The sequence below is a fragment of the Saccharolobus shibatae B12 genome (assembly GCF_019175345.1).
In the GTDB taxonomy this organism is placed as follows: Archaea; Thermoproteota; Thermoprotei_A; order Sulfolobales; family Sulfolobaceae; genus Saccharolobus; species Saccharolobus shibatae.
This window is the reverse complement of the sequence record NZ_CP077717.1, coordinates 1230254-1460939: the sequence shown is the minus strand read 5'-3', so window position 1 is coordinate 1460939 and position 230686 is coordinate 1230254. Positions and strand designations below refer to the sequence as shown.

Sequence of the window (230686 nt, the reverse complement as noted above, 5' to 3'; positions counted from 1 at the left end):
ATTCACTTTGTCTGATAGCTGCATGTATACTCCAACAACTCCAATTATTGCAGTCACGAACCACGCTATTTGAACCAAATCGCCTATTACAGAACTTTTGATGGCCAAATCTTCTATAAGGAAAGGTAAGAAGAATCCAAAGGTTCCAGCTGGTACGCCCCAGAAAATATAGATTGGGATCATGAAGGCTAATCCTTTCCAATATTTGAACATATCACTCCACTTAGCTTTCGTCTCAGTCTTAGGTATTGCACTTACACTTTGTCCTAGTTGCTCTAATGCTTGTTTAACCACTTCTTCTTTTCCTTTTGCTAATCCCCATCTAGCGGATTCAGCAATTCCTCTTCTTAGGACCCATGTTACTATTGCAACTATTGTCAAAAACCCGAATAGGACTCTAAAGGAGTTAACACCCAACGGAACCGTGCCTATGCCTAGGAGCAATATTATTATGGGTCCAATATACCAGAATAAATTAGTGAATGACATTAACCTTCCGCGATTCCTCTTAGGAGCTAGCTCGGCTATTAGTGACCAACTTGTTGGTACGTCAACTCCCACTGCCAACCCTACTATAGTATACCCTATAATAACCATATAGTAATTTATTGCCGATAATATTATAATTGCACCTATTGCATATACGATTAGATCGTATGTATATATAGCCTTTCTTCCATATCTGTCACCGAGTGGTCCAGCTATCCAAGCTCCTATACCAGCGGCAAAGGCATTTGGACTTAACGCAGCTATTATACCTAAGAGAAGGGAATTAAGATGGAAGAGGGAAATCCATATACTTACTGAAGCTCCACCTGCAACTATGGCTCCTGCGTCGAGGAAGTCCGCTAAAGCAGATAAGACTGTCCATCTATAATGCGTGGATGTTAATTTAGCCTCATCAAGTGCTTTTAGAGGATCTGAAGGTTCACTCATTATTGGTATTTATGTTATATATAGTTTATAAGTAAGGATCCATACTTATATGGAGATATGCATTTTGTCCGGTAAATTTTTAAACATAATATGGTTAGAGCTTAATAATCTGGAGAGTGAAAGAGTAGATCTTGTTGGTAAAACTCCCTAAATATTTTAGACATAACCTTCTTCTCGGCTTTCCTTAAATATTCTTCCAATGTGGGTTTTGATATTCCCATAATCTTTCCTAATTCCTCTAGGTTTATTTTTCTAGGATATTCATAATACCCTAATCTTATGGCTTGAAGTACGGCATTCCTTTCTTGCTCAGAAAGATCAAAAAAGGTTGGTATAAAGTCGTTGAAGTCTACACGTTTAGCATTGAAGTAATGGATCTCCCCTAATGTTTCCAAATCCCTCTTAAGCGCTACAACTTCATCTGAAGGCATGATTAATAACAATCTTTCATTACCGTCTTTTATTAGATCTTTCATATATAGCGTCATATAATTTTCTATAATTCCCATTATCATGTTCTCATATCTTTCTTTAAATAATATCCTATAAATCCCCCTCCTGCTATCCAACTCTATGATTTGTACAATCTCGTAAATGCTCTTATCCCTTCTGAACGACTTTAAAAATCCCTTAAAAGCCCTTCTGTTATGCGTTTTAACTTCATCCATTCCTAAAATGTAGTCTTTTCCCTTACTCGGCTTTGCAAAAATGGTCTTTATTAGTACAGGGTAATCTGACGTAAGCTTACTCCAACAATCCTCATGATCTATTTCAAAAGTTACGAGTGATAAGTTAAATAATGACACGAGTAAAATATATTTTTAAAAATATATAATGCTTTAGGGTGGTGATTACGTTAAGTTTTAGTACAATTTTTCGCAATTTACCATAAAAGACCAAACAATTATCATTTAAATCCCGTTTATAGTTCCCTATATTTTTATCCTATACAATGAGTACCATAAAATATTTATATGTATAGAAGAAGTGATTTCCTTTATCCTTTGACGTAATGAAAATTCTATTGAACGATAATTACTGATATAATCTACCGCTTAATATTCACCATTTATAGGGATAAATCGGAATTAAGCTTTAAATGAGATTTTAAAGTGTTTTACTATTGACGTTGTTATTTCTAATATTTTTCTTCTCAAAATTACTGGACTAATGGTATTTTTATGGCTTACCAATTTCTACTATCATCTCAAGGTGAAGATTAACAGAGGAGTAATCTCCCCTTACTTTTCTACCTATCTTATTGAATTGAGCAAATATTCAGCACCTTTCATCCTTGCGGGAGTGATAAAAATTGTATACGATTTACTGATTTATGTGAATTTTAGGGGTATAAAGCCACCAGAAGAAATAAAGTGAATAATTAGAGCGTATAGGAAGTTCCAGCTAGTATCTTGATGAAATTTAACCTAGAAAGAAAAATAGCTTTATAATTATAAACTTTTGATTGAATAAATGTTCTTATAATTTTATATTCGATGTAGCTAGGTAGGACATGAATTAGGCTAAACAGTTATAGTATAAAACTTTACCATTAAAAGCCTTGTTGTGATATAAAACGCTACTGAACATGTTTTGAGACCCCATTTCAGAGACATACATATTGTTGGACTTTCACTTCTTAACGTTATACTCCTCAAATCTATCCCTCATCAACGATACTAATCTGAAAACTAAGTGTACGAACTTACTATATGGTGCCATTATAAATAGTGAAGCTATTATGGAAGCTCTTAGAAGGAAGAACACAGCGTATAATGGTTGATGATAAAGGGAAAGTACTATAGCTATTATACCAGATATGCTCGCTATGCTTAACATTAGCGTAAAGGCTAAACCCCCATCCTCATGTACTAATCTATCATATTTCCTTTTATAAAGAAGTGATAGGGCTCCCACAGCGATCATAATAGATCCTATAAGGAAAATCGCAGGAGTAACTGTTCCTTTAAATGGGTAAAACAGGATGGAAATCAGATCTATGATGAACCCAATTACAACAGTGGCATGAGCGTGGAGTCTAAATCTACTAGGTTTAGGGTTCTTCCCTTGATCTGGAAAATACTCTAAGGGATAGCTACATCCTGCACCTCCTCCAGTAAAGTCTTTATGGATTAACGCATCCTTAACTCCTTTCAGAACCTCCCCTAGACTGAACCTTATCCCATTACTTATAGACTTCCAATAGCTCCTAGCCTCCATGTACCACATAAACACTACGTAAATATATAACAAATACTCAACGGCTAAGAATATGTAAGGAGGAAGAAGAGATTGATAGGGAATGTAGGTTCTGAAAAGGGAGAACCCATGTAGAAAAAGCGTGAGGGATATTGATATGGCAAATATTATGATAGTGAGAATAACGTAAATGTAATTAATGAATCTATAAATGCTAGAAACATACCTCTGCATGAACTTGGGATAGACAAATCTCCGATAACTCAATTCCCTAACTTTGCTTAGAATTCCCGGTATATCAATGCTAAATGGATGGGGAGGAGTGTATTGACAAGCGTAATAGCAGTCTCTACAATCATGGCAAAGATTAGAAAGATGGAAAACGTCGTTAGGGGGAAAGCTCCTCTTCCTCTCAATAGCATCCCAGAGATCGCAATATCCCTCACAGTAACGGCAAGCATTACATATCATTAACTGTCTCTCGGCCTCTTTTAAAATATCGTCAATGTTTACCGCTTGCATACTCCCCAGCCCTCCATCCAAATACTGTACCTATTGTTAATCCGAATCCACCTAAATAACCTCTCGTCAAGACGTTTCCAGACATGATTTCCCCAGTAGCAAATATGTTCTCGAACTCACCATCACTTGTTAATACCCTTGCCTCCTTATTAACTTTCAATCCCATATAGGTGAATGTGAGACCAGGCTTTAGTGGATATGCGTAAAATGGGGGTGTATCTATTTTTCTAGCCCAATGCGATTTTGGCGGTTGAATTCCAACCGTGTGGCATTCGTCAAGAATTGAAAGGTTGCAATTACCTTTTTCAACTACAGCCTGATTGTAACTATTTATTGTACTAACCGCCTTTTCCTTGTCGATTTCGAGTTGAGACAGTAGAGGGTCCAAACTCATTGCTGTGATAGGGGGATACGCTGTGGGCATGAAGTCGTTCACCATTTTTGAGTCTATTATGGCATAGGCTATCTGATCTGGCTGCTCTGCAATCAATTGTCCCCAGATTGCATATCTCTTAGGCCACATATCCTCTCCCTCATCGTAAAATCTCTCTCCTCTCTTATTGAGAACTATACCTACTGGAATAGCGTCTATTCTAGTGACTATTCCACCATCGAATTTTGGTGCTCTGGCGTCAACAGCTACCATGTGGCCACCCTTCTTTGGACCCACAGTCTCCGCACCGTATTTAATCAGCTGAAATAAGGGAATTCCCCTATTGTGCTTAGTTCCTCTTACTATGAAGTTGTTTGCTCTTTCTCCCCATACCTCCTTGAGCTTATCCACATTAGCCTCAAATCCTCCAGATGCAAGTATTAGGCTTTTAACTGGAATTTCCCTTTCACCTTCTTTAGAGTACACTACAATGGACTCGCATCGATTATCCTTTATATTAAAGTCAACTAGCGTTGAACTGTAGAGGACTTTCACGCCCAATTTTTCAGCCACTCTATAATAAGTGTTAACTAGTGCCTTACCTCCTCCCAAGAAGAACGCGTTAGTTCTAGAGAGACCTAGAGTTCCTCTAATACTCCCCTTAAAAATTATACCGTGTTTTAACATCCAATCTGGTATACTTTCCGATTCGTCAATTACCATATTAACCAATTGCTGATTAAATCCATCTCCTGAAACGCCCTTCAAGTCATTAAAGAGTTCAATTTTGGTGTATTCCCCGGATGTGAATTTATCCTCTGAAGAGTGAGCATACCTTATATCTCTAGTATATTTAGTATTCCCACCTCTCTCGTTAGGTGGAGCTGCCTCAATAAGTAGAACTTTTTTACCTAACTCTGCTGCAGTAATCGATGCCACAAGCCCAGCATTTCCTCCCCCAACAACTATGACGTCATAAGTTTCCATTACCGAACACAGAATTTTAGTCTATTTTAAAATTACCTTTAGTAGTTTATTGTAGAAAGGTTTTTAACTCTTAATTTAGAGAAGAGATTGATGGTATGTGCCTTCCTCTAATTCAAGTCTAGGTTTTATTACGCTAGGCGTATTAATAGGAAGTATAATAGAGCAATACGATTTCCTTGTGACGGGTACTGTTGCTTCACTGATATGGCCACATATTTTCTTTGGTCCAGGAACCACATTAGCTGCTGCAATATTTACCTCGGTATCAATATACGGACTGGGTCTAATTATAAGACCCATTGGTGCGTATATATGGGGACACGTAGGTGATAGAATAGGTCGTAGGGATGCCATGGTATGGGCTATTGTACTTATGGGTTTGGCCATGCTTGGAATTGGTGTCACCCCGGGTTATAGTGTCATAGGTGGTCTAGGACTTATTTTAATTACAATTTTCAGAATAATGCAAGGGATTTCGTTTGGAGGTGAGTTTGGAAGTGCATCAACGTGGATCGTGGAAGCTGCAGCCAATACTAAAAGAAGGGCTTTTTGGGGGAGCTGGGTTGGACAGACTTTACCAATAGGGATAATACTGGGATCTGGAAGTGTAACGTTAATAACGTTCACCATGCCGTTAAATGCGGTCTACAGCTACGGTTGGAGAATATTATTTATAATAGGATTCATTGCGGCAATGTTAGGTTTGGTCATAAGATTGAGATTAGAAGATAGCCCGTTATTTAGGGAAATTCGAGAAAAGAGACAAATAGTTGAATATCCAGCCTCTAAAGTATTAAAGGAAAAAGGAACACTGGTATTACATCTTTCCATGATAAATGCTGGAGTAGGGGCTGCCTTTTGGTTGAGCCAAGTGTTCGGGATATCATATATGACACTTAACGGAATACCCTCTAGACTAGCATCTCTGTCCAATGTCTTTGCTGCATTAGTAGCAATAATATTTATGTTCCTTTCTGGGGCATTAGCGGATAGAATTGGAAGGAAGTGGACTATATTAACGGGCATGCTTTTAATGGTAGTATTGGCCTATCCCTATGTGATCGCAATAGGGACTGGAAATTACGGAACAGCTCTAACTGCACAAATACTCTTCTTCTCACTTACTGTGGGCATAGCCTACGCTGCTCAGCCCGCGTTTTACACTGAGCACTTTCCAACTAAGTATAGGGCTTCTGGGACTAATCTTGCATATCAAATATCTCAAGTCTATGGAGGAGGTTTAGCACCAATATTGGCTACATATATCGTGAGTGCGCTTCATGGAGCAAAATTCGCTTGGCCATACCTAGTTGTGTTGATAATAACTTACGGGATTATAGCAATTGTTGGAGTTTTAACATTAAAGGAAACTAAAGATGTAGACCTTAGAGGAGAACAAGCTAAAGCATGAATTCTTTTTTAATAATATATTATAAGTAAATTATTAGAGTTATACACTCATTAAGGTGATTCTGCTAATCTTACTTTTTTAAATAGGAGATGAGCGAAAGTTGAGTAATTTATAACGAAGCGAAATGGATTAATCTTAGTTCCACTTAAACGATTCCTAATTAAGTTATACAAAAACACCATAAAAAGACCTAATAGTATATAATTTTTGTATAAATATTTTAAAAAGAGCAGTATACTTTTGCCCTATACTAAAGACTCGTCTTTCTGAGATTTAGCTAGATCTTTGGTTGCTATTAAATGATGTTGAATCAAACTTTAAACTTTATATTACTAGAGGGATTATAAGAAAACATGAGAATATCTGTTAACGATCTATACAATCTCGCAATAGGGAGTTCAATATTAGGTTCTGGTGGTGGTGGAAATCCGTTTTTAGGATACAAAATTGTTAAAGCAAAAATGCTTCAGATGAATGTAGATTACGTTGAATATACTGACGAGATTGATGAAGATAGAGATTTCATAATAGGAGTAGGCGGTATGGGGTCACCATTGATAGGTATAGAGAAGATCCCCGCGGGTTATGAGTATTATAGATCACTCATGACCCTAACTAAGTTTTTGAGAAAAGAACCTACTAAAATAACTTCCATTGAAATAGGTGGTATAAACTCAGTCGTCCCATTTATGGCATCGTTAATGAGTAAGAAACCATTAGTAGATGGAGATTATGAGGGTAGAGCCTTTCCAGAATTATATATGACCACTATGCATTTCGCGGGATATAAGGCAACACCTTTGAGTATTTGTGATGAGCGTGAAAATTGCGTTATTATAGACGCTGTTGATAACTTCAAGGCAGAGAGCATTGCAAGGAGTATAACTGTGGGATTCGGTGGAAGGGGTTACATCTCGCTTTACCCTGCATCTGGTAGGGATTACATTAAGGGAGCTATCTTGGGTACAGTAAGCCTAGCTTTCGAATTAGGTAAAACGTTAACAGAACAAGGATTAGATGAAATGATTAGCTTAGCGAGAGGTAAGATAATTTTCGAAGGTAAAATAGTTGATGTAAAGAGATTTAACTTAGGAGGATTTGCAATTGGTATAGCTAAAATTAACGGTCTCGAAGAGTATAGGGGTGAAAATGCCGAAGTAGTATTTAAAAATGAGTATTTGAGCTTCCTTAAAGAAGAGAAGATTCTCTCAATATCACCTGAAATTATCAATTTAATCGATTATAATAATAACGTAGTGACTTCTGACTCCCTCAAGTATGGAGTAAAAGTGAGAATAGTAGAAATTCCCGTAAGTAATAAGTGGAAAGAGGTTGGAGGGTATGACAAGATTAAGGAAATGGTAGTTAAAGAAATTAAGAAAATTCACCAACTACCTTAACTTTAACTTTCACCGAATTTCCGGGTAGATAAGGAATTTGCATTTCTTCTATTTCTCTAACTTCTATTGTTGTGTGTAAGGCTCCAGCTTTTATGGCTAGACTTTTAGCCTCATCAATTAAACTCTTTATAGCATTTTCCCTAGTTATTTGATCATAAGAGAACGTCCTTTCCATTGTAGCGCCAACTTTGGTTAATGTTGCACCTATCGCATTGGCGTATTGTGCATTTTGTGGTCTTATAACTTCCATTGCCCCTTTTAATTTCTCTGGAACCATTATACTTCCACCACCCACAACAATTACCGTTACATCGTCCTTTGAAGTTTTCATTAAGTCTATAGCGTCTTCCCACATTCCTACCATATTAGTGTATATACTAAGCAAGTACTCCGGAGGGAATTTGTTAATTATTAACTGCGGATTTGTACCATCTATTGTTATTCCTTTTACTATCATAGCTACATCTGTTGCAGTTAAAGTATCGCCTCCCCATGCTATTCCCTTATTTATTAACGCATAGCCCACGCTCTCTGGTCCTATTTTCTCTTTATTAACTATCGTACCTCCTCCCAATGCCATCGTGTATATGTCAGGCATTCTGAAATTAGTCCTTATTTTAGCTATCTCTACAACAGATGAGGATTCTCTGGGATATCCCTCATGGAGAACACCCACATTTGTCGTAGTCCCTCCTACGTCCATCACTATGGCATCTTTTATTCCAGTCAGTAAGTGAGCTCCTCTAATACTATTTGAAACTGGCCCTGCTACAGTGAATATTGGATAGTTCTTGATAAAATCTTCAGAAGCTACAGTTCCATCATTCTGTGCAAAGAATAGTTTCACGTTTTCTATGCCCAAAGAAGATAGTAACTGTTTGATTTTATTTATTAAGTTCTCAAAGATTTTAAGTATTAACGCATTTAAGATTGCTGAATTCTCCCTCTCTAACAGTCCTATTCCACCGATTTCATGAGAAAGAACTATGGGGACATTAATTCCTTTCTCTCTTAAAATTTCCTTTGCTCTAATCTCATGTGATGAATTTACCACTGAAAATATTGAACTAATGGCTATGGCATCGACTTTACCGCCTATATCCTCAGCGATCTTCCTTATTTTGTCCTCATCCATCTCTACTATTTCTTCCCCAGTATATTCATGCCCTCCTCTTACCATATATTTATAGGTAACAAAGCTTGCCAGTTGCTCGGGCCAGTCAAATACTGGAGGAACTCCTTCCCCAGCCGGTAAGCCAATTCTAATGATTGCTACTCTATTTAAGCCTTTACCTTGATGTAAAGCGTTTAGACCATGAGTAGTTCCTATCATCAGTGTATCTACTTCGTTTTTTCTTTCTCCAAGTTTTTCCATTACTTTACTTATGGCATTTAAAAGTCCAGTGGTTAAGTCTGGCGTAGTCATTACTTTATCCGCTACTATCAGTTCTTTACCTTCTAATGCTACTGCATCCGTATGAGTACTACCAATATCAATACCTATTCTAATTCTCAACCTTCTTCCACCTTTCTTCGAGTGGTATGAAATCCACATCATATCCAAAGGCTCTGGGTCCTATATATCTTAACGCTTCCTTACTCCTCAGTCTAACACTTGAAGGTATACCGATAACCATGACTTTTTGACCATATTTTATTCTGTCTGTCGTAATGGGTTTTAACGTGAATAAATCTAAAACTGTTATGAGATCTGGTACAGTAGTTACTATGTTATTATTAATCCTAGCTACTAAGAATTCATTTTGAAAATCAATCTTCATAGTTTGTTTACTGATGTTTTCTATGCCATCTATAATTACATTGCCTTTAGAGAATCCCTTCTCTACTCTTCTTTGCACGTCTACTACCTTACCTTTAAACATTATCATTGCCTTTAAAAGGTCTAAGACATCATCAAGACGCATTTGATTTAATAGTTCACCTATTTCTAAGGCTAAACTCAGTGTGCCTAGTACAGCAGTATTTAAGTAAGTTGATAATGACGTACCATATAGGGCGATGTATGCACTTCCTCCGTATCTTACAGTAATAACTCTTGCTATTTTCTCAGACCAATAGCCATCTATACCTTGTACTATACTTACATTGCCTCTTTCATCGAATATTACGATCGGAGAAGGTTGAACGCCATAAAAGTAAAAGGTAGTCATTTGTAATTCTGGAAATGCCCTTCCCATACCATCTCCATCAATTACTGGGATACCAGTCTTAGCTGATGTTATTAATGGGATCGTTGAATTAACTCCACCCATTTCCAATGGTGTGATGTATTCAACCTCATTACCGGTAAATTTGGAATAAACTTCAAGAGCCTTTTTAGCTTCAGAGCTATTGGGTATTTTTTCTATCATCACTATAGGAGCTCCCATCATTGCGCTACCTAAAACGAAGGATTTGCTATTTGAGTACTTCGTTCCAGTTATGACTTCTATCTTTTTTACAAGCTCTAATTCCCTTTTTAACATAAGTCCCCCTATGTAGGGATCCCCTCCACCTCCAGTACCTAAAAAAGACGCTCCAGTAACTAAGTTTTGTAAATCTCTCTCTTCAATGAAATACGTTTCCATTTAGTTACACCTTTATGACAGAGTATCCTTTCCTATATGAAATTGCCAATAATACTGAACCCCACAAAATTTGTATTATTGATAGAATGGACTCAATTACTATTATTTCTAACTTCGTGAATAGAACAGGGGCATAAATTATAGATATGTAACCTAAAGCAAAGGACACTATTAGCCAAGCTGTCTGAACTCCTACTCTTATTTTATCGTCTTCTACATTTTTCAGATAATATCTTCCAATTCCCCATATGGCTATTGCTAATGTAAGAATGCCGTAAACTAAGTTGTAGTATTGTATAAACCCGCTCGTTATGAAATACAGTGCACTAAACACTAATCCCATTATAACGTTGGATATAGTAAATATTTTGTAGTTGTCAAATAAGTTCATCTTAATATCCCTCCTTCGTAATTGAACGGCAGTATTTCCGGACTCTTACCTAAAGCTTTGATAATGTAATATATTATAATGTAGGATAAGAAGCCGGTAACTAAGGAATTTATTGCTGGTATACCGGCATTTACGAAGTAACCTACTATTGAACCTAATGCTAAGGCTAATATTCCTGCAATATTTATATTGTAATAATTATTATTTGGTACGAATTGATATCGTTTATGAGGATCTTGGATCTTATTAATGTATTTCTTGACAATGTAAAAGTCAGCTAGTACAATTCCTCCCATTGCAGGTAAGAAGTCTCCTAATAAAGAGATAAAGTTCTCAAAGGGAGTTATCGACGAACCTGCAGAGAATCCAACATATGCTGCAATTGCAGTACCTATGACACCGTTAATTATGGAGGCGATTTCACGTCTCATTGGAATTAGGTTAACTAATGATAAGGAACCACTATATAGATTGTCAGTATTTATTATGAATTGACCGAAAACTATAATTAATAAAACACCAACTCCCATACCTAACTCTAGCATCGCGTTAGTTATTAAATAGGAACCAGTTGCTAACACTATTGCTACTCCTCCCAATATTAAGAATGGATATAAGAAAATTATGTGAGCGAACCACGCGTAGCCAGCATCTTTCGCTGATTTGGCAAATCTGGAGATATCGGGAGAAATTATAGTCCCAGCGCTATATAATCCAATGGTAGCGGATATACCATCAAGCAAGCTCATATGACTTGTTGGAACTGCTGCCATAACTGTGTGAAATCCACCTTTAAGTGCTAATACTATTGCAATTCCTATTGCTATCAGCCATACGTGGAATGGAATTGTAAAGTAACTTAGGAAAGACAGCATCCTATAACCTACATATGTCATTATTGTCATCAGAATCCCTCCCCAAATCGCAGCTACTCCAACAGAAAAGAATGGATTATTTGGGAATATCTCACTCATTACTATACCAAATAGCCACGTTTCTACTGCATACCACCCTATTCCCGTAGTTATGGTTATCAGCAATAGTCCAGCAATCTTACCTCCCCATCTTCCTAAAGGATGTCTCCACATAACATAAGTGGAAAGACCACTATAAGCTCCAACAGCCGCAGTTAATGAACCTAAAATACCCAACACTACTGTCCCTGACAACACTGCTGCTATAGCTTGAGAAAATGTGAGACCGTAACCTAGTGCTCCTCCGGCCCATATTACAGCTATTGCACCATAAACAGACGAAAATACTAGAAAAACGTTAAAGAAGCCGTATCTGGAATCCTTTGGCACTTCCTTTAGTGAATAATCATCGTATTTTGAGCTAATTTCTTCCTTTCTTGTCATAATTTCTAGTGTTTAAAAATGGAATAAAAGTATTATTATAGTTTAGAAGAAAATGTTTTCACCAAAATTAACTATCCTTAACGCTATAGTTTAGTCGCATGTCCCTCTATGTATATTTCGAAAAACTAATATGTTGTAGTCCAATAGTCTATGAATTTTCGAGTAAGGTTTATATACTTGAAAGAATTGATTTTCCCCATGCCTTATAAGTTTTTACTACATAACTAATTCTGTAATCTTGAACAGCTTTATCACTAATTATTTTTAATGATTCGTCCTTCAATTTAGTGATATTGTTATGAAATAACCTAATAAGAAGATCCCAATCTCCCATATATTCTGTTACTTCATATACTAGATCATCAGCAATGAGTTTGTTTATAAATTGCTCTCTTAGTACTATATCATTCTTTAATTTTACTAAAAGATCTGCATACGGAACACCTAAGTTTTGTAAAACCACTACACCAACTATTTTTAAGATCCCTGAATTTTGTAACTTTACTCTTCTTAATCTTACGGCGGTCTTTGATAGTCCGACTAATTTTCCAAGCCTAGCATCAGAGATATTTGCGTCTTGATTTAAAAGTTTCAAAATCTTTATATCTTTATCATCAAGATAATTTCGAAATACTTCTTCCCAAGACATTTCCTAACTTAATAAACTTATAAAAATAACTCTTATTTATAATTTTCTTTCGACTGATCTATCATTGTCTAATGATAAATATATATGGTAATTTAAGAAGATGTTATTATGTGTTGTTTAGTCTTTTTAAAATATTCAGTTGACACAGAGGATTATTAGACTGCTTAATATCTTCAAAATAATACAACTTAATCAATGATAAGAGTGGGCATAGATATAGGAGGTGCTTTTACTGACGTAGTGGTCTACAATGAAGAAAATGGAGAAATAGGCTGGGTAAAGGTAGAGACTACGCCAGATGATCCATCAAATGGCGTACTTGAGGCGATAGATCAATCTAAAATAAATTTAGGCTATGTAAATACTATAATTCATGGTCAGACACTAGCCATTAATACAATAGTAGAAAGGAAAGGAGCAAAAGTAGGTCTGATCACAACTAAGGGCTTTAGAGATATCCTAGAGATCCAAAGGGCTAATAGAAGGGATATGTACAATTTCAGATATAAGAAACCTACTCCCTTTGTTCCAAGATATTTAAGACTAGAGGTTACTGAAAGGATAAAGAGTGATGGCGATATCTTACTGTCTATAAACGAAAATGAGGTTGTCGAGGCAATTAAAAAATTAAAAGAGGAAAACGTAGAAGCTATTGCTGTAGGTTTTATTAATTCTTACGTTAATCCTATACATGAACTTAAGGCAGGAGAGATTATTAAGAGAATTGATTCTAGTATTATGGTAACGTTATCTCATGAGGTCACTAGAGAGTGGAGAGAATACGAGAGAACTAGTACCGCTGTACTTAACGCATACGTTATGCCAAAAATGAATAGATACTTGAGCAAGTTGGAAAGCGAATTTAAAAGGAGAGGTTTTAAAGGAAATTATTTTGCTATGCTTTCCAATGGAGGTATGGCCACATTTGATTACGCTAAAAGATTTCCAATATTTACTTTAGAATCTGGTCCAGTTGCAGGTGTTATAGGAGCTATTAAGATAAGTGACGCATTAGGAGAGAAAGATATTATAGCAATGGATGGTGGAAGCACTACAACCAAAGCAAGTTTAGTGAGAAACCTAGAACCTAATATAAACACTGATTACTATATTGGAAGAGATAAGTACAACCCAGGATATCCAGTAAAAGTTCCAACATTGGATATAGTTGAAATAGGTAATGGTGGAACAAGCATTGCTTGGATTGATGAAGCAAACAATTTAAAAGTAGGACCTAGAGCCGCTGGTGCTTATCCGGGACCAGTGGCTTATGGAAAAGGAGGTAAAGATGTTACCGTGACTGATGCTTACATAGTCTGCGGATTTCTAAATCAAGAGGAACTACTTGGTGGGAAAATAAAGGTTAATAAAAGACTTGCCGAGGAAGCTATTTCAAATATTGCGAAATATTACAACATGTCTATCGAAGAAGTTTCCTACGGTATAGTTAAAATTGCTAATGATAATGCAGTAAATGCAGTGAGATTAATATCTGTTCAAAGAGGATACGATCCAAGGGAATTTACGTTAGTAGCATACGGTGGCTCTGGTCCAATGTTCGCTCCATTTGTTGCAGAAGAATTAGATATAAAGAAGATAGTAGTGCCATTTCTCCCTGCAGGAGTGTTCTCTGCATGGGGTATGCTTGTTTCAGATATCAGACACGATCTTGTCTTGTCTTATCCTTTGAGGATTGACAAGGAGAATAGTATAGATCTGATAAATGAAAAATTTAATGAATTAGAAAGCAAAATAAGATCTATATTAATATCGGAAGGATTCGAAGAGGAGGATATCGTAATGCTAAGATACGCCGAAATGAGATATTACGGTCAAGAACACACTGTAAAAGTGAATATAATGCCGGGAAAGATTGGAACTGGCGAAATTGAGGAGATAAAAAGAAGGTTTCATGAGGCTCATGAAATCGCTTACGCATTTACTTTAGATAGTCCAATTGAAATAGTAAACTTCCACGTGAGTGGTGTAGTTAAGGCTGAGACTATTCCATTAATGAAGATAGAAAGGAATAATTCAGATGTTAGCAAAGCATTAGTCGGAAAAAGAAAGGTATTCTATGAAGGGAAATACGAGGAGTGGAACGTGTATAATAAAGAATTTTTGCCCACTAATTATCAAATAGATGGTCCAGCAATCATAGAAGATCCAACTTCTACATCGTTAATACTAGAGGGACAAATGGGAATGCTAGATAGTTATGGAAATCTGATTATTGAGAGGGATTGACCATGGTAGATCCATTTACATTAGAAATTATAAAAAATGGTCTTGTAGTGGCGTCTGAGGAGATGTTCTACGCCTTCGGAAGAACTGCTAAAAGTCCAGTTATATATGAGGTGCTAGATTACGCTGTTGGAATAACTGATGCTAAGGGGAGAGGCCTGGTAGCACAAGCTCCAGGAGTTCCGGGGTTTTCCGGGGTTTTAGACTTTACGATAAGAGAGGTGCTAGAAAAATGGAAAAGCGATATAAATCCAGGGGATGTAATAGCTACTAATATTCCATATTCAGGCGGTACGCATCTCAATGATGTTGCATTAATTATGCCTATGTTTGCGAAGGATACGTTAGTCGGATTCATAGTAAATAAAGGACATTGGAGTGAAATTGGGGGAATGCATTTTGGCAGTTGGAGTTCAGATGCCACGGAGATATTCCAAGAGGGACTTCAACTACCAAACATTAAATTATACATTGGAGGAAAACCCAATAGAGATGTAGTTGATATAATATCTGCCAATTCTAGAATGCCTAATGCTACATTAGGGGACATGGAAGCTCAGATTGCTTCCATGAAGATTGCAGCAAGAAGAATAAATACGCTTATTGAAAAATATGGTTTAGATAACGTACTTGAGGCTATGGATAAGCTTATAGAAGATGGGGTTAAATTAAGCAAGTTAAAACTAGCCAAATTACCTAAAGGTAAATTTGAAGCGGAAGATTACATTGATGATGATGGAATTTCGGACAACCCTGTTTATGTCAAGGTAAAGGTGACCATAACTGATGATGAATTCATTGTTGACTTCACTGGAAGTTCTAATCAAGTTAATGGGCCTATAAATTCACCTTTACCAGCGACTGTTTCTGCAGTCAGAGAGACATACATGGCTATAACGGATCCCCGTGCTTTGCCTAATGCAGGATTTTTCTCACCTCTAAAAGTGATAGCACCTGAGGGAAGCATATTCAATCCCAGAAAACCAGCTCCAACGTCAACATACTGGGAGTCGATGTCATACGCAACAGATTTAGTATGGAAAGCATTAGCTCCCTACGTACCGGATAAATTATCCGCTGGACACTTTTTATCAATATTAGCTACAATATTAGGAGGATACGATGAAAAAACTGGTGAACCCTTTGCAATCGTGGAACCTCAACCAGGTGGTTGGGGAGGATGTAATGATCAAGATGGGGAAAGCGCACTAGTAGCTAGCGGTGATGGAGAAACATATATAGCCTCTGCAGAAGTTTATGAAAGAAAAATGCCCATTTTAGTTGAAAGAGAAAGTCTAAATACAGAAGACGGTCCGGGTCACGGAAAATACAGAGGAGGCTTGGGAATTATTAAGGATTATGTAGTGTTGTCTAAAGAAGCATACTTTACAGTCTCAATAGGAAGATCTAAATTTCCACCTTGGGGAATTAATGGAGGATTTAATGGTCCTCCAAACTATGCAATAATTTATAAGAAAGGAGAAAAACCCAGAGTTATCAGAAAGGTAGCAGCGATAAAATTAGAGTATGGAGATAAGGTAAGTCTACGTAGTGCTGGAGGAGGAGGTTGGGGAGATCCTTTAGATAGAGACCCAGAACTAGTTCTACAAGACGTAAGAAATGAATATATTACATCTGAGATAGCACAAAAAGTTTATGGTGTAGTAATTGAAAACAACAAAGTTAACTACGAGAAAACATCTAACTTGAGAAATATTATGCGAAAGTCCAAGAATAAGATCTAAACTATCTTCTTTTTCCCTACTGCCCCTTATTCCGGTTGATTTTCTTGTTGTGCTCTTATCCTCATCTCACTCCTAACTTCCACGAAGAACTTCTCAAGACTACTTCCAACACTATATACGCCATTAAGTAATTGCGTAAAGTAACTTTGCAAGTCAGACCTATTAGAGTCTATTAGGAACTCAAGACTATTCACTTGAACAATAACTTTCTCATCTGCGAAACTCCTAACATCTTCCCTAAAATACTGAAATGATGTCTTAATGTAGTTAATCAATTCACTCTCATTATTTAACCCAAGCTCCTTGGCTATAGTGTTTATGCTTAACCCATTGTTTATTGCTAGCAAGGACATTCTACATACGCTTTCTATCCTCTCCAAATACCTTCCAGCCCAGTAAATCTTATACGCGATACTTTTAGGAAGCATTTCCCTCCACCCTTATCCTTACTTCCTTAAGCCAACCCCTCCCAGAACTGACGAAAAACCCTATCACTGGACTGACGTCATTGAAGTCCCTGCCAACTGCGAACTTTATGTAACCCAGATTGTAGAATCTACCTCTTGTTGGATCAACGTCTAGGTAAGTGCCATCTGGGGTTAGTACTTCAACCCATGCGTGAGTAGCCCTAGGGTTATCGTTAACTACCCCCATGACATATCTGGCTGGAATACTTAATGCTCTGAGTAATCCCAAAGTAACGTGGGTGTAATCTTGACAAACTCCATAACCTAAACTAAACGCCTCATATGCTGTGGTGTTAATGTTAGTAACTCTGGGTTTATACGCTATTTTCTTTCTCACGAAATTAACTACAGCCTCAATGACTTCTCCAAGTGTCCTTAAACCCTTCGTCAACTCCTTAGCTACTTTTTGGAACGGTTCTGGGTCTATTAACCTAGTTGGTAGGAGAAACTCGTTGAAGCCGTAATCATATGGGAACTCGTAGTCGGTCTTTATCACTCTTTTATCAACTCTTACCAAACTTTTGGAGTATATTTCCAATCTCTTATGTACCTCTTGAACCTTTACCTTATACACCATGTTTCCGAAGATGTCCACATAGGAGGTTTTGTAACCATTAGGTATAGTTCCAACCTCATGTGATAATAGCAATTGGTTATCTCCATTATACGGGACAATCTTAAGCGTATTTTCGTTTGATATGACATCTGCCTCGTATTCGTAAATACTTGAGTATTCTACTCTATAATCCATAGAGGCTTCACCATTCCTCCAGAGGAGTTATTGGTTACCCTACTTCCTACTATTCCGACCCTACTTAAAACTGCACTGGCTACCTTATCATAATACGTGAATATTCTCATGTCAGCGTAAGTCTCGTAAAGTGAATCGTTAACTACTGAGACAACAGTATCGAAGTCGAGAACTTCTTGCGCTATAAAGTTTTCATACTCCTTATAAATTTCTTTCAAAACATTTACGTTATCATCCTTAACTATTGCCAAGCCAATACCACCATACCCTTCTCTCTTCTTTATAACATATTTTGTAGGCTGGGTAATAACTTTCTCTAGATTTTCCTTTTCGTATAGGCAAATCGTCAATGGTTGTTTAACGTAATCCAATCTAATACCATATCTCTCAGCCAAATAAGGTACCCAAACAAACGTTGCCTTATCGTCAGCTATCCCAGTTCCCGGGGAATTTGCCAATGTTACCCAACCCCTTAAATAGGCCTTTATCAAACCTGGAGTTAAGTAATCCATGTCCTCAATCCTCCTGTAAATTACATCCACGTGGACTTCCCCCTCATCTACTGTCTTCACTACTACTTCCTTATCCTTAATGTGAATATCGCTAGGTTCAGCTAATATTATTCCTAGCTTATCGGAAATGAACTTGTGTTCGAAATAGGCTGAATTGTAGTTACCGTCAGTTAAGATGACAATGACGGGATCCTTGTTACCGCTCACGTAACGCAAAATGTCGTATAAGTAGTTTAACCCGTTTATTTGAACTATTCTGTTATCATAACCTTCTTTTAACTCTGGTATAAACCTATCAACGTATTCAAATGCCTTATATGAGTAAGATATTCCAGAAGGAATTCTTAGGTTGTCCTCTAAAATAAACGGTACGCCATTAACCCTAACTATGTCTGCACCGTAGACGTGAATGTATATGTCCTTTGGTGGCGAGAATCCGATCATTTCTGGCCTAAAGTATGGAGTTGTTTTCACTATCCAGTCGGGAATTGGATTTGAACCCTCTTGGTATATTTCCCTTATGAACTTGTTAAGAACGTAGCTTCTGGCTATTAGATAATTAGAAATTTTGAAGAAGAGTTCAGAAGTAATTACTCTGGGTATAACGTCAATAGGCGTACTTCTGTAATGCGAAGAAGTGTAGAAAGTGAAACCCTCCATATAGGCTTGTAAGTTAACAATCTTGCTCAAGTGAAATATCCTATCCTTGAGTTTTTCCGCGTTTTCTATGAGCCTTGAATAGATGGGGTCCATTAGGAATTCGTTGTAATTGTTGTCCTTGTTGAGCTTTCTTATTTTCACATTTATAGATATGTAATACAAACATTTTAAGCTTTTAAAAGGGTATTTGCATAGACACTTTTCCTCTTAATTAATATCTTTTTGTGATAGTTTTTAAGTTAAAAGTGGACATTTTAACCATAGTTTGCAAACTTTCTCGAGTTAACACTGAGGTGCTGACTAAGTTTTTATTTAAAGAGGATTGCCAATGAGGCTAGGTTTAAGCTCTTGAAGGGTAATGTAGTAGAACTCTACGTCGTCTTTAAGAAGGATGAGCCTAAACCATACACTCCACAAGGTTTTATTCCAGTGGACTTAAACGAGGACTCAGTGTCAACGCTGGTTCATGGTAAGCCAGTTTTGTTGGAGACTGGGACAAAGAAGACTACCTTGGGCTATGAGTACAAGAGGAGGAAAATTACTACTGGGAGGTCTACTAAGGATAGGGAGACGAGGAGGAAGTTGGCTAAGCTAGTCGTTACTGAGGCGTTTGAGAGTAGGAGTGCCATAGTTTTGGAGGACTTGCCCAGAAATACCCCAGAGCACATGGTCAAGGGTATTAAGGATTCCCAACTTAGGTTGAGGATTTATCGTTCAGCGTTTTCTTCTATGAAGAATGCCGTTATGGAGAAGGTTGGGGAGTTTGGTGTCCCAGTAATTTTGGTCAACCCTTCTTATACTTCTTCAACTTGCCCAGTCCACGGGTCAAGGATTGTTTACCAACCCGATGGGGGCACTGCCCCAAGGGTTGGTGTTTGTGAGGTGGGCAAAGAGAAGTGGCATAGGGACATTGTTGCACTGTATAATCTACTGAAGAAGGCTGGAGATGTGAGCCCCGTGCCGTTGGGCTCTAAGGAGTCCCATGACCCACCTACCGTGAAGCTGGGTAGGTGGTTGAGGGCTAAGTCCCTACACTCAATCATGATTGAAGATAAAATGATTGAAATGAAAGTGTAGGGACAAACGGAATTAAGGCTATACCATTATGGAAGTGGCTGTTATCAACATAGACCTTTAGAAATTTTCACAACCATTTTATCCTCCTCAAATAAATTACCAGAAGAACTGTTAATATTAAAACGGGAGATAAAAAGATCAAGCTCTGCCAGTTTATGAGTGTATTATAAACGTTTGTGAAGTCAACTGCGTAAATGCTTGCAACTGCAGTTATGGGCATAAATATAAAGGATATCGATGTAAGCTTCTTGATTATCTCATTTAAATCGTTTTGGACTTCCGTGAGATAGATGTTGTATAGATCACCAGATCTAGTGACTAGCAATTCAGCCCTTTCGTAATTGAACTTAACGTCCTCCACGGTCTCACTTGTGAGGAATTTGCTTAACCTTCTACTAACGTAGTATATTACCGTTGAATCGGAATAATTCGTTAATATCCTCCTCCTTAACAGTATTATACGTTTTGAGTCCTTCAACTTCCCAGACGTTATGAGATCGAAAAGGTTATCGAATTCTAAGAAGAGTTGAGTTCTCTTAGTACCCAATTGGTATAACATAATATAGAAGATTTCGTCTAAAATTCCCAACGGGGAACAATCATCAATCTCCTCCCTTGAGACCATTTCGTATAATTCCTTGGAGTGCAAAACTATTTCATTGGCACTGAAGGTAAAATAAATTGGTTTACCATCAAGCTCAAGTCTAATATAATATTTACCATCTTCTTCCAACACCCTATAAACATCCACATCAGATTTGGGGAAATTATTAGGTAACTCAATGTAAGGTATTTGGCACTTCATATTTTAATCCTCCATATATACCTATAAATTTAAGTTAATAGGAACTTCCAAAGTGGTATAAAATCTATATCGTTGGATTTTGCCAAGAAAGATGAGAAATGGGTAGTTGATATAGCTACGTACTCAAGTGCAAACATTACTAAACGTAAGAATCTCAAGAACATGGTTGACAATATGGGAAAAATACCTCACTAACTTACCTTCTTCGGTATATCTCTACCTAGGAAGTTTATTATAGATAAAACCAAGGGAACAATTGAGTACACAGCAATTGAAACAATTGCTAACCCCACGTTATTGCTTATGGAAGGTAAAATGTTCAATCCCCTAGCTATTGTCGAGAACGGAGAGTTTTGAAGGAGCATAAACGGTAATTCAGTTGAACCCCAGGTTGGTAAGTACTCAGAAATTCTCTCATAGCTAGTATTTTGCGTTAATACGGACACGAAGACAAGTACGTCAGAGACTATTATTGATGCTATTAATACGAATCCACTAATTGTAAAGGATAAATTGCTCCTCCTCAGTATCTCACCTATTGCGAAGGCAATGTTTAGGAAAACCAGTGTTGAAAACATAACTGAGAAGAAGAGCTCTGGTAACATTGTTAGCTCACTTTGCACTCCAAAGAGAAGAGATGAAAGGATTAAGGCAAGCACTACCATGAAGAGGTAAATAATTAAAAGTAAGGAGAATGAACCAAGCCACTTTTCCATAACGAACCTCAACCTCGTTATTGGTTTTGATATGAAATAATCTACAGTCCCTTGTTCGTATTCCTCCGCCATGGACCCAGAAGCTATTGATATAGCCAAGAAGTGTATTAGAAGCACTTGTGGTAATAGCACTCCAAGAGCCCATAAATAGGGTGAGAGGGGAATTATTAAGGTCTTCAATGACTGTGAAGGCGCTAAGTATATTGCTAAATAAATACCGAGCTCAAATACGAACGTTATTATGGATAGTACTATAACCTTCTTCCTAGCTATTGCCCTCCTCCATTCGTAAAGCATTATCTCAAACATTCCCTAACGCCCTCATGTAAGCCTCTTCCAGGTTTAGGTCAATATAGAAACCCTTTACCTTAACGCCATTAGTAATCAAATCCCTTAACAGTTCCTCCCTTCTATCCTCGTCAAGTTTAACTATTAACCTATTCCCCTCATCGAATACCCCTTTAACGTACTCTATCCCCTTTAGTACTCCCTCAGTTTTTTCTATTTCATCCGTCTCAATTATTACTTGTATACCTAAAAACTTCTTAACCATGTCCTCAACAGTACCGGTAAAAACTATTTTCCCCTTATATATCATGAATATTCTATCAGATAACTTCTTTACATCCTCTAATTCGTGGGATGTCATCAAAATCGATACGTTATCTTTTCTCTTCAACTTATTTAATAGCTCTCTTGTCTTCAAAGAAAAAATAGGGTCGATTCCCATGTTCGGCTCATCCATTATTAGAATAGATGGATTCCCAAGTAAGGATTCGGCTATTGCTATTCTCTGAACCATTCCCTTACTGTATTTAATTATGGGATTGTTAGAGTAGTTCTCCATTTCAACAAATTCTAAAACTCTCTTCACCTCACTTTTATCTACTCCTCTTATCTTAGCTGAAAGTTCTAACACTTGCCTTCCAGTAAGAAATGGTGGATAGTTGGGAATTTCTTGAACGTAACCAATCTCCTTAAAGATTCTCTTGTTTCTAAAGGGATTTTCTCCTAATATTTGCACTTCCCCCTTATCTGGCTTCATCAGAGTTAGTAGGATTCGGATAAGTGTAGTTTTCCCCGCACCGTTAGGGCCTATAAGTGAGACGAATTCCCCTTTCTTAACCTCTAAGGAGGCGTTATCCAATGCTATTTTATTGCCGTATTTCTTAACGATATTGCTTACAATGATCATTTTACTGTATAATAATTTATATCCTTGTTTAAAAGCGTGTATAATAGCGGGTTTGCAAAAAGTTTATTTGTTAACCAAAAGATTATAGTGTATGAATGCAAAAATACCCATTATTTTAACAATTATTGTTGTGATCTCTACGTTTATCATCGTCTTCGCCAGCACGAATTCAACTACTCAAGAGAGTGCTTCTACAACCGATACATTCCACTATACCACATTAGGTCAAATTCATATGTATAATATTTCACCCATAACTAATTTCATCTCATATTATGTTAATAATACTAATGCAACACTGGCGTTATCACTAGCATCTCAAATAATTGGTAATGGTACAATGAATTTCATATCGTTCAATAAAACCTTGGCAACAATAGGCTATTTTAAGGCTTCTAGTCCCTTGTCATCATTTGCCTTCACAATAATAAACAAAACGTTAGTGAAATATGGCTTCGTATACGGTCAATACAACACCTTACTTTACGATTATAAAAACACTAGTGCTTTTGGATTTGATGGGCATTACTTTTATATTGTCAAGGATAACGCAAGTGTTAACGCTACCCTCTTTCTCCTAAAGTACCTTTACACCTCACAGAAAGTCTTTGCACCTCAACCATCTATTAACGTAATAGCCTATGGCAATACATCTTATGGTAGTTTTCAATTACTCTCGTCAAATAGCCAACTAATATTGAAGGGTAATGGTAACTTTAGCAATGTGGCCAAACTTTTGAAGTACTTTAATATAACCATAGGTAACTTTACTGTAGCTGGGAAAGTTGTTTTTAAGAATGCTACTGTTTTAGTCTATTCAATAAATGCAACTTATAACAATAGGAGTCTATTCGTAATGATGGGGATAAATGAACAAGAAAATTATAGTATTGTAATAACGTCTCATCAAGAAATAAGCCTGGCCGAAGTATTTAAAGAATTATAATCTTTTTTACTAAAAACTTTTATAATGATACTTTATAAGTATTTTATGAGATCAATTTTTAATCGAAATTCAATAAGATATTTATAGGCTCTATTTCATGCTTAGTATTAGTTACTGTACCAAAACTATCTCTTTAGCATCCAATCTTCTTCTGTTTAAAAGAGATAAAACGATCCATTGTGTTTAGAGAAATCTTAGTGTTTTTATGAACTGAATATAACATTGTATCGAAATATTATTCCATCAATATCAATTTATTCCAAAGATTTAAAACTGGGGCGTTACTACTAAGAATAATGTTTTAATTATATTTATAAGCATCTGTGGAGTAAGAGTAAACAAAGTTTATAAATACTTGTGGAGTTTCATTACACATGATTGAGGAACAAAATCCTTGGTGGATTTCACCAGAATTAATTAGAGAGAATGAGTACTATAGAAAGTATCAAGAGTCAAAAGTAAAGTGGGATGTTACACTTCCGGTGTCCCTTGAACCTTACTCCTTAAATTTCTTATTTGGACCTAGACAAGTTGGAAAAACAACTGGATTAATTCTATTGATAAAAAGGCTACTAGATAAGGGTTACAACCCTAAATCCATCTTTTATTTCGCATGTGATAAGTTAGCCGATTATAAAGAACTCGATGAAGTTCTAGAGGAGTACGATAAGATTAGGAAAAAAGAGGGAATAAAAAGTTCCGTAATTATACTTGATGAGATAACATTTCCTAAGGAGTGGTTCAGGTCCATAAAGTATAGGATTGATGTGGGTAAATTCAGTAATGACGTTTTAATTTTATCTGGTTCTCTTTCGATGAAAGCGAAAGGTGAAATAGAGACATTCCCAGGGAGAAGGGGAAAAGGAGAAGTTTTAGTTATGTTTCCTTTACCGTTCTCAGAATACGTTAAACTCTTCGGGATTAATTTACCTACTGGGGACTTAAAATTCATCCTTGAGAACTATACAAAATACATTGGCTATCTTCCTAAATTGAAGGAGATTTTAGAATACTACTTAGTTACTGGAGGTTTCCCTAATGCGGTAAAGGATTTCTTAATTAAAGGAAAAGTAAGCCAATCTACAGAATACGATTTTATTTCGGGTATTATAAGCGATATTAACAAGTTAAGGAGAAGCGAGAGATTTTTCAAACTTACTGCCAGAGCAATTATCGAGAGGACGTCATCTGAATACAGTTTCCATACCATTTCAAAAGATTATGGAGTGGGAACTGTGAAGACCGCAATAAGCTATGTCAACTTAATGGAAAAGTTATACTTTATGAAAGTGATTGAAACAATGGATGCAAATACAGGATTGCCTATACCTAGGAAGCAGAAAAAGTTCTACTTTATTGATCCGTTCATTTACCATGCCTTCTCGAACTGGACGATGACTAAACCGCCCGACGAGTCAAAGTTAATTGAGGCTGTAATAGTATCTCATCTATCGAGGTTTTATGATATAAATTACGTTAAAAGTAATGAAGAAGTAGATGTAATTGTAAAGGTTAACGGGGAATATTGGGGAGTTGAAATAAAATATGGAAGGGTAAGGGAAAGAAGGAAGGTTTTAGGAAAGGTTAAGAAATTTATATATATAAGTAAGGAAGAGTTAGGAGATGACGTTATACCAGCCCCGCTTTTTTTAGCTATGCTCAAAATTCCAATAGTGGTTAAGAATAGTTGAAAATACATCAAATCTCCGACAGTGTTTAGGTAAATCACTAAGGTCTGTTAAAGACGTGATGTACACTCCATAAAAGCGTGTTATTTGCTGTCTCCAACAGTTTTTGATAAACAGTGTATATATACCAAGAATATCTTATTACTATGAATTAAAGCTAGAGAGCTAATAAAAGATGTTTATTTTGTGTTAATTATTATGATCGTTCAAGATAAGGTATAATCTTCAGTTAGCTATATGAAATTCCTACTACATTCTAACAATTATAGCTTTATACAAACATCTGTAAACTATTTTGTTAATTTATATAAATCTTTTAGTTAGCTATTGGCCTAAGCAAACTCATGCTAGCTACACTAATTATTGACGCAATAACTAATACAATCCCCAAAGAGACCTTTAATGGAAACGGTAATAAGGCTACAATGAGAGTACCAAATCCTCCACCTATTATCCTACCTATCAGTAAAGCGAAATTACTCCCAGTACCTCTGACTTGTACTGGATATAACTCACTTAACCAAACTCCGAAGAATGCGAAAAACGCTGAGGAGAAGTATATCATCAATGCTAAAATGTTGGAAAGCAAGAAAAGAGCTGAAGAAACTAGAGCTAAAATACCGAAGATCAAGGCAGAGAACCTCCTTCCTCTTATATCCGAAACATAACCGGAAAGGGAGAAGGATAAGGTAGCGATTATATCACCAATGGCTACTATTTCGTTGTTCTGAAGTATCGTAGGAAGTAGTTCGAAAGCTGAGATAATAAATAGAAAAGAGGCCAATGAAGCTACAGAACTTATAATTGTTAATCCTACCATTTTTTGAGAGAATATATCTATTAGCTTGCTCTTATTCTCATATTTCATCTTTTCTTCTGGAATAAAGGGATAAAATATGAATGACAAGAGAGAAATTATCCCTGCTACTAAGAATATCAACATAAATTTACTACCTATCAGGGTTGCAGTTATGGCCCCTAATAAAGCCCCTAAAGCATAAAAACCTTGCATCATTCCACCTAAAAAGCCCCTTAAATTAGTTAATCTTAGCTCAGCCACTATAACGTAACTAACTCCGTTCTCACCGTTTACGCCAAAACCTATTATGAACCATAATATGTAAAGTTCTAATAGGTTATTAACAAAATATAGCAATATGGCGGGAATGGAAAAAAGAAAGAATGAAATTAATAAGGCTTTTTTCCTTCCAATTAAATCAGAGAGTCTACCGAAAACTAACCCTCCTATCCCTCCACCAATCCACGATAATGTTATTGCGAGAACTACATTCGGAACACTTGTGGACAGATGATGAGCTAATGGTATTATTACAAAAGATATGGTATACATGACGTAAGCCGACAACAAGAACGGGATAAGGACTGAAACAGATGAAAGAAGCTTAGACATAATATAAGATTATCATTATTGATAAAAAGTTTGCTCCCTAATTGTTAAAAAAAGTAAAAATCGGTTAGAATTTCTTGCAAAAAAACTGATATAGTGCAGTAAATAAGGCTCTATATACTCATCTCTAGATATGAAGACTTGTTACCGTAAGAGATGTGAGCTACTCTCTCCTGAAGGAGGAAGCTTCCTACTTCATAGCTCCACCTTGCCAGTACGAGAGTACTGGTAGAGGGTGAAGCTCCACAGGCACTAAGGGCGTTCAGTAATAAATCTTTCGGTCAAATTCCAAGCATAGTGTTAACTAAGGTTGCCACGTGAGTCCTTTCAACTCACGTGGCGTTTAGGGGAGGGTCACTTAGGCTCATAAGGCTTATTATTATACTAAACGCTCCACACTACCTTAGCAAGCTTTCTCGCCAAAGCAGTGTACAATTTCTTACCGTGAAGTTTGTCCTTGTGGGACTCGTAAAACTTCAACAATGTCGGGTTCTTTGAATACTTCATCTGTGCCAGGAAGTAGAATAAGCTGTGCAAGTACTTGTTACCCCTCTTAGAAATCCCCTTACTTATAACAGCCTTCCCGCTCCTCTCTACCACAGGGTCTAGGCCACAGTAAACGAAGGACTCAGGCTCTGGGAAGCGTTTAATATCCCCAACAACGCCAATGATTATCCCTGCTAGTTTTCCTATCCCGGGTATTGTAAGTAGTACGTGGTCTTCGGGTACCTGCTCCTCTATCATTTTCTTGACTTCTTTCAACTTTTCTTGAGTCTCTAGGAGTGCATTTGCAAGGACTTTCACTTCTTCTAGCACTATGGGCGTGTATTCGAGTTGGTAGAGTTTTTCCTGTTTGAAGTCTCCTTTTGCTAGCCTTTCTAGCCTCTCCTTGTTTACCTTGTCGTCGTCGCTTATTAGAAATAGTGCCCTCTTTAGCCTGTTCTCGTATTTTACTTCCATGTCCTTGAAGAATAAGTAGAGTGTCACTATTTCCCTCAATGGGTTATAATCGTACTCCTTAGCCTTGTCTACCATGTTTTCTAATTTTTCGTCATAAAAATCTGTTTTCTTTCCCCTAAACTCCTTTTCTCTCGATAACACGTTTGGGCTTACTTGTAGTACTCTTATTCCTCTCTCCTTGAACGGTAGACCCAAAATCACCTCCTTAAAAATAAATCTATAGTATTAATAAGTGTTTTTAACAAATTAACTAGAGAATTTTCCAAATTTAGTAAATCTTCAGGGAACAAGAGGACAAGTAGTGATCTGAACTCTTCCCTTCCCACCACACTCTTAAATACGGTGTACAAGGAGTAAAAACCATGGCCAATACGAAGATCAACATGCGGAAGACGAACTTAGTGGAACTGGTGAAGGGAAGGAAAGCCTTGATGTTCCTGTAAGAGGTCTCTATGGGACTCCTTACCTTATTATACAACTTCAACACCTTAGGTAGGTTAAGATTAGTCGCCCTAGCGAAGTAAACAACCTTCTCCTTTTTCCTCTTGATTTTCTCCCTACTATAGACCAGAAGCCTGAACTTAACCTGCTCGTCCTTCTTATGCCTCTTACTATTTGTCATGTACTCCCCATCAAACTCCTCATAGACCTTCACGTCCCCAACGGGGACACCAATTATATAATTGAACTGCGAAATGAAGTTGAGCACATCAACTGTGTAGAAACCCGCATCAAGAACTATTAACCTTATCTTGAATCCCATTGCAACAACTTGCTCCACGAGGACCTTCACGATATCATCCTTAGTCATCCCGTTCACATGTGTGACGAAAGCCAGTAGGAGTACTTTCCCATCATGTTTAGTCGTTGCTGTTGCGTAGTTCCATGAGTTTCCCTTTTCCGAGCTTCCGAGTCCTTCCACCGGTTTCCCATACCAGGTTTTGGTGGTCCAGTCTATTGAAATGTCTATTTCCTTTTCTCCCTTCAGCGTATCCAAGGATATTTTCCTCACTTGTTCCAAGAGTTTCTCAACTACTTCTACACCTTGCTCCTCCGCGTAGTTCCTCACGGTTTGTGGTGATACGTTGTATGCGCTTGACTTGTTTTCTATGGAGTCGTTCCATAAACACGCGGAGACTAGCGTTTTTTCTACGTTCTCTGCCTTTTTCCCTTGGAAGTCTAACATGGAAAGTAATTTATATCCTATTTGTTGAATGTTATTTTGGTGGGGAAGACAAGGTGTTATCACCTTGGTTCACCTCGTGATAATACCGTCTTCCTCACCTTAAGCTTTTCTTCAATTTGTTGAACTCCTAATATAGTTATAAATTCCATTTATTTTCTATAAAATTAATAGTACCTTACCGGAATTATTTTTGTAAAATGATTTTGGGTCTACCGTTTACGGGGATAAGGGAAGGGTAAAGACCAAGGTTGAAGAGACCTTGCTTAAGGAGGAGAGAAAGGTCTTCGCGGCTCTGATGTTAGTCTATTCGGTTAAGGGAGGTAAGTTGAACGCCAAGCTCTGGATGCCTCAGATCGAAGCGAGCGGTGAGTTCAAGTATATAATAGTGGACGGGAAGTACGTGAAGCTCAAAGGGGGAAGGGGAGTCCTTCTCTCGGCGATTGGCGTGACAGAGGAAGGCAAGAGGGCCGTTCTGGACATAATCTTAAGCGTAGAGGAGGACGCCATGGCTTATTGGAGGCTCTTGGTTGAGGTCTGGAAGAAGCATAGCTTCATTCTTATAGTAGCTGATGGAACTAAGGCCTTAGACAAGGTGATTTCCCTCGCCGAACTTCATGTGGCGAGGCAGGGCTGTCTGGTTCACCTCAAACGACGCAAGACCAAGGAAGAAAGGGAGGCCCTAGACGCGATCATCTCCTCAGCTGAAAATGGAGAGATCAAACCCGAGTCATGCCCGACCCTCCTGAGCTACCTCAAAGCCAGCAAGAAGCTCTGGAAGTGGCTCAAATCCAACAACTTGATCAAGTCCTTCAACTCCCTCTTGGAGGGGAGGAGATTCGGTGCATTTCACTCTCCCTGGAGGATACTACAAATCGCCCGAGCCATAGCGATCTACTACAACCTATTGGCTTGTTTTCTCATAATTATAATATTACAGTGTACCTTATTTTTCTCATTTTATTAGAAATTTATACAATAATTTCTCCATAGAATTATCCTAATTCATACCAGGATATTTCAATTCTCAATGGAAACCTGAATCGCCCTTAGCTAAAGAAGCTTTGATAGTTCGTTAAAGAAATATTGAAGTTAAATATTACTCAATATGCATTGAATTATATGAATAGAAGAGATAGAGCGCTACTAAAAAAGATTGGTAAATATTATTTGCAATATAAAGGGATACTAGATATCGAGAAATTACTTCTAACGTTCGAAGGAACTAAAGAAATATCCATAGACGATTATACGCTAGCATATATTTACTATTATATAATGTATATTATAACTAGAAGCGTTGTTAAGGCTGCAGAAAGGGCAAAGGAGAGTAGACTAACATATAAGGAATTTGTGATAGACTACTCTGAAGAACTCTACGGCACACTAAATGTTGATACTACTATCCCGGTATATCACATGGGTTTGGTATCATTTCACACTTTTAAAGAAGGTCTTAATGCTCCAGAATACGCAATATTAGGTTATCTATTAAGGAAGATCTACTTAATAATTAGAGAAAAAAGAGATAAAATTCCAATTAGTTCTCCTCAACTTGCCTTCTTTGATTTCTTAAAGAATTTCGAAAAGGTCTTCTTAAGACTAGAAAAACTCAAAGAAGAATTTCCTAATGGCTTTTACAGAGATCCAACTTATACTGATCCAGATTGGCTATTGAGAACTTATAAGGCCTATTTTCTCGCAAGAAGATTAGAAGAGATTAGAGTAGGAACTAAATCCCCTGAGAAGAAAGTGAATGAAAAAGAATTGATAAAATTCGTCATGTGGAAGCTATACGAGTTGTATACATTCTATCTCGTCGCTAAATATTTAGAGTCAAAAGGTTATAGGATAGAGAAAAAAGGTGACGAATATATTGCAGTAAGAGGTGAAAAGAGGTTAAGACTAATATTTAATGCTCCTCTTCAACAATCTTCCCTTAAAAGAGTTGACGAAGAGAACGATATAGAGAGGTACAAGGGAAGGCCAGACATCTCAATTCTTCAGAATAGGCCGATAATCTTCGAATGCAAATATTCATCAAGGATAAGTTATATTACAACAGGTAGATTTAAGATTATGGCATACACTTACGAGTACGACCCATTAGTATCAGTATTGGTTTACCCAGGGTTGGAGGATCAGGGAATTAATTTTGATAGTGAGGATAGTGCAACAAGAAAATTAGACGAAACCGTTAAAAAGAGACATGGTATACTGGACTTCTGGTATAATAATCATCTCTTATATATGGCAATTATAGACCCGTTAGACGATGATAGTTTATCAGAAAACGGCAATTTATCCAAGATTGATAAGTTGCTAAGAGATTATGTATAATTTAATCTTCTATCCTTATCAGAAATGTAAGTTTCTGTTGTAAATTTATAATTAGGTTATGTTTAGTCTTTTTTATGTATGGAGATTGGCTAGTGGCCAGAGACAAATTTAAAGATTTATTAGACTTCTCAGATACTGCAGTAAAAACTTTCCTTAATTACGTTGAAAACGGGAAATTTGTTCCCTGCACATTTATAGGTCCCAAAGATCATTGGATAGAGTCTATAAAATATTCTTTTCAAGGAGAAATAGGATATACAATATGGGGTACTGCTGAAAAGACTTCAATTTCTGGTATTTTAAGTAGGTATCAAACGGTTTATTTTAAGAATACTGAAACGGGATATAGTCCCAATAGTGATAAAATATTGGTATCAATTCTAAGGATGATAGACTCTGGCGTAATTGGATTCGGAGTTGTGACTGACGTTAACGTTGACGCGTTGAGGAACTTTAAAGGATGGAGAGAGATTAATAGACTTTGGTTGCTAAGGTTCAGAATAAAAATATTCTGGGTTCATAAAAGTATAAGAGAAGGTTCTGATACTAGTAAATGGGTAGGAGAAGAATATGAGCTAAAGGGATTTCAACAAGGTAACATTTGTTATAAGGAAAGAGAAGATCCCAAGTATGACGAACTAGCTAATAATCTCAAAGATTTCATATTGTCAAAGAAAGATGAGATAAAACCTACGTTGGATTTCTACCTTAACCTATTTAAAGACAAACAGTTACCTTTTTCCCCACAGGGAATAGTCTGCAACAAAAATTCTCCAATAGCTGTAGACGACTTATATATTCCTCAAAACTCGTTAGATGTAATATTAAAAGCATTAAGTAAGACTAACGTACTTCTTGTGGGCCCACCTGGTACTGGAAAAACAGCTTTGGCTTTGAGAGTAGTTAGATCTCTAGCTGGAAGTAGTGATTGTTATGAAATTACAACGGCTAACTCGTTATGGTTTAGGAGAAATTTAATAGGCGGTGAAAGTATAAAGGAAGGCTCTGTAATATGGAAGAGTGGTCTTTTTATTCACGCTTATGTAAACGCTGCAAGGGTAAAAGAGGGTAATTACTATGTTATAATTGACGAGATAAATAGAGCGGATATTGACAAGGCGTTTGGAGAGTTGATAACAATATTTTCCAGCTCATCCCCCGAAGAATGGTCTATTCCCAATGCGCTGATAGAAGAGATCAAGAGCTATAAGAATAATATAGATGAGACTGCTAGGGAATTTATAGAAATTTACGAGAATTTAAGAAAACAAGGCAAAGAAAACGAACCCTTAAAGAAGATCAGAGTCATTGGGACAATGAATCTAGTAGATGCTAGAAATCTGTTTTACGTCGGTGACGCGTTAGCAAGAAGGTTTGTAGCAATCTATTTTGACTATCCGGAAAATACCGAAGATTTGGACAAATTCCTTTCCAGATACTCTCTTAGTGAAGTAGAAAAAGCTAAAGTTAGGGATCTTGTGAAATACCTTAGGGAGAAGTTCAATAGTGTAGAAAAAGATAGGCTGATAAAATTCAACATATCTCCAGCTAGTTTAAAGACGGCTTTAGATATTTACTCTTCCCTTAATAATAGAAGGATAGAGGATTTTATAGAAATCTTAAAATCTACCTTAGGAACGCTAAACCAAGATAATTTAAATAATTTTAATAAATTAATAAAAGAATGGAAAGAAAAAGATGCAACAGGTGAACCAGTATAATATCAATAAGAGATTTAGAAAAAATACGAATAGATAAAGACCTTTTACTTTATCTCCTGCCCTTCTTTCTTATTTTCTTCTTCTATATTCAGCTCATCTAGTATCTCTTTCATTATCTTCTCTGAAGGGAAAGAGACAACAACGCCCTTTATCTTTTTTACTATCATGATTTATATATAAAATAAAAACCTATGGAGGGATAAGTGAAAATATTGATGAACAATGAGTTGACGTATATCTTTCACGAGACTTGAGAAGAAATAATTTAATAAGGTTTTGGAATGTTTGCTATTATACCTACCCCTTAGTTTATCCTCAGTTCCCTTAGGATTACAATCAGCTAGAAGATTTTCCATATCTAGATTCTGCTTATATATTTCCTTAAAGAAAATTATAGAATGATGGGCTAGTATCAGCAAAATCACCATGTGAGCTACTCCCTCCTGAAGGAGGAAGCTTCCTGCTTCACAACTCCACCTTGCCAGTACATCAGTACTGGTAGAGGGTGAAGCTCCACAGGCACTAAGGGTGGCTCCCACCCCGACCTACGTAAGATATTTAGAGAAGCATTATAGTCACGGTCAGCTATCCAACCGCACTTAGGACAAGTAAAGACACGGTCAGCTAAAGTCAGATCTTCCTTCACATATCCGCACTTAGCACACGTCCTTGACGTGTTTGACGGATTAACTAACAAAAATTTCTTTCCATACTTCCCTATCTGATATTTGATTATATCCCTCAGCTCACCAAACGATACGTCATGTAACCTCATCCTAAGCTTTCTGAGAGACTTACCAACCAGTTGTTTAACATTAATATCCTCCATTACCACAACATCGTAATTCATCGATAGGTACTTCCCTATCTTCATGTACATATCCTTCCTCAAATTAGCAAGATGTTCATATGCCTTAGCTAACTTAACCTTGGCTTTAAACCAATTCTTGGAAAGGAACTTCTTCCTAGACAATTCCTTGTGCAAATGCTTAATCTTACGGAGTGCCTTCTCGTAAAACTTGAAGTTGGGTAAATACTCACCATCTGAAGTTGTTAGGAGCTTCTCTACACCAACATCTATTGCCACTACCTTGCTTGTTTCCGGGACTTGCTGGAACACATAGTCTTCTACTACAAATGATATGTATACTCTTTCAGACTTCGTTAGCTTAACTACAACCCTCTTCACCTTGTCCAAGGGAAAGTCCCTGTGAATAATGACCTTGAAGATGCCTAAGTGGGACAAACTTAGCACAAGCAGTTTCTTTTTATTCTTTCTACTTCCAGTCCTTATTTCTCTTGCGGAGAGTATTTTCCAACCACTTTGAGGATAGACAAGAGAATACCACTTGTGGATTTTCTTTTCCTTAGGAAAACGTGCTAATTCTTGGAAGAACCTCTGTCTTGCTTCATAAAAGCGGTCGGCTATTTGTTGTACCACTTGTGAATATAGTTGTTTGTACTCCTTGTCTTGCTTTCTCAAGTCCAGGGCTAATTGTCTTAACTCTGTTTGTGTTAGACCTTTTCCATCTCTTTGGTAGAAGTAGATGTCTGCCCATCGTAACGTGTTGTATATCTCACATGCTAACTTCAACCGGGCTTTTAACGCCCTCAAGGTTTGCTCGTCTGTTAAGGCACGAAAACGAAACGTTACGATGGACATTGAAAAAAGTTAACATTTCGCGTTAAAAAACTTAACTACAAAGGGGACTATCCATCTCCACCTCAAAAGGTGAGGTTTTCCGTCCCCTTTGAACCCCTTATTTTTATAAGTGTGATTCACTGGAGAAGGTAAAGGAATCTGAAATATCAGATGTTTGAATGCTACTATTTCTCCTCCAGAAATAGAATGAAATATCGGAAAAATTTTGCCTCCATAGGTAATCCGCAAGGGATTAAATAGAGAGCATAGCGTTGTTTTTATAGAAGGATACATATTTTACATCTTTATGCCACCTTAAAACCTTTGCCGTAATTTGAGGTAATATCGATAACGAAAGCTAACTTACAACACTGCTTTAAACTTGATTTAATTTCTTTCTAAGCCTAAAATTAAGTTTAAGAAACTAGTAAAATCGTATCCTTTTAGCTTATGGAAACTTAGTTTTTCTTAAACCGCCATGTATCTGCTAAACAATTTTATTAGTACTTTTGAGAGGAATCATTTCACACTCGAAGTCTGACCTACTAATAAGTAAAGCCTTTATACTTGCAAAGAGAAGGAAGTAACGATAAAACGTGAAATATATAATAGCTATCTTCAAGACAAGTATAAAACTATTTTTAAAAGGAAGTCAGATTAATGAAATAATTTTAGAGACTAAGCAAGAAATGAAACAACGAAGAGGTAAACATCAATGCCACTGCCCGTAATACTACAAGAAATCACTCAAAAGTCTTTTGACGACTTAGTTGGTTCATATAAAGAAACGTTTAAGGAAGATCCTTCAATTGAACAGAAAAACGCATGGAAAAAGCTCCTAGAGATTTTCAAGACTCTTAATACTCCTCATCCCATTATTATGGAATATCCGATATTTGCAGAAAGAGTTGATGCTATATTTGTAGATAAGAATAGAGCTTTAGTAATTGAGGCTAAGGGGTGGAAGCAAGTAAGACGTAAAGATGACCTCACTGTAGAGTCCGATGGGGAGCTTCGGTTGGATCCATGCTATCAATTGAATAACTACGTAACTAAGTTGAACACTTTCCACTCCTCTGGAATAAGATTTGAGGGGGCTCTCTTCCTTTATAATACTAAAGATTATTCCTCCTCAGAATGTGAAGTATTAAGAAACTCCAATGATTTGAAGGTTAAACTAAAAAACTACACACCAGGAAATAGACAAGATGTTGATAAAATAGTAAATGGAAAATTTGTATTAACGACAGATTTCGTTAAGTTTATTGCTCAAACTAAGAACTTTTTACAACAGAACGTAGCTAAGGCAATTCTACCTTATGGTTACGGCCTAACAGAGGAACAAGGGTTAATCTTAAGTAAAGTTTTGAATGTCCTTGAAGATAGAGCACCTAGTAAGAACTTCCTTGTGAGAGGTGGTAGTGGTTCAGGGAAAAGCCTATTGGCAATTACTCTCTTCCTTGAAGCCTTAAGTAGGGGCTATTTTGCAATTTTGTCGTACAAGAATCAAAGATTATTAAATTCTATAAAATTATCCTTAAGTGGGCTTTCATTAAATAGAACAAATGATAGATATAAAGCGCAAGCCTTATCCCAGTTTATTATGTTTTACTCAACGGGATATGGCTTTGGAGTAGGAGAAAGTGGGTTCTCAGACTGGTTCAAGAAAAAATTCGGAGATACGAAAATAGACTTAGTCATTTATGATGAGGCTCAGAGGATGACTAGTAATGTAATAAAAAATTCCCCTAGAGGAAGAATTAACGTATATTTCTACGATGACTTTCAGACGTTAATAGGGAATGAAGAAGGAACTGAGGAGAACTTCAAGAGATACTTAACCAATGTGGAGGAATATCAGTTGTCCTCGTCTATAAGAGTACCAAATGATTACCTAAATGCGGTAAAAAGTATACTTGACTGTAAGAAAGTTAAGATAAAGGATTATGATTTTAGGATATTTGATGATCTTATCTCTATGCTGAACGAATTGAGAAAGAGGAGAGAAGAGGGTAGGAAGATTGCGTTGATTTGTAGTTTTACAGAGTCTGAGGGAGACACTAATAATAAAACCGAATGGAACCTAAAAAACATAAGGATAGGTTACCCATTACAATCTGGATTTGACCTTTATAAGAACGTTAGTGTAAGGATTAAGTGGCTTATGGACGAGAAAGTCGAATATCCTAAGTACTGGAGAGGGGAATTAGATCCTCTAAGTTACTGTGCCTCAGTATATGGTGCACAAGGTTTTGAGGCAGATTACGTTGGAGTTGTATGGGGAAGGGATATGATTTGGAGGGATTCTTGGACTGTCAATCCAGATCCGATTACAGATTACGTAGGTGGAACAAATTCCTTAAGTAAAATAGCGAAAAGAGATAAAGATAGGGCATTAAAACTACTGAAGAACAGATATTACGTTATGTTAACTAGAGGTATAAGAGGAGTCTATATCTTCTTTGAGGATTACCAGACTGGTGAAAAAATAAAGGAATTGATTAACGTTTAGTTTCAGTTACATGAGTCCTTTTCAGAACGTTTTCTATGACTATGATAATACTGGAATATAAAGGTCTTAAAATATATCTTAAAGACGAAGAAAGCCTCAATACTTTCTTAATAAAATATGGTATTGGTAGAGATGAAGTAAAGATTGTTTATGACTAGAATATCAGAACAATGTAGAGCAAATAAGAAATCTTCTGCAGAGCTTTTACGTAAGATTTTAAACTTTAGTTCAAAAAATCTTTATTTGCGATTACTTAATTAACTTATTGTCGATAGTTTCTGATTACTTTCATCTAATGCAATCCTTTTTTAAGCCATATCTTCTTGAAATTTATGCTTGTATTAATGATCTTAGCATATCCGTACCGCAATTAGAATCCTACAATAAACCATTTTTAACGTTACTAATATTGTAATAGACTATCCTAACGTTTTAATAAGGCAAGTGAGATAAACCTTAAATTACTATTTAAGTCACTAAATAACTTGGAGAAGGGAAGCACAAGAGTTTATAAATTCATATTAATAACTAAGCAAATCTAATATATGATACTATAGATAGGAAAAGTTTTTAGTTATAAGATCATCAAATTAACTAGATGCTTGCGATAATATACTCTTGTATAGGTCCTCTCTATATTAAAATCGCCGAGGAGAAGTGTGAGGATATGGATGAAGTAAGGTCTAAATGGAAATATGCGTGTCTTATAGAATTTTTCGATGATAATAAAGAAAATTTGCTGGACTCAATAGATCCTAGATCATAGGCTAAGTTCCCAAGAAGGGGGATAGGCTTTACGACTACGTCCTTCTTTTCGTTAACATGATTAGGGAGCTTTTGAGTTCTCTAAACCTCAGTACAGAGGGGATTACTGAAGTTCGTTGGAGGGCGCTTAGATGGAGTAAAGAGATGAATGAAAACTTTTGAGTTACGTCAAAATTGCATAACTGCTGATGGTAGTTGATTGCACATTTGCTAGTATTGGACGAGTAGGAGGAGGTAGATCATTCAAGTTTACATTGTAAATTCGTTATATTTTAAAAACTATGATGAATTCAATTGAGTGAAGACGGTTTATAAGGAGAATAAATGCTTACCTGTGCTAACTCTTATATTTATACTGTCCATAAATTACAACCCCCAATGGATAACTGAATTGCCTTGTATAAATTAATTTTCCTTATAGAATAGCATTATAAAATAAATTTACACATATCTTAAAAACAAAGAGCAAACTTATAACTCAATAACCGCACTTTGATTCTAATTAAGATTGAAACAATCCACAAAACAGATACAGTAGAAAACAGTATATTGCCTTTAGTGAAGAAAATATGGGGTAGTAAGTGGTGTGGGGACTGAACTATATCAAATACCTTTGAAAGCAATTGGAAAAGAATTGCGGAGAAAGTGAAATTGACTGCTGAGAAGTTTGGAAAGGTAGTTAAAGTAATAGTATTCGGCTCTATAGTTAAGGGCAAGGTTACTGGAAGTAGCGACTTAGACGTAGCAATATTTTACAGTGAGGAGTTAACGGATAAGGAGAAAATAAGAAGGGTTCTGGAAATACTTAATGAGGTAGGTGAAGAAATAGCTGTAATAGATATTCAAGTGTTCATGAAAAGAGAAGATTTCTTCTTAAAGTTTATTGGAGAATACGTTGAAATATAATATAGATACTCCTACAGAGTCAGCTTCCATCGTAACTAGTAATCATTTTTAATCGCTACTAGTTGCTCAGCCTTATCACTCCCTTCTCCCTCTCAGTGCCTAGGTTAGGGAGCCTATCTCCCAGCCACGACACTGAGAACTTCATCGAGTACACTCCTCCTCGCAACTGCTCATCGAGTAGCATTTTGCGTAAAATTCTAGGGTTAAATAGTTTTTAAGGAAATTATGTTTAAGATCATAATATTTTTATATTAGAACTGTTAATCCATATTATTCATTTTAAAAATAAGAGCAAATATTAAGGTAAATGTTCATAGGAATTATAGAACTCAACGATTTTCCAAAAAATGCTATATGGAAATTTACGAAGACCATCCCAAATAGGATCTGATGCTTTATTTGGAGAAGTCCTCTATTTATAGTCGATTGTCGACATAATGTTCGTACTGATATCTTTTATACAAAACATTTAATAGTGTTAATAACTAGTTAAAACATGTTATGTATAAAAAAAGAAGTAGTATCGAAGTAATAGCTAGTATATTAGAAGCATGTAAGAAGGGTGACATTAAGAAGACAAGAATAATGTTTATTACGAATTTAAATCCTAGATCTTTCTATAGATATATAGAAATTCTAAAGAGTAAAGGATTTATATCTCTTAATACTGATAACAAATACGAGTTAACTCCAAAAGGATATGATTATTTAAATAGAGCTAATGAGTATCTAGAAATTAAACGTAAATTACAGATCCTAAAGAGAGAATTAGATTTCAATGGTCAAAATTAAGATATAGTAAGATTAACTGTATTTATAAGATTTAAATTGCATATAGTCTTTATTTTAAGCCTTCTTTTCGACAACATTTATAGTGTTTTTATTAAGGGGTACTAAGCGATAATGCTTTCAAGTGCTATGTACTCTAATTGAATCAAAAATACAAAGGGACTATCCATCTTAAAAGGTGAATTTTACACTCCTTTTGAACCATCTTTATAATTGTTTTATTTATACAGCTTTCCATGGTTCATCTTCTCTAAAGAATTTGTTGCTAATCAACGACTCCCACCACCATCTATTATTGACATACCATTCATACACTTTTCTGAGCCCATCTGCTAAAGTAGTGCTAGTATATCTAAGTTTAGTATTTATCATGCAATATCTTTTATCATGGCCAGGTCTATCGGAAACAAATCTAACTTCAATTTTCCTATTCACTATCTCTTCCAATAGTTTAATAACCTCTATATTGGTTACCCTTTGCCCTCCGGGTAAATTATAAACATCGCCTTTCCATTCAGCCTTAGATAGCATGTCTGCAATAATTTTTGCAGTGTCCTCAACGTAAATCCAATCTCTTTCTTGTTTTCCATCGCCATAGATTGGCACGTGAAGACCTAATAGGGTACGAATTATTGTCTTCGGGATAAATTTCTCTGGAAATTGTCTTGGACCGTAATTATTTGATGGCCTAACTATGATAGCTTCTACATCATAAGTTCTAACGTAAGATCTGACAAGAAGGTCTGCCGATGCCTTAGAAGCACTATAAGGCGAGGAAGGATTTAGAGGAGAATTCTCATCAGCACATTCTTCACCATAAACTTCATCCGTTGAAATGTGGACATATTTAAAATTATATAATCTCAATGCTTCAAGAATATTAATTGTACCTAAAATATTGGTTGTAACGAAATCTTGAGGTTTATAAATTGAGCGATCAACATGAGTCTCAGCTGCAAAATTCACTACAATTTCTGGTCTAAAACTCGCTATAACATCATGGAGTTTACTATCTCTGATATCTCCCTTAACGAAATCGTAGTCTGTACCACTTAAATTTTCTAATCGACCAGCATAGGTTAAGAGATCAAAGACTAATGGCTTAATTTTCCTTAAATTTAATTCTCTAACAAAGGCAGAGCCTATGAAACCAGCTCCTCCTAAGACCATTATTTTCATTATAACCCACTTCTAAAAGCTCTAAATCATAACTGAAGAATTCTCACCTATTATTAGTTTCTGCCATTTTCCTCCTTTCTCTACTGTCGAATTATTACCTATTAATGAATCCATTAAAGAAACGCCTCTCAATTTGACATTATCTAAAATTACACTATATTCTATCTCACTATTATCTATTGTACACTCGTTACCTATAGAGGTAAAAGGACCAATATAGGAATTTTTAATCTTACTACTACTTCCAATATATGCAGGACCTCTAATAGTTGAGTTTTCTATGACTGCACCTCTCTCTACTATTACTCTGCCATCAACTGCAGAATCCTTAATTTCACCTTCTATTTTTCTGATTGCATATCTGTCTAAAAGGAATGAGTTAGCTTCTAAAATATCCTTAGGAGTACCAGTATCCTTCCACCAGCCATCCACTATTTCATATTTAACCTCCTTACCTTTATCTATGAGAGATTGTATTGCATCTGTTATTTCTAATTCACCCCTCCAACTCGGTTTCAAATTTTCAATAACATCAAAAATATCTCTAGTGAAGGCATAAACACCAACTAAGGCTAAATCAGAGATGGGTTCTTTAGGCTTTTCAACTAATTTAATAACCTTACCATCTTTTATAACTGCAACTCCAAAACGATTAGGATTATTAACCTTAGCTAATAGGATTGAGGCTGAACCATCAAGTGTTGAAAATTTGGCTAAATTATAAGGCACTATATTGTCCCCTAGATAGACTATAAACTTATCAGAAACCATATCTTTAACGTGATATACGGCATCTGCTAACCCCCTAGCCTTACCTTGGTAAACATAATGTATATTGACATCTAAATGAGTACCATCTCCATAGTATTCTATAACTCTCATCGGATTATTGTCTCCTAATATAATTATTATATCTTTGATTCCAGCCTCTCTTATTTGCTCTAGAACCCATTGGGATACTGGCCTACCTGCAACTTTTATCAATTGTTTAGGCCCAGTATGTGTTAAAGGCCTAAGTCTTGTTCCTTGCCCTCCATGAAGAATTACGGCTTCCATTTAAATCACTACATGCTTTAAATTTTCATCAATAGAGTAAAAATCTATCGAAACAAGTTTTTTAGCCTTTGAAATATCTAAAGATGAATCAAAGGGTCTTTTAGCAATCCATCCCTCTACACTATCTACCTCAATTACCTTACCAGATAAATTATAGAGCTCCTTTATCTTTTGAGCTAAATCATAACGAGAAATCCTCTCTCCAGCAATATTTATAACGCCAGTTTTCTTATATATTATTAGTTCATTGATAACTTCTGCAAGCTTTTTAGCTGAAATAGGAGAGTAGAACCCCTTAAATGCTAAAACTTCCTTTCCCTCTTTTAAACTCTTATAAACGTAAACCGGAAAGCCCTTATTCCTAAAAATTCCAGAAGTTCTAACAATAACAGTATCATCATAAGATAATGCATATTTTTCTCCTAGAAGCTTAGTTAAACCATAGTAATTTATGGGATTTGGGAGATCATCTTCTTTATAAAGACCTTTATTTCCATCAAAGACATAATCAGTACTTATTTGAATTAGATAAGCCTCTACTACTCTAGAAGCTCTAACTATATGTCTCACTGCTTCAGCATTTATTTTAAATGCTTTTTCTCTTTCTACCTCACATCTGTCTACATCTGTAAATGCTGCAGTATTTATTATAACTTCCGGTTTTTTCTTAGTAATAAAGTCTTCTAAAGATAAATAATCCATTAGATTCAATCTTAAACCTTCCGATAATTCATGTAAAGTATACGTTTTAATTAAGTCATAATTTGAAAGCGTTCGAGATAATTCAAGCCCTAATTGCCCCGACGCTCCTATTATCATTATTCGCATTAGTAAAAAATAATACAGAACATATATAAAAGCATTTTCCTAATTAGTAAAGTATCAGTTAAATTAAGAATTTTTAGAGTTCTAATTACAAAATAACATTTATCATTTATTAAATATATTTAAATCAAGATTATATCTAATTCCTTTTCTCATATAACGTATAAATTGTATAATCGTTTGTGTTTGTTCTTCTTCTCATTACAAAACCCTTATCTCTTAAGATTCTATCGATTTCTTTAAAATTTATATCTTTAGTTTCAGCCAAAATGCTTCTGGTGTTATTAAGAGTTTTTAATCCTCCATTAATAACATTAAGTTCTGAACCTTCGACATCAATTTTAATCATATCAACAGTACTAACGTTTAAGCTGTCTAGTGTAATACTTTTTACCGTTAAAGAGTTTTTACACTCATTAAAAACTAAAGAGGAACCTACGTTGCCGATACATAATTTTACCTCTCCATTTTTATCAGATAAAGCTCCATTATATAATATAACCTTATCTTCTAAATTATTGGCTTTAATATTATTTTTTAGAATTTCGAAACTATATGGATTGGGTTCAAAGGCATAAACTTTGCCGTTTAGAGCAGCTCTAAGAGTATATGTACCTATATAAGCCCCAGCGTCTATGAAAGTTTCTATTTCATTGAAATTAACCCATTTAAGCACTTCCTTCTCATGGCTTCCAACGACTATACCTAAATCAAAATCAAACATAGAGTATCTCAAATTCCATACTAATCCATTATATTTAACTTTTATAAAATTTTTATCATCTTCTTTAATCTCTTTTTTATTTTTTATAAAAAATTTTAGAATTTTGTAGGTGTCACTAAATGATAAAGGTCTTACTTTTAAATATTCCTTAAGGTACATTTTATGACTACTTTAGAAGCTATCTTATTTAAGCTTTGTCATAATATAACTAAAGTATTTAACACTTCTTAAGCAATAAAGATTCTTAAATACCAGTTTTATAGAATATCTACTGTTTTTTAGTTAACATGTGTATTATCTAAAGAGTTAATGTTATCCTTGTCAAAAAAGTAATTGATATTATTACGTTTTTTAATGTCAACTAGAATAATACACATTTTTTAGTCAAATATCACCTTATCAAGAATGAATCAGTTAGAATATTTAGAAGACGGAGAGAAAGAGCTAAGTAGAAGTTAAAAGTGTACTCATTAAGCTACAAGTATCGTTTTTTCCAAGTTTAGACTCATGTCAAGTTTTTCCTTATAATTTAATAGGATATTATTGTTTGGTAAAAATTCTAGCAAAAACATATATTAAGTGGTTAAGAATTATACCTAAATATGAGGAAGAGTAGAGAAGTTATTAGAATACTATTATCAGTTTTTGCGGTTACTTTCATTATCCTGCAAATGATTGCCTCTTTACACTCTATCTCAATTGAGTCAGCAACTGCTACGCCTATAAAACACGTTGTAATTATTATCCTTGAGAATCATTCATTTGATAATCTTTTTGGGACTTATCCTTTCGGAAATCCTCCCATATATAATAATATAACAAGTTCACTGATGAGGCCAGTAGGGCTTAATCTTAGTGTTAAAATTCCCCTTAGTGATGGTAAATATATAGGCCCATATTACGTTGACTCAGTGATCTTATCGGATCCTACTGAAGGATTTACTGCGTATCATAAGGACTGGAATTTCGGTGCAATGAATGGTTTTGCTGAGGGATCTGGTACTCAATCTTTGGCTTATGTATCGTATAAGCAAGTTCCTCTCCTTTGGGATTACGCAGAAGAATATGTTCTAGCAGATGACTATTTCTCACCTTCTTTAGAGTCAACACAGCCTAACAGAGTAAATTATTTAACGGGATTTCCTACTAATATTACAAGTGATAGTTTTATTACTAATGCTATACCATTTAGTTATACAATTATGTATCAGTTGTCTCAGTATAATATTTCTTGGGCTTATTTTGATTATGGATATCAGCAAGGCCAAAAATTACCGCCGTTTCCATTAGAAGTATTTAGCGAAGCCAGCGAGTATAGCGATCATTTCTTTAATACTAGCGTTTTCCTTCAAGATCTTAATCAAGGTACCTTACCTTCTATTTCTTGGCTTATGTTTACTGGGGGTGGTGGAAGCGATTATCACTATGTGTATGACATGCATCCATCATTTAACCTTACTATAGGCCAAATTAATTTAACTTACTTTATTAATGCTATAATGGAAAGTAAGTATTGGAATTCTACTGTAATTTTCATAACTTTTGATGAAGGAGGAGGATTTTATGATCAGGTTCCTCCTCCAATAATTTCCACATATGGAATAGGATATGACAAATTTCTAAATAATTTAGGGATCTATAATTATACTATATTAGGGCAGAGGATTCCACTGCTTATAATTTCTCCCTATGCTAAAGAAGGCTGGATTGACAACTATACTATGTCCGGATATACTTTGTTAGCGTTTTTAGATTATAATTGGCATATACCATTTCTTAATAAAATAGTTGCAAATAGTGATGTTAGAGGTTTACTTCAAGCCTTCAATTTTTCTCAAATTCCTAGAAAACCTATAATTTTAACTCCTAACAACTGGACTTATCCTATACCTTTGCAATACCCAGTACATTACGGATACGTAGCTAATGTTCATAATAATTATACTGGTTACCTATTATTGTATAATAAAGGATTAATAAATAGCACAATTTTAAGCTATATAATGCAATTTTCTGAAAATAGTTCGTTTGAATACAGTACAGCTACATATAATTACACTCAAACAACTACTTATAATACCACACAATATTCGTCACGACCTTTATCCTCAACCAACTTAAGTTCAAACGAACTTATAGATATTTTCTTAGTTTTGCTCATAGCGATAATAGTAATAATAATTTATTATACTATTTCTAGGAAAAAGTTATAGATATTTTCGTTACTAATAAAAAATATTTAAATTTATTTCCATTTATCTAGTAATTTTCTATTTAAATATTTTCTAAATTCAATACTATCTTCTCCATACTTAACTAAATAATTAAAACATGACGAACAGACAGTTTTACCAGCATATTGATTTGTAGCAATTTCGCCACAATATATACAAGTCTGTACTTGTGGCTGCAATTGAGTTATTCTGGCTCTAGCTATTAAGTCATCTGCTATATTTTTATAACCGACTATTTTAGATGTTTTAGATTTTACCTCTTCTTCTATTTTAGGAGGTGTAACTGTAGGTTTTTCATTTGTTAATAAATAAACATGGAAAATGATTATTTTATCGTCTTCCATCTTTGTATATTTATAATGTGCATAGTTTTTGTTATCATTACTACTTGTAACTTCTACTTTTTTAGGTTCAATGTCTTCTTCCTTTCCATTATCATAAATTATTTTAACTTTCATCTATTATCACACTTTATCGTTATTAACTAATCCCTATATTAAATTGCGCAGTATAAGTCTGTGAAGACGGTATATACATTGGATTATTTTCATTCACGTTAAAATAGAAGAATAAATTCTGCACTGTTTTAACATTGGTAGTTAATTGCTGTAAACTGAAGAAGCCTATTGGTTTACCAGTACTATTATTATACAACCCATAGTTTTGCTGGAAATAGTTAAAGGCTATGTAGGCATAAACTATGCTTATTGCAACGTTAATGTATGCGAAGGCATGAATTCTATAATTATTTGCTAACTCATAACCATAAGCTGCGCCAGAAGTATGTGAGGAATTAATGAAAGTATTAAAAGCAGCGTAAAGCATTTTTACAGTGCCACTTAATTGCAATGTTTGACCTGGTGAAGGTGAGCCAGAAATGAATATAAAGGAATTATGTGTTGGAATTGAAGAGAACAGATTTCCTAATATAATTATGGAATCCACTACATAATTATCCCTTATTAGGATTACTAAATTCGACCCGTCATCAAAATTATTAAAGGCTACAAATACAGTATGACCCCTATATAAATCAGATATAACAACATTATAGTTAACAAATGAACATCCCACTATCCCGTAATTTATACCTTGTGTTAACTGTACACTGCCACCATTAAATGTAACATTTTGAAATTGTGTGGCAACTAATTTTAGATTATCTGCACCTTGGGTAACTATAGTTGCTCCATCAAATACACAGCCAACAACAGAACCATTATTGCCATCAGTTCCAGGATTTAAATAGGTTACATTAGTGCCTACAAATACACAGCCAACAATAGTCCAACCTCTGGGTGAGATTGCTAAATTACTGCCGTTTTCAAATCTACAGCCTATTGCCATTAATTCCCTTGATTGTGTATCAAATAATAATTCTGCATTATTAGCATAACAATTATGTAGTAACACAGTACCTGTTTGGTTTAACCATATATTAGCAAAGAACTGTACAGTATCGAAGTAAAACATAATTGAGTGCATATGATACGGCATTCCTGTAATAATAAGCCATCTCTGCGGAGTTAAATTAACTAGTCTCATGTTCTTAAATGCAATAATCCAGCCCCATGTAGAATAGCCAGCTTCTTGCTTATTTACTACTGCATTGTTGTTAGTTATATACTGCATTTCAACCGTACTTATTGTGCCTATTGCAACTAAAGGAGGAACGTTAGATAAGTTATTAGGATTCACATATATAATTTCTCCTAGTCCATCACCTTCAAATATATAATGAAGAGATTGATCTAGTGATAAAGTTACTTGAGATGAAGCATAAACATAAAGTCGTCCTCTAATTATAATATGAGCGACTCCATAAACTAAGGACAGTTGTAAAGCTTCTTGCAAAGCTTGTGTCGCATCACTACCTGGAGGAACGTAAAAGTCGACATCAGCATCCATATGATCTGAAATTATTATAGGCATTTTTAAGCCACCCCACCATAAAATAAAGCTCCCATTCTTTGGAAACCTATTCCAGTAATCAAATCGCCTAAATACATTAAATATCTATATAGGCTCCAGAAAGTCGGTGTAGTTACGGGATCTTGTGCTACGGACGAGGAAAGGGTCAAAATCTGAGATGATGATAGAACAATACTATAGAACTGTATATTCTCTATTATAGAATACCAGGATCCTACATTAAGTCCGCCTTGCTGACTACGAATAGGGAAATTATTTATCCATAAATATGCATGGTTAGGATAACTTACACTTATCGACCCAGATGCTACTTGATTGCCGTTAATATAAATTGATGCTTGGCCATTATTATATGTTATCACTAAATGAAAGGTAACATTCGATGGAAAAGGCGCAGCTATCGAACCGGTAGTACCTTCGAATATTATATCATTACTACTTGCTCTTATACCCCAAGCTTCTCCATCTTCTAGTGAACCATAAGACAATATATACCCAGTATATCCACTAGGTTTACCAAAAATCCATGCTGAAATAGTGAATTGTGAAGAATTACCTAAAGCTTGATTACCATTAGCAAATAGAAGCGACTGTGTTGTTCCAGTAAATAATACATAAGGTAGTAAAGAAAATGATCTTCTTTTGGATAAAATTTTATTGATAATACCAGTATTGGTATACCAAAATATTTTAATTTTATTGTCAATTACTGGTAAAAGAGAAATAAACATAGGAGCGCTTCCAGGATTTATATAAACCATTCCACTTCCAGTAATTTCTATGTTATTTGGTTGAGAAGTTATAGGTGATTTTATTGGATAAAATTTTCCAAGCAGAACTACTTCTCCTTGGCCATAATTATTTTGCAGATATTGAATAGCCTCATATATTCCGCATGTACCAGAACCGTCTGCACAGCTTCCGTTAAAGATTACACCAGAATCGGTTATAACATTATATCCATTACTAGGATCACCTTCTACGATTGCAATATAAGGATAGGTAGGAGACAATGAAGTTTGAGCTTTAGCGATTTCTTTCTTATCTTTAGCTGTAATTAATAAAACGGCAGGAGTGCTGAATAGAACTACTGAGGATGTTAGAGAAAGAAATTTCCTTCGGCCTAAATTAACTGATCTATTTTCTTTACTCACAGGAATCATTCGATAATATATACTTATAAATTTTTCTGTATATACTTTTATCGTGATGATAACTAGAAATTTTACCTTTATCTCTACTTAAAATATTATTGAGTATCGTAGAGTAAATGAATCTCGATTATATAAATCTATTCCATAGCACAGAAAATGTATCGTTAATAATTAGATCTAAATATTATTAATGTCATTACTGAGATTTTTCATGTCTCTAACTAATAATATAGATAAATTTAAATATTATATAAGATAATAGATAGACATAGTTGTAATCATGAATCATTTAATTGTTAATGTACTTATTAAAACTCTTATAAACTTTCTTTTTTCTATCATGAATATTTTGATACTTTATACAAAGTTGTTCTATATAATTTAATGTTAAATCAAGAGAGATACTTTCCGTAACCTTTTCTCAGCTAACTCTACACTATTTTTCTTCAATGATAACTTTATTATAGAAGGAATTGTAGTTTTAAAAATTATATGATCTTTTTTATAATATATTATTCTAAGATGCCAATCTCTATATTTAATATTCTTAATAATCTATTTTCCGATTTCACATAAGTTATTTTTGATGCTTTTTCAGCTATTATGGAAGCTACTATCAATGTTTGTATATATCCTATAATGGTATAAGCCTTATTAGGATCTGGATTACGAATCTTTACATTTACTGATTTCTGATCAGTAAAATTTACCTCTACACTGTCTCCAAAATTATACAATTCAACCAAAGCCTTCTTTAAAAGGAACTCCAAATCTTCAGAGAAATTGATTCCTTTCTTTCTTAGTTCTTTAACTATTATACTCCCTGGGGTTTCTAAAAAAATGCCTATACCATCATTAAATTTATTTACTAGCTCTTCTTTAATATTTTCTATTTGTACTGGAAATTTATCAAGTAACAACATTCCGTTGGAACCAATAGATGATGGAATAAATATTCTATAATAACTATCTCTGTTGTAATATCTAAAAATCAATTCGAGATTTCTATATAGACTATCCATTAATAATTCTACTTTGTCATTCTTTTTATGTCCTATATTCACACCATAAGCTGCAATACCAGTTGAAATTAAACCCAATGAAAAGATTGTAAATGGGGGATAAGAAATAACGAAGAGGTTAATTACCAATAAGCCTAGACCTAAAACTATTATATAAAACCATAGATAGTTCATCGTAATTACCCCCAATAAACCTTATCTAACAATCTAACTACATCATCCCAACTTACTACTTCTTTTCTTCCTTCTTTACCCATTTTTTCTGCTAACTTTTTATCATCAAGTAATTTATTAACCTCATTAGCTAATCTTATATGATCACCAGGAGGTACTAATACCCCATTTACTCCATTTGTTACTCTAAACTTTAAACTTCCTACGTTACTTCCCACTACGGCTTTTTCTCTACTCCAAGCTTCACTTAGCGTGATTGAAAATGCTTCAACGTAATCTGAGAGACTAGGAATTACTACTAATGATGAGGAATCTATGGCTTGTATTTTTGTTAGATCATTCACATAACCTAAAAATATACATTTTTTATCTACGCCTAGTTTTTGGGCCATTTTTCTATAAAAGCTAATGTCACCAGGTCCTATAAAAACTATTCTTGAATTTATTAGCTTTGAAGCTTTTATCAACACATCTACTCCTTTTAACTTGTGTAATCTTCCAATATACACTATATACTCATCACCTATTTTTTCGATAAATGTATTGGATCTTGGTACAGAGAAGAAAATTTCATTTACGCCCTCTGGTACTAGATATGCATCTCTCTTATATTTTTCTCGTAATATTTTTAAATCGCCAAAATTTTTCACTATTAATTTTTTTGAGTAATATAAAACTTTATTCATAGCAATAGTTAAATATAGAGGTGATAATAATTTTATTATTTTATTTGGATGATTATGTAATCCGTTTATAGCCATTAAAGTAAAAACGTTATTGCCGTTCTTATTAAGTAACATAACAGAAAATAAGGAATTCTGAGAGTGATAATGTACTATATCAGCATCGCTTAATATTTTACTACGCTGTATTGGAAATGTTAAATCTGGCATATTGAAAAATCTTATACTTTTTAATCTTTCAACTTTAAGTCCTAGCTCAGCTTTTGGAACTTTAGAAGACGTTATAATTGTAATATCGTATTTCTCTTTTTGCCTTAGAGCTATCTCATATATTGATTTTTCTATACCTCCAATTATTGGATAAAATGAGTGTATTACATGAACTATTTTTTCTCTTTTCTCCAAGCTAAAACTTCACCTCTTAGAGCAAAGAATTGTGAGAAAATTAGAAATACTTGATTAGGTATCCACGCCTTTAAAGCCTCTCTGAACTTCTTATTTAATAAACTTAATATAACGGAAACACTTATTAAACCAATAAATAAGTAGATATTAGAAATTGCTATAACTACTGATCCAATAAATAAAAACCATGGATTTAGCAAATGCAAGTAAAATTCTTGTAAAAATATCTTCCTAAACTTTTTATTATTGGATTTAACTACTTTAGGTAAAAATCTGATAAAATGTCTGACTAAATGAGACCCTCTTCTAGTTTTCCATGTAATGTAATCTACCCCTTTAGGCGCTATTTCAATAGCTCTCATTTTGTCAACACAAATAGCCCTATATCCCTTTAAACTAATTAGCGTGGCAATAGTACTATCATCCGCTCCCACATTAGGTAACTCATCTGGTGATAAAATATCTTTTCTAAATGCGGTTAATTCTCCGTGAAATATCGGTGTAGAAAAAATTGCAGATTCTCCTATTCGTATTGTATTGTAAAAATTTCTATATGAATTTTCAATACTAGTATTAGCGTATTTTATACAGCTTACTGCACCTATATTATCTTTCAAATAAGCTATTGCATTTATTAAAGGATCTTTCCATGTAGCATCAGCATCAGTAATAACTACAAGATTATTAGTAGCACTTTTTATGCCATCTTTTATAGCGAAAATCTTTCCTCTTCTTTGGCTCTCTTTTATTATTTTTAACTTAGGAATTTGCATTGACTTTATTATCTCTATTGTATTATCATTACTGGCATCTACTATTATTATTTCCATGTAATCTAAGGGGTAACTCCGAATTACATTAATTAATTTATCTCTAATTCTTTCCCCTTCATTATATGTAGGGATAATTATACTCAAGTTATAGAATTTACTATTAGGATGTTGTATTTCTAATTGTTTATTTCTTAATGGTAAGTAGTATATAATAGGTTCCACAAAATGAATTATGACTAACAGTACTCCTAACTCGAGTAATATAAGCATTTATATAGTATCTATCATGTTCGAATAAAAGTCTTTATGAGATAAACGGTTATAAGTGAGCTACTCCCTCCTGAAGGAGGAAGCTTCCTGCTTCATAACTCCACCTTGCCAGTACTGAAGTACTGGTAGAGGGTGAAGCTCCACAGGCACTAAGGGTGGCTCCCACCCCGACCTACGCAAGATATTTAGAGAAGCATTATAGTCACGGTCAGCTATCCAACCGCACTTAGGACAAGTAAAGATACGGTCAGCTAAAGTTAGATCTTCCCTCACATATCCGCATTTAGCACATGTCTTCGACGTGTTTGACGGATTAACTAACACAAATTTCTTTCCATACTTCCCTATCTGATATTTGATTATATCCCTTAGCTCACCAAACGATACGTCATGTAACCTCATCCTAAGCTTTCTGAGAGACTTACCAACCAGTTGTTTAACATTAATATCCTCCATTACCACAACATCGTAATTCATCGATAGGTACTTCCCTATCTTCATGTACATATCCCTCTTCAAATTAGCAAGATGTTCATATGCCTTAGCTAACTTAACCTTGGCTTTAAACCAATTCTTGGAAAGGAACTCCTTCCTACACAATTCCTTGTGCAAATGCTTAATCTTACGGAGTGCCTTCTCGTAGAACTTGAAGTTGGGTAAATACTCACCATCTGAAGTTGTTAGAAGCTTCTCTACACCAACATCTATTGCCACTACCTTGCTTGTTTCCGGGGCTTGCCGGAACACATAGTCTTCCACTACAAATGATATGTATACTCTTTCAGACTTCGTTAGCTTAACTACCACCCTCTTTACCTTGTCCAAGGGAAAGTCTCTATGGACAATGACCTTGAAGATGCCTAAGTGAGACAAACTTAGCACAAGCAGTTTCTTTTTATTCTTTCTACTTCCAGTCCTTATTTCTCTGACGGATAGTATTTTCCAACCACTTTGAGGATAGACAAGAGAATACCACTTGTGAACTTTCTTTTCCTTAGGAAAACGTGCTAATTCTTGGAAGAACCTCTGTCTTGCTTCATAAAAGCGGTCGGCTATTTGTTGTACCACTTGTGAATGGAGTTGTTTGTACTCCTTGTCTTGTTTTCTCAAGTCTAGGGCTAATTGTCTTAACTCTGTTTGTGTTAGACCCTTCCCATCTCTTTGGTAGAAATAGATGTCTGCCCATCGTAACGTGTTGTATATCTCACATGCTAACTTCAACTGGGTTTTTAACGCCCTCAAGGTTTGCTCGTCTGTAAAGGCACGAAAACGAAACGTTACGATGGGCATTGAAAAAAGTTAACATTTCGCGTTAAAAAACTTAACTACAAAGGGGACTATCCATCTCCACCTTAAACGGTAGACCCAAAATCACCTCCCTAAAAATAAATCTATTACATTAATAAGCATATTTATTAGTTTAAATAGAAAATTTTCCAGATTGAATAAATCACCAGGAAACAAAAGGATAAGCAATAATCTGAACTCTTCCCTCCTCACCACACCCTTAAATATGGTGTACAAGGAGTAGAAAACCATGGCCAGCACGAAGATCAACGTGCGGAAGACGAACTTAGTGGAACTGGTGAAGGGAAGGAAAGCCTTGATGTTCCTGTAAGAGGTCTCTATGGGACTCCTTACCTTATTGTACAACCTCAACACCTCCTTCTTCGGTAGGTCAAGATTAGTCGCCCTAGCGAAGTAAACAACCTTCTTCTTCCTCTTGATTTTCTCCCTGCGATACACGATCAGCCTAAACTTAACCTGTTCATCCCTCCTATGCCTCTTACTATTTGTCATATACTCCCCATCAAACTCCTCATAGACCTTCACGTCCCCAACGGGGACACCAATTATATAATTGAACTGCGAAATGAAGTTGAGCACATCAACTGTGTAGAAACCCGCATCAAGAACTATTAACCTTATCTTGAATCCCATTGCAACAACTTGCTCCACGAGGACCTTCACGATATCATCCTTAGTCATCCCGTTCACATGTGTGACGAAAGCCAGTAGGAGTACTTTCCCATCATGTTTAGTCGTCACAGTGTAGTTCCATGAGTTTCCCTTTTCCGAGTCCTTCCACCGGTTTCCCATACCAGGTTTTGGTGGTCCAGTCTATTGAAATGTCTATTTCCTTTTCTCCCTTCAGCGTATCCAAGGATATTTTCCTCACTTGTTCCAAGAGTTTCTCAACTACTTCTACACCTTGCTCCTCCGCGTAGTTCCTCACGGTTTGTGGTGATACGTTGTATGCGCTTGACTTGTTTTCTATGGAGTCGTTCCATAAACACGCGGAGACTAGCGTTTTTTCTACGTTCTCTGCCTTTTTCCCTTGGAAGTCTAACATGGAAAGTAATTTATATCCTATTTGTTGAATGTTATTTTAGTGGGGAAGACAAGGTGTTATCACCTTGGTTCACCTCGTGATAATACCGTCTTCCTCACCTTAAGCTTTTCTTCAATTTGTTGAACTCCTAATATAGTTATAAATTCCATTTATTTTCTATAAAATTAATAGTACCTTACCGGAATTATTTTTGTAAAATGATTTTGGGTCTATCGTAAAAGGTGAGGTTTTCCGTCCCCTTTGAACCCCTTATTTTTATAAATTTACGAGGGGCAATTCAGATCTCCTTTGCGAATTCATTTTACCTCTATAAAATGAGATTATGACAATTGATTATACATTTGGTAAAATGGGATGAGCAGTAGGTTATGCTATCAAGAGAATACAACTATTTCTTCATAGGATTATGTTGATTCAGAGAGAATATTACAGTTACCAGTGGATTCTTGAATCGCCCTTTACGAGATTATTGGCTATCTAATTTTAGTCATCAAATTATATTTAATAAATTAAAATCATATCCCATACTCTTAACATACAAATTTATTATATCGATATGTTAAATTATAATTGTGGAAGATTTAAGTGCATTGGTAATCATGCCTCCAATCTCGTTTAGCAGTGAGGCTAAAACTGCAATAGCGTTCTCTAATGTACTTAGCGAATATGGATTCGTAAATCAATATGGAATTTTTTTTGAGAAAGATAGTATTTCCAATATAATTAGATTAGCACCAGAGCTTTCTAACTCATTCAATATTGTAGATTCAAAATTAAACATGATAAAAGGCCCTATATTCTCTGGAATCATTGATTATATTATAGCAAATTTAGCTAAACTAATTAAGAAGGTTGATATAAGTGTTAACCTATATTATACTGAAATACCGTTAGGTCTTGATATTGCATATGTAATTTATCCACCATCTGTAATGTACTATAAAGGTCTCTTATATACAAAATATGGCAAATTAAGAAGAATTTATCTAGATACTAACATTTATTTTCTAAAAAAAGTAGCCAATTCAGAAAAACTGGTTTGTAGTTCCTATTATATACAATCAATAATGAAAGAAAATTTTGGATATAATTGTTCTGTTATCTACCCACCTATAATAAGTTACAAGAGATTTCCTGATTTAGAAAAGGAGAATTTAGTCATAGGAATTGGAAAATACGTTGAACCCAAACATTGGGATGAGTTTATTCAGATAGCTAAGAAGGTTAGAAGAGTTAACAATAAAATCAAATTTAAAATAATAGGTGGTCTAAATTATGTTAGATCTTCTATGAAGTATTTTGAATATCTAAAATCTATTGCAGGTGATGATGTTGAATTATTAACTGATATTACAGAAGAAGAAAAGTGGAAATTAATAAATAAGGCAAAGATAATACTGCATTGTATGAGAAACGATAACATAAGTTTAGGAGTTGAAGAAGCTATGGCAGCGGGAGTTGTTCCAGTGGTATTTAGAGCTACTGGATCTTGGACTGATATAACGAAAGAGGGAAAATATGGTTTTTCATATACGAGCATAGATGAAGCTGCCAATATAATTTTAGATTTATTTAATGATGAAAATCTATTTAATAAGATGAGTAAACTATCTATCGAAAGAGCTGAAGAGTTTTCTTATGATACTTTTAAATCTAGATTATTCGATATACTTAAAAGTATTACATAATTACTGTAAAATCTAACTTTTATTAGAAGATGCTTTAAGGTTTTCGAAAGCTAAGAATTATAACTTTTTAAATATTTTATCAGTAAAAAAGAACCTTTCTTCTAGCTGGAAATATATAAGAGAAATCCTTGTCTAATTTAGTTAAGAGAAATTATTAATTATGATTAATAAGAGGATCAGTATAAGGTGATCTAGATACCTTATATCTCGGTTATAATCACAGCTTATAATAGGAAACAGTTCTTATTAGATGCGATTAAATCGGTGCTTAATCAATCATTAAATAGGAATGAATATGAAATTCTCGTTGCTAAAAATTTTAAAGATGATAATATTGATAATTATTTATATAACAATAAAATAAAAATATTTCAATCTTTAGATCCGTTAATAATAGTTATATCGCTGAAGCGGTTAAGCTGTCATCAGGTGAAATAATCTCATTTTTAGATGATGACTTATTTTTACCTACTAAGCTAGAAAACGTGTAAAGAATATTCAGCAAATACGAAAATTTAGGCTATCTCAAAAACGCTACATATGGTTTCTTAAACGATAAGCTCCCTACTAAAATTCCAGAGAAAAAAGGTTATCAAGATATTTACATAAGACATGTAGAAAAGAAAAGGTTTTTAATAACATAATGAAACTTCAACTTGATGGAAACTCAAGCTCAATCAATATAAGAAAAGAAATTTTAACTAATAATAATATAGATTTCTTCTATAAGATTGATACGGCTCTCGATAGTCTCTATTTCTATCTTGCACTTATAAGTAAATTTGATATGTATATTTTATCTAAGATCTTAACACTTAGAAGACATCATCAATATAATCTTTCAGCAATTCAAGGTCGATCAATAGACGCTTGGATATCACGCAGAATTAAATTCTTAAATAACTATATAAATTCCTTATTAACAATAAGGAACAAGATAGCCTATGAACAGCCTTATTTAGAATATCTCGATCAGCTAATATCACTTAATCGTATATATTTAGCCATCTTGCCTAATTCTAACGTAAAGCCTAAAATAAGGGACTATTTATATTGGTATAAGGTATATAGAAGAAATCCTAAGGGTATACTATCGTCGCTTCTTACTTTAGCTCCGAATTTTTTAAAAATATTATATATTAAAAGAAATTACAGAAAAATAATTAATTTAAATAAAAATTCTATATAGTTTTAAATAAAATTATAAGAGATATTATAAATAAATTCGCCATAAATATCTTAATATACAATATAAGTGAATATTAACACGAATATATTAAATTATATAAGAGTGTAATGTATATAATATGCGAAAAGGTAGCATTGTCATCCTTATAGATTATTATGAACTTTTCAGCATTATGAGGAATACATTTCAATAGCAATATTTGTAGAAGTATATGTTTAATATTAAGTTTTACAAAATGATTATGTCAACTATTGAAGAAGTCCTTAAAGCAAAATTACATTATGGTTATCATGGAAAATTCCTAACATTAGTCAGAGTAGAGACTTTCTTAATTAAATCTTTATGCTTTATTATAAGGCCCTTTTTCATTAAATAATTTTCATTAAGTATAAAATTTCTTCTATTATTTATTCTAAAAATAATTATTTTATTGATTCTGGAGATAAACCAAATTAACGCCCTTATTCTAGCTAACGCCATGTGGCTTTTCTTTCTATATATAATGTCCATAAGTATACTTCCTAAAAAATAAAAAAATATTTTATGGATTCTAGGAATAAGAAAACTAGAATCAAAATTTTTAAAGATAAAATATAATCTTCTACTTTCTAGATAATATACAAGTCTTTTTTCCCTTTCTTTTGTGTATTTCGAGAAGGATCCATGCTCATGATGAAGTACTGTTGCAGAAGAAAGATACACTATACGTTTACCCCTCTTTATTGCTCTATAACATATATCTGTTTCATCATAACCATAAAAATACTCGTTATCAAAACCATTTAGCTCACTAAAGATTTCTCTACTCATTCCAATTGCAGCACCTTTAGCATAAAGTATATTATAATCTGTTTCGTCTACTTCCTTCACATCTTGACCTTTAAATAACTCAAATGGATATCCTAATTCATCTATTACGCCACCTGCAGCATCAATTCTTCCGTCGTCTCTTATCAGTTTTAATTGAACTATAGAATCAGGATTTTTTTCAATAAAACTAATAAATTTCTCTAATGCATCTTCAGTTAGCTCTGTATCATTATCTAAAAATAATAAAAACTTACCACTTGAAGCCTCTACGCCCTTATTTCTGCAATATGCTAAACCAAGATCTTTTGTAATCTTAATCAATTTTAAATTTCCAGATATTGAATTGCTATCATCTACTACTATAAGTTCAAAATCTTTATATGTAGATCTATTTAGAGAAGATATTAATCTAGGTAGATTTTCTTTTCCTTTAACATTTACAACTATAATGCTAAGCTTAACCATATACAGATTTACCTTCGTTATTCTTTAAAATATATTAGTTTTTAAATATCTTTTTATGATAGCTCGCCTTATTGAGGTAAATTCTTCATATCCAAATACTTGATCTCCTAACATTTGTAAAAATACGTTACCTTGTTTACTTATCTCCTTTACATATCTTCTCTTCGTAGCAACATATTTCACTTCTTTAAAAAGTGATAAAAGCGCTTTTATTTGCGCTAACCTATTAGGGCCTTTGAAAGATTGAACAAATCTAATAATATATAGAATTGGGAACATAGTTAATAACTGTGATAAATGATAGTATGTAAGTAAAAGTAACATTTGATTTCTTAATGTTAAATAAGACGTAAAAGGAGACGGCAATTTCTTAAAAGTACCGTGAGCCTCATGATATACCTTAGATTTAGGAACCATTAATATTTTATAACCTGCTCTGTATAATCTCCATGATAATTCTGCATCTTCCCAATAAAAGAAATAATGTTCATCAAACCCCCCTATTTTTAATATTTCTTCCCTTCTCACTAAAGCTGAAGCTGTAGAGAACCAAGGAATTAACCTAGGCTGTTCGCCATAAGGCCAATCTGTATATAAGCTTTGTACAGCTGCTATTTTATCGTCTAATATAATAGTTTCAACTAATGGATCTAACCAATCAGGCGGAGTCCTCACATCATTATCTAGAAACGCTATAAATTTACTTTTAAAAGTTTTTAACGCAATATTTCTTGCATAAGCAGGACCATAATTTTTATCCAAGGAAATTAGCCTTACACCTAAAGATTTTACATACTCCTTACTGCCATCATTTGATCCATTATCTACTATCACTACTTCTTTGTAAGGGTATCTAGTTTCCAAAATAGATGGTAAATATTTCTTTAACAGCTCAAGTCCATTATAGTTTAAAACAACTATAGGTATTTCTTCCATCATAATTATTACTATACAAAGACTTATAAACTAAAATAGTTAGTGATAAATCATATTGAGAATAGTACAAGTAGCGCCATTCTATCATCCAATAGTAGGTGGAGTCGAAAAGACTGTTAAAAAGATTTCTGAATTTTTAGTAAAAAAAGGTAACGAAGTTATAGTTGTAACATATAATAGAGATAGAAAACATAAAGCTAATTTTGCAGCTATTGAAGAGATAAATGGAGTAAAAGTAATCAGAGTTAAACCCTTAATAATATGGTCTCACGGTAGCTACTCTCCATCTATCTCAACAATTGTAAAATCATTAAACCCAGATATACTTCATGTTCACGTGTGGAGACATCCTCATATCTTTCAATTAAGAAATATTGATAGTATAAGGATTTTGCAGCCACATTCACCATTTTATATGAGAGAACAAGTAGGATATATTACTTTTATCTATTATAAATTAATAGATAAAATAGGGAAAAACGCTATTAAAAAATATAATATTATAAGCATGACTCCATTAGAACAAGAAATATTACATAGAAAATTTAGTATCAATTCAGAACTTATTCCTAATGGTGTAGATGATGAATTGTTTTCTGTAAATTCTAAAGGAGATAACTACTATCTCTATATAGGAAGAATAGGTAAAGAAAAAAATATTTTAACTATGCTTAGAGCATATAAACTTTCTAGAATTGCTCGACCATTAATTATTGCAGGGCCAGATAATGGATTTGTGAAGGAAATTATCAAATATAGTGAGACTAATAATATACATGCTAAATATTTAGGAGAGGTATCAGATAAAGATAAAATAGATTTGCTATCAAAATGCAGGGCTTTAATTAATCCTAGCCCATATGAAGGATTTGGTTTAACATTGTTAGAAGCTCAAGCAATGGGTAAACCGGTAATAATTGTAGGTCATGGAGGTCAAGAATTTGCAGCTCCACCTGGTAAATCAAGTATAAGAGCTGAAAACGATGTCGAGAGTTTAGCTAAAGCTTTTATACAAATGGAAGATGAAGTTTTGTATAAGAAATTGTCTGAAGGAGCTACAACCTGGGCTAAAAATTTTAGATATAGTATGATTCTTGATAAATATTTGAGATTTTACAAAATTTTATTAAATAAATACTATTCTTAAGAATATTGTTTGTATTCAAATTTTAAGTCATGATCTGACTTACAATTAAACAATAAAGCTTTTTAGATACTCTTCTAAAATATGTTGCAAATGTATAAATTGCTTTATATTAATGTGGGAAATCCTGCTGTTTCTGGAGCAACAACGATTGTAACGGAATTATTATCACGACTACCCATGAAAGGAGTTAAAGTTGATTTAATAGAGTTACTCTTTAAAGAAGACGAGGGCTTATTAGGAAGATATCCAGAGCTTAATGAAAAAGTAAATGTCATAGATATTATTAGGATTCCCTATTCTGGTAATTTGGCTGGTAGATTTATTAGATATATATACAAAAATATTATATTAAAGCGAAAAATTGGGAACTTAATAGATAATTATGATTTTATCATAGGAATAAACACGGCTAAGAGTATAAGGATGCTTTATTTAGAACCTTTTATTACATTTCCATTATATAAACATTATCTCAATTTAATACGAATTACAAATATAATAGATGGAACTGCTTGGTTCATAGATTCAGTTAAGGGACTCAGAGAATCAAAGAGAAACAAATTAAATATATGTTTAGGTAGTGTACTAAGTAAAATGGTTAAGACTAAATACGGAATAGAATGTGAAGCCTTAGATCCACCTGGTGGTGTAGATCCGAATTTAGTTAAAGATGTAACTCCTTTCCCAGAAAATTTTGATGCTATACATCTAGCTAGACAAGGTTTTATGAAAGGGACACCAGAGGTAATACAGATTATGAAAAATCTAAAAAAATATGGTTATAAAAAATTTGCAATTATAGGAGGCCAAGATTATGGATTTGATATTAACAAATACTTAGATGATAAAGATATAGTCTATTTTGGTGAAATATTAGATAAAAAACGAATTTATTCCATTTTAAAGTCATCTAAAATCTTTATTTATCCTACTCATGTAGACTCATTCGGAATAGTTATTGCAGAAGCATTAGCTTGTGGCGTTCCGGTAATAGCATACGACTTACCAGCGATCAGATATTACTATGGAGATTGTGAAGCTGTAAAACTAGTGAAAGAAGGTGATGTAGAAGGAATGATGTCGGAAGCATTGAAAATTATTAACAATAATGAATATTATAAATCATTAGCCTTTAAATGCATATCTAAGTATACATGGGATAAGGTAGCTGAATCGTTTGTTCAGATCTTGCACAAATTTAAGAAAGAATTTTCTTTAGAATACCAGCTATAGAATTGAGAGATGAATTTTGAACTACAGATAAAATTATATTTATTTCTTGCTGATTTATTACTTTGATTTTTACGTATATTTTATATGATATAACAACCAAAAATATATCGAGAACTATACTAAATATATTATTTACAAAAAGAACAGGAAGCAAAAATATACTTGTAACCAAATAAATCTTCATTACATCCTTTATCGGCAATTTGTAGTTATAATTCTTCTTAACAAATGAGAGAGATATTATATATCCTGGAATCCATCCCAGCCAATTGCTAATGAAGTATCCGATGTAACTAAAGTTGGGAAGCAAAAAGAAAAGCAGAAGAACATAAAATATTATGTTTATCAAATTTGTCCTAGCTACTAATTTGGAATAACCTTGAAATAAAAGTAAGGAGTTTATAATTGAAGCTCCAGCAGCAGTGGTAATTAAAGGATTTATTAATGATAACCTTAAAAACAACGGAGCTAAAGTATATTGAGTACCTGCAAGAATATAAATTATTTGATAAGCTAGATATTCAACTGATATAAGTATAGGCAATTGTAAAATAATATTTAATTTATATAATTCATTAGTTACTTTAGTTATATCATGTTTATTTTTATCTAATTTAGACAACGTAGGCTGTAATGCGTAAGATAATGGGTTAAGAATCGTATCAAACAATGTGCCTAACTTAGATGATGCTGTAAGATTGGAAATCTCGAAAATCGAAAGGAATCTATTTACTAGAGAAGTTGTGTATATTCCAGAAACTGAGCTTCCTAAAGAAGGCAAAACTAAGGGAAATCCGAAAACTACTAGTTCTTTTATGGTATTAATAGATGGTTTACCTAAAAGTGATTTTCTCTTGAGTATTACGATGCCATAAATAACTATTGCAGTATACCCTATTATATAACTTATAATAACCCCATAAACTCTTAAAAAGCTTAATGCTAAACCTACACTTAAAATCGTTTGGACAGAATAATGTATTATCCACATTTCACTATTATGCTTAGTAAGCTCTAATCCCAAAATTCCTGAAAATATAGAGCTTGAGGCCCAATAAGGAATTGTAAAAAAGCTAGCAAATTCGCTATAAGGAATTATCTCTGGTTTATTATAAATATATGTGACTATATATGGTGTCAGTAAATAACCTATAACTGATAATAAAAGACCATAGATTACGTCGAAAATTATTCCAGAAGCTATCATACTATAAGCTTTTTTCAAATCAATTTCTTTGTATTTGGCGACAAATCGAGTAACTGCTGTGTTAACTCCAAGATTACCAAATATACTCACGGTATATGGTAAAGACATAGCTATACTTAATATACCGTAGTCAGTTGGTTCAAGGATTCTAATTACTAAGATTGAGCCTATAAATCCAATAATGTGAGAAATAAATCTTCCTTGCAACAAATTAACATAATTTAATGTTAGATTTTTTCCAAGTTTTTCTAGGTCAGACACTTTTATGCCTCCTCGTATACTTTAAGTAGAGACTTAGCAATATTTATATAATTAAATTGAGATGCCTTATTTAGTCCTTTTCTTATCATATCTGCCTTTAAATTAGGATCCGAAAGCACTTTACATACTTTTTCTGCTATATCCTCTGGATCTTCTGGATCAGCTAAAAGTCCAATTCCTTCCGCTATTTCTTTCATTGCCCATCTATTTGAAGTTACTACCGGAGTGCCACATGCCATCGCTTCTACTATAGGCATTCCAAAACCTTCATAAATAGAAGGAAATAAAAAAACCTCACTTGCATTATAATATTTCACTAACTCGATATCAGGTAGGTGAGTATATGTAATAACATCATTAGTATTTCCTAGTTCAGACTTGATCATATTTATTCCGTAATTCCAATATTCTCCGATTATAACTAGCTTGATATCAAAACAGTTACGAATAATTTTAAATGACTTTATTAGCTTTAATGGATTTTTTAGCTTGTCATATCTAGATACATTAAGGATAAATCTTCCAATCTTCTGTCTTATTGGAGAAATTTCATGATCACTTAATTTCTTGAATACTGGATCAACTGGATTGTATACAACTGAAATCTTATCTTCATCTATGTCGAGATATTCCATTAATTGGATCTTAGTACTCTCAGAAATGGCAATCACTTTATTAGTACTTTTTATAACTGATTTGAGAATTAATATATTAATTTTTTCCTTTCTATTCATAAATTCTGGCAAGGCTAATGGTTTCAGATCGTGTATTGTTAGTAACTTTTTATATTTTGCTGGAAAATAAAGCATTACAGTAGCACTAACATAAGGATAGATAAAATGATATATATCAGGATTTAATTTTCTAACCGAAAAATAGTGTGAAAATATATCAGTTAATATGTCTTTCCCAAGTATTTTCGGAAAATTTTTTATTTTCACAGATCTAAATTCTCCGCTCAATGGATATTTTGATACTAAATACACATCTTCGCCTAATTCTTTTAGACCTTTATAAAAAAGAAATGTTAACCTACCTAAGCTCCATTCTCTGTTAGTGCCAGCAAATCCCATAAGAGCAATCTTCATTATAGGATCACTGATTAATTACTAGCTTATAAATTAAGTAGTAGCATTTTAGCTTATAGCTATAAGATCCTGTTTTCAGAGATAAAATTTCCTAATTAATTAAATCTGAATTCCTTTTTAATACCTAGCTTCAGATATTTTAGGGAGTTCAATTATCAGATTTTATAACGAGAATTTAGCATATAGAGTCTGAAGAGCTAGCGTTAAAAAGGCTCTTATTAGACCTTCTCTATTATCCTAAATTACAAATTCGATAAGAATTACTATAAATTTTAATACTCTTTTTGTTTTTGTCTAATATATTTTATGGAGAAGTTTAGTAAATTTAGTTAAACACCTTGCCTTACTAATCCCCAACATCCCCATTAACAATTTTCACTTAAACTAAAAGCCCATTTTTGACTTGGTTGAAACTATTATGGAAAAAGACTATAGATCCCCTTACGGAAAGGAGGATATCATTAAATAGCCAAATACAGGGAGTGTTCTCAAACAGTCATCTTATTCGATAATGAATAGTAAAATTATATTTGGTTAGAAGTTTTCTCAAACAATTATCTCGATCTAGGGATAATGGAATTAGAACGCACAATACGTTTCTTGAGAAAATTTATGTGCAAGGGTTACGAGATTTACGTGAGGGTTAGCGAGATGGATCTCGTAACCCTTGCACAATTAATACTTCTGATTCTAAGAAATTTAAACTTTAAGCCGAGAAAGCACAATCTAGAGGACCTTGCACTTGCAATATCAGCATACTTACTGGGAGTACAAATTACAAAACTCGGGATACCAGCATCAACACTCTACTACTACACCAAAAAATTGGGGGTAAAGAGAAGAAAAGAAGAAAGACCCACATGCCCATCATGTAACTCAAACAAGGTAATAAAGAACGGATCGTCCAGAGGAAAAACAAAATACAGGTGCAAAACGTGTAAAAGAACGTTTTACCAAACACCTAATCACAAGTTGGGAAGAGACCAAAAGGAGAGGATCTTGAAGGAGTATTTGAATAGGATGAGCATGAGGGGAATAGCTAAGGTTGAAGGAAAACCGTTAACCACAGTTTACAGTCTAATAAAGAGAAAAGGAGTAGAGGCATACGTTAATCTATTAGTATTACAAGAACAACTAAAGGGCTTTACTGCAAAGGTCACGATACTTGACGAGAGTTGGACTTACCTTAGGGTTAGGCACGGTCCCAAGAGGGAGGATATTTGGATTTGGAGTGCACTAGCTGATGGTACGCCCTTCTTCACTACCGGTGATAGGGATTACGGGAGTTTTCGTTTTCTCTTGAATTCTCTCCCTAAGAGTGAGGTTATTTACACGGATAATTACTCTGTTTATCAAGTCCTTGATAATCATATTGCGAGCAAGAAGTACACTTACACCGTGGAGAGTTATAACTCTTACTGTAGGGCCCATCTTGCTAGGTTAGCTAGGGATACTAGGGGTGGTAATAGGAGTAAGAGGATGGTTGATTATAGTCTTGCCTTGTTGAACGTCATGTACCCTGTAATATATTCAAGGGAGATTACTCCCTTGAATGAGGCTTACCGGAAGGGAGTAGAGAATATTAGAGAGAATCTGATATAATTTTACTAGTAGATATCGAATAAGATGACTGCATGAGAACACTCCCCAAATACAATATACACTAATATGGGAATCTAGTTTTTGTATTAATAACTTTGGTTAATATTAACCTAAAGGTTCCTAAAAAATGTATATTATATCTAGAACCTAACTCTTTATAAACTAGTATAGCTAATAAATAGTGTGGATGAACCATTAGTAAGTATAGTAATACCAACTTTAAACTCTGAGAAAACCGTTAAAGGTACTTTAGAATCGTTACAAATACTTGACTACAAGAACTTTGAGATAGTAGTAGTAGATGGATATTCAACTGATAGTACGTTAAATATAGTGAAACAGTTTGTAGAGAAATACGGAATAAGAATAGTATTAGAGGAAAGGAAAGGTAGAGGTGTAGCTTATAACAGAGGAGTTTTAGAAAGTAGGGGTAAATATGTAGCATTTTTGGATAGTGATGCAAGAATAGCTACTTCAACATGGATAAAAAATGCAGTTAGATTAATGGAAAATGATGATAGAATAGGAGTTGTTTTCACTAAAGTTTTTTCTCCTCCGGATTCTAAATTTTTGCAAAAATCCATAGACACATACCTTTGTAAAGGGTTTACAACTGCAAATGGAGCAATCTATAGAAAAGATGCAGTATTAAAAGTAGGGGGATTTAACGAAGAAATGAATTATATGCAAGAAGATGAATTACTTTATAAATTAACTAAGGCCGAATACAAATACGAAGTTAACTTTAATGACAAAATATACCATTATCACAGAGACTCAATAAGATCTTACATAAAGCAAAATATGGAGGCTGCATATGGTGCTAAAATTTTCCATAAATTAACCAAAGAGAAATGGGTTATTAGAGATGCATTAGCTAGACTAACAATATTTTTTGCATCAATTATTTTTGGGTTATCGTTGATTCTACTGAATATTAAGATATTTTTAATATTATCATTGCTAACATATATTATTTTATTGCTTAAAGTAAATTTCGAAACTTGTAAAAAGTATAGATGGTCAAAATATGTATATTTATCCCCTATTCTTATATATATCTCAATCATAGGTTATTCAATAGGTTTTTTAACCCAAAGAGATAAAAAGAGATAATGGTTGAGGTTTCGCAGTTAGTAACTCAGTACAAAATGACATACTCACACTATCTTTTAAGCTTGGAATTATATAGAATAGAAACTTATTTGTTATTAATTCTACCATTAATAATTTTTACTATTTATTATTTTTTTGCGGAAGAACTAAAACATTATTATTATCTAATATGGTATAGATTTAATAGAAAGAAAAAAATTGTATCATTAAAAAGTGGGAAAGATCCTATAAGTAATGGGATATTAGCTGGAACTATTATAATTTTACTAATATTTGCATTCGGAATGTATATACTAAATACTCAGTCTAAGGAAAACTTCTCAGAAATGGCTATCTTAAATTCTAATGGGATTATTGGAAATTATCCATCACATCTAGCCCCTGGAGAAAATGCACTAGTTTACGCTTTAGTCCAAAATCATGAAGGTATGCCAATGCTTTATCAAATTAAAGTGATTTTAGAAGATAACAATACCAATATAACACTATATACATCCTATAATATAGTTAATAATAATGGCGAATGGAAATTACCTATAGCTTTTGCGATAAATTCTACTGGAACTTTTAAATTGGAAGTAATGTTATATTACTATAACTTAACTTTACAGAGATTCGTATATGCGAATATTTTTGACCAGTTAGTAGTTAGTGTAAGTTAGGATGATGGTTATGCAACGAAGGGAAGTAGAAACGAGTAGAACCGTTGAGCAAATGGTAAATGAACTTATAAATAAAGGATATACTGAAATTGAAGCAATTAAGATAATACATGATAAATATGAGATAGATAATAAATTAGACTTCACTAGCATAATTATTCATATATCATCATTGATCTTGATACTATCTCTATTCAACTCTTCAATTTTCGTCATCTCATTAAAAATAATTTTAGGTATATTTTACTCAACATTTTTTATAGGATACACTGCATTGCGAATGTTTTACCCAAAAGAGTTAAAACAGCTATCTAGTTTACATACTTTAGGTATTTCACTAGGGACAAGTTTTGCTATAATAGCTATGATAGGATTGTTATTAAACTTTACTATAGGTATAACTTCATATACGGGAATATTAGGTATAGTAATCTTAACCGAAATATTTAATACAATATATAATTTAAGGGGATATAAATGAATTATAAGACATTTCCTATTATTTTAGGATTAGAATACACGATAATCTCAACAATATTATCTGCACTTAATTTAACCGATATTAAAGCATATATTATATTATTTACTATAGCCTCTGTAGTGGCAGAAATTATATATTATCCTTTACCTAAAAGAACAAATTATACTGCTTCTGCTATCACCGCATTCTGGATTATATTGACCATTTACTTTATTTTACAAATATTTGGTGTAATATAAGGTGGAACAGAATGAAAATGGAAAAAGTACAAATAATATTACTTTTAATTTCTATAGAATTAACTCTAGTAGATATAGTTAATATATCTATATCTAACTATAACTTGTCCAAATATCCTTTCGGGCTAACCCAAGAACTACCGCCTATATATTGGATAACAGAATTTATTACAGCAGTTGCTTTCATAATACCCTTAATTAGATTTAAAGATTTTGATAGGAATTTATATAATTATACTATGCCTATAATTTACCTGCTACTTCTGTTTGATACATTTTTTATATTTTATTTCATAAATCCTTTTTTTATATTATCGAGAGATGAGTTAGGTCATTCAGCAGAAGTGTTAGGGTTACTCTTTAAACATACCACCATGGACAATCCTGATACTTATCAAGCATATTATCCTTTAGGATTTATTTATGGAGGAATATCATTTCTAATTTCAGGGTTTACTCCTACGTCATATTTTATATTCTTCGGACCTATGTTCTTTACTATATTTCAGAATTTGGTAGTATATGCGTTACTTAGACTGTTTTTTGAGTCTCCTAAATCTGAGTTAGGAATACTAATTTATATGCTATCGTCAATGCCTTTTTATGTAGCTGAATGGTCACCTCAGTTAATGTCATATAATCTATTATTCCCAGTATTTCTGATACTGGGATTAGTGATAAAAAGAGGAGGAATAAGATTCGCACCACTACTAATTCTTTTGTCAGAATTAACTGGCTTAACCGACATAGGAACATTTGGGAGTGCTATTACAATAATTATCTCTGTTTTAGTATTTTCAAGGAAAATAGGTAAGCTAAATTTAAAGTTCATTGCTTATACAGCTGTATTAACAGCGTCAGTTTACATTTATTGGGTTTACTTTAACCCTTTGGCACAAGGAGCGCTAGGTGGTGTTCACGTACTTATAAACGATTTAGTTGAAGTTATAGAATCAATATTTGTTCCTCAAGCAACAAAAAATCTTGTACTTCCTACTAGTACACTAATATATACATTTATACCTTCTTCGCCATATCATCTTTATTCAGTCATAAGCAAATTATTGGATGGTGGTATATTTCTTTTAACCTCTATAATATCTTTCATTTACCTAGTTGTTTCGAAAAAAACAAATAACTACATTTGGCTAGCCTTTTCTTTAGGTAGTGGACTATTATTAATGCAATCTGCTATAGGATTAGCAGATAATATAAGTAATGTATTAACGAGAATGATTCCTCAAGCAATGACATTTTATACCATTATTATAATATATTTTCTATATAATAGAAAAATTTTAAAGACGACATTTACTATATTCCTAGTTGCACTAATTCCTATTTCAGTATTGGGATATTCAATGATAGCTACTTCAGAACATTCACCTGAAGCAGCGTTTTTAGGTGGAAAATTATTAGGTGAATATGGAATTATTACACCTTCGACTTACGGATTTTATGTAGCAGAATATTCATATGAAGGTAAAATTATGCAAAGCTATGGAACTAATTTACAAGGAATTAAATTTGCAGGACCATATATAGAAACATTAGAGCTATATTTTGGTGGTCCAACTGAGGTAAATGACTATCAAAACTATTATAATGGAATTGTACAAAACTATACAATATTCTTTAATTCAGGTGACTTAATTGCTGGAGTAAATTGTTTTGTATAATTCTATGATTTTATTTGACACTACATCCCACTCAAAATTTTTTGCAATGTATAATGAGTTTTTACCGAGTTCGCTTCCGTTTACTATAGACTTTAATATGGCATTTGCTACTTCATTATAGTCTGCTGGATTGACGGTATATCCGTTAAAATTATCTTTAACTACTAAATAGTTAGGACTATTCCTTGATACTACTATTGGTAATCCAGAACCCAACGCGTCAAGTACTGCAGAGCTTATTCCCCCATCGCCAAATGAATCACCTAACATTACAAAAACATCTGAAACACTATAAATATACTTTCTCTGATTGTATGGTAAAGGATTTATAAAAAATACCTTATCATCTAATCTAAGTTCGTTTACTAATGATTTCAAATAATCCTTAAGGTATCCCCAGGCCACTAATACTAACTTGGAATTGGGTATTTTATTTGATACAATTTGGAAAGCTCTAATTAATTCTGGTAATCTTTTTCCTTTAACTAGTTGCCCTAGATATAATACTATTATATCATCATCATTGAATCCAAATTTAGCTTTTATCTCAGTTTTCGATTCATTTATTTTTAATCCCTCAATATCTATGCCTAACGGAATAAGTACAGGGTTAATTTTTATGTATTTTTTTATTTCATTCATTATTATTTCATTTGGCACAATATATGCTGAAGCCATTTTATAAATGAAATACATATATAACCTTCTAAAATCTTGCTTAATTTTAGAAGTTTCTCTTAAACTACTTGCGCCTATGATAGTTACTACTTTTTTCTCTACTGGAAATAATTCTATACCAGCATAATATCCGCCTATTCCATGTATTATATCTGCATTTTTCATTATTTTCAATGTTTTTAATGACGAAATTAAAATCCTTAAAGCATATAATTTTCCTTGGAAATTAGGCGTTTTAATATCAATTAAGGTAAAGTTATTATTGATAGCTTTTACGTTATTTTTTATGCCAATTCTTATACCCACAACTTCTATCCCTTTTTTACTTAATCTTTTAGCTAATTCAAAGGAATATGCTTCTATTCCATCCCAAGGCTTATCAGTAGATGGGAAAAGTACTACTTTCATCATCTACTATCTTTAAACTAAATATTTAAAGATTAGCAGAAACTAACTTGAATATAATGTTAGTTTCGATAATCATTCCTACATCTAATGGCGAAAAAACATTACCGGAAGTTTTAAATAGTGTGTTGATGCAAGACTATAAAAATTTCGAAGTAATAATAATAGATAATGGTTCTAAAGATAATACTGAGAGAATAGTAGAAAAATTTTTAATAGAAAATGATTTGAGTTTAAAATATTTCAGATATGAAAATAAATTAGGTCATGCAGGAGCTATTAATGAAGGAATAAAGAAAGCTTCTGGAGATTTCATATTAATATTGCACGACGATATGAAATTGGGAGAGAAAAATTGGATATCGAGTATGTTAAAAGTCTTCGAGAAAAAAGAGGTAGGAGTTTCCTCTTCTCTTCTAATTACATCTCCTTTTAAGTTAAATGGCATAAATAAAGCATTTAGCTATATTTATATTTTAGGGTGGCATAAAATTGTTAATACTCCTGAACAAGAAGTGCTATTTACGGGTTTAAATAATGATATGATAAGAAGAGAAGTGATAGAAAAAATAGGAATGTTTGACAATACCTATCCTTACAGTATGCATGATATAGATTTTTCTGAAAAAGTTAGAAGATTAGGATATAAAATAGTTCTTAATCCTAAAGTTCACGTTGAACATTTATTATCTTCTTATCAAAGGTCTCTTAAATCACATCTTATTAAGGCTTGGCAATACGGCTTCCCCTCTACTCTAATTCTAAGGAGATATAAGTATTTACCTAATTTAGATAATTTTCTATTCTTTATCTTCATGATATTCTTTTTTATGTCTTTCTTTGTTAATATGCTGAACATGTTGCTATATATATCAATTGCTATTACACTTTTAACTTTACCCCTAGAGCAGCCTAATTTTTACGGCAAGAATAAGCTAAAAAGTAGAGGAAAAAAGCTAATTATTAGTTACATTTTATCTATTTTATTTTATCTATTAAATAGAAATATCTTCTTCTTATTTTTAGGAGGAAGCGTAGTCTTTTATAGAACACTTAAAAGCTCTATAGAATCCTTTAAGGAGCTAAAGGATATAAAGACTTCTCTTCAAATAATAATGTTCTATCCTATTTGGAGTTTTATAAATGGATTAGCGGTCTTCGCTGGAATATTCAAGTTTCTAATAGTTCATGATAAAGCGAAATTATTTGTTCAATAATTTTTTTATTATCATATTTTTTGATAATATTCTCTCTAGCTGTTTTTCCCATTTCCTCTATTTTACTTCTAGGAAGCTGAGAAATATTATACAAGGATAATGCAAAATCATTTAATTCATAAACATTAACATGAAAACCGTCTACACCATCAGTTACTTGTTCTACTAGGCCACCATTACCCTTAGTAACAATTACAGGCCTTCCAGCTAACATTGACTCAGTCACAACTCTAGCCCACGTATCGGGGACTAAAGTAGGCACTACTACAACATCTACATCTATGAGCATATCTCTTATTTTACTAACATATTCCGAGTAAGGAAATCTTCTAGTCATTATTACTTTGTCCTCTATTCTAAACAATTTTACCATCTCTATCACCCTAGGTTCTTCTAGTCCTCCTAGTATTTTCAATTTCATATTTTTATTATGTTTCAAAGCAATTGAAAATGCTTCAAGCAATTGAAAAATACCTTTCCCCTCGTCTGGATAACTAAGATATCCAAATGTAAAATTATCAGAAGGATGGTACTCCACATAATCAATTGGTGGAGTTATAGCATTTACATTTATAACTCGAATTTTATCTTCTGGAAATCCTCTAGATATAAGAATATCTCTCACAATATTACTTACTGCTAAAATTATTGAGGCTTTGGATATATACTCTTTTATTTTATTTAGCTTATTTATTGCGTAAATCGCTTCTATAGGTGATAATAATTTATTGAAATAATTATCTCTCTTATTATATATACACTGAGCTATCTTCGTAAAACTCTTGCAATCACAATACTGATTTTCCATAGAGTTAAAATAGCATGTGGGCCACCAATACTGAATATTTATTATACTTTTAGCATTATTTTTTTCAGCTATTGGTAACATTCCATACATGGCGTTGGCGATATGTATTATAGTGTCCTTAGATTCATAAACAGTCCTAAATACTTTTTCAGCATATTTTTCACTATTCACCATTTTCTCGTAACCAAAAATTCTACTCTTACTAGGAGACGGCAAAACATTATATTCTGAATTAAACGTGGTATATATTTTCGCATCTATCCCGATTTCAAGTAATTTTTTATATAATAGTAACATTGTTGCAAATGTTCCTCGTTGTTGCGTTTCAGTCAAAATTCTTACTTTCATTAGTTACGTATAACTAATTTAAGAGTTAAAAACTTTATAGAAGCCCACACACCAAACTAGCTATCTATATATGGTCTTTTTCCTCCCATAGTTGCAAACGTAGATGTGTTAGATACGAGCATATAGAGCCTAGTAAGTCCAACTTTACCGTTTAATTCAACTGATAATTAGACTCTTAACAAGCCTTATCTGATCTAATAGTATACGTTGCAATTATCATGAAAAAGGCTATATATCAAAATGATGGGATCATCGCCCCTCAAATAGATATTAAATCCTTTATACTATATTTAAAATAATTCTTTAGCATATATAAGATACGCTGAAAAATATATCATAATAACAGTTTTATCCCTAGCTTTAGCAAAAACAATTATATATAATATTATTAATGGAATAGATCTATGATGAAGGTAATAGTAATATATTAAATTGAGAATTATTAGCATAGACCGTGGAGCTTCAGGTATAAAACCTTTCCATAGAAAATTGGGCATAGTTTACACTACTTACGCAGGTAATGTCACGTTGCTATCTCGTCACTCGTTAGCGTTAAAGGGCTTATTACAATACAGCACAGCTCAAGTAATAAAAGCCTAGCACAATCAACATCTTAGCCTTCAACTTGCCCTTATGTTCCTCATAAAAACGCTTAATAACAAGATTAACCTTGATAGCCAAAGCTGCAAGATAGAATTCCTCAAAGCGGTACCTCTTGAAAATTCCCCTTAATATAATAATATGGTCTTTTTCTTCCAACAGTTGCAAACTTAGATTTGTTAGATACGACCATATAGAGCCTAGTAAGTGTGAAGAGAATATATCTTTCGCCGGTACAAAATATAGAAGAATATTTGAAGAAGTTTAAATAATCAATGAATTAAACTTGATAGAACTTAATAACAAATAATAAAAGAGAATTGATAAAAACGCTTCTATAACTTCCCATTCCTTAAGAGCAACAAATATGTCATGAAACTTATTAACCCAACACCTAATATAATCGTGCCTGAAAACTAAATCATAAAACTCTCCTTAATAGATTCAAGAGAGTATTCGAGGTTATAATAAGTGTTAATCCAACATTTTAATTCATTCAAACTCAATTGGGTTCAGGTCCAGAGAATAGGGAGGCAAGAATACCAGGGTAATGCCTAACAGAGAGGAAAGAGATGAAACGTTAACAGTCTTGTAATACAACGAATATTATGATAATTTAAGACAAGGAAAAATACCTTAAAAAATAGTACTTGGGAATCAATTGGGGCTACGAGTTTTGCAGGCCAGGTAGTTGAGGCTAAGCTTTAGGCTTGTGCGTGAATAGTTCACTTAGCGGATTCTGTAGTTGGTAGGTCCTCATGTATTAATATGTAAGCTTGAGAAATGTTGAAATAAACACTCTTTATGATTTATCATTCTTATCAAATAAGTCGAACGAAACAACAAAGCAAAAAAGGAATAAAAATTTTAATACAGCTAGATGAATAGATAAGCCGTGAATAGTGTAATAATATATCTAGGGATGATAGTCGCGGGCTCCTTAGTGGGCATGTTATCTAATATTATATTAAAAAGACATTCACTATTAAAATTATTTTATATAATATCTGTGGCAGTTATTAACTTGATTATATTATCACTAATTTTACTTACGTCATTATTCATGAAAGCCAATTTAAGTGATGCAATTATATTTCTATCACTCTTATTTCTCTCAATATTCTTTTCATTTTATTTATATAATTATAAAAATATATTACTTGATGTAAATGTTTCTATATCTGGATTAACTATAATAATCATTTTATTATTGGCTATATCTCCCTCTTATGTTTCTACGGAGAGGGATACATCATACTTACCATATTACATAGTTAATCCAAAAATCTCTACATCTCCTTTATTCCAGGATTATATTAAAATCTTAGCTAATCCTTGTTACTATAATGTAGCTCATCCAAATCCCATTTTACCGAAAAATTTAGAAATATATTCGAATATAGTATATAATTTATTAGGCAACTTTATTAATCAATCGCTAAGTATTAGCAATTTATCTAATCACATATACGTAGCATTACATTCCGGAAATGCTAGTGAAGCTATGCAATATTATTCCGAATTATTAGAGACGTTTGATAATCTTACAATTATAAAAAATAATATCACGTATTACGCAGGTATTTTAGGTAAGTACTCAGATAGTTCAACTTTTGGACAATTTTTACATATATTAAATAAAAACTACACAACGATTAAAAACACAATCAGTAATTATTATATGATAATGAGTTTTATTTATAAACTACCCAAAACCTCTCACGTTCCAGTAGAAATAAAGATTACCAAATTAATTATTCCATTTAATAAGACGATAAATATAACTGGATTTCTCGTCTCACGTTCTAACTATTCGATAAATGGTAGTTTATTTGTAGCATTTCTTAACACCCATAGGGTAGTTAATTTAACTAATAATAGATTCTCCTTCCCAATTCACTTAACTAATTACACTAATCCTGTTTATATAACTATGTTATTTACGGGAAACAATATTTTCTTACCAAATATAACAACATACATAGTATATACCAATGTGACGTTTACTAAGCTATTTGTTAGGGCAGTACCATACAATCCATATGTAGGAGGTGATGTGAATATAATAGGATATGTTTCTGGATATAATAGAACACTTATAATTTCTTTACTAAACTATACTAAAACGTACATAGTTGGTGGTAACTTTAGTATTAAGTTCCCTATACCTTATAATCTAACTAATACCACATATCTCTTAAATTTTACCGTCTTACCTAAGGGTTATTTATCTCCAACTGTTAAATATATAGTTATTACTCCTAAATTATATCATGAAAATCTTAGTGCTAATGTTACAAGTAAATGGATAATCCCTTTTCCATTAGAAATAACCGGAAAAATATACTATAATAATACACCTCTAAACAATGTGAAAATTTTCATTTTTATTGGAAACTCCAGATATGAAACTATTTCGCATAATGGATATTTTTCTATTGAGGCAAAGCCTAAGCTTAGCATCATATACGGAAATCAAGTAATATATGTGGAATCTGACCCTCAGTATACTTATTATAGAGAAATAGTTGAAGTTCATACTATTGTATATAATTTTATGATGTTGATTATATTGCCTTTAATTTTATTATTCATAATCATACTGCTTAGAAAAAGATCTAAAGCAAATAAGCTTAAACACTTCAAATTGAAGGAGATCCCAATACAAGGTGTAAAAAATGAAAAATAAGGCTTTAATAGTTTTGCCAATATTTATATTACTTTTACTTCCAGTATTTTTCCCAGATACTTATCCTTTCTCCCCTTTTAATACGGGGAGTCAGGGTACATCTTACTTTTATAATAGTTTTGAGAATATTACTTCATCTAACGTTACTATCTTAATATTAATGGAGAATATCAATAACATTACCCCTTATTTAATCTATCTACTTAAAGGAAACACAATTATTATAACTGGAAATTATAGTAGTGTAAATGACTTTCTGCATAAGTTAAATGCAAGTGTGATTATAGCCCCAGTAGTTTTGACTAGTAATCTGTATTATTATATGAATAATGAAATAATAATAGTAAATGAAAGCAGTTATACATTAATATTTCCTTACGCACATCCGATTATCGGAGGAATACCCTTAGTGAAAGTAGATAATAATAGTATAATAACTTATTATCAGTACGGATCGGGAAAAATTATAATTATATCTACTCCATATTTCTTCTTAAATAAATATTATAAATTGTTTAATAATTCTGAATATCTACATGAAATAACTGGCACAAATAAGATAAGGATCATCATATATGCTCAGGACTCTCGATTATCGGAATTTAAGGAATTTTTACTATCTTTTAAATCCTTACATTTATAAACGAAATTCTGAACTAAATTTTTAATAGGTTACTAAATGAAACAAAATATATCCTCCTTATGCAATTATGTAATTTACCTAATATAATAGCAGTTACGGAATTTTTCGTTGAGCATTGCCTTAAAATTAAGGCTAAATCTCTTATTGTTGTATATAATTTAGACATATAGAATTTTCTTGCTAATTATAATGAAGAAATTTCACAAAATGTATAAGAGATACTTTGTTAAATGCTTCACTTTCCTTAGATGTTAAGCTCATTAATTTCTCTTAAATTCTAAATCTAACGTTGAATTTAAAAGTGAGTTTAATGTTAAATTTAATAAAAGTTGAAGTAAGCTACAAGACATGGAAGAAAAATAATCTTTAAATATGCGAATGTAACTAAATCCATCTATGAAATTAATATTACTGAGTATATTGCTTGGATTAATTATACCGCTGTTTGTTCCAGTTTTTAACGGAGGCAGTCAATTTTATGTACTTGAAGTGTCGAGTACGTTCCCATTTGAGATAAATGGTATATCTTACTCTCCCGGTAGTTACTATCTAACTTATAGAGGAATAGTAAATATAACCTTCTTCAATTTATATTATCAATCAAATACATCAAGATTACATCTTATAGGAATAAACTTTAATGGTACCTTCCTCAATTCGTCATCAGAAATTCTAGGTATATTAAAAATTTATAGTAAATCTAATTTTACATCTGTAATAGTTAACACTAGTGAGATATTTTATACGCGTATTTCTTCTCTTTACGATAGAGAATTTTACGTTACAGTTAATGCTAAACATGGCTCTCCAATAAGCAGTGGTTGGTATGCTTCTGGAGAGTTACTTACAATATCTTTAGGTGATACTTATCAAAATGGTTCAATAAGGTACGTAATATCTCATGTATTCGTTAACGGTACGCAGAAAACCTCATTTAGTGTTAATTCGCCTTTGGTAGTCAATGTGACATATCTTGTACAATATTTGGTTAACTTTTCTAAACCTACTTATGCATATATAAATGACAGTTTAGAAATAATGAGCTCCCAATGGCTATCTAACAATACTCAACTAGCTATTCCGAAATATATTAATCTAACTAGAGATACTAGAATATTTACTACTGGAAATTTTACCGGAGTAGTATATATTAGTAAACCGATAATTATAAATGATACTCAAATTTTCCAATATTATGTTAACGTTAAGGAGCCAATAATAGCTAAAATTAATGGAAATTATACTAATCTTACTTCAAATTGGTATAACGCGGGGACGCAAATATATATCCCCCAATATTTTCCCTTAATTAATGATTATAGAATAACCATATATGGAAATCTTACTGGAATGTTTACTGTAGAGTCTCCACTTATAATAAATGATAGAGAGAACGTTCAATACTATTTACAATTTCCATTTCCTTTGCAAATAAGTCTATCTAATGGTACATCATACTATGGAACAAATATATGGATTAATAATGGTACTTATGCGGTAATATATTCTCAAATACGTTATATAAATAATGTAACTAGAGCAGTGGTAATACAACAAGTCTTTAATTCTCCAAACTTTGGGAAATTAAATTATATATTACAATATTTTGTTACTTCAAATTTACCATTACCCGTTTCCATAAATGGAACTAACACTACATTAACTAATGGCTGGTTTAATCGAAGTACAGTATTTTACGTCTACCCTGTGTATTATGTGAATTCTACTGAAAGAATAGTGATCTTATATATTAATTATAGAAATGTTACTTTACTCTCACCATTATCTTTTAATGTATATTATATTAGAGAATATCTAGTTAATATAGAGGGATATTACTCACATTCAGCTATATTAGACGAGAAATTCTGGGAACCTTATGGTTCTATTGTGCAAGTACCATTGCAATATAAATATGAAGGCATTTATTTTGAATCCAATTCAACTACTAATCAATATTATATATTTGCTCCTATAAACATTACGATTTATTATGAACCAATAGATATTACAACTTCAGTCTATGCTCCAGTGCTTGCAGGATTACCTATAGAAGCGTTCGTAATAACTGTGGTTATAATAATCATCTTAACGTTAGTTTTACTTGCATTTAACAGAAGTAAGGTTAATAAATAAATGATTTTATCAAAGAGTGTGCCTCATAATTAATGAATAAAATATTAATAATGTTATTCAAAGAGTTTTGAATCAGCTAATCATTTACTTTTAGTATAGTCTTTTCATAGTAGCAGCAAAGAGGGTTGCAAAAAGTTTTTTAATAAGGCCAATAAGAAAAGAACTCCCCACATACACTTATATAGTATGATAATAATTTTATACTGTGGTACTTTTAAGTATTACAATAACAGCTAAAAATGAAGCTCCAGTAATAGATAAGGTATTAAATAACTTGGTTGAACAGCTAAATGATCTAAATTATGAAATGATTTTAATAGATAATTGGAGTACTGATAATACTTTTCAGCTATTAAAGAAATATGAAAATGAATACATTAAAGTTTTTAGATACAAAGGGAGTAAAGGCTCTGCAAGAAATTTTGCTCTTAAAAATGCAGATGGAAAATATGTAATGGCATTAGATGCTGATCAGATTTATCTTAATTTGGATAAATTTCTTAAAGATTACTTTTCAACATATTCTTCATATGCGGTAAAAATTGGGAGAAGCTCATTTCCGATAATATCTCCCAAGGAATTATTAATGAATGTAGGAGGATGGAGAGATCTGCAGTTTGGAGAAGATTGGGATTTATGGTTTAGATTGGCGGAGGCATGTAAATACGTTTATCTTGCAGATTATGACTGGGTATTTGGAGAACATATTAGAGATCATAAAAATAATTATAGTTCAATAATATCAAGAATACGAAAATATATGATAAAATATAGAGATTTATATATAGTTGGATTACCAGTTTACTCACAAAATATTTATGATAAGTTTTTTTATCGGCTAGGAAGGGTGTTATCATTTTTCAATAGCGAAAAGAAAATAGTATATAATTGCACTAAATACTTAGAAATGCCTATTGATAAAATGGGAAGCGAAATTGATTGGGATTTGCAGTTTCATTATAATTTAATTAAATATCAACTTTTAACGTGCAAAAATAAGACTATATTTTTAGAAATATTATCTAAAATAGATAATTATTTGAAAAGAAATTACGGTATAATGTAACATATAAACCACATCATTTATTCTAATCTCCCTTTTTTTAGAATGCTAAATGTTTACTTTTGTATTTATAGAATCTAAAAGATCAACGAGAACTTGACGTATCGATATGTAAGATTCCATTATCTTCTCCAACAAAAAAGTATATTATAGAATGCTATTATGCACTTTTTCCCTGCTTAATCCTAACTAAAAAGGTATATTTTTCATCAATATTTTCAATTATTCAGAAATTTTTATTATATCTAAAGAATTCAAAGCAAAGTTTATCTTATACTTAACACATATATAATTAATGAAGTTTCTTATAAGCGGTGGTGCTGGGTTTCTAGGCTCACATCTAATAGAAAACTTGGCTAATGATCATGAAATAACAATAGTAGACGATTTATCAACTACAAAATATATACAACTACCAAAAAATGTGAAATTGATAGAAGAGAAAATAGAGAATTTTAAAACAGATGAAAAGTTTGACTACATACTACATTTAGCTGCAAGACCATCACCAGAAGATTATATGAATCATCCAATAGAAACATTGTTATCAAACTCTCTAGGAACATGGAATGCATTGGAAATAGCCAGAAAGAGCGACGCAATATTTATGTATACTTCTTCCTCAGAAGTTTACGGCAATGCAGAAATATTACCCATACCAGAAGAATATTGGGGAAAAGTAAATCCTATTGGAGTTAGAAGTTGTTACGATGAAGGAAAAAGGTTCTCAGAGGCATTAACAATGGCATATTATAGGGAATATGGATTAGACGTTAGAATACAAAGACCATTTAACGTTTATGGGCCTAGATTAAGAGAAGATGGAAGCTATGGAAGAGTAATATCACGTTTTATATATCAAGCCTTAAGAGGAGAAGACATTACAGTGTTTGGAGATGGGAAACAAACTAGGGCGTTCTTATACGTTACAGATTGGGTTGAAGCTACGAAAAAACTTTTATTTAACAAGGGATTAAAGGGTACGGTATTAAATATTGGCTCAGATAAAGAGGTTAAGATAATAGAATTAGCTAATATGATAATAAACTTAACTAATAGTAAATCTAATATAAAATTCCTTCCACCAAGACCGGATGATCCTCCAAGAAGGGCTGCAGATATAATAAAAGCTAAAAAGTTGCTAAACTGGGAGCCTAAGGTATCCTTAGAAGAAGGTTTAAGGAAAACAATAGATTGGTTTAGGGGTGTAGTTAAATGAAAATAGGCATAGTAGGGTTAGGCTATGTAGGATTAGTAACTGGTGCAGTTTTAGCTGATCAAGGACATTATATAATAGGTGTTGACATAGACGAGAATAAGGTAAATGGATTAAATTGTAATAAAATACCAATTTACGAACCTGGTTTAGACGAACTAATTATGAAAAATAGAGAAAAAATACAATTTACTACAAACTATTCTGCTCTATCTGATGCTAATGTAGTTTTTATAGCAGTTTCTACGCCGACAATAAATGGAAAAATTTTCCTAGATTACATTTACTCAGCAGCTAAAAATTTACAGAAAATCTTAAATAATGAATCAATAGTGGTAACAAAGAGTACAGTGATCCCAGGGACTTCAAGAAAAGTTAAGGAAATAACTAAGAGAGAAGTGATAGTAAATCCAGAATTTTTAAGGGAAGGAAGCGCTATTATTGATACTAAACACCCTGACAGGATAGTTATAGGTGGTGATGATGAAAATGCTATCGGCTTAGTTGAAGATTTGTGGTCATTTACTAATTCGCCGATAATAAAAACTTCAATGGAAGAGGCTGAGTTAATAAAATATGCTGCAAATTCTTTTCTTGCAATAAAGATTTCATTTATAAATGAAATCGCTAATTTATGTGAAAAAATCCCAAATTGTAATGTAGATAATATAGCAAAAGCAATCGGCATGGATAAGCGTATATCACCATATTTTTTAAACGCAGGACTAGGTTTTGGCGGATCATGTTTCCCCAAGGATACGTTAGCTATTACCTCTTTTGCTAAAGATTTAGGAGAGAAGTTACGTATCGTAGAGGCTGCAATTGAGGTCAATAATGAAAGACCTTTTAGAGCAGTCAAGATGATGGAAGATTTAATTGGAAAATTGGAGAACAAGACTATCTGCGTATTAGGAATAGCATTTAAGCCAAATACTGATGATACCAGAGAAAGTGTAGGTTTAAAAATAGCTAAACTGATTAGAGAAAAAGGTGGTAAAGTTATAGTATACGATCCAAAGGCTAAAGCTGATTTAGAGATGGTCTCACTTGAAGAGTGCATAAACAAAGCTGACGGAATAATAATTTCTACTGAATGGGATGAATTCAGAGGATTAGAGGATAGACTAAAGGGAAAATATGTAGTAGATGGAAGGAGAATCCTAAACTATAAAAATTTTGAGAAAGGTAAATTTAAAGCGATAGGTGTTAGTTAATGCATGCAGTAATAACTGCAGCTGGATTAGGCACTCGAATGTTGCCAGCTTCTAAAGAAATTCCTAAGGAGATGTTTCCAATTCCCTTTAATAACGGATTTAAGCCAGTTATACAAATAATCTTTGAGCAACTTTATGATAAGGGTATAAGGGATTTCGTTATAGTCGTTGGTAGGAGTAAGAGGGTAATTGAAGATCATTTTACACCAGATTATGATTTCATCTCATACCTTGAAAAAGTAGGTAAAGAAAAGCAGGCAAGGGAATTATTAACGTTTTACTCTAAAATAGAGAAAAGTAACATAGCATTTGTAAATCAGCCTGAGCCAAAAGGATTTGGAGATGCTGTACTTAGAGCAGAACCTTTTATTTATGATAAATTCATTGTAGTAGCAGCAGATACTCTATTGAGAGAGATTCCAGATTTAGTACCTAACTCTTTTCTAGTTACTGAAGTAGAAGATCCTAGATCGTATGGTGTAGTAGTATTAGAGGGGGATAGGGTTATAGATGTTGAGGAAAAACCTAAGAATCCAAAGTCCCATTTTATAATAGTTCCTTACTATATGTTTACATACGATATATTTCACGCCTTAAGAGAGATTAAGTGTAACGGAGAATTACAACTTACTGATGGGATAAAAGTATTGCTGAAAAAAGGTGTGGAATTTGTTGCAAAAAGAGTATATGATGCTTATGATCTGGGTAGTATAGAGAATTATATTGCGTCTATAAAGAAAATTATTGGAGAACATGCGGTTTAGATTATATTATCCTAAATTATAATAAAAATATTTGTATTACATTAAATTCAATTTTTATTTAATAATCTAAAATAATATTTTAAGATCAAGGCTGCATTAGCTCTTCTAATTTCTGTTTAACTTCGTTAAACCTACTATATATCTCCATATATTTATCTAACAATTCTAGTACTCGTTTTCCCTTATCTGTCAGAACACATTTTCCATCATTAAATTCTATTAAATTCATTTTTTCCATATCATAAATATATTTCATGAAAACTGAATAGTTCAACTTAGCAAGGTACATCAATCTAGTTTTCTTACTTCCTTCACTACAACCTCTTAAAATACTATAAATTATTTCAGTCTTAGTCCTTCTTCTATGATCAATCATAATCTATAATATTGATATTATTGTTAAAAAGTTTTCTCGAAATTTACGAGATTATCTTTAAATTTTTGAATCATTGAATTTTTTATTTATCTAATAAACTCTATAAAGATTTGATAGAAGGAGATCTAAATACTACATCTATTATGCTTTATTGTTATTTAAATTTTCCTATTTTATATGTAATTTTGAAAAACTGATTTTGAATTTTATTAATAATAGTAAAATCTAGTCTTTGAGTACAGCGTCTCTCTAACAGAAATCTCTTTCAACAGCTATAAAGGTTTAAGGTAAAGCCTAAAATTAGAATTGAAAAGCATAATATAGAAAGAATGAAAACGTTACATCATTAGATAATACGCACACTAGACTAGTCTGAGAGTGTTGTCATTATGTTATAAAGTATTGCACTGATGAATTTCCCCCTTACAGATTATAAATGTTAATTGAAGTAATGAATCTAATTTGCCAAAGCAGAATTTGTAACCTATTGACGACATTGTCATCTAGTGTCATGGTGTCACCATTAAGCTATAAATTCTCTTCCTAATATTTCAAACGTATATTAAGTATATCAGTTTAATGTCTTCTCTACATGAAGATTAGTTAACTTAATTAATTTGTAGCTCAGTGAGGGCACTATTTCTAGTCTTAACAAGATTGAAGGTCTTAAAGATACTACTAGGAATAAATATAAACTTTAAGAAGTATCATAGAAAAAATCTAGGTAATTACTTCATGTCTTTCCCCTTTTGCGTAAAGTTTAAAAAACCTACATTAATAAATTTTATATACCTTTAATTATTTTCTCAAGAATATCTCCAGCGACAGACGGAGTATGATTTTTCAATATTATATCTTTATTTTCAGCAAAGTTTAAGTCTATTTTACCGCTCAAGATTTCTAATATCCTATTAATAAATTCATCTTCTGTCTCAGCGTTAATATATTTTATATTATCTATACCCTCTACAGCTTTTTTTGTGGCTATTATTGGCTTTCCTGCTGCCATATATTCCAAAACTTTAAGCTTTACACCTCCACCTCGTTTTAGAGGGGCTATACAAATATCAGCTGATAATATAAATGGAATAGTGGACTCTACGTACCCTGTAGCGTAAACTGGTGGGCTAACTTTAGGTGGTGATGGCCCAACTAAGTAAAAATTTACATGTTTACCCATGTTCTTCAGCTTTTCAGAAATCCTTACTATAAACTCGGCTGCCTCTCTGTTAGGAGGATATCCCATACCTCCTACGAATACCACTGCAGGTCTTTTCAATTCTGTGGGTTTATGTAAATTAAATGCTTCCATATCAATAATGTTCGGCAATATTTTCACTTTACTACTTTTTAATACTCTCTCTTCAGTCTTTGAAGGGACCAATATAATATCACAGAAAATTGATAACCTTTCAAAGAAAGTTATTATGCCTTTTCCTAGTAAACTTAAACCGACGTCCTGCTTAGATTCAACAGAATGTAAATGTAAAATACATTTTTTATGAAAGATTTTACTAGACATTAGGGATGGTATAATAGGCCAAGCAGTCTCAGAAATAACTATATCATATTTAGATATTTTGGAAATAAAAGCAGGAGAGCTTTGTCTTAACCATAGAAGCCTTTTTCCTTTTTGATCTACATTTCTTTTCGAATATGCTACTATTTCTGCATCATAGCCACGTCTATGCAATTCTCCTAACAATAAATATACTTGTTCATGAATACCGCCTCTTTGAGGATAAATGCTCTCCATCATTACAAAGCCGATTTTCATCTGTATGAGTTATATAAAACTAAGGTATAAATGATTTATGTTTTATCGGAATAGAAATGTATATTAAATTAATTAAATATAGTAATTTTGTTCATAATATGACGTATAACTAGACTTATATTGAGAAGAAGTTCCACGTGGAATTAAGCTACGTAACAGCTTGGAGAATGTGAGGAAGAGATTGAGAATTCCCTACGTAAAGCCTTATAAGTTTAACAAGAAGAGACCTTTAGTGCTGATGATATTTTGAGAAATGGACTAAAGAATGTTATCAAGAACGGCTGTTTTCATGAATGAGTCCGATATTCATCACGACCCTTCTAAGGTTAGGAGAAGTTGAAGCGTTGGGTTAATACTTATTATAACGTTGAGTACGCTCTTGATTCAATGGAGGAGGAATTTTGTCATATAATTTTAACGCATTATTATTCTAGGTATTGGGTTAATAAGTTTTATGACGTGCTCAGGGACCTGGAGTAAGAAGTTAGTATGAAAAATTTATCAACACCACTTTATTATTTATTCTCAAGTGTTATCAAGCTTAATTCATTAATTATTCATACTTCTTCAATGTTATTCCATTTTTTGTATTGATAAAAGTTATTTTTTTCTCACTTCCTAAGAAAAAGACTATATAATTTATAAGGACTAATGGTCATCATAAAGGACATTTTAGTTTAACCTCTAATATAAACCACAATATATGTAAGAACTTGTATATTGATTCACGATAGCTGTATTTAATGTTAAGGTACAAACATATTTATTAGAGCTTTTCGAAAACTTATAACACTTCTATCAATTAGATATATATTACCGCAATTAAGCATATATTATTAAGATTGAATATGATATATGAATTCTCATTACAGACTATAATAATCGATTTTAATATAAGTTTTTACGTAGCATTATTAGTTTCTTAGTAACCGCGAGCCAAAGAATTATATAATTAGGCCAAACGCTAAGTACTAGTAGTATTTTAACGATAGTTAATAATTTCTACCTTCCATATGGTCTTACCTTTTTCTTATTGTACTACAAACATTTCTCTCCCTTCACCTCGAACTCAGTAATCTATCCATAAACCGTGCTTAAATACACTTGTAGTATTCTAGCTATTTCCCTAGCTTTTATCTCCTCTGAATAATATTCCCTTTGCCTCGTTCAACTCCTTATTCTTCTTTATCAGCTTCCCTTAACTTAAGAATATGATGGATTAATTTTACTTAACATTTCTCTTTATAAAAGTAATAAAGTAAATACTAAAGCGCTGCTGAAGTCTATATAAGCTTTATGTAGCTTTTAAAGAATTTCACTATATGATTCGGTGTTTTGATACATAAAATCTACTTATTTTTAAGCAAAATGCTTAAATGTAAAGGCTTATATTTATATCTGATGTCAAAAAAAGGAGCTAGTGACGAGAATGTAGATTTAGGTATATCTAAAGACTTAGTCACTGTTGTTTTATGTACTTTAAACGAAGAGGAAGGAATAGAGAAAGTTTTAGACGAACTTAACGCTAATGGATATAAAAATATTCTAGTAATAGACGGATATTCAACTGATGCTACTGTAAAAATAGCTAGAGAAAAAGGAGCCAGAGTAATTTATCAACATTGGTCTGGAAAAGCAGGTGCAGTAAAAACGGCTCTTGATTATGTCGATACCCCATATGTAGCATTCTTAGATGCAGATGCAACTTATCCTCCTAAAGAGTTAGATAAGCTGATTCTACACGTTCCAAAATACGTTGAAGTGATAGGTAGGAGATCTAAAGAAAATATTCCATTATTACATAGATTCGGAAACGCGTTAATTAATAAGTTATTCGTCTTGATATTTTCAGTTGATGTAGGAGATATTCTTTCTGGTATGTATGTTCTTCACACTAATCTAGCTAGAACACTTAATCTAAATTCTAAAGGATTCGAAATAGAACTCGAAATAGTATCTCAGATGATACAGAGAGGAAAAGTAACATATGTAGATATAAAATATGAGAAGAGAAGAGGAAAAGCAAAACTATCTAGTTTTAAAGACGGCATGAAGATAATATCTTATCTTATAAAGATGGCAAAAGATTATAACCCAATCTTATTCTTTTCTATAATTGCAAGTATATTCTTATTTCCAGGATTAATAGCTTTAGGATACACGTTCATAGGCTATTTACTCTATGGCATCTTTCATAGTGGGTATGCCCTTATAGGAACAGCACTAACATTAGTTGGAGTTCAAGGATTTTTAACTGCAGGAATAGCAACTGTATTAAAGCGAATAGAATATCATATTTTGCATAACAATAGTAGGGTACAATAATAAGATAACTCTGCTATTGAGTTAGAGCGTAAATATTATCTCATCTGTATTTTCATAAACTCTAAATCAACGAAAATCTATTTTAATTTAGAGGTGATAAATAATAATGCCTCTTGGTGTTATTATTCATGAAGTTAATTAGCATTACCTTTTTAACCCTTTAGATACTATGCAAGTTGATTAAGTGGATTTTGTATCATTATTATATAATAGTCTATTATAATGTTTGTATGCAAAATACATATAATTAGCGAAATTTCTAAAATTTCTAGATATTCCTCTATTATTTATACCCACTCCAAGACTTCTACCCTTATAAGAGCCTTTTCTATATCTTATTATTTTTACCGGCACTTTTTCTATCATAAGTTTAAAAGATAGATCATAATTTTCAACCCCATTTATAAAAGTTTCATCAAAATTTACGCCATTATTCCTGTTTAGAAAAGCTCTGCTAAATCCCCCAAAATCACCAAATTTTTTAATAGTAAATGAATTTATATACTCATTGAGCAATTTCTCAATTATGTCTCTTATTTTATATGTTAATGTCTTATCAACTACTCTTAAATCTACGTAAGGCAAGTTAAATCTCCTTAGCAATTTAGTATAGTAAATTTGAGCCCTAGCTAAAAGTAATATTAAAGACATATTATTACCCTTAACTGACTTCCTAAGTATCTCGTCATATATTAATGATAAAGAACCAAGTAAAAAACTCCTATAACCTTTTATAAATGTTGGTTTCAAAATTCTAAGTTCGCTGTAATGAAACTGATAATTTCTATCAGAAGGAAGAATTGCGGAAACGTCATTATAATCTAATTTTTTTAGTTGATTTCGTAAAATATAAGGTTCATCAATCTTGTATATATCATCATTTGAAAATATAACCCATTCTGGATTATATTTCATTGCTTCCTTAACACATATATTTACGCTATGAGCATAATTAAAATACCTTCCAGAGCTCTCACAGAAAATTACATGAAATCCTTTATATACGTCCAAATCAATTTTAACATAATCACTACTAACATTTGCGGTAGGAATTACAATTACTATATCAGTATCACCTTCCACTTCATGAATACTAACGTTTGCCTTAGGTCTTGCTCTCATCCAGTTTATTAGCTCTTCTGCTGAATCAAACGTTTCGTAAAAACGTAACACATTTCTAGGATCATTTGAGTAATATAACTCATCAGCTTCTAAATGAGTAGTACACATTTGCAATTAAATATCTTATAACAAGATAATAAGTATTATCCTAGATTTCGCTTTATAGGCTATTTTCCAACATCTTTTGAAAATCGTTAGTTTTTAAATAGTGCAGCTAATAGATTTTGGCTAAGGTGATAATTGACGAAAAATTCCGTGATTGCTATTCTAATATAATAAATTAATTATTGTATATCTAAGGCTAAAATTAACTATTCTATTAATATGAAATTATTCTAATTAAGACTAAAATAATAGATATGTTTTTAAGCTTGATTCAAAAGGAATAAATAATGGTAAAGCTTAAAAGAAGGGATTTTATAGGACTAGCCATAGCAGGAAGTACAATTGCCGGATTAGCAATCTTCTTAGGAAACAAGCCTAAAAGTAGTCTACTTCAAGTAACTAAAAACAGAACTTTATATGAATATTTTGCTATAGTCTATGGCAATCCCGAGATAGGTTACAAAGCCATTGATAATGATGGACAAATATTATTTGATGGGAAATGTAGTGACGGATCTGGAACTTGTGGCATATACGAAGCATTAGAGTACGTGGAATCAAAGTATGGATATGGAAAAATAGATATTTTTGGTAATTTCTATCCAGTTAATTCGCCTTCTATTTCGAGTAATGTAGAAATTGAAGGAAACGCAACTATTTACGTTAATTCCAATAGTCTCCCATTTATCTTATCCTTGCAACTACGAAATATAAGAGTACTATGGTATAAAACTATAGGTATAATAAACAATTTGTTAACTAAAAGAAATATATTTTCCTTGAATCCCTATGTACTCTTTACCAATACGTATGAAAGTCTCCTATTATGTAATGGAAAACAAACTATTGGTGAGCCTAGTTCATTTACTATTTCTGCATGGGTAAATGGAATGCAAAACCCTTATGGAGGATATATCTTATCGTATGGTTCTCTTGAGAGAGGAATAGTATGGACTCTGCAAAACACTCAAAACTCTATAATTTTTAGCGGAAGTTCAGGGAAAGTTTCCAGTATTGCTCCTCAATCTACGCCTTTTCATATAGGTATAACATGGAATAACGGATATACACAGTTATATATTAATGGAAAAATGGTTAGCTCAGCTGAAATCCAAATAGAATATAAAAGTCCTGCTTACATATGGATCAATAATTTTCCGATTCAGTCACAACAAGGTGGACTTAATCTATCTTCTTGGTTTTCGTATATAGAGAATATACAATTATATAATTCAGTATTATCAGAATCACAAATCTCACAATTAGCTTCATCACCACTCCAAGATCCAGTAGACCAATCAATTATTTTATGGGCCCTTTATAGATATATAATGTATTTAGGTGATCTTATAACCGGTAAAGGTTTTCAGAGAATAGGTAGTCTATTTTATAATGGTCCTATCTAGTAAAGAGCTAATGTCGTCCTTCATTATCAGCTTAGTATTATATACTTTTTAACGCTAGTTGTAAGATATTACATAAACTAATATGCTATATTAAAAGTGATTACATATAAATATCTATAAATTGCTTGATATCATGATATTTCTTATAACGGCATTTACTAAAGTTAGATCAGTTTTCTGTTTAATTTAAAGAGAATCAATATGCTAAAATTCCCAAATGCACACTAGGTTTAAAAATATTGGAAACACACATAAAATTAGTGAGAACGTGAATACAAAACTCATAGCTGCAATCTCTATGGCTGTAGCACTAGCGACTCTACTAGTCTATCAAGCATTTGTAGTAGGTTTCGTGGTAAGCAATCAAACTAGTGGATCAGTAGTTCAAATAGACAGTCAAAATGCTTTACTACAGATAGATCCAATAGAATTTTCTGCGGTTTCTGGCAATGGAGGCCTTAGTATAACATTACCGCCTATAGCACCAGGTACTGCAGACTATGCAGCAGAAATAGATCCACCGTCAGGTTCCCCTGTAAGCAATCCTACACCAATAATGTATTCTGCAGCCTACTTATTTGCAATAGCTGAAGTAGAATTTAACTACCCAGGTAATAGCAATGCGCAAGCACAACTGTTTGCAAGTTTAGAGAACGTCCAGACAAACAATTTACCAATAACAATTCTAGTATTAGCAACTCCAGGTACTACTCTAGTGCAAAAATTAACAAGCTTCCCTAATAATGAGATTCAAATTCAAGCAGGTAGTACTCCTGGCATGGTTACTATTAACGGCCAGTCATTTTGGGTATTAGCAACTTATGGTTTGCCAAGCAATATTGCAAGCCAGATAGGAACTACATCAGTTACTATTGGATCTGGAGGTAGTGCGGGTGCTAACATTTACTTCTTAGTATTGCTAGGAAGTACCGGTACACTAGGAAATAGCGGTGCAACATTTACTGCAGCTCTGAACTTATATGGCTATCAAAGCTAAATAAAAGGTTAAAGGTAGTTAAGAAAATAAGGTATGGTGTTTTTTTAATGTCATATTTTTTATATTACGCTTTAGCTAAGTCTTTTAAAATATTGATAAATATATTATTGATATTATTAGTTGTTTTCTCTATAATAATAACTTCCTCAAATTTGTTTGGAAGGCCTACTTTCCTAGCAATCACCTACGGATATAGCATGTTCCCTGTTCTTAAACCTGGAGATGTAGTATTAACTATTCCCGAACCCTTAGCTGGGCCTATAACTAACGGAAGCATTATCGTATTTAAAGATCCAGATTACGGCAAAATACCGGGATATCCTCCTTATATCATCCATCAAGTTATCAGTAGATTACCTAATGATACGTTTATTACAAAAGGCGTAAACAATAATTTTATTGATCAGATATACATGCCCCCTATAACGCCTTCTGAAGTATATGGGAAGGCAATTCTAATAAATGGAAGACCCCTTATATTTCCTTATTTAGGCCAAATTATCGTCTTTCTACGGTCTAATATCATTTTTACTATAGTATTATTTTCTATCTTGATCTTTTTGAATACTGGTATCTCGAAAAAGGGAAAGGACATTAAGTTCTCGAAAGTTGCCTTTACAATCAGTTTGGGAATAATCATTTTCTCCTTTTTGTTAATCCTTTCTACAATTTTTACTACTTATAATACAATAGTTTATTCAGTATCAAATCAACAAGGAATTTTGGCAGGAGGGGTTAATCAACCATCAGCAGTAAATTTAGGTGTAATTTTATATAACCAATCTAAACAATATTCCTATTCAATTTCAGACAAGCTTTTATTTCCAGTAGTGGTTACAATAAATGTATTAGGCAAAGGAAATTACAGTATAACTGATAACTATTTTATACTTTACCCTAAGCAATCACGTAATGTCACAATTACAATATTAGGAAGTGGCTACAGGGGTTTGCATCAATTAATCGTCAAGACTTATGTAATAGTAACTCTACTTCCTTTTTCTATAAATATGAATGCTCCTCTATTATCGTTACTATTATATACTTCTATCAATACATTAGCTTTATTATCTTTTATTATTATAGTAATTGTGGCTGGTAATAAGGTATGAGACTCTTTCTATTATATATTTCTATTATAGCATTTCTTATATCTATTATATCTCTTGCAATGTTTACTCCAGCCTTCGATCTTTCATTATATACTTCCAATATATACATAACTAATAATATTATAAATATTCAGGAGCAATATATTAATAATATATCTCTTATAAAAATAAATATTCAATCTAGTTATCTTAATACATATGTTAAATGTGTCTATATAATTGCGTATGGAAGTAGCAATTACTATAATTTGTCTGGAAATTATATAACAGCAACGAATGAACTTATAGAAGAAGGGAATCAACCTTTTTTCCAATTTGGAGTAAATAATTTAAATAATTTGAAATTACTGATAATCATTCTCTATTATGGAGGGGGTGAGGGAATATTAAGCTATTATATATGAAAATTATTATAGCTATAGTATTGATAAGCTCAGCAATATTTCTGATATACTCAGGGATAAAGTCTAATCATGAAATTACTATATCCAAGTCTATTCCTATTTCCTCATATTATACTAATATTTACTATATTACAGTATTTAATATAAATAAAACGATACTATTTAATAATCGAACCACAGTAAATACTAATTCAATGTTTTATATTTTAACTAAAAATTTCACAGTAAATGCTATAGTAAATACTACTGCAAATTCTATTAATGGAACTTACACTATTAACGAGAGTATCAAAACTGATTATTGGTCAAAAAGCTTAGGAAGTACAAGAGGAGTATTAAATAAAGAAATGACTATATTTATACCCAATTTTAGCTATTATGAAAATCTAATGAATATTATTGATAAACAATTACAAATTCAAACGGGAGGTTATACTATAATATTAAATATCAGTTTTAATGGTGTCATGAATTATCCTTATGGAAATATACCTTTTAATAATACAAATTCAATTCTAATATATATAGGATATCCCAATGTGACCGTTAACGTAGTTAATGATCCTGCGATATCGGGTAATTTCTATAAACAAGTATATGTTAATCTGGAAAGTGGATATAATTACGCTTATTTCTATTTTGGTGGATTTCTTTTACTTCTAAGTATTGCTATAATTTTTATTAGATTACCCAGTATTTACGATGTTATAAGGAGACAATCAGTAAGAGGACCTTCACCACCACCTACAAACATGTTAATAGAGATAAGCAATTTGGAAGATTTTCTCAGAGTGGTTAAGCAATATGGCAAGGTTCCAATAGCGTTTGATAACGGATTTTATATAATCGATAATGACGTTATTTATGTGTATTATAATAATAGAAAATCTAGTTAATATTAAAAAATAGTTTATTTACAAATAAGGATACTGTATCTTATTAATTTATCTTATAAACTGTTATAGGAAAGTTTGCTGCATGTTTTGCTCAGAATTTATATATATTGAATTATTAAGAAACTATTTATATTTAAATCCATATAGATCTAATAAGTGTTATACTCTAAAAAGGAATTCATGAATAAGAACGCTTATACCAATTTGTTAGTGGCAATAAGTAGTAACGCCTAATCTAAAGATTGGCGTTACCTTCAATAAATAGTTTAGCATTTTTAACGTTAAGATAGTTAACTTACCAATTAGTGGATATAGCGTCTCTTAGAATTGGTGTTAAAAGACTCTATATTAATCACTTTTTGAGAAGAAATACAAATTACAATTATACATTAATATATTATTGAAGTGAAAATAAATGTATAGTAGGCCTTATGTAAAGGGAATTTTTGCTCTTTATGTTATATAAATTCAATCAATATAAACTTTACTCTCCTCAGATATTTTTATATCATCTTAATTATTAGCTGGTCTAACCTGCTATATAATGGTAATATAGGAGCAGAAATCTATTTATGAAAATAAAGCGTTTTATAACATATGAGTAGAAAGAGAAACAGGATGGAGATAATAGCCAGTATTTTAGAAGAATGTAAAGGAGGAATTAAGAAAACTAGACTAATGTATAAAACTAACTTAAGCTATAGATTATTCTGCAAATATACGGGATTGCTAGAAAAAAAGGGTTTAATAACTTTTGTTAACAATGAATATAAACTAACCGCTAAGGGATATGAGCAGTTAAATAGAGTCATGGAATATATTAATCTCTTAAAAAAGCTTAAGGAAATAAGGGAATCTTTAGAAGACTTAAAGGATGAAAGGCAATTAATTAAAAGATGATATAGAGGAAAGAGGAAGAAAGTTTTGTTAAACATATTGTCTTTAAGTACTTTTTTGATTGCAATTATTTTTGGAATATCAGCAGAGGTAGCTATGAGAAAATATATAAGACAAATAGATAGGAAGCAAAAGGAAATCAGTATGAAAAAGACTTTAGATTTTCTCATTTTCTTAACAGAGTTAGTAAGTGATAGCAATGTTACTGATCTGCTCCAAGAAATAATGATATATATTACTAGTATGAAGGGAAAAGATTGGGATCAAATATACAATGCCACAATGAAAAAAATAAAACCAATTCAAGATCAACTAAACGTGGTTTTAAATAAAATTGAAGAACTAATGCGTATACAAAGAATAGCAAAAAACATAAAGCTTTATAGCAAATTATTTACGGAATTACTTATCTTATTAATATCAACTATGGCTATTTTAATACCCTTATCAATGATCACTAGTTTATTAAACTTTTATTTCTATGCAGTATTGTTAGCTATCGGTGAATTCGCAATTGTATTAATTATACTTATACTATTAATAATTAATTATAATAAATTAAATATAAATATAATTAAGGAAAATTCCAAGAAAAACACTACAATGATATATAGAAATAATGTTAGCCTTATCTATTATTAATCGAAGGACTTGTATGTTTTTCATAATAATTTCAATATATTGAAATTTTCATTTATATAAAAAAGCATTTGTTTTGTTTAGTCTTTTTCCTTAACTAATTTTTAGTCTTGTCCCTTGTCCTAAACTCGTTTATATTAACAACTTTACTGTTCGGACTATATTGTGAAAAACACTATATGTGAAGGGCTTAATTAAGTCTAATAACTTTACTGAAATGTTAGTGCTATAAAGTCTTAAAATGGAAGGTAGCTTTTATGCTCGGGAAAACAAAGTCAAAGGAATCGTAGTTCCGATATCCAAACATTTAATAGCTTTTTATCTGAATAGTTGCATGAATAATGAAAGCGTAAAAAATGTTAAAGGAGCGTATTCATTTTCCCATTTAATGGGCCAGTGTTAGTTCTAAATATGAAAAATTGAACTAATCCATAAAGTTAGACTTTTTACTAAGAAATTGTCGGTAATACTAACGTAAACTATCTTAACGGCAAGCCGCTTACGAAAAGCAACGTTGACTATTCAGCAATGAAATACGCATTAAAAATCTAATAAAACATGAACACAGAATCAATTATTTCCATCTAACAGAGTAATGTCCAGTATTAAAGGGAAAGACTAGACTTAACTTAACTGTATTGTTACTATTAAATGGACATTTTATTCTCATATCTTCCAAATTTGTTGAATAAAATATTCCATAGTCTTTGGGATTAAAATGAAATTTAACATTAAGATTGAAATTAAAAATATTTAGAAATAAATTATATTTTATAAATTTCCAATTATTATCTGATTCAATTAAATGAAAATATTTACTTTTAACCGATATTATATTCCACGACGGTAGATCATAATCAAGGTTAAAATTTTTACTATAATTAGAATAGCTTATAATAGATTCCTTGATTCTTATTTTCTCATAACCTATTACTCTTCCTAAGATCTCCTTCACTTCTACTAGATATAATTTACTTGTGGGTATTATATTTATTGTAATTTCAGATTCAGCCTCTTTATGATCGTTATTAATATTGGTTAATATTGAAATGTTATATATAAAGTACTTAGGAAAGTCACCTAGAAGTAATAAACGATTTCTTGTTCTTTTAACTATCTCATTCCTCGTCAAGAATTGGATAAATTTATGCACATTCTTATAATTTTTTTCTTTAAATTCAGAAATATCTAAATAGCCTTTCATCTTTAGTTCCTCAATCGTCAATGCGCAATCATAGAGATTTACCATAATTATATTTACCCCCGAAATATTTTAAGTAATATGGTAAAATTGTCCAAAAATGGTCGATACCAACTCTCAAAATCGTATATACAATCTATCATTATGTAATATATGATCTTTATTTATAATATATTCTTTTTTCCGGGTCTGTTCTCATGCAGTCATCTTATTCTAGAGCATGTAGTAAAATTATATCAGATCCTCCCTAATATTCTTGACTTCCTTCAAGTAGGCCTCATTCAAGGGAGCCATCTCTCTTGAATAGATTATAGTCTTTTTCATAAATAGGCTCTATACGCTCCGCCTCTTATATAAAACATATTATAGTCTTTTTCTTAATAGACGCGAAGGAGAAAATAATATTTCCCAATACAAAATATAGAAAAACATTCAAAGAAGTTTGAATAGTTGATGAATTAAACTTGATAGAACTTGAGAACAAATAATAAAGGAGAATTGATAAAAACCTTTTCATACTAGCTTCTTCCTTCAGTTTCTCGAGCACGTCGTGAAACCTATTAACCCAATAACTTGTGTAATCATGGGTCAAAAATAAATAATAGAACTCCTCCTCCATTGAATCAAGAGCGTATTCAAGATTATAATAAGTATTAACCCAACGCTTCAAGTCCTTCCAGACCAACTCAATCGGATTCAAATCCGGAGAATACGTAGGCAAGAAAAGCAAGATAATACCAAGCTGAGAAACGTAAAAAACGTAAGCATTCTCGTGAAACTTGGCATTATCAAGTATCAACACGATAGGACCGGAATTCCTAACCCTAAGCAAATGAAGAAACTCCACAAATACCCTAGAATTAACATTGGAATTAGTGGACATGAAAAAGGAACACCGTCAAACAAGGGAATAGAAGCGAGAACATTAAGCTTCTTACCGGGATAATCAACGCGAACATTATACACTCCCAACCTTAGAAGGGTCGTGATGAATATCGGACTCATTCATGAAAACCGCCGTTCTTGATAACATTCTTTAGTCCATTTCTCAAAATATCATCAGCATTAAATGCCTCTTCTTGTTAAACTTATAAGGCTTTACGTAGGAAATTCTCAATCTCTTCCTCACATTCCCCAAACTGTTACGTAGCTTGATTTAACGTGAAATTTCTCCTCTATGTAGGCTTTTGCTTCCCATATGGTTTTGCCTTGGAGTTCTTCTGCACTTATTTCCTTTTCGTCAACCTTCTTTTTCCTCCCCTTTCTCTCCTTGTAGAATAGGCATTTTTCTCCTTCTTTGTGGAATTGGTTGATCCATCTATAGACTGTGCTCAAGTGCACTTGTAGTATTTTGGCTATTTTTCTAGTTTTCATTCCTTCCAAGTATAGTAGTATTCCTCTTGCTTTGGTTTCGTTTAGGTTCTTGGGCTTCTTTTTGAGGAGTTTTCTGATCCTGCTTTTTAATCTTCTTGGCTAGTCCATTTCCTGGCATCTCTCCGCTAAATTTGATAATCCCTTCTAGTCCCCCCTTCGCAACTATTATGAAAAAGACTATGGGTTAGCTACATTTGTCACCGTAGGGGTAAGTCTAAACTTTGCTACATATTCTCGTCAACAATTCATCTAAATTGAGAGGAGGTACTTTATTCTAATAGTTAACGAAATTGTGTCTACACTCGTAACTAATAAAGTACAAATAATTAACTAAATCTATACCCTTAATTATGCTAAATTATATATGCTTAAGGGATTCTTTGAAATATATATTATAGGAGGAAATATGTAGACAATTGGTGGTTGAAATCTCTATTAATCAAACTACTGATTGCTGCTATTAGTCTAATAATCGAATCATAATAATGGTTATACCTAATTACTTTCAAATAAATTTTTAGGGTATGGTACCAGAATAGTACTCAGCAATTAATATTCAATCTAAAAAATTTCAACAATAAGACTAGTTGACTTAATGTATACTTTTATTTGAATACTTTTATCTTAGACATTTGTTAGTAATATATTCGAACCTCTATGTTTGAAATATATATTATTATAAATTGGGGTGTCCTCATGTAATCATCTTATTCGATATCTATTAGTAAAAAATATAACAGGTTAGGAGTTCTGACATTAAGAGAGACTAGAGATGTAGACATCGGGGAAAAGAAACTAAAGTCTAAATTCAATTTTATTTTTTAAAAAATTACATCAACAAATTACCAAATTATAGATCTGTTATATCTAAATATCATTTCCTAACCTTAATATCTATTAAGGATAAAGGATTGAATGTGATTTCATGAAAAGATGAAACCCAAATCCCTATTATATACCTTATAACATAGCCCATTATGTAACTGTGTTTGAATTTTTAGATGCTTTGTTGAATCCGTCAATTTTCTTAGGTGTTAAGTTCATCATTTTTTTAAATTAAAAATCAAGTGCTGATTTAAAGGTAAGTTTCGCGTTAGCCCTGATAAAACCGAAGCAATTCACAAGGAGTTTTCAGAATATTAAAAAAAAGAAACGAATACATGCATGTAACTAAAAATGATTCTTTTTTAATGAAGAGATTAACCAAGTACTATATGCGGAAGATCTGTTATCTTACCTTTTATTTCAATACTTTCTGTTTTGTCTCTACAAACTGTTCAGCTTCAGTGGAACCTTCCATCGCAGTAGTGGACGCTTCTCCCCCAGACGCTATTGTTAACACTAGGTCGAAGTAATCTGTTCCAACCTCTCTCTGATGACTTACAGCCGTATACCCTTCTGTTTGCGCTTGGAACTCTAACTCCTGTAGTCTTACATATGCTGGCATTCCTTCGTTTCTATACGCTCTCGCCAATTTGAATGTATGGTAGTTAATTAAGTGCCAACCTGCAAGGGTTATGAATTGGAATTTATAGCCCATTTCTCCTAATTCGTTCATGAACTTGCTAATTTTGGAATCATCCATAAATTTCTTCCAGTTAAATGAGGGGGATAGGTTATATGCTAACAACTTACCTGGGTAATGAGTGTGAATAGCCTCTGCAAATTGCCTAGCCTCTTCCAAATCTGGCTTAGAAGTCTCAAACCATAATAGATCCGCATAGGGTGCATAAGCTAATCCTCTGGCGATAGCGTATTCAATACCTCCCCTAATCTCATAATATCCCTCTGGTGTTCTTTTTCCAGTTAAGAATTGATTATCAGTCTCATCTACATCATTAGATAAGTATTTAGCATTCAGTGCATCTGTCCTTGCTATTAGTATTGTGGGTACTCCTAATACGTCAGATGCTAGTCTTGCAGCGTTTAGTACTCTTATAAATGCACTTATTGGAATTAGAACTTTTCCTCCCAAATGTCCACACTTTTTCTCCGCTGCCAATTGATCTTCAAAATGTACGCCCGCAGCCCCTGCCTCTATTAGGGCTTTCGTTAATTCGAAAACGTGAATTGGACCACCAAAACCAGCTTCAGCATCTGCAACAATAGGCAGTAAGTAATCAATATCCCGTTTACCCTCACTCCAGGATATTTGGTCAGCCCTTAAAAGAGCGTTGTTTAACCTCTTTACTAAGTTTGGAACACTGTTAGATGGGTATAAGCTCAAGTCTGGATAAGTTTGATTTGATAAATTGTTATCCGCAGCTACTTGCCATCCGCTTACGTAAATTGCCTTAAGGCCCGCTTTTGCCATTTCTACTGCCTGGGAACCCGTTAGTGCCCCAAATGTTGCCACATAGGGCTCAGTATTTAGCAAGTTCCAAAGTTTATGAGAGGCTAACTTAGCTATACTATACTCAATTCTGATAGATCCTCTTAGTTTTACCACATCCAAGGGCTTATAATTTCTCTTTATTCCTTTCCACCTTGGATCTTCGGACCACTCGTATTCAAGTCTTTTTTCCTCTTCACCCCATTTATCTCGGATGTTCATTTTTATATCCTAATCTATATACACACATTTTAATATATAAACTTTAACGTTAAAAGTATATATTCCCCGTGTTTTATTTAAATATATTTTATTAATTTCCTGGTATAAATTAAAAAGTTTCTATATTAAAAGGGATTCATAGTTGATGTTTCAATGTAATATTGTCAAAAAAGAGATGTTTTAGCACGTCTTAAAAACTGAAACTAACATGAGGTCTTTTGCGTGATTATTAGAATTTTCTTTATCTCTAAATGTTAAAATTAAACAGTTTTTAACTTACTTAAAGTCACGACGTATGTCAGCCTTAACTTATGAATTTACTTAACATAAAATTAGGGAAAATAAAAAGTATTCAAACAAGAAGTAATACATTAAGGTAGCCCTATTTAAATTTAAACTTTATTAAAAATTATATTTACTTTAAAAAGAAAGGGAAGAAAGAAAAGATAAACTGCTTACCAGTAATTGTCGTAAACGTAGTCATACAACTCCAATACCCACTTATCTAGTTCTCCTCTTCTTACCTTATCTTCAACCATTTTTCTAAACGAGAATATGCTATCCATGACCTTTGACCTCCTATCCGGATCTAACGGAGATAGTATAAAGAGAATCTTCCCACTATTCATAATGTACTTGGGATATAACAACTGTTTCATTAAAATTTCCATTATTACTGGAGCCATAGCTCTGTCAAACCTTGGGGCTAAATTAATAAGCTCTTCCTCGATCTCAGAGGCGTCAGCGTTAAGAATTTTTGCCAACTTCTGAGCAGCTTCTTTAGCTGACATTTCTCTAAACGGACCCGAACTATAAGCCTTAGAAATTATCTTATATACCTCTTCCACTGTGGTAGTATTATTTGTCTTTCCAAAGGTTTCCGCTATTTTCCTAGCTGCCCTCATATCTTGTTCTTTGTAAAACTCATATGTCCAATCTAAGTGTAACTCCCATAACTTCTCAAATATGTCCTTTATCTTAGTCCCCTTTGTAACCTTTAGAACATCTTCAGCTGGAATCACACCGTCCTTAGTTAGCTTTGGTCCCTTAATGTATCCATCCTTTGTGAAGCTAGCATCCCTATTTATCACACTCCATAGCCAAGAAGTAAATATTCTATAGGTAGCTAGATCATTCATGAATCTTTGCTTTAATTCATAATCATCTATTGCTGCAGCTAAGTTACCATTAAGCAATTGGAAACCATAATTTGCTGCCATATAGAATGCGTGTTGAACGTGCTCCGGTGTAATGTCTCCCTCCGGGATGTCATATAACGAATGCCATAGATCCTTTCCACCCCATAATTCCTTATTAAATAGTAACTTTTCGGGAGTGTTAATCATTTCCTTAGTTATAACCCAAGGTGTTATTTTTCCTCTTTCATCAATTAGGCCAAGTTTTTGGAATAATGCTCTTTCCTCTGGTGTTAATCCACTATCCACAGTAGGTAATTTGGTTCCCTCTACTTCAATATAGTTAACTGGTGCATCAATTATTTTCTGCAATTCCTCTAGGCTTGCCCTTAAGGGTTTACTTCCCGCCTCTACGTAAGCCTCTTCCTTGGTTGCAACCCAACTCTGTCTAAACATATCATAAAGTTTACCCTTTACTTTTCCGTTAATTACCTCCTCTAAAGTAACTTTACCTTCAACTTTATCCTCTGCTACAAATATAAGCCCTATTAGCCTCTCTCTTAACTTATCTAACTTTATTCCCCTTAATGCCTTTAAGTTGTATCTATTTCTCCCGAACGGATCAGTTTGAGGATAAAGCATTACTGCAGCCATACCGCCTACTGGAGCTGAATCGGCTTCACCATTCTTTGCCCCAGCTAATAGCATCATGAGTGCGTTGTATTTTTGATAAGCCATCATGTTTGGTGAGGTCATGGTAATGTTTTGGGGATCGGGAAGTACTTTCTCTTGTAACCACATCTCAATTAAACTTCCCAAGTAGTCCCATCTACCGTTATTTGATTTAATGAGCCTCTCACGAAATATCCACAGTATTATAGGGAAAAATCTTCCCGCATTAACCTCCTCGTAAAGGAGGGCAATCTTAAGCGTACCTATCTTAAGCCCTAGTTTAGACTCAATTCTTCTCAAGATCTTTTCTATTACCAATGCCTCATCTGGTGTCTGTGTTTTAGGCAGATAGAAATATACCCCAGAGCCTACGCTCTTTAGGCTATTGTAATTATTTAGGATATATATGACGGCAGAAACAATTATAGCCGGTACTGGTTTACCATTTAGCGTTATGTCAAAATCCAAGAGGTGCAATCCAGGAAGTCTGTGAAAAATCACGGGCCACTTATCTCTAGGTTTATTTAAGCTATACGTTTTCCCCTTCTCGTAGTAAGGATTTGGAGCCTTACCGGAGAGAAAGAGTTTTACGTTCTTTCTTCCCTCCCATACGTCAGCTGTTGTTTTACCAGAACCAAAGGGGACGTACCACGCAGGTGATGCATCTTCCTCATCTTCCATAACACATGCCACGTCTGAATTTATTTGATTATATGCCCTACTCAGAGGATACCAGGGTCCAGTGATTTCCAATCCTGGGTTATTAAGGGGATGTGCGTCTTTTGGTATCGGTACATTTTCATTTAACCTCCACCTCAGCTTAGACTGTACTCCTAGGAAATTGTCTATCATCCCTTGAATGATTTCCCTAAAGGTTCTCTTATTTCCATCAGCGTCTACAAAGACTTCGTCAAAGGATGGGAAAGCACCCTTAGAGGTCACGGGATCTTTTGATTCTAACCATTGTCTCCTTTTATTAATAACCCTCCTTATCTCATCCGAGAACTCAATTGCGAGCTCCTCAATGAGTTTTTCGACACTTACAATCCTATCGTTTATGGTCTTTTCTCCGAAGAGGTCACTATACTTTTGATATATCTCTCCAGGGATTTTTAAGCTAAAAGACATTTGATCCCCCAATTTTCAAAAGTTAGAGTATACTATTAAATTTTTCTAAAAAATTTTCAATTAGATATACGCAGTACTTTACGAAAGGATTTATCTCTTTTTTGAATACACTTTTTAAGTTTTCAAGGTCTCCTCAAACTGCAAGGATTTTCCTATAAATGTCACATTTTGATTATAAACCATGCAAATAATTTTATAACGTCTATATAATAATTTGTCTCTCCCAGTATCGACCATTAAGTAGTTGTACCATTTTATCGAAAAACGATAACAGTAAGAGATAACAGTAAGATAAGAGCTTATACTTTGCTATAGAGATAACGTTTTAGAGATAAGTTTAGCCCAAGTATTAAGGGAATTATAATTTTATTCTAAAAATTTAAACTTTTTAAAGATAATAAAGGATAAACCACTATGTAGTATAGTTTATATAGTAATAGTAATATGGTAAATGGTAAGTACTACTACCAATGGTGAAACTGTTATTGGAAAATGCCATGTAGATATAATAAGCATTATTAGAAGATGAGACAAGGGTGATTTCTGTAAATTCGACGGAGTCATAATTAGTGAATTGCACAATACTAACACTAGGAGATATTACAAGCGTTACCCACAATGGTATAAATATACCTAGTCTTGAAGCGAGTTTCGTAATTATTAATCCTGCAGGTATGGAACCACTAACGTATCCATATGAAGTTGTTGAAGTAGTGGAGAAGTTAAAGTACGTTCCTACTTGATGTGGCTCAATTACATATACTTTAGTTAGATTGTTAGTAAAACTGAAAAAGTCCGTTGGTGGGATTAATGGAGTATTAGTATCGTAAATTGCTGGTGAATAATTGTTGGTAGTACCGTTTACCTCTAAGCCAGTAACTAGAACTTCAATACAATATCCATTTGGAGGGAATATACCAACGCCAGCACCGGGGGGACAACCATAACCTATCCAATATGAGTAATTTGCAACAGCAATTTGTCCATAAGTATATATCTCAGCAAATTGAGAGTTCACACCATAATCACTACCTAAGTATACTTCCTTCTTTACAGAGAAGGAATTAGCGTTAGCAGTTATTGAAATACCTGCAACTTGCATGTTTATAAAACTCAGATATGTTATTCCAAATGAAATCTTGTAACCACTTTGAGTTGATGAACCAATACCTAGACCGAGATCTCCTGAATAATCGTTTGTGTTTGGATCTGTAACATAAGCTATAGATAATGGTACTGGCCCAAGACTGTTATTAGATGGGTAATACCATACTGAGTTCAAAACATAAACTATTTCACACGCAGTGCCAGCTGATGTAGATGTCGTAGGTACGGAAGTAGTTGTAGTGGTTATTGTATTAGCCTTTACCGAATTCCCATTCCTCCTCTTCACTATATGCTCTACTGGATTTATAAATTCCTTTACAACAGTCTTTCCAATTCCGTGAGTAACGTTATAAGGTGAAACGCTTATAGAAAATGGTTGCGAGTAAATTGTAATAGTACCGTTTGGGTTATTTATGTAGTAAGATGCGAAGCCAACTAACGATGGTGTTATATTATATCCATAATGTTTTATCCAGTGCCCAACATAGTCAGTTAAATTCGATAAAGGTATTGAAAAGTACTTAAGATTAAACCCTTGATAGATCTTCTTAAATACAGTACCATTTTTCGTGGGATAAAATGCAAATAGTGAGACAGAAACGTTAGTGAGCATTTTACTCCCCTTGAAGAAGAATACGTCAATTGAATGGGGGTCAAAGTACTTAGTGTACAAGAAGATTACAGTATTGAAGTTAAGCAATGCTAATAGGACAATCGTTACTGATATTACGGATGCTATAACGATATAGTACTTTTTATTCACTTTTCACTCATCCTTCATTATAACATTGTAAAAGTTATTTATAAAACATATTCCTTAAACCTCTTCATGTTTTCTGGATCATAAGCTGGAATAACAACATCGCATTCTCTCCTCATGTAATCATAGGCGCTTAAACATTCGTAAATGTCCTCAGCAATGCCAATTGGAATATTTTGCTCAAAATTAGCCATTATGAAGGCTGAATCGCTTATACACCACTTTCTCTTATCGTATTCAAACTTAACTAACATGGAACTCCTATGATGACAACCAGTCCACCTTACCTCCACGCCTTTAACGACTTCTTGATTCTCAACTAAGACAATCCTATTCCACGCCTCTTCAAACAGGTACTCCCGTATAAACCTAGGCAAGTAAATGTCTCTATTTAAAAAAGGTGAGGTGGAAGGCGTAACAACGTCCTCATACCATCCTCTTCTAGAAAAGTAGAACTTTGCCTTCTTAAATAAGTGAATCCTCCCAATACTGTAATCTTGAACTGGCGTAATAATGACGTGGGAAATTTCGTCAGTTTTCAAGTTTAATCTCGCAAGGGCATTCTCAATTTTCTCCACGTGTTGAAACTTGCATCTATCGCTTTTAGCCCAATCCCTTAAGAACTTATTCCTTAAGGCTAGATCATCTGGTAATCCAGTATTGACTAAAACGTACTCGTTATCCTCGGTTCTTAAAAGAAAAGAGTAGAATGATAATCTATACCACTTATCGAAATCCCTCATCCAAAAGGCTTCTGCTCCCGGTACTTCACCATGATCTCCGACCTGAATTATTTTAAATAGAGAAACCATGCTTTATCTATCTACTCTGGGAATATTAACTCAAAACCCAAACTAGTGTGGATTATAAGTGTTATTCACATGATGAATGGGTTCCCCTTAGGTGTGTATTAATGATTCTTACAACAAGGTTTGTAGTTGCTGAAAATAATGGTGCAACTGCGCCATACTTATATAATATTACTTATTTGTACCCAGGTGCTTCACCAAGTGCATTCTTCCCATCCAACAATCTTAAACTCGTAGCTGAAACTGTTAAAGGTGAAGCTCAATACAATCCAATTTCAATATGGAGATACATCTTATGGTAGGCTGAGCTTTCCAATACCATTAAGTCCCTTAGCCTACATGCTAGGAGCGTAAATAATAGCATAACTTATAATACCTTAACCTGCTCTAAGTATTGCAGTGTTTATCAGAAATAATGAAGTTTCTGATGCAGTTGCTAACTGTTTTCGATAAGGCGTAAAGTTTATATTATTTAACATCACTTATCATCCCTAGCCTTTTTAACGCTATTAAATAGGCTTATGCCATATGTCTATCCAAAATTTATAAACTTTAATGCTAACATTAGAACAGAGAGTACCACAATGAGCTCTATGAGCAATGTGAGGGGGGAGCAAGGTACTCCATGAAACTCCCCATGTCCTCGAAGGGAGTTAGTCCCGTACACGGCACGGGGAGAGCAATAAGGGGTATGAGGACTAGGGTTAATATCAAATATCATGAAACCTTATGAAAGTCCGACCCCCTATGTAACTATTGGTACTTATCCTTATCCCTTTTCATACACCTATTACATTTACATGATGGAGTCTAACATCACGTATAATATTGGAGGTTCCCATAAACATTTACCATACTACTACTTCTACATAAACTATACTACATAGTTGTTTGTCTTTTAAAGTCATTTTCCAAAAATTTTAAATTTTTAGTATGAGTAACTAACTATTAGTCTAGCCTTACAATGATCAGTAAATTTGATTAATACGGTGCCGTAATTTATATGGTTCCGTATAATTGCTATTTAACACGAGACCCAAGGAAGATGGGAAAGACCTATAGGATACGGTACTCCCAAAATCATTTAATTAAATATAATAATGAAAGATTAATAAATGCCCATTATCTTATATATGATAAAATGTATCAAAAGAGAATGATTCTATCTGAATTTCCATGAAATTAGAGTATTTCTTTCTCATTTTTCTAACATATATGAGAAAATGTGAGAAGAATAACATGAATTATAGTACTACTTCTTAAGTAATACATAAATATTGGAGCATTTTTGAGATTTTTACTTTAAATTTTAGTTAGTTGTCAGATAATTATAAACTTTAGTCACTTAATTTTTATGATATTTCGAAGTGGATTATTTCTGAAAATAGGTTTTGGGTCTACCGGATAGGGAGAAGGAAATTGAGATGATTAAGGAGAGCATTGCAAGAGGTGAGTGAATTGCCGTATTGGACATGAGAAGGATAGAAAAGACAAGCGTTGTTAACGTTGCAGTAAAGGAAAGTGAGGCAATAAAAGTCTCTATTAATCTTATGAGAATACATGATTCAAGAAAGAAGCATTACCCAAAAGACGTTTTAATAAGTTTACTAATTGAGGAGATAAATGAGGCTATAAAGAACTACACAATTTTAGGCAAGGTTGCAAAATTACTTTCAAATATTTTAGGCGTTGAGGAAATACAAGCTAATAAAGTTAGGGCTAAGTTAAAGAAGATTAGGGGTACAGACGTAACTTACGTTATAAGAGAAATGGACTCAATTGCTAGGGATAATAAGAAACAGCTTGCGATAATTTTAGATGAAGCTCAAGAGTTGGCATCTTATAGTATATAATAATCTTTATAACTTAGTTATATGAATATTTCTTATGGGTATTATAGATGAGGCGAAAAGGGGCCAAATAACAGATGAGATGAGGGCAATAAGTAAGCTAGAAGGTATACCAGTAGAGAAGGTCAAAAATAGGATAAGTGAGGGTAAAATAATTTTGATAAGAAATGCGAAGTACCCTAGTAGAAAACTTGTCCCAATAGGTAAGGGACTAAGTACTAAAGTTAACGTAAACATAGGCACTTCAAGTGAGGTTGTAGACTTAGACATGGAATTACAGAAGGTAAAGGTTGCAAACAAGTGGGGAGATACTTTAATGGATTTATCAACGGGAGGAGATTTAGATGCCATAAGGAGGGAGATAATAAAGGCATCAGATCTACCAGTTGGTACAGTCCCAGTTTACCAGGTTTTCATAGAGTCCTTTAAGAAGAAGTCTGGAGGAGCGTATTTTACTGAAGATGAATTACTAAACACAGTGGAAAAGCACTTAAAGGATGGGGTTGCCTTCATGACAATTCACGCTGGAATAACTAAGGATTTAGCTATTAGGGCGTTAAAGAGCGATAGGATTATTCCAATAGTCTCAAGGGGAGGGGACATGATAGCTGGTTGGATGATACACAATAACTCGGAGAACCCCTATAGAAAGAACTGGGATTACGTGTTAGAAATGTTTAAGGAATATGATGCTATAATCTCTTTGGGAGATGCCTTAAGACCTGGAGCTACTGGAGATGCTCATGACGAGTTCCAAATTGGAGAACTATTGGAAACCGCTAGGCTAGTTAAATGTGCGTTGCAAAAGGGTGTGCAAGTTATGGTTGAGGGACCGGGACACGTACCACTGAACGAAATAGCTTGGGACGTTAAGCTAATGAAGAAGTTAACTGGTGGTGTGCCATATTACGTTTTGGGTCCCTTGACTATCGACGTAGGTGCGCCCTATGATCACATAGCCTCTGCCATAGGTGCTGCAATATCATCAGCTGCTGGTGCGGATTTATTATGTTATCTAACCCCAGCTGAGCACTTAGGGTTACCAACTGTTAAGCAAGTTGAGGAGGGAGCTATTGCTTATAGGGTTGCAGCCCATGCTGGTGATGTGGTTAAGTTAGGGAAAAGGGCTAGTAAGTGGGATGACGAGGTTAGTTATTATAGGGGAAAACTGGATTGGGAGAACATGATTTCTAAGCTAATAGATCCTCAAAGAGCTTATCAAGTTTACACTCAGTTCGGTACTCCTAAAGTGAAAGCTTGTACCATGTGTGGTGGATATTGTCCAATGATGTGGGCTATGGATCAAGTTAGGAAGATAGGTTCTTCATCATCCCTATAAGTACGGATTCATATTTTTATTTTCAAACGGCAACACTTTTTTATGGATAAAACAGTTTTAGATGCGAGTTTAGAACCTTTAAAGGGAAAGACAATAGCTGTAATTGGTTACGGTAACCAAGGGAGAGTTCAAGCTAATATTATGAGGGAAAATGGTCTGAACGTTATTATAGGAAACGTTAAGGATAGATATTACGACTTGGCTATAAAGGAAGGGTTTGAAGTTTACGATATAGGTGAAGCTGTGAAGAGAGCTGATATTGCCTTTCTCCTAATTCCAGATGAAATAATGAAGGAAGTTTATGAAAAGAATATTGCCCCAATTTTAGAAGGCAAGAAAGAGTTCGTATTGGACTTCGCCAGTGGATACAACGTGGCCTTTGGACTTATCAGACCACCTAAAAACGTTGACACTGTAATGGTTGCTCCCAGAATGGTTGGGGAAGGGATTATGGATTTGCATAAGCAAGGGAAAGGTTATCCCGTATTATTGGGAGTTAAACAAGACGCATCTGGAAAGGCATGGGATTACGCTAAGGCAATAGCCAAAGGTATAGGTGCGATTCCAGGTGGGATTGCAGTTATTTCATCATTTGAGGAGGAAGCGTTATTGGACTTAATGAGTGAACACACCTGGGTGCCAATATTGTTTGGAGCAATAAAGGCTTGTTTTGACGTTGCTGTAAAGGAATATGGGATATCTCCAGAGGCAGCATTGTTGGAATTTTACGCATCTGGGGAATTGGCTGAGATTGCTAGACTTATTGCTGAAGAGGGTATATTCAATCAAATGGTTCACCATAGCACTACTAGCCAATACGGTACTTTAACCAGAATGTTCAAGTATTATGACTTGGTTAGGAAAATTGTTGAGGATGAGGCAAAGTATATATGGGATGGGAGTTTCGCTAAGGAGTGGACGTTAGAGCAACAGGCTGGATACCCTGTATTTTATAGATTGTGGGAGTTAGCTGTACAGAGCGAAATGGCTAAAGCTGAGAACGAGTTGTATAAGGTTCTGGGAAGAAAAACAAAGTAATTAAATTAACTTTTCTCTTTTTCAAAAATCTTAACTGCGGAGTAAAGCGTTAGGAGTTTAGCCTTGTTACGCTTTAGTATACTGGAGTAATCCTTATTTACATATAAGTCCTTGACTTGTGAACCTCTTAAGGGAATTTTAGGTACCTTTTGCCCGCTCATTCTTAAAATTTGACTAAATCTCTCCCAGCTCATACCCTTAAATTTCATCTTATTGTAAGGTAGCATTGCTTGAAGGTAATCTATTACAGCTAGACTACTCCATAGGGAGTTCAAATCGGAAACAGTACCAATTGAGTACTCAACTCCCTTCTGTGTTAAAATTGGTATATCAAAGCGTAATATGTTAAACCCAACCACGAATAGCCTTTCAAGAACTTTGCTCTTCCCACTGAAGAAGTTCAGGTTGTTTAACCCGACTTCACCAATTTTCCCCTTAATGTATTCATAAAATTTATTTATCACCTCTTTTTCGTTACCTAGATCCCACTCCGTGAAGAAGTGAAAGTACTTTTTCTTATTAGTCTGGTTAATTTCCATAACTCCTATTATTATTACTTTTTCGTTTTGGAAGGGTAAAGTTTGGCGAAATGTGTCAATAGTTAATAATAGCCTCATTTAATATGTTGTTTGAAGAGAGAGTATAAAAGTATAGCTAACCGTGCATAGGAAGATTACGGTATTGACGTTTAACAACGCCGAAACTAAAATTGTTGCTAATACTACAGATGCTATAGCAATATAATATCTTTATATTCACTTTTACTCATTACTGAATATAACATTGTTAAGATGGTTTAAAAAATTTCGTGTTCTTAACTCAATTATATAACTTTACAAAGCAGTAGTACATGCTTTAACATTCAACCATAAGATAATTGTTTAAATATGTATAAGTTAAGTATACAGTATGACCTTCTCAATAGTCATTTACGACCCAGAGGAAAAGGCTTGGGGAGTGGGAGTGGCAAGTAAATTCTTAGCCGTAGGAGCTTTCGTACCTTGGTTGAGACCGAATGTGGGTGCAATAGCTACTCAAGCCCTAGCCAATTTAACTTATGGTGTAAACGGCTTGTCATTACTAGAAAAGGGTTACAGTGCATCAGATACCATAAGAATTTTAACTGACTCAGATCCTTTAAGGGAAAAGAGGCAAATCGGTGTAGTTGACTCTAAGGGTAACGCTTCTGCCTTCACTGGAAAAGAGTGTTATTCATACGCTGGGCATATTATTGGAGATCACTTCAGTGTACAAGGCAACATACTAGCAGGAGAGGAAGTTCTAGAGGCAATGGCTAAGGAAGCGGAGGGTAGGGGTAGAATTTATGAGAAAATTCTCAGATCATTGAAAGCTGGGGAAAGTAAGGGTGGGGATAGGAGGGGAAAGCAGAGTGCTTCAATCATTGTCGTTAAAGCTGTTGATAAAAGTGAGAGGGAAATTGATCCCCTGACTGTAGGGAAATATGTTGATTTGAGAGTTGATGATAGTCAAGATCCCCTAAAGGATTTGGAAAGGCTTTTGGACCTATGGGTAGCGACGTTTATGGAAGAGGAGATGGTTAACGTTAAGGATTACGAGGACAAAATAAGAGATGCGTTAAGGAAATGGGGATATAACGATTTGAGAACTTGGGTTGAGATGAATAACTTCGAGGGGAAGTACACTGGGGACAGGATTGGCAAAAGCGTTTTGAAGATCTTGTTATCAAAAGAGTAGACAACTTATACTGCTTTAATATTTAAAAATATCGTCATTATTTTCTATCAAATCACTATCATATAATCTACTACGTAATGCGAGATTATCAACATCTTATTTTTACTTAAATCTAATATAACTCTTCTACTATCATATTTCATTCGTGAAAGGTTAGGGGTTTAAAAATAAATCTCTTATAAAATGGGGAGTAAAAAATTAAATAGTTAAACATTCATCTTTTAATTATGCAGTACAAATGGATTGCCTTAAGCAATACGACAATTGGAGTATTAATGGCTTCAATAAATGGTACAATAACGCTAATCTCGCTACCTGCAATATTTAGGGGTATTAACATTAACCCCTTCACCTCATTTCAATACCTATTATGGATATTAATGGGATATAATGTCGTCACTGCATCCTTCCTAGTATCATTTGGTAGATTATCCGATATATTCGGTAGGGTTAGATTGTACAATTTAGGTTTTCTGGTTTTCACAATTGGTTCAATTCTTCTCTTCCTAACTCCAAATACTGGTAGTCTAGGTGCATTAGAGTTAATAGTGTTTAGAATTGTACAAGGAATAGGTGGAGCCTTTCTCTTCGCAAACAGTGCTGCAATAATCACAGATGCATTTCCATACAACGAGAGAGGTAAGGCTTTAGGAATAAACCAGATTGCCGCTTTAGCTGGATCCCTTGTTGGGTTAATATTAGGTGGAATATTATCCATAATAAATTGGAGATACGTATTCTTGGTTAGCGTCCCAGTAGGTATACTAGGTACAATATGGAGTTACACTAAACTGAAGGAAATCTCAGCGCCAAGTAGGAGTGAAGGTATAGATTGGGCTGGTAACTTGACCTTTGGTTTAGGATTAATTTTGATCCTAATCGCAATAACTTATGGATTACTACCTTATGGTAACTCCCAGCTAGGCTGGGGAAACCCATTCGTAATCGCATCAATGATAGCTGGTTTAGGATTAATGGGGGCTTTCATCTATGTGGAGACTAAGGTAAAGTATCCCATGTTCAGATTGGAGTTGTTTAGGATTAGAATGTTTGCAGCTGGTAATTTAGCTAGTTTTCTAAGGTCAATAGCTTATGGTGGGCTAATGATAATGCTAATAATATTCTTACAAGGGATATGGCTTCCATTACACGGCTACAGTTATGAGGAAACTCCGTTCTGGGCGGGCATATATACTATACCGCTAATGATAGGATTTGTCACTATGGGGCCAATTAGTGGTTGGCTTTCAGATCGGTATGGGGCTAGACTTTTGGCAACGTTAGGCATGGTGATAGTGGGTATAGGATTTCTTCTCTTAACCTTATTACCTTATAATTTCAACTACGTGGAGTTCGCTGTTATAATATTCCTAATGGGGTTGGGAAATGGGATGTTCGCCTCTCCTAACACTGCCTCAATAATGAATTCTGTACCACCTAAATATAGGGGAGTTGCATCAGGAATGAGAGCTACAATACAAAATACCGGTCAAACGTTAAGCATGGCGTTATTCTTTACCATAGTCATTATCTCATTAGCCTCAACGTTACCTAGTGCGTTAGCTAATGCTGTCACTCAAGCCGGAGCTCCTCAGTTAGCGCCGTTAATGCAAAAGATACCGGTAACTGGTGCTTTATTTGCTGCATTTTTAGGATATGATCCAGTTAAGACAATTATCTCGTCACTACCTCCAGGGATTAGTGTACCAGCCCAAGCAGTTGCAGTAATGGAGCAACATGACTGGTTCCCAACGGCAATTGCACCATCCTTTATGATAGCCTTGAGAGACACTTTCTACATTAGTGCAGTCTTGACGTTTATTGCGGCTATTGCCTCAGCCCTAAGAGGTAGAAGAGTCATTGCAGAACAACAAGATGGAGGTGTGACAGATGCAAAAAGTAGATGAAAGGCTACAACTAGTTAGCACTATAGCCAAGATTTATAGAGGATTAATAAGGGAGTTCAACAATAGGTTAGGTAAGGTAATGGATTTATCCTATCTGGACTTCTCAATACTTAAGGCAACATCTGAGGAACCTAGATCCATGGTTTACTTAGCAAATAGGTATTTTGTGACGCAATCAGCAATAACTGCGGCAACTGATAAACTTGAGGCAAAAGGTTTGGTAAGAAGGGTAAGGGATAATAGGGATAGAAGAGTTGTGTTGGTTGAAATTACTCCTAAAGGTATGGAAGTGTTAGAGAATGCTAATGAGCTGCTTAGGAATTTGGTTAACGAAGTTTTAAGTGATGTGAATAATGTTTCAGAACTCTTGGAAGGGTTAAATAAAATACTTATTAAAGTGGAAAGGTCAAATGGGTAATATCATTCTCATAAGAGAAATCTACCTTTATCTAACTTGATTCTCTTTTTATACCATTTAAGACTAAAATATTTAAACCACTTTATACAACGTTATATTTAACAATGAGTAAAAGTGAATAAAAACTCTATATTGTCATTGTATCTGCAGTATTGGTAACGATTGTAGTTTTGGAGTTGTTGAACTTTAGTACTGTAATCTTCTTGTACGCTAAGTACTTTGACCCCCACTCCATTAACGTATTCTTCAAGGGAAAGCTTTTTCAAAAAACAAATAATAGATAAAACCGCATTTGACGTTATTCATTGGAAAAACGTATATCTTAGGGATTTAACTGGGAAAAGTGACCTTGCGAAAGGTAATAACTCAAAATATGAACTAAAAGAGTAAAAAAGTAATTTACCTTTTATATTTTGATCTTGTAAGATTTAATTACACCCTTAAGCGTGTAAATTATAATTACGGCAGCAGCGAAACCCGCAACTACATCGCCAATCATTCTAAGCCATACTATTAAATCTGGAATAGATAGCAGATAGAATAGTGTACCTTTTGCCGCCCAATAACCTACCCTTAAAACTGTAGCCAGTTGAACAGCCCCTAATGCCCATAAGTCTATTCCTTGCAGTATGAAACCAATGGCGTAAATCAGTATCATAATTCTCAACGTCTTTAGCTCGTTTTCTTTAATCCCATTTGATAAATACAATGCGGCAATCCACATTAAAATGGCAGTTAAACCCCACACTAATGGGAACGCTAAATGGGCATGAGCCATGGTAAATTGTAGTCCATGGACGTAATAGTTTATCATTGGAGCGTTCAATATTGAAGCCCCACCAATAATCCCACCTACAAATCCCCCTCCAATAGCTGAGATTAAGGTGGTAGTTACTAACGTCTTTTGAAATTCGGTCTTAGCTTCACCTCTTCTCCACAGCAAAATTGCGTAATAAGTTAAGAAGAGAATAGGGATAACCTCTAATATAGCTGCTGATGCTCCCAAGTACATCCAGAATAACGGTTCACCTCCAAAATAATAATGATGTGCAGTACCTATCATCCCAGAGAGTATTTCGCTAACGGAATCTATACTCGCTGCCATCGTAGCTAGGCTTGGCGGTACTAAATTGTTGACAACTAAAAGTATTAATACTACTGGTATTACTATAGAGGGCCAGAACCCCTCAACGAACGAGTGTATCATAATCCATAAGAAGAACTGGTCTTCGGTGAAGTTAGGCCATGGAGCAATTATTGGTAATGATCCGAAGATTGCACCTATTCCAGATCCCAAGAGACCTATTGCAGTAATCCTCGTTAGTGGTCTTAAAGGTTCCGCGGTTGACTTTGAAGCTTTGAAGAATAATGAGGAAGCTAAGAAGAATATTAGAGCAACTAGGAGCAACCAGAAGGTACCTTGATCAACGTCATTTGGCTTTCCTTGAGCACCGAAAATAAACCAATAGGGTGATGGGATTAATTGATTATAGGAGAACAATATTCCTAGAAGCAGACCCACTCCGGCAAATAACGTTAAGCCTAAGATTGCAAAGGAGAGCTTTCTGGATAAGGGAACACCCAGATATGGTAACGCAAAGATTGAAAAGGTAATCCATGTAAGTGCTATCCACACCACTGCCATGTTTAAGTGCAAGGCCCTAGTAACGTTAAAAGGTAGGAAGTTTATTAAACCTAATATTCCCTCTGGATCTACGTAATAATGCATGGCCAAATATCCTAACAAACCTTGTATACCCGCGAGGACTGAGGCGAAGAATACTCCTATCAAGCCTATCCTTTGTGATGCAGATGGTGGAGGAAGGGGGACAGATATTCTTGGATCTCTCCAATGGTCAAGTATTTTTAGACTAACGTAGCTCACCATTGAAACTAAGACTGCTAAAAGGACGATTACCATTATCCACGTTGATAGGCTAACGTTTACGGATGGTTGAGTTTGTTGAGGCATGTAAGGAAAACCGTTAGTATATCCTAGGAGAGAAACCATCGCACCCCATAAAATAAATGCCGTTATATTTCTCAAATCGTTGGGATTCACCAAGTTAGGCTTAAGTCCATAGTTGGAGGAATTGTTGTACAAGATATTGTAAAGCTCATTGTAAAGGGTGTTGTAAGCTTTTACGTAATCGTTGGACACTACCCATTTACTTGTCTCTGAATCAGTTATGGAGGAGTAAGCTTGACCATCTACCTTTATCGTAGGTGGATCTGCAGTTTGATTTATAACTTTTAAGGCTAGAGCAGTAAAATCAGTTCCGTAATAACCTCCGAAGCCCCAAAAGCTACCGTAATCGAATAATCCATATTTCTGCATTAGTACCTTTCCGCTTATAACTTCACCTCCCGTAAATAATACAGTACCGTTTTCGGTTTCAACTACTGATGGAATTGGAGGCAAATGCGTTAACGTATAACCAGCTAACGCAATGTAAACTACGTATACAAGGACTGTCGCTACTAACACTAAGTTTGACCAAACGTCACCCCTAATTCTTTTGGCCATATTTTACTCCTCAAAGATAATAAAAGGAAATTTATTGATATATCCTAAACCCCTAATAACTAAGGTGTACTAAGAAATAAAGTGCAACATAGTTTAAATAGGATCTTTTAAATCTTGTAAAAAGGTAAATAATCAAAGGTAAAAATTTATTATACATTTAAAAGAAAATAGAACTATCTATTGACTACAAAGATAGTTTGTATTGTGTAATCTAAGAATTGCTTAAGCGCTATGCCTAACAGTTTTGTATACTCCCCTTTACTGTTTGCTAGAATATCCTCAATTAATTTAGGAACCCAGCTTACTATGTGCTCTTTTATAAACTTTCTAGCTTCGTCTTCTTGTTCTACGAACAAGAGGAATGATACGAATTCCAACTCCGTAGATATATGATCAGCTAGTTGTTTCTTTGGATAAATACCATATTTGATGTACTCTTCTAATACTCTTTGTGCTGAAATGCCATACACAGTTCTCTCCCTATACCACGATTCGTAAGGTGGACATTTAACGTGTTTGTAATCATTTATAAAACATGAAGTGAATTCTGTAGCTACCTTATCATAGTTACTTTCTGCCAATTGAATTATTTGTTTTAATGTATTGTAATATGGCTTGTCCGTTATCTCCTCCACAAGCCCTTTAACTTCTTTAATATATCTAGGGCTTAAAAATAAAAAGGAAAAGATCTTGAAATCCGTAGACAGAGACTTCATCTTAGATCACCTCTAGGTTTAAATCTTGCATTAAATGAAAATTGTTTATGAAACGCGTACTCTGCCCTATGCTTTGGGCATCTCTCCAACCACTCATCTTCACAGGAAGCCCCCTTTTCAATCATTATTTTCTTAACGTGATTGAGACTTTTCCTCGAACCTATTGGTGCTCCACAAACTCTACATCTAACTAACTCATCGCCCACTAATTTCCTTACCTCTTTGTTAACGCTTTTACTCTTTTCCACCTTAATAACCTTAGTAAGAGCTGCTATATTTGGAGGAATCTCACTTGTTTTACCTTCTTCTAATTTGCACGATTCTGGGCAAACATTGACGCATACATTACAGCCTATGCATTTCATGGGATCAAAGTCTATTTCTTCCACTCCACTATCCCTTCTGAGCTTTAGTGCTGATGTGGGGCACCAATTAACGCAGCTTTCACATAAAGTACATCTGTTATTATCAATACTCACATCAAATAGTATGTATGGCAGTTCATCACTTATGTTTCTTCTAGCCTCAGCCCTATTGAAAAATGATTGTGGAGTAGTATTTAGTTCCTTTGTCTCTTTTGCCTCAATTTTTTTAGATGGGGAATAAAAGCTGATTCCTCCTATTCTCTCATTATATTCCTTGATCACTTCAATGAAATGCTTTAGATTATCTTGTAATTCACATCCTGGGCATTCAAAGGTTAAATTCCCACTGCTTCTCAATAATACTATATCTACCTCTGATAGCATTGCTAAGCAAGGTATCTTGACTCCTCTATTTTTAGTATTTTTATAGCATGTAATCCTCTTTTCCCCTTTTACCTTTGCCAATTCAAAAATCGAATTTTGGGAAAGTGATGGAAATTGTATGGCACTAACTGGGCATGAAGCTGAGCATAAACCACAAGATGTACATTTTGTGTAATCAATATTTACTCCAGTTTTCTTATCAACTTTAATAGCATTGTAAGGACATGAAAACTCACATACATTACATGCCTTATATAAGCCATTACAATATTCGCTAAGGTAAATTGGCTTATCAACCTTTTTAACCTTTTTTACTTCTCCACGTAAAAGACTTCGTCTATCAATGGATTTTATCTCTTCAACTGGAGCCAAATCTGCTAGCCAAGCGTTTTCTAGAACTACTTTGTTGTACTCTACCTCTTCCTTACTACTATCCTTGTCAACTATCCTTACCAGCAAGGGGTTTAGCCCTAGATCTTCTGAAATTTTTTCCCTATCAATTCCATCTCCTATAACGACTAAGGCCTTGACATTAACGTTTTCCTTTTTCAACTCAGATGAGGGCAAAACATCTACTCGGTATTTAATAAGGGGTGAATAAAAAAGGGATGTCATATGACTTCACTTGAATATAAGGTGTCTTGCCTTTTCATCTTCTTCTAACGGTAATAATATTACGCCCAATGTGTAAATCCCAAGTAATAGTAGTACTGAGCCAATGAAGAATACTATATCGTAGAACGATATATTGAATGGTAGGAATGTCCACGATGGACCGTTATTGAAAACACTGCGCAATTCGTAAACCCAGTTGGAATTTGATGGAGATATTGGTGAGACTGAATAATACCACGTTATTGATTGAGGTATAATATCAGCAATCGTAATTATCGAGAACATTCCAAGCAATGTGAATATCGAAGATGTTACTAACATATGGCCACTTCCCTTCTTATATGCAACCCCGTAAAGGATTATTGGAATTATCACACCAACTAGTACTCCACCTATTAGAAAGACTACACTATATGGCCCAGAAATCATAAGCTCTGCCCAAGGTGAAGTTTGCTGATTCGTTGCTGTTAACCATAACCACCACAGTAGTGAGAAACCTACTGCTATCGTAGCTAATACACCGTCTCTTCCTAGTATTTTATACACGTCATGTATACTCAAACCATTTGGATCTTCTTTAACTTTTCTAAATCTACTATATAATGGAGTCATAAATGATAGCATCGCAATACCTGAATAGAATGATAATATGACGAATAGCATCGACATGAATGGACCGAATTCGTAGACCCATGTTGATAAGTAACCGAACACTGAGCCTAAGTTCGCATCCAATATTAACTCCATTAGTATTGCATAACCAACTATTAATATCAATACTGATTTAGATGATAGCCAAGCCAAGAGTCTGCTAATAGGGTCCTTATATTCCCTTCTCTTCTCCCCTATTAGGGCTAGTATTTCTAGAATTATACCAATACCCACAAGTGCGTACAGTACACCGTTCCAAGCTATTCTTGAGGTATCTCTAAAGCTCGTGTAAATATAGATAGCTTCTCCAGGCTTATAAGTTGATGCAAAGACCATAATCCAACCCGGTATTAGTACAGCTAGTGCTATCCACTCATTTCTTAATGAGATATTCTTAAACGGATTCTTTTCTGGATGATTCTTATTAAATAGTTCATATAGCGAATTGTAAGTGCTAACGCCAGTACCTATAACTCCGAAAAACATATAGCCAATTACTAAAAGTCCCCAAGGTATTGGCTCGCCATTAGGCTCAGTAAATGTCACTAGGCCATTAGCCCATGACATGGGATTAAAGCTCATACCATAAAGTAATATCCCTCCTCCAATTATTATGAATATTATAGTCCAAGCTAATAGGAATTTATTCATGAGTTACCACCTCCTCCCCTACCTAACTGCCTATTAAATACGTAAAAAACTTTAGGTTGAACGTTTAATTCCGGATTCAATACTACTGCTTGCCCAGTATTAACTAATATACTAACCTCACTATTAGGATCATCAAGACATCCAAATACTCTGGCATGACCCGGACAAGTTCTTACACATGCAGGAGTATAAGTGCCTTCTGGTGCTGTACCGTAGCAGAAAGTACATTTATCTACGTGAGGAACCACGTGTATTGAATTCAATCCAAAATACTCCTTGGACTTCTCAATATCCTCGTAAGTGTAGAAGTATCTAGCACCGTATGGACATGCCTCAACACAGTAAAGACATCCCATACATTTATATTCGTCAACCACTACAATACCTCCAGGGACAATTTGGGTAGCGCCAGTTGGACATACATAATAACATGGCGGGTTTTCACATTGCATACACAATCTAGGTACGAAGACCCTCTGAGTGTTGGGATATTCTCCTAATTCTAGATCTTCAACATGAGTTCTAAATAGACCTTGCCAAAATGGCGTTTGATTCTCTATTGTACACGCAGCCACACAAGCATCACAGCCTAGACATTGATCTACCTTAACCACGAATCCCCAGTGTTTACAAGGTTGAGTATTCCCAAATTGCATATATGGGTTTGAAACTTGTGTGGACATAAGGGATCACCCTAATGTGGAAACATTACCGTATGAGACGTATTGTTGCCAATCACTTTGAGAAGCGGAATTGTTAGGAGTGGTAACTTTAGCTTGTTGTGAAGGTAATGTGTCTGGAGTTCGCACACTTGCCAATTGTGTTGCAGCTTGAATCTCATCAGGCGTCGCTTTCCTAACCCTAACAGTGAATTGCTCATTCATGTGATAACCACCTAAAGGATTTCTACCTGGTGTCCACATTACTGATACTGGCTGATTGCCAAACTCGTTTACAGCTTTGGTTGCAGTAGTTAATGCTGGGTTCCTCTGACCAAAAGGCTCTGGTACTCCTATTGTATCTGGTCTTATCCACTGAGTCAAATGGGCTCTAACAATTAGTTTAGGTATACTACCATCTGGGTTTGGTAATTTCCATCTTTCGATAGCGATCCAATCTCCTTCGTTAATTCCTAATTGTGATGCAGTAGTTGGATTTATCCAAGCCCTCATTAAGATATCCTTATGGTAACTGTCAGAAGCAATAGCCATTAGTAATGGATTGTCAGTGCTAGATGTGTAAGCGAATTGTGGGATCTTATACTCTATGAAGAATAGTTCTGGTGGTGCTGGTTTAAACGTTGGATTGTTATATGGTGTTGGTGGTGAGTGATAAACACCATCTTCAACTGCATAACCTCCATTCCAATTTGGTGGTATTTCAGCTATTATTGGATCCCATACTGGGTCATACCCATAATTCTGTATAACGTAATAGTATAATATAGTTGAATATATCTCAATTCTACCAGTTGGAGTGGCAGCTGGTAAGTCCCATGGTATTCTTTCATGGTTTGCAAAATAATCATCAACAGTCTTAATTACAATCACACCGTTATTTCTTAAGGTTTGTAATATTTGCTCTTTAGGCATGTTTACTTCCTCTGACAATGCGTTAAGTTGAGCCTCTCTCCACGCTTTTGCTGTAAAACTTCCCCATGGTGGATAACCGTTATTCTTCATTAAATATTGTTGATAATTGGGCATCTCTTGTTGTATAACTGATTTTAATGTATCTAAAGGTACCCCAGCGAACCTAGCCATCCATTGTATATAAGCGTCTCCAGCTTGGGGATTTAACATGTACGCAAACATTATGAATAAATCCAAACCGTTTGCGGTATTAGGCCATAACACTGGTATCGCTTGCCATCTGCCCCTAATTGCCCTATCCATGGCTGGGCCATCATCCCAGAAGAATTCATCTCTTTCTAGATAAGTTACATCCGGTAAAATCACATCTGCGTATAAACTAGCCTCTGTCGGTAGTATATCTATCATAATGTAGAATGTGTTCTCCAACACTTGTTTATACTCATCCCATTTGAAGTTAAATGGTGAACCTCCATAAGACATTGCAACTTTAGGTTTATAGGGTTGGCCATTCCAAGTAACTTGCCCCTTAATCGCGGCATATGATCCCGATTCTTCAAATAGTGTATAAGCTCCAGCTGGTTTCTTCCCTTGTTGCTTTAGAACTTGATTATAGGCATAGCTAAGTGCTGGAACACCAGTCATCCAGAATGAAGGGTTGTTATAAACGTATATGATAGGAAACATAGCGAAGAAAGCTCCTGGCAATTCATTGACTGGTAGTTGTTCCAATACCTCAGGCCTTTGTAATAATATACCAGGCTTCGTCTTCCCATTACTGACCATGCTATTATAAGCATTTACGACTTTCTCAATACCTTCTCTATATACTGCAGAGTACACCCAACCTCCTCTAATGTCTATGTTACCAGTTAACGCCATTATAATGGCGTAAGCTTTTCTAAATTGTACCGCTTGATCGTTGAAGAAACCTTTTAACCCGGTAATTATCGTCACTGGTTTCATTGTTGCGATTCTAAATGCTAACTCTTGAAGTTGTGATAGGGGAACGTCAGCAACTTGAGCCGCGTATTCAAGCGTGTAATTACTAACTTTTTGTGCAAGGAATTGGAATACTGTTTGTACTTGTTTACCATTATAAGTTAAACCTTGAGGGGTGTTCAATGCTGGCTTGATAAAATTACCATTAACGTCGTATTTATTGGTATTTGTAAACGGTGGTACCTTTACAATTTGCCCGCTTATCTCATCGTAAACGTAATATGCCTTTACAGTATCATCATCATAATCCTCCTCCAATAATTTCACAACTCCGTTCTCCTCATAGGCTAAGAAGGGAGCATTAGTGTAATATCTTACGAACTCGTCATCATAATAGTTGTTTTGGATTAAGTAGTTGATAATAGCCATAGCAATATACAGATCTGAACCAGGTTTTGCTGGAATCCATAGATTAGCCTTAGATGCTGCCTCACTCATCCTGGGATCGATTGCTATAACATACGCGCCGTTTTCTATGCCTTTTGCATACCTTATAGCCCTATTTACAAATATTCCTGCAGGAATTCCACTGGTACCCCATGCAACTATTAAAGAAGAATAGGCCATGTCATCCATCATATCAGTCGCGTGTAAATCGAATCCCCCTATTACGAATCCTATAGGCACTTGATCACTAAATAGACAAGTTTGCATTGGAGTGCCATTTATATTAGGTATTTGTGTACCTAGTGTGAACGGAATGAAATAGGGCTTGTAATTTGCGCATGGTATTCCACCTCCAATTAAAAGGAATTCGTATGGTTGTGGATTCAATTGTTTTATGCTCTGCATTATGTAATTAATTGCCTCCTCCCAGGTAGCCTCTCTAAAACTCCAAGTACCTTTTGGACCAGTTCTAATTAGTGGTGTCTTAAGCCTATCTATATTGTAAGTTCTGAAAATACCAGCTCTTCCTCTAGGGCAAACTTTACCCTCATTTAGAGGTGAGAGGGGATTACCATCAATTTCGAGAGCCCTCATATAACCATTTTTATATTCAGTTTCCACTAAAATATCACAAGTTGACGAACAAAACGCGCATATACTAGGTGCATAAGAATATTGCCAACCCGGTTGTAATTCTTCATTATCCACGGTATCCCGTGTGACGAATATGTTGAAATTGTATTTTGATGCGAAATAAGCAAGTCCCGCAACAACGCCAGCAGCGGCAGAAGCTTTCAAGAAGTCCCTTCTACTCAATCTAAAGCCTTTATTTTCTGCCATCATGTTATTACTCCATTTTCATACTTAAAAATTTTTGCAAAAAATGAGAAAAATGATAATTACAATAATTAAATAAGACCGTTAGATCGAAAATTCTTAAAAAATTGAATTATCCATATAAATTAAATTTCATATAAAAGATTAAAATTGATTCGACGTCATTAATGCAGGAAATTTGATTTATACATTAGATTTATTCAGTTGTAAAATTGCTTTAAGTTGGAAAATAGTCTACAATATTATTTTTCTAATGCTATTTCAAGTAAAATTTAAATTTTTGAAACTAGAATGGATCGTATGGAATATGAGACTATACTCAAGTTGTTCTCTCTTGTTTACATTATTATAATGATGGCACTTGATTTTTGGATATTTGATTTAATTTTAAGAAGGGAATACGTAAGGGTTAAGGGTTTGCTAATTCTTCTTTCGATAGTATTGATAATGGGGTTTGAGAGTTTGGCATTGGCTCAGCTTAATGTATTGCTTTTCATACTTGGATTACTTCTAGTGTTGATAACCTTATTCTCATCTTTTATAATAAAGGATTACACTATTAATGTTACTAGAAATTGGAAATATGGGTTATTATTATCGTTGGTCATAGTTTTCGATGAGTTAGCAATGGGTTATCTTTATGGTAGTTACTTCAATCCTTTACCTAATCCTTTACTTACCGCAGTTAACAATCCTGCCTATGGCGCAATGATGTTAGGTGATGCGATTTTCTTCCTCTATATATTGAGGAGAAGAAGCATTATGGAGTTCGCCATAACCACATTTGCAATATCCATGGCCTTCATGCCCTCTCTTTATTTAATGGACAGAATGCTTGAGTTCACAATGTCGCTTTTGACTTCATTTTTCATGATAGTAAACATAGTGTTATTGTATTTAACAGAGATGAAAATGTTGACATTTCAAGGACAATTGGTTGCAATCTCCCTATCCTTGTTCAACCTCCTAATGATGCTTGGTTTAACCTTTTTTGCTTCATTTAACGACTTACATTTCCTTACCCTATCTATGATTGCGTCAATGGTTTGGTATTTCTTTTTGATATTTTACAATGTTCCTGCTAAGAAAATCTCACCTAAACCTTTCCTCTTCCTCGTATTAGTAAACTTAACGGAATTGGTAATGGGTTTTGGAGAGAGTGTATTAGGGTTCAATCTGACTAACTCACTCTTCGTTAGTACGATGAACGGCGAGATGATGATGAGTTCACATATGATGAGATCGCCTTTCAGTAATCCGTTTTGGTGGCTATTCCCAATTAACCCTTTAACAATGATTATTATGACAACAATGAAGTACAATTTACTTGGTAAACTAGTAATGGTACCATTCATGACTGTAATGACAACTACCATGGCCCCATTTTACGTAATAATGATGGGCGCTGAGATGAGCTATTTAGTTTATGAGAGGTTCAAGAAGGTTAAGACAAGATATTTAAAAGCGTGGACTTTAGGTATTCTAACCGGGATACCAATATTCGTAGTTTTGATCCCTTACTATACAAACTATTACATTTTCGGAATGAGTGGTATGATATTTCCCGTGACTTTAACACCTTTCATTATTTCCTTGATCGTAATTGCATTATTTTCAACGCTATTTGGTAGGGGTGTTTATTGTAACATTGTTTGCATGTCAGCTCACATGTGGTCTAATGTGTTCTATGAGCAATTCTCAGCTAAGAAGAGCAGTAAGGTTTGGGATTACTTGAGGTGGATCTTTCTCGTGCCAATGATTGTTGCATTTTACCTTTACGTTATAAACCAACTAGGGAAGATTAATCTTTCTATTGATCCCTTGAACTTTTACGGCATGTTCACACTTAACTATATATGGTGGTTCTTCTACTTCTTGACACCAGTTTTTGGAATATATTCATGTGCTAGGCAAGGCTGGTGTGGTTTTGGTACACTTACTGGGATATTTAATAAGGTGTTGTTTAAGATAAGGGCGAAGGACGTTAATGCATGTAAGGGGTGTGTTAGCAAGGCGTGTGATGCTTCTTGCCCAGTCAAAATCCCTATAAGTAGTGATATCTCAGCAAAGGGTTATTCGAATAGGATAAGTTGTATTGGTTGTGCTAGATGTGTTGATGCTTGTGATAACCTAGAAATTGTTAATGTTCTAACTATTCTGAAAAATAGGGAAAGTAAAAGTTTTTAAATTAGTAATTAGAATATTTAATATGTCACAACAGAATACAGAATTGGAAGGAATCGGAAAATTAAGGGGTGGTTCTCTATTTATGATACTTTCTGTATTACTTGCGGCAATAGGAATTTTAGTAATTATATCCGCTGGCGTGTTAGGTGGAATGTTTTCAGTTGCGAGCGGAAACGTTGGTGGGGCAATTGCGGCTGGTATTGGCCTTTTGGCAGGGATTGCTATAGTAATACTAATTGGTGCTATCATAGGGCTAGTTGGCATATTGAGAATAAGGAGTGGTTTCAGTATTTTGAAGAGCTTAGGTAGGGATGTTGGTATAGGGGAAACTGGGACCACCCTCTATCTAGTAGGATTAATTATTATCATTATTGGAGCATTGCTTACATTTGTATTGATAGGAGTCCCAATATTGATTTTAGGTGAAATAATAGCACTGATTGGTGGGATACTAATTGGTATAGGGTTTTACAGGGTTGGTGAGCTATACAATGAGGGATTGGTCAAGATAGGTGGGATACTAATAATAATACCAATAGATATTCTTAATTTCGTAGGCTTTATTTTGGCATATGTAGGTCTAGGTAGAGTGAGACCATTGCCAACTCCTACACAACAGCCTTCAGTTCCCCAAGTCTATCAAGTTGGTCAAGGAACTATAAGGAATGATGGTTACGCTTATGTTACACTATACTCGTCAACCCCAGCTAACATTATCTCAGCGAAAATTGAGGGTGCGAACATTATGTCAAGTGCTATAAATCCTACTGTATTACAAATAGGTAATAACGAGGTAGCAATATTCTTTGGGAATATACAATCATTAGCTCCAAATACCACCTACATTATAACGTTAACCATAAACATTGGAGGAAATATAATTAACATATCTACAGCTGCAGTTTATCAACCATAATTTAGTAAATAATTATTTTTTAATCTTTATGTAATGGCTTTCCAATATAAATCTCTTCAAACAACTTTTTCAATACCATATTTGGATAAAACTTTTAAAATCGTACATGAAATTGATATGGCCATGAGACCTAAAATCTTACTCCTAATTACTATTCTCCTTTCCTTACCAACACTTGCTCTTGTTGCTAACGCATCTTCGCCCTCACTGTACGTAATGTATCAACAATATTCTTCAACACTCCAAATTACCCCATCTCATATAACTTACAAATACTCATCGAGTGCGTATAACACTACAATGTCCTCAACCAATAACGAGAGGACAATAATGTACAATAGTTACTCCTTCAATGTAAATGAAGGACCCTTAACCAATTATACTGGTCAAGTAAGCGTAAATGTGAACCCATTTGGTATAAGCGTTACGTCACAAATACCGCAATTAGCCAGGGTATTACTAGTTGAGCCCGGATTGATAGACGAGGTAGTATGGGCTGGTTTCACAAACAGCACGACTACGGTAAAAGGATTAGCCTATTTTAACAATACTGCAACGCTAGTATTGCAGTTCCTAAACGGTAGTAGTTTCGCCAATGTGACTTTTGCAATATCACATTCTCAAATAACGTATCAAAAGACGTTAACATTACTACTACATAAGGTTAACTTGACAATGACTGGTGAACTCCAACTTAGTGTGACCGTTCAAGGCACATATCCGCAAAGATATAGTAAGATGGAGTTCAATTATGAGGGGATAAGCGCTGAAGCACCTTATAACACGTCCATAGCCTATTACAATGGGACTTACGTTCCTGCAATGATATGGAGTAGTGAGGCCGGTGGTCTTCTATCCACTGAGGTTACGAACTTGCAAGGTAATGTGGACTTCACTGACATCGAATTCTTTGGAGTAAATGGTACTTTTGTGGGCTCTCTAGATAATACTTTCTCCTCAATCTACTTCAGTCATCAAGGTTTAATAATAAATCTGACGTACAATAGTGTGGATTCTAGGATTAGGATTGTAATTAATCCAACTGCAGAATACGCTAAACCATCAGTGTCCACAACAGTTTCCGTAAATGGAAGTCCCGCAGTAGTAGTTATTACTAATCAAGGCGTAGAGAGTACGGCAAATGTCAATTTGTATCACAAGGTTGAAGTATCTGGTCCGGCGACTTTAGTTTACGTTAATACTACAACCAATGGTGGATATGTTACCATATTTCCCAATGGATCTTATGAGTATGTTAGCCAAGTAGAGCCAAGTGTTACAGTATCAAATATATCCATGGGTGGAAAGACTTATACTGCACAGATTGTTAACGTTAGCAGCAGTTCAAAATACGTGATCTTTAACGTTAGTATGGCGAAGAATGAGACGTTTGCCGTTTTCAAAGAAAGTAGTAATGGAATGGTTGAATTGAACTCAAATAATTACTTTATCTATAACGGAAAAATTGTGGTATTTGATGATCCTTCAATGACTTACTACGTCGTATATGGATATCAACCATCATCACAATCATCTGTGTCTAGTAATTTACTTCCCATCATTATAGGGATAATAGTAGTAGCTATTATTGCAGTGATATTAGCTTTAAGGAGAAGAAGGTAAAGCATTTATTTTTGCTTTTATTATAATTACATGTTTGGAACATTACAAATCAAAACACTTTTCAAGTTCCGTTCAAAGCATGTGTTTTTCATTAGATTGCTACAAACTGAATAAATCTCTAAAGAAAAGAGGAAAGCTGGTCTGAAACTTAACTCCAAGGAAGTTACACGAATAATTCGTAAGTTTTGCACATTTCCAAATCTTTAAATACTTTAATTATATCAATAAAAAACATGGAACAAGAAAGAAAGCTTGGGATTGTTGTCCAATCTGGTGCAGCAAATAGGATATGCTGTGTCGTAGTTTACTCAGCCTCTGCATTAGCCTCTGGTTGGAAGGTTGCTTTACATTTGGTAAACGAGGGCTTAATTGCTTTTAGAAAAGATACAGCCAAGAAGGTCTGGGCTAGTTTAAACCCTAAGGACTTTAGTATCTATCCATCGTACTACGCACCGAATGTGGAAGTGTTTTTAAAGAACCTACAAGAGTTCATAAAGTCTGCTGACTTCCTCACCGCCCTAAAGGGCGATGGTTCCCCTCATCGGTTCGGGACTACATCCCTCATTTGAGGGGCAGTCGAGAGGGTCAGAGACCCCCTCCCATTGAGATTCACGATTGCAATGACGTCACGGTCGTTTTCATAACCACAAGACGGACAGCTGAAATACCTATATCCAACTTCTTTCATCTTCTGCCCACACCTAGGACACATGGTAGACGAATAACGAGGATTAACATACTCAACTAATAAGCCGTGCTTCTTAGCCTGCCACTCAATCCAGTACTGTACACGACGGTACTGCATCAAATACAGTTTGTCCCTAAACTCAAGTGGTAGTTTATTAACACGTTTAATCATGTCCTTAAGGTTCTCTAGCTTAACGACATTTACACCAAAATCCTTAGCTATATCAACAACCCATTCCCCAACCTTTCTGGCGAAGTCCTCCATAATCCTCTTAGCCTTCTGATGAAAAGAATGAATTCTATGAACAATCCTCCTATTCTCCCTCCATCTCTTAGAGTACTTCCTCTGCAGAGCTTCAGCCAAAGACTTGAAATGATGAGCCTCATGAAGACGAGTAGGTATCCTAACGTAATTAGAACCATCCTTACCCACTACAATCTCACTCATGTTTACATCAACAGCCACACTACCTTTAGGTTCCACTTTAACTTGCTCCTTCTCGAAAGTCACTTTGAGGAACGCTTTATCCTCCCTAATCACAAGCCTAGCTTCCCTCAACTCCCAATCCTTATAGAAGGAGAAGTTCCTAGGATAGCCTAGAATAGGTAACTCACCTACACTCCCTATCCTCACCATCATTTTCTCGAAGTCTATTGAATAACTTAGTTTTGGCGTTAACCACACTGTAGGTTTGTACACTCTCGGAAAACGTCCCTTCTTCGGATTGTTAAACCAACCCTTGTATACTGAGAGTGCGTCCCTATAACAGTCCTCAGCAACCTTAGACGGTAGAGAGAATTCTTCCCTTAACTTTTCATAAAGTTCTTGGTGGACTAACTGTAATACTCCATTCTCATTTGGGTTTACCTTATTTTCTTTTAACCAGAACAGGACGTACCTTAATGCTTTTACATAATGATTTGAGAAGGCTAGGAGGGAGTCTGATGAACCAATCTTCATTGAAACTGTAGCTCTGATTGGGTTCTTTTTCTTCCTCCTAGCCATCAATGACATTTTAGAAAAAGAAGTATTTAAATTGCCATCCCCGCCTTAAAAAGGCGAGGCTTTCAAACCTTTTGTAAGGAATTGAAAGGGTTGTATTACGTGAAAACGGTTCGCTAATTTTGGCAATTGCCAGCTTCATTATTAGCGTTGATATTTTACTTCTTCTGGCGTCAAGTGACCCTATTGCCGTTATTTCAGTTATGAAGAGGTTGAGACAAAGTGACAATACTTGATAAGTTATTAGAAATGATTATACCGTTAAGCTTGACGAGATCAAGAATATAAACGGCTGATAATCTATTACGCTACGTTGCATTTATTACAATTACAGTCTCAAGCATTCATTGATCTAACGAGAAGACTTCTCACTAACTTGGGTATAAGTGTTGAGGTGTATAAGGAGAGCTTAAGAAAGATTTCTGAGTTAAACTTGTTAAGAGTTCTTTCTTGAATAATATGATATCGTTTAGGAATATATTAGTACACGGATACGTTGCAATCAAGGCAGAAGTTGTGGAGAAGATAATTAGTGAGAGGAGTTACAGTAAAGTATTAGAGATAGCTTTGGAACTGAAAAGAAGGGCTAAGGATTATTGGGATCCTTGATATATCGCGTTCACATTTATTGGTATACTATTCCCTCCAACGTCCACAATCAACGTTATGATGCATGTTGAATTCTCCACAAGAGATGATATGTCGTCAAACTGAATCGTTATCTCATTATTACCGTGTTGCAAATTGACTGGATTCACCTTAAAGGTGAATAATTTGGTTCCCTCAATTTTGGCTGAAAATATTGTCGCTGTTGTAGATGAATATATAACTATTTTTGCACTTCCATCTCGCCTAATAACTCCTTGTCCTACTGGATATATCTGTACGTTTTGCCTTTCTGAGATTGGTTTCACTTGCCCTAGCCCTATGTAAGATAAAATGGCACCTATGAAGGCGAGAATTATTATCGCTATTAATATTCCGCCCACCTTTACGAGAGTATTATTATACTCCCTTCCCACCCTGTAGACTCCAATTCCTAAAAGTATTGAACCTATTAAGAGTAAGATGAGTTCAAGGAATGAAAACGGTAAACCAATGAAGATTGTGGAGAAGTTCAAGGACAGAAAGGAATAAAAAAGAATTACCTCACCTATGATACCTAAGGGAAAACTAATGATGTATAGTATACTTCCAGTACTCCCAATTCCAATATTGTCCGATACGACTTTGCTTAAAACGTTAAAACCACCTCTCAAAACGATCATCCCTATTATATTTACCACTCCTATAATTGAGGTTAAAATCAGTGCTTCTTCAATTTGCACAATTTCCCTTGAGGCTATTTGACTAAGCAATTGTTGTGGGTTGGTGTTATTTAAGGCTGTGACATTCGGGGAAACTGAGGGACTGGGCGTTACAAGTCCTCTAAATAAGCTCACGAGAGATAAAAGTGAGACTATTATTAAAACTAGGAAGCCTAATCTTAACCTCCTAATTCCCTCTTTTTCACTCTGGTTTGACATGTATTATATTTTGATCGTTAGATTATAAAATTTTTGTCTAAAATTAAGGCTAGAATTAAATAAAAGTGTCGATTTTTAAAAGCCTCTTTATTTAGAAGTTGGTTTTGCATTTTATATGGTAAAATAAAAATACTAAGTGAGATCGTATTGCTTACAATTATCGCCTTTAGCTTAAAAGGGCGCTCCTATTTTAGTATTACCTTGACGAACTCCACACTAACTGATTCGTCTTTAGTTTTTCATTCGATCACGGGTTTAACATACAATGCAACAATAATTTTCAGTATCTTCTCGTTACTCGATAGATCTTATGTTAAATACGACTTCCCACCTTGAGAAATGACGACAGACCCAATTATTTCAATTACTACCTAAGAGGAAACTATTACTTACTCTGAATAATATGCCATACGTATATGAGGAAATATTATCCCATTGAAGATAAAAATTATTAAGCTAACGCATATAAGGTCTCCATAAGATCCTCAATCTTAACCGAATATACTTCTATCTTACCTTGTCCTTTCGCGGAAATTATCATCGACAGTGCTTCAAACCCAGTCTTTACATTACTATCAGATCTGCAAATTGCCCTCTTCATCTCCGTATTTTGAACCACTATATTACAGCTTAACTTGTCAAAGTTCACTTTAATAAGACCTAAGTCTAGTTGAGAAATCATCTCGTTAATCTTACTCAATATACTTCCAGCATCTCCAGTGAACTCTAAGGATGGTGCTACAGATAAACCTTGTGTTGGCTTCCCTTTAGTATTGAAAATCTTGATAATGTCCCCATATAATGATGGGAAATATACTCTTGCATAAGTCACGAAATGGTCTTCTACTATATGTTTTGCGAAATCAACGGCGGACTTTCCTAACATTTTATCTAATAGCGAATCGTTGTACTTCACATTCGTCGCGACATATAGCCTTGTCTGAGTATCTCCTAAACTTTTCGGCATAAATTCTATTGTAAACTCCAATTTTCCATCATCAGACATACCAGAATATTTGATGCTTTGCATTTTAACTTCTGGCCCCTTGAAAATCCCCTCTGTGTATTTGAAGTCCTTGCTAGTTCTTAATAATATGTACAGAGCTATGAATTCGTCTGTGGGTGTTGATAATTCCCTAATTCTATCTCCCATGAGGTACTCGTTATTTTGTTTATCCTTAAATTTTAAAATGGAAATATGTCCACTAACTCCACTAATAAATAGAGGATCCATAAGGAATTTCCTCACAATCCAAATAGGGGAATTTAATGTCAATTCTGTGCTATACATTCATAGTCATCACACCTTCTTATTATGTCTATTTAAATCTTTTCCAGTCTAGTTTCGACTCATTTTTAATTTTTATAGAAAGTTTAGTTATGAGCTATAGAGTCTTTTTTGATAAATTGATATATATTGTTAGGTATTTATACACCTCTACCGATCTCAAATACTAAGATTTTTAAATTAATATAATATAAGAAATAATATAGCAATTATTGTGCTAATGGGTGTTAATATTAAGGTGGATTTCACTATGATTTCTGTACCAAAACCATAAACTCTAGCCCAAACCACGTTTGTTATTGCTGGAGCCATAATCGCTGTTACCATAACTTGCTCGATAACCATCTTGGAAGTCATACCTAGAGAAATTAAGATGAGAAATATTAGAATTGGGCTAATAAGAATTCTTGATATATAAATTATCATGTAAGGCTTTGACGTAACATCTTTAATCCTCATTTCACCAATTACTCTTCTTATTTGATAACCGAACTCATAAAGGACTATTAAGATGAGAATCAAATTTATTACATTAACGACGTCACCGTTTATAACTGAGCCTAAAACATAATGTAAACTACCACCTATTAGAAAAGTTATTACGGGAAGATATCTTGAAAGATTTGTTCTTATTATTGAATTATTTGTAGTATTCTGTACCACGCTTATACCCTTGTTCAAATAGGTAAAAATTATCATAGCTATCGGTAGCCTTAATGTAGCCATTGCCACTGCAACAGTTGCAGAGATTTCATAATTCCCCCTAAACGCTAGGAGTATTGAGAAAGGTAAATTAATTGTATTCATGAAAATTGAGTTTATTAAAACAGCCCCTCTAATGAGAGGTTCAATTTTTCTTGTCAAATATAATACTATTGCAAGCATTAGGAAGTTATAGAACACAGAGGTTAGGAAAATCTTAGCATCACTTATCTCGAAACCCCTCCGAAGGTATGTGACGAGAAATATTAAAGGTAAGTTTATCCAGGTGTTCACAAAGCTTACTATTTTCACTGATAACCTATTGTGAAGGAAATATCCTAAAATTGCTGATAGCACAAGGAAAAGACCTTGAAGCTGAAATATATCCACTTTATAGGTAGAACTGCATCAACTTTTATTTTTATCTTAAATATGTGTTCTTACGCAATAAGAATGCGGAACAACGTGAAAAAGAAAAGATGAATTTTTGGTATAACGTTAAACCGTTTGTGGTTCACCAATGGGAAGTTAAATAAGAGTGATCATAATGTACTACTATTAAACCATCCACGACTTTACTTATAATGAATCGAAAGTGTACATGAAAGGAAGAGTTAACGAAAAATAATTTTTAGTTAACTTTTAAACATCTCTGATATAGTTGTTATATGACAAATATAACAATTCGGATAGACCTCAACTCCAAAAAGCAGATTTACGAACAGATTGCTGATCAGATAATTGAGCTAATAGCTAAGGGGGTACTGAATCCTGGAGATCCTTTACCTTCAGTTAGGGAAATGGCTGCAATGTTAGATGTGAATATGTTAACCGTTGAGAAAGCGTATAAGTATCTTGAAGGTGAAGGATTTGTAACCGTTTATAAGAAGAGGTTTGTGGTCAAGACTGATATAAGAGACGAAAAGTGGAAGGATATGATGAAAGAAGCTGTTTATAGGGCTTTGGCTGGTGGTGCTAAAAGGGATGAGATTCTCCTCTTTATATCAAGTTTATTGGGGTAAAAGAGCATGACACTCCTAGATATAATCATTTACGTGGAGTTCACATTCATCTTCATCAATTTCTTATTACTACCAAACTTACAATCTCCTGATATCCTCCTTGGAGCTAGGGTAACTACTGAGTTTAAAAAAGGTAAGGGCAAAAACATAGTTAACAAGTATAGGTTATCCCTAATTGGTTTAACGTTGCTATCCCTTTCGCTTTACTATTTTGTAAGCTTTATTTCAGTTTTCATTTACGTTATCGCCCTCTTGTTTAACGTTGTTTATTGGAGAAGAGTTGTGATAAGAAATAGGGGAAGTCTACCGTTAGCTTCTTCCAGATATGCAGTAATTGACATTAATAAGGAGGAAAGTAGAAAGTGGGTAATTCCCTTCGTAGTGGCGTGGGGAATCTTGGTACTTACCTTGGTTTTCGGATCATTAATGTATTCCTCAGTACCGCAATTACTTCCAACTCACGTTGGTCCTAGTGGTACGACTTTTCTCGTTAAGACGCCTTTAAACTTTTACAAGGTAGATATACTCAACGCTGTCGTTTTAGGGTTATTAACAGTACTAGGAGTCTTCATTACAAGGACAACTAACCTGATTAATCCAGCATATCCAGAGAGAAGTTATTACGCATTTCTCAAGTTTAAGGAGGGAGTAGCAATCATTGCGGGGATTGTTGGGGTCTTTATAAGTTCGTTATACACTACAATCTCTCTCTTCATATGGACAATAATAGACTTAAGCGAACTTGAAGTTTTGATAACCCTTCTCATATCTATACTCTTAACAACCATAATAGTTTACGTGCTAAGAATAGGTATTGAAGGAGCTGGATATCTAAGGGATATAGTGGCTAACGATAACTTACTTAATGACGATAAATATTGGAAAGGAGGAATTATATACGTCAACCCTAAAGACCCTAGAATATGGGTTCCAAGGAGAAATGGTTTGGGTTACACATTAAATTTCGGTCATGGAGTTTCAATTTTGATTATCCTAGCTATAGTTTTTGGTGTAGTAACTACAATAATCCTTGTTAGGTGATGGATGTGGGCTTTGATCCAATATATTTCTTGTTTCCCATAATAGTAATGGTGTTATCTTTCGGAATCGTATATAAGTTAGTTAAGTCTGTCAAAGTATTGATGTTTTCCGCATTAGCCTATTACATAGCTATATTGTTGAAGGTTTTAGTACAACTTTTCACCTTAAATTATATAGAATCACTCAATAATTTACCAATTTTAGGCCTATATTATGGACTGCAAACTTCCATGTTTGAAGTAGGGTTAGCTTACGCTTTTGCCCTATTGGGAAAGATTAAGGATGGTTGGGGCTATGGAGTTTCTCTAGCAATGTGGGAAAATGGAGTATTAGTATCAATACCCACGCTTTTTACGTACATGGCCTATTATTTCTTTCCGTCAATACTATCTATTCCACCACAACTGGAATATCCAGTTATTCAAGCACTACCACTCATTGGACTTAGCACACTTGAGAGGGTTTCGTCACTTTTAGTACATTCATCATGGGGATATCTCTCAGTATTAAGTGTTATTACGGGAAGAAAAAGACTATTCCTAGTGGCTTTTCCAATGGGTCTTGTGGACTTTCTGGTACCTTTTGAGAAGCATCTAGGAATATTGACATTCGAATTTATTTTATTCAGTATCGGACTAATCTGCTTAGCCATAGCCTGGTCTTTGGGACAATATTATCGTTCAACCTCCTCTAAGGGGACGTAATTTATATCTATACCTTTAAAGTACCATACTATTGTTGCAATACCTCCAATTGACCATAAAATGGTGTTATACAGTATGGAGTCAGTTAAATTAAAGGATTGAGTAAAGTAAACTGATAACGCATATGCGGTAATTGGGACAAGCCTAATTAGGCCTATCATAAATGCCCTCAAATTCTTTGGCATTAACACCGGTTCGTATATCGTCCTAATTGCCCAACCAAATTCACTAAACATCATATTGACAATTAGTAATGAGTAAAACATTGCGAAGTTGAAGTTCATAGTTAAGTATAGAATTGGAATCATACTAAGAGTACCTCCCACATATGATATTAACGCGAAGATTCTAGTCCTCATCTTGTTTGCAATATATGCCGCTATAAAACCAGAAATTGAAGCCCCTAAGTTCGCTATGAAGATAATAAAGGGAGTTTGTGACGAGGAGAAGTAATAGTCAGCAACCACAAATGCCATTAAACCATATGTCAAATATTGAGAAAGTCCTATTATAGCTAGAAATGCGTATCTAGAGCCTAAACTTAGCTTTTTGTTCACATTAACTTCTTTTACTTCTGCTGTACCTTCTTTTGTAACCTTGCTCGCCTCAACCTTTGCCTTATTTATATCCCCTTTAGTTGCCAACCATCTTACAGATTCCGGTAATAACAGCCTTATTATCACTGCCGTAACAATGCCCAATATTGCGACAATGGAGAGAGCTAAAAGTTCTATAATGAAAGAGTTTGAAAGGCTATACGTTAAATACCCAACTAGAGCAGCTACCATTGCGCCAATATTGTCGAAATTTGGAGCCAACACTAACATCGTATCTCTGTATTTGAGAGGCATCATCTCTGCAGTGTAGGATAGCATTACTGGAACTTCTCCCTCAACGCCAAATACTCCTAAAACTATTCCTAAGATTATTAAAGCTAATGACGGGAATTTGGCTAGGTTATCAGTGCTGAAGCCAGCTAGGACTGCAGCTAAAACTAGCAATATGGTTCCAACAGAGTATAGTGTCATTGTAATGAAGAAAGTTGTCTTTCTACCTAATTTCTTATCTGAAAATAGTGAGAGTATTAAATCACCAGCCAATGTTGCGAATGTTGGGGTTAATAGGAATAATACGCTATTTATATTAGGGTAAATTAAGGGAGCAATAGAAGCGATTACTCCCCACATGAAGTAGCCTATTGCAAGTGAGGCAAACATTAGTGAATGTATTGAAGTCCACTTTGCTGTATCGATTAATTTCTCAATACTCTTCTCCATATGTAAAAATGATAATTAGCGACTTATAAAGTCACTTATTTTGAATTTTTAATAAACCATCACAGGTCAGCCCTAGGACCACTCTTCACCTCTCAAGTCCTGCCCACCATTCCTCCTCATAAAAATATAAAAACCTAATCATCCCCTTTGGATAACAATTCCACAATAGTGTTTCTAATATCATAGGCTATCTTTTTACCTAGTTCAGTACCCGGACCTATGAAATACTCGTTTCCAGGTAAAGAGCCAACTGCAATGGCATCACTCACAGTTCCCGTAAACTTATATCCCAAATCCCTTAAAGCTCCAGCCTTGGCCTCAGTAACTGTCCTTATTAAGTCAACTAGCCCATTAATGTTTAACCCTTTATCAACGAACACCCCAATATTGATAGTACAACCCGCATCCTCACCGCTTCTCCCAATTCCAGCACTAACGAAAAATTTACCCCAATCAGTTTCTTTAAAAGTGTAATTCTTTGCAGCAGTCATGAACATTATGGCAGATTTAGAGGGACACCAGTTAGTCACGTCCCCCCAAGGATCTCCACTACAATAACTTTTATCAACGAAAATACTACAAATTTCATTAACTCTAGCTATTCCTTCTGGATATAACGCGGAGGTTAAAATTATGTAGTCCTTTCCAAGGCTAAACCTAACAATTTTTGGCTCCATTGATCAAAAGGTTTATTACTTGTTCTTAAATTATTAAGTTAAAACAACTATAGCTGAAGTCTCAACTGTTTTTGATAAAATTAGAAATCGAATACACAAATATGATAGTTCGAAGTGAAGTTTTCTTGAAAACGAATTTATAATTTTTTAAACTCTTTAAACATTAGAATATTGATGTCTGCAGTTAAAAACGAATACGACGCAATTCATAGGGAATTGAGAGAACAAGGTTTTATTAGAACTGATTATCCACCAAATTCCTCTGAGACGTTGTGGAATAGGAAGATAATGGCAATGAAAAGAGAGGAGATCGATAAGTTAAAGACTTATAGGTTAAAGAGAATCGTAAAGTGGGCTTGGGAGAACATTGAGTTCTATAGAAGGTTTTGGAAGTCTAAAAACTTCGAACCAGACATGATAAAGGATTGGAGAGATATTACTAAAGTTCCTATTTTAAGAAAAGATGAAATTAGGAAAGACCTACAGCAAAATCCTCCATTTGGTACAATTTTCCATCCCGAATTGGCTAAGCATATAAGGTTTGTCGGAGCTACTTCTGGGTCAACTGGTTTACCAACTTTCCAAGGATGGGGGGCTTTGGAAATGGACTATTTCCAGGAAGGGCAAGCTAGATATTTGTGGACTTTTGCAGAGGTTAAACCAACTAAAGTTTACGCGAACTATTTAAACATGAGCGGATTTTACAGCTGGGGTCCTCCAGTTGTTGAGACTGCCATGTGGAGATGTGGGGCTACTGCAATAGCTGGAGGTGGTGAGACTTACTTCTCATGGAAGAATAGACATAACTTAATCTTCAAACTATGGAAAGTTGACGTATTCGCCACAACTCCTTGGTTACATAGATTAGTAGGAGAGGAAGCTAAAATTGAGGGCTGGGAAACTCCCTTCAAGGTTTTGCTACTTCATGGTGGTGCCGCTGCTGAAAACACTAAAAAGAAATTATTCAAGGTTCATCCAAATGCTGAATTGGCCATAAGTGTTTGGGGAACAACTGATGGGCACATGGCTATTGAAGTTCCAAGCTTAGAAGGACAATTAGTAGTGTGGGAGGACATGGAGATATTTGATATTGTCGACCCTAAGACTGATGAACCTGTATCTGAGGGAGAAAGAGGTGAACTGATAGCGACCTTGTTGAGTCACTATACCATGCCTTTAATACGCTATAGTTTAGGAGATTACGTTAAAAATGACTTCTTGACTGACCCAGATCCTAAGTATGGTATAACCCACATGAGATTTGCTGAGCCAATACCGGGTAGGGTTGAGTGGATGTTCTTCGTTAAAGGGAAATTATTATTGCCAATTTACGTTGAGGACGCCGTGAACGAAATTCCAGACACTACTGGAATGTTCAATATTTTCATTTACGATAATAGTATGGATAAATTGAAGATTAGAATAGAGACAAGGAGGGAACAGGCTGATTATAATTACGATAAGCAAGCCAGAGAGATATTAGCGAACAGGATTGGGATTCACCCAGATGATGTTGAGATAGAGTGGGTAAAGCCTGGAAATACAATATGGACAGGCTATAAGTTGCAAGTGTTTGTTGACCAGAGGAAGAAGAAATAATTTTTCTTTGTTATTTATTAATTTATTATATACTAAAATTCGAAAATAATAACAGAAAAGTTCTTATGCAAGATTTTTCAATTGAATGATTTAGGTGGGATAACTGATTATTAGCAGTTGTTCTACTTTAACGTAACTTAAAAGTTTTCATTAAACCTAGTGCATTTCCTAAACGTATTTCAACGAACCGGAAAAACTCCTCCACCTTTCTGCTCAATCCCTTCATCTCCAGTATTCTAACCAGGTAATTGAAGGATTTAATGAAATCACTCTAGCAATGTCCAGCTTCTTCTCGGACTTCACACTTTTCAATCAACCAGATACAGAATTAAAAAACTTCATCGCTAGTGCTGAAAATCCTGTATAACCGAGGGAAATTAGAATAACTGCTATTAAGGAAACTAATCAAATCCCTATATTAAGTTGGCTAGGTGGTTAGGGCTAAGTCCCTACACTTGATCATGATTAAAGATAAAATGAGTCAAATGGAAGTGTAGGGATAAACGGCCTCTTGAGAAAAGTTTCTCAGAAGAGGAAAAGCTTAACTACTTGATTACGTGAGAAGCTATAATTTCTACCCCTTCCTCCTCAAGTTTCTTCTTCACCTTCTCATCCACAAAGTTCGCCACAACAAATACCTTTATCTTCTTATCCTTATACCTTGCAGAGAACAACTTTTTCCTAACAATAACTTGATCATAAGTCCCCTTATCCGCAAAATTCTTTATCTCAAACACATAAACATACTCATTAGTCTCATAAAAGTCCACCTCAAACACCTTACCCTTCTCTATTACCCCCTCATCATCAACCATCTTCCCATGAACAACCCTCTTAGGATCAACACCATGAAGCTCCAAAGCCTTCCTATAAAGCTTCAACATCACCCTCTCCAAACCCCTCCCAGCCCTATTAGTAAAACCACCCACCTCTATCGAAAGCTTCTTAACCTCCCTACCCAACCTAAGCACAGCCCTCTGCAACGCCTCAATAGCCTCAGTATGCTTATTCACAGTCTCTTGAAGTGCTTGAATAGCCTCACCTTGCTTCTTAACTTCCTCTTGAAGTGCTTGAATAGCCTCAGTATGCTTATTCACAGTCTCTTGAAGTGACACTATAGCTTGAGTGTGTCTATTCACAGTCTCTTGTAAGGATTGAGTAGTTTGTTGAAGTGCTTGAATAGCCTCACCTTGCTTCTTAACTTCCTCTTGAAGTTCTTTAATTGCCTCAGTATGCTTATCTACAGTCTCTTGTAAGGATTGAGTAGTTTGTTGGAGCGCTTGAATTGCCTCAGTATGTTTTTTAATCTCCTCTTGTAGAGCCTTTATGCTCTCGCTGTTTTCTTCTAATTTCTTTATCACAATTTCGTCCTTAAGCTTGCCGTAAATTTTCTCAGCCAATACTGAAAGTAGCTGAGGATTATTAAGTATCTCATCAACAATTTTTTCACTCATATTTGATTACTTTAAAATTTGAGGATTATAAACCATTCGGAGCAATCTGAAAATTCTCTGCCAGACTTTAGAGGACAAGATACTCTCTTAAAGAGGCATTGGGGAGCTCGGGCGATTCATGTTTCTATTGCGAATTGTAATTTATGAACAATATAAATATAAAAGTGTTAACACGATTCTTAGTGTCGTCATTGAGCTATTTAATATGTCTATATCACAATAAGGCACGCAAAACGTTATTTTGCATTTACTATTTGTAGAGATTCCCTTGTTTAATAAATTATATACTAATGACGACACTATGACACGATTGAGCATGAATTCCCTTTATAAACCGTTTTTACTCAGTTAAATTCGTCATAGTTTTTGAAATATAGTGAATTTGCAATGAAAACCTGAATGGCCTGGGTGGGGAAGAAGTCAGCATATCTATATAAGCTCTGAGATGACGTACTTTTTCGCTATCTCGTGTTGCTTCCTATCCCCAGTTACTAATTTACTTCCTTTACGTTCAGCCAATGCGATATAAAGCGAATCATATATCGGGATTTTCTCTTTTATGGAAATCTCAATAGCTCTTTCAATTACGTCAATACTTTTATTCAATATCAGCAATTGTGGTAAATAGTATCTGATTATAGTAACTGCCTTAATTGCATCTTGTTCAGTTAACTCTCTGGTTAATACGGTTTTCTTCCACACTACGTTAGATACTTCCACTAACGCAAAGTCTGATGTCTCAGCGTCTTTTAAAATCTCTGTAATCTTCTCCCATCCTTTCTCCTTAGTTACAAATTTAGCCAAAACTGATGCGTCAACTATTATCCCTATCTTCCCTCACCAATTCTGCACTATTTGACTTAGTCTCGGGCATTGTTTGGAGGATTTCATTAATCTTCTTGAAGATTTCCTCTTTCTTTAACTCCTCAATCCTCCTCCTTATAAAGTTCTCAATCTCCTCATTCCACTTAACGTTGTATTTCTCCATCTCCTCACGTAATTCCTTATCTATCCTTAAACTGTATACGGTCTTCATATTATAATATACGTATACGGGAAATATAAACGTTTCTATCTTTAGTGCTTTGCGATTTACTTGTTTTTATAAAAATAAGGGGTTCAAAGGGGACGGAAAACTTCACCTTTTAAGGTGGAGATGGATAGTCCCCTTTGTAGTTAAGTTTTTAAATATAAAATGTTAACTTTTTTCAATGTCCATCGTAACGTTTCGTTTTCGTGCCTTTACAGACGTGGAAACCTTGAGGGCGTTAAAAGCCCGGTTGAAGTTAGCATGTGAGATATACAACACGTTACGATGGGCAGACATCTACTTCTACCAAAGAGATGGAAAAGGTCTAACACAAACAGAGTTAAGACAATTAGCCCTAGACTTGAGAAAACAAGACAAGGAGTACAAACAACTCCATTCACAAGTGGTACAAGAAATAGCAAATCGTTTTTATGAAGCAAGACAGAGGTTCTTCCAAGAATTAGCACGTTTTCCTAAGGAAAAGAAAATCCACAAGTGGTACTCATTAACATATCCACAATCGGGCTGGAAAATACTATCAGTCAGAGAAATAAGGACTGGAAGTAGAAAGAATAAAAAGAAACTGCTTGTGCTAAGCTTGTCTCACTTAGGCATCTTCAAGGTCATTGTCCATAGAGACTTTCCGTTGGACAAGGTGAAGAGGGTGGTAGTTAAGCTAACGAAGTCTGAAAGAGTATACATATCCTTTGTGGTGGAAGACCATGTGTTCCAGCAAGCTCCGAAGACTAACAATGTAGTGGCAATAGATGTTGGTGTAGAGAAGCTTCTAACAACTTCAGATGGTGAATATTTACCCAACTTCAAGTTCTACGAGAAGGCACTCCGTAAGATTAAGCATTTGCACAAGGAATTGTGTAGGAAGGAGTTCCTTTCCAAGAATTGGTTTAAAGCCAAGGTTAAGTTAGCTAAGGCATATGAACATCTTGCTAATTTGAAGAGGGATATGTACATGAAGATAGGGAAGTACCTATCGATGAATTACGATGTTGTGGTAATGGAGGATATTAATGTTAAACAACTGGTTGGTAAGTCTCTCAGAAAGCTTAGGATGAGGTTACATGACGTATCGTTTGGTGAGCTAAGGGATATAATCAAATATCAGATAGGGAAGTATGGAAAGAAATTTGTGTTAGTTAATCCGTCAAACACGTCAAGGACGTGTGCTAAATGCGGATATGTGAAGGAAGATCTAACTTTAGCTGACCGTATCTTTACTTGTCCTAAGTGCGGTTGGATAGCTGACCGTGACTATAATGCTTCTCTAAATATCTTGCGTAGGTCGGGGTGGGAGCTGCCCTTAGTGCCTGTGGAGCTTCACCCTCTACCAGTACTTCAGTACTGGCAAGGTGGGGTTGTGAAGCAGGAAGCTTCCTCCTTCAGGAGGGAGTAGCTCACAATTGCTGACATGGTTTTACGACTAAGTTTGGATGATATCTCGTTATAATCGGTCTGCTGAAATGCTTTACTGGATTCTTAAAAGATTTTACAGCTCTATCTAACTCCTTAACTACTTGAGGATTTGCCACAATTACTAGCTCAACATTGTTACTTGAGCTCATGTCTATTCTGCTTACGTTATCCCTAAAATACTCAAGAAAGCTCATACAATACTCAAACTTATTCAAATACGTATTAATATCTCTATCTTTATGCATTGATAGTTCATAAATGCTGATGCGGGAGTCCTCAACTATAATTGCATCACAATGCTGTGTAGTTTTTACCAGTTTATTTGGATCCTCATGAATCCTAGAATTTTTAAACAATTTTTCAAAGTCAAAAAATAAATGATGTTCTTTTCAAGGATAACGTATTTGCATTTTCCATTCTCGTCAACGAGTACACAATCATTAGCTACTAGCATCTTTACCACCTCTGGATAAGTATAGTTCAGAAAGCCAGCTTAATTCAATATCCATTACGTCCGTAATGCCAGGAATTCCTTTACTTACTTCCTCAGCGGATTTTTCTTCTACTTTTCCATCATGGAAATAGTAAAACTTTACCTTCTTATTGTTTGCCTCTTCTATAGCTTTAGCTAGTTCATCATTCTTAACTCCCAGCTTATCTAGCAATTTTTTAACCTCTTCAGCAGTAGGCTTAAGATAAGCTATAAATGAGAGCGTATATAATATCGTCTGGCTATGAGTAGTTATTGCAAACTTGTTAAATGAAGACATTGCATAAAGGATAAGCGCCATAAGTACTTGTAACCTCTCGTGGAGCTGAGTTTCGGGTTCTTCATAAAGTATTAACTGTCCTTCCCCTACTGAAAGTAGTAAACTTACAACTTCCATAATAGAAGCTGAGGTGTACTTCCAGGAGATAGGTTTATCTCCCTCTATATACGTTAGCTTGTCATTTAGGATTTTAATATCACCGGGTATTAATGGTTTTAAGAGTTTGTATATTCTCCCGCTAATCTCACTCCTTCCTTTTATTTTATCGAAATAGATTTCGAGCTCCTTTATGTCTCCTAAAATATTTTCCAAAGAGTAAAACTTTAATCCAAGGATAAATGCACTCGCTATGCTTTGTATAATATCTAATAGACTACTTGCTGTAGATGACGTCTTACCAGCAGTTAACTCTGCAAAAGTTAATGCTTCAAAAGTTACGAATGACCTTGAATAAGGTATAAGCACTACGTCACTAACCTTTTCCTCTTTTCTCAAATACTCGAGGAATTTTTCCATATATTTATTAATAATTCTTTTGCCTAGAGTAGGCATAATTATTTTACCTAACTCTGTATAAAGAGCCTCTTTGCATTTCGGAGTAAGCTCATTAGTGAGATGTAATATTACTTTTCCAGTTTTTCCAGAGATTTCAGCCTCATATGGTACCTCTCTTACTCCTTTGCATTCTGAGGGTAACATTATTGAAGTGTTTACTAAAGTATCCTTGAAGTTCTCAAAGAGAGAGTTCTCTTCTACAAACTTTACAAATAAAGGGTCTGCAGAGAATTCGCCTTCTGGAAGTAAGTCCTTAAGGTAATCAGTTGAAGGGTGAAACTTAAACTCGTATATATTATCTTTTGTCACGTATTCGAGCTTCAGACTTCCTAAATTAACAAATGTATCTTTCATCTCGTTACTAAGTAGAGGATGTAGTGAATAATATATTGCCTTTAAAGCAGTCGACTTCCCAGAATTAGGCGGACCGAAAAATACTGTCAGATCGCCAAGTTCAATTTCGCTCCTCTCCGTAATTGGTCCAAGAGATGTAATCTTGAGTCTCATACCTAATATTTAAAAACATAAAAATAAATATTCATTTGCTTGGGGAGCTCCCCAATGCCTCTTTACATTTTACTTTATTGTTGTTTTAAAATATTTTTCTCTAATTTTCTTTAAGTTTTTTGCTAAATCTTTTACGTATGTTTCATCAATACTGATTGGATTATTAATGAATTGCCATATTTCGACACTACTTACATATTTCTGAATTTTTAACAAGAATTCATCCACATTTTTTACGTTATTTCTCAAATATTCTGAGAACTCTTCCTTTTTAGGATATCTAAAAATACCGTTAAGCTGTCTTAGCATAAACCTTGAAATTATGAAATAGACCGACTCTGCAGCAACTTTTATTATTGCATCATACATATACCCCAGCCTAAGTGACTCTAAGAAATCAAGCAAAGAAGCATTAAAGTTAATCATGGAGGGTATTATTGAAGATATATTTAGATATTCGTTTTTCTTTAGCTGTTCATTTTTCATCTCTGCTTTTTCTATTTTCCATCTTCTAACGCATTTATCATGAATATACGATAGCATTTCTGCAAGAGTATATTCTATACTGGGATAACGCGATGGAGACTCCCCTCGAAAGATTTCCGTTTGTCTAAGATATGCGTTAAGAAAAGTCTTTGCTAATCTAAGATATTGCAAATCAGTTAATTCCTCCATAGGATTGAAATATAGACATATCAGTCCCTCTTCTCTTTCAAGAAATTTCATGAATGTTCTTTACCATTGTACGATTAATAATTTTTGTTTCTATAAGCTGTAATATCCCATGAAAAACTGTAATAAAGTATTACTTGATTTTAATATGAAGATTATTAAGGGTTATGAGAAAGAGTGCTTTGTGGACTAGTTCATTTTCCTTAGATGTTGAGCTCATCGATTTTCCTTAAATTCAAGCGTTGATTTAAAAGTAAGCTCCACGGTGGCTTTGATAAAAATTGAAGTAACCTACAAAGCAGAATTAAAGGAAAGTTTTAAAATAACGTTGCCTAATTATTTTCATAATATTCATATATGATAGTATGTAATACATCTATATACGTTCTAACAGATTATTCTAGTTAAACTTATTTTATTCTCACTAAATATATACTTGATGAAAAATGACCCGTGAGGATGTGGAAAAGCTTGATAAAAATGCCACTGTGTATATTAACGATTTACTAGAACTTCTTGAGGTTTATAACAAATACATGGAGAAAGTAAATCAGATCTATTCTTCTTTTAAAGAGGTTAAAATAGTTCCTTCTACCTCCTCAATAATTTAAGGTGTATTTTTTGCCCACATGGTCTGAAATTTTATCTGAAGTATCAAATTTAAGAAAAAGCGATCCTAACGCGTTAGATAATGTTAGAAGAAGGTATTTAAAAGAGCTGTCCAACTATTTACAAAAACCTGTCATTCTCTATGCTACGAGATGGATGGATAACCTATAGCAAGCCCTATTGACGTTCAAATTATTTGGGCTGACAAACAAGCATTTATGGAAACGGTCTACGGATTGAGGAGTAAAGAATTAATGTTTATAATCCATAGTCCCGGTGGTCAAATTGAGGCAACACAGAGTATTATAGAATATTTAAGACAGAAATTCGATAGAATTACTGTAGTTGTACCAGATGCAGCGATGTCTGCAGCGACATTATTTGCTTTAGCCTCAGATGAGGTAATAATGGGGAAACACTCTAATCTAGGTCCTATAGATCCTCAGTTTGTTGTTACTATGCCTTATGGTCAGGTGTCAATTTCAGCTCAGTCAATATTAGAGGAGTTTGAGAGAGCTAAGGAAGAAGTTAAAAAGGACAGAGACAGTTTACTAGTCTGGGCACCTAAAATCCAGCAATATCCTCCTGCTATACTTGAAGAGGCAAGAAACGCATTAGAATTAACTAAAAAGTTGGGAAGGGAATGGTTAGTAAAATATATGTTTAAGGGAGATGCCGATGCAGAGAAAAAGGCTGAAAGGATTGTAAATTATTTAAGCGATCATAAAGAGTTGAAATCACATGCAACTCCTATAAGTAGGGATAAGTTAAAGGAACTCGGCTTAAAGATAACTGATCTAGAGAATGACCAGAACTTACAAGATTTAATTCTGTCAGTTTATCATATTACTAGAATAACGTTTCAACTCACTACAGCTCATAAGATAGTTGAAAACTCTAACGGAAGGGCGTTCATAAAGCTTGTACTTGCGGGAACTCCAGAGAAAAAGGCGTGACGGAATTTTATATTACGATACGTTAAGTTTTACTTAAACTTTACTATTTTTCGTAAAAAGAGTGCATAGTGCCTTTATTTATAAATTGATAAGAATATCTATTAAGAACAAATATTAAGATTAAGCTTCTTAGATATAGAAAATTTAGCTAATAAACACTTTATTTATATTCGCTTTAAAATCGCTAGTATTAAATTTTACTTGGTCAGACATTAAAGGGCAAGATTTATATTTGATAATAGCAGTTGTTCTAATTTTCCTCGGTAATACAAAATTCCCGGCACTACCGATAAAGTTTTTAGTTTAGTGTTTAGTGAATTAAAAATATGAGGAGGAATTCCTCAAGTAAACTGATATATGTTTAGACGATTCACTAGGTTTAATGAAAATCTTTAAGCTACGTTAAAGTAGAACAACTGCTATTCTAATGTAATTTTATTTTTTTTAAATTGCAGAGAAACTTCAAGACTGCATATAGAAAGTAAGCTGTAAAAGGAGAAACCTTTATCATTAAATCTTTGATGATTTGAGGTTATTCACAGTTCCATTTGCTACCACTAGCCTATAAAATTTCAAGAAAAATACTGTCATTTGGCTATGAATCATGTCTTTAAAAGGTAAATTTTTATTTCATACTCTCTAAGAGATGGGCTCTTTCATATGATAATTTATAATTTAATAACTGCACTGTCAATAAAAATAACGATTTAGTCAATTTGAAATCTAATTTAAATTTCTCTGAAGTCAATCATCTTTAACGCTTTAATGTATACGAGTCTGGGACAAATTAGTCTAATGGGTTTCTAAATTTATATAGCATTTCAAGATTTTTAATCTAACGCTTTAGACCACAGTAGGTCGTGAATCGCGACCCTAGCTAAGACCGTCAAGTGAATCCTCTCTTCCCTAACCTTATTTATGATCCACCCTGTCCTCCTTTTGATGGAGGAGATCAGAGACTCCGCCCTCTCACGCTTAAAATACTCCTCCAAATACTCCAGCGGGTTCCTCATGAACCTCAATACCATCTCCCTCCACCTCTTCCCTCCCTTAATCGTGGCATTAGACTTAGGTATCAAGTAAACCTCGGAATCAGGGAAGTCATCCAGCGTAGACTTACCGTAGTACTTATCAGCCCTCAAGGAGTCCACTTCCACACCAAGATCCCTCAGAACTCCAAGGGCCATCTCATAAGCCTCCCTCTCACTCTTAAGCGAATAACCGTAAGCCACAATCAAGTTACTGCCTAAGTCAAAGATGAAGAAGGAGTACACGAAATCCTTCACCTCCTTCACCCCTTCCCCGGACTTCTCCCTTTCAGTCCTATAATGCTTGGTCACTACTAGGGAATAGCCCGTCTATGACCGCGTCCACCTTAAGGCCACCAACGATCTTTGAGAGCAGGTTGTAGAGGATGACGAAGACGTGAGGGTGGGAGTATAGTCTCTCTACGGTCTTGTAGCTTATCTCCTCCTTCGTTAGGTTCAGTAGTGATGCAAGTTCTGCGGTTTCCCTGTTGGATAATCCTAGGTATTCCTTGATTATCAGTATGTACGCCTTCTCTTGTGGGGTTAGCTTGCTCTTCCTCCCTTGTTCTTCCTTGATTTTCACGAACTTCGCTGCTTCATCTATGTCCTTTCTTAACTCTTGACCGAAGCTTCTTAATCTAACCTCTCCTCTTCGCTCTCCTTAGTGTTCTTCATCTTACTGAGCCTACTTTCCTTGTACAGCTTGATCAAGTCCTCTATTGACTCCTTGAAGTTGTCGAAATCCTTCTGAGTTAACTTCTTATTCATGTGTTCATAATACAAAACAAGGGGTATCTAAGGTTTTTTGTCCCAGAGTCAATGTATATTAAAATTTAAAAATTTAGATATATTTGGCCTTTCGCTTATTAAATTTTATAATAAAATAAATAAAAATTTTAATTTAATTATTTAATATAAATTCAATTCATTTATATCTATATTCGAAAATCGTATATATTCTTACTCATTATTTATGAGAACTATGAAATTATAATGATTTTCCGATAAGTACTTAACGTAGTTGGGTTCATCGCTAAGGGATAGCACATGATTGAAAAATACTAATCTTGTAATAAATCTGACCATCAAATTATTTATCCTATCATTTATCTTTTAAGAAAAATACGCTATGAATATTTCAATAAAAATGAAAATATTAAAGGTTTTAAATTTCCTTAAGTATTCTTTCGACTCTATGGATATAAGTATGCTTGTCTATACACTGCTGACGAAGACTATAACCAACTTCTTCTCTAACTTTATCATCATTAACATAATACTCTATCTTTTCATTAAGTTCATCTAAATCAGAATATGTTTCTATATTCTTAAAAATATTCCTTAGAATGCTCATTCTTTCCGTTAATATGAATCCCGATGAACCAGCCACTTCAAAAACCCTCATATTAGGCGCTTCTGCTTTCAAGTCGCTAGGATGATGAATATTAAGATTAATCTTTGTTTGATTTATAATTTTTATATAATCTTCTCCATACACTGGAGGATGATGATAACCAGCTTTTAGGTACCAAAAATTACCAAAAACATGTGGCTTTCTTTTAACTTTACTTAAAGTTAGCCATCTATTCGGATAGAACGTACCGACAAATGACACATCATATATCTTTTCCTCATTTAATTTTCTGTGTACTTCAGGATCACATGCCCACCAGATACTAATTACTCTCTTAGCACCTAATTTCTCGTAAAATATCTTATGGAGAGTCGTGACTATCACACCGTTAAAATATTGTAAACGATCTTTTAGAATTAATCCAAATCTGAAGGTATCTGGATAAAATAAATATACATTGTAATCTGAAAGAATTTTAAGACTACTTTCAGTTAAAAGTTCGCCTTTAAATACTAAGATTATATCAGAATTTCCAAGATCCATATTTCTAATGATTTTATTTATTCTTATATTGTTCAAAAATTTTCTGAAAATAGATAATCTAGTAGATAATAATCTTATTAAAGTCTTTCTCCTTATACCCTCATACTGATCTATGAAGTTAACTTCATAACCCAATCTTTTAAAGGCTTTAATAAAGAAATACTCAGCATTATATTTACCTTCAGCTCCTATTATCGTTATTTTCATTTTGTATACCTTCTTAGATAGTTGACATATCCTTCAAAATTACCCAGATCGTACGTATCCTTTACTCTTATGGCCTTGAAAACCACTCCTTCCCTTATTAAGTTTCTTATACCGTCAGTAAGTTGCAACTCCCTCTCAAAATGCACCCTTTTTAACGCTTGAAAAATTCTCTCATCAAACACATAATAAGGAATTATGATGAGATTAGACCTCGGAAATTGAGGCTTCTCCTCAACATCAATCACATTACCCTCACCATCAGTAATTACCACACCGTAAGGTCTAGGATCCTCAACCTCAGTAACCAGAAACGAATTAGTAGACATACGACCAATGTCAAGATCAAATACCAACGTATCCGCAGCCACAACAAGAAACGAACCCCCAACATAAGGCTCAGTCCTCAACACCGCCTCACCAAACCCCCTCTGCCTATATTGAGTCAAAAACACAATATTACTCCCCTCAACCCTCTCATAAAAACCCCTTAAACTACTAGCCTGTTTCAACTTACCCTCCCTCTCCAAATAATCCAAGAAATCGTAATCCGGAGTAAAATAATCCTCTATAACCCTCTTACTCCTACTAACCACCACGATGAACTCCCTTACCCCCTGATCGTAAAGCTGCTCAAATATAACTTGAATAATGGGCTTTAACTCCCCGTTAACCGGAACGGGCAACATCTCCTTAGGAATCTCCTTACTAATAGGCAACATCCTAGTCCCCAACCCACCGGCAGTTATTATAGCCTGCATCAATACCCCAACCCTATAGCCCTAAAATACCTCCCATCCATCAACTCCTTCCTCAAAACCCTCCTACCATCAACCACGTATTTATTCTTTAAAAGATCCTCAATACCGTAAAACTCACCCCACTCCGTAGCAACTACAACCCCCTCAGCCTCCCTTATACACTCCTCCTTTGATGGAAGCATATTAACAAGATCAGTCCTCGCCTTTGGATCATAAGCCATTACCACAGCACCCTCCTCCAGTAATTTCTTAATCACCTTTATCGCCATACTTTCTCTAGTATCATCAGTATTGGGCTTAAACGCTACACCCAAAACACACACCCTCCTCCCCATTAGCGAACCCATCAATCCCTTCAGCAAATTCACAGCCCTTACAGCCCTTTCACTATTAACCTCAATTGCAGCCTCCACCGTCCTCAACCTCTCCCCCATGTCCTTAGCAAATGATACAAAGGCTTGAGTATCCTTAGGGAAACAAGAACCACCCCATCCCAAACCTAGGTCAAGGAAATAGGGGGATATCCTCTTATCCATACCAATAACCTTTGCAACAACCTTAGCATCACAGCCCGGTAACTTCTCACAAAGGTTTGCAATCTCGTTTATAAACGAGATTTTAAGTGCCAAAAAGGAGTTCGCAGCATACTTTATCATTTCAGCCTCCTCCAGCGTCGTCCTAAAAATAGGAGAACCGGTAAATCTCCACAACTCTTCTACTAAATCACCTGCCTCTTTACTCTCACTCCCTATAACTATCCTATCCGGCTTTAACGTATCTTGGATTGCAGATCCTTCCTTCAAGAACTCGGGGTTCGAAACAACTTCCCTCTCGGATATCTCCCTAACTTTCCTTGAAGTACCGGGAACTACAGTGCTCTTAACGACTATTACGGAATCCTTAGGTATGATACGAAGAGATTTAGCTGCTAAAAATACGTAGTCCAGGTTAATTCTCCCGTTTATGGTGGGAGTGGAGACTGTTATGAAAGCGAGCTCAACCTCAGATACTTCATCGTATCTGTTAGTGAAGTGTAGGCGATCTCTATTTTTAGCTATTAACTCATCGAGTCCAGGCTCGTATATGGGAAGTCTGTTGCAGTTCAACCCCTTTACCTTATTCTCATCTATGTCTACCCCTGCCACGTAATGTCCTTGATCCGCAAGAACTGCTGCTGTTACTAATCCAACGTAACCCAGACCTACTATGCCGATTTTCATTTCATCACGCTCTTGAACCAGTCGATGGTCTTCTTTAAGCCTTCTTCCAGTGATGTTTTGGGTTCCCAGTTTAACAATTTCTTTGCCTTGCTTATATCTGCTGCTCTTCTTGGTGGGTCGTCTTGTCTGGGTGGTAAGAGTTTGATTTTGGATTTACTATTTGTAAGTTGTATGATGAGGTTTGCGAGGTCTATTATTCTAGTTTCTTTATCGGAACCTATATTGATTACCTCGCCTTTTAATCCATTCATGAATAGGATTTTTAGAGTTGCTTCAATCCAATCATCCACGTAAAGGAATGCTCTAGTCTGATTCCCGTCTCCGAAAATTGTCAAATCTTCTCCCTTTAATGCTTGGTAAATAAAGCGTGAAATTACTCTACCATAACTTCCGTCTTCTCTTAGTCTTGGCCCATATACGTTAAAGGGTCTCTGTATTCTTGTATCTAAACCGTATTCTCTGTAGTATGCCATGATTAGTGCTTCGGAGAATCTTTTACTCTCGTCGTAACAGCTTCTAACTCCTATGGGGTTTACTTTTCCCCAATAATCCTCTGGTGTTGGAATGATTTCTGCATTACCGTAAATTTCTGAAGAGGATGTGTATAAAAATACGGCATCGCTTTTCCTAGCTATTTCTAAGGCATTATATGTTCCGAGTGAATTCGATAATATGGTTTCAACGGGATGTTGAGTGTAATCTTCCGGTGAGGGTCTTGCAGCTAAATGAATTACATAGTCGAACTTCTCGTCAGTATGAAAATTTTCTATTTTCTGTCTGATGAATTTGACTTTCTTCGGCAATTCGTATTTTGCTGTAGATAAATCATCAACTAGCGTAATTTCTCCATCTAAATGTTCAATTAGATGAGAGCCGAGGAATCCTGCTCCTCCCGTTATAAGAAATTTCATTAATTAGATGAATGTAAAAGTGGATATAAGCATTTCTTGTTATTTTTAGGATGATTCAAGAATGCTATATAGGGGATCAGACCCCGTGTAGGAGGTTGTAACCAAGTTATTCTAGGGGCTGAAGGTAGTTAATATTATACAAGAAAAACAAGGTATTATGATAAAGAATATATAGGAACACAGGGTTAAAGCCTGCAAATTCTCGATTCCCCACCTTTGTTAGAGGCGAAGCATGTAGTGCCTACCCTCAACCGGAAGTCTAGCACTACCAACACCCTTAACCTATATAGGCACTACATGCTACGCCTCTAACAAACCTACTGGGACAACGAGTCCAGCGCATCACCCACATCAACATCTTGAACGTTAACGTCCTTCCCCCTAGGGGCCCTAAAACTCTTCTTAACATCGCCCTTGTAAACACCATCCTTTATAACGTGATAACAAATACAAGCAAGCTTCCCACCAAGAGCACAAGTTTAGTAGCACTCTTCCACTTAGAGACAAGCCTATCGTAAAACTCCTTGAAACGCTCAGACTTCCTACCCTAGCAACCAGGAAAAAAGCCCTACGCAAATACTTATTACCCCTAATCATACCCGAGTGAGACTCGCTCTCACCACTCTGCTTAGTCCTAGGAGCAAAACCCGCATAAGCCCTAGCAGCCTTGGAGTTGAGAAAACGAGAAACATCACCGAACTCAGCGTAAATCGTTACACTAATCAAACCAACTCCCGGGCTCAACTCGACCACAGGCTGAGGAATCTTAGAAACTATCATGTCCTCAACCTCCTTAACCATAGCCTCCAAGCTCTTTAGTAAGTCTACCAGCTGCTTCAAAGCCAACTTCTCATCATTCAAATTTCTCCCTAACTTCTCCTTCAACTCGTCCTTTTCCTCCTCACTCAGCCCTTCTCCCCTACTTAACTTCTCCAACAACATTCCCCTCTTATCAAAGGGCTCTATCTTGTATCCTATCTCCAAGAACTTCCTTATCTTGTTCTTTACTTGCGTTATCTTTCTCATCAAGCTCTCCCTATACCTCGTTAACCCCCTCAATTCCCTTATTTCCCCGGTCGGTATGTATGACCCCTTAACTACTCCCAGTATGAAGGCTTTTGCCAGTCTTTGTGCATCTAACTTGTCGGTCTTCTTTCCGAATACTTCCTTCAAGTGTAAGGGATTTATTACTATTACCTTGAATCCCTTTTTTGTTAGTTCTTCGTGTAGGTAGAAGAAGTACGGTCCGGTTGCCTCCATTATCCCTTCCTTGTATTCGCCAAGGAATTAGCTCTTCTATTCCCTCGTTGTCGTACTTGAATTCCCTCACCTCGTTAACCTCTACTCCCCCTTTCTCTTGCGTTGTTACAAGTTCAGCTTTCACTACCGTCAACTTATCCCTTGAAACGTCTATTGCGAAACCCCTTGTTTTAATCTCACTTTCCATGATAGAATATTGCTCGTGTATGCGAGATATTCTTTATCATCATAATACCTCGTTTTTCTTGCATAATATTAACTGCCTTCAGCCCCTAGAAAAATTTATTTGCACACTCCTACTCGGGGTTTTGTCCCCTCTTGTTTTCTAGGGGCTTCACAGCCAGCCTATATCATGGGGTTTTTATCCCCTTGGAGGACATGGGCTTATGTTGTTTTTCTCCTTCCTTGCTTATTTCTTTTTCTCTTGTAATACTTGTTTTTACTCGTTCTCTAGTTTTGCGTGAATTCCCCGTAGGAGGAGGACTGGGTGGATCATAAATAAGGTTAGGGAAGAGAGGATTCACTTGACGGTCTTAGCTAGGGTCGCGATTCACGACCTACTGTGGTCTAAAGCGTTAGATTAAAAATCTTGAAATGTTATATAAATTTAGAGCCCATTAGACTAATTTGTCCCAGACTCTCTCGTAACATTATCTTTAAAATTTTTAGTAACGACTATTAAGCGTCAGTATAATTAGCCTTGTTTTTGGTCAATAAAAGTAAAAGAATTTATTTTACTTTAACTTGTATGTTGTAAGTCATGAGGGTTTTAATCATAGGTGATGTTTACCCAGAATATTATCAAGGCAAAGACATTTCTGGAGGTTCTACGAGAAGCACTGTGTTTGTATCAAAGGTTAGTTCATATTTTGATAAAGCATATTATATCCCCAGCATTTTAGGAAGTTCTTTTCATATAGAAAATGATGATAAATATATAGATAAATTATACAATTTTGCATCTCAGCATAACCTAGAAATACCCATAAATATATCATTATATAAGAGCCTTAATATTAAATCTATTCTCCATTTAGATGCAATAAACAGAATCGCTAAAGAATTGGAAAGACATGAATTCGATTTAATTTACGTAACTAGTGAAATACCTACAGATCTAGATTTAGCAACTAAAATAAAAGCGAAAATTAGAGGCTTTCTTATTCATGGATCTTGGTTAGAAGGGAGTTACTTTGATGAAATTAAATATGTATTGTCTACCCATAATTGCTTGAATCCCTTATATGTTAGAAAAAAACTTCTTGAAAGATTATTTATAAGTAACTATCTTAGACGGATTCTTTCTAGAAAGAAGTTTAAATTTGCTATATATATAAATCCTAATTCCCTAAAGCGTTATAATATTGTTAAATATGATATCTACACAAAAAGATTATATCCAGGTATAGCTATAAAATTGCCTAAAGATAACAAAAATGCCGCTAGAGATGGTATAGTGTCTATATCTACAGCATTCACACCCTTTAAGGGAGTTTGTAGGCTTGTAAGATTTTTGAAACTACTAAAAAAGGAAAATATTAATATAAATATCAAATTAATAGGAGAAATGACTAAAGAGTTTCGTAGCAAAATTAATAATATAGTTAAAAATAATGATTTAATCAAAATTCAAATATTTGGTAAAATTAATAATGATGAAGTAATAAATTACATTAGAACCAGTAAAATTGGTATTAATTTTTCATATAGAGAGACCTATAGCTTTACCACCTTAGAATTAATTGCTAATAAGGTGCCGGTAATAATGTTTAGACATAACGATTTAGAAGAAATATATAGAGATGTAAAGCCTATAATTTTCATTAATAATGAAAAAGAACTATTAGATACTATAAAAAAATTAAAGGAAGGAGATTTAGAATATCTATTTGATGACAAAACTAAAAAATTTTTGGAAGATCACAGCAATTGGGATAAAGTTGTTTCAAATGAAATAGATATTATTAAGACCTTTCTTTAATCTTATCCTCTAGTATGATTATAAAAACAATTATGCTGATTATAATATAAATAGTGATAGAAGTATAATTAAGATATTTATATGTATCTGCTCCATTAAAATACAAAGTAACGTTCAAGCTATTACAATCTGATACATTAAATGCTTGAAGACCAAAAGGGCCTCGTATACCGTCAATTACTTTGTTTCCACAGATTAATTTCCAGTTCTTGTTATACATAAAATCCATAACAATATAATATGTTTTTTTCTCTTTGGGACTTGATATATTTATATGTATGTAATCATCGTGAGTAATAATGGAAGCATCTAGGTTGTTTGTATAATTTATAGCATTTATAATTTCTTCTAAAGATATATTACTTGGATTAGATAGTTCAAAAGGAATTATAGTGAAAGGATATTTGGAATTTATATTATTATAAATAGTCACATTAGGAATCTGAAAGATTTCTTTGAACGACAAAGAATTATTAAGTAAGTTATTAACAATAGCGGGAGAACCTGTTATAAAATAGTTATATCCCCAGTTAGATAGATATGGTTCTCCATAAGCATGAGGCCATGTAGTATTATAAATATAATTGGTTACAACTATATATTTTATTCCGGAAAAAGCCAGCAAATAAGATAATAAAGTTGTGTTATGTTCTAAAAGATAAACAGCTTCTTCTGCGTAATTTTGTGAGGGCATATATGACGTCAGTATGGGAATCTCTTTTCTCGCGTAAAAAATGAGATGAACGAAATACAAAAAAGTCTAGTAGACGCTAATTTTTTGTAGAAAAGATTGTATAAGCGAGGGCGGACCTAAACATATGAAATGCAATAACAAACCAAAACTGGCGAAGCCCAATAGAGACTTCGCCAGGTCCGCCCTCAAGATAATCTATTCAGTCCTCCCTATAATACTTTTCCCCAAAGAACTCCTCAAGTCCCTACTTGAGGCAAGAGGAAGTTACTTGAGCAGACTGGGAAACGAGGGGAGGAGAGCCTTGAGGACCTTGAACCGTATCGACATTGAGGACGTGAGAACGATCTTGAAGAAACTGGGAAAGAAAGTATTGAGGGAGACGAGGGATAGAAGAGTATAGACTTTCACGCCATACCCCAGTACCACAAGGATAAACGATTGTTGAGTAGGATAAAGCCGACTAAGGGGACCAGCTGGGGACTCGTTCAAGCAGTACTCTTTCTTTTGGGGAGGAAGGGTGTCTTTCTGGATTAGCAGTTGTTCTACTTTAACGCAGTTTAAAGATTTTCATCAAACCTAGTGTACTTCATAAACGTATTTCAACGAACCGGAGAAGTTCCTCCACACTCTTCCGGTTAAGGGAACTGACCAAGTCTCTGGCCGCGTTGACCACCATCACAAAGAGGAACAGATAACCTTGAAGCCTTCTCCTTTTGAGAAAAGAGGTATCTTGCACGCTCAAGGTCTTGACGTTCCTGTGTAACTTCTCTATCTCCCACCTAATCTTCCAAGTCATCTCTATCTCCTCATCGCTCAAGTTAAGGTCAGTGGCGTACAAGTTCAGCCTGTTACCTTTATATACCAGTATTAACAATTTTACTGTAATAACTCGATCTCCTAGGGTCAAGTCGGCCAAGTAAGACCCTGGAGGGAGATCTCCGACGTGGGGGTGACCCTCCACCCCCAACGTCTTCTCTCCCTTCAAAGACCTAACCCTTAGAAGCCTCCTATTAGACTTCAACTCAGAAACCACACTACCCTTCACCAGCTTCTCCGACCAATACCAAGAGTCGAAAACGATTCTGCATACAGAGAAGCGCCTTTTGAGGATCTCGATAATTTCCGCAGACATTTCAATCTTGGTCTTGAACTCGTTCACCATCCCGCTCTCCCACATCTTTCTCGTGGCGTAGGGGAACGCGCCGACCAGATAGCTCTTCCCTGTAGCTAAGTCGTATAAGGCTATTGTGAGGACTTGTATGCCAGGCTCGAACCTCTTATGCACGGAACACCACGCGAAGTAGTTCCCGTATCTGCTGGCTACTCCCTCTACTCTGGAATAGAGTTTGTGGTCAAATGTGTCGTCAACTATCACCACTACGGGTCCAACTATTACTTTGCTTAACGCCTCAAGGTAGTCCCTCCAAGCGTTCTCCAAGTTCTCCAGTGCTTTTAACAAGTTGGCGTAGTTCAACCCGAGCGTGATGGATGCGTTTCTGATGCTGGCTCCCCCTCCTATCAAGGCCATGAGTGATAAACTTACTGCGACCTTTCTGCTCAACCCGTTCATCCTCATTATTCCAACCAGGTAATTGAAGGACTTAATGAACTCGTTCCTTGCAATGTCCAGCTTTTTCTCGGACTTCACACTTTTCAATCAACCAAACGCTAGACTAAAAACTTTATCGGTAGTACTGAAAATCTTGTATTACCGAGGAAAAGTAGAACAACTGCTAATTCGTAAGAAATCTAAACACTTTATTTCTATCACATTATATTTATTCAATTATTTGTGCTTGAACCATTCTCTTTGGTAAATACTAGATATCACCTTTTACAAAAAGGTCAAGGATTTTGCACTTATGCCTAAAAGTATCTAAGTAATCTAAGCCTAATTTTACTGCCTATTAGTTTTCCTATCTTGCTTCTGACTATTACCGCTAAAATAAACGGTAAAACTAGTTCTAAACCTACACTTTTTACTCCTATCGGTATAGATTCAATAACCTCAGAATTTATGAGATGCATTGTTTTATTTTCTGTTTCTATCTTAAATAGATTATATCCATAATAATTTGAATGAGAAATTACCTTAGCTCCAGTTATATTCCATCCTTCGGAATAAGGTATCATAAGATAAAGATATAACGTTGAGTTGGTTATATTCTCTAATTTAAGAATATATTCTGCAGGTGATATATATATTACTTGAATAGGTATGAGCAATCTGGTTATGTTACTTGAATTCAGTATATATGTTATGGAATAATTTTCAAATGATATAAGCCCTAAAGACGAATTAATGTCAGTAGAATACACGAAATACAGTGAGTTGTTGTAAGAAAGTTTTAGTACATTTAATTTAGTAAAGTTCTGAATACCTTCTTTCAAGCTACTATATGAGTATGAGCCATACGGAGAAAATATAACTAAAGGCCCGAATTTAACTGCTGTTTTTTCCACTATTATATATCTAACGTTAAATAAATAAAAGAAATTCTTTACGTAGTTCATAGATTTAGAGGAAGTATTTTCTTCATAAATATGATAATATACACCGTTTATAGTGTTGAACATTTCACTTGATACGCTATAGTAATAGCCGCCAAGTATAGGTAAAGGTTTTAGAAAGAGAGGGAATAAGCTGGGTCCGTGATACCAACTTTGGCTATCTTCCGTCCCAAATATAGGTAAGATTAAAACAGTTAAGTTATAAGACGAATGACTATTTATAAAATTAACTGTATTTAAAAATTCTTGTGGGACATGAACAATACCACTGGGACCATAAGCTAGAATGCTAAATGAAACTCCTATTATTGAAATAAATACCAAAATAAGAGATACAATTTTTCCTATTTTCTTGTAACTTAAACTCTTAATAAATCCATAAGAACCCAGACCAAAGGCTATGGACATTAATAATCCTTGGAAAGGAGTTATTAAAACATACTGAGTTCTTAAATCAGTCATTATAGGAAATTCGAAAAATAATTTCTCCCAAAATGAAGAAAAGGGAACGTTAGGCATAGAGTATAAAAATGTGAATAAAAGAAACTCTGACAGCATGAAGAGAGCTTCTCCTCTTTTTCTTGTTTCTCTATTTATAGGTATGAATAAGTAAATTATTGCTAAAATTAAACTAAAATAATATATGTTAGCAGGTGGAATACCAAAGTTGGCATTTAGACCTCTTAACGTTAGAGATAGGCTTTCTGCTTGCGCATTAGTAACCCAATAGTAGTATGAAATTTTAATAAATCCGGGATTAGTAAAGCTTTGATAGATGGATATCATTTCTCCGATTTTTAGATATAAATATCCTCCAATAAGGGATAACAATAAAATGACTCTAAAGTAATGATGAGATAAGAGAGATTTTATTCCATAGAAGACGAAGAAAGTGAAAAGAAGAATAGCTAATGGTAAAGTATATACTGGAATTGAGTAATAATATTCCATAAAGAATATTGGGATCATAATTAATAACCAGAATACAGATTGTGAAAAATTATCAGATAGGAAGAATTTTCTAATAGAATATAATAAAAGTGGTAGAAAAGCATAAGTATAAACTGAAGTTAACATTGAGCTGTTTAATCCTCCTGCGCCTTGAGGATTTAGAGCAAAAAATAACACACTTGCATAACCTGCTAATATGGTAATGAGGGTATTATCATGGGGTAGCATTTCCCTTGTCAACTTATATAATGGGAGGGATCCTAATAGTAATAAAGAAAAATCGAAAAAAGTTCCAGAAAGAGGTAGATTTGAGAATATAAAAATAGGAAAATTTACTAAAAAAGTTCCTAAATAGAATTGCGATATGGTACCTAACCATGGATTGTACCCATATAGCGATAAAAGCAAATATTTATAAGCTGTTATAGGATTTAAATATGGAAATATAGGGTTATCTATATTATAAATATTCCCTAATCTGGTGAAATCAATAGCTAGCAATAAATCAAGAATTATTAAAATTAAAATATCAATATGTTTAAATAGTAAACGTGTCTCTGCCTTGTCTACCATTATATTATGAATCTTGTAGAGTCTTTTAAAAATCTTCTAATTTATAAACAAGGGCGATGTTAAGAAGAGTTTTAGGGCCCCTAGGGGGAAGGACGTTAACATTGAGGACGTTGATATGGGTGATGTGCTGGACTCGTTATCCCAGTAGGTTTGTTAGAGGCGTAGCATGTAGTGTCTATATCCGTGAATAATATCACAATGTTCAGTCCGACGGTAGGGGTTTGTCACGCCCTCACTCGAAGACTTAGCTTCAGTTCCCTTCTCGACCATGTTTCCCCAGCCATGGAGAGTATTACTCTCCTTGGCTAATAAAACCTATATAGATGTCCTCTACTTGGTTGATAGGTTTTCCTAGTTTTAGGCGTTATGTGGAGTTCTTCGGGATTTTCTTGAAAAGGTATTGGAGGCCTTATGCAGCAGACAAGGAGATGGTGGAGCTTTTCGTTTACGTCATTGCGTTGATCTATAACTCCTCGATCTATGCCTCAGTGCTGTCGCGGGTTCCCGAGAGTCAGTTAGCCCACTAACTTTGTACCGCGCGAGTTGATCGAGGTAGTGTGGATTATGTGGAAAATTCTGTTTTTCTCTACTACTGGTTATTTTCTCTTACAGTATAAGTTTAATCTCACGTTATATTGAAAGATAAAATTGCATTTCATTCCTCATAGTTCGTAATACAATATTTCTCTTTTTATATTTTTATTCAATTATTTGCGTTCGGGACAGTCTCTCGACTAAGGATGTACCACTAAATCATAGTCTAAGAACTTTTCCAAAATACTAGTGTTTAAGGGTGTGGTGAGGAGGGAAGAGTTTAGATTATTGCTTATTCTTTTGTTTCTTAATGATTTATTCAATCTAGAAAATTCTCTATTTAAACTTGTATAAATGCTTATTAATACTATAGATTTATTGTTAAGGAGGTGATTTTTGGGTCTACCAATATGGATAAGAGAGTTTTAGTTTTGGATTGAAAATTAATTATTTATCAATTTATTATATATCTCAAAAAGTTTTTCTATCATTCTATCTAATGAGAAATTCTTTGCATATTCTCTAATTGTATAAGTGTCGATATTTAGTTCTCTTAAATTAGGTAGCTCATCTTCAATTCTTATGCAATATTTACAAACCTCTTGAGGAATTTTCGCATCGTTGAATACAATAACTGGAACTCCCCTAGCGTAAGCCTCTACTATGGGAAATCCGAACCCTTCTTTTTTCGTAGGTAAAAATAGAAAATCGAATGAATCGTAAATTTCCATTAATTTGTCATCCGGCGCAGGCCCCATAATCTTAATCCTACTATCATTTTTACTTTCTCTTAATATCTGTTTAAAAATGTCACTTTTCATATTATAATCTCCCCATAATTCAAATATTATATTCTTATCTTTAATCTTCTTGAAAACTCTTATTCCTCTTATTACATTTTTCCTCTCATGATCGAGCCTTCCTATATAACCTAGTTTGATGAAATTGTTGTTTTTCTCTCTCTTAGGCATGATAAAAAATCTTTCATCAATGCCTGGATTCACAACGAAAATTTTCCCTTCATAATCTGTTCTTTCTATTTCTTCTTTTACAAGGCTGGAAACTGCTACAATAACGTCAGAGTTCAGTAAACTCCTCATATAAAACCTTGCCGTTAATAAGTTTCCTCTAGATTCTTTGTAACGTAAAAAGAAGAGATCATGAGCAGTAGTTATCCATACTGCTTTACCTTTTCTCAATGGAATAAACGGTTTAGGTGATAGGAAATGAATTATATCGTAATTTGAATAGTTATAAAAAAATCCGTTGATAGTAGAAATTAAAAAGGAGGATACTGATGAATAATCAAAGAATGAATAAGTATGTACATCAATTCCTTTTCTTTTTAAACCTTGGTAAACCATTCTAGCATATCTTCCTATTCCAGTTACTTTACTGATGTCATCAAAGTCATATTTGGCAGATATTAGTGCTATTTTCATAAAGCTTAATACTTATATTAACGGATAAATTTATCTGTGTGAATATAAGTAAAGATTTTTGTGGACTTTTAGACATATCGTTGTCATTTAAACTACAAGGAGGTAATAATTGCAGCATACATTTTTAGGAGTTGATACGCATGCCAGTACTATAGCAATAATGTTTCACCAATTTTATGGACGATTCACGGATCCTATATAGGATCCTATATTAGGTTCTATTAACCGGGGAGTGTGATACTCCTACGGGGGATTCACGCAAAACTAGAGAACGAGTAAAAACAAGTATTACAAGAGAAAAAGAAATAAGCAAGGAAGGAGAAAAACAACATAAGCCCACAGCGTATAAGGGGATTAAACCTCATTCAAGGAGGCTGGCTGTGAAGCCCATAGAAAACAAGAGGGGACAAAAACCCCGAGTAGGAGGTTGTAACCAAATACTCTAGGGGCTGAACATAGTTGATATTATGCAAGGAAATCACGGTATTACAATCACAAGATTCATATAGAGGATACACGGTTGACACCCACAGATTCTCGGTTCCCACAGGGATGTTAGAGGCGAAGCATGTGGGGCCTCTTGAGATTATTATGATAAAGACTGTATCTTATCCTACCTCAAATAAGTATTGAGATATTTCCCTCAGCAACCTTATCCCAACTGCTATGCATTTCAAGAAACTTATCTAACTTTTTATTATATATTAGATTAAAGTAATCCTCGTCTTTCATAGAGATCAATTTTAAAATTTCTCTTGCCATTCCTTTCACGTCAAATTCTTTTATGAATTTAACAGCTTCTAGTCCATTATAAATGCTTCTAGGGCCTACCAAATCATATGAGATTATTGGTGTTCCTAAGGCCAAGGATTCGAGAATAACTATGGGAAATAAGTCAGAATGTGTTGGATAAACTAAAGCTTTGGCCTTGCTTACTAGCTTATACTTTTCCTCCTCAGGAAGAAACCCCATATATTCAATGCTTTTTTCGAGGCGCAATTTCTTAATCAATTCAAAGAATCTCTCTTTTTCAATATTGCTCCAGAATTGGCCAGATAATTTCAGTTTTACATCATATATCCTAACTATCTCTTTCATGATATAAGGTATTTCAAGAATACCCTTTAAACTATACAATCGGGCCCAGAATACTAAATAATCTTCTTTATTGTTCGTCCTAAATTTCAAGATTTCTGGATTAAATGCATTTCCTATCTTTAGAATTTTCACTTTACTGCTATTTAAGTTTAAATATCGCATTTCAGGAGTGATCATTAAAAGATATTTTATTATAGGATCTTCTACAATTTTATTTATTTTAACTATATTAAAATTGGTAAAAGTAATCTTTAGAGCGTACAAGGGTGATTCAAAGTGGTATTTTAAACCATTATAAAATATTCTAATGCCATCAATGTAACTTCTAATATCTGTTTGCATGGTTGTTACTAATTTTTTACCACATATTTTAGCAATACAGTATGCATCAAAAGATAGTGAATTCTCGCAGTAAATTGATTTTCTTAAAGCTCTTAAGGCTAAATTCATCTTATCTATCGTTGAAGGTATATTAGCATTTATGTGCATATTTGGCTCATAAATAAGGCTAACATTTTTTGTCGGGCGATTCACGGATCCATTGCGAATTCAATTTGTTTCTCTAAAACTAGATAAGAATAATTGATTCTACATTTTCGGTAACACTAATAAGGGACGAGCATGAGGTAATACCATGGAACTCATAACTATCGACGAGAAAGCCCTCTACGGCACTCCACTAAGTGAGGCCGTGAAGGAGGAGCTCGGACAAAACCTCACACTCGCCCCCAATATACTATCTGAAGACGCATTATTAAACAAATCGGTCAAGGAGATCGAGAAAATGGCCTTGGAGGAGGCTGAGAAGACTAGCCCAAAGCACCAAAGAGGTAAGGAGGTGAAAAGGAAAGGTTACGCGAGATGCAAGTTCCTCAAGGGCTTTCGTATAGTGATGGTTGGGAGGGAGGTTAAGTACAAGTTGGAGTGGATCTCGGTGAAGCAACCTGTACTTTACGGGGATAAGGGAATGGTGAAGACCAAGGTTGAAGAGACCCTGCTTAAGGAGGAGAGGAAGGTCTTCACGGCTCTGATGTTAGTCTATTCGGTTAAGGGAGGTAAGTTGAACGCCAAGCTCTGGATGCCTCAGATCGAAGCGAGCGGTGAGTTCAAGTATATAATAGTTGATGGGAAGTACGTGAAGCTCAAAGGGGGGAAGGGGAGTCATTCTCTCGGCGATTGGCGTGACAGAGGAAGGCAAGAGGGCCGTTCTGGACATAATCTTAAGCGTAGAGGAGGACGCCATGGCTTATTGGAGGCTCTTGGTTGAGGTCTGGAAGAAGTCGAGCTTCATTCTTATAGTAGCTGATGGGATCAAGGCCTTGGATAGGGCGATCTCCCTTGCTGAGCTTCATGTGGCGAGGCAGGGCTGTCTGGTCCACCTCAAACGACGCAAGATCAAGGAGGAAAGGGAGGCCTTGAACGCGATCATCTCCTCAGCTGAAAACGGAGAGCTTAAGTCCGAATCCTGCCCAACGCTTCTGAGCTACCTCAAAGCCAGCAAGAAGCTCTGGAAGTGGCTCAAATCCAACAACTTGATCGAGTCTTTCAACTCCCTCTTGGAGAGGAGGAGGTTCGGTAAGTTTCACTCCCCTTGGAGGATACTCCAGATCGCGCGTGTCATAGCCCTCTACTACAACCTATTAACCTATTTTCTCATTACTGTAATAATATTATAGTGTACCTTATTCTTCTCATTTTATCAGAAATTTATACAATAATTTCTCCATAGAATTATCCTAATTCATATAAGGATATTTCAATTCGCAATGGAAACTTGAATCGCCCAAGTTATAGGGTATAAGATCCCAAACGCGGAGTATCTTGAGGAGGTCTCAGACGAAGAATTAAGGGATCTGTACTCTTCCGCTTTAGCTACGCTTTACCCTGTAGATTTTGAATATTATGGTTACATTCCAGTAGAGTCTATGGCTTCTGGAACTCCAGTCATAGCATTTAAGTATTCGGGAGGCCCTTCAGAGACAATTATAGACGGGCAGACTGGATGGCTTGCCTCAGATGAGGAGGAATTCTATAAATTAACAACGAGGGTATATAATGAAGGTTACTCAGAAGAGATAATTTTAAATTGTAGGAAAAGAGCTGAACTCTTTTCGATACGAAATCAGACTAAATTACTACTCTCCTACATAATATAATATGTTCTTCTCGTGACCCCTATCCTCTAGTATGCTTCTTAAAACCCTCTTTTATGAGGATACTATCTATCTCGCTTTCATACTGATTTCTTACTTCTATTACGATTTTCTTAACCTTATGAAGCTGACTAATACCAGATTTTATAACATCTAGTTCTGCTCCTTCTACATCTATTTTAATGAGGTCTATCAAATCATAGGACGATAAAAGTTCGTCCAAAGTTATTGTTTCTACTTCTACGTATCTGTTCGAGTTAAAGACGATACTGGAATTATAAGGATTATCTGCTAAGTAAAGCTTGACACGTCCTTTACTCTCATCCCGTTCCTCACATCTTTTATAGCGCTAATTCTCCTCTCTTCCTCTTGTTTCTTGTTGAGCCTTATACTGTGCATTCTGGATTTCGGCATAACGATTTAATATTGCTCATGAAATATAAATCTTGCCCTTTAGAGCTTAACGAAGTATAACTATAACTAAAAATATATTTAGATAATCAAGTAATAGCTAATTATTTCAAATATGCATTATCTTATATAACAATAGAAATAATGATCGCTTATAGTGAAACCCGATAGACTGAAAATTAACTTTAATAGCTTCCCTTAGGCCTATGTAGCTTATTAATCTATACATATAATCTGATATTATCTTAAGATTGTTTACCTTAGTCGAAATATCAAGTAGACCAAACCTTGCAATTCTAGTGGGCAAATAATAGTATAATCTTAGTATATCGCGACTAGTTTGTTGTGTGAGCATACTTTCTATATCCTTAAATTCTCTTAATAACTCTTCATCAGTTCTAATGGACTCAAGTATGAGTTGATACTTATTATCTTTAGGTAGATGAGGAGATAATTGCTTTTTATGAACTCGGTAGTATGTCAGTTTTAAGTCTGAGAAATATAATCTTGTTTTAGACTCTATTGCCATAAGAAAAAGTAAAACATCTACTGTTCTTCTTCCCCTAAACTTTTCCAACCAGTCAACCCTAATAATGTCCCTTTTCATACAGATTGAACTGCTGTTAAATTGGGGAGATTTAGCTTCGTAAAGCTTTTTAAACTGATCCTTAAAATTTTCAGAATTTATACCTTCTATAATGACACTCTTTTGTCTGTTTATAAAAGATTTATGTAATATGTATCCTTGCTCATCCATTATAAAATGATCGTTATGGAAATATCCTAAATTTTCTATTTCGTTGAATTTCTGAGTTACGATGTTTGACTTTTCTGTTGCGAATGCATCATCGTCCTCCAAAAAACAAATAATATCACCCTGACTTAGTTCTATGCCCTCTTTCATTTTAGATGCCAAGGGATCACTTTTGGTTTCGTAATCTACGAAATTATTCAGCAAATTAGCTCTCTCCATTAAATTTTTAATTTTATTATTGTAAGGAAATTTATGGACTAAAACTACTTCTATTTTTTTCTTATTAAATTCTTGTCTTAAAATACTTTGAAACGCTTTGTCTATATACATGTCTCGCATGTGAGCCGTAATTATAACGCTTATTTTAGGTTTGCTCATAAACTATAGGTAATGTTTTATTTTCCCTATAATAACACTATCTCCTCTAGCCTTAGCATAATTCAAATCTTTGGCCCTCTTCCTTAGCAGCTCTTTGATCTTTTCTCTAATCTTCTTTTGTCTAATATATTTTGGGGAGATGCTGGGAAATGGGTATGTTTAGGGCAGTACTCGTTCAACCCAGCATCTCTCCGCTAAATTTGATAATCCCTTTTAGTCCCCTTTGCAACTCCTACGGCGGATTCTCGTAAATCAAGTGGAGGGATAAAACCAAGTATTACGAGAGTAAAATAAATAAGCAAGTAAGGAGAAAAACAAGATAAACCCTTTCTCACAAGGGGCGTTCAGTAATAAATCTTTCGGTCAAATTCCAAGCATAGCGCCAGCTAATATTACCATGTGACGTTTTCCGATTTAAGTAAAATTAAAAACTATTATAATTACAACGTTTCAGATTATACCACTCTTCATTATATTCAAATATAAAGAATAATATAATATATATTAACAAGATATTATACAAATAATTGTACAATTTTACAATTAGCAGTTGTTCTACTTTAACGCAGCTTAAAGATTTTCATCAAACCTAGTGTACTTCATAAACGTATTTCTACGAACCGGGCGATTCATGTTTCCATTGCGAATTGTAATATTCTCTATTAATTAGGATAATTCAATGAAGAAATTATTGTGTATATTTCTGGTAAAGCGAGAAGAATGAGGAGTATTGTAATATTATTACAGTAACGAGAAAACAAGTTAATAGGTTATAGTTGTTAGCTATGGTTCGAGCGATCTGGAGTATCCTCCAAGGGGAGTGAAACTTACCGAACCTCCGCCTTTCCAAGAGAGAGTTGAAGGACTCGATCAAGTTATTGGATTTGAGCCACCTCCAGAGCTCCTTGGGAGCGGAGAGGTAACTCAAGAGCCTCGGACAAGTCTCCGGCTTAATCTCTCCACTCTCGGCAGATGAGATGATAACATTCAACGCCTCCCTCTCCTCCTTAGTCGCGTTACGCTTAAGGTGAACCAAGCATCCTTGCCTTCTTACTTGAAGTTCAGCGAGGGAGATCGCCCTGTCCAACGCCTTAGTTCCATCAGCCACTATAAGAATGAAGCTGTGCTTCTTCCAGACCTCAACCAAGAGTTTCCAATAACCCACTGCATCTTCCTCCACGCTTAAGATTATATCCAGAACGGCCCTCTTGCCTTCCTTTGTCATACCAATCGCCGAGAGGAGGACTCCCTTTCCTCCCTTGAGCTTCACGCACTTCCCATCAACTATTATATACTTGAACTCACCGCTCGCTTCGATCTGAGGCATCCAGAGCTTGGCGTTCAACTTACCTCCCAGCACAGAATAGACCAACATCAAGGCCGTGAAGACCTTCCTCTCCTCCCTCAGCAAAGTCTCCTCCACCTGAGTCTTCACCCTCCCCTTAATTCCGTAAAGTACGGGCAATTTCACCGAGATCCACTCTAACTTGTAAATGACTTCTCTCCCTTCTAACATGATCTTAAACCCCTTGAGGAACCTGTACCTCGCGTAACCCTTCCTTTTCACCTCCTTACCTCTCTGGTAGTTAGGACTCTTCTTCTCAGCCTCCTCCAAGGCCATCTTCTCGATCTCCTTGACCGATTTGTTTAATAAGGCGTCATCGGATAATATCTTGGGGGCGAGTGTGAGGGTTAAGCTCTGTCCAGATCCCTCTACGAGTTCCTTTAGCTGAATGTCGTAGAGGGTTACCTCGTTCGTAGCTAAGAGGTCCACGATATTACCTCATACTCGTCCCCTATCAGTGTTACTCAAAATGTAGAATCAATTATTCTTATCTGTTTTTATAGAAATAAATTGAAATCGCAATGGAGCCGTGAATCGCCCTACGAACCGGAGAAGTTCCTCCAGAGACTGTCCCAAGTGCAAATAATTGAATAAATCTATGTACAAGTTTATGGAGAATTATTCAAAAGAAAAGATGAACAACTGAGAAATTTTGAATTTTCACTTCACGTTAAAAGTGGAGTAATACTTAAAGGGAACCGGGAAAATGTAGTACGAGGACCTATGAAACCATGGGTTCAATATTACAACGGCCCCCTATGAACACTTATCATCAAGGCATAAAATACTCGTGAAAATGAATTACGTGCTTATCACGTCTGAAATTCTGTCTCATCTCTCTGACTTGTTCATATTGAGGGCGTTAATAGTGATGGTCGTGTGGACGTGTTCTTACAGGGACGTGCGGAGCTATTACGAGACGGACGTGGTAGTAAGGTGGTTCCTGGGCGAGTGCAAGTCAAAGTCTGAAATACACAGGAGGACAAAGAAATTTAGGAAAGAGCTCAAGACCGCGTTCAAGGAGTACGCTAAGGAGCTTGAAGATAAGTTGAGCAAGTTTGCTGGCTACTTGCCGAGTAGCGCGTTGTTCGGTAAGGTCTGGAAGCTGTGGTGCGTGGACTCCTTCCTGCTTGAAGTACCGTTCGGGAAGAGGAATAAGGAGACTTTGAAGAAGAAGTTTGAGCTGGAGCTGAGGCTGGGTAGGTACAAGGAGGCAGTAAGTATGCTCTACCGGTACATGAAGTGCAAAATGAGGAGGAGGTTTAAGGGTGAGTTTACTAAGAAGAGGGGTAGAAGCTACTTTGGCTTCAAGGTCTTTGACCTCATGTCGCCTACAATGATAATCCACGAGATTCAGGTGGAGTTGGCCAATTTCCCAGATAATAAGGTTCGTTTCTTCCGTAGCGGTTATAAGGTAGTGGATAGGGGATTCGTCGGGAAAGCTTCAACTTGGTTTTCCTAGTTTTAGGCGTTATGTGGAGTTCTTCGGGATTTTCTTGAAAAGGTATTGGAGGCCTTATGCAGCAGACAAGGAGATGGTGGAGCTTTTCGTCTACGTCATTGCGTTGATCTACAACTCCTCGATCTATGCCTCAGTGTTGTCGCGGGTTCACGAGAGTCAGTTAGCCCACTAACTTTGTACCGTGCTAGTTGATCGAGGTAGTGTGGATTATGTGGAAAATTCTGTTTTTCTCTACTACTGGTTATTTTCTCTTACAATATAAGTGTAATCTCACGTTATACTGAAAGATAAAATTGTATTTCATTCCTTATGGTTCATAATACAATCTTTCTCTCTAGTTATCTTTATTCAATTATTTTGCGTTCGGGACAGTCTCTTGAGAGGTCCATGATATTACCTCATGCTCGTCCCTTATTAGTATTATCGAAAATGTAGAATCAATTTCTCTTATCTACTTCTATAGAAATAAATTGAAATCGCAATTGACCCCTGAGGCGCCCAATTGCGTGGATTCCTCGTAGGAGTGTCCAATGCGTAATTAATGTGAATAACTATATAAAGTAAAAAGTTATAAAACATGTTTGTTCGGAATTAAATTCACTTAATTACTAAGATGAGATAATATAAAATCAGTTTATTAAATGTAATTGCAAATAATCTCGTAATTTTCGATAATCTAGGCTAAGAAAGCTTTTCTAGTTTATTTTTCTACCGATCTAGTGTGAAATTCGGCGTTTTCTAAGTGTCCTAAACTGCTGAATATTATAAGCTAGGCCTACGAGGTACTCTCCTTGTACAGCTTGATCGGATCCCCCATGGACTCCTTGAAGTTATCGAAATCCCTCTGAGTTAACTTCTTATTCATAGATTCATAATGCAAAATAAAAGATAGCTAAGTTTTTTATCTCACTCTCTTTATATTCATAAGTAATAAAGTTTATTAATAAGATTGTGCTGTTTAAAGATTCTATATGGTATCCTTGAATCGACTCAGAATCATCAAAGCTTTTATAAACTAATTAACAAGTAATTATTACCGAAAAGCACATGAAATTAACTGAGGGAGACATAAGTGAAGAAAATGTTGGTGAACTGCATGATGTATATAAGCAAGGAGTGGTTAAACACTCCTATTTAAATCCTATTAATCTTTATCTGCGAAAATCATTTTTAGGCTGGAAAATTAAAATATTGAAAATAAGGGATCAAGGATATATTGCCTTTATAAATCAAAGAAGCTTCTTTAATACTTTTTTGTTTCCAGGAATCTTTAATAATTTAGATTTATATGATAAACTATATTTAATTGTTAAAAATAAAAAATTTTCATATATGTATATATCGAATATCATACATTTTTACATCGATTCACAAAAGGTATTAAATGTATATAATCAAATATTTAATGGTTTAAGTAGAGAAAGTTTTATAGATGTTATTTATGACAATAACGTAAAGCGGAATAAGCAAACTAGGCATAGAATTAATATTAACCTAAAGAAGGCAAAGGAAAAGAACGTCAGAATTTATTTATTACAACAGTTAAATGCAGACTTATTTAAAGAATGGTATAATAATTGTTACCTATATACGTATGATAATAAGCCTCCATTTCCATATTCTAAACTATATAGTTATACTGAAGGTTTATTAAGAAATAATCTACAAAAGTTTATTATAGCTAAAGTTGACGATAAGGTCGTAGGCGGTATTGCAATTTTAATGGATGAATATAGTAATATAGCATGGTATAACCTGGGTGCAATATGTAAAGAAGGTAGGGAAAGTGGAGCAGGTTACCTTTTAACTGACACAGCAATTAAATTAGTTAGTGAACAGAATAAAATCCTAGAATTATATGGAAAAAGTGTCTCTGATCACGATCCAAAACACGAAAATATTTTTAACTTTAAAAAAGTTTTTGGAAGAGAAATTGAAATTCCATATTTTTCTTATATAAATCCATTACTAAATTCTATTATAAAATTAATTAGAAAGATACGGTGATAATATTAAAATGAAGGATAAATACTTTATATATAAAAAGAAAAAATTCATATATAATGACGAACTTGACGGAGGCGCTTCTTATCATGCCAATTTGTTTATTCCGGTATTAAAAAAGTTAAATGGAAAATTTTATAAATGCATGGAAATGTTCGCAGGAGTTGGAATTACTGGCCTCTCATTAGTTCTAGATAATATTTGTGATCATATAGATTTAGTTGACATAAACCAAGGTGTAAGCGATTATGTATTTTATAACATAAAAAGTGCCTCTTTAGAGTCTAAAGCAAGATTTATAATTTCTGATCTTTTTAAGAATGTAGATGATCATAAATATGATCTAATAATAGGTAATCCTCCTCGTATACCAGATCCTTCAAATGTTGAACCATCTAAGTATTTAAAAGCTGTAGATGTAGACTATCATATTCATAAAGAATTTCTTAAACATCTATATGCGTATCTTAATCCAGCTGGCTTTGCGTTATTATTAGAGGACTATAACAATATGCCTTTAAGTAAATTGTATGGCATTATAAATAGTTATGAGACTTATTATTATGAAGTTATCAAGCCAAGTTTCTTAGAATCATTTAAAGCTGTAAATATAGCTTTTTCAGGCCGAAGTATTTCTGTGCATAAACCTAAAAACTTCATGTTTATGATTTATGAAACAATAAGATGGAAAAACATTTTTTACTTTATTAGGATAAAAATTAAGTAAATATCGCAAAAATAGTAGTATTATAATTCAGCCTTAGAATACCATTTTATTCTTATCTAATATTGTATTTCTTATATTTTGTAAAATTTAATTTAGAATCTTATAGATAATTTAGTTATTAAGCTATAAATTCTGGGACTAGTTTTCTATATCATAAAATTAGCACTATAGAGTTCACTAAGTTAAGACTCCCATTAACAGTTTTGTTGTTCTTTACTACACTCTAATGATTCGTTGAGATTAATTAGTGAGCAACAATGTGATTCTTAACCAGAAGTACAAGTTCGCAACAATCAATCACACTATCCGGTAACTATATTTTAATCTCATGCAGTCTGGCGTTCAGTAATAAATCTTTCGGCCATGTTGACCTTGGGACGAGTCTGGGACAAATTAGTCTAATGGGTTCTAAATTTATATAGCATTTCAAGATTTTTAATCTAACGCTTTAGACCACAGTAGGTCGTGAATCGCGACCCTCGCTAAGACCGTCAAGTGAATCCTCTCTTCCCTAACCTTATTTATGATCCACCCAGTCCTCCTCCTACGGGGAATTCACGCAAAACTAGAGAACGAGTAAAACCAAGTATTACAAGAGAAAAACAAATAATCAAGGAAGGAGAAAAACAACATAAGCCCACAAGGTCTAAGGGGATAAAAACCCCATGATATAGGCTGGCTGTGAAGCCCCTAGAAAACAAGAGGGGACAAAACCCCGAGTAGGAGTGTGCAAATAAATTTTTCTAGGGGCTGAAGGCAGTTAATATTATGCAAGAAAAACGAGGTATTATGATGATAAAGAATATCTCGCATACACGAGCAATATTCTATCATGGAAAGTGAGATTAAAACAAGGGGTTTCGCAATAGACGTTTCAAGGGATAAGTTGACGGTAGTGAAAGCTGAACTTGTAACAACGCAAGAGAAAAGGGGAGTAGAGGTTAATGAGGTGAGGGAATTCAAGTACGACAACGAGGGAATAGAAGAGCTAATTCCTTGGCGAATACAAGGAAGGGATAATGGAGGCAACCGGACCGTACTTCTTCTACCTACACGAAGAACTAACAAAAAAGGGATTCAAGGTAATAGTAATAAATCCCTTACACTTGAAGGAAGTATTCGGAAAGAAGACCGACAAGTTAGATGCACAAAGACTGGCAAAAGCCTTCATACTGGGAGTAGTTAAGGGGTCATACATACCGACCGGGGAAATAAGGGAGTTAACGAGGTATAGGGAGAGCTTGATGAGAAAGATAACGCAAGTAAAGAACAAGATAAGGAAGTTCTTGGAGATAGGATACAAGATAGAGCCCTTTGATAAGAGGGGAATGTTGTTGGAGAAGTTAAGTAGGGGAGAAGGGCTGAGTGAGGAGGAAAAGGACGAGTTGAAGGAGAAGTTAGGGAGAAATTTGAATGATGAGAAGTTGGCTTTGAAGCAGCTGGTAGACTTACTAAAGAGCTTGGAGGCTATGGTTAAGGAGGTTGAGGACATGATAGTTTCTAAGATTCCTCAGCCTGTGGTCGAGTTGAGCCCGGGAGTTGGTTTGATTAGTGTAACGATTTACGCTGAGTTCGGTGATGTTTCTCGTTTTCTCAACTCCAAGGCTGCTAGGGCTTATGCGGGTTTTGCTCCTAGGACTAAGCAGAGTGGTGAGAGCGAGTCTCACTCGGGTATGATTAGGGGTAATAAGTATTTGCGTAGGGCTTTTTTCCTGGTTGCTAGGGTAGGAAGTCTGAGCGTTTCAAGGAGTTTTACGATAGGCTTGTCTCTAAGTGGAAGAGTGCTACTAAACTTGTGCTCTTGGTGGGAAGCTTGCTTGTATTTGTTATCACGTTATAAAGGATGGTGTTTACAAGGGCGATGTTAAGAAGAGTTTTAGGGCCCCTAGGGGGAAGGACGTTAACGTTCAAGATGTTGATGTGGGTGATGCGCTGGACTCGTTGTCCCAGTAGGGCTGTTAGAGGCGAAGCATGTAGTGCCTATATCCGTGAATAATATCACAATGTTCAGTCCGACGGTAGGGGTTTGTCAAGCCCTTAGTCGAAGACTTAGCTTCAGACGTCAAGTCGACCATGTTTCCCCAGCCCTGGGGATATAGAGTAATACTCCTCGACTAATAAAACCTATATAGGACGTCAAGACCTTGGGCGTGCAGGATACCTCTTTTCTCAAAAGGAGAAGGCTTCAAGGTTATCTGTTCCTCTTCGTGATGGTGGTCAACGCGGCCAGAGACTTGGTCAGTTCCCTTAACCTGAAGAGCGTGGAGGAACTTCTCCGGTTCGTTGAAATACGTTTAGGGGGTGCACTAGGTTTGATGAAAATCTTTAAGCTGCGTTAAAGTAGAACAACTACTATCATTAGAAAGTATTTTATATTGATTGCGAACTTAAATAAGCAAGTTACGAAAAATAATCCTTTATTATTTGGACATTCTCTGGATTAAAACTTCGTGACGATTCTATTACTTCGTCCTTGTCCATATTATAAGTCAAATATTGATCATTATTAGATATTCTAATTATATGATTATATCTCTTTTTTATTTCTGAATTATTTAAGTTAAAATATGCTTGTATAGTATTTAATGAATGTTGAGGTCCATAAGATTCGGATATTGCGAAATTACCATTAATAATATGAACCTCGTTATATATAATCGATTTAATAACTGAGTATATTAAAGTCAATGAAACGTTATTCCCTTTTAATTTTAAGTCTGATTGAATGTCTTTAGGATATCTTATATATAATGGTACTCTTAATAATTCGTCACTTAAATAGAAACCATGATAAACTCTACCATATTCTCCAATATGATTCCCATGATCTGCTGTCACTATAATTAATGCGTCATCCATATTAATTCTCTTGCTTAGATCTAATATAATATTTAATACACAATTAACTGAGTTCTCTGCATAGATACCATAATATTTTCTGTAATGTGCTATCATAGAGTTTTCTGCTGATCCTAAGAAAACGGATCTCAAGAAGTTATAATCATATTTCCCATAAACGTCTTTTCCTATTACATCAGTAGAATATGGCTCATGAGCTTCCATAACATTTATAAAGAGGAAAAACTTATCATTAAATTTAATCTGTTGTATTTTTCTCCTTATTAAATTACAACCTTTATGTAAAATTTTTGATTTATAATAGAAATAAGATGTAAGTGAATTTTTATATAACTTATATCTAGTTAATATTTTAAAATCTTTAAAATCTTTATTCCTGATTAAGTTAATTAACAATTTTAGTTTAGATTTATAATTAGCACCATATTTATTTAAAGCTTCTAAAGTATCATTCTCTAATGTGTAGAGCGGCGGATAATCAATAAGGTAATAAGAATCAAAATTAAAACCAAAGATTGGTGAAATGAAAGCGTTGGCCGATATTCCTATGGTTTTGTATCCTTCATCCTTAAGTAATGATATAAGGTTATCAAATTTAGTCATAGCATGAATGCCTAGTTTTCCATAGCCTTCTACGAAATCATTAATTCCATAATATTCATGAACTCCGTGAAAATACGGGTAAAGTCCAGTAAACATACTTACATGAGATGGTAACGTCCAAGGAGAGGCCGAAAACGCATTATCAATCTTTTGGAATCCTATTTCAAGGAGTTTATCAAGTTTTGAAGAGTGATCTTCTCTTAAAGTATCCGCAACTATCAGTATAACGTTAGATTTCATTGATTTTTGTCTTTATGTTCACAAGTAATAAAGTTTTGCGGCTAAGAGCAGCTTACGCAGATTACTAATATCAGTATTTTTAGAGAAATTTATAGTACAATATAAGCATTATTTTATAAATTTTGTTAAAGATTTTATCTTTCTATAAGTACAATAACTCGTTATATTATAGTTGATATAGTGATAATATACTTATTAAGCTACAAATTCTGAGATTAGCGTTCTCCCCCATACGACTATAGCTATGGAGCGCATCATCATTTGTATGTCCCTATTTACTGCCTTCGCAGCTCTCTTGGACCTTACGAGTCTGTCTCTCAGTGAGGAATACAAGGACTTGTTGGGATTTACGGGAGAGACGATAGTGCGATTTTTACCAGAAGTGTACGTTGTAATCATCGCTTACCCATCCGTCTCATTCGGCAAATACTTTTTGACCTCTTGGAAGGTATTCTCGTCTATATCACATTCAGAGTAGATAATGTATAGCCCTAGTTCCGTGCGGCAAGTGAATACCCACTTCAGTTGAGAAGATCGAGAAAATGATCCTAAACGAAGCAGTAAAAACAAGCCCAAGATACACCAGAGGAAAGGAAATAAAAAGAAGAGGTTACGCTAAGTACAAATCTGCAAAAGAATCCAACATAGTAAAGCAAGGGAGGAGGATAATTTATAAAAAGTACAACACCTTATTACGGTAAAGCTCACTATCCTCTATAAGGACGGGAAGAGAGCAAAGAAGGATACTGAAGAAGAACTTGAAAGGGAGAGCGAATCGGTTGAAAGGGAATTACTAGCAATCTATTCCGTACTTGAAGAAAAATTGGACATCAAATTGAGTTAGCCTAATAAAGTTTAAGGAGATTTCAGGTGCATTATAGTTGACGGTAAGTACGTCAAGCTCGTTAACGGCGAGAGGAGCGTTTTACTTGTAGCCATCAGTGTAACTCAAGAGACTGTCCCGAACGCAAAATAATTGAATAAAGATAACTAGAGAGAAAGATTGTATTATGAACCATAAGGAATGAAATACAATTTTATCTTTCAGTATAACGTGAGATTACACTTATATTGTAAGAGAAAATAACCAGTAGTAGAGAAAAACAGAATTTTCCACATAATCCACACTACCTCGATCAACTCTCGCGGTACAAAGTTAATGGGCGAGCTGACTCTCGTGAACCCGCGACAACACTGAGGCATAGATCGAGGAGTTGTAGATCAACGCAATGACGTAGACGAAAAGCTCCACCATCTCCTTGTCTACTGCATAAGGCCTCCAATACCTTTTCAAGAAAATCCCGAAGAACTCCACATAACGCCTAAAACTAGGAAAACCAAGTTGAAGCTTTCCCGACGAATCCCCTATCCACTACCTTATAACCGCTACGGAAGAAGCCGACCTTGTTGTCGGGGAAATTGGCCAACTCCACCTGAATCTCGTGGATTATCATTGTAGGCGACATGAGGTCAAAGACCTTGAAGCCAAAGTAGCTTCTACCCCTCTTCTTAGTAAACTCACCCTTAAACCTCCTCCTCATTTTGCACTTCATGTACCGGTAGAGCATACTTACTGCCTCCTTGTACCTACCCAGCCTCAGCTCCAGCTCAAACTTCTTCTTCAAAGTCTCCTTATTCCTCTTCCCGAACGGTACTTCAAGCAGGAAGGAGTCCACGCACCACAGCTTCCAGACCTTACCGAACAACGCGCTACTCGGCAAGTAGCCAGCAAACTTGCTCAACTTATCTTCAAGCTCCTTAGCGTACTCCTTGAACGCGGTCTTGAGCTCTTTCCTAAATTTCTTTGTCCTCCTGTGTATTTCAGACTTTGACTTGCACTCGCCCAGGAACCACCTTACTACCACGTCCGTCTCGTAATAGCTCCGCACGTCCCTGTAAGAACACGTCCACACGACCATCACTATTAACGCCCTCAATATGAACAAGTCAGAGAGATGAGACAGAATTTCAGACGTGATAAGCACGTAATTCATTTTCACGAGTATTTTATGCCTTGATGATAAGTGTTCATAGGGGGCCGTTGTAATATTGAACCCATGGTTTCATAGGTCCTCGTACTACATTTTCCCGGTTCCCTTTAAGTATTACTCCACTTTTAACGTGAAGTGAAAATTCAAAATTTCTCAGTTGTTCATCTTTTCTTTTGAATAATTCTCCATAAACTTGTACATAGATTTATTCAATTATTTGCACTCGGGACAGTCTCTCAAGTGGAGGAGGCATTGCTGAGGGAGGAGAGGAAAGTCTTCGCGGCTCTAATGTTAGTCTACTCGGTTAAGGGAGGTAAGTTGAACGCTAAGCTCTGGATGCCCCAGATTGAAACGGGCAGCGACTTCAAGTACGTGATAGTTGACGGGAAATACGTGAAGCTCAAGAGGCGAAAGGCGGTCCTCCTCGTGGCCATTGGCGTGACCCAGGAAGGAAAGAGGGCGGTTCTCGAGGTCATCATAAGATGGGAGGAGGATACCATGGCCTATTGGAAACTCTTGGTTGAGGTCTGGAAGAGGTCGAGCTTCGTCCTGGTCGTAGCTGACGGGATCAAGGCCTTGGATAAGGCGATCTCCCTCGCCGAACTTCACGTGGGAAGGCAGGGCCGCTTGGTCCACCTCAAGCGTCGTGCTACCAAGGAGGAAAGGGAGGCCTTGAACGCGATCATCTCCTCAGCTGAAAACGGAGAGATCAAACCCGAGTCCTGCCCGACCCTCCTGAGCTACCTCAAAGCCAGCAAGAAGCTCTGGAAGTGGCTCAAATCCAACAACTTGATCGAGTCTTTCAACTCCCTCTTGGAGAGGAGGAGGTTCGGGTTGTATCACTCTCCCTGGAGGATACTACAAATCGCGCGGGCCATAGCCCTCTACTACAACCTATTTACCTATTTTCTCATCACTATAATAATATTGTAGTTTCCTTCATTACTCTCACATCAACAGAGATATACCTAATAATTTTTACATTGAATAAGCCTAATTCAGAGCACAAAAATACAATTCACAATTGACTCCTGAGCCGCCCTTAGTTAGTGCAATAATTCACGAATATCTATCTTATAATTCTCTATTATTCCAATTCGCAACAGATTCATGAATCACCCATAGTATCATATGTTGCAATTTAGAACTAATAATTATAAATTAAATTTTTTATTCTAAAATAAATTTTTACTATTCCATTAAAGAGTCTGTTCTTATGGATATATTGTATCAAATCTTTAGGTATTCTCTTTGATTCATAATATTTAATTTGGTTTTCAATTTTAGAAGTACAAATTAAGAGACCTCTTGCGGACGATACAAAAGAACAATTAAAATTTTTACTTAGAAAGTTCCATATTTCTACAAGTTTTTGAATATCCTCATAGTTGCCAGTAACAACTATTAGAGATCTTGAAGATAGTTTATTCAGAAATTGTTTGGAAATATTCAATTTATCTGTTAAATATGAATTAAATATAAAACAGTCTATAGGCTGATTTATATTTGCTATTTCTTCATATTTTTGTATCTGTGTTATAGGACTTTCATCCGACTTACTGGGAACTGTATCAGATAAAATTATTAAGTTACCAAAATTATTATTTTCTAGTGCTTGCTTAATAATATCTATCGTAAAATCCTTAGCCCATGATAGTACCATACACGTAGCTGGTTTAAACGCTCGCAAAAGTGAATATATTAATTCTAAATTCTCAATTTCTGGTGTTATTGCATCTGTGCAACTCCATGCCTGACTATCTAATATTTTCCCTTCTTCAGTAAATATAGGTTTGAAAATATTAGACAATTCTGGTTGGATAACAGAATTAATGTGTAAAATACTTTTTCGTGGAGGTTTAACTTTCTTTTCATAATAGTCAATTCTTTTCAGCAATCCTTGATATCCTAACCCTTTTTTAGACTCGTAATTTTCCCTGTAATATTCTACTCTCTTCAAGATCTCATTATATGAATGACCCAAGTTTCTAACTAGATAATATGGTGCCCATGCCACTACATAGCCTAGCCTTAATATATCCTCAGATAATCTTACATCATCTGGAAAGAGAAATTCATTGGTTTTTATATTATGGATTCGTACTCCCTTATCCCATATTTCTTTCCTAATAATACTTGTAGTACCTACGTTACCTAACGCTTCGTATATAATTTCTCCCTCTTTATATAATATTCTTTTAATTGGATGAGGAACCCAAACTTCTTCATCAGTAGGAACTGGTGAGAAAAGTGATAATTGACCTAATTCGTTGAATATACTAAATAATTTAACAACTTTTTCTGACCAGCCAGGCAAATATTCAATATCATTTTCACCTATATGCAATAATTTACCCTTAGCTTCGCTTAAGCCTAAATTTATTGCCTCTCCTCCTATGTTTTTATCCAAAAATATGATTTTATTAATCTTATTACTGAATCTATTTTTTAGTTCTTCTAGTACTTTTCTTGAATCGTCCGTCGAACCGTTATCCACAATTATTAGTTCATACGGCACGTTAACAGTATTCAAATAACTTGATATCGTAATTTTTAGTAAATCTGATCTATTCCAGTTTAACACTACTGTTGATATAATTATATCATTGTTATCTGTCATGCTTTTTTCACCTTTTATACTATATGCGCTTAAAATAAAAGCATTCATAATCCTTAGCTGTAAGTTCTTTCACTTTTTTACTCATATACCATACCTGGCTTTCGTGAAATTCTAGCGCCTCTACCTTAAGCCTAGGATTGTCAACTTTTAAACATACATATTTCCAGTTTAGCATTATTTTTAACTGAAGAAATAAGCTACGAAGTACTGTTGGTAAATTTCTAACATCGACTATTGAATGTCTATGTATAGTATACATATATAAACTCATCCTCCTCTCGCTCATTTCTTTAATCGTGGAAAGAACAATTTTCCCTATAGCAGAATGATCTGGATGGATATCGAAAGGAGAAGGAAAGTAAATCTCAGTTATTCTACTTTCTTGTAATAAATTCAATAATTGGTTGCGTATTTTATTAAAATTCCTGCTAACAGAACCATCTTCATTTCCAAGAAATATAATATTATCTTTATTTTTTATTCCTAGCTTACTTAATGCATTATAAGCTTCTCTCATTCTTCTTAGAGCTAATTCTTTTCCCCATTCTTCATGTCTTGGTGAGCCTTTGCTACCGTCAGTTATATATATTACTTTCACATTATAAGCATTGCGAGAAATTATACCACCACAACATATTATATCGTCATCAGGATGAGGAGCTATTATAAGTATCACAGCATAGTCTTTCTTTTTAACCTTATATTTTTATTGTTTATTCTGAACATTGACTAATATAGTTCATCTAAAGCTAATTAATATTTTAGCATAAATCAATTATAAGTAATAAAATCTTTGTATTAATCTATTATTTATTTCGCTATGAAATAAATAGAGATAATGGATAAAATTATTATGAAATTCTAAACGATTTCCTTTCATATTAATTTTAACCTTATTATTTATTACAAATCAAATATTAGAATTATATTAATTTGGTAGAAATTCAAAGATTATTATAAGACTCATATTAATATTCTCTTCTAGCTAGTATCATACCATAATACTTTCCTTGTTCTTCACAGGTCCGTAATATACTTTTACCTCATAATCGTCCTTCAATTTATTTATTAATACCTTATGTGAAATTCCAGTTTCTTTCTCATGATATTCTAAGTTTATAATTTCAAATTTTTTAAAAGTATTATAATCTTTTAATACAATGTTATATTCACAACCCTTGCAATCCATTTTTAAGATATACGGATCGTCAGGGAGTATTTCAGGCAATGTAAATGTAGTAACCTCTTCCTCTCCTTTATATTCTTGTTTAACTAAAGAAAAAGTTCCTGACTCATAAAGCATGTAACAACTAGGGACTTTTACACTTTCTTTCTTATCTATTACTAGTACTCCCCTTATAAAATTAACATGACCTACATTATTTAACTCTAAATGTCTTTTTGCCAGATTATAGGGTAACTTTAATGGTTCCAAACTTATAACATTTCTTGCTCCATTTATTTTATTATAATATATTGCAGCATCTCCTATACTTCCACCAATATCTACCACATTTCTATCTTTAATTCCATCCAATATAATATATATTATAATTAAATGTTTCTATTATTAATCCTAGCATTATAAGAAATTTTACTTTTCCGTTTATCCATAATCCATTTTCAAATTTCCAACCTAACTTCTTTGCTCTCTCAGAAATATCTAATGCTAAAAGTAAATTATCATCGAAATAAGGTTCATCTGTACAGCTAAACATTCTAATTTCTTTATTTATTAGCATATGACCATCTAAAATTTCTATTTGCGATATCCTATCTCTCAAGATAGAGTAAACTAGCTGTTCAAAAAATCTCCTGCTCACCTTTATTGAATATCCTTACTATTTTTAAACTTAGTATTCTCCTCCCTTCTAAATATTGCAATATTGCAGAATAGGTATTATCTAAAAAATTATTCAATTTTCCAATATTTTTAAGTTCTTTTAAATGCAATAATCTCATTACATATACCCATGTCTCCTTAGTATCTCCATTATGTTCTCTTTATCTTGTGCTCTGCCAGCTCTTTCTGGCGTGTTCTCTAGATCTTGTTCCCATGCCGGCTTATCACCGGTAGGTTTTGTTTCATATTTATCATCAATGCTTCTGAAGCCTCTATAATAAAGGGGATGAATAGGTAATTTATTTGAGAGTGTGAAGTTCCACACATCTCTCTCGGTAAAGAGCAAAATTGGGTGTACTCTAAAGTGTTTTGGATCTTCTCTAATTGAGAAGAAAGTTTCCACTGAACGAGCCGGGTTTTCATCCCACCTATCTCCGACTATTAAGGCGTCTATACTATACTCATTGATTGCCTCTTTAAGCGGAACAGTCTTTAAGAGGTGATTTGCAGCAATGTTGTTTAATGCGTAAGGGAAAGAGTCCTTAAAATAGCCTATAGTCTCTAACTCTTTCCTATCCTTTTCTGATAGTTCTGGTACTTTTATAATCTCTCCGTATTTATGCCCTTTTAGCTTCTCATTACCTTTGACTATCAGCTTAACGTTCCAAGCCTTCTTTACTTCTTCAACGAAACTCCATGTTTCATCAAAATGCATATAATGGTCAATTATTATTGCCTCTAATTGCTTACCTAACCTCTCTGCGACTTTCTTAGCAAAATATAAGGATAAGGTACTATCTTTTCCTCCGCTCCAAACTACTACAACTTTCTTGAAAGTGTTATATGCCGCTTCAATAACTAGTTCTGCAATCTTTGCCTTATAATCAAGGGGTAAGTATTCTACTCTTTTTTTACTTTTACCTTGCAGTAGCGACGTAATGTAACTTTCAGGAGTTAGTCCAGTAGAAGAAGCAATTTCATATAGTTGCTCTGCTAGTTTTCCTCGTAGGGTTATGCTTGACATTTACATATAACTCATAAACTTATTAATTTAAGCTTTTCCACAAATTATTTCATTGTGCCGTCATTAGTATATAAATTAGTATATAAATTTATTAAACAAGGGAAATCTCTACAAATAGTAGGTGCAAAATAACGTTTTGTATGCCCTATTCTAATATAGAAATATAAATAGCTCAATGACGACACTAAGAATTATTTCATGAAAATATCTAATTTTATAATATTTATACTAAATTAAATATATGAAACGCAACAGTCTAGTCAACTAAGTGAAGAAAAAGCTTTAATATTTTACTTCTGAAGACCTAAACTGAATGAATCCAATAAAGAACGCGTTAAAGAGCCTCAGCGTGACTACTACTAATGTCATAGTTGCTTTAATATTCTTCATTATTACTGCTAAAATTTCTAACCCTGCATTCTTCGGAAAAGTTGCAATAATCCAACTCCTCGAAGTAGTTACGTCGGCCTTCTTTTACTTCATTCCTGGTGCAATAATAACAAGGGAAATATCATACCTTTACGCAAGAAAAGAAGTAAATAAGAGCATAATAGGAAAATTTCTCTCATTTCCCTTTCTGGCTATTCCATTTTTCCTCATTCTTCTCATCTTCCTAAACTACGTTAAGTTAACAATACCTTATCTCTTCCTTTATCTTCTTAGTAACGTATTGACGGCAATAATGATAGGAATGGACATGTTCACTGAGTCGGCAATAACAGGAAATCTCTTTCTAATCATAAGATGGGGGATATCGATAATAGCCGTCCTCTTACATAATATCTATCTCTTCATAGAGATCTGGACTTTGGGAGGGCTCCTTTCAGTCTCTATGAATTATGTATTTCTGAGCAGAAAAGTCGGATTAGTCTTTCCTTCTCTAGACTTTGCCTTCCTCTTTAAGCACTTCAGGGAAGGTCTACCTCTTTATCTCTCTTCTTTATCTAGCTTCTTTTCTTCTCAAGGAGATAGAGTAACTACAGCTTACTTGTTAGGTTCTTATTATTTAGGTATTTACCAATTTTCTGCATTAGTAGCCGGAGTACCTTCGATGATTTTAGGAGCTTTAGGAAACGTTCTTCTACCAACAGCATCTTTTTATAAAGCTTTGGGAAAAGATGAAAAGAGGATGTCTTCTCTTTCCTTTAGACTTCTATCGCTCTTAACTTTTCTAGCTGTAATAATCTCTATTCCAATAGGTGAGATTGTAATTAATCGTTTCTTTCCGGCATATAGAGCAGGACTTGAAGTATTTATAATACTTTTAATCTCATCTACTCTTCCCTTTTCCATAAGTTCCTTAACTAATTTCATTATTGCGGCTAAGAAGGATTTGAGACCTTTTCTTGTCCTCTCAGTTTTAAACGGTAGCCTAGTAGTGCTCACTTCCTATTTGTTGATTCCTAGGATAGGGATAATGGGAGGGGCTATATCTCAGATTATCGTAGCCACTATTTCTTCTCTCTTTGTTCTGTTTTATGCAATTAGGACCTCAGTTTTCATCCCGGCTAAGAAAGAACTTATCCTCCTTTCAATTACTCCACTTATCGGCGCTTATGAGATAATTGTTGACCCAGTTTTTATGGATTTCCTATTAGTACTCGTTATTATTTCTATCTTCAAATTATTTAAGATAATTAGTGAGGACGAGATTAGAATCATAGAAGGCTTCTTACCGCGTGGCTTAAGGTTTATAGCAACTATTTTAAGAATTATAAGCTAGATACTTTGTTGGATACTTCGATTTCCTTAGATGTTAATTTCTCTTAAATTCAAAATCATGCGTTGATTTAAAAGTAAGTTCCATATTAGCTTTAGATAAAAATTGAAGTAACCCACAAATCACTTACCCTTAGCCTTACTTTCCGTCAAATATAACAAGGTGATCTTTTCACTTTTCTTCTCGTTTAGCGTTTTTACCTTTCGCAACGGATTACATCATATTCATCTTATTATTAATCTCCCTTCTTTTGGACTACAAGGTGAGTGTAATTTTCGGTATTGTTCTTCTTATCCTTTCAGCGTTGGAACCTAATTTTGCATTAATAGCTTATTTTTATTTGGTGTTTGGTGTAATATCTTCTGTAATACAGAATAGGTTTACCGTGAGAAAGGAGTATTACCTATCCCTAATCTCTCTACTTCTGCCTCTGCTTCATAACTACACGATCCCTTCAATTATTCTATCTTTAGAATTCGGAATGTTCTTTCCATAGTTCTCTCGGCAATTATTTGGAAGGTGTTCATTACGGTTTATATATGATACCTTTCGTTGTTCTCCCTTACGTGGTGAAAAGGTGGAGGAAGATTATAATTCTATCTACGTTATCGTCGGGGATAAGCTGGCTTTCGGCGATTTTCCCTCCCTTGTTGTTTCTCTTTCCAATATGGAGAATAGAGAGGAGGAGCTTACTTATCTCCTCTCTTCTATTGGCTATAGCCTCATTGCTTTTCTCTCGGATTCTACACCATTTATCCCGTAATCGGATCGATAATATCTTCTTTAGTTTTGATGTCTTCTAAATTGGTGATGAGAATTATAAACTACACGCGTGAGATAATATTATTCGCGGTTGTGGGTGTGTTTATTACGTTTACTCTATTAGCTTTTCTCTATAACTATTTCTTCATCTATTCGACTTTTCTACTTTCCGCCTTATACTTCTCTTATTCAATGTACAATAGGAAATTTATGCAGTTTCTTCTTTTAGTACTCTTGTCTGCTTTAACAAAGGATGCATTTCTACCGTTAAGCGGTTACAGGCTTAAGGATAGATTTAACGTTGTTGTGGTTTCACTGGCTGTAATTTTAGGGATAATTTTCTTGAAAACTGATTACTTTTCATTCATAGCCCTTTCTTCCGCATTGGCTTATTTTGCTCAGGGTTATAGATTGCCTAAGTTTGTGATGTATTTACCACCCGTAGTGCTATTCCCGTTTAGGTTGATTTTAATTCCCCTAATCGTATTAACTGTAGTTTCAGGGTATTTGATAGGTAGGAAGTGGGAGTTTATAGGACTGCTTTACGAGATCAGTTTGGCTTTTTCCATTCTTCACCTACTGAATTTACTGAATATTCATGTATTATGAGAGTGTGGTCATAGTGTTGTCGTTAGTATATAAATTTATTAAACAAGGGAAATCTCTACATATAGTAGATGCAAAATAACGTTTTGTATACCTTTTCTAAGGTAGAAATATAATAGCTCAATGACAACACTAAGAATCATGTTAACACTTTTATATTTATATTGCTCATAAATTACAATTCGCAATGGAGCCGTGAATCGCCCTCAGTAAAGCCGAATGTGGACATATTTAGCAGTTAAGTTATAAATTCTCTATATTCTAAATGTATATCAACTTAACGCCTTCTCCTTATGAAGAATAATTAACTTAATTAATCTGTAGCTCAGCGATAACACTATGATTCTCTTATCACGAATAAGAGGAATTACTCATAAATAACAATGTAACTATGTTGAACGGGTAACTTTTTTAGAAAATTGTAGTCAGCTAAGAAAATTCTAATAATGTCATAGGCCTTTATAAGTCTAAATGTAAGGCCTTATCTCTTTTTAGTAAAAGCCAGTTGTACATTCACAAATTTTTGTAAAATTTTACATCAATCCTTAATTCCTCTATGGATATCTTTTCACGGTAGTATTTGTGATCCAATAGCCCTTATCACTTCATCGTCATTCAAGTAAGGGTTTCCCATTTTTATATAGTTACTTGAGATCATGTTATTGTATCGATCAAATAATTCAACTTTTACATAATTTTGTTTACCGTAAACTACACCGTAAAAATGGGGGTTTAAGAGCTGTTTATATGTTCTAACTTGTGTAATTGCAGACGGGTCATATTGCGATTTAAATTCCAGTACTAGGTGTGGCGTACTCTGCTCTTCTAGCACTACTAGGTCTGCCCTTAGCGATATATTCCCGTAATTGATCGGATATTCTGATTCTACTGCGTAACCGTTTTTTGCTAGGACTCTGAAAAATTCCGATCGTAAAAATTTCTCGTAAGTAGGTGATTGAAATATCTTATTCATTATAAAAATAAGGGGTTCAAAGGGGACGGAAAACCTCACCTTTTAAGGTGGAGATGGATAGTCCCCTTTGTAGTTAAGTTTTTTAACGCGAAATGTTAACTTTTTTCAATGTCCATCGTAACGTTTCGTTTTCGTGCCTTCACTGACAAGCAAACCTTGAGGGCGTTAAAAGCCCGGTTGAAGTTAGCATGTGAGATATACAACACGTTACGATGGGCAGACATCTACTTCTACCAAAGAGATGGAAAAGGTCTAACACAAACAGAGTTAAGACAATTAGCCCTAGACTTGAGAAAACAAGACAAGGAGTACAAACAACTCCATTCACAAGTGGTACAAGAAATAGCAAATCGTTTTTATGAAGCAAGACAGAGGTTCTTCCAAGAATTAGCACGTTTTCCTAAGGAAAAGAAAATCCACAAGTGGTATTCTCTTGTCTATCCTCAAAGTGGTTGGAAAATACTATCCGTTAGAGAAATAAGGACTGGAAGTAGAAAGAATAAAAAGAAACTGCTTGTGCTAAGTTTGTCCCACTTAGGCATCTTCAAGGTCATTGTCCATAGAGACTTTCCCTTGGACAAGGTAAAGAGGGTGGTAGTTAAGCTAACGAAGTCTGAAAGAGTATACATATCATTTGTAGTAGAAGACCATGTGTTCCGGCAAGCCCCGGAAACGAGCAAGGTAGTGGCAATAGATGTTGGTGTTGGAAAGCTTCTAACAACTTCAGATGGTGAATATTTACCCAACTTCAAGTTTTACGAGAAGGCACTCCGTAAGATTAAGCATTTGCACAAGGAATTGTGTAGGAAGGAGTTCCTTTCCAAGAATTGGTTTAAAGCCAAGGTTAAGTTAGCTAAGGCATATGAACATCTTGCTAATTTGAAGAGGGATTTGTACATGAAGATAGGGAAGTACCTATCGATGAATTACGATGTTGTGGTAATGGAGGATATTAATGTTAAACAACTGGTTGGTAAGTCTCTCAGAAAGCTTAGGATGAGGTTACATGACGTATCGTTTGGTGAGCTAAGGGATATAATCAAATATCAGATAGGGAAGTATGGAAAGAAATTTGTGTTAGTTAATCCGTTAAACACGTCAAGGACGTGTGCTAGATGTGGATATGTGAAGGAAGATCTGACTTTAGCTGACCGTATCTTTACTTGTCCTAAGTGCGGTTGGGTAGCTGACCGTGACTATAATGCTTCTTTAAATATCTTGCGTAGGTCGGGGTGGGAGCTACCCTTAGTGCCTGTGGAGCTTCACCCTCTACCAGTACTTCAGTACTGGCAAGGTGGGGTTGTGAAGCAGGAAGCTTCCTCCTTCAGGAGGGAGTAGCTCACTTCAGATCTAGGGTGGTTTTCATATGATAAAGGATCAAAAGTTGAAATGGCCTTCTCATAGAATTCCCCGAAGCAATCTATGAAATCATTACACTTAGATAGATCTAGAGCAAGATTCTTAAAATTATTAGGTGTAGTAAAGTTTGTAGATGATAAAATCATTTTAAAAACACTTTCATTACTAACATTGTCAGTTATGTGCAGTACGATAAAAAAACTACCCAAGAAAATGGTTATGGTGTATCTAGGATTTATAGTTTTAGAATATCTTGAAGCTTGATAAATTGCTCTACCAATTCTACCAGAATTCGACTTTTTAAATTCTATTATTAGAAATGGACTGCATCGGTTATTTCTACAAATATAGTTTACTAAATCGGGCCTTTGATTAGTAGGCAACACCGTTTCTGGGATTGTTATATTGTCAATGTTTTCCTCTTTTAGATACTCAACTATATCAGCATAAAAGGCGTCTCTTAGTGTAGACTCGGTAGGGCGGGGTAGCTCACATAAGGATTCATATGAGGAATATGGATTCTAACATGAAAAAAATTAAATATAATAAATAACTGAAATTTTTGTTTAATTTGTTAAAATTTATACATTTAAGATGTTAAGCAATAAATTATGGAAGTTGAATTCTAACCAAGTTTTATTCTTTTTTCATTATTATTCTCCCTTGTCTTATCTCCCTCTTTAAGGGGTCTAGGATTAACCCAAAAATTTCGAGAGTTACCACTCCTAATAAATTCTCATCCTCACTCTCACCTAAGATTACTGGTGAGTGTCTTTCACCATGAGGTGGTAATTCTATTATGGCTTCAGAAACTCCCCTTTCTATAGTTGTCCCATCAGCTAAGATTAATGATATGCGAGAAATCTCCTTTAGGCCCAATTTTTGCCATACTTCCTTCTTTAAAACAGTATAATAAGCGCCAGAATCAATCAAGAATCTAACTTTCTCACTTTCTCCTAGCTCATTTTTCACTATCCCATCAATGTAAATTAAACCCATAATCATAATTTTAGCATGATTATTTAAAAAACCTTTGACATAGAATATTATGGTGTTTACCCGTGGTAATCTTTCCTTACTTTTAGTTGCTTCTAATTCCACGGGCACACCTCTTAAGGGATCACACACTCTCATCCTGGGCGATTCACGGATCCATAGCGATTTCAATTTGTTTCTCTAAAACTAGATAAGAATAATTGATTCTACATTTTCGGTAACACTAATAAGGGACGAGCGTGAGGCAATATCATGGAACTCATAACTATCGACGAGAAAGCCCTCTACGGTACTCCACTAAGTGAGGCCGTGAAGGAGCTCGGACAAAACCTCACACTAGTCCCCAATATACTTCCGGAAAACGCACTATTAAACAAATCGGTCAAGGAGATCGAGAGAATGGCCTTGGAGGAGGCTGAGAAGACTAGCCCAAAGCACCAAAGAGGTAAGGAGATAAGGAGGAAGGGTTACGCGAGATGCAAGTTCCTCAAGGGCTTTCGTACAGTGATGGTTGGGAGGGAGGTTAAGTACGAGTTGGAGTGGATCTCGGTGAAGCTACTTGTACTTTACGGGGATAAGGGAAGGGTGAAGACCAAGGTTGAAGAGACCCTGCTTAAGGAGGGGAGAAAGGTCTTCGCGGCTCTGATGTTAGTCTATTCGGTTAAGGGAGGTAAGTTGAACGCCAAGCTCTGGATGCCTCAGATCGAAGCGAGCGGTGAGTTCAAGTATATAATAGTTGACGGGAAGTACGTGAAGCTCAAAGGGGGAAGGGGAGTCATTCTCTCGGCGATTGACGTGACAGAGGAAGGCAAGAGGGCCGTTCTGGACATAATCTTAAGCGTAGAGGAGGACGCCATGGCTTATTGGAGGCTCTTGGTTGAGGTCTGGAAGAAGTCGAGCTTCATTCTTATAGTAGCTGATGGGATTAAGGCCTTGGACAGGGTGATCTCCCTTGCTGAGCTTCATGTGGCGAGGCAGGGCTGCTTGGTCCACCTCAAACGATGCAAGACTAAGGAGGAAAGGGAGGCCTTGAACGCGATCATCTCCTCAGCTGAAAACGGAGAGATCAGACCCGAGTCCTGCCCAACGCTTCTGAGCTACCTCAAAGCCAGCAAGAAGCTCTGGAAGTGGCTCAAATCCAACAACTTGATCGAATCCTTCAACTCTCTCTTGGAAAGGAGGAGGTTCGGTAAGTTTCACTCCCCTTGGAGGATACTACAGATCGCCCGAACCATAGCTAACAACTATAATCTATTAACTTGTTTTCTCATCACTGTAATAATATTACGGTATCCCTTATTCTTCTCGCTTTACCAGAAATATACACAATAATTTCTTCATTGAATTATCCTAATTCGTAGAGAATATTACAATTCGCAATGGAAACATGAATCGCACAACATCTACGAGAAAATATGAGGAGAATAATATGAATTATAGTACTTCTTCTTAAGTAATACATAAATATTGGAGTATCTAGTGAGATTTTTACTTTAAATTTTAGCTAATTGTGGGACAGTTATAAACTTTAATTGCTTAATTTTTATGATATCTCGAAATGGATCATTTCTGAAAATAGGTTTTGCGTCTACCGCTAGGGGGAAGGACGTTAATGTTGAGGACGTTGATGTGGGTGATGTGCTGGACTCGTTATCCCAGTAGGTTTGTTAGAGGCGGAACATGTAGCGCCTCCTTTGCGAAAAAGTTTATGAGAGCCTCTTTAGATGTTCAATTATTAATTTCAGAAATAATTTTAAGAATTCAATGTTTCGAAAGTTTTTCTTATTAACGGCTCTGACGGACAATAAACGTCATCGTTTTTAACTGTCCATGAGGAATCGAGTAAGTGTTTTAGGTAATTATATATTACGGAATCACTTATGGTAATTCCCTCCATCGCTTCCAATTCACGCTTAATTTTACTCCAAGATGAGCAACTCACACTTACAGTTCTCATGATATTTAAGTACCTTTTTCTAGCCTCACCCTTATCTGCTAAAAAGTTCTCAAATTCATGTATTATTAAGCGTTTAGCAAAACTGAAGGTCTCATCTAGACTTTTCCTTAAATCTCTAGTTCGAGAATATGTATAGCCGAAATACGTTAACCATCCTGGAATTCCTCCTATTTCTTCATAAACTTTGTCATATTCCGTGAAATTTATGTTAATTTGTGAGAAACCTCTCTTTAAGAACTCTATAGCCTCTTCTCTACTAAATGGTTTTAACTCTATCTTTAAGAAAGCTCTCCCAAAGAGGGGAGAACTAGGATCTTCAATTCTTAAGAAACGATATAATAATCCCATCTCCGAACCACTTAGTACGATTTTGATTTTTAAATTATCAAATGCATAAGCTAAAGGTGGTAGTAGATCTATTCCCCTTAGTTTTATGAGTTCTTGGGCTTCATCTATTACGAATATTAAATCCTTATTGAAATCGTTTAATGCTTCAAGTAAACTTGTGAATGAAAGTCTATCATTTCCCTGCCATTTAAATCTTATCTGATTACCCATAATACTTACTCCTTCTATTCTCTTAAGGAACTCTATAAGTTGGGAGAATTTCGATGATAATTTATTTATCTCTCTTTCCATCTCTATCAAGAGCTCCCTATAATTAATACTCCTTTTCTCTTCGAATTTCCTCATATCGAGGTAGATGAAAGGTCTATTTAATTCATTGAGTGCTATTTTAATTAATGATGATTTTCCAGTCCTTCTCAAACCTAAAATTAACGTTATAGGAGATGAGAGTAATTTAAGTTCCTCTATTTCTTCTTCTCTATCAAAGAAGTCCTCTCTTTTATCCTTTGGTGCTGGATCGAAAAGCACTTCTGCCCCCAGAAGTTACTTTTACCCCCAGAAGTTTAAAACCTATTTACTAGATTAAGCCTTATCTTGTTTTAGTCAGTGTTATTTATGGTATTATTTCGCTAATAGGAGTTATAAAAATAAGGGGTTCAAAGGGGACGGAAAACCTCACCTTTTAAGGTGGAGATGGATAGTCCCCTTTGTAGTTAAGTTTTTTAACGCGAAATGTTAACTTTTTTCAATGTCCATCGTAACGTTTCGTTTTAGGGCTTACACTGACGAGCAAACCTTGAGGGCGTTAAAAGCCCGGTTGAAGTTAGCATGTGAGATATACAACACGTTACGATGGGCAGACATCTACTTCTACCAAAGAGATGGAAAAGGTCTAACACAAACAGAGTTAAGACAATTAGCCCTAGACTTGAGAAAACAAGACAAGGAGTACAAACAACTCCATTCACAAGTGGTACAAGAAATAGCAAATCGTTTTTATGAAGCAAGACAGAGGTTCTTCCAAGAATTAGCACGTTTTCCTAAGGAAAAGAAAATCCACAAGTGGTATTCTCTTGTCTATCCTCAAAGTGGTTGGAAAATACTATCCGTTAGAGAAATAAGGACTGGAAGTAGAAAGAATAAAAAGAAACTGCTTGTGCTAAGTTTGTCCCACTTAGGCATCTTCAAGGTCATTGTCCATAGAGACTTTCCCTTGGACAAGGTAAAGAGGGTGGTAGTTAAGCTAACGAAGTCTGAAAGAGTATACATATCATTTGTAGTAGAAGACCATGTGTTCCGGCAAGCCCCGGAAACGAGCAAGGTAGTGGCAATAGATGTTGGTGTTGGAAAGCTTCTAACAACTTCAGATGGTGAATATTTACCCAACTTCAAGTTTTACGAGAAGGCACTCCGTAAGATTAAGCATTTGCACAAGGAATTGTCTAGGAAGGAGTTCCTTTCCAAGAATTGGTTTAAAGCCAAGGTTAAGTTAGCTAAGGCATATGAACATCTTGCTAATTTGAAGAGGGATATGTACATGAAGATAGGGAAGTATCTATCGATGAATTACGATGTTGTGGTAATGGAGGATATTAATGTTAAACAACTGGTTGGTAAGTCTCTCAGAAAGCTTAGGATGAGGTTACATGACGTATCGTTTGGTGAGCTAAGGGATATAATCAAATATCAGATAGGGAAGTATGGAAAGAAATTTGTGTTAGTTAATCCGTCAAACACGTCAAGGACGTGTGCTAGATGTGGATATGTGAAGGAAGATCTGACTTTAGCTGACCGTGTCTTTACTTGTCCTAAGTGCGGTTGGATAGCTGACCGTGACTATAATGCTTCTCTAAATATCTTACGTAGGTCGGGGTGGGAGCTGCCCTTAGTGCCTGTGGAGCTTCACCCTCTACCAGTACTCTCGTACTGGCAAGGTGGAGTTGTGAAGCAGGAAGCTTCCTCCTTCAGGAGGGAGTAGCTCACATATAGTGTTATGTCTTCTTAGCCAACATTAAAATCAATTCCCTTAAATCGTCAATTCTCTTGTTTAGATCATCAAATCTCTTATCAATTGCCTCAAATCTCTTATCCACTGACTCAAACCGCTTATCCACATAATCCAACATTTCTTTCTTAGTCTTATCTACGTAATCTATTATCTCCTTCTTATTTTTCTCAGCATACTCCATGGCCTCCTTTCTGCTCTTATCAGCGTAATCCATGGCCTCTTTAGATTTCCTATCTATAATTTCCATAATTCCTCTCAACTCGTTCCTAATATTTCTCAACTCTGTAAATACGTAATCCATGTTCTTACTATTATAATAATTCATTAAAATCAAGTACTCCTGCTCACTCAACCTCTTTCCTTGACCACTCTTCTCTAGTAAAGTTTTAACGTAATTGCTTAATAACTCCCCTAAAGTCCTATACACTATATCATCTGCCATATATTAAGACCTCGCATTCCGCAATTTAAACTTTCATCCGAAAAACCTCATAGTCTCCAGTGAATCTATACAATTGGAGATCACCAATTTTGCTTTTATACTCATTTATAGCCTAATCTTGAGCTCCCTATACTTTCTAATATCAAACCTAACCTCTCTCCAATTAGTTTGCATAGAACCCCATATTAAGTAAAAGTAAGTCATTGGATACAACTTCTCTGTTACCTATTTTTGGCGTGATCTGGGTGACTATCAAATGATATTGGGGAGAAGACTACGTCTCCATCATGCAAAAACTCGACTAATGCTTTTTCAACTTCCTTTTCAATAACCTTAGAGTCCTCAAGATTCAAGAATACAGTCTTTTTCTTAATAGCTTCCGGTATAGGGAACCTTTCCATTAAAATTGAGTATAGTCTCCATTACTTATGTAAATGGTGCGTCTCTTCACTCATTAGTATCTAATGGTTTAGTTATACAGATGAATGGGTCTCCAAATATACCCTTATGTTTTATTCGGGCTTCAAGCCCAACTTCCGGTTTGGAGGCGGGCCAAGCTGACAGCCGAACTTTGAGCCAAAGAGGCGTAAAGGCCTCACCCAGTCAGATCTGTATTACGCAGATCTGATTAATATGTTTTATATAAGAGGCGTTAGCATGTAGTGCCTATTATGAAAAAGCTATATTAATATCTCTTTCATTTTCACTTATAACTGCGACTAAAACATAATATTGGCCTACATTTCCCAAATAGCCAGAGTCGTCTATGAATTTATATTCCTCAATCATAAAGCTATATAATTTTGAAATATCAAATTATCTGATAATGAGTTCGGATAGGATTACGTTAATAAGGCTATTAGAGGAGAGACCTAGATATAGGAAAAATAAAATGGGGGATAACGCACTTAAGAGGTTAGCTAAATTATCTGAGGAAAATATAATGTTATTAGAGGAATTAGACTGCCTTAAGTTTGAAGGTGAGGTAATATATTACAAGACTGGCTGCTTAGGGAGTTATATTCGAGAATAAGCGAATTAAAGGGTAGTGAGACGGATCGATTTCTTAAATTTCTAGCGATCTTAAATACGCTTTTAGAACAGAGAAATTTAGGCAGATTAATAATAGTAGGTGGTTTCGCAGCAGAATTCTATTCTGGGAGGGGATATAGGACGGGGGATGTTGACATAATCGTTGAGGGACAAGGAGCTGAAATAGTTAGGCTAGTTCTTTCTGAGATCTCAGATAAAGGACTTAGGATATTTTTGCCTAAAATAAGAGAGATCTCAGATAAGGGCATTGACATTGTTGGGACTGTATATTCTTTAAAGAAACAGCCTCTGTCGATTTATATAGACGGCTATAAAATATATATTATCCCACCAGAGGAGGTAATTTTAACGTATCTAGAAGCGTGGAAGTTTTGGGAAAGTAGCGAAGATAAAATAAAGGCTGTATTAGTATATTGTGCACAACATAGCAAATTAGATTTTAATTATTTGAAAGAGGAAGCAGAGAGGAGAGGAGTAAGTGATTATTTAGGAAAATTAAATGATTATTGTTAAATTAAAAAGAGTATGGGGACAGTGTCGCCATTAAGCTATATATGACTAATTACGTCTGGAAAACGTGAGATAGCATTTACTTTTTAGCTGAATAATTTTAGTAGCATAATTAGTAGTTCAGTAGCTACACTATCCTCTATTTCACCAAATTATTTCTTATAAGAGATACAATATCTATTCTTTCAATGTTCTATAAATAATCTATAATTTTTTTAATTTTATCTTTTACCAATCTTAATCTTTCCTCTGTTAACTTCATTTCGTGAAATCCGTCAATGTGGAGCTCCCAAGCTATGTACCAGATCTCCTTAATTTCATTCACTCCTAATTCATACACTGCATCAAATAGAAGTTCAGAGGACCATCTTCCATATCGTAATCTTTTTAAGACGCTTAGATTAGATCTTCTTGAGAGGCTCTTTATTGCTTCTTCTACTGCTTTGTAGTATTTCTCTGATGTTTGTACTATATCCCCCTTTTCTAAGAGCTCATCAGCTTCTCTAATCCATTCCCTTATTTGTTGAGGAGAGGCTGACAAGATCCTTCACATACTTTGCAATATCTCTTATTGAATCGGGGTTTAAATTTGTAGTAACTAAACTTACAGAAGCTGACCAGTCAATGATAATCCTTTCACCGTATATTTTTGCCAGTTCATTAACGGCCTTGTTTAGTGTCTCTAAATCCCAACTTCCCTTAGCCTTAGCCTCATCTAATGTACTAATCTTGTTTTCTATGGCCAATATCTTTATTGCTTCTTCTACTGCTTTGTAGTATTTCTCTGATGCTTGTACTATATCCCCCTTTTCTAAGAGCTCATCAGCCTCTTGTAAATAAGCCTCAGCAGACGTTAAAGGTCTTAACATATGTTACTATTTCGCAAAGTACTATATAAAGATATACCAGCTGAGATTTATGGGCTACAAATTTGATAAAAACATAGGAAAAATGAAACAAACTATTTAGAAAAAGGGGTTTTGGCTTCATTTAATTTTCATGAATTTGTATCCACTTTTAGTCCTTGGACCTCACCGAAGTCATAGCACAACACTTCATCCTAGACTGTAGATCTAAAATTGCATCCCTAAAAATAAATCTATAGTATCAATAAATGTTTCTTCTAACTTAAATAGAGAATTTTCCAGATTGAATAAATCATTAAGAAACAAAAGAATAAGCAATAATCTAAACTCTTCCCTTCTCACCACACCCTTAAATATAGTGTACAAGGAGTAAAAACCATCAAAACAAAGATCAACATGCGGAAGACGAACTTAGTAAAACTAGTGAAGGGAAGGTAAATAAACTTTAACTAGCGATAGTAAAAGCGATTCACCTTAAGGCGAGTAACTATCGATCAGTTTAGATACATAAAATGAATAAAAGTCATATCAGGAAAACCGTGTTAATCCTCTTAGTATTTAAAGATAGAATAGTTTTATGACGAGAGCCTTATAACGTAATTCTTCTTTATTGACATAAGGTTTCAGAATTCTCCTAGAGATGCTATGGTATAGTTTTTAAATATAAGCGTAAAGTTAATAAATATGGTGATAAGAAAAGTAGACATCAATGGCTTCAGAGAACTTGAAGTGAAGATTGAGCTCAAAAAGGTTAATATAGTAGTAGGGGAAAATGGTACTGGGAAAACTTCCTTTCTTGAAGCGATATTTTTTATCAACTCTTTTCCAATCAGATATGAATGATACCGACATTGGTACTTCATTTACATATACAATGAGTAGTAGGGGTGACATACTTTCAGCTTTTTCTACACTTTCAGATAGTGAAATAATTCTTGATAATAACATGGTTAATTTTAAGAAAAAAAGATCCGTATAACTTAGAAGTATACGTAAACAAAGAGAAAGTTGCGGAAATAGATGTTAATACTTTGAAAATCCATTTCGGTTCTCCGGCGAAAAGGACTTTTAGATCAACGTTAGACAAATCGTATTGTGTTCCCGCATGTCTGTAAACTACTAATGTGCTTTTCATATTTCTCGCTTCTTCAACGGCAACTCTCGTAACTCCTCCTTTCCAAAGAATTCTGAGCACTATGTTTATCTTCTCATCTCTCATTACGCTTAAAACTTTGCTTAGATTTAGTTATTATTTTTTCCTCTCCTTGTTTGTTGGATGCTTCAATTTCCTTAGAGATTAAGCTCATTGATTTTCCTTAAATTCAAGTATTGATATAAAGGTTAAACGCTAGCTTTGATAAAAAACTGAAGTAACTCATTGAGCATTCCCCTCCTTAACACTAGCGTTTTCAAAAATTCTTAATCTATGAGTAGAGAATAGAATGGAAATATATACTATAAGGACCTTTCCGGAAGAATTAACGTAAAAACAGTAATATTAGGGAAACTCACGTTTTCCATTGTGAATAATATATTGGAAAGTGTAGACACTATTAAGTATGAAATAACTCCGTCAATCATTTTTTTATATTTAAAAATACTTCTTTATTTTTAGTATATCTTAGTTATGTTAATGACGCTCCTCCCCAACGCTGCGTAGCTGAGGGGCATTTAGCATCTTTCTTTAAGGGACTGAGTGTGGCGTTCTATATAGATGATAGTGTCGTCACTATGTTATAAATTCTGGGATTAATTTTCTCTCCCATAAGATTAAAGCTATAGAGTACTTAATCACGTTTACGCTTCTGTTAACAGCCTTTGTAGACCTCTTAACAAGCCTATCCCTCAGTGACTCGTTGAGGCGGTGAGACAACCGTGCGATTCTCCAACTTGTTGTAGTCATCACTGGCCCATCTATATGGGAAGTACTTTTTGATCTCATTCTCATCCCTATAACGGAGTAAATTAGGTAAACCTCCAAGGCTTTGTATACACGTAATTGAAAATCCACTTATACAATTAAGTCAATATCAACAACCTTAGTAATAACATTAACTAAATCCTTAGCCTTCTCCCACAAGCTTCCTGTACCTCTGCTTACCATAACGCTTAATCCAAGTGAACATTCAAAACAAAGCCCTTATCCCTAAGCTTTTTATGATAATGATGCCTAGAAATATCACTCAAGAAACGCTTACCACAATCCCTACATTAGTAAGGCTGTCTACCTAACCACACTTAACAACGTGATGACTACCACAAGAGGGACAAGAAATAGTCTAATAACAAGCTTCCTGCCCATAAGTAATACTCATAATACAAGTATAATAACATAATGGCGACGCTATGGCTATGGCTATGGCTTTCAAACTTTGTAACAACGTCAGAAAATCATATTCGTTTCGTAAAGCTTTTTAACATAGTATACAAAGTATACATATGCTTATACTACAATAAAGGTTACTGATGAAGTAAAAAGGAAGCTAATTAAGCTAGCGGGTGAAATTCAAGCTGAGAAAGGTGAAGAGGTTAGCTTAAATGATGTAATGGAGCTCCTAATAGACTTCTATGAAAGCAAAAGAAAGGTTAAAAAGGGGTTAAAAATGGAAGACTTTAATGACTTAATCATAGAAATGGATTATTCTTCAGAAAAAGTGGATGAGGTAGTTTATGGAAAAGTTAATTCTTGACACTTCATATTTTATAGCGTACTTAAATAAGAGTGGCAAACATCATAGTGAGGCTTTATCACTTTCTAAAAAGGTTGAGGAGTTTGAATCAGTTGTAACAGATTACAAAAAATGGGAGTTAAGGGGGCGGAAAGCCTCGCCTCTCTCGGTAGACCCAAAATCATTTTACAAAAATAATTCCGGTAAGGTACTATTAATTTTATAGAAAATAAATGGAATTTATAACTATATTAAGAGTTCAACAAATTGAAGAAAAGCTTAAGGTGAGGAAGACGGTATTATCACGAGGTGAACCAAGGTGATAACACCTTGTCTTCCCCACCAAAATAACATTCAACAAATAGGATATAAATTACTTTCCATGTTAGACTTCCAAGGGAAAAAGGCAGAGAACGTAGAAAAAACGCTAGTCTCCGCGTGTTTATGGAACGACTCCATAGAAAACAAGTCAAGCGCATACAACGTATCACCACAAACCGTGAGGAACTACGCGGAGGAGCAAGGTGTAGAAGTAGTTGAGAAACTCTTGGAACAAGTGAGGAAAATATCCTTGGAGACGCTAAAGGGAGAGAAGGAAATAGACATTTCAATAGACTGGACCACCAAAACTTGGTACGGGAAACCGGTGGAAGGACTCGGAAGCTCGGAAAAGGGAAACTCATGGAACTACGCCACTGTGACGACTAAACATGATGGGAAAGTACTCCTACTGGCTTTCGTCACACATGTGAACGGGATGACCAAGGATGATATCGTGAAGATCCTCGTGGAGCAAGTTGTTGCAATGGGATTCAAGATAAGGTTAATAGTTCTTGATGCGGGTTTCTACACAGTTGATGTGCTCAACTTCATTTCGCAGTTCAATTATATAATTGGTGTCCCCGTTGGGGACGTGAAGGTCTATGAGGAGTTTGATGGGGAGTACATGACAAATAGTAAGAGGCATAAGAAGGACGAGCAGGTTAAGTTCAGGCTGATCGTGTATCGCAGGGAGAAAATCAAGAGGAAAAAGGAGAAGGTTGTTTACTTCGCTAGGGCGACTAATCTTGACCTACCGAAGAAGGAGGTGTTGAAGTTGTATAATAAGGTAAGGAGTCCCATAGAGACCTCTTACAGGAACATCAAGGCTTTCCTTCCCTTCACTAGTTCCGCTAAGTTCGTCTTCCGCATGTTGATCTTCGTATTGATGGCCTTTTACTCCTTGTACACCGTATTTAAGAGTGTGGTGGGAAGGGAAGAGTTCAGATCACTACTTGTCCTCTTGTTCCCTGAAGATTTACTAAATTTGGAAAATTCTCTAGTTAATTTGTTAAAAACACTTATTAATACTATAGATTTATTTTTAAGGAGGTGATTTTGGGTCTACCGCTCTGAGGCGGGGATGGATAGCCCCCTTATAAAGTTTAAATACCTCTTTGGTGGAATTTTTCTTAGTGGCGTTAATGATCCTCCTCTCCAGCTCGATCGAGGGTTTAATGAGACTGAGGGAGGAGCAACTATCATCTCCATTTTCTATTTCACGGGATCCAGACAGTGTGGATGATGGATCCCCACTTTCCAAATGGGAGTGGATCTCTGATCCACTCGACTGCCCACCAAATGAGAGATGTAAACCCGAATCAATGGTGGGAACGATGAACCCTCTGGGAGGGAACCCTCGTCCCTTCCAGGGCGGGGAGCAAGTCAGATACTTGGCGAATTATTAACTTTCCTAACATATCACGTAAATAGAAATTACACAATAAATGTTGCTAAAACAATCTTAAGCAAAATAGATAATGGAGAACTTACGTTATATATGATAGATCTCAAAACATTTACTGATGGTTTAAATTATCTAATTAAATATGATAAAAAGCTTAGCTTTACCGATTGTACCACTCTATCCTTAATGGACAAGTTGAAAACACAATTCATATTAAGCTTTGATAGTGATTTCGATGGCATAACCTTAATCGAGTTTAAGAAGCCGATAATTAATATAAAGTATTTGTGAGCGAGTTTTTTTAAATATCTTCTCTTTAGATTTATGTGACCTTAATTATTAACGTCGCGTCAAAAATCTTTAAATCATTAACGTTACTTTTCCGATTACACTGAATCTACTGTGTAATAAACATTTTGGATTTTTTATATGTTAATTTCAAGATATTCGGTGGGGAGGAACTGGGGACTACTTTCGTATGTTATTTCTTATTTTTTAATAATATGGAGCCTATTACCGTTTAGTGAAAAATTGTTAGGATTACTTTACCTATCCTATCAACGCGGATAATATCTACTACAAAAACTCTAATAAATTACGGTTTAGAACAAGTAATTTTCAACACCACCAGATTATTTCTTAGTATTACACTTTTATTTAAGTGGAATCTTCATAGCTTTACAAAAAAGTGTTCAGTAATAAATCTTTTGATCAAATTTTATAAAAATAAGGGGTTCAAAGGGGACGGAAAACCTCACCTTTTAAGGTGGAGATGGATAGTCCCCTTTGTAGTTAAGTTTTTTAACGCGAAATGTTAACTTTTTTCAATGTCCATCGTAACGTTTCGTTTTCGTGCCTTCACTGACAAGCAAACCTTGAGGGCGTTAAAAGCCCGGTTGAAGTTAGCATGTGAGATATACAACACGTTACGATGGGCAGACATCTACTTCTACCAAAGAGATGGAAAAGGTCTAACACAAACGGAGTTAAGACAATTAGCCCTAGACTTGAGAAAACAAGACAAGGAGTACAAACAACTCCATTCACAAGTGGTACAAGAAATAGCAAATCGTTTTTATGAAGCAAGACAGAGGTTCTTCCAAGAATTAGCACGTTTTCCTAAGGAAAAGAAAATCCACAAGTGGTATTCTCTTGTCTATCCTCAAAGTGGTTGGAAAATACTATCCGTTAGAGAAATAAGGACTGGAAGTAGAAAGAATAAAAAGAAACTGCTTGTGCTAAGTTTGTCCCACTTAGGCACCTTCAAGGTCATTGTCCATAGAGACTTTCCCTTGGACAAGGTGAAGAGGGTGGTAGTTAAGCTAACGAAGTCTGAAAGAGTATACATATCATTTGTAGTGGAAGACTATGTGTTCCAGCAAGTCCCGGAAACAAGCAAGGTAGTGGCAATAGATGTTGGTGTTGGAAAGCTTCTAACAACTTCACATGGCGAATATTTACCCAACTTCAAGTTCTACGAGAAGGCACTCCGTAAGATTAAGCATTTGCACAAGGAATTGTCTAGGAAGGAGTTCCTTTCCAAGAATTGGTTTAAAGCCAAGGTTAAGTTAGCTAAGGCATATGAACATCTTGCTAATTTGAAGAGGGATATGTACATGAAGATAGGGAAGTACCTATCGATGAATTACGATGTTGTGGTAATGGAGGATATTAATGTTAAACAACTGGTTGGTAAGTCTCTCAGAAAGCTTAGGATGAGGTTACATGACGTATCGTTCGGTGAGCTAAGGGATATAATCAAATATCAGATAGGGAAGTATGGAAAGAAATTGGTGTTAGTTAATCCGTCAAACACGTCAAGGACGTGTGCTAAATGCGGATATGTGAAGGAAGATCTAACTTTAGCTGACCGTGTCTTTACTTGTCCTAAGTGCGGTTGGATAGCTGACCGTGACTATAATGCTTCTCTAAATATCTTACGTAGGTCGGGGTGGGAGCTGCCCTTAGTGCCTGTGGAGCTTCACCCTCTGCCAGTACGAGAGTACTGGCAAGGTGGGGTTGTGAAGCAGGAAGCTTCCTCCTTCAGGAGGGAGTAGCTCACAACATATTTATATACCTTAGACCTAGACATGGGGAAGGAGGAGGAGTGAGGAGGCTGAGTGATTAGTAGTAGTGAAAAGTCACTACTGGTTGCGACAAAGGCTGAACTTTCTCTAAGCTAGTATGAGACCTTAAGAAGCGTGCTGTGTTCTATAAAGTCTGGCAGAGAATTTTCAGATTGCTCCGAATGGTTTATAATCCTCAAATTTTAAAGTAATCAGATATGAGTGAAAAAATTATTGATGAAATACTTAATAATCCTCAGCTGCTTTCAGTATTGGCTGAGAAAATTTACGGTAAGCTTAAGGACGAAATTGTGATAAAGAAATTAGAAGAAAACAGCGAGAGTATAAAGGCTCTACAAGAGGAGATTAAAAAACACACTGAGGCTATTCAAGCGCTCCAACAAACTACTCAATCCTTGCAAGAGACTGTAGCTTCACTTCAAGAGGAAGTTAAGAAACAAGGTGAGGCTATAGCTTCACTTCAAGAGAGTGTAAGGAAGCAAGGGGAAATAATTCAGTCTTTGCAAGAGACTGTAGATAAGCATACTGAGGCAATTCAAGCGCTCCAACAAACTACTCAATCCTTGCAAGAGACTGTAGATAAGCATACTGAGGCAATTCAAGCACTTCAAGAGGCAGTCAAGAAGCAAGGTGAGGCTATTCAGTCTTTGCAAGAGACTGTAGCTTCACTTCAAGAGGAAGTTAAGAAACAAGGTGAGGCTATTGAGGCGTTGCAGAGGGCTGTGCTTAGGTTGGGTAGGGAGGTTAAGAAGCTTTCGATAGAGGTGGGTGGTTTTACTAATAGGGCTGGGAGGGGTTTGGAGAGGGTGATGTTGAAGCTTTATAGGAAGGCTTTGGAGCTTCATGGTGTTGATCCTAAGAGGGTTGTTCATGGGAAGATGGTTGATGATGAGGGGGTAATAGAGAAGGGTAAGGTGTTTGAGGTGGACTTTTATGAGACTAATGAGTATGTTTATGTGTTTGAGATAAAGAATTTTGCGGATAAGGGGACTTATGATCAAGTTATTGTTAGGAAAAAGTTGTTCTCTGCAAGGTATAAGGATAAGAAGATAAAGGTATTTGTTGTGGCGAACTTTGTGGATGAGAAGGTGAAGAAGAAACTTGAGGAGGAAGGGGTAGAAATTATAGCTTCTCACGTAATCAAGTAGTTAAGCTTTTCCTCTTCTGAGAAACTTTTCTCGAGAAAAGAGGAATAAACTGCATAATCAAGTGTAAACAGGGCTGAATCCTTTTTCACGTTAAGAGACTGTCCCGAGTGCAACTAATTCAATAAATCTATGTACAAGTTTATGGAGAATTATTCAAAAGAAAAGATAAACAACTGAGAAATTTTGAATTTTCACTTCACGTTAAAAGTGGAGTAACACTTAAAGGGAACCGGGACGATGTAGTACCGATATTCATGGAACCGTGGATTAAATGTTACAACGGCCCGGTTCCCTATGAAGAATTATCATCAAGACATAAAATTCTTGTGAAAATGGACTACGTGCTGACCACGTCCCAAGTATTGTCATGTATAGACGATCTCTTCATATTGAGAGCTTTAATAGTCATGGTAGTGTGGACGTGTTCCTACAGAGATGTTTGGAGCTACTACCGAACCGACATGGTGGTCAGATGGTTCCTAGGGGAATGGAAGTCTAAGTCGGAGATCCACAGAAGAGCAAAGAAATTTGGGGAAAAATCGGTACAGTTTTCAAGGAGTTCACCAAGGAGCTGGAGCGGAAGTTGAGCGGACTTGTTGACTACTTACCAAGTAGTGCCTTGTTCGGCAAGGTCGGGAAGCTCTAGGGCTGACTCCTTTCTGATCGAAGTCCCCTTCGGGAAGAGGAATAAAGAGACCTTGTGGAAGAAGTTCCAACTGAGCCTAAGGCAGGGGAAGTACAAGGAGGCAAACTACTCTACCAATATATGAACTGCAAAGTTAGGAGAAGGTTCAAGGGAGAGTTCGCCAAGAAGAGGAATAGGAGTTACTTCGGCTTCAAGGTCTTCACTCTCATGTCGCCCACAATGTTAATACACGAGATTCAAGTGAAACTTGCCAATTTCCCCGACAACAAGGTCGGCTTCTTCCACAGCGGTTATAAGGTTGTTGATAGGGGTTTCGTGGGGAAAACATCGACTTGGTTTCCCAAGTTTTAGGAGGTACGTTGAGTTCTTTGGGATTTTCTTGGAAAGGTATTGGAGGCCTTATGCAGTAGACAAGGAGATGGTGGAGCTTTTCGTCTACGTTATTGCGTTGATCTACAACTCCTCGATCTACACCTCAGTGCTGTCGCGGGTTCCCGAGAGTCAGTTAGCCCACTAACTTTGTACCGCGAGAGTTGATCGAGGTAGTGTGGATTATGTGGAAAATTCTGTTTTTCTCTACATTTGATTATTTCCCCTTACAGTATAAGTTTAGTCTCACGTTATACTGAAAGATAAAATTGTATTTCATTCCTCATGGTTCGTAATACAATATTTCTCTTTCTATATTTTTATTCAATTATTTGCGTTTGGGACAGTCTCTCGAGCTCTAAGCTCAAGGAAGTCAACGGCCTCAACTCCAGTCAGATCTGTATTACGCAGATCTGACTAATATGTTTTATATAAGGAAGTCAGAGCGATCACAAAATTGGTATCAACTACTACTGTTTCTTCCAATTTCCTCTCCGGCCTCGGCTATGATTTTGTTAATATCCTCATCGGTAAACTTCCTACCTAACCTAAGGTTTAACGATGCGATATTTCCGCTTTTCTTTTCTATAATTATTTTATTATTTTCAACATAAACTAACAGTTTGTCACCAATTCGAATATCTAGTTTAGCTCTAATCGTGGAGGGGATAGTTATCTGATAGTTTCTCGTAACTTTAACTTCTTCCATATGTAGTAACTTTATATAGTAATATATAGTCTTTTTCATAATAGGCACTACATGCTCGCCTCTAACAGACCTAAGTTTGCAACCGTAGGAGTTGCAAAGGAGTAAAAGGGCTATTAAATGGGAGAATGTCGGGAATGAGTGAGTTAAGAGGCTAACTGGTTATATTTTGTATAGATAAAAGCTATTTCTCTTCGCACTTACTAAGAAATAGACTATAAAGTTGGCTATAATTACTCAGAGTGTGGACATAGTGTAGTTATTAAGCTACAAACCCTGGGATTAGTTTTCTCTCCCATAAGACTAGGGTATGGAGTACATCATGATGCGAACGCTCCTATTTACTGCCTTCGTTGCTCTCTTGAAGCTAGCCTAAGTAATGCTCGTCATAAAAATATAAATAGCTTAATGACGACACTATAACGATACTCTAGATTGATATATCTGGATTTTTTAGTTTTTCTAAGTATTAAGAATATTATACATTTTATAGTATCTTTCCATTTTTAAGCTTTATACCATTGTTCTAGCTTTTTGAGATCTATAAACTCAGCCTCTTCATTAGTTTTTGAAAAGCTTTTTGCAAATATTATGTATTTTTTAACGTCTAGTCCTAAATCTTCAACTTTTCTTTTTAATTCGTAAAGTACTTTCTCCCCATTTATTCCTTCACTCCACTTACATTCACCAGCTATTCCATTTCCATATATATCTATTTCCACATCCTTAAACCAGAGCCTTTCTATCTTAACCTTATATACGTCCTTCACGTACTCTCTAGCTATTTTCTCAAAAATTCTCCCTAAGTATACGTTATACTCGTCCTCTTTTATCTCAAAAATTCCTTCCTCTATTAAGCTTAAGTTTGGATAAATGAATGTGAACCAGAACAGTGTAAAATTATCCTTAATATAATACCTAGCACCCTTCTTCATCTTATAGGGGAACTCCTTTCCTATTATTCCTATTTTCTCAAGTTTATTTAAATATGAAGAAACGTCTCCACTTACTCTAACAAAGTCCTTTATTTCCCCTAACGTATTTTTGCCAAAAGAAATTGCGTGCAATATTTCCTTATACGTACCAATCTCAGAAAACTCGTATCTTAACATAAAGTCTATCTCATCTTTTATAAAAGAGTCAACTTCTTTTAATTCTGCATTGATCCACTTTAAGAAAGGAGTTTTAACCTTTGTGAGATAAAAAGGTACTCCACCGGCAAAGCCGTAAACGTGTATTGCATCAATTAGGGATAAATTAAACCCTTTCAGATCTTTAAATTTGAGCTCTTTTAATTCGATAGACGCAGCTCTCCTACCGTAAAGAGGGCTTTTATAGGATATTGCGTCTTCCATCATGGAAACGGAAGAGCCAAGTAAAATTAGCTTAGTTTTACTACCTTTTAGAGTCTCATCAACAATTTTTTGGAAGGTTGATAATACGCTCTCATCCTCTTTTATCATATACGGAAACTCATCTATTATGATAATCTTATCTCTCAAATAGTGAAAAATTGCCTCCCAATCTTCCTTTACGTATTTTATTTCTTCGTATTTACTTTCCGCCAATTCCTTGAATTTTATTAAATTGTTTTTTTCTGTAGCTAAATAATATATGAAATCATAACCATTAACAGCGTTTAGGATAAGGAAAGTCTTTCCTATTCTTCTCCTTCCGTAAATTATTATAAGCTCTAAATCATTTGATGAAAGCCTTTTCTTCAAGGCTTGTAACTCTCTTTCTCTATCTACCATATTCATAAATATCATATTCTAAAATATGATATTTAAAATTAGGCTTAACGTCTAAGAATAGTAAATGAACAGTAGTTTAAGGAAATTTCCTTACCATAAAAAATTATAATATTCGCTCATGAGATAATAAATACTTTAAATTTACTCCCTTATTTTTATTACTTATCATATAGTTTTTTCAGTAAGTAGGAGGATCTTTCTTATATGTTTTTAATGTAAAGATGTAACGATTTTCCTACAACTGCTATTAATGAACATTTACTTGATTGGGAGAGCTTCGTGTTATTAAGTTTCATCTCCCACTGCTGACTTGCTTATATAAAACATATTAGTCAGATCTGCGTAATACAGATCTGACTGGGGTTGAGGCCGTTGACTTCCTTGGGCTTAAAGCTCGACGGGGAGCTTGGCCCGCCTCCAAATTCGTACCGGAAGTTGGGCTTGAAGCCCGAATAAAACATAAGGGTGAGTATATATGGAGGCCCCAGTTGCAGGAATAGATGTATCAAAAGATAAATTAGTAGTGTATTTCCAAGGTAAGTTTTACGAGTTTCCTAATAATAAGCAAGGGTTTGAGGGAGTAAAGCAAATCTTGCCTAAGGGTTGCAAGATAGGTATTGAAAGTACTGGAGTTTACCACATTAACTTGGTTAAGTATTTGGGTAATGAGTATGATGTTAGGATTATTAACCCCTTGGTGCTCAAGAAGTTTAAGGATTTTAGGGGTAAGAAGAGCGACAAGAATGATAAAAAGCTTGCTGAACTAGTTGTTAATATGGGTAGTGAGTTTATAACGAGTGAGGCTAGGGAGTTAACAAGCCAATGGGATTTTGTGACAAGGAGTATTGTTAGGGTTAAGAACAGGTTGAGGAGGGATTTAGTACTTCTAGGATATAGGGATAGTTTGTCCAGGGAGAACTTGAATGAGGTATTGAGAGGGGAGGATAATGCAGTGTTGTCTGAGGTTAGGTTTCTTTTAGGCGAACTGGAGAGGCTTGAGGGTAGGAAGAGGGAGATTGAGGAAGAGCTTGAGAATTTTGTTCCCAAGGATAGTTTGATTTTCACTATTCCGGGTATTGGTAGGACGCTGGGTTGTATTATTTTGGCTAGGGTTGGTGATGTTAGGCGCTTTTCTGATAAGAAGAGGTTTGTTGCTTATTGTGGTCTTGATCCGGTTGTTGAGTCTAGTGGGAAGGGTGTTGTTTCAAGGGGTATTTCTAAGAAAGGTGATGCTGTTTTGAGGAGGGCTTTTTACCTTGCAGCTTTAACTGCTATTAGGGTTAACCCTGTTATCAAGCGTTTTTATGAGGAGCACAAGGGTAGGTTGAAGGGTAAGGAGTTGATTATTGCTTGTGCTAGGAAGCTTGCTGTTATTACTTGGGCTGTACTGTACTATAATAAGCCCTTTGAGGCTGACGAGTGATAAGGAGAGTCTTGTTTTTCATAAGTAGTGTGGACTGTGCTTGATTTTTGATGGAAAGGTTTTTATACCGGAAGCTCCCCGCCCTGGAAGGGTGAGGGTTCCCTCCCAGAGGGCTCATCGTTCCCACCATTGATTCGGGTTTACATCTCTCATTTGGTGGGCAGTCGAGTGGATCAGAGATCCACTCCCATTTGGAAATTGGGGATCCATCATTCACACTGTCTGGATCCCGTGAAATAGAAAATGGAGATGATAGTTGCTCCTCCCTCAGTCTCATTAAACCCTCGATCGAGCTGGAGAGGAGGATCATTAACGCCACTAAGAAAAATTCCACCAAAGAGGTATTTAAACTTTATAAGGGGGCTATCCATCCCCGCCTCAGAGAGGCGAGGCTTTCCGCCCCCTTAACCCCATTTTTTGTAATACCAGCTTTCCCAACCTTAAATTTTTCCTATTAATTTCTAATTTTTCTATCTCGAATATTGATACAATTAGCATTCTTCTACTGACGAAATCTCACCTTTAATTAGTTTAGTTGAGCATCTAACCCTCTCTGAATTAATTGATAAGTAGTAGACCCTCTAGTAGGGTGTAACGTCAGTAGTCCTCTTTTGATTAATTCTTTAATGCATCTCCTTGCATCTCCTCTTAAATGCCCTGGAAACCTCCTCAATATTGCTTCTAAAGGAACGTGAGCAGATAACGAACCGTTGGTAGTGTCATAAACTGCTACCAATATTGCGTTAAGTGTCTCGATACCGCATTTAGCCATTTTCTGCCAGGATTGTTTTATTCATAACAAGATTTATAACTTTTTATCAGAAAGTGATAATCATGGAAAGTAAACAAGTAGAAAAGGAGGTAGTTTTCGTAGGCAAGGTTTCCGTAACTAAGAGCAAGAAAAACGGGAAAGAATACATTACTTATAGGATAACAATTCCTATGGAGAAGGCTAAGGAGCTTGGATTAAATGATGGAGACTATTTGTTGGTAAAGGCTAAGAAGGCTAAATGGTACCACCTCTTAAATTGGGAGGAAATGAAAAACGTTTATAAAATGCTACCGGAGGAAGTAAAGAAGGAAGTTGATGAACTGAATTACAAATAGGGTTTCAAAATTTCCTTAGTCAGATATGTGAGCTACTCCCTCCTGAACGGTAGACCCAAAATCACCTCCCTAAAAATAAATCTATTACATTAATAAGCATATTTATTAGTTTAAATAGAAAATTTTCCAGATTGAATAAATCACCAGGAAACAAAAGGATAAGCAATAATCTGAACTCTTCCCTCCTCACCACACCCTTAAATATGGTGTACAAGGAGTAGAAAACCATGGCCAGCACGAAGATCAACGTGCGGAAGACGAACTTAGTGGAACTGGTGAAGGGAAGGAAAGCCTTGATGTTCCTGTAAGAGGTCTCTATGGGACTCCTTACCTTATTGTACAACCTCAACACCTCCTTCTTCGGTAGGTCAAGATTAGTCGCCCTAGCGAAGTAAACAACCTTCTTCTTCCTCTTGATTTTCTCCCTGCGATACACGATCAGCCTAAACTTAACCTGTTCATCCCTCCTATGCCTCTTACTATTTGTCATGTACTCTCCATCAAACTCCTCATAGACCTTCACGTCCCCAACGGGGACACCAATTATATAATTGAACTGCGAAATGAAGTTAAGCACATTAACTGTGTAGAAACCCGCATCAAGAGCTATTAACCTTATCTTGAACCCCATTGCAACAACTTGCTCCACGAGGACCTTCACGATATCATCCTTAGTCATCCCGTTCACTTGTGTGACGAAAGCCAGTAGGAGTACTTTCCCATCATGTTTAGTCGTCACAGTGGCGTAGTTCCATGAGTTTCCCTTTTCCGAGCTTCCGAGTCCTTCCACCGGTTTCCCGTACCAAGTTTTGGTGGTCCAGTCTATTGAAATGTCTATTTCCTTCTCTCCCTTTAGCGTCTCCAAGGATATTTTCCTCACTTGTTCCAAGAGTTTCTCAACTACTTCCACACCTTGCTCCTCCGCGTAATTCCTCACGGTTTGTGGTGATACGTTGTATGCGCTTGACTTGTTTTCTATGGAGTCGTTCCATAAACACGCGGAGACTAGCGTTTTTTCTACGTTCTCTGCCTTTTTCCCTTGGAAGTCTAACATGGAAAGTAATTTATATCCTATTTGTTGAATGTTATTTTGGTGGGGAAGACAAGGTGTTATCACCTTGGTTCACCTCGTGATAATACCGTCTTCCTCACCTTAAGCTTTTCTTCAATTTGTTGAACTCTTAATATAGTTATAAATTCCATTTATTTTCTATAAAATTAATAGTACCTTACCGGAATTATTTTTGTAAAATGATTTTGGGTCTATCGTGAAGGAGGAAGCTTCCTGCTTCACAACCCCACCTTGCCAGTACGAGAGTACTGGTAGAGGGTGAAGCTCCACAGGCACTAAGGGCAGCTCCCACCCCGACCTACGTAAGATATTTAGAGAAGCATTATAGTCACGGTCAGCTATCCAACCGCACTTAGGACAAGTAAAGATACGGCCAGCTAAAGTTAGATCTTCCCTCACATATCCGCACTTAGCACACGTCCTTGACGTGTTTGACGGATTAACTAACACCAATTTCTTTCCATACTTCCCTATCTGATATTTGATTATATCCATTAGCTCACCGAACGATACGTCATGTAACCTCATCCTAAGCTTTCTGAGAGACTTACCAACCAGTTGTTTAACATTAATATCCTCCATTACCACAACATCGTAATTCATCGATAGGTACTTCCCTATCTTCATGTACAAATCCCTCTTCAAATTAGCAAGATGTTCATATGCCTTAGCTAACTTAACCTTGGCTTTAAACCAATTCTTGGAAAGGAACTCCTTCCTAGACAATTCCTTGTGCAAATGCTTAATCTTACGGAGTGCCTTCTCGTAGAACTTGAAGTTGGGTAAATATTCGCCATGTGAAGTTGTTAGAAGCTTCTCTACACCAACATCTATTGCCACTACCTTGCTTGTTTTCGGAGCTTGCTGGAACACATAGTCTTCCACTACAAATGATATGTATACTCTTTCAGACTTCGTTAGCTTAACTACCACCCTCTTTACCTTGTCCAAGGGAAAGTCCCTATGGACAATGACCTTGAAGATGCCTAAGTGGGACAAACTTAGCACAAGCAGTTTCTTTTTATTCTTTCTACTTCCAGTCCTTATTTCTCTGGCGGATAGTATTTTCCAACCACTTTGAGGATAGACAAGAGAATACCACTTGTGGATTTTCTTTTCCTTAGGAAAACGTGCTAATTCTTGGAAGAACCTCTGTCTTGCTTCATAAAAACGATTTGCTATTTCTTGTACCACTTGTGAATATAGTTGTTTGTACTCCTCGTCTTGCTTTCTCAAGTCTAGGGCTAATTGTCTTAACTCCGTTTGTGTTAGACCTTTTCCATCTCTTTGGTAGAAGTAGATGTCTGCCCATCGTAACGTGTTGTATATCTCACATGCTAACTTCAACCGGGCTTTTAACGCCCTCAAGGTTTGCTCGTCAGTGTAAGCCCTAAAACGAAACGTTACGATGGACATTGAAAAAAGTTAACATTTCGCGTTAAAAAACTTAACTACAAAGGGGACTATCCATCTCCACCTTAAAAGGTGAGGTTTTTCGTCCCCTTTAAACCCCTTATCTTTATAAACCCCTTCTTCAATTTTGTCTAAAACTTTATTAAAGTCGGAATCAAAGGAAGCTAAATAAGAGATTCTGTTCTTTAGCATAGAAAATATAATAGCACAGTCAGTAAAACTTAAAAAACATGTTTTGTCCTCGTTTAACTTCTTAAATAACTTAATTGTATCATAGAGTGCATCTCTCCCATCTAATGTGATGAGTAGAAAAATACCTTGTTCAATATTCAGCGAAATAAAATCTACAACACGCTTTACGTAGGCAAAAGGATGTTTGTTCCCTATAATCGTTAAAAACTCATCTAACACGTACTCGAAGATGACAGGTTTTCCGAATTTATTCTGGTTAACGATCTCGTCGAAAAGTTTTTCAGCGATGACATGATTAGTGTCTCTTTTATTCAGTAATGAGTAGAGGAAGGACGTATCGAGAATAATCATTATTAAGTCTTCTCAGTTTCTCAGTATATAACTTTAGCTTAACACGCTTTTCCCTCCTTTTTTGCCATAATCCCTGGGTCCCACTTATTGGTTAAGGGTTCGGCAATTTTAGCGTTATCTAAAGGGGATAAAGAGCCAAACTGGCCGAGAAGTATTTGAAGACGACTATTAAAAGAAAGGTGACCCAGTTCAAGGCTCTGAGGAGGTTACTGAGGAAGCAGTTAATGCATTGGCTGATTAACTTACTGAATTAGTTAGAGAGGTGAGAGAGGAGGCTTTGAGAGTGTATGCTAATGGCATGAGGGCAATGCTTGAACGCTCTTGTCTCCTTCATCTTCCCAACTCTCCTATTGCTCTCCTTCCTTCATTTCCCAATCTGCTCAAGTAGGTTCCCCCTAGCCTTAAGCCTTGAGGAGTTCTTTGGGGAAAAGTATTATGGGGGGATTGAGTAGATTATTTTGAGGGTAGAACTGGTTAAGTCTCTATTGGGCTTCGCCAGTTTTGGTCTGTTATTGCATTTCATATGTTTAGGTCCGCCCTCGCTTATACAAACTTTTCTACAAAAAATTAGCGTCTACTAGACTTTTTTTGTATTTCGTTCATCTCATTTTTACGCGAGAAAAGAGATTCCCATACTGACTTGGGAGAATCGTTGGGACGTTGAGGTCTTGATTAGGGAGCTTAAAGCCTTGGGTTTGGAGAAGAGCTCCTTCCTAACTTGGCTTAGGAACAAGGGTTTTATAGTGTTGAAGGCCTTTTCCTTGTTGGTTGTTCTTTTGTTCAAGTATTTCACGGGTTTGAACCTCGGGGCTAAGAGGATAGCAAGGTTGATAAAAAGTATTTATCAGTCTTTGGGTGGGATTAAGAAACTGTTCAAGAGAATGAAAAATACGTAAAATGCTAAAGGAAGTCAGTTATAACCCTTAATGGCCTATTTATCTTTGCATTAAAGCAATATGATCCCTTTAACGTCTATTCCTTTTTCTTTCAAGAAATTATAAAAGGATTTATCCATCGTAATTAGTGGAATTTTAGTACTTTCATACGCAGTGTATAATGTCGCATCAAAAATATCGCTCCAGCCTTTATTTAGGATTTCATATATCATCTCGATTTCAAGTTCTTCAATAGGAATTAGTTTAACGTTACTTAAAACATAAATTAACCCTTTCATAGCCTCTTCCGGTACTTTGCCTAATTTTAACTTCTTAGCCTCCTTAAATATTACTGCTAGAAGTTCTGTTAGCATTAGGCTAGGATAGTATATTGCCTTTCCTTCCAGCAATTCATCCTTTATACCTTTTACTTTTATCCCTACTAAAGGTAATAAAAAACTAGTATCAACTATTAATTCCGAGAGATTTGCTAATCTTTTCTCCAATTTCCTCTACCTCCTCTGGGCTTGTTTCAGCCCAATACTTTGAAGGTTTCCTAACCGGTATTAGCTCAATCTTATCATCCTCTACAACTATAACTAATCTATCACCTTCTTTTAAGTTAAGTCTATTGGCAATCTCTTTAGGAATGTAAATTGCATTTCTTTTACCTATCCTTATTACCCTCTCCATAATATTTGTCTGATTAATCAGAATAATAAGACTTTCTATTATACTTTGGACGATTCAGGTTTCCATTGTGAATTGTAATTATAGCAAAAATAGATTAAAAAAGGAAATTGTTAAGCGTGAATCCTTACCAGTCCATAGGAGAGTGTTCAATTAAATTCATTCCATTTCAATACATAAACTGAATTCGCAAAGGAGACGTGAATCGCCCGACCAAGGACTTATACCATGGACTTAATGAAGATGATGACATATAAACAATTATTCCTTTATAGAATTATTATAATTCCAAGAGAAAATTACAATTCGCAAAGAAGACGTGAAAGACCCATGATTTACGAGTTTTAGTACTTTGTACAGTATTTATTATATTTAGTTTTTGAATTATTTGCACTCAATACACTCTCACATCATAATGATAGCCCTTAACGAAATTGCGTTTTGGTTAAACTATTAGCTTATGTAAAGTTAAACATTTATATTCATTCATAATATAATATTTACCCATGGAAAGACGTAGAGTAAAGGTTTATAAGAAAGGAATAATAGTTATTCCTAAAGAAATTAGGGAAAAACTTGGAATAAAAGAGGGAGATATAATAGAATTAGTTGTTAATGGAGATAAGATAAGCATAGAGAAGCCTGCAACTCTTTTAGATCTTTTTGGCGTAGACGGAGATGAAGCTGTGGAAATTGCTAAGGAGATAATTAAGGAAAGGAGGAAAGAAGTTGAAAGAGAAATACGTTTTTGATGCAGGACCTCTATCCTTATTATTCGCCGGAAGAAAAGAAGTTAAAAAGTATTTTGAAGAAATGTATAGGGGTAATGCAATAATTTATATGAGTGAAGTAAATTTAGCTGAATTTCTCTACATTTATATTTCAAAGAAGGGAAAAGATATTGGAATAGCTAGACATAGATACATTAGAAATTCTCCAATCAAAATAATATCTCCTAATGAAAGAATAACTGAAAGTGCCACACTATTAAAGAGCAAATATTCCTATTTATCTTTATCTCTAGCTGATGCATTTCTAATAGCTACGGCAAAGGAAGTTAAAGGAAAAGCTATTACTACTGATGAAGACATAGAAAAGACTAAAGAGGTTGAAACGATAACAATTCCTTTAGATTAACTGGTCAGAATAATTACTATAATTTTAACTAGCGAATATCACGTAATGTTAAGAAAATGTGGCAGATCTCATGATTTAGCATATCAAAACTATTAAGATATCCGACGTCTTATATAAAACATATTACTCAGATCTGAGTATACTCGCTCAAGTTATAAAGGGAAAGGTAAAATTGGATAATGATCAAGTTTGAACTCATAACTTATGAGTTGACTTATGCTGGCCTTAACCTTTAAAGTCTAACTAAGTATAATACAGATCTGACTGGGATGTAGGCCGTTGACGTCCTTGAGCGTAAAGCCCGTCGGGGAGCTTGGACTCCTCCAAACCGGAAGTTGGGCAAAAAGCCCGAATAAGGGTACACACGGAGGCCCCAGTCGCGGGAATAGATGTGTTAAAGGATAAACTAGTAGTGTATTTTCAAGACAAACTCTACCAGTTTCCTAATGATAGGTGAGGGTTTGAGGAGATAAGGAAGATCTTGCCTAAGGGTTGTAAGATAGGTATTGAGATTACTGGAATTTACCACATTAACCTAGCAAAGTTCTTTATACTATATTTTTTAACATTTTCAGCAATTTTACTCTTACTTTTAATTAGTTCTCTCACTTCTTTAGGTATAGTGATTCTACCTCTATCATCAATTTTTAATATAAACTCCTTGCCCACATCTACCCATTCAATAACTCATAAATATAAATTTACTTTTAACGTACTTGTGGACTGGTTCGATTTTCCTAGATGTTAAGCTCGTTAAGTTTTCTTAAATTCTAAAAATCACGTGTTGATTTGAAAGTAAGTTCCACGTTAACTCGAATAAAAATTGAAGAAACCCACAAAGCAGCCGATATATGATCACTAATATAGCCTTTTTAACTTATCATAAATAATAGTACCAATGCCTTTCGATTTTGAGGAATTAGGCTTAGGGATTCTGTTAATAAAACCTAAAGTATTTCCAGATAATAGAGGTTACTTTAAAGAGATATTCAAGGGATCAGAATTTAAGAAAGCAGGAATTCCTATTCCCCTTCAAGCTAACGTTTCATATTCTAAACGCGGAGTAATTAGGGGTCTCCATTATCAACTACCGCCTAAGGAACAAGGTAAGATAATTACGGTTTTGGAGGGTAAAATAATCGATGTCGCTATTGACGTTAGGAAGAGTTCCCCGAATTTGGGAAAATACGTCTATGCAGAGCTCAGTAAGGAAAACCATTTCATGTTGTGGATCCCTCCAGGTTTTGCACACGGCTTTCAAGCACTCGAGGATTCGATAGTCCTTTACTTCATTACACATAACGAGTATTCCCCCCAGCATGAGAGGTGTATTAATTACTCCTTTATTAAGGAGTGGAATAAGGACGAGGCAATATTGAGTGATAAAGACGCGAAATGTCCGCCATTAGATAAGGCTGAGGTTTTTGAATAAATTGCTTCGCTAATGCTTCAATTTTTCTCAAAGACACTTTAAACTAACGTTTAATTTAAAAAAAAGTAGATTTACGATTAATCTTGTCTATGAAGAAAATTCAACAGTTCAGTACTAAAATTGTGAAATTATCACATAGTGTAGTTATCAGGCTACAAATAAATAAGTGAGTTTATATGGATATAAATAAATAATATTATACTCCATAACGAATTACTTTGTGACATAATTTATGGCTTAATAACGACACTATCAATTATCTAACTAATTATGAAACTGCATATATAAAATATAGTTGTTTAACGTAGATCTAAAAGCATATAAGGTGAGTGAATTCATAACTTAGCCATGAGATTACGTTTACAATGCTCTAAAAAATAAAAATTTATTTTTGCTATCATTATCTATATTGATGCGGATATTAATAACGGGTGCTTCTGGGCAGTTAGGCTTAGAGCTTTCTTCAGTTTTAAAGGGAGAGTTAATAAAGACCTTTAATACTAGAGAAGTACAGGGAGGTTATAGGCTAGATCTTGAGAACTTCTCCCAACTAGAAGACTTTATAATAAAGAAGAGGCCAGACGTTATAATAAACACTGCCTCAATGACTGATGTAGACAAATGCGATGTGGAAAGGGAAAGGGCTTACAGGGTTAACGCTGAGGCCGTTAAACACATAGTTAGGGCTTCTCGCGTTATTGAGGCTTATCTAATTCACATAAGCACTGATTACGTCTTTGACGGTCAGAAAGGGCTTTATAAGGAGGAAGACTTACCTAACCCCGTTAATTATTACGGCCTAACAAAGTTATTAGGGGAAACTTACGCACTCTCTTACGACGATAGCTTAGTAATTAGAACTTCTGGAGTCTTTAGACATAAGGGCTTTCCCTTATACGTTTACAAAACGTTAAGGGAGGGCAAAGAGGTTAATGCTTTTAAGGGTTATTACTCTCCCATCTCTGCAAGAAAGTTAGCTGAAACAGTAGCGGAACTAATAGGCTTCAGAAAAACCGGTATAATTCACATAGCAGGTGAGAGGATTTCGCGTTTCGAATTAGCCATTAAGATTAAGGAGATGTTTAACTTACCCAGCGAGGTTAGGGAAGTTGATGAGGTTAAGGGTTGGATAGCTAAAAGACCATTCGATTCCTCTTTAGACATTTCAAAATCTAAAAAACTCCTTTCAACAGACTTTTATTCTATAGAAGAGAATTTAAAATACATGGTGATATGAATGGAAGCGGTTATATTACATGGTGGGCAGGGGACTAGGTTAAGGCCTTTGACGCACACTGGCCCTAAACAGTTGATTAAGGTTGCAGGAAAGCCCGTTTCACAATGGGTTTTAGAACAGATAAGGGATGCAGGAATTAAAGATGTAATAACGATCCTCGGCGATAACAACCCTACGAGAGTTGTGGAATATTACGGCGATGGTAGCCGATTTAACGTAAGTATACGTTATGTTTATCAAGGCAAGGCTAGGGGATTAGCGGATGCTATTTACCGAGTTAAAGATTTAGTCTCAGATCGTTTTATAGTTTACTTAGGGGACAACATAGTACCTTACGATTTATCGAAGTTCTCTAATTTTCACGGCTCAGCATCGATCCTTTTAGCAAAAGTGGATAACCCCCAGAGGTTCGGGGTTGCAATTATAAAGGACGAGAAAGTGGTTAAGTTAATAGAGAAGCCTAAGGAGAGGATTTCAGACTTGGCACTTGTAGGAGTTTACGGTTTTACAAGGGAGATCTTTGAGGTGATAGAGAACCTAAAGCCGTCTTGGAGGGGCGAGTTAGAAATAACTGATGCAATACAAGGCCTTATAGACAAGGGGAGAGAGGTAGAATATCAAATAGTTGACGGCTGGTGGAAGGATACGGGAACCCCTAAGGACATACTAGAAGCTAATTACTTCCTCTTAGATAAACACACTGTTAGGAGGATTGAAGGAGAAGTGAAGGATTCTACAATTGACGGTAGAGTTGTTATTGAAAGGGGAGCTTCCATAATTAACTCGATAATTAGGGGGCCAGTTTATATAGGGGTTGGAAGTAAAGTGGTCAATTCTTATATTGGCCCCTTCACGTCAATAGGGGATAATTGCATTATAGAAAATAGTGAAATAGAGAACAGTGTTCTGTTAGATAACGTTACGGTTAAAGGGGTTTCCCTTATGGACTCCCTCATAGGGAATAATTCGAGAGTGGAAAAAGGTAATAAGTGGCAGAAGTTGATAGTAGGTGAGAATTCTACGGTGATAATATGAGGGTAATGGTATTAGGAGGGGCGGGTTTTATAGGTTCTGCGTTTGTAAGGGAGTTAAATAAGAGGGGAATTAGGCCATTAGTTTACGACTTGCTTACTTACGCCGGTAGGTTAGAGAATTTGAAGGATACGGATCACGAATTCGTTAAAGGTGACATTAGGGATGAAAAGCTTCATGAAGCAATAGCTAAGTATAGGCCAGAAGTAGTAGTAAATTTCGCTGCTGAAACTCATGTTGACCGTTCAATTTATAAGCCCCAGGATTTCTTGACTACTAACATTTTGGGGACTGTGAACGTTTTAGATGCATCACGCCATTATAACTTCAAATACATTCACATTTCTACTGACGAAGTTTACGGTGAAGAATGTGGTAATGAGAACTCTCCTCTTAATCCCTCTTCACCTTACAGTGCATCTAAGGCTTCTGCAGATTTATTCGTAAGGGCTTACGTTAGGACTTATAAAGTAGAGGCAATAATTATTAGGCCTTCAAATAATTATGGACCCAGACAATTTCCAGAAAAGTTTATTCCTAAAGCTATAATTAGGACTTTGTTAGGTCTTCACGTTCCTATTTACGGTGACGGTAAGGCTGAGAGGGATTGGATATTCGTTGAAGACACTGGTAGGATAATTGCAGATTTAATAGAAAAGGCTGAATGGAGTGGAGAAGTTTACAATATTCCGGGAGGGCAGAGATATAGTGTACTAGATGTGGTTAAGATGATAGGTGAGGTAATGGGGAGAGAGGTTGAAGTTAGGTTTGTTAATGATAGGCCGGGACATGATAGGAGGTATTGTATGACTACCGGGCTTAGATATGAGGTTACTCCTTTAAGGGAGGGGCTGAGGAAAACTGTTGAGTGGTATTTGAATAATAGGTGGTGGTGGAAGCCACTGATAAAGGATAGGTTTTTCGTTGAGGATGAGCCTTGGAGTAAGGGAGGCGTAAATACATAGGAAAGTCTAGTGTAATTTTTTAGAAGTACAACTCAAAATATCGAATAAAAAAGAAAAGGATAAGGTGTTCAGAACTTGTTAAAATATTTTAAAGAGACTTTATATAATGATTAATATGGTATCACGGAAAATGTATGCTGTGTAAGAGCGAGTAGGGAATTTGACTTTGGGCCACGTTTATTATCAGCTAAAAAGAAACTTTCGACTGTTTTATCAAAGGGTTTAAAATTTAATTATATATACGACTTCGGCAGTAGTACAGAACTTATATTAACAGTAGTCGATAACGTGAAATTAAAGGATGATGATCATATATACGTCTTAGGAAGAGACAATAAGCCTAATTATAAGTGTGTTAACTGTGATAACCCAGCAGAATACATTTGTTACGAATGTTTAGGTGAAATGGGTGAATTAACAGATGCAGTTTATTGTAGAGAATGTTTAATGAAACATGATCACGCTGATGATGATGCTGGATTCATTCCTAACTCTCCAAGAGCTGGTGTTTGTGGTTACACTGGAGATGAGAAAATGGAAAAATTAAAGATATGGCCTATAGAATCCAATAAATCACTTCGTATATCTAAGCCATGAGGTTTAGATTTTTTTTAGTACTAATATCAATACTATATAATTGAATTATGTTAAGCTCTAGTATATCTCAAGTGATATTGCATTGATTATTAATTTTATCATTTGTATATAAAATTTATCAGTTGTTCATCTTTTCTTTTGAATAATTCTCCATAAACTTGTACATAGATTTATTCAATTATTTGCACTTGGGACAGTCTCTCAACGAGGATTAGGACGAAGGTACTCGTTAATTAGCAAGGTTTGTTTACGTGTTTACTTGTTGTTATGGTAAGTTTTATTGCAAAATTGTACAATTATCTGTATAATATCTCATTAATATATATTATATTATTCTTTATAGTTGAATATAATGAAGAATAGTATAATATGAAATATTATAATTATGATAATTTTTCAATTTTACTCAAGTCGGACAACGTCTCGTCATTAAGTCCAGAAAAATACATGTGGAAAAACAGGTATCAAACAGAATTTTCTTTCTCAACTTCTTCTTTCCTCAGCTTTTCCAACTCCTTTACAGCTGAATTCCCCATCTCTTTATCTATACCATATGCGTCCAAGAGGGTCATTTTACGTTTTAAAATAATCTTATCGCCCTCAACCTCTAACTCTATAACAGAACCCTCTTTAATATTAAGCCTCCTTCTAACCTCAACTGGGATAACTATAATCCCTTTCTTGTGAACTTTTACCTCCATAAAGCATATTCGTTTAACGATTACTAAAATTTAACTTACCATAGAGTTAACCATAAGGAAAGTTTAACTTAAGAGGACTATAACGTACTATTCATTTAATTTCTTCCAAAGACATTACACTTACAAATCCATTAGCTTTTTTCCTTAGTTTCTCATCTTCAGTGATTAACGGTAAACTTAAATTTCTTGCAAGCCAAACGTAAGATGCATCGTAGAACGAGATTCTATTCTTAATAGCAATCTTTTCAACTTCATCATATTTTACGTCTTCTAAATTCATAGTTTCAAGGACTTTAAGTAAAAACTGATATAATTTCTCACCCTCACCTTCAGTAATCCTTTTAAATATTGTGACCTCTTTCCATATAACATTTCCTAACTCGAATTTCGATAGAATTACAGTATAGTTTCCTCCTAGAATATTTAATTTATTAAATGAAAATGCTTTATAAATTGATGAGGAGTCAAATACGTAACTCATCTACTTTCCCTATCTTCTCTAATGCTCTTTACTACATCCTCAAACGGTATTTTCTTTAATATATCCGCAACTTCATTTATTCTTTCCTCTAATTCCTTAGCCTTAGCCTTCTTAACTTCATTTATTAAAGCCTTTCTAATTACTTCAACTTCATTTATACCATACTTTTTTAATTCCCTTTCTAACTCCTCTGGAATTCGAACGGAAATTACTACGGTCTTTCCCATAATTTAAACTATATCTTTATTAGTAAAAAGTTTACGGTATGTATACTTACTATAAACTTAGGCCAATATAAGTCCAAGACTGTAGCATTTTTGCATAGCTTTTAATTACTTTTTTAATCATTTCTCAATATCATCTTTATATTATGATTATGTTCATGTAGTATTACCTCAATACCATATATTGATGAACTCCCTACTGATGATGGGCTTTGCTCACGAGGTTTTAGGAGTGATAAGTGTGGATGGGAGGATAATGGTGTTTCCCTCGACTAGCCCCAATGAGTTAAGGGTGACTGTGTATGATCCCTTAAGAAGGGTGCCCGTGGAATTAGAAGTAATTAAAAGTAAGCGTGAGTTACGCCATGGGTAAACACTCATCAAAAACCTAGCATCAAACTTCTTAATAGTACTTGTTCTAATTTCCCTCGGTGATACAAGGTTTTCAGTACTACCGATGAAGTTTTTAATTTTGCATTTGGTTGATTGAAAGCTGTGAAGTCCGAGAAGAAGCTGAGCATTGATAGAGTGATTTCATTAAGTCTTTCAATTCCTTAGTTGGAATATTGAAGATGAAGGGATTGAGCAGAAAGGTGGAGGAGTTTCTCCGGTTCGTTAAAATTCATTTAGGAGGTGCTATAGGTTTGATGAGAATTTTTAAGTTACGTTAAAGCAGAATAACTGCTATTTGGTAATCCCTTCTAGTCCCCCTTTGCAACTCCCACGATTGCAAAACTTAGGTTTGTTAGAGACGGAGCATATAGAGCCTATTATGAAAAAGACTATATTATTCCATTATGCACTTCCTTATAGTCCTACCAACTGTAAATTTACCATAAGGCAGGATTAACACGACGTTATAAGGCTTAATTTCATCACAGTATTTCTCCAATAGTTCCTTAGCCCCCATCTTATCAAAGACTATACAATATGCTATGCTAACACCCATCATTACTGTGCCTAAAGTTAAGTTCTCCTTGAACTCCTCCTCGTCAAAAACTGTTGTGTCTAGCCTTACACTCGTCTCCTTAAGGAATGAAAGTCTCTCCTTAGAAAAGTCCTTATTACCGCCTTTTTTAACTACGATTATTACATCAACGTCGGAATCTTTTCTGTACTTACCTATTACCCTACTACCGAAGAATATTATTGCTAAAACATCATCTCGTATTAACTTCTCTCTTGCTAACTTAAATAATTCCATATTTTCTAAGGAAAGATTCAGCAATTTTCAACACCTTCTCTGAGTACTCTATCCCTTGTTTACACATCTCCTCAGTGATTATTTCTTCCGGTGTTTTTATGTCTTGTCCGTTGATTACGGGATACCTAGATATACTCCAACCACCCGATAAATAGTCCAACGCGTCGAGAACTGTATCCAAATCTTTCCCTAATTCTTGTAAATAATTAGAGGCATCAGCCACTAAATCGTGTTCTTTTTTAAACACCAGCTTAACCTCAAGCATAGCTTTAACACTCTTCTCTACCGATTGTTGCGAATAAAAGAAACACTCTGGGTAATCTTTCAACGAAAGAGCTTGTTTAGCCCTCTGGATGTCCCTCACAGCAATTGTGAAATAGGCCTTAGCGAACTCCCTGTACTTTCTCGGTATCATCTAATTTAATTTACGAATTAAGATTAAAAGTTATGCCCAAGTGCGTAAGTATGTCCTTGATGTCGTCATTGAGATATTTATATTTCTATATTAGAAGAAGGTATACAAAACGTTATTTTTACATCCATTGTTTGTAGAGATTTACCTTTTATTAATAAATTTATATACTAATGACAACACTACGAGATAGAGATTATTGATTTCTATCAACTATATAAAATTTTTACAATCTTATATATAAATGTTTATTCAATAATCAATATCTTATATATTACATACTTTTCGAAAATAAGCTAATTTTATGAGAAGACACTCTCATCATCTAAGTATTTTTAAAGTTTTTACCTAATTTAACTCTGGTTCCCTCAATTATTATTCCCTTATTTTTCATCGTTCTTAAGTATGCAGCGTATTCTTCTCCTAAATCTTCTCTAACCTTATCTAATGTTGTTTCTCCTCCCGCCGCTGTTAAATAATCTATCAATTCAGCCTCAATTTTATCTGGAGTTAAATTCCTTTTTTCTTCTATCTTTTCAATTTCTTCTTCATCTTCTTCATCTTTTACAACTTCCTTACTTCTCTTATATTGTTCATATGAAAGCTCGTCCAGTTTAGTGAAAATCCTAACATGCCTCCTATAAGCCTCTATTATCCTATATGCTATATCTAAAGCCTCTTGGTCAGATAATCTAATTATTTTATCACTTTTATCGTCACCGATTCTTATAAAAAACCCACCATCAATTACATTTCCATCTTTTATTACTGGGGGTGATTCTCCTACTCTTATCCAAATAGTGCTACCATCAGCCTTTTTATGAACCTTCCTAACTATAATTGGCATATTTATAATATTGAGTTTGTACTTTAAAAATCATTTTAGCAGATATTAAGTATTACTTGTATTACTGAACTATCCTGTCCTTACGTATGAGATATTACCACTTAACTATAATTATGGTTTCTTTTAGAAAACTAATTGTTTCCTCTAGATATATTTCCCTTTTTTCCCGCCTTTTCAACCTAAAAAAAGGGATCTCTGGATCAATATACATTGACGTAATCCTATAACCTTTTTCTTCCCACTGTTGCAAACTTAGATCTGTTAAAGGCATAGGATGTAGTGCCTCTTTACCTCCTCAAAATCTTGCTTGTAATTAGGAAACTCATAAATCTTGAAAGCACAAGACCAGTTTGTCCTTTGATACATCTGTTCTTGAAACCGAAGCCTCCATGTATACCCTTATGTTTTATTCGGGCTTCAAGCCAACTGCAGGTTTGTAGGCGGCCCAAGCTACCGTCTTAGCTTTACACTAAAGGAAGTCAACGATCCGCATACCCCAGCCCGATATCTATGCTCAGACCTAGCTAAAATATGTTTTATATAATGAAGTCAGCTTGGAAGAACATTGACACCATTCTTTTCAGCTAATTTCCTCAGTTTTACATCGAATGTTGCTAAGGAACTCTTTGTATAGAGAGAGAAAGAGAGAATTATAAAATCATTAATGTTTTTTAGAGAGAGTTTTGTATTTTTAATAAGATTAATAGCTTGTAATATTATATTCATATCCTCACACACTATATTAAACTCTGTTAATTCCTCAGTCTTTGTTTTTACAAAGTTCAAATCCGGAACCAGCTCACTTAACACTTTTAGATACTCATAAACGACTATTTGTGGAATTATCACGTCTTCCCTTTGTATAATATTAACACTTTCCTTATGATATTTAGAGTCCTCGAATGTAGCGTAAACTAAAACGTTAGTATCAACTACTATCATTTTCAAATGCACTGTTAGCGATTTCTTCAATTTCTTCAACACTTACTTGTTTACGCAGTTTCACAGTACTCCACTTCTTTCTAAGGGGTTTAATTACAACCTTCCCATCATCAATCTCAAACTCAACATATTCACCTTCTTTTATACCGAGAAACTCCCTAATCTCAAGAGGTATAGTTAATTGATAATTCCTAGTAACTTTCGACACGTTCCTTTTCATAGTAGAAATGAAGAATTAGTAATATATAAATTTTATGACTAGGACTGAAAGAGGTTAAGTTCTATGAAGGCATAAAAACTAGGATAAAAATTTGAAATATTTAAAATTTATCATTATCCATTCTTATTTATCAAAAATAGTTGAGCGTAAAAAAGCCATGAACCGAAGAAGGTTAAGAGTTAAATGGTTATCCAAAATTTATTAGAATTCCAGGGGAGCAAAAGTTTATTGAATAAAGATAATCCTTTAAAGTCCTAAAGAAAGCCCTTACTGGAAATAGTCCCTTTCGTCAAAATTTACTGTTTTGAGTTCTGCACTAAACTAGTCAAAGACATCATAAACTTCTGACTTGCTTATATAAAACATATTAGTCAGATCTGCGTAATACAGATCTGACTGGGGTTGAGGCCGTTGACTTCCTTGGGCTTAGAGCTCGACGGGGAGCTTGGCCCGCCTCCAAATTCGTACCGGAAGTTGGGCTTGAAGCCCGAATAAAACATAAGGGTGAGTATATATGGAGGCCCCAGTTGCAGGAATAGATGTATCAAAAGATAAATTAGTAGTGTATTTCCAAGGTAAGTTTTACGAGTTTCCTAATAATAAGCAAGGGTTTGAGGGAGTAAAGCAAATCTTGCCTAAGGGTTGCAAGATAGGTATTGAAAGTACTGGAGTTTACCACATTAACTTGGTTAAGTATTTGGGTAAT

The 230686-nt window shown here is 34.9% G+C and carries 201 protein-coding genes and 28 pseudogenes (2 of these 229 cut by a window edge); 109 read left to right on the top strand and 120 right to left on the bottom strand.

Going from position 1 to position 230686, the window contains the following annotated elements; genetic code table 11:
* Both J5U23_RS07955 and J5U23_RS07950 read right to left on the bottom strand, forming a co-directional pair.
* Nucleotides 1-936, bottom strand: the 5' portion of a protein-coding gene (locus J5U23_RS07955) for an MFS transporter (RefSeq protein WP_218265793.1). 456 nt of this gene lie to the left of the window's left edge; 936 of the gene's 1392 nt are visible here — the first part of the coding sequence; its start codon is at nt 934-936; the stop codon falls past the left edge of the window.
* 101 nt (nt 937-1037) lie between these two features.
* Nucleotides 1038-1742, bottom strand: a complete 705-nt coding sequence (locus J5U23_RS07950) for a helix-turn-helix domain-containing protein (RefSeq protein WP_218265792.1) — start codon at nt 1740-1742, stop codon at nt 1038-1040.
* A 364-nt stretch (nt 1743-2106) separates the two neighbouring features.
* On the opposite strand from J5U23_RS07950, the gene J5U23_RS07945 reads away from it, so the two are divergent.
* Nucleotides 2107-2313: a hypothetical protein gene (locus J5U23_RS07945; RefSeq protein ID WP_218265791.1), complete on the top strand. Its 207-nt coding sequence runs from the start codon at nt 2107-2109 to the stop codon at nt 2311-2313.
* Between the two features lie 255 nt (nt 2314-2568).
* Here J5U23_RS07945 and J5U23_RS07940 read toward each other — a convergent pair whose 3' ends face one another.
* Together J5U23_RS07940 and tcuA are read right to left on the bottom strand one after the other, a co-directional pair.
* Nucleotides 2569-3657, bottom strand: coding sequence for a hypothetical protein (locus tag J5U23_RS07940; RefSeq protein ID WP_218265790.1), 1089 nt, complete (start codon nt 3655-3657; stop codon nt 2569-2571).
* Complete coding sequence (gene tcuA / locus J5U23_RS07935) at nt 3638-5017, bottom strand: FAD-dependent tricarballylate dehydrogenase TcuA (protein ID WP_218265789.1); 1380 nt, start codon at nt 5015-5017, stop codon at nt 3638-3640. The genes J5U23_RS07940 and tcuA overlap by 20 nt, the downstream gene beginning before the upstream one ends.
* A gap of 97 nt (nt 5018-5114) precedes the next feature.
* Between tcuA and J5U23_RS07930 the strand changes: the two genes are divergently transcribed.
* Both J5U23_RS07930 and J5U23_RS07925 read left to right on the top strand, forming a co-directional pair.
* Entirely contained in the window at nt 5115-6428 is a 1314-nt protein-coding gene (locus J5U23_RS07930) for an MFS transporter (RefSeq protein ID WP_218265788.1), read from the top strand.
* Between the two features lie 353 nt (nt 6429-6781).
* Nucleotides 6782-7828 (top strand): DUF917 domain-containing protein, encoded by a 1047-nt coding sequence (locus J5U23_RS07925; protein ID WP_218265787.1) that lies wholly within the window; start codon nt 6782-6784, stop codon nt 7826-7828.
* Here J5U23_RS07925 and J5U23_RS07920 read toward each other — a convergent pair.
* The 5 genes from J5U23_RS07920 to J5U23_RS07900 all read right to left on the bottom strand — a co-directional run bounded on the left by J5U23_RS07920 (nt 7803) and on the right by J5U23_RS07900 (nt 12814).
* Nucleotides 7803-9386, bottom strand: coding sequence for a hydantoinase/oxoprolinase N-terminal domain-containing protein (locus tag J5U23_RS07920; protein ID WP_218265786.1), 1584 nt, complete (start codon nt 9384-9386; stop codon nt 7803-7805). The genes J5U23_RS07925 and J5U23_RS07920 overlap by 26 nt on opposite strands.
* Nucleotides 9334-10416 (bottom strand): DUF917 domain-containing protein, encoded by a 1083-nt coding sequence (locus tag J5U23_RS07915; RefSeq protein ID WP_218265785.1) that lies wholly within the window; start codon nt 10414-10416, stop codon nt 9334-9336. The genes J5U23_RS07920 and J5U23_RS07915 overlap by 53 nt, the downstream gene beginning before the upstream one ends.
* A 4-nt stretch (nt 10417-10420) precedes the next feature.
* Nucleotides 10421-10807: a hypothetical protein gene (locus J5U23_RS07910; protein WP_218265784.1), complete on the bottom strand. Its 387-nt coding sequence runs from the start codon at nt 10805-10807 to the stop codon at nt 10421-10423.
* Nucleotides 10804-12165 carry a purine-cytosine permease family protein gene (locus tag J5U23_RS07905; RefSeq protein WP_218265783.1) on the bottom strand — a complete coding sequence of 454 codons (1362 nt, stop codon included), beginning with the start codon at nt 12163-12165 and terminating at the stop codon, nt 10804-10806. The genes J5U23_RS07910 and J5U23_RS07905 overlap by 4 nt, the downstream gene beginning before the upstream one ends.
* A gap of 169 nt (nt 12166-12334) precedes the next feature.
* Complete coding sequence (locus J5U23_RS07900; protein ID WP_218265782.1) at nt 12335-12814, bottom strand: Lrp/AsnC family transcriptional regulator; 480 nt, start codon at nt 12812-12814, stop codon at nt 12335-12337.
* Nucleotides 12815-13009: 195 nt separating this feature from the next.
* Between J5U23_RS07900 and J5U23_RS07895 the strand changes: the two genes are divergently transcribed.
* The gene (locus J5U23_RS07895; protein WP_218265781.1) at nt 13010-15061 is read left to right on the top strand and encodes a hydantoinase/oxoprolinase family protein; all 2052 of its coding nucleotides are present in this window, start codon (nt 13010-13012) and stop codon (nt 15059-15061) included.
* Nucleotides 15062-15063: 2 nt separating this feature from the next.
* Nucleotides 15064-16803: a hydantoinase B/oxoprolinase family protein gene (locus tag J5U23_RS07890; protein WP_218265780.1), complete on the top strand. Its 1740-nt coding sequence runs from the start codon at nt 15064-15066 to the stop codon at nt 16801-16803.
* Nucleotides 16804-16829: 26 nt separating this feature from the next.
* Here the strand turns inward: J5U23_RS07890 and J5U23_RS07885 are convergent, their stop codons facing one another.
* The 3 genes from J5U23_RS07885 to J5U23_RS07875 are packed head-to-tail and all read right to left on the bottom strand — an operon-like array spanning nt 16830 to nt 19334.
* Complete coding sequence (locus J5U23_RS07885) at nt 16830-17231, bottom strand: alpha-E domain-containing protein (protein ID WP_218265779.1); 402 nt, start codon at nt 17229-17231, stop codon at nt 16830-16832.
* The gene (locus J5U23_RS07880) at nt 17221-18021 is read right to left on the bottom strand and encodes a transglutaminase family protein (RefSeq protein ID WP_218265778.1); all 801 of its coding nucleotides are present in this window, start codon (nt 18019-18021) and stop codon (nt 17221-17223) included. Before J5U23_RS07880 ends, J5U23_RS07885 begins: the two co-directional genes overlap by 11 nt.
* Nucleotides 18006-19334: a circularly permuted type 2 ATP-grasp protein gene (locus J5U23_RS07875; RefSeq protein WP_244988745.1), complete on the bottom strand. Its 1329-nt coding sequence runs from the start codon at nt 19332-19334 to the stop codon at nt 18006-18008. Before J5U23_RS07875 ends, J5U23_RS07880 begins: the two co-directional genes overlap by 16 nt.
* A 177-nt stretch (nt 19335-19511) precedes the next feature.
* Here J5U23_RS07875 and J5U23_RS07870 point away from each other — a divergent pair.
* Nucleotides 19512-20270: pseudogene (locus J5U23_RS07870) on the top strand (IS200/IS605 family accessory protein TnpB-related protein); the annotation flags it as partial.
* Between the two features lie 67 nt (nt 20271-20337).
* Here J5U23_RS07870 and J5U23_RS07865 read toward each other — a convergent pair.
* The 3 genes from J5U23_RS07865 to J5U23_RS07855 form a co-directional block, all read right to left on the bottom strand.
* On the bottom strand, nt 20338-21075 hold the full coding sequence (locus J5U23_RS07865; protein WP_218265776.1) for a CorA family divalent cation transporter: 738 nt from the start codon (nt 21073-21075) through the stop codon (nt 20338-20340).
* A 191-nt stretch (nt 21076-21266) separates the two neighbouring features.
* Nucleotides 21267-22100 carry an ABC transporter permease gene (locus tag J5U23_RS07860; protein ID WP_218267465.1) on the bottom strand — a complete coding sequence of 278 codons (834 nt, stop codon included), beginning with the start codon at nt 22098-22100 and terminating at the stop codon, nt 21267-21269.
* On the bottom strand, nt 22093-22986 hold the full coding sequence (locus J5U23_RS07855) for an ABC transporter ATP-binding protein (protein WP_218267464.1): 894 nt from the start codon (nt 22984-22986) through the stop codon (nt 22093-22095). The genes J5U23_RS07860 and J5U23_RS07855 overlap by 8 nt, the downstream gene beginning before the upstream one ends.
* Nucleotides 22987-23077: 91 nt before the next feature.
* Between J5U23_RS07855 and J5U23_RS07850 the strand changes: the two genes are divergently transcribed.
* The gene (locus J5U23_RS07850) at nt 23078-23932 is read left to right on the top strand and encodes a hypothetical protein (RefSeq protein WP_218267463.1); all 855 of its coding nucleotides are present in this window, start codon (nt 23078-23080) and stop codon (nt 23930-23932) included.
* A gap of 374 nt (nt 23933-24306) precedes the next feature.
* Nucleotides 24307-25623 (top strand): ATP-binding protein, encoded by a 1317-nt coding sequence (locus J5U23_RS07845; protein WP_218267462.1) that lies wholly within the window; start codon nt 24307-24309, stop codon nt 25621-25623.
* A gap of 313 nt (nt 25624-25936) precedes the next feature.
* Here the strand turns inward: J5U23_RS07845 and J5U23_RS07840 are convergent, their stop codons facing one another.
* The 3 genes and pseudogenes from J5U23_RS07840 to J5U23_RS07830 form a co-directional block, all read right to left on the bottom strand.
* A complete protein-coding gene (locus tag J5U23_RS07840; protein WP_218267461.1) occupies nt 25937-27031 on the bottom strand; it encodes an MFS transporter in 1095 nt (364 codons plus the stop codon).
* A gap of 381 nt (nt 27032-27412) precedes the next feature.
* Nucleotides 27413-28171 (bottom strand): annotated as a pseudogene (locus J5U23_RS07835) (transposase); the annotation flags it as partial.
* 14 nt (nt 28172-28185) lie between these two features.
* Nucleotides 28186-29237 (bottom strand): annotated as a pseudogene (locus J5U23_RS07830) (ISH3 family transposase).
* 151 nt (nt 29238-29388) lie between these two features.
* Here J5U23_RS07830 and J5U23_RS07825 point away from each other — a divergent pair.
* The 3 genes and pseudogenes from J5U23_RS07825 to J5U23_RS07815 all read left to right on the top strand — a co-directional run.
* Nucleotides 29389-30138 (top strand): annotated as a pseudogene (locus tag J5U23_RS07825) (transposase); the annotation flags it as partial.
* A 155-nt stretch (nt 30139-30293) separates the two neighbouring features.
* Nucleotides 30294-31511 carry a hypothetical protein gene (locus J5U23_RS07820; RefSeq protein ID WP_218267460.1) on the top strand — a complete coding sequence of 406 codons (1218 nt, stop codon included), beginning with the start codon at nt 30294-30296 and terminating at the stop codon, nt 31509-31511.
* A gap of 74 nt (nt 31512-31585) precedes the next feature.
* Nucleotides 31586-33232: an McrB family protein gene (locus J5U23_RS07815; protein ID WP_218267459.1), complete on the top strand. Its 1647-nt coding sequence runs from the start codon at nt 31586-31588 to the stop codon at nt 33230-33232.
* Nucleotides 33233-33276: 44 nt separating this feature from the next.
* Here J5U23_RS07815 and J5U23_RS15995 read toward each other — a convergent pair whose 3' ends face one another.
* Together J5U23_RS15995 and J5U23_RS07810 are read right to left on the bottom strand one after the other, a co-directional pair.
* On the bottom strand, nt 33277-33399 hold the full coding sequence (locus J5U23_RS15995; RefSeq protein WP_280638409.1) for a hypothetical protein: 123 nt from the start codon (nt 33397-33399) through the stop codon (nt 33277-33279).
* Between the two features lie 266 nt (nt 33400-33665).
* Complete coding sequence (locus J5U23_RS07810; RefSeq protein ID WP_218267458.1) at nt 33666-34895, bottom strand: RNA-guided endonuclease InsQ/TnpB family protein; 1230 nt, start codon at nt 34893-34895, stop codon at nt 33666-33668.
* A 694-nt stretch (nt 34896-35589) separates the two neighbouring features.
* Here J5U23_RS07810 and J5U23_RS07805 point away from each other — a divergent pair.
* The 4 genes from J5U23_RS07805 to J5U23_RS07790 all read left to right on the top strand — a co-directional run bounded on the left by J5U23_RS07805 (nt 35590) and on the right by J5U23_RS07790 (nt 39849).
* Complete coding sequence (locus J5U23_RS07805; protein ID WP_218267457.1) at nt 35590-37386, top strand: DUF2075 domain-containing protein; 1797 nt, start codon at nt 35590-35592, stop codon at nt 37384-37386.
* Nucleotides 37387-37984: 598 nt separating this feature from the next.
* The gene (locus tag J5U23_RS07800; RefSeq protein WP_218267456.1) at nt 37985-38152 is read left to right on the top strand and encodes a hypothetical protein; all 168 of its coding nucleotides are present in this window, start codon (nt 37985-37987) and stop codon (nt 38150-38152) included.
* 644 nt (nt 38153-38796) lie between these two features.
* Nucleotides 38797-39057: a nucleotidyltransferase domain-containing protein gene (locus tag J5U23_RS07795; protein WP_244988848.1), complete on the top strand. Its 261-nt coding sequence runs from the start codon at nt 38797-38799 to the stop codon at nt 39055-39057.
* Between the two features lie 501 nt (nt 39058-39558).
* Nucleotides 39559-39849, top strand: coding sequence for a winged helix-turn-helix domain-containing protein (locus J5U23_RS07790; RefSeq protein WP_218267455.1), 291 nt, complete (start codon nt 39559-39561; stop codon nt 39847-39849).
* 219 nt (nt 39850-40068) lie between these two features.
* On the opposite strand, the gene J5U23_RS07785 is transcribed toward J5U23_RS07790, so the two are convergent.
* The 4 genes from J5U23_RS07785 to J5U23_RS07770 form a co-directional block, all read right to left on the bottom strand.
* A complete protein-coding gene (locus tag J5U23_RS07785; RefSeq protein WP_218267454.1) occupies nt 40069-41025 on the bottom strand; it encodes a dTDP-glucose 4,6-dehydratase in 957 nt (318 codons plus the stop codon).
* A 21-nt stretch (nt 41026-41046) separates the two neighbouring features.
* Entirely contained in the window at nt 41047-42081 is a 1035-nt protein-coding gene (locus J5U23_RS07780) for a glucose-1-phosphate thymidylyltransferase (RefSeq protein WP_218267453.1), read from the bottom strand.
* Nucleotides 42082-42909 (bottom strand): SDR family oxidoreductase, encoded by an 828-nt coding sequence (locus J5U23_RS07775; RefSeq protein ID WP_218267452.1) that lies wholly within the window; start codon nt 42907-42909, stop codon nt 42082-42084.
* Between the two features lie 136 nt (nt 42910-43045).
* Nucleotides 43046-43789 (bottom strand): FkbM family methyltransferase, encoded by a 744-nt coding sequence (locus J5U23_RS07770; protein WP_218267451.1) that lies wholly within the window; start codon nt 43787-43789, stop codon nt 43046-43048.
* A gap of 388 nt (nt 43790-44177) precedes the next feature.
* Between J5U23_RS07770 and J5U23_RS07765 the strand changes: the two are divergent.
* A pseudogene (locus J5U23_RS07765) lies at nt 44178-45843 on the top strand (phospholipase C).
* A 32-nt stretch (nt 45844-45875) separates the two neighbouring features.
* Here the strand turns inward: J5U23_RS07765 and J5U23_RS07760 are convergent.
* The 8 genes and pseudogenes from J5U23_RS07760 to J5U23_RS07725 all read right to left on the bottom strand — a co-directional run bounded on the left by J5U23_RS07760 (nt 45876) and on the right by J5U23_RS07725 (nt 54630).
* Nucleotides 45876-46322, bottom strand: a complete 447-nt coding sequence (locus J5U23_RS07760; RefSeq protein WP_218267449.1) for a hypothetical protein — start codon at nt 46320-46322, stop codon at nt 45876-45878.
* Between the two features lie 22 nt (nt 46323-46344).
* Complete coding sequence (locus J5U23_RS07755) at nt 46345-47796, bottom strand: hypothetical protein (RefSeq protein WP_218267448.1); 1452 nt, start codon at nt 47794-47796, stop codon at nt 46345-46347.
* 2 nt (nt 47797-47798) lie between these two features.
* The gene (locus J5U23_RS07750) at nt 47799-48959 is read right to left on the bottom strand and encodes a LamG domain-containing protein (RefSeq protein ID WP_218267447.1); all 1161 of its coding nucleotides are present in this window, start codon (nt 48957-48959) and stop codon (nt 47799-47801) included.
* A 503-nt stretch (nt 48960-49462) separates the two neighbouring features.
* Nucleotides 49463-50146: a hypothetical protein gene (locus J5U23_RS07745; RefSeq protein ID WP_218267446.1), complete on the bottom strand. Its 684-nt coding sequence runs from the start codon at nt 50144-50146 to the stop codon at nt 49463-49465.
* A 5-nt stretch (nt 50147-50151) separates the two neighbouring features.
* Nucleotides 50152-51234 (bottom strand): glycosyltransferase family 4 protein, encoded by a 1083-nt coding sequence (locus tag J5U23_RS07740; protein ID WP_218267445.1) that lies wholly within the window; start codon nt 51232-51234, stop codon nt 50152-50154.
* The gene (locus tag J5U23_RS07735; RefSeq protein ID WP_218267444.1) at nt 51213-52277 is read right to left on the bottom strand and encodes a glycosyltransferase; all 1065 of its coding nucleotides are present in this window, start codon (nt 52275-52277) and stop codon (nt 51213-51215) included. The genes J5U23_RS07740 and J5U23_RS07735 overlap by 22 nt, the downstream gene beginning before the upstream one ends.
* A gap of 60 nt (nt 52278-52337) precedes the next feature.
* Nucleotides 52338-53567 carry an RNA-guided endonuclease InsQ/TnpB family protein gene (locus J5U23_RS07730; RefSeq protein ID WP_218267443.1) on the bottom strand — a complete coding sequence of 410 codons (1230 nt, stop codon included), beginning with the start codon at nt 53565-53567 and terminating at the stop codon, nt 52338-52340.
* A gap of 81 nt (nt 53568-53648) precedes the next feature.
* Nucleotides 53649-54630, bottom strand: a pseudogene (locus tag J5U23_RS07725) (ISH3 family transposase).
* A 572-nt stretch (nt 54631-55202) separates the two neighbouring features.
* On the opposite strand from J5U23_RS07725, the gene J5U23_RS07720 reads away from it, so the two are divergent.
* The 3 genes from J5U23_RS07720 (at nt 55203) to J5U23_RS15775 (ending at nt 57507) form a co-directional block, all read left to right on the top strand.
* Complete coding sequence (locus J5U23_RS07720) at nt 55203-56318, top strand: glycosyltransferase (RefSeq protein ID WP_218267442.1); 1116 nt, start codon at nt 55203-55205, stop codon at nt 56316-56318.
* A gap of 264 nt (nt 56319-56582) precedes the next feature.
* Nucleotides 56583-56756 carry a hypothetical protein gene (locus J5U23_RS15780; protein ID WP_244988847.1) on the top strand — a complete coding sequence of 58 codons (174 nt, stop codon included), beginning with the start codon at nt 56583-56585 and terminating at the stop codon, nt 56754-56756.
* A gap of 205 nt (nt 56757-56961) precedes the next feature.
* Nucleotides 56962-57507: a hypothetical protein gene (locus J5U23_RS15775; protein WP_244988846.1), complete on the top strand. Its 546-nt coding sequence runs from the start codon at nt 56962-56964 to the stop codon at nt 57505-57507.
* 288 nt (nt 57508-57795) lie between these two features.
* Here the strand turns inward: J5U23_RS15775 and J5U23_RS07710 are convergent, their stop codons facing one another.
* On the bottom strand, nt 57796-58782 hold the full coding sequence (locus tag J5U23_RS07710; protein WP_218267441.1) for a glycosyltransferase family 2 protein: 987 nt from the start codon (nt 58780-58782) through the stop codon (nt 57796-57798).
* A 24-nt stretch (nt 58783-58806) separates the two neighbouring features.
* Nucleotides 58807-59718, bottom strand: coding sequence for a glycosyltransferase family 2 protein (locus J5U23_RS07705; RefSeq protein WP_218267515.1), 912 nt, complete (start codon nt 59716-59718; stop codon nt 58807-58809).
* A 55-nt stretch (nt 59719-59773) separates the two neighbouring features.
* On the opposite strand from J5U23_RS07705, the gene J5U23_RS07700 reads away from it, so the two are divergent.
* Nucleotides 59774-60865, top strand: a complete 1092-nt coding sequence (locus J5U23_RS07700) for a glycosyltransferase family 4 protein (protein ID WP_218267440.1) — start codon at nt 59774-59776, stop codon at nt 60863-60865.
* 90 nt (nt 60866-60955) lie between these two features.
* Nucleotides 60956-62098 (top strand): glycosyltransferase family 4 protein, encoded by a 1143-nt coding sequence (locus J5U23_RS07695; RefSeq protein ID WP_218267439.1) that lies wholly within the window; start codon nt 60956-60958, stop codon nt 62096-62098.
* Here the strand turns inward: J5U23_RS07695 and J5U23_RS07690 are convergent.
* Both J5U23_RS07690 and J5U23_RS07685 read right to left on the bottom strand, forming a co-directional pair.
* The gene (locus tag J5U23_RS07690; RefSeq protein ID WP_218267438.1) at nt 62064-63566 is read right to left on the bottom strand and encodes an oligosaccharide flippase family protein; all 1503 of its coding nucleotides are present in this window, start codon (nt 63564-63566) and stop codon (nt 62064-62066) included. The two genes, J5U23_RS07695 and J5U23_RS07690, sit on opposite strands and share 35 nt — an antisense overlap.
* A 2-nt stretch (nt 63567-63568) precedes the next feature.
* Complete coding sequence (locus J5U23_RS07685; protein WP_218267437.1) at nt 63569-64654, bottom strand: glycosyltransferase family 4 protein; 1086 nt, start codon at nt 64652-64654, stop codon at nt 63569-63571.
* 651 nt (nt 64655-65305) lie between these two features.
* Between J5U23_RS07685 and J5U23_RS07680 the strand changes: the two genes are divergently transcribed.
* The 6 genes from J5U23_RS07680 to J5U23_RS07655 all read left to right on the top strand — a co-directional run bounded on the left by J5U23_RS07680 (nt 65306) and on the right by J5U23_RS07655 (nt 70433).
* Nucleotides 65306-66256 carry an IS1 family transposase gene (locus J5U23_RS07680; RefSeq protein ID WP_218267436.1) on the top strand — a complete coding sequence of 317 codons (951 nt, stop codon included), beginning with the start codon at nt 65306-65308 and terminating at the stop codon, nt 66254-66256.
* A 183-nt stretch (nt 66257-66439) separates the two neighbouring features.
* The gene (locus J5U23_RS07675) at nt 66440-67372 is read left to right on the top strand and encodes a glycosyltransferase (RefSeq protein WP_218267435.1); all 933 of its coding nucleotides are present in this window, start codon (nt 66440-66442) and stop codon (nt 67370-67372) included.
* Complete coding sequence (locus J5U23_RS07670) at nt 67372-68034, top strand: DUF1616 domain-containing protein (RefSeq protein ID WP_218267434.1); 663 nt, start codon at nt 67372-67374, stop codon at nt 68032-68034. The genes J5U23_RS07675 and J5U23_RS07670 overlap by 1 nt, the downstream gene beginning before the upstream one ends.
* 1 nt (nt 68035) lies before the next feature.
* Nucleotides 68036-68515 carry a hypothetical protein gene (locus J5U23_RS07665; protein ID WP_218267433.1) on the top strand — a complete coding sequence of 160 codons (480 nt, stop codon included), beginning with the start codon at nt 68036-68038 and terminating at the stop codon, nt 68513-68515.
* Nucleotides 68512-68754 carry a hypothetical protein gene (locus J5U23_RS07660; RefSeq protein ID WP_218267432.1) on the top strand — a complete coding sequence of 81 codons (243 nt, stop codon included), beginning with the start codon at nt 68512-68514 and terminating at the stop codon, nt 68752-68754. Before J5U23_RS07665 ends, J5U23_RS07660 begins: the two co-directional genes overlap by 4 nt.
* 11 nt (nt 68755-68765) lie before the next feature.
* The gene (locus J5U23_RS07655) at nt 68766-70433 is read left to right on the top strand and encodes a hypothetical protein (RefSeq protein WP_218267431.1); all 1668 of its coding nucleotides are present in this window, start codon (nt 68766-68768) and stop codon (nt 70431-70433) included.
* Here J5U23_RS07655 and J5U23_RS07650 read toward each other — a convergent pair.
* Nucleotides 70404-71519, bottom strand: a complete 1116-nt coding sequence (locus J5U23_RS07650) for a glycosyltransferase family 4 protein (protein ID WP_218267430.1) — start codon at nt 71517-71519, stop codon at nt 70404-70406. The two genes, J5U23_RS07655 and J5U23_RS07650, sit on opposite strands and share 30 nt — an antisense overlap.
* 56 nt (nt 71520-71575) lie before the next feature.
* Between J5U23_RS07650 and J5U23_RS07645 the strand changes: the two genes are divergently transcribed.
* Complete coding sequence (locus J5U23_RS07645; RefSeq protein WP_218267429.1) at nt 71576-72733, top strand: glycosyltransferase family 2 protein; 1158 nt, start codon at nt 71576-71578, stop codon at nt 72731-72733.
* Here the strand turns inward: J5U23_RS07645 and J5U23_RS07640 are convergent.
* Entirely contained in the window at nt 72687-73889 is a 1203-nt protein-coding gene (locus tag J5U23_RS07640) for a glycosyltransferase family 4 protein (RefSeq protein ID WP_244988844.1), read from the bottom strand. The two genes, J5U23_RS07645 and J5U23_RS07640, sit on opposite strands and share 47 nt — an antisense overlap.
* Before the next feature lie 564 nt (nt 73890-74453).
* Nucleotides 74454-74657 carry a hypothetical protein gene (locus J5U23_RS16150; RefSeq protein ID WP_405048835.1) on the bottom strand — a complete coding sequence of 68 codons (204 nt, stop codon included), beginning with the start codon at nt 74655-74657 and terminating at the stop codon, nt 74454-74456.
* A 727-nt stretch (nt 74658-75384) separates the two neighbouring features.
* Here J5U23_RS16150 and J5U23_RS07625 point away from each other — a divergent pair.
* The 7 genes from J5U23_RS07625 to J5U23_RS07595 all read left to right on the top strand — a co-directional run bounded on the left by J5U23_RS07625 (nt 75385) and on the right by J5U23_RS07595 (nt 84214).
* Entirely contained in the window at nt 75385-77178 is a 1794-nt protein-coding gene (locus tag J5U23_RS07625) for a hypothetical protein (protein ID WP_218267428.1), read from the top strand.
* Entirely contained in the window at nt 77168-77821 is a 654-nt protein-coding gene (locus J5U23_RS07620) for a hypothetical protein (RefSeq protein ID WP_218267427.1), read from the top strand. Before J5U23_RS07625 ends, J5U23_RS07620 begins: the two co-directional genes overlap by 11 nt.
* Before the next feature lie 396 nt (nt 77822-78217).
* Nucleotides 78218-79957 (top strand): hypothetical protein, encoded by a 1740-nt coding sequence (locus J5U23_RS07615; RefSeq protein ID WP_218267426.1) that lies wholly within the window; start codon nt 78218-78220, stop codon nt 79955-79957.
* 205 nt (nt 79958-80162) lie between these two features.
* Nucleotides 80163-81023, top strand: coding sequence for a glycosyltransferase (locus J5U23_RS07610; protein ID WP_218267425.1), 861 nt, complete (start codon nt 80163-80165; stop codon nt 81021-81023).
* A 292-nt stretch (nt 81024-81315) separates the two neighbouring features.
* The gene (locus tag J5U23_RS07605) at nt 81316-82239 is read left to right on the top strand and encodes an NAD-dependent epimerase/dehydratase family protein (protein WP_218267424.1); all 924 of its coding nucleotides are present in this window, start codon (nt 81316-81318) and stop codon (nt 82237-82239) included.
* Entirely contained in the window at nt 82236-83450 is a 1215-nt protein-coding gene (locus tag J5U23_RS07600) for a UDP-glucose dehydrogenase family protein (RefSeq protein ID WP_218267423.1), read from the top strand. The genes J5U23_RS07605 and J5U23_RS07600 overlap by 4 nt, the downstream gene beginning before the upstream one ends.
* Entirely contained in the window at nt 83450-84214 is a 765-nt protein-coding gene (locus J5U23_RS07595; protein WP_218267422.1) for a sugar phosphate nucleotidyltransferase, read from the top strand. Before J5U23_RS07600 ends, J5U23_RS07595 begins: the two co-directional genes overlap by 1 nt.
* Nucleotides 84215-84299: 85 nt before the next feature.
* On the opposite strand, the gene J5U23_RS07590 is transcribed toward J5U23_RS07595, so the two are convergent.
* Both J5U23_RS07590 and J5U23_RS07585 read right to left on the bottom strand, forming a co-directional pair.
* Nucleotides 84300-84590 carry a winged helix-turn-helix domain-containing protein gene (locus tag J5U23_RS07590; protein ID WP_218267421.1) on the bottom strand — a complete coding sequence of 97 codons (291 nt, stop codon included), beginning with the start codon at nt 84588-84590 and terminating at the stop codon, nt 84300-84302.
* A gap of 784 nt (nt 84591-85374) precedes the next feature.
* Entirely contained in the window at nt 85375-86373 is a 999-nt protein-coding gene (locus tag J5U23_RS07585) for a glycosyltransferase family 4 protein (RefSeq protein ID WP_218267513.1), read from the bottom strand.
* A gap of 110 nt (nt 86374-86483) precedes the next feature.
* On the opposite strand from J5U23_RS07585, the pseudogene J5U23_RS07580 reads away from it, so the two are divergent.
* Together J5U23_RS07580 and J5U23_RS07575 are read left to right on the top strand one after the other, a co-directional pair.
* Nucleotides 86484-86692: pseudogene (locus J5U23_RS07580) on the top strand (IS630 family transposase); the annotation flags it as partial.
* Between the two features lie 1076 nt (nt 86693-87768).
* On the top strand, nt 87769-88692 hold the full coding sequence (locus tag J5U23_RS07575; protein ID WP_218267420.1) for a glycosyltransferase family 2 protein: 924 nt from the start codon (nt 87769-87771) through the stop codon (nt 88690-88692).
* A gap of 180 nt (nt 88693-88872) precedes the next feature.
* On the opposite strand, the gene J5U23_RS07570 is transcribed toward J5U23_RS07575, so the two are convergent.
* Nucleotides 88873-89922, bottom strand: coding sequence for a hypothetical protein (locus J5U23_RS07570; protein ID WP_218267419.1), 1050 nt, complete (start codon nt 89920-89922; stop codon nt 88873-88875).
* A gap of 284 nt (nt 89923-90206) precedes the next feature.
* On the opposite strand from J5U23_RS07570, the gene J5U23_RS07565 reads away from it, so the two are divergent.
* From J5U23_RS07565 to J5U23_RS07540, 6 genes are all read left to right on the top strand, one after another.
* A complete protein-coding gene (locus J5U23_RS07565) occupies nt 90207-91325 on the top strand; it encodes a LamG-like jellyroll fold domain-containing protein (protein WP_218267418.1) in 1119 nt (372 codons plus the stop codon).
* Nucleotides 91326-91542: 217 nt separating this feature from the next.
* Nucleotides 91543-92322: a hypothetical protein gene (locus J5U23_RS07560; protein WP_218267417.1), complete on the top strand. Its 780-nt coding sequence runs from the start codon at nt 91543-91545 to the stop codon at nt 92320-92322.
* 47 nt (nt 92323-92369) lie between these two features.
* Nucleotides 92370-93434: a S24/S26 family peptidase gene (locus J5U23_RS07555; protein WP_218267416.1), complete on the top strand. Its 1065-nt coding sequence runs from the start codon at nt 92370-92372 to the stop codon at nt 93432-93434.
* A 409-nt stretch (nt 93435-93843) separates the two neighbouring features.
* Nucleotides 93844-94734 carry a hypothetical protein gene (locus J5U23_RS07550; RefSeq protein ID WP_218267512.1) on the top strand — a complete coding sequence of 297 codons (891 nt, stop codon included), beginning with the start codon at nt 93844-93846 and terminating at the stop codon, nt 94732-94734.
* Nucleotides 94735-95331: 597 nt separating this feature from the next.
* A complete protein-coding gene (locus J5U23_RS07545; protein ID WP_218267415.1) occupies nt 95332-95634 on the top strand; it encodes a winged helix-turn-helix domain-containing protein in 303 nt (100 codons plus the stop codon).
* Between the two features lie 24 nt (nt 95635-95658).
* On the top strand, nt 95659-96273 hold the full coding sequence (locus J5U23_RS07540) for a hypothetical protein (protein ID WP_322789634.1): 615 nt from the start codon (nt 95659-95661) through the stop codon (nt 96271-96273).
* A gap of 571 nt (nt 96274-96844) precedes the next feature.
* Here the strand turns inward: J5U23_RS07540 and J5U23_RS07535 are convergent.
* From J5U23_RS07535 to J5U23_RS07510, 6 genes and pseudogenes are all read right to left on the bottom strand, one after another.
* On the bottom strand, nt 96845-97519 hold the full coding sequence (locus J5U23_RS07535; RefSeq protein ID WP_218267413.1) for a hypothetical protein: 675 nt from the start codon (nt 97517-97519) through the stop codon (nt 96845-96847).
* Between the two features lie 540 nt (nt 97520-98059).
* Nucleotides 98060-98923, bottom strand: a pseudogene (locus J5U23_RS07530) (IS630 family transposase).
* 1162 nt (nt 98924-100085) lie between these two features.
* A complete protein-coding gene (gene aceA, locus J5U23_RS07525) occupies nt 100086-101399 on the bottom strand; it encodes an isocitrate lyase (protein ID WP_218267412.1) in 1314 nt (437 codons plus the stop codon).
* Between the two features lie 455 nt (nt 101400-101854).
* Nucleotides 101855-104335: an aldolase/citrate lyase/malate synthase family protein gene (locus tag J5U23_RS07520; RefSeq protein WP_218267411.1), complete on the bottom strand. Its 2481-nt coding sequence runs from the start codon at nt 104333-104335 to the stop codon at nt 101855-101857.
* A 412-nt stretch (nt 104336-104747) separates the two neighbouring features.
* Nucleotides 104748-106205: a hypothetical protein gene (locus J5U23_RS07515; RefSeq protein ID WP_218267410.1), complete on the bottom strand. Its 1458-nt coding sequence runs from the start codon at nt 106203-106205 to the stop codon at nt 104748-104750.
* A 38-nt stretch (nt 106206-106243) separates the two neighbouring features.
* Complete coding sequence (locus tag J5U23_RS07510; RefSeq protein WP_218267409.1) at nt 106244-107014, bottom strand: MBL fold metallo-hydrolase; 771 nt, start codon at nt 107012-107014, stop codon at nt 106244-106246.
* Nucleotides 107015-107115: 101 nt separating this feature from the next.
* Here J5U23_RS07510 and J5U23_RS07505 point away from each other — a divergent pair, with 101 nt between their 5' ends.
* The 5 genes from J5U23_RS07505 (at nt 107116) to ilvC (ending at nt 111238) form a co-directional block, all read left to right on the top strand.
* Nucleotides 107116-107313 (top strand): hypothetical protein, encoded by a 198-nt coding sequence (locus tag J5U23_RS07505; RefSeq protein WP_218260170.1) that lies wholly within the window; start codon nt 107116-107118, stop codon nt 107311-107313.
* 417 nt (nt 107314-107730) lie between these two features.
* Nucleotides 107731-107898: a hypothetical protein gene (locus tag J5U23_RS07500; protein ID WP_218267408.1), complete on the top strand. Its 168-nt coding sequence runs from the start codon at nt 107731-107733 to the stop codon at nt 107896-107898.
* A gap of 579 nt (nt 107899-108477) precedes the next feature.
* Nucleotides 108478-108864: a hypothetical protein gene (locus J5U23_RS07495; protein WP_244988842.1), complete on the top strand. Its 387-nt coding sequence runs from the start codon at nt 108478-108480 to the stop codon at nt 108862-108864.
* A 34-nt stretch (nt 108865-108898) separates the two neighbouring features.
* A complete protein-coding gene (thiC, locus tag J5U23_RS07490) occupies nt 108899-110200 on the top strand; it encodes a phosphomethylpyrimidine synthase ThiC (RefSeq protein ID WP_218267407.1) in 1302 nt (433 codons plus the stop codon).
* Between the two features lie 42 nt (nt 110201-110242).
* The gene (ilvC, locus tag J5U23_RS07485; RefSeq protein WP_218267406.1) at nt 110243-111238 is read left to right on the top strand and encodes a ketol-acid reductoisomerase; all 996 of its coding nucleotides are present in this window, start codon (nt 110243-110245) and stop codon (nt 111236-111238) included.
* Nucleotides 111239-111243: 5 nt separating this feature from the next.
* Here ilvC and J5U23_RS07480 read toward each other — a convergent pair whose 3' ends face one another.
* Nucleotides 111244-111855, bottom strand: a complete 612-nt coding sequence (locus J5U23_RS07480) for a 3'-5' exonuclease family protein (protein WP_218260476.1) — start codon at nt 111853-111855, stop codon at nt 111244-111246.
* A gap of 292 nt (nt 111856-112147) precedes the next feature.
* Here J5U23_RS07480 and J5U23_RS07475 point away from each other — a divergent pair, with 292 nt between their 5' ends.
* From J5U23_RS07475 to J5U23_RS07465, 3 genes are all read left to right on the top strand, one after another.
* Nucleotides 112148-112954 carry a DUF1028 domain-containing protein gene (locus tag J5U23_RS07475; protein WP_218260475.1) on the top strand — a complete coding sequence of 269 codons (807 nt, stop codon included), beginning with the start codon at nt 112148-112150 and terminating at the stop codon, nt 112952-112954.
* 227 nt (nt 112955-113181) lie between these two features.
* Nucleotides 113182-114861 (top strand): MFS transporter, encoded by a 1680-nt coding sequence (locus tag J5U23_RS07470; protein WP_218260165.1) that lies wholly within the window; start codon nt 113182-113184, stop codon nt 114859-114861.
* Nucleotides 114845-115279 (top strand): MarR family winged helix-turn-helix transcriptional regulator, encoded by a 435-nt coding sequence (locus J5U23_RS07465; protein WP_218260164.1) that lies wholly within the window; start codon nt 114845-114847, stop codon nt 115277-115279. The genes J5U23_RS07470 and J5U23_RS07465 overlap by 17 nt, the downstream gene beginning before the upstream one ends.
* Nucleotides 115280-115685: 406 nt before the next feature.
* Here the strand turns inward: J5U23_RS07465 and J5U23_RS07460 are convergent, their stop codons facing one another.
* The 6 genes from J5U23_RS07460 to J5U23_RS07435 form a co-directional block, all read right to left on the bottom strand.
* The gene (locus tag J5U23_RS07460) at nt 115686-117806 is read right to left on the bottom strand and encodes a nitric-oxide reductase large subunit (RefSeq protein WP_218267405.1); all 2121 of its coding nucleotides are present in this window, start codon (nt 117804-117806) and stop codon (nt 115686-115688) included.
* 173 nt (nt 117807-117979) lie between these two features.
* The gene (locus tag J5U23_RS07455; RefSeq protein ID WP_218260162.1) at nt 117980-118522 is read right to left on the bottom strand and encodes a TorD/DmsD family molecular chaperone; all 543 of its coding nucleotides are present in this window, start codon (nt 118520-118522) and stop codon (nt 117980-117982) included.
* Nucleotides 118519-119886: a 4Fe-4S dicluster domain-containing protein gene (locus J5U23_RS07450; RefSeq protein ID WP_218267404.1), complete on the bottom strand. Its 1368-nt coding sequence runs from the start codon at nt 119884-119886 to the stop codon at nt 118519-118521. The genes J5U23_RS07455 and J5U23_RS07450 overlap by 4 nt, the downstream gene beginning before the upstream one ends.
* A gap of 6 nt (nt 119887-119892) precedes the next feature.
* On the bottom strand, nt 119893-121188 hold the full coding sequence (gene nrfD / locus J5U23_RS07445) for an NrfD/PsrC family molybdoenzyme membrane anchor subunit (protein WP_218260160.1): 1296 nt from the start codon (nt 121186-121188) through the stop codon (nt 119893-119895).
* Complete coding sequence (locus J5U23_RS07440) at nt 121185-121871, bottom strand: 4Fe-4S dicluster domain-containing protein (RefSeq protein ID WP_218260159.1); 687 nt, start codon at nt 121869-121871, stop codon at nt 121185-121187. Before J5U23_RS07440 ends, nrfD begins: the two co-directional genes overlap by 4 nt.
* Before the next feature lie 6 nt (nt 121872-121877).
* The gene (locus J5U23_RS07435; RefSeq protein WP_218267511.1) at nt 121878-125009 is read right to left on the bottom strand and encodes a molybdopterin-dependent oxidoreductase; all 3132 of its coding nucleotides are present in this window, start codon (nt 125007-125009) and stop codon (nt 121878-121880) included.
* A gap of 297 nt (nt 125010-125306) precedes the next feature.
* Between J5U23_RS07435 and J5U23_RS07430 the strand changes: the two genes are divergently transcribed.
* The 4 genes from J5U23_RS07430 (at nt 125307) to J5U23_RS07415 (ending at nt 130301) form a co-directional block, all read left to right on the top strand.
* Nucleotides 125307-127193: a 4Fe-4S binding protein gene (locus J5U23_RS07430; protein ID WP_218267403.1), complete on the top strand. Its 1887-nt coding sequence runs from the start codon at nt 125307-125309 to the stop codon at nt 127191-127193.
* 22 nt (nt 127194-127215) lie between these two features.
* On the top strand, nt 127216-128109 hold the full coding sequence (locus tag J5U23_RS07425) for a DUF973 family protein (RefSeq protein WP_218267402.1): 894 nt from the start codon (nt 127216-127218) through the stop codon (nt 128107-128109).
* A 123-nt stretch (nt 128110-128232) separates the two neighbouring features.
* A complete protein-coding gene (locus tag J5U23_RS07420) occupies nt 128233-129732 on the top strand; it encodes a hypothetical protein (RefSeq protein ID WP_218267401.1) in 1500 nt (499 codons plus the stop codon).
* 233 nt (nt 129733-129965) lie between these two features.
* The gene (locus tag J5U23_RS07415) at nt 129966-130301 is read left to right on the top strand and encodes a hypothetical protein (RefSeq protein WP_244988841.1); all 336 of its coding nucleotides are present in this window, start codon (nt 129966-129968) and stop codon (nt 130299-130301) included.
* Here J5U23_RS07415 and J5U23_RS07410 read toward each other — a convergent pair.
* Nucleotides 130271-131425, bottom strand: a complete 1155-nt coding sequence (locus J5U23_RS07410) for an RNA-guided endonuclease TnpB family protein (protein WP_218267400.1) — start codon at nt 131423-131425, stop codon at nt 130271-130273. The two genes, J5U23_RS07415 and J5U23_RS07410, sit on opposite strands and share 31 nt — an antisense overlap.
* Nucleotides 131426-131881: 456 nt before the next feature.
* Here J5U23_RS07410 and J5U23_RS07405 point away from each other — a divergent pair, with 456 nt between their 5' ends.
* On the top strand, nt 131882-132031 hold the full coding sequence (locus J5U23_RS07405; RefSeq protein WP_218260423.1) for a HepT-like ribonuclease domain-containing protein: 150 nt from the start codon (nt 131882-131884) through the stop codon (nt 132029-132031).
* On the opposite strand, the gene J5U23_RS07400 is transcribed toward J5U23_RS07405, so the two are convergent.
* The 3 genes from J5U23_RS07400 to J5U23_RS07390 all read right to left on the bottom strand — a co-directional run bounded on the left by J5U23_RS07400 (nt 132016) and on the right by J5U23_RS07390 (nt 135328).
* Nucleotides 132016-132948 carry a DUF973 family protein gene (locus J5U23_RS07400; protein ID WP_218267399.1) on the bottom strand — a complete coding sequence of 311 codons (933 nt, stop codon included), beginning with the start codon at nt 132946-132948 and terminating at the stop codon, nt 132016-132018. The two genes, J5U23_RS07405 and J5U23_RS07400, sit on opposite strands and share 16 nt — an antisense overlap.
* Before the next feature lie 451 nt (nt 132949-133399).
* Complete coding sequence (locus J5U23_RS07395; RefSeq protein ID WP_218267398.1) at nt 133400-134239, bottom strand: hypothetical protein; 840 nt, start codon at nt 134237-134239, stop codon at nt 133400-133402.
* Between the two features lie 177 nt (nt 134240-134416).
* On the bottom strand, nt 134417-135328 hold the full coding sequence (locus J5U23_RS07390; protein ID WP_218267397.1) for a hypothetical protein: 912 nt from the start codon (nt 135326-135328) through the stop codon (nt 134417-134419).
* Between the two features lie 278 nt (nt 135329-135606).
* Between J5U23_RS07390 and J5U23_RS07385 the strand changes: the two genes are divergently transcribed.
* The 3 genes from J5U23_RS07385 to J5U23_RS07375 are packed head-to-tail and all read left to right on the top strand — an operon-like array spanning nt 135607 to nt 137705.
* Nucleotides 135607-135960, top strand: a complete 354-nt coding sequence (locus J5U23_RS07385; protein WP_218267396.1) for a GntR family transcriptional regulator — start codon at nt 135607-135609, stop codon at nt 135958-135960.
* Nucleotides 135961-135966: 6 nt separating this feature from the next.
* Nucleotides 135967-137001: a DUF1648 domain-containing protein gene (locus J5U23_RS07380; RefSeq protein ID WP_218267395.1), complete on the top strand. Its 1035-nt coding sequence runs from the start codon at nt 135967-135969 to the stop codon at nt 136999-137001.
* Nucleotides 137002-137006: 5 nt separating this feature from the next.
* Nucleotides 137007-137705 (top strand): symporter, encoded by a 699-nt coding sequence (locus J5U23_RS07375; RefSeq protein WP_218260147.1) that lies wholly within the window; start codon nt 137007-137009, stop codon nt 137703-137705.
* Here the strand turns inward: J5U23_RS07375 and J5U23_RS07370 are convergent.
* On the bottom strand, nt 137675-138982 hold the full coding sequence (locus J5U23_RS07370) for an MFS transporter (RefSeq protein ID WP_218260146.1): 1308 nt from the start codon (nt 138980-138982) through the stop codon (nt 137675-137677). The genes J5U23_RS07375 and J5U23_RS07370 overlap by 31 nt on opposite strands.
* A gap of 134 nt (nt 138983-139116) precedes the next feature.
* Nucleotides 139117-139659, bottom strand: a complete 543-nt coding sequence (locus J5U23_RS07365; protein ID WP_218260145.1) for an adenosylcobinamide amidohydrolase — start codon at nt 139657-139659, stop codon at nt 139117-139119.
* 174 nt (nt 139660-139833) lie between these two features.
* Between J5U23_RS07365 and J5U23_RS07360 the strand changes: the two genes are divergently transcribed.
* A complete protein-coding gene (locus J5U23_RS07360; protein WP_218260410.1) occupies nt 139834-141258 on the top strand; it encodes an acyl-CoA synthetase family protein in 1425 nt (474 codons plus the stop codon).
* A 545-nt stretch (nt 141259-141803) separates the two neighbouring features.
* On the opposite strand, the gene J5U23_RS07350 is transcribed toward J5U23_RS07360, so the two are convergent.
* The 3 genes from J5U23_RS07350 to vapB all read right to left on the bottom strand — a co-directional run bounded on the left by J5U23_RS07350 (nt 141804) and on the right by vapB (nt 143748).
* Nucleotides 141804-142712 (bottom strand): coiled-coil domain-containing protein, encoded by a 909-nt coding sequence (locus J5U23_RS07350; protein WP_218267394.1) that lies wholly within the window; start codon nt 142710-142712, stop codon nt 141804-141806.
* A 429-nt stretch (nt 142713-143141) separates the two neighbouring features.
* Nucleotides 143142-143516 carry a type II toxin-antitoxin system VapC family toxin gene (locus J5U23_RS07345; protein ID WP_244988840.1) on the bottom strand — a complete coding sequence of 125 codons (375 nt, stop codon included), beginning with the start codon at nt 143514-143516 and terminating at the stop codon, nt 143142-143144.
* 10 nt (nt 143517-143526) lie between these two features.
* Entirely contained in the window at nt 143527-143748 is a 222-nt protein-coding gene (gene vapB, locus J5U23_RS07340) for a type II toxin-antitoxin system VapB family antitoxin (protein WP_218260075.1), read from the bottom strand.
* Between the two features lie 175 nt (nt 143749-143923).
* Between vapB and J5U23_RS07335 the strand changes: the two genes are divergently transcribed.
* The gene (locus J5U23_RS07335; RefSeq protein ID WP_218267393.1) at nt 143924-145153 is read left to right on the top strand and encodes an RNA-guided endonuclease InsQ/TnpB family protein; all 1230 of its coding nucleotides are present in this window, start codon (nt 143924-143926) and stop codon (nt 145151-145153) included.
* Between the two features lies 1 nt (nt 145154).
* Here the strand turns inward: J5U23_RS07335 and J5U23_RS07330 are convergent, their stop codons facing one another.
* From J5U23_RS07330 to J5U23_RS07320, 3 genes are all read right to left on the bottom strand, one after another.
* Nucleotides 145155-145529, bottom strand: coding sequence for a hypothetical protein (locus J5U23_RS07330; protein WP_218267392.1), 375 nt, complete (start codon nt 145527-145529; stop codon nt 145155-145157).
* A gap of 84 nt (nt 145530-145613) precedes the next feature.
* Nucleotides 145614-147005: an AAA family ATPase gene (locus tag J5U23_RS07325; RefSeq protein ID WP_218267391.1), complete on the bottom strand. Its 1392-nt coding sequence runs from the start codon at nt 147003-147005 to the stop codon at nt 145614-145616.
* 69 nt (nt 147006-147074) lie between these two features.
* Nucleotides 147075-147731, bottom strand: coding sequence for a hypothetical protein (locus J5U23_RS07320; protein ID WP_218267390.1), 657 nt, complete (start codon nt 147729-147731; stop codon nt 147075-147077).
* Between the two features lie 407 nt (nt 147732-148138).
* Here J5U23_RS07320 and J5U23_RS07315 point away from each other — a divergent pair, with 407 nt between their 5' ends.
* Genes J5U23_RS07315 through J5U23_RS07305 form a run of 3 tightly spaced genes read left to right on the top strand, consistent with a single transcriptional unit; the run spans nt 148139 to nt 149242 of the window.
* Nucleotides 148139-148288 (top strand): hypothetical protein, encoded by a 150-nt coding sequence (locus J5U23_RS07315; protein WP_218261502.1) that lies wholly within the window; start codon nt 148139-148141, stop codon nt 148286-148288.
* Between the two features lie 10 nt (nt 148289-148298).
* The gene (locus tag J5U23_RS07310; protein WP_218267389.1) at nt 148299-148457 is read left to right on the top strand and encodes a hypothetical protein; all 159 of its coding nucleotides are present in this window, start codon (nt 148299-148301) and stop codon (nt 148455-148457) included.
* Nucleotides 148458-148504: 47 nt separating this feature from the next.
* The gene (locus J5U23_RS07305; RefSeq protein ID WP_218267388.1) at nt 148505-149242 is read left to right on the top strand and encodes an SDH family Clp fold serine proteinase; all 738 of its coding nucleotides are present in this window, start codon (nt 148505-148507) and stop codon (nt 149240-149242) included.
* An 830-nt stretch (nt 149243-150072) separates the two neighbouring features.
* Here the strand turns inward: J5U23_RS07305 and J5U23_RS07300 are convergent.
* The 8 genes and pseudogenes from J5U23_RS07300 to J5U23_RS07270 form a co-directional block, all read right to left on the bottom strand.
* Complete coding sequence (locus tag J5U23_RS07300; protein WP_218267387.1) at nt 150073-150528, bottom strand: hypothetical protein; 456 nt, start codon at nt 150526-150528, stop codon at nt 150073-150075.
* A 37-nt stretch (nt 150529-150565) separates the two neighbouring features.
* On the bottom strand, nt 150566-150853 hold the full coding sequence (locus tag J5U23_RS15770) for a hypothetical protein (protein WP_244988839.1): 288 nt from the start codon (nt 150851-150853) through the stop codon (nt 150566-150568).
* A gap of 50 nt (nt 150854-150903) precedes the next feature.
* On the bottom strand, nt 150904-151038 hold the full coding sequence (locus J5U23_RS15990; protein WP_280638408.1) for a hypothetical protein: 135 nt from the start codon (nt 151036-151038) through the stop codon (nt 150904-150906).
* Between the two features lie 397 nt (nt 151039-151435).
* A complete protein-coding gene (locus J5U23_RS07290) occupies nt 151436-152374 on the bottom strand; it encodes a CgeB family protein (RefSeq protein ID WP_218267386.1) in 939 nt (312 codons plus the stop codon).
* Nucleotides 152371-153132, bottom strand: coding sequence for a sugar phosphate nucleotidyltransferase (locus J5U23_RS07285; protein ID WP_218267385.1), 762 nt, complete (start codon nt 153130-153132; stop codon nt 152371-152373). Before J5U23_RS07285 ends, J5U23_RS07290 begins: the two co-directional genes overlap by 4 nt.
* Entirely contained in the window at nt 153132-154352 is a 1221-nt protein-coding gene (locus J5U23_RS07280; RefSeq protein ID WP_218267384.1) for a UDP-glucose dehydrogenase family protein, read from the bottom strand. Before J5U23_RS07280 ends, J5U23_RS07285 begins: the two co-directional genes overlap by 1 nt.
* Nucleotides 154349-155263, bottom strand: coding sequence for an NAD-dependent epimerase/dehydratase family protein (locus J5U23_RS07275; RefSeq protein WP_218267383.1), 915 nt, complete (start codon nt 155261-155263; stop codon nt 154349-154351). The genes J5U23_RS07280 and J5U23_RS07275 overlap by 4 nt, the downstream gene beginning before the upstream one ends.
* A gap of 317 nt (nt 155264-155580) precedes the next feature.
* Nucleotides 155581-156710, bottom strand: a pseudogene (locus J5U23_RS07270) (IS110 family RNA-guided transposase).
* Nucleotides 156711-157283: 573 nt separating this feature from the next.
* Between J5U23_RS07270 and J5U23_RS07265 the strand changes: the two are divergent.
* The gene (locus J5U23_RS07265; RefSeq protein ID WP_218267382.1) at nt 157284-158504 is read left to right on the top strand and encodes a glycosyltransferase; all 1221 of its coding nucleotides are present in this window, start codon (nt 157284-157286) and stop codon (nt 158502-158504) included.
* Here the strand turns inward: J5U23_RS07265 and J5U23_RS07260 are convergent.
* Complete coding sequence (locus tag J5U23_RS07260; protein WP_218267381.1) at nt 158488-159198, bottom strand: hypothetical protein; 711 nt, start codon at nt 159196-159198, stop codon at nt 158488-158490. The genes J5U23_RS07265 and J5U23_RS07260 overlap by 17 nt on opposite strands.
* 124 nt (nt 159199-159322) lie before the next feature.
* Between J5U23_RS07260 and J5U23_RS07255 the strand changes: the two are divergent.
* Nucleotides 159323-159729: pseudogene (locus J5U23_RS07255) on the top strand (ISH3 family transposase); the annotation flags it as partial.
* 55 nt (nt 159730-159784) lie between these two features.
* Here J5U23_RS07255 and J5U23_RS07250 read toward each other — a convergent pair.
* Nucleotides 159785-160846, bottom strand: a complete 1062-nt coding sequence (locus J5U23_RS07250) for an ISNCY family transposase (RefSeq protein WP_218267380.1) — start codon at nt 160844-160846, stop codon at nt 159785-159787.
* A gap of 218 nt (nt 160847-161064) precedes the next feature.
* Nucleotides 161065-163233 carry a hypothetical protein gene (locus J5U23_RS07245; protein WP_218267379.1) on the bottom strand — a complete coding sequence of 723 codons (2169 nt, stop codon included), beginning with the start codon at nt 163231-163233 and terminating at the stop codon, nt 161065-161067.
* A 326-nt stretch (nt 163234-163559) separates the two neighbouring features.
* Here J5U23_RS07245 and J5U23_RS07240 point away from each other — a divergent pair.
* Nucleotides 163560-163760, top strand: a pseudogene (locus tag J5U23_RS07240) (IS5/IS1182 family transposase); the annotation flags it as partial.
* A gap of 450 nt (nt 163761-164210) precedes the next feature.
* On the opposite strand, the gene J5U23_RS07235 reads toward J5U23_RS07240, so the two are convergent.
* On the bottom strand, nt 164211-165209 hold the full coding sequence (locus J5U23_RS07235) for a glycosyltransferase family 4 protein (protein ID WP_218267378.1): 999 nt from the start codon (nt 165207-165209) through the stop codon (nt 164211-164213).
* Nucleotides 165210-165827: 618 nt separating this feature from the next.
* A complete protein-coding gene (locus tag J5U23_RS07230; RefSeq protein WP_218267377.1) occupies nt 165828-166796 on the bottom strand; it encodes a glycosyltransferase family 4 protein in 969 nt (322 codons plus the stop codon).
* 145 nt (nt 166797-166941) lie between these two features.
* Here J5U23_RS07230 and J5U23_RS07225 point away from each other — a divergent pair.
* Nucleotides 166942-167983: pseudogene (locus J5U23_RS07225) on the top strand (transposase).
* A gap of 102 nt (nt 167984-168085) precedes the next feature.
* Nucleotides 168086-168463 (top strand): glycosyltransferase, encoded by a 378-nt coding sequence (locus J5U23_RS07220; protein ID WP_322789636.1) that lies wholly within the window; start codon nt 168086-168088, stop codon nt 168461-168463.
* Between the two features lie 19 nt (nt 168464-168482).
* Here J5U23_RS07220 and J5U23_RS07215 read toward each other — a convergent pair whose 3' ends face one another.
* From J5U23_RS07215 to J5U23_RS07200, 4 genes and pseudogenes are all read right to left on the bottom strand, one after another.
* A complete protein-coding gene (locus tag J5U23_RS07215) occupies nt 168483-168728 on the bottom strand; it encodes an FkbM family methyltransferase (protein ID WP_244988855.1) in 246 nt (81 codons plus the stop codon).
* A 35-nt stretch (nt 168729-168763) separates the two neighbouring features.
* A pseudogene (locus J5U23_RS07210) lies at nt 168764-168874 on the bottom strand (IS630-like element ISC1078 family transposase); the annotation flags it as partial.
* 106 nt (nt 168875-168980) lie between these two features.
* Nucleotides 168981-170003, bottom strand: coding sequence for a glycosyltransferase (locus J5U23_RS07205; protein ID WP_280638407.1), 1023 nt, complete (start codon nt 170001-170003; stop codon nt 168981-168983).
* Between the two features lie 688 nt (nt 170004-170691).
* On the bottom strand, nt 170692-171777 hold the full coding sequence (locus J5U23_RS07200; protein WP_218267375.1) for a transposase: 1086 nt from the start codon (nt 171775-171777) through the stop codon (nt 170692-170694).
* Between the two features lie 294 nt (nt 171778-172071).
* On the opposite strand from J5U23_RS07200, the pseudogene J5U23_RS07195 reads away from it, so the two are divergent.
* The 5 genes and pseudogenes from J5U23_RS07195 to J5U23_RS07175 all read left to right on the top strand — a co-directional run.
* Nucleotides 172072-172982, top strand: a pseudogene (locus J5U23_RS07195) (IS5/IS1182 family transposase).
* Between the two features lie 875 nt (nt 172983-173857).
* Nucleotides 173858-174817, top strand: coding sequence for a hypothetical protein (locus J5U23_RS07190; protein WP_218267374.1), 960 nt, complete (start codon nt 173858-173860; stop codon nt 174815-174817).
* 10 nt (nt 174818-174827) lie between these two features.
* A complete protein-coding gene (locus J5U23_RS07185) occupies nt 174828-175541 on the top strand; it encodes a methyltransferase (protein ID WP_218267373.1) in 714 nt (237 codons plus the stop codon).
* 832 nt (nt 175542-176373) lie between these two features.
* A pseudogene (locus tag J5U23_RS07180) lies at nt 176374-177494 on the top strand (IS110 family RNA-guided transposase).
* 179 nt (nt 177495-177673) lie between these two features.
* Nucleotides 177674-177880: pseudogene (locus J5U23_RS07175) on the top strand (IS701 family transposase); the annotation flags it as partial.
* Nucleotides 177881-177941: 61 nt separating this feature from the next.
* Here the strand turns inward: J5U23_RS07175 and J5U23_RS07170 are convergent.
* Together J5U23_RS07170 and J5U23_RS07165 are read right to left on the bottom strand one after the other, a co-directional pair.
* A complete protein-coding gene (locus tag J5U23_RS07170) occupies nt 177942-179243 on the bottom strand; it encodes a sulfatase-like hydrolase/transferase (protein WP_218267372.1) in 1302 nt (433 codons plus the stop codon).
* Nucleotides 179244-179438: 195 nt separating this feature from the next.
* A pseudogene (locus J5U23_RS07165) lies at nt 179439-179765 on the bottom strand (IS1 family transposase); the annotation flags it as partial.
* A gap of 20 nt (nt 179766-179785) precedes the next feature.
* Between J5U23_RS07165 and J5U23_RS07160 the strand changes: the two are divergent.
* The gene (locus J5U23_RS07160; RefSeq protein ID WP_218267573.1) at nt 179786-179944 is read left to right on the top strand and encodes a hypothetical protein; all 159 of its coding nucleotides are present in this window, start codon (nt 179786-179788) and stop codon (nt 179942-179944) included.
* Nucleotides 179945-180399: 455 nt separating this feature from the next.
* Here the strand turns inward: J5U23_RS07160 and J5U23_RS07155 are convergent.
* Nucleotides 180400-181310 (bottom strand): annotated as a pseudogene (locus tag J5U23_RS07155) (IS5/IS1182 family transposase).
* A gap of 155 nt (nt 181311-181465) precedes the next feature.
* Here J5U23_RS07155 and J5U23_RS07150 point away from each other — a divergent pair.
* A pseudogene (locus J5U23_RS07150) lies at nt 181466-182167 on the top strand (transposase); the annotation flags it as partial.
* A 214-nt stretch (nt 182168-182381) separates the two neighbouring features.
* Here J5U23_RS07150 and J5U23_RS07145 read toward each other — a convergent pair.
* The 5 genes from J5U23_RS07145 to J5U23_RS07130 form a co-directional block, all read right to left on the bottom strand.
* Nucleotides 182382-183854, bottom strand: a complete 1473-nt coding sequence (locus tag J5U23_RS07145; RefSeq protein WP_218267371.1) for a glycosyltransferase family 2 protein — start codon at nt 183852-183854, stop codon at nt 182382-182384.
* A gap of 19 nt (nt 183855-183873) precedes the next feature.
* Nucleotides 183874-184530 carry a PIG-L deacetylase family protein gene (locus J5U23_RS07140; protein ID WP_218267370.1) on the bottom strand — a complete coding sequence of 219 codons (657 nt, stop codon included), beginning with the start codon at nt 184528-184530 and terminating at the stop codon, nt 183874-183876.
* Between the two features lie 315 nt (nt 184531-184845).
* Nucleotides 184846-185391 (bottom strand): FkbM family methyltransferase, encoded by a 546-nt coding sequence (locus J5U23_RS15765; protein ID WP_244988838.1) that lies wholly within the window; start codon nt 185389-185391, stop codon nt 184846-184848.
* Nucleotides 185378-185677 (bottom strand): hypothetical protein, encoded by a 300-nt coding sequence (locus tag J5U23_RS15760; RefSeq protein ID WP_244988837.1) that lies wholly within the window; start codon nt 185675-185677, stop codon nt 185378-185380. Before J5U23_RS15760 ends, J5U23_RS15765 begins: the two co-directional genes overlap by 14 nt.
* A 138-nt stretch (nt 185678-185815) precedes the next feature.
* On the bottom strand, nt 185816-186721 hold the full coding sequence (locus J5U23_RS07130) for a phosphoadenosine phosphosulfate reductase family protein (protein ID WP_218267369.1): 906 nt from the start codon (nt 186719-186721) through the stop codon (nt 185816-185818).
* Nucleotides 186722-187034: 313 nt separating this feature from the next.
* Between J5U23_RS07130 and J5U23_RS07125 the strand changes: the two genes are divergently transcribed.
* The 4 genes from J5U23_RS07125 (at nt 187035) to J5U23_RS07110 (ending at nt 189812) form a co-directional block, all read left to right on the top strand.
* Nucleotides 187035-188444, top strand: coding sequence for an MATE family efflux transporter (locus J5U23_RS07125; protein ID WP_218267368.1), 1410 nt, complete (start codon nt 187035-187037; stop codon nt 188442-188444).
* 247 nt (nt 188445-188691) lie between these two features.
* Complete coding sequence (locus J5U23_RS07120; RefSeq protein WP_218267367.1) at nt 188692-188937, top strand: hypothetical protein; 246 nt, start codon at nt 188692-188694, stop codon at nt 188935-188937.
* Nucleotides 188938-189018: 81 nt separating this feature from the next.
* Entirely contained in the window at nt 189019-189204 is a 186-nt protein-coding gene (locus J5U23_RS07115; RefSeq protein ID WP_218267366.1) for a hypothetical protein, read from the top strand.
* A gap of 44 nt (nt 189205-189248) precedes the next feature.
* On the top strand, nt 189249-189812 hold the full coding sequence (locus J5U23_RS07110; protein WP_218267365.1) for a hypothetical protein: 564 nt from the start codon (nt 189249-189251) through the stop codon (nt 189810-189812).
* 565 nt (nt 189813-190377) lie between these two features.
* Here J5U23_RS07110 and J5U23_RS07105 read toward each other — a convergent pair.
* Nucleotides 190378-190782, bottom strand: a complete 405-nt coding sequence (locus tag J5U23_RS07105; RefSeq protein ID WP_218267364.1) for a PD-(D/E)XK nuclease domain-containing protein — start codon at nt 190780-190782, stop codon at nt 190378-190380.
* A 108-nt stretch (nt 190783-190890) separates the two neighbouring features.
* Between J5U23_RS07105 and J5U23_RS07100 the strand changes: the two genes are divergently transcribed.
* The gene (locus J5U23_RS07100) at nt 190891-192120 is read left to right on the top strand and encodes an RNA-guided endonuclease InsQ/TnpB family protein (protein WP_218267363.1); all 1230 of its coding nucleotides are present in this window, start codon (nt 190891-190893) and stop codon (nt 192118-192120) included.
* A gap of 657 nt (nt 192121-192777) precedes the next feature.
* Here J5U23_RS07100 and J5U23_RS07095 read toward each other — a convergent pair.
* The gene (locus tag J5U23_RS07095; RefSeq protein ID WP_218260243.1) at nt 192778-193140 is read right to left on the bottom strand and encodes an aspartyl protease family protein; all 363 of its coding nucleotides are present in this window, start codon (nt 193138-193140) and stop codon (nt 192778-192780) included.
* Between the two features lie 249 nt (nt 193141-193389).
* Between J5U23_RS07095 and J5U23_RS07090 the strand changes: the two genes are divergently transcribed.
* A complete protein-coding gene (locus J5U23_RS07090) occupies nt 193390-194469 on the top strand; it encodes a transposase (protein ID WP_218267362.1) in 1080 nt (359 codons plus the stop codon).
* 421 nt (nt 194470-194890) lie between these two features.
* Here the strand turns inward: J5U23_RS07090 and J5U23_RS07085 are convergent, their stop codons facing one another.
* A complete protein-coding gene (locus J5U23_RS07085) occupies nt 194891-195970 on the bottom strand; it encodes an AAA family ATPase (RefSeq protein WP_218260115.1) in 1080 nt (359 codons plus the stop codon).
* A 220-nt stretch (nt 195971-196190) separates the two neighbouring features.
* Between J5U23_RS07085 and J5U23_RS07080 the strand changes: the two genes are divergently transcribed.
* Entirely contained in the window at nt 196191-197420 is a 1230-nt protein-coding gene (locus tag J5U23_RS07080) for an RNA-guided endonuclease InsQ/TnpB family protein (RefSeq protein ID WP_218267361.1), read from the top strand.
* Between the two features lie 13 nt (nt 197421-197433).
* Here J5U23_RS07080 and J5U23_RS07075 read toward each other — a convergent pair whose 3' ends face one another.
* Together J5U23_RS07075 and J5U23_RS16085 are read right to left on the bottom strand one after the other, a co-directional pair.
* Nucleotides 197434-197892, bottom strand: a complete 459-nt coding sequence (locus tag J5U23_RS07075; RefSeq protein ID WP_218267360.1) for a hypothetical protein — start codon at nt 197890-197892, stop codon at nt 197434-197436.
* A gap of 25 nt (nt 197893-197917) precedes the next feature.
* A pseudogene (locus J5U23_RS16085) lies at nt 197918-198248 on the bottom strand (PIG-L deacetylase family protein); the annotation flags it as partial.
* Nucleotides 198249-198718: 470 nt separating this feature from the next.
* Between J5U23_RS16085 and J5U23_RS07065 the strand changes: the two are divergent.
* Both J5U23_RS07065 and J5U23_RS15750 read left to right on the top strand, forming a co-directional pair.
* Nucleotides 198719-198925 carry a hypothetical protein gene (locus J5U23_RS07065; RefSeq protein WP_218267359.1) on the top strand — a complete coding sequence of 69 codons (207 nt, stop codon included), beginning with the start codon at nt 198719-198721 and terminating at the stop codon, nt 198923-198925.
* Nucleotides 198926-199158: 233 nt separating this feature from the next.
* Nucleotides 199159-199458: a hypothetical protein gene (locus J5U23_RS15750; protein WP_244988835.1), complete on the top strand. Its 300-nt coding sequence runs from the start codon at nt 199159-199161 to the stop codon at nt 199456-199458.
* A 190-nt stretch (nt 199459-199648) separates the two neighbouring features.
* Here J5U23_RS15750 and J5U23_RS07055 read toward each other — a convergent pair whose 3' ends face one another.
* The 3 genes and pseudogenes from J5U23_RS07055 to J5U23_RS07045 all read right to left on the bottom strand — a co-directional run.
* On the bottom strand, nt 199649-199996 hold the full coding sequence (locus tag J5U23_RS07055) for a PaREP1 family protein (protein WP_244988834.1): 348 nt from the start codon (nt 199994-199996) through the stop codon (nt 199649-199651).
* On the bottom strand, nt 199959-200324 hold the full coding sequence (locus J5U23_RS07050; RefSeq protein WP_218267358.1) for a PaREP1 family protein: 366 nt from the start codon (nt 200322-200324) through the stop codon (nt 199959-199961). The genes J5U23_RS07055 and J5U23_RS07050 overlap by 38 nt, the downstream gene beginning before the upstream one ends.
* 204 nt (nt 200325-200528) lie before the next feature.
* A pseudogene (locus J5U23_RS07045) lies at nt 200529-200758 on the bottom strand (ISH3 family transposase); the annotation flags it as partial.
* 247 nt (nt 200759-201005) lie between these two features.
* Here J5U23_RS07045 and J5U23_RS15745 point away from each other — a divergent pair.
* The gene (locus tag J5U23_RS15745) at nt 201006-201164 is read left to right on the top strand and encodes an AAA family ATPase (RefSeq protein WP_244988833.1); all 159 of its coding nucleotides are present in this window, start codon (nt 201006-201008) and stop codon (nt 201162-201164) included.
* Nucleotides 201165-201237: 73 nt separating this feature from the next.
* On the opposite strand, the gene J5U23_RS15740 is transcribed toward J5U23_RS15745, so the two are convergent.
* Both J5U23_RS15740 and J5U23_RS16145 read right to left on the bottom strand, forming a co-directional pair.
* Nucleotides 201238-201540 (bottom strand): hypothetical protein, encoded by a 303-nt coding sequence (locus J5U23_RS15740; RefSeq protein WP_244988832.1) that lies wholly within the window; start codon nt 201538-201540, stop codon nt 201238-201240.
* A gap of 510 nt (nt 201541-202050) precedes the next feature.
* Nucleotides 202051-202623, bottom strand: a pseudogene (locus tag J5U23_RS16145) (IS1/IS1595 family N-terminal zinc-binding domain-containing protein).
* A 244-nt stretch (nt 202624-202867) separates the two neighbouring features.
* Between J5U23_RS16145 and J5U23_RS07025 the strand changes: the two are divergent.
* The 8 genes and pseudogenes from J5U23_RS07025 (at nt 202868) to J5U23_RS06995 (ending at nt 209114) form a co-directional block, all read left to right on the top strand.
* Nucleotides 202868-203011, top strand: a complete 144-nt coding sequence (locus J5U23_RS07025; protein ID WP_218267357.1) for a hypothetical protein — start codon at nt 202868-202870, stop codon at nt 203009-203011.
* Nucleotides 202992-203216, top strand: coding sequence for a hypothetical protein (locus J5U23_RS07020; protein WP_218267356.1), 225 nt, complete (start codon nt 202992-202994; stop codon nt 203214-203216). The genes J5U23_RS07025 and J5U23_RS07020 overlap by 20 nt, the downstream gene beginning before the upstream one ends.
* A 93-nt stretch (nt 203217-203309) precedes the next feature.
* Complete coding sequence (locus J5U23_RS07015) at nt 203310-204365, top strand: ISH3 family transposase (RefSeq protein WP_218267355.1); 1056 nt, start codon at nt 203310-203312, stop codon at nt 204363-204365.
* A 79-nt stretch (nt 204366-204444) separates the two neighbouring features.
* Nucleotides 204445-204717 carry a hypothetical protein gene (locus J5U23_RS15725; protein WP_244988831.1) on the top strand — a complete coding sequence of 91 codons (273 nt, stop codon included), beginning with the start codon at nt 204445-204447 and terminating at the stop codon, nt 204715-204717.
* Nucleotides 204718-204809: 92 nt separating this feature from the next.
* Complete coding sequence (locus J5U23_RS07010) at nt 204810-205007, top strand: hypothetical protein (RefSeq protein WP_218267354.1); 198 nt, start codon at nt 204810-204812, stop codon at nt 205005-205007.
* Nucleotides 205008-205543: 536 nt separating this feature from the next.
* Nucleotides 205544-206773, top strand: coding sequence for an RNA-guided endonuclease InsQ/TnpB family protein (locus J5U23_RS07005; RefSeq protein WP_218267353.1), 1230 nt, complete (start codon nt 205544-205546; stop codon nt 206771-206773).
* Between the two features lie 227 nt (nt 206774-207000).
* Nucleotides 207001-207951 (top strand): coiled-coil domain-containing protein, encoded by a 951-nt coding sequence (locus J5U23_RS07000; RefSeq protein WP_218267352.1) that lies wholly within the window; start codon nt 207001-207003, stop codon nt 207949-207951.
* Between the two features lie 254 nt (nt 207952-208205).
* Nucleotides 208206-209114 (top strand): annotated as a pseudogene (locus tag J5U23_RS06995) (IS5/IS1182 family transposase).
* Between the two features lie 315 nt (nt 209115-209429).
* Here the strand turns inward: J5U23_RS06995 and J5U23_RS06990 are convergent.
* From J5U23_RS06990 to J5U23_RS06980, 3 genes and pseudogenes are all read right to left on the bottom strand, one after another.
* Nucleotides 209430-209675 (bottom strand): AbrB/MazE/SpoVT family DNA-binding domain-containing protein, encoded by a 246-nt coding sequence (locus tag J5U23_RS06990; RefSeq protein WP_218267508.1) that lies wholly within the window; start codon nt 209673-209675, stop codon nt 209430-209432.
* Nucleotides 209676-209934: 259 nt separating this feature from the next.
* Nucleotides 209935-210038: pseudogene (locus J5U23_RS06985) on the bottom strand (IS1 family transposase); the annotation flags it as partial.
* A 140-nt stretch (nt 210039-210178) separates the two neighbouring features.
* A complete protein-coding gene (locus J5U23_RS06980) occupies nt 210179-211441 on the bottom strand; it encodes an ATP-binding protein (protein WP_218267351.1) in 1263 nt (420 codons plus the stop codon).
* Between the two features lie 460 nt (nt 211442-211901).
* Between J5U23_RS06980 and J5U23_RS06975 the strand changes: the two genes are divergently transcribed.
* Together J5U23_RS06975 and J5U23_RS06970 are read left to right on the top strand one after the other, a co-directional pair.
* On the top strand, nt 211902-212849 hold the full coding sequence (locus tag J5U23_RS06975) for an IS110 family RNA-guided transposase (protein WP_218267350.1): 948 nt from the start codon (nt 211902-211904) through the stop codon (nt 212847-212849).
* 191 nt (nt 212850-213040) lie between these two features.
* Nucleotides 213041-213307, top strand: a complete 267-nt coding sequence (locus J5U23_RS06970; protein WP_218267349.1) for a hypothetical protein — start codon at nt 213041-213043, stop codon at nt 213305-213307.
* Nucleotides 213308-213340: 33 nt separating this feature from the next.
* On the opposite strand, the pseudogene J5U23_RS06965 reads toward J5U23_RS06970, so the two are convergent.
* A pseudogene (locus J5U23_RS06965) lies at nt 213341-213621 on the bottom strand (hypothetical protein).
* 62 nt (nt 213622-213683) lie between these two features.
* On the opposite strand from J5U23_RS06965, the gene J5U23_RS06960 reads away from it, so the two are divergent.
* Nucleotides 213684-213956 (top strand): hypothetical protein, encoded by a 273-nt coding sequence (locus J5U23_RS06960; protein ID WP_218260072.1) that lies wholly within the window; start codon nt 213684-213686, stop codon nt 213954-213956.
* 61 nt (nt 213957-214017) lie between these two features.
* On the opposite strand, the gene J5U23_RS06955 is transcribed toward J5U23_RS06960, so the two are convergent.
* The 3 genes from J5U23_RS06955 to J5U23_RS06945 form a co-directional block, all read right to left on the bottom strand.
* Entirely contained in the window at nt 214018-215073 is a 1056-nt protein-coding gene (locus tag J5U23_RS06955) for an ISH3 family transposase (protein WP_218267348.1), read from the bottom strand.
* A 93-nt stretch (nt 215074-215166) separates the two neighbouring features.
* Nucleotides 215167-216444 (bottom strand): RNA-guided endonuclease InsQ/TnpB family protein, encoded by a 1278-nt coding sequence (locus tag J5U23_RS06950; RefSeq protein ID WP_218267347.1) that lies wholly within the window; start codon nt 216442-216444, stop codon nt 215167-215169.
* A 9-nt stretch (nt 216445-216453) separates the two neighbouring features.
* Nucleotides 216454-216984, bottom strand: coding sequence for a type II toxin-antitoxin system VapC family toxin (locus J5U23_RS06945; RefSeq protein ID WP_218267346.1), 531 nt, complete (start codon nt 216982-216984; stop codon nt 216454-216456).
* A 632-nt stretch (nt 216985-217616) separates the two neighbouring features.
* On the opposite strand from J5U23_RS06945, the pseudogene J5U23_RS06940 reads away from it, so the two are divergent.
* Nucleotides 217617-217880 (top strand): annotated as a pseudogene (locus J5U23_RS06940) (ISNCY family transposase); the annotation flags it as partial.
* 50 nt (nt 217881-217930) lie between these two features.
* On the opposite strand, the gene J5U23_RS06935 reads toward J5U23_RS06940, so the two are convergent.
* Both J5U23_RS06935 and J5U23_RS06930 read right to left on the bottom strand, forming a co-directional pair.
* Nucleotides 217931-218365, bottom strand: coding sequence for a PIN domain-containing protein (locus J5U23_RS06935; RefSeq protein ID WP_218260068.1), 435 nt, complete (start codon nt 218363-218365; stop codon nt 217931-217933).
* Nucleotides 218325-218552 (bottom strand): AbrB/MazE/SpoVT family DNA-binding domain-containing protein, encoded by a 228-nt coding sequence (locus tag J5U23_RS06930; protein WP_218260067.1) that lies wholly within the window; start codon nt 218550-218552, stop codon nt 218325-218327. Before J5U23_RS06930 ends, J5U23_RS06935 begins: the two co-directional genes overlap by 41 nt.
* Nucleotides 218553-219055: 503 nt before the next feature.
* On the opposite strand from J5U23_RS06930, the gene J5U23_RS06925 reads away from it, so the two are divergent.
* From J5U23_RS06925 to J5U23_RS06915, 3 genes and pseudogenes are all read left to right on the top strand, one after another.
* A complete protein-coding gene (locus J5U23_RS06925) occupies nt 219056-219301 on the top strand; it encodes an AbrB/MazE/SpoVT family DNA-binding domain-containing protein (protein WP_218267345.1) in 246 nt (81 codons plus the stop codon).
* Nucleotides 219279-219686 carry a type II toxin-antitoxin system VapC family toxin gene (locus J5U23_RS06920; protein ID WP_218267344.1) on the top strand — a complete coding sequence of 136 codons (408 nt, stop codon included), beginning with the start codon at nt 219279-219281 and terminating at the stop codon, nt 219684-219686. The genes J5U23_RS06925 and J5U23_RS06920 overlap by 23 nt, the downstream gene beginning before the upstream one ends.
* A gap of 352 nt (nt 219687-220038) precedes the next feature.
* A pseudogene (locus J5U23_RS06915) lies at nt 220039-220233 on the top strand (IS110 family transposase); the annotation flags it as partial.
* On the opposite strand, the gene J5U23_RS15720 reads toward J5U23_RS06915, so the two are convergent.
* Nucleotides 220209-220355: a division/cell wall cluster transcriptional repressor MraZ gene (locus J5U23_RS15720; RefSeq protein WP_244988866.1), complete on the bottom strand. Its 147-nt coding sequence runs from the start codon at nt 220353-220355 to the stop codon at nt 220209-220211. The pseudogene J5U23_RS06915 and the gene J5U23_RS15720 sit on opposite strands and share 25 nt — an antisense overlap.
* A gap of 229 nt (nt 220356-220584) precedes the next feature.
* Between J5U23_RS15720 and rfbC the strand changes: the two genes are divergently transcribed.
* The 5 genes from rfbC to J5U23_RS06885 all read left to right on the top strand — a co-directional run bounded on the left by rfbC (nt 220585) and on the right by J5U23_RS06885 (nt 224949).
* A complete protein-coding gene (rfbC, locus tag J5U23_RS06905; RefSeq protein ID WP_218260066.1) occupies nt 220585-221118 on the top strand; it encodes a dTDP-4-dehydrorhamnose 3,5-epimerase in 534 nt (177 codons plus the stop codon).
* A gap of 412 nt (nt 221119-221530) precedes the next feature.
* Nucleotides 221531-222355 (top strand): SDR family oxidoreductase, encoded by an 825-nt coding sequence (locus J5U23_RS06900; protein ID WP_218267343.1) that lies wholly within the window; start codon nt 221531-221533, stop codon nt 222353-222355.
* Nucleotides 222356-223390, top strand: coding sequence for a glucose-1-phosphate thymidylyltransferase (locus tag J5U23_RS06895; RefSeq protein ID WP_218261495.1), 1035 nt, complete (start codon nt 222356-222358; stop codon nt 223388-223390). It abuts the gene before it with no gap.
* Nucleotides 223387-224352, top strand: a complete 966-nt coding sequence (locus J5U23_RS06890; protein WP_218261494.1) for a dTDP-glucose 4,6-dehydratase — start codon at nt 223387-223389, stop codon at nt 224350-224352. Before J5U23_RS06895 ends, J5U23_RS06890 begins: the two co-directional genes overlap by 4 nt.
* 288 nt (nt 224353-224640) lie before the next feature.
* Nucleotides 224641-224949: a hypothetical protein gene (locus tag J5U23_RS06885; RefSeq protein ID WP_218261493.1), complete on the top strand. Its 309-nt coding sequence runs from the start codon at nt 224641-224643 to the stop codon at nt 224947-224949.
* 464 nt (nt 224950-225413) lie between these two features.
* On the opposite strand, the gene J5U23_RS06880 is transcribed toward J5U23_RS06885, so the two are convergent.
* The 3 genes from J5U23_RS06880 to J5U23_RS06870 all read right to left on the bottom strand — a co-directional run bounded on the left by J5U23_RS06880 (nt 225414) and on the right by J5U23_RS06870 (nt 226358).
* Complete coding sequence (locus J5U23_RS06880) at nt 225414-225650, bottom strand: AbrB/MazE/SpoVT family DNA-binding domain-containing protein (RefSeq protein WP_218260062.1); 237 nt, start codon at nt 225648-225650, stop codon at nt 225414-225416.
* A gap of 91 nt (nt 225651-225741) precedes the next feature.
* The gene (locus tag J5U23_RS06875; protein WP_218267342.1) at nt 225742-226131 is read right to left on the bottom strand and encodes a type II toxin-antitoxin system VapC family toxin; all 390 of its coding nucleotides are present in this window, start codon (nt 226129-226131) and stop codon (nt 225742-225744) included.
* Nucleotides 226128-226358 (bottom strand): CopG family transcriptional regulator, encoded by a 231-nt coding sequence (locus J5U23_RS06870; protein WP_218267341.1) that lies wholly within the window; start codon nt 226356-226358, stop codon nt 226128-226130. The genes J5U23_RS06875 and J5U23_RS06870 overlap by 4 nt, the downstream gene beginning before the upstream one ends.
* Before the next feature lie 184 nt (nt 226359-226542).
* Between J5U23_RS06870 and J5U23_RS06865 the strand changes: the two genes are divergently transcribed.
* Together J5U23_RS06865 and J5U23_RS06860 are read left to right on the top strand one after the other, a co-directional pair.
* Entirely contained in the window at nt 226543-226728 is a 186-nt protein-coding gene (locus tag J5U23_RS06865) for a hypothetical protein (protein ID WP_244988865.1), read from the top strand.
* 214 nt (nt 226729-226942) lie between these two features.
* Nucleotides 226943-227026: pseudogene (locus tag J5U23_RS06860) on the top strand (transposase); the annotation flags it as partial.
* A gap of 116 nt (nt 227027-227142) precedes the next feature.
* Here J5U23_RS06860 and J5U23_RS06855 read toward each other — a convergent pair.
* From J5U23_RS06855 to J5U23_RS06835, 5 genes are all read right to left on the bottom strand, one after another.
* Nucleotides 227143-227583 carry a nucleotidyltransferase domain-containing protein gene (locus tag J5U23_RS06855; protein WP_218260060.1) on the bottom strand — a complete coding sequence of 147 codons (441 nt, stop codon included), beginning with the start codon at nt 227581-227583 and terminating at the stop codon, nt 227143-227145.
* Nucleotides 227546-227974, bottom strand: a complete 429-nt coding sequence (locus J5U23_RS06850; RefSeq protein ID WP_218267340.1) for a HEPN domain-containing protein — start codon at nt 227972-227974, stop codon at nt 227546-227548. The genes J5U23_RS06855 and J5U23_RS06850 overlap by 38 nt, the downstream gene beginning before the upstream one ends.
* A 322-nt stretch (nt 227975-228296) precedes the next feature.
* Nucleotides 228297-228818 (bottom strand): hypothetical protein, encoded by a 522-nt coding sequence (locus J5U23_RS06845; protein WP_218260058.1) that lies wholly within the window; start codon nt 228816-228818, stop codon nt 228297-228299.
* A 549-nt stretch (nt 228819-229367) separates the two neighbouring features.
* The gene (locus J5U23_RS06840; protein ID WP_218261487.1) at nt 229368-229760 is read right to left on the bottom strand and encodes a PIN domain-containing protein; all 393 of its coding nucleotides are present in this window, start codon (nt 229758-229760) and stop codon (nt 229368-229370) included.
* The gene (locus J5U23_RS06835) at nt 229747-229980 is read right to left on the bottom strand and encodes an AbrB/MazE/SpoVT family DNA-binding domain-containing protein (protein ID WP_218260056.1); all 234 of its coding nucleotides are present in this window, start codon (nt 229978-229980) and stop codon (nt 229747-229749) included. The genes J5U23_RS06840 and J5U23_RS06835 overlap by 14 nt, the downstream gene beginning before the upstream one ends.
* A gap of 514 nt (nt 229981-230494) precedes the next feature.
* Here J5U23_RS06835 and J5U23_RS06830 point away from each other — a divergent pair.
* A protein-coding gene (locus tag J5U23_RS06830) for an IS110 family RNA-guided transposase (RefSeq protein WP_218267339.1) crosses the window boundary here: on the top strand, nt 230495-230686 show its 5' end (the start). The gene runs 759 nt beyond the window's last position; the window shows 192 of its 951 coding nt (coding positions 1-192); its start codon is at nt 230495-230497; its stop codon lies beyond the right edge, outside the window.

Excerpts from the sequence above, each read along its gene's own strand:
- J5U23_RS07645 (WP_218267429.1), top strand. The coding sequence starts at position 71,576 with ATGTTAGTTTCGATAATCATTCCTACATCTAATGGCGAAAAAACATTA.
- J5U23_RS07650 (WP_218267430.1), bottom strand. The coding sequence starts at position 71,519 with ATGAAAGTAGTACTTTTCCCATCTACTGATAAGCCTTGGGATGGAATA.
- J5U23_RS07260 (WP_218267381.1), bottom strand. The coding sequence starts at position 159,198 with ATGCCCTCACAAAATTACGCAGAAGAAGCTGTTTATCTTTTAGAACAT.
- J5U23_RS07350 (WP_218267394.1), bottom strand. The coding sequence starts at position 142,712 with ATGAGTGAAAAAATTGTTGATGAGATACTTAATAATCCTCAGCTACTT.
- J5U23_RS07925 (WP_218265787.1), top strand. The coding sequence starts at position 6,782 with ATGAGAATATCTGTTAACGATCTATACAATCTCGCAATAGGGAGTTCA.
- J5U23_RS07365 (WP_218260145.1), bottom strand. The coding sequence starts at position 139,659 with ATGGAGCCAAAAATTGTTAGGTTTAGCCTTGGAAAGGACTACATAATT.
- J5U23_RS15995 (WP_280638409.1), bottom strand. The coding sequence starts at position 33,399 with ATGATAGTAAAAAAGATAAAGGGCGTTGTTGTCTCTTTCCCTTCAGAG.
- J5U23_RS07380 (WP_218267395.1), top strand. The coding sequence starts at position 135,967 with ATGACACTCCTAGATATAATCATTTACGTGGAGTTCACATTCATCTTC.
- J5U23_RS07880 (WP_218265778.1), bottom strand. The coding sequence starts at position 18,021 with ATGGATTATAGAGTAGAATACTCAAGTATTTACGAATACGAGGCAGAT.
- J5U23_RS07535 (WP_218267413.1), bottom strand. The coding sequence starts at position 97,519 with ATGGTAAATCTCTATGATTGCGCATTGACGATTGAGGAACTAAAGATG.
- J5U23_RS07840 (WP_218267461.1), bottom strand. The coding sequence starts at position 27,031 with ATGTCTAAGCTTCTTTCATCTGTTTCAGTCCTTATCCCGTTCTTGTTG.
- J5U23_RS06880 (WP_218260062.1), bottom strand. The coding sequence starts at position 225,650 with ATGGAGGTAAAAGTTCACAAGAAAGGGATTATAGTTATCCCAGTTGAG.
- J5U23_RS06840 (WP_218261487.1), bottom strand. The coding sequence starts at position 229,760 with ATGATAGTAGTTGATACTAACGTTTTAGTTTACGCTACATTCGAGGAC.
- J5U23_RS07160 (WP_218267573.1), top strand. The coding sequence starts at position 179,786 with ATGATCCTAAACGAAGCAGTAAAAACAAGCCCAAGATACACCAGAGGA.
- J5U23_RS07075 (WP_218267360.1), bottom strand. The coding sequence starts at position 197,892 with ATGGCAGATGATATAGTGTATAGGACTTTAGGGGAGTTATTAAGCAAT.
- J5U23_RS07885 (WP_218265779.1), bottom strand. The coding sequence starts at position 17,231 with ATGCTTCCTAAAAGTATCGCGTATAAGATTTACTGGGCTGGAAGGTAT.
- J5U23_RS06980 (WP_218267351.1), bottom strand. The coding sequence starts at position 211,441 with ATGATATTTATGAATATGGTAGATAGAGAAAGAGAGTTACAAGCCTTG.
- J5U23_RS07410 (WP_218267400.1), bottom strand. The coding sequence starts at position 131,425 with ATGGCTAGGAGGAAGAAAAAGAACCCAATCAGAGCTACAGTTTCAATG.
- J5U23_RS07090 (WP_218267362.1), top strand. The coding sequence starts at position 193,390 with ATGGAACTCATAACTATCGACGAGAAAGCCCTCTACGGTACTCCACTA.
- J5U23_RS07005 (WP_218267353.1), top strand. The coding sequence starts at position 205,544 with ATGTCCATCGTAACGTTTCGTTTTCGTGCCTTCACTGACAAGCAAACC.
- J5U23_RS07750 (WP_218267447.1), bottom strand. The coding sequence starts at position 48,959 with ATGATTCCTGTGAGTAAAGAAAATAGATCAGTTAATTTAGGCCGAAGG.
- J5U23_RS07510 (WP_218267409.1), bottom strand. The coding sequence starts at position 107,014 with ATGGTTTCTCTATTTAAAATAATTCAGGTCGGAGATCATGGTGAAGTA.
- J5U23_RS07555 (WP_218267416.1), top strand. The coding sequence starts at position 92,370 with ATGTCATATTTTTTATATTACGCTTTAGCTAAGTCTTTTAAAATATTG.
- J5U23_RS07820 (WP_218267460.1), top strand. The coding sequence starts at position 30,294 with ATGAATAGAAGAGATAGAGCGCTACTAAAAAAGATTGGTAAATATTAT.
- J5U23_RS07945 (WP_218265791.1), top strand. The coding sequence starts at position 2,107 with ATGGTATTTTTATGGCTTACCAATTTCTACTATCATCTCAAGGTGAAG.
- J5U23_RS07275 (WP_218267383.1), bottom strand. The coding sequence starts at position 155,263 with ATGAAATTTCTTATAACGGGAGGAGCAGGATTCCTCGGCTCTCATCTA.
- J5U23_RS07810 (WP_218267458.1), bottom strand. The coding sequence starts at position 34,895 with ATGTCCATCGTAACGTTTCGTTTTCGTGCCTTAACAGACGAGCAAACC.
- J5U23_RS06870 (WP_218267341.1), bottom strand. The coding sequence starts at position 226,358 with ATGGGAAAGACCGTAGTAATTTCCGTTCGAATTCCAGAGGAGTTAGAA.
- J5U23_RS07705 (WP_218267515.1), bottom strand. The coding sequence starts at position 59,718 with ATGGAAGAAATACCTATAGTTGTTTTAAACTATAATGGACTTGAGCTG.
- J5U23_RS07425 (WP_218267402.1), top strand. The coding sequence starts at position 127,216 with ATGTCACAACAGAATACAGAATTGGAAGGAATCGGAAAATTAAGGGGT.
- J5U23_RS07465 (WP_218260164.1), top strand. The coding sequence starts at position 114,845 with ATGCAAAAAGTAGATGAAAGGCTACAACTAGTTAGCACTATAGCCAAG.
- J5U23_RS07145 (WP_218267371.1), bottom strand. The coding sequence starts at position 183,854 with ATGACAGATAACAATGATATAATTATATCAACAGTAGTGTTAAACTGG.
- J5U23_RS06865 (WP_244988865.1), top strand. The coding sequence starts at position 226,543 with ATGAACTCCCTACTGATGATGGGCTTTGCTCACGAGGTTTTAGGAGTG.
- J5U23_RS07710 (WP_218267441.1), bottom strand. The coding sequence starts at position 58,782 with ATGGTTAAGCTTAGCATTATAGTTGTAAATGTTAAAGGAAAAGAAAAT.
- J5U23_RS07430 (WP_218267403.1), top strand. The coding sequence starts at position 125,307 with ATGGAATATGAGACTATACTCAAGTTGTTCTCTCTTGTTTACATTATT.
- J5U23_RS15740 (WP_244988832.1), bottom strand. The coding sequence starts at position 201,540 with ATGAGAGATGAGAAGATAAACATAGTGCTCAGAATTCTTTGGAAAGGA.
- J5U23_RS07400 (WP_218267399.1), bottom strand. The coding sequence starts at position 132,948 with ATGTCAAACCAGAGTGAAAAAGAGGGAATTAGGAGGTTAAGATTAGGC.
- J5U23_RS07265 (WP_218267382.1), top strand. The coding sequence starts at position 157,284 with ATGAGGGTTTTAATCATAGGTGATGTTTACCCAGAATATTATCAAGGC.
- J5U23_RS07025 (WP_218267357.1), top strand. The coding sequence starts at position 202,868 with ATGGAGCTCCTAATAGACTTCTATGAAAGCAAAAGAAAGGTTAAAAAG.
- J5U23_RS06990 (WP_218267508.1), bottom strand. The coding sequence starts at position 209,675 with ATGGAAGAAGTTAAAGTTACGAGAAACTATCAGATAACTATCCCCTCC.
- J5U23_RS07560 (WP_218267417.1), top strand. The coding sequence starts at position 91,543 with ATGCACACTAGGTTTAAAAATATTGGAAACACACATAAAATTAGTGAG.
- J5U23_RS07130 (WP_218267369.1), bottom strand. The coding sequence starts at position 186,721 with ATGTCAAGCATAACCCTACGAGGAAAACTAGCAGAGCAACTATATGAA.
- J5U23_RS07325 (WP_218267391.1), bottom strand. The coding sequence starts at position 147,005 with ATGAGACTCAAGATTACATCTCTTGGACCAATTACGGAGAGGAGCGAA.
- aceA (WP_218267412.1), bottom strand. The coding sequence starts at position 101,399 with ATGAACATCCGAGATAAATGGGGTGAAGAGGAAAAAAGACTTGAATAC.
- J5U23_RS06900 (WP_218267343.1), top strand. The coding sequence starts at position 221,531 with ATGCGGATATTAATAACGGGTGCTTCTGGGCAGTTAGGCTTAGAGCTT.
- J5U23_RS07205 (WP_280638407.1), bottom strand. The coding sequence starts at position 170,003 with ATGAGCAAACCTAAAATAAGCGTTATAATTACGGCTCACATGCGAGAC.
- J5U23_RS07915 (WP_218265785.1), bottom strand. The coding sequence starts at position 10,416 with ATGGAAACGTATTTCATTGAAGAGAGAGATTTACAAAACTTAGTTACT.
- J5U23_RS07395 (WP_218267398.1), bottom strand. The coding sequence starts at position 134,239 with ATGTATAGCACAGAATTGACATTAAATTCCCCTATTTGGATTGTGAGG.
- J5U23_RS07660 (WP_218267432.1), top strand. The coding sequence starts at position 68,512 with ATGAATTATAAGACATTTCCTATTATTTTAGGATTAGAATACACGATA.
- J5U23_RS07440 (WP_218260159.1), bottom strand. The coding sequence starts at position 121,871 with ATGTCCACACAAGTTTCAAACCCATATATGCAATTTGGGAATACTCAA.
- J5U23_RS07050 (WP_218267358.1), bottom strand. The coding sequence starts at position 200,324 with ATGTTAAGACCTTTAACGTCTGCTGAGGCTTATTTACAAGAGGCTGAT.
- J5U23_RS07235 (WP_218267378.1), bottom strand. The coding sequence starts at position 165,209 with ATGAAAATAGCACTAATATCTGCCAAATATGACTTTGATGACATCAGT.
- J5U23_RS15745 (WP_244988833.1), top strand. The coding sequence starts at position 201,006 with ATGGTGATAAGAAAAGTAGACATCAATGGCTTCAGAGAACTTGAAGTG.
- J5U23_RS07100 (WP_218267363.1), top strand. The coding sequence starts at position 190,891 with ATGTCCATCGTAACGTTTCGTTTTCGTGCCTTCACTGACAAGCAAACC.
- J5U23_RS07010 (WP_218267354.1), top strand. The coding sequence starts at position 204,810 with ATGATAGATCTCAAAACATTTACTGATGGTTTAAATTATCTAATTAAA.
- tcuA (WP_218265789.1), bottom strand. The coding sequence starts at position 5,017 with ATGGAAACTTATGACGTCATAGTTGTTGGGGGAGGAAATGCTGGGCTT.
- J5U23_RS07760 (WP_218267449.1), bottom strand. The coding sequence starts at position 46,322 with ATGAAAGTTAAAATAATTTATGATAATGGAAAGGAAGAAGACATTGAA.
- J5U23_RS07615 (WP_218267426.1), top strand. The coding sequence starts at position 78,218 with ATGAAATTAATATTACTGAGTATATTGCTTGGATTAATTATACCGCTG.
- J5U23_RS06945 (WP_218267346.1), bottom strand. The coding sequence starts at position 216,984 with ATGATTATTCTCGATACGTCCTTCCTCTACTCATTACTGAATAAAAGA.
- J5U23_RS07170 (WP_218267372.1), bottom strand. The coding sequence starts at position 179,243 with ATGAAATCTAACGTTATACTGATAGTTGCGGATACTTTAAGAGAAGAT.
- J5U23_RS07545 (WP_218267415.1), top strand. The coding sequence starts at position 95,332 with ATGAGTAGAAAGAGAAACAGGATGGAGATAATAGCCAGTATTTTAGAA.
- J5U23_RS07095 (WP_218260243.1), bottom strand. The coding sequence starts at position 193,140 with ATGGGTTTAATTTACATTGATGGGATAGTGAAAAATGAGCTAGGAGAA.
- J5U23_RS07420 (WP_218267401.1), top strand. The coding sequence starts at position 128,233 with ATGAGACCTAAAATCTTACTCCTAATTACTATTCTCCTTTCCTTACCA.
- J5U23_RS07590 (WP_218267421.1), bottom strand. The coding sequence starts at position 84,590 with ATGATTGATCATAGAAGAAGGACTAAGACTGAAATAATTTATAGTATT.
- J5U23_RS07850 (WP_218267463.1), top strand. The coding sequence starts at position 23,078 with ATGAATGCAAAAATACCCATTATTTTAACAATTATTGTTGTGATCTCT.
- J5U23_RS07470 (WP_218260165.1), top strand. The coding sequence starts at position 113,182 with ATGCAGTACAAATGGATTGCCTTAAGCAATACGACAATTGGAGTATTA.
- J5U23_RS07805 (WP_218267457.1), top strand. The coding sequence starts at position 35,590 with ATGCCACTGCCCGTAATACTACAAGAAATCACTCAAAAGTCTTTTGAC.
- J5U23_RS07475 (WP_218260475.1), top strand. The coding sequence starts at position 112,148 with ATGACCTTCTCAATAGTCATTTACGACCCAGAGGAAAAGGCTTGGGGA.
- J5U23_RS07020 (WP_218267356.1), top strand. The coding sequence starts at position 202,992 with ATGGAAAAGTTAATTCTTGACACTTCATATTTTATAGCGTACTTAAAT.
- rfbC (WP_218260066.1), top strand. The coding sequence starts at position 220,585 with ATGCCTTTCGATTTTGAGGAATTAGGCTTAGGGATTCTGTTAATAAAA.
- J5U23_RS07500 (WP_218267408.1), top strand. The coding sequence starts at position 107,731 with ATGAAACCTTATGAAAGTCCGACCCCCTATGTAACTATTGGTACTTAT.
- J5U23_RS07370 (WP_218260146.1), bottom strand. The coding sequence starts at position 138,982 with ATGGAGAAGAGTATTGAGAAATTAATCGATACAGCAAAGTGGACTTCA.
- J5U23_RS07290 (WP_218267386.1), bottom strand. The coding sequence starts at position 152,374 with ATGAAAATAACGATAATAGGAGCTGAAGGTAAATATAATGCTGAGTAT.
- J5U23_RS07415 (WP_244988841.1), top strand. The coding sequence starts at position 129,966 with ATGGAACAAGAAAGAAAGCTTGGGATTGTTGTCCAATCTGGTGCAGCA.
- J5U23_RS07000 (WP_218267352.1), top strand. The coding sequence starts at position 207,001 with ATGAGTGAAAAAATTATTGATGAAATACTTAATAATCCTCAGCTGCTT.
- J5U23_RS07305 (WP_218267388.1), top strand. The coding sequence starts at position 148,505 with ATGGAAACGGTCTACGGATTGAGGAGTAAAGAATTAATGTTTATAATC.
- J5U23_RS07775 (WP_218267452.1), bottom strand. The coding sequence starts at position 42,909 with ATGCGAATAATGATAATAGGAGCGTCGGGGCAATTAGGGCTTGAATTA.
- J5U23_RS07910 (WP_218265784.1), bottom strand. The coding sequence starts at position 10,807 with ATGAACTTATTTGACAACTACAAAATATTTACTATATCCAACGTTATA.
- J5U23_RS06890 (WP_218261494.1), top strand. The coding sequence starts at position 223,387 with ATGAGGGTAATGGTATTAGGAGGGGCGGGTTTTATAGGTTCTGCGTTT.
- J5U23_RS07080 (WP_218267361.1), top strand. The coding sequence starts at position 196,191 with ATGTCCATCGTAACGTTTCGTTTTAGGGCTTACACTGACGAGCAAACC.
- J5U23_RS07460 (WP_218267405.1), bottom strand. The coding sequence starts at position 117,806 with ATGGCCAAAAGAATTAGGGGTGACGTTTGGTCAAACTTAGTGTTAGTA.
- J5U23_RS07905 (WP_218265783.1), bottom strand. The coding sequence starts at position 12,165 with ATGACAAGAAAGGAAGAAATTAGCTCAAAATACGATGATTATTCACTA.
- J5U23_RS07065 (WP_218267359.1), top strand. The coding sequence starts at position 198,719 with ATGAGTTCGGATAGGATTACGTTAATAAGGCTATTAGAGGAGAGACCT.
- J5U23_RS07125 (WP_218267368.1), top strand. The coding sequence starts at position 187,035 with ATGAATCCAATAAAGAACGCGTTAAAGAGCCTCAGCGTGACTACTACT.
- J5U23_RS07785 (WP_218267454.1), bottom strand. The coding sequence starts at position 41,025 with ATGAAAATAATGGTCTTAGGAGGAGCTGGTTTCATAGGCTCTGCCTTT.
- J5U23_RS07665 (WP_218267433.1), top strand. The coding sequence starts at position 68,036 with ATGATGGTTATGCAACGAAGGGAAGTAGAAACGAGTAGAACCGTTGAG.
- J5U23_RS15775 (WP_244988846.1), top strand. The coding sequence starts at position 56,962 with ATGAAACTTCAACTTGATGGAAACTCAAGCTCAATCAATATAAGAAAA.
- J5U23_RS07815 (WP_218267459.1), top strand. The coding sequence starts at position 31,586 with ATGTATGGAGATTGGCTAGTGGCCAGAGACAAATTTAAAGATTTATTA.
- J5U23_RS06895 (WP_218261495.1), top strand. The coding sequence starts at position 222,356 with ATGGAAGCGGTTATATTACATGGTGGGCAGGGGACTAGGTTAAGGCCT.
- J5U23_RS07565 (WP_218267418.1), top strand. The coding sequence starts at position 90,207 with ATGGTAAAGCTTAAAAGAAGGGATTTTATAGGACTAGCCATAGCAGGA.
- J5U23_RS07360 (WP_218260410.1), top strand. The coding sequence starts at position 139,834 with ATGTCTGCAGTTAAAAACGAATACGACGCAATTCATAGGGAATTGAGA.
- J5U23_RS07680 (WP_218267436.1), top strand. The coding sequence starts at position 65,306 with ATGGATCTCGTAACCCTTGCACAATTAATACTTCTGATTCTAAGAAAT.
- J5U23_RS07800 (WP_218267456.1), top strand. The coding sequence starts at position 37,985 with ATGCTTGCGATAATATACTCTTGTATAGGTCCTCTCTATATTAAAATC.
- J5U23_RS07455 (WP_218260162.1), bottom strand. The coding sequence starts at position 118,522 with ATGAAGTCTCTGTCTACGGATTTCAAGATCTTTTCCTTTTTATTTTTA.
- J5U23_RS07435 (WP_218267511.1), bottom strand. The coding sequence starts at position 125,009 with ATGGCAGAAAATAAAGGCTTTAGATTGAGTAGAAGGGACTTCTTGAAA.
- J5U23_RS07230 (WP_218267377.1), bottom strand. The coding sequence starts at position 166,796 with ATGCACATAAATGCTAATATACCTTCAACGATAGATAAGATGAATTTA.
- J5U23_RS07920 (WP_218265786.1), bottom strand. The coding sequence starts at position 9,386 with ATGATGTGGATTTCATACCACTCGAAGAAAGGTGGAAGAAGGTTGAGA.
- J5U23_RS07575 (WP_218267420.1), top strand. The coding sequence starts at position 87,769 with ATGTCAAAAAAAGGAGCTAGTGACGAGAATGTAGATTTAGGTATATCT.
- J5U23_RS07620 (WP_218267427.1), top strand. The coding sequence starts at position 77,168 with ATGAAAAATAAGGCTTTAATAGTTTTGCCAATATTTATATTACTTTTA.
- J5U23_RS06875 (WP_218267342.1), bottom strand. The coding sequence starts at position 226,131 with ATGAGTTACGTATTTGACTCCTCATCAATTTATAAAGCATTTTCATTT.
- J5U23_RS07790 (WP_218267455.1), top strand. The coding sequence starts at position 39,559 with ATGTATAAAAAAAGAAGTAGTATCGAAGTAATAGCTAGTATATTAGAA.
- J5U23_RS07895 (WP_218265781.1), top strand. The coding sequence starts at position 13,010 with ATGATAAGAGTGGGCATAGATATAGGAGGTGCTTTTACTGACGTAGTG.
- J5U23_RS07245 (WP_218267379.1), bottom strand. The coding sequence starts at position 163,233 with ATGGTAGACAAGGCAGAGACACGTTTACTATTTAAACATATTGATATT.
- vapB (WP_218260075.1), bottom strand. The coding sequence starts at position 143,748 with ATGAAGACCGTATACAGTTTAAGGATAGATAAGGAATTACGTGAGGAG.
- J5U23_RS07770 (WP_218267451.1), bottom strand. The coding sequence starts at position 43,789 with ATGTACCTTAAGGAATATTTAAAAGTAAGACCTTTATCATTTAGTGAC.
- J5U23_RS06950 (WP_218267347.1), bottom strand. The coding sequence starts at position 216,444 with ATGTCCATCGTAACGTTTCGTTTTAGGGCTTACACTGACGAGCAAACC.
- J5U23_RS07520 (WP_218267411.1), bottom strand. The coding sequence starts at position 104,335 with ATGTCTTTTAGCTTAAAAATCCCTGGAGAGATATATCAAAAGTATAGT.
- J5U23_RS07105 (WP_218267364.1), bottom strand. The coding sequence starts at position 190,782 with ATGAATAAGATATTTCAATCACCTACTTACGAGAAATTTTTACGATCG.
- J5U23_RS07335 (WP_218267393.1), top strand. The coding sequence starts at position 143,924 with ATGTCCATCGTAACGTTTCGTTTTCGTGCCTTTACAGACGTGGAAACC.
- J5U23_RS07640 (WP_244988844.1), bottom strand. The coding sequence starts at position 73,889 with ATGAAAGTAAGAATTTTGACTGAAACGCAACAACGAGGAACATTTGCA.
- J5U23_RS07570 (WP_218267419.1), bottom strand. The coding sequence starts at position 89,922 with ATGTGTACTACTCATTTAGAAGCTGATGAGTTATATTACTCAAATGAT.
- J5U23_RS15990 (WP_280638408.1), bottom strand. The coding sequence starts at position 151,038 with ATGAATAAGAAGTTAACTCAGAAGGATTTCGACAACTTCAAGGAGTCA.
- J5U23_RS07185 (WP_218267373.1), top strand. The coding sequence starts at position 174,828 with ATGAAGGATAAATACTTTATATATAAAAAGAAAAAATTCATATATAAT.
- J5U23_RS07480 (WP_218260476.1), bottom strand. The coding sequence starts at position 111,855 with ATGAGGCTATTATTAACTATTGACACATTTCGCCAAACTTTACCCTTC.
- J5U23_RS07730 (WP_218267443.1), bottom strand. The coding sequence starts at position 53,567 with ATGCCCATCGTAACGTTTCGTTTTCGTGCCTTTACAGACGAGCAAACC.
- J5U23_RS06930 (WP_218260067.1), bottom strand. The coding sequence starts at position 218,552 with ATGGAGAGGGTAATAAGGATAGGTAAAAGAAATGCAATTTACATTCCT.
- J5U23_RS07670 (WP_218267434.1), top strand. The coding sequence starts at position 67,372 with ATGGTTGAGGTTTCGCAGTTAGTAACTCAGTACAAAATGACATACTCA.
- J5U23_RS07685 (WP_218267437.1), bottom strand. The coding sequence starts at position 64,654 with ATGAAGATTGCTCTTATGGGATTTGCTGGCACTAACAGAGAATGGAGC.
- J5U23_RS07450 (WP_218267404.1), bottom strand. The coding sequence starts at position 119,886 with ATGACATCCCTTTTTTATTCACCCCTTATTAAATACCGAGTAGATGTT.
- nrfD (WP_218260160.1), bottom strand. The coding sequence starts at position 121,188 with ATGAATAAATTCCTATTAGCTTGGACTATAATATTCATAATAATTGGA.
- J5U23_RS07695 (WP_218267439.1), top strand. The coding sequence starts at position 60,956 with ATGTATAAATTGCTTTATATTAATGTGGGAAATCCTGCTGTTTCTGGA.
- J5U23_RS06845 (WP_218260058.1), bottom strand. The coding sequence starts at position 228,818 with ATGCCAATTATAGTTAGGAAGGTTCATAAAAAGGCTGATGGTAGCACT.
- J5U23_RS07320 (WP_218267390.1), bottom strand. The coding sequence starts at position 147,731 with ATGAAATTTCTTGAAAGAGAAGAGGGACTGATATGTCTATATTTCAAT.
- J5U23_RS06835 (WP_218260056.1), bottom strand. The coding sequence starts at position 229,980 with ATGAAAAGGAACGTGTCGAAAGTTACTAGGAATTATCAATTAACTATA.
- J5U23_RS07900 (WP_218265782.1), bottom strand. The coding sequence starts at position 12,814 with ATGTCTTGGGAAGAAGTATTTCGAAATTATCTTGATGATAAAGATATA.
- J5U23_RS06925 (WP_218267345.1), top strand. The coding sequence starts at position 219,056 with ATGGAAAGACGTAGAGTAAAGGTTTATAAGAAAGGAATAATAGTTATT.
- J5U23_RS07605 (WP_218267424.1), top strand. The coding sequence starts at position 81,316 with ATGAAGTTTCTTATAAGCGGTGGTGCTGGGTTTCTAGGCTCACATCTA.
- J5U23_RS07855 (WP_218267464.1), bottom strand. The coding sequence starts at position 22,986 with ATGATCATTGTAAGCAATATCGTTAAGAAATACGGCAATAAAATAGCA.
- J5U23_RS07860 (WP_218267465.1), bottom strand. The coding sequence starts at position 22,100 with ATGTTTGAGATAATGCTTTACGAATGGAGGAGGGCAATAGCTAGGAAG.
- J5U23_RS07405 (WP_218260423.1), top strand. The coding sequence starts at position 131,882 with ATGATATCGTTTAGGAATATATTAGTACACGGATACGTTGCAATCAAG.
- J5U23_RS07190 (WP_218267374.1), top strand. The coding sequence starts at position 173,858 with ATGAAATTAACTGAGGGAGACATAAGTGAAGAAAATGTTGGTGAACTG.
- J5U23_RS07735 (WP_218267444.1), bottom strand. The coding sequence starts at position 52,277 with ATGCTTATATTACTCGAGTTAGGAGTACTGTTAGTCATAATTCATTTT.
- J5U23_RS07280 (WP_218267384.1), bottom strand. The coding sequence starts at position 154,352 with ATGAAAATCGGCATAGTAGGTCTGGGTTACGTTGGATTAGTAACAGCA.
- J5U23_RS07780 (WP_218267453.1), bottom strand. The coding sequence starts at position 42,081 with ATGGAAGCCGTAATTCTTCATGGAGGGCAAGGAACAAGACTTAGGCCT.
- ilvC (WP_218267406.1), top strand. The coding sequence starts at position 110,243 with ATGGATAAAACAGTTTTAGATGCGAGTTTAGAACCTTTAAAGGGAAAG.
- J5U23_RS07655 (WP_218267431.1), top strand. The coding sequence starts at position 68,766 with ATGAAAATGGAAAAAGTACAAATAATATTACTTTTAATTTCTATAGAA.
- J5U23_RS06960 (WP_218260072.1), top strand. The coding sequence starts at position 213,684 with ATGGAAAGTAAACAAGTAGAAAAGGAGGTAGTTTTCGTAGGCAAGGTT.
- thiC (WP_218267407.1), top strand. The coding sequence starts at position 108,899 with ATGGGTATTATAGATGAGGCGAAAAGGGGCCAAATAACAGATGAGATG.
- J5U23_RS07755 (WP_218267448.1), bottom strand. The coding sequence starts at position 47,796 with ATGCCTATAATAATTTCAGATCATATGGATGCTGATGTCGACTTTTAC.
- J5U23_RS07845 (WP_218267462.1), top strand. The coding sequence starts at position 24,307 with ATGATTGAGGAACAAAATCCTTGGTGGATTTCACCAGAATTAATTAGA.
- J5U23_RS07600 (WP_218267423.1), top strand. The coding sequence starts at position 82,236 with ATGAAAATAGGCATAGTAGGGTTAGGCTATGTAGGATTAGTAACTGGT.
- J5U23_RS07505 (WP_218260170.1), top strand. The coding sequence starts at position 107,116 with ATGATTCTTACAACAAGGTTTGTAGTTGCTGAAAATAATGGTGCAACT.
- J5U23_RS06975 (WP_218267350.1), top strand. The coding sequence starts at position 211,902 with ATGGAGGCCCCAGTTGCAGGAATAGATGTATCAAAAGATAAATTAGTA.
- J5U23_RS07745 (WP_218267446.1), bottom strand. The coding sequence starts at position 50,146 with ATGAACTATCTATGGTTTTATATAATAGTTTTAGGTCTAGGCTTATTG.
- J5U23_RS07890 (WP_218265780.1), top strand. The coding sequence starts at position 15,064 with ATGGTAGATCCATTTACATTAGAAATTATAAAAAATGGTCTTGTAGTG.
- J5U23_RS07595 (WP_218267422.1), top strand. The coding sequence starts at position 83,450 with ATGCATGCAGTAATAACTGCAGCTGGATTAGGCACTCGAATGTTGCCA.
- J5U23_RS07285 (WP_218267385.1), bottom strand. The coding sequence starts at position 153,132 with ATGCAGGCTATAATAACTGCCGGTGGGTTGGGGACTAGGATGTTGCCT.
- J5U23_RS07940 (WP_218265790.1), bottom strand. The coding sequence starts at position 3,657 with ATGCAAGCGGTAAACATTGACGATATTTTAAAAGAGGCCGAGAGACAG.
- J5U23_RS07865 (WP_218265776.1), bottom strand. The coding sequence starts at position 21,075 with ATGAAGTGCCAAATACCTTACATTGAGTTACCTAATAATTTCCCCAAA.
- J5U23_RS07385 (WP_218267396.1), top strand. The coding sequence starts at position 135,607 with ATGACAAATATAACAATTCGGATAGACCTCAACTCCAAAAAGCAGATT.
- J5U23_RS06850 (WP_218267340.1), bottom strand. The coding sequence starts at position 227,974 with ATGATACCGAGAAAGTACAGGGAGTTCGCTAAGGCCTATTTCACAATT.